The 230,686-nt window shown below is 33.0% G+C and carries 159 protein-coding genes and 1 tRNA gene (2 of these 160 cut by a window edge); 121 read left to right on the forward strand and 39 right to left on the reverse strand.

Annotated elements, in window-relative coordinates; all coding sequences use genetic code 11:
* Nucleotides 1–2,008: the 5' portion of a TrlF family AAA-like ATPase gene (locus tag Q4Q39_RS01960; RefSeq protein ID WP_303280678.1), read on the reverse strand. It extends 815 nt beyond the left edge of the window; 2,008 of the gene's 2,823 nt are visible here — the first part of the coding sequence; the start codon lies at nt 2,006–2,008; its stop codon lies beyond the left edge, outside the window.
* Nucleotides 2,009–2,677: 669 nt separating this feature from the next.
* The gene (locus Q4Q39_RS01965) at nt 2,678–3,616 is read right to left on the reverse strand and encodes a hypothetical protein (protein WP_303280679.1); all 939 of its coding nucleotides are present in this window, start codon (nt 3,614–3,616) and stop codon (nt 2,678–2,680) included.
* Between the two features lie 340 nt (nt 3,617–3,956).
* On the opposite strand from Q4Q39_RS01965, the gene Q4Q39_RS01970 reads away from it, so the two are divergent.
* From Q4Q39_RS01970 to Q4Q39_RS02050, 17 genes are all read left to right on the forward strand, one after another.
* Nucleotides 3,957–8,114 carry a hybrid sensor histidine kinase/response regulator transcription factor gene (locus Q4Q39_RS01970; protein ID WP_303280680.1) on the forward strand — a complete coding sequence of 1,386 codons (4,158 nt, stop codon included), beginning with the start codon at nt 3,957–3,959 and terminating at the stop codon, nt 8,112–8,114.
* Between the two features lie 146 nt (nt 8,115–8,260).
* Nucleotides 8,261–10,069: an alpha-1,3-galactosidase-related protein gene (locus tag Q4Q39_RS01975; protein ID WP_303280681.1), complete on the forward strand. Its 1,809-nt coding sequence runs from the start codon at nt 8,261–8,263 to the stop codon at nt 10,067–10,069.
* Nucleotides 10,070–10,099: 30 nt separating this feature from the next.
* Entirely contained in the window at nt 10,100–11,395 is a 1,296-nt protein-coding gene (locus Q4Q39_RS01980; protein WP_303280682.1) for a glycoside hydrolase family 27 protein, read from the forward strand.
* 27 nt (nt 11,396–11,422) lie between these two features.
* Nucleotides 11,423–12,994 carry a sulfatase family protein gene (locus Q4Q39_RS01985; RefSeq protein WP_303280683.1) on the forward strand — a complete coding sequence of 524 codons (1,572 nt, stop codon included), beginning with the start codon at nt 11,423–11,425 and terminating at the stop codon, nt 12,992–12,994.
* A gap of 32 nt (nt 12,995–13,026) precedes the next feature.
* On the forward strand, nt 13,027–14,967 hold the full coding sequence (locus tag Q4Q39_RS01990; RefSeq protein WP_303280684.1) for an FAD-dependent oxidoreductase: 1,941 nt from the start codon (nt 13,027–13,029) through the stop codon (nt 14,965–14,967).
* On the forward strand, nt 14,968–16,101 hold the full coding sequence (locus Q4Q39_RS01995) for an FMN-binding protein (protein WP_303280685.1): 1,134 nt from the start codon (nt 14,968–14,970) through the stop codon (nt 16,099–16,101).
* A 56-nt stretch (nt 16,102–16,157) separates the two neighbouring features.
* On the forward strand, nt 16,158–17,591 hold the full coding sequence (locus tag Q4Q39_RS02000; RefSeq protein WP_303280686.1) for a carbon starvation CstA family protein: 1,434 nt from the start codon (nt 16,158–16,160) through the stop codon (nt 17,589–17,591).
* A 155-nt stretch (nt 17,592–17,746) separates the two neighbouring features.
* A complete protein-coding gene (locus Q4Q39_RS02005) occupies nt 17,747–18,508 on the forward strand; it encodes an SDR family NAD(P)-dependent oxidoreductase (protein ID WP_303280687.1) in 762 nt (253 codons plus the stop codon).
* 105 nt (nt 18,509–18,613) lie between these two features.
* Nucleotides 18,614–19,483 (forward strand): AraC family transcriptional regulator, encoded by an 870-nt coding sequence (locus tag Q4Q39_RS02010; RefSeq protein ID WP_303280688.1) that lies wholly within the window; start codon nt 18,614–18,616, stop codon nt 19,481–19,483.
* A 158-nt stretch (nt 19,484–19,641) separates the two neighbouring features.
* Nucleotides 19,642–20,340 (forward strand): RraA family protein, encoded by a 699-nt coding sequence (locus tag Q4Q39_RS02015; protein ID WP_303280689.1) that lies wholly within the window; start codon nt 19,642–19,644, stop codon nt 20,338–20,340.
* A 23-nt stretch (nt 20,341–20,363) separates the two neighbouring features.
* Nucleotides 20,364–20,696: a UxaA family hydrolase gene (locus Q4Q39_RS02020; RefSeq protein ID WP_303280690.1), complete on the forward strand. Its 333-nt coding sequence runs from the start codon at nt 20,364–20,366 to the stop codon at nt 20,694–20,696.
* A gap of 12 nt (nt 20,697–20,708) precedes the next feature.
* Nucleotides 20,709–21,923, forward strand: a complete 1,215-nt coding sequence (locus tag Q4Q39_RS02025; protein ID WP_303280691.1) for a UxaA family hydrolase — start codon at nt 20,709–20,711, stop codon at nt 21,921–21,923.
* Between the two features lie 30 nt (nt 21,924–21,953).
* The gene (locus Q4Q39_RS02030) at nt 21,954–23,576 is read left to right on the forward strand and encodes a sodium:solute symporter family transporter (protein ID WP_303280692.1); all 1,623 of its coding nucleotides are present in this window, start codon (nt 21,954–21,956) and stop codon (nt 23,574–23,576) included.
* Nucleotides 23,577–23,604: 28 nt separating this feature from the next.
* Nucleotides 23,605–25,113, forward strand: coding sequence for an alpha-L-fucosidase (locus tag Q4Q39_RS02035; protein WP_303280693.1), 1,509 nt, complete (start codon nt 23,605–23,607; stop codon nt 25,111–25,113).
* Between the two features lie 6 nt (nt 25,114–25,119).
* Nucleotides 25,120–26,277, forward strand: coding sequence for a glycoside hydrolase family protein (locus Q4Q39_RS02040; protein WP_303280694.1), 1,158 nt, complete (start codon nt 25,120–25,122; stop codon nt 26,275–26,277).
* An 11-nt stretch (nt 26,278–26,288) separates the two neighbouring features.
* Nucleotides 26,289–28,103, forward strand: coding sequence for an arylsulfatase (locus Q4Q39_RS02045; protein ID WP_303280695.1), 1,815 nt, complete (start codon nt 26,289–26,291; stop codon nt 28,101–28,103).
* Nucleotides 28,104–28,110: 7 nt separating this feature from the next.
* The gene (locus Q4Q39_RS02050) at nt 28,111–29,259 is read left to right on the forward strand and encodes a glycoside hydrolase family protein (RefSeq protein ID WP_303280696.1); all 1,149 of its coding nucleotides are present in this window, start codon (nt 28,111–28,113) and stop codon (nt 29,257–29,259) included.
* A gap of 68 nt (nt 29,260–29,327) precedes the next feature.
* On the opposite strand, the gene Q4Q39_RS02055 is transcribed toward Q4Q39_RS02050, so the two are convergent.
* The 5 genes from Q4Q39_RS02055 to Q4Q39_RS02075 form a co-directional block, all read right to left on the reverse strand.
* Nucleotides 29,328–30,812: an arylsulfatase gene (locus Q4Q39_RS02055; RefSeq protein ID WP_303280697.1), complete on the reverse strand. Its 1,485-nt coding sequence runs from the start codon at nt 30,810–30,812 to the stop codon at nt 29,328–29,330.
* Between the two features lie 68 nt (nt 30,813–30,880).
* Complete coding sequence (locus Q4Q39_RS02060) at nt 30,881–32,443, reverse strand: sulfatase family protein (protein WP_303280698.1); 1,563 nt, start codon at nt 32,441–32,443, stop codon at nt 30,881–30,883.
* A gap of 134 nt (nt 32,444–32,577) precedes the next feature.
* Nucleotides 32,578–33,093, reverse strand: a complete 516-nt coding sequence (locus Q4Q39_RS02065) for a hypothetical protein (protein ID WP_303280699.1) — start codon at nt 33,091–33,093, stop codon at nt 32,578–32,580.
* Nucleotides 33,093–34,826, reverse strand: coding sequence for a RagB/SusD family nutrient uptake outer membrane protein (locus tag Q4Q39_RS02070; RefSeq protein WP_303280700.1), 1,734 nt, complete (start codon nt 34,824–34,826; stop codon nt 33,093–33,095). The genes Q4Q39_RS02065 and Q4Q39_RS02070 overlap by 1 nt, the downstream gene beginning before the upstream one ends.
* Nucleotides 34,827–34,838: 12 nt before the next feature.
* Nucleotides 34,839–38,063 carry a SusC/RagA family TonB-linked outer membrane protein gene (locus Q4Q39_RS02075; RefSeq protein WP_303280701.1) on the reverse strand — a complete coding sequence of 1,075 codons (3,225 nt, stop codon included), beginning with the start codon at nt 38,061–38,063 and terminating at the stop codon, nt 34,839–34,841.
* A 609-nt stretch (nt 38,064–38,672) separates the two neighbouring features.
* Here Q4Q39_RS02075 and Q4Q39_RS02080 point away from each other — a divergent pair.
* The 28 genes from Q4Q39_RS02080 (at nt 38,673) to Q4Q39_RS02215 (ending at nt 85,561) form a co-directional block, all read left to right on the forward strand.
* The gene (locus tag Q4Q39_RS02080; protein WP_303280702.1) at nt 38,673–40,298 is read left to right on the forward strand and encodes a sulfatase-like hydrolase/transferase; all 1,626 of its coding nucleotides are present in this window, start codon (nt 38,673–38,675) and stop codon (nt 40,296–40,298) included.
* A 50-nt stretch (nt 40,299–40,348) separates the two neighbouring features.
* Nucleotides 40,349–41,692, forward strand: coding sequence for a glycosyl hydrolase family 28-related protein (locus Q4Q39_RS02085; protein WP_303280703.1), 1,344 nt, complete (start codon nt 40,349–40,351; stop codon nt 41,690–41,692).
* Between the two features lie 346 nt (nt 41,693–42,038).
* The gene (locus Q4Q39_RS02090; protein WP_303280704.1) at nt 42,039–44,351 is read left to right on the forward strand and encodes a glycoside hydrolase family 95 protein; all 2,313 of its coding nucleotides are present in this window, start codon (nt 42,039–42,041) and stop codon (nt 44,349–44,351) included.
* Nucleotides 44,352–44,419: 68 nt separating this feature from the next.
* On the forward strand, nt 44,420–45,697 hold the full coding sequence (locus Q4Q39_RS02095) for a glycosyl hydrolase family 28-related protein (RefSeq protein WP_303280705.1): 1,278 nt from the start codon (nt 44,420–44,422) through the stop codon (nt 45,695–45,697).
* A gap of 18 nt (nt 45,698–45,715) precedes the next feature.
* Nucleotides 45,716–47,536, forward strand: a complete 1,821-nt coding sequence (locus Q4Q39_RS02100) for an arylsulfatase (RefSeq protein WP_303280706.1) — start codon at nt 45,716–45,718, stop codon at nt 47,534–47,536.
* 12 nt (nt 47,537–47,548) lie between these two features.
* A complete protein-coding gene (locus Q4Q39_RS02105) occupies nt 47,549–48,331 on the forward strand; it encodes a DUF6503 family protein (RefSeq protein WP_303280707.1) in 783 nt (260 codons plus the stop codon).
* 138 nt (nt 48,332–48,469) lie between these two features.
* The gene (locus Q4Q39_RS02110) at nt 48,470–50,182 is read left to right on the forward strand and encodes a glycoside hydrolase family protein (RefSeq protein WP_303280708.1); all 1,713 of its coding nucleotides are present in this window, start codon (nt 48,470–48,472) and stop codon (nt 50,180–50,182) included.
* Between the two features lie 41 nt (nt 50,183–50,223).
* Entirely contained in the window at nt 50,224–51,291 is a 1,068-nt protein-coding gene (locus Q4Q39_RS02115; RefSeq protein WP_303280709.1) for a twin-arginine translocation signal domain-containing protein, read from the forward strand.
* A 4-nt stretch (nt 51,292–51,295) separates the two neighbouring features.
* A complete protein-coding gene (locus tag Q4Q39_RS02120; protein ID WP_303280710.1) occupies nt 51,296–53,614 on the forward strand; it encodes a PSD1 and planctomycete cytochrome C domain-containing protein in 2,319 nt (772 codons plus the stop codon).
* An 11-nt stretch (nt 53,615–53,625) separates the two neighbouring features.
* Nucleotides 53,626–55,080 carry a DUF1501 domain-containing protein gene (locus tag Q4Q39_RS02125; protein ID WP_303280711.1) on the forward strand — a complete coding sequence of 485 codons (1,455 nt, stop codon included), beginning with the start codon at nt 53,626–53,628 and terminating at the stop codon, nt 55,078–55,080.
* Complete coding sequence (locus Q4Q39_RS02130; RefSeq protein ID WP_303280712.1) at nt 55,081–57,195, forward strand: FN3 associated domain-containing protein; 2,115 nt, start codon at nt 55,081–55,083, stop codon at nt 57,193–57,195.
* A gap of 248 nt (nt 57,196–57,443) precedes the next feature.
* On the forward strand, nt 57,444–58,955 hold the full coding sequence (locus tag Q4Q39_RS02135; RefSeq protein WP_303280713.1) for a sulfatase family protein: 1,512 nt from the start codon (nt 57,444–57,446) through the stop codon (nt 58,953–58,955).
* 7 nt (nt 58,956–58,962) lie between these two features.
* On the forward strand, nt 58,963–60,576 hold the full coding sequence (locus tag Q4Q39_RS02140) for a sulfatase-like hydrolase/transferase (RefSeq protein ID WP_303280714.1): 1,614 nt from the start codon (nt 58,963–58,965) through the stop codon (nt 60,574–60,576).
* 17 nt (nt 60,577–60,593) lie between these two features.
* A complete protein-coding gene (locus Q4Q39_RS02145; protein ID WP_303280715.1) occupies nt 60,594–62,105 on the forward strand; it encodes a sulfatase in 1,512 nt (503 codons plus the stop codon).
* A gap of 69 nt (nt 62,106–62,174) precedes the next feature.
* Complete coding sequence (locus tag Q4Q39_RS02150) at nt 62,175–63,335, forward strand: glycoside hydrolase family protein (RefSeq protein ID WP_303280716.1); 1,161 nt, start codon at nt 62,175–62,177, stop codon at nt 63,333–63,335.
* Between the two features lie 18 nt (nt 63,336–63,353).
* On the forward strand, nt 63,354–65,141 hold the full coding sequence (locus Q4Q39_RS02155) for an arylsulfatase (protein WP_303280717.1): 1,788 nt from the start codon (nt 63,354–63,356) through the stop codon (nt 65,139–65,141).
* A gap of 41 nt (nt 65,142–65,182) precedes the next feature.
* Nucleotides 65,183–66,604: a glycoside hydrolase family protein gene (locus Q4Q39_RS02160; protein ID WP_303280718.1), complete on the forward strand. Its 1,422-nt coding sequence runs from the start codon at nt 65,183–65,185 to the stop codon at nt 66,602–66,604.
* 164 nt (nt 66,605–66,768) lie between these two features.
* Nucleotides 66,769–69,477, forward strand: a complete 2,709-nt coding sequence (locus Q4Q39_RS02165) for a hypothetical protein (RefSeq protein ID WP_303280719.1) — start codon at nt 66,769–66,771, stop codon at nt 69,475–69,477.
* A 12-nt stretch (nt 69,478–69,489) separates the two neighbouring features.
* Entirely contained in the window at nt 69,490–70,995 is a 1,506-nt protein-coding gene (locus Q4Q39_RS02170; protein WP_303280720.1) for a sulfatase-like hydrolase/transferase, read from the forward strand.
* 15 nt (nt 70,996–71,010) lie between these two features.
* Nucleotides 71,011–72,546, forward strand: a complete 1,536-nt coding sequence (locus Q4Q39_RS02175) for a sulfatase family protein (RefSeq protein WP_303280721.1) — start codon at nt 71,011–71,013, stop codon at nt 72,544–72,546.
* 290 nt (nt 72,547–72,836) lie between these two features.
* Nucleotides 72,837–74,417: a sulfatase family protein gene (locus tag Q4Q39_RS02180; RefSeq protein WP_425555705.1), complete on the forward strand. Its 1,581-nt coding sequence runs from the start codon at nt 72,837–72,839 to the stop codon at nt 74,415–74,417.
* A 159-nt stretch (nt 74,418–74,576) separates the two neighbouring features.
* On the forward strand, nt 74,577–75,779 hold the full coding sequence (locus Q4Q39_RS02185) for a glycoside hydrolase family protein (RefSeq protein ID WP_303280723.1): 1,203 nt from the start codon (nt 74,577–74,579) through the stop codon (nt 75,777–75,779).
* A 13-nt stretch (nt 75,780–75,792) separates the two neighbouring features.
* Entirely contained in the window at nt 75,793–77,505 is a 1,713-nt protein-coding gene (locus Q4Q39_RS02190; protein ID WP_303280724.1) for a sulfatase family protein, read from the forward strand.
* A 55-nt stretch (nt 77,506–77,560) separates the two neighbouring features.
* Nucleotides 77,561–79,360, forward strand: a complete 1,800-nt coding sequence (locus tag Q4Q39_RS02195) for an arylsulfatase (RefSeq protein WP_303280725.1) — start codon at nt 77,561–77,563, stop codon at nt 79,358–79,360.
* A 30-nt stretch (nt 79,361–79,390) separates the two neighbouring features.
* The gene (locus Q4Q39_RS02200) at nt 79,391–81,073 is read left to right on the forward strand and encodes a sulfatase family protein (RefSeq protein ID WP_303280726.1); all 1,683 of its coding nucleotides are present in this window, start codon (nt 79,391–79,393) and stop codon (nt 81,071–81,073) included.
* 33 nt (nt 81,074–81,106) lie between these two features.
* Nucleotides 81,107–82,228 (forward strand): alpha/beta hydrolase, encoded by a 1,122-nt coding sequence (locus Q4Q39_RS02205; protein WP_303280727.1) that lies wholly within the window; start codon nt 81,107–81,109, stop codon nt 82,226–82,228.
* A 121-nt stretch (nt 82,229–82,349) separates the two neighbouring features.
* Nucleotides 82,350–83,861: a sulfatase family protein gene (locus tag Q4Q39_RS02210; protein ID WP_303280728.1), complete on the forward strand. Its 1,512-nt coding sequence runs from the start codon at nt 82,350–82,352 to the stop codon at nt 83,859–83,861.
* Between the two features lie 170 nt (nt 83,862–84,031).
* On the forward strand, nt 84,032–85,561 hold the full coding sequence (locus Q4Q39_RS02215) for a sulfatase-like hydrolase/transferase (RefSeq protein WP_303280729.1): 1,530 nt from the start codon (nt 84,032–84,034) through the stop codon (nt 85,559–85,561).
* 74 nt (nt 85,562–85,635) lie between these two features.
* Here the strand turns inward: Q4Q39_RS02215 and Q4Q39_RS02220 are convergent, their stop codons facing one another.
* Entirely contained in the window at nt 85,636–87,948 is a 2,313-nt protein-coding gene (locus tag Q4Q39_RS02220) for a sulfatase-like hydrolase/transferase (RefSeq protein WP_303280730.1), read from the reverse strand.
* 182 nt (nt 87,949–88,130) lie between these two features.
* On the opposite strand from Q4Q39_RS02220, the gene Q4Q39_RS02225 reads away from it, so the two are divergent.
* Both Q4Q39_RS02225 and Q4Q39_RS02230 read left to right on the forward strand, forming a co-directional pair.
* Complete coding sequence (locus Q4Q39_RS02225; protein WP_303280731.1) at nt 88,131–89,747, forward strand: sulfatase family protein; 1,617 nt, start codon at nt 88,131–88,133, stop codon at nt 89,745–89,747.
* Between the two features lie 25 nt (nt 89,748–89,772).
* On the forward strand, nt 89,773–90,510 hold the full coding sequence (locus Q4Q39_RS02230) for a hypothetical protein (protein WP_303280732.1): 738 nt from the start codon (nt 89,773–89,775) through the stop codon (nt 90,508–90,510).
* A gap of 122 nt (nt 90,511–90,632) precedes the next feature.
* Here the strand turns inward: Q4Q39_RS02230 and Q4Q39_RS02235 are convergent, their stop codons facing one another.
* Complete coding sequence (locus Q4Q39_RS02235) at nt 90,633–92,063, reverse strand: sulfatase (protein WP_303280733.1); 1,431 nt, start codon at nt 92,061–92,063, stop codon at nt 90,633–90,635.
* A gap of 269 nt (nt 92,064–92,332) precedes the next feature.
* Here Q4Q39_RS02235 and Q4Q39_RS02240 point away from each other — a divergent pair, with 269 nt between their 5' ends.
* The 24 genes from Q4Q39_RS02240 (at nt 92,333) to Q4Q39_RS02350 (ending at nt 132,788) form a co-directional block, all read left to right on the forward strand.
* Entirely contained in the window at nt 92,333–92,710 is a 378-nt protein-coding gene (locus tag Q4Q39_RS02240) for a hypothetical protein (RefSeq protein WP_303280734.1), read from the forward strand.
* 101 nt (nt 92,711–92,811) lie between these two features.
* Nucleotides 92,812–93,057, forward strand: a complete 246-nt coding sequence (locus Q4Q39_RS20580; protein WP_367892709.1) for a beta-propeller fold lactonase family protein — start codon at nt 92,812–92,814, stop codon at nt 93,055–93,057.
* Between the two features lie 5 nt (nt 93,058–93,062).
* Nucleotides 93,063–93,806: a hypothetical protein gene (locus Q4Q39_RS02245; protein ID WP_303280735.1), complete on the forward strand. Its 744-nt coding sequence runs from the start codon at nt 93,063–93,065 to the stop codon at nt 93,804–93,806.
* 87 nt (nt 93,807–93,893) lie between these two features.
* Nucleotides 93,894–95,363, forward strand: a complete 1,470-nt coding sequence (locus Q4Q39_RS02250; RefSeq protein ID WP_303280736.1) for a sialate O-acetylesterase — start codon at nt 93,894–93,896, stop codon at nt 95,361–95,363.
* 104 nt (nt 95,364–95,467) lie between these two features.
* Entirely contained in the window at nt 95,468–96,625 is a 1,158-nt protein-coding gene (locus tag Q4Q39_RS02255; protein WP_303280737.1) for a glycoside hydrolase family 88/105 protein, read from the forward strand.
* A 16-nt stretch (nt 96,626–96,641) separates the two neighbouring features.
* Nucleotides 96,642–98,156, forward strand: coding sequence for an alpha-L-fucosidase (locus tag Q4Q39_RS02260; protein ID WP_303280738.1), 1,515 nt, complete (start codon nt 96,642–96,644; stop codon nt 98,154–98,156).
* Nucleotides 98,157–98,204: 48 nt separating this feature from the next.
* Nucleotides 98,205–101,306 carry a glycoside hydrolase family 2 TIM barrel-domain containing protein gene (locus Q4Q39_RS02265; RefSeq protein ID WP_303280739.1) on the forward strand — a complete coding sequence of 1,034 codons (3,102 nt, stop codon included), beginning with the start codon at nt 98,205–98,207 and terminating at the stop codon, nt 101,304–101,306.
* Between the two features lie 12 nt (nt 101,307–101,318).
* Entirely contained in the window at nt 101,319–102,089 is a 771-nt protein-coding gene (locus Q4Q39_RS02270) for a carbohydrate-binding family 9-like protein (RefSeq protein ID WP_303280740.1), read from the forward strand.
* Between the two features lie 201 nt (nt 102,090–102,290).
* Nucleotides 102,291–103,109, forward strand: a complete 819-nt coding sequence (locus tag Q4Q39_RS02275; RefSeq protein WP_303280741.1) for a hypothetical protein — start codon at nt 102,291–102,293, stop codon at nt 103,107–103,109.
* Between the two features lie 190 nt (nt 103,110–103,299).
* A complete protein-coding gene (locus Q4Q39_RS02280) occupies nt 103,300–103,641 on the forward strand; it encodes a hypothetical protein (RefSeq protein ID WP_303280742.1) in 342 nt (113 codons plus the stop codon).
* A gap of 48 nt (nt 103,642–103,689) precedes the next feature.
* Complete coding sequence (locus Q4Q39_RS02285; RefSeq protein WP_303280743.1) at nt 103,690–105,051, forward strand: sulfatase; 1,362 nt, start codon at nt 103,690–103,692, stop codon at nt 105,049–105,051.
* A 405-nt stretch (nt 105,052–105,456) separates the two neighbouring features.
* On the forward strand, nt 105,457–106,263 hold the full coding sequence (locus Q4Q39_RS02290) for a T9SS type A sorting domain-containing protein (RefSeq protein WP_303280744.1): 807 nt from the start codon (nt 105,457–105,459) through the stop codon (nt 106,261–106,263).
* Nucleotides 106,264–106,474: 211 nt separating this feature from the next.
* Nucleotides 106,475–107,980, forward strand: a complete 1,506-nt coding sequence (locus Q4Q39_RS02295; protein WP_303280745.1) for a T9SS type A sorting domain-containing protein — start codon at nt 106,475–106,477, stop codon at nt 107,978–107,980.
* A 15-nt stretch (nt 107,981–107,995) separates the two neighbouring features.
* A complete protein-coding gene (locus Q4Q39_RS02300) occupies nt 107,996–109,471 on the forward strand; it encodes a sulfatase family protein (RefSeq protein ID WP_303280746.1) in 1,476 nt (491 codons plus the stop codon).
* 807 nt (nt 109,472–110,278) lie between these two features.
* Nucleotides 110,279–113,266: a T9SS type A sorting domain-containing protein gene (locus Q4Q39_RS02305; protein ID WP_303280747.1), complete on the forward strand. Its 2,988-nt coding sequence runs from the start codon at nt 110,279–110,281 to the stop codon at nt 113,264–113,266.
* The gene (locus tag Q4Q39_RS02310) at nt 113,266–113,982 is read left to right on the forward strand and encodes a hypothetical protein (protein ID WP_303280748.1); all 717 of its coding nucleotides are present in this window, start codon (nt 113,266–113,268) and stop codon (nt 113,980–113,982) included. The genes Q4Q39_RS02305 and Q4Q39_RS02310 overlap by 1 nt, the downstream gene beginning before the upstream one ends.
* 512 nt (nt 113,983–114,494) lie before the next feature.
* Entirely contained in the window at nt 114,495–117,497 is a 3,003-nt protein-coding gene (locus Q4Q39_RS02315; RefSeq protein ID WP_303280749.1) for a T9SS type A sorting domain-containing protein, read from the forward strand.
* A 704-nt stretch (nt 117,498–118,201) separates the two neighbouring features.
* Nucleotides 118,202–120,118 carry a fibrobacter succinogenes major paralogous domain-containing protein gene (locus Q4Q39_RS02320; RefSeq protein ID WP_303280750.1) on the forward strand — a complete coding sequence of 639 codons (1,917 nt, stop codon included), beginning with the start codon at nt 118,202–118,204 and terminating at the stop codon, nt 120,116–120,118.
* Nucleotides 120,119–120,146: 28 nt separating this feature from the next.
* Nucleotides 120,147–122,051 carry an FISUMP domain-containing protein gene (locus tag Q4Q39_RS02325; RefSeq protein WP_303280751.1) on the forward strand — a complete coding sequence of 635 codons (1,905 nt, stop codon included), beginning with the start codon at nt 120,147–120,149 and terminating at the stop codon, nt 122,049–122,051.
* 59 nt (nt 122,052–122,110) lie between these two features.
* Nucleotides 122,111–125,275 (forward strand): SusC/RagA family TonB-linked outer membrane protein, encoded by a 3,165-nt coding sequence (locus Q4Q39_RS02330; RefSeq protein WP_303280752.1) that lies wholly within the window; start codon nt 122,111–122,113, stop codon nt 125,273–125,275.
* A gap of 11 nt (nt 125,276–125,286) precedes the next feature.
* The gene (locus tag Q4Q39_RS02335; protein WP_303280753.1) at nt 125,287–127,080 is read left to right on the forward strand and encodes a RagB/SusD family nutrient uptake outer membrane protein; all 1,794 of its coding nucleotides are present in this window, start codon (nt 125,287–125,289) and stop codon (nt 127,078–127,080) included.
* Between the two features lie 30 nt (nt 127,081–127,110).
* Complete coding sequence (locus tag Q4Q39_RS02340; RefSeq protein WP_303280754.1) at nt 127,111–130,113, forward strand: SusC/RagA family TonB-linked outer membrane protein; 3,003 nt, start codon at nt 127,111–127,113, stop codon at nt 130,111–130,113.
* A 17-nt stretch (nt 130,114–130,130) separates the two neighbouring features.
* The gene (locus Q4Q39_RS02345; protein ID WP_303280755.1) at nt 130,131–131,822 is read left to right on the forward strand and encodes a RagB/SusD family nutrient uptake outer membrane protein; all 1,692 of its coding nucleotides are present in this window, start codon (nt 130,131–130,133) and stop codon (nt 131,820–131,822) included.
* A gap of 30 nt (nt 131,823–131,852) precedes the next feature.
* Nucleotides 131,853–132,788, forward strand: coding sequence for a DUF1735 domain-containing protein (locus tag Q4Q39_RS02350; RefSeq protein WP_303280756.1), 936 nt, complete (start codon nt 131,853–131,855; stop codon nt 132,786–132,788).
* Between the two features lie 342 nt (nt 132,789–133,130).
* Here Q4Q39_RS02350 and Q4Q39_RS02355 read toward each other — a convergent pair whose 3' ends face one another.
* Both Q4Q39_RS02355 and Q4Q39_RS02360 read right to left on the reverse strand, forming a co-directional pair.
* Nucleotides 133,131–137,222, reverse strand: a complete 4,092-nt coding sequence (locus tag Q4Q39_RS02355; protein ID WP_303280757.1) for a hybrid sensor histidine kinase/response regulator transcription factor — start codon at nt 137,220–137,222, stop codon at nt 133,131–133,133.
* Nucleotides 137,223–137,557: 335 nt separating this feature from the next.
* Complete coding sequence (locus tag Q4Q39_RS02360) at nt 137,558–137,701, reverse strand: hypothetical protein (RefSeq protein WP_303280758.1); 144 nt, start codon at nt 137,699–137,701, stop codon at nt 137,558–137,560.
* A gap of 254 nt (nt 137,702–137,955) precedes the next feature.
* Between Q4Q39_RS02360 and Q4Q39_RS02365 the strand changes: the two genes are divergently transcribed.
* The 13 genes from Q4Q39_RS02365 to Q4Q39_RS02425 all read left to right on the forward strand — a co-directional run bounded on the left by Q4Q39_RS02365 (nt 137,956) and on the right by Q4Q39_RS02425 (nt 153,346).
* Nucleotides 137,956–138,942, forward strand: a complete 987-nt coding sequence (locus Q4Q39_RS02365) for a T9SS type A sorting domain-containing protein (RefSeq protein WP_303280759.1) — start codon at nt 137,956–137,958, stop codon at nt 138,940–138,942.
* Between the two features lie 123 nt (nt 138,943–139,065).
* Nucleotides 139,066–140,430 (forward strand): TlpA family protein disulfide reductase, encoded by a 1,365-nt coding sequence (locus Q4Q39_RS02370; RefSeq protein ID WP_303280760.1) that lies wholly within the window; start codon nt 139,066–139,068, stop codon nt 140,428–140,430.
* Nucleotides 140,431–141,510: 1,080 nt separating this feature from the next.
* Entirely contained in the window at nt 141,511–143,406 is a 1,896-nt protein-coding gene (locus Q4Q39_RS02375) for a WG repeat-containing protein (protein ID WP_303280761.1), read from the forward strand.
* A 15-nt stretch (nt 143,407–143,421) separates the two neighbouring features.
* Nucleotides 143,422–144,207, forward strand: coding sequence for a PP2C family protein-serine/threonine phosphatase (locus Q4Q39_RS02380; RefSeq protein ID WP_303280762.1), 786 nt, complete (start codon nt 143,422–143,424; stop codon nt 144,205–144,207).
* Between the two features lie 34 nt (nt 144,208–144,241).
* A complete protein-coding gene (locus tag Q4Q39_RS02385) occupies nt 144,242–145,126 on the forward strand; it encodes a CsgG/HfaB family protein (RefSeq protein WP_303280763.1) in 885 nt (294 codons plus the stop codon).
* 1 nt (nt 145,127) lies between these two features.
* Complete coding sequence (locus Q4Q39_RS02390) at nt 145,128–145,589, forward strand: hypothetical protein (RefSeq protein WP_303280764.1); 462 nt, start codon at nt 145,128–145,130, stop codon at nt 145,587–145,589.
* Nucleotides 145,586–146,515 (forward strand): DUF6175 family protein, encoded by a 930-nt coding sequence (locus Q4Q39_RS02395; RefSeq protein ID WP_303280765.1) that lies wholly within the window; start codon nt 145,586–145,588, stop codon nt 146,513–146,515. Before Q4Q39_RS02390 ends, Q4Q39_RS02395 begins: the two co-directional genes overlap by 4 nt.
* Before the next feature lie 10 nt (nt 146,516–146,525).
* Nucleotides 146,526–147,485 carry a hypothetical protein gene (locus Q4Q39_RS02400; protein ID WP_303280766.1) on the forward strand — a complete coding sequence of 320 codons (960 nt, stop codon included), beginning with the start codon at nt 146,526–146,528 and terminating at the stop codon, nt 147,483–147,485.
* 121 nt (nt 147,486–147,606) lie between these two features.
* Nucleotides 147,607–148,410 (forward strand): M48 family metallopeptidase, encoded by an 804-nt coding sequence (locus tag Q4Q39_RS02405; RefSeq protein ID WP_303280767.1) that lies wholly within the window; start codon nt 147,607–147,609, stop codon nt 148,408–148,410.
* A 2-nt stretch (nt 148,411–148,412) separates the two neighbouring features.
* Nucleotides 148,413–150,779 (forward strand): FHA domain-containing protein, encoded by a 2,367-nt coding sequence (locus tag Q4Q39_RS02410; protein ID WP_303280768.1) that lies wholly within the window; start codon nt 148,413–148,415, stop codon nt 150,777–150,779.
* A gap of 12 nt (nt 150,780–150,791) precedes the next feature.
* Nucleotides 150,792–151,664, forward strand: a complete 873-nt coding sequence (locus Q4Q39_RS02415) for an LEA/WHy family protein (RefSeq protein ID WP_303280769.1) — start codon at nt 150,792–150,794, stop codon at nt 151,662–151,664.
* The gene (locus Q4Q39_RS02420) at nt 151,661–152,218 is read left to right on the forward strand and encodes an RNA polymerase sigma factor (protein ID WP_303280770.1); all 558 of its coding nucleotides are present in this window, start codon (nt 151,661–151,663) and stop codon (nt 152,216–152,218) included. Before Q4Q39_RS02415 ends, Q4Q39_RS02420 begins: the two co-directional genes overlap by 4 nt.
* A 3-nt stretch (nt 152,219–152,221) precedes the next feature.
* Nucleotides 152,222–153,346: a hypothetical protein gene (locus Q4Q39_RS02425; protein WP_303280771.1), complete on the forward strand. Its 1,125-nt coding sequence runs from the start codon at nt 152,222–152,224 to the stop codon at nt 153,344–153,346.
* An 857-nt stretch (nt 153,347–154,203) separates the two neighbouring features.
* Here the strand turns inward: Q4Q39_RS02425 and Q4Q39_RS02430 are convergent.
* Nucleotides 154,204–157,017, reverse strand: coding sequence for a serine/threonine-protein kinase (locus tag Q4Q39_RS02430; RefSeq protein ID WP_303280772.1), 2,814 nt, complete (start codon nt 157,015–157,017; stop codon nt 154,204–154,206).
* Nucleotides 157,018–157,363: 346 nt separating this feature from the next.
* Here Q4Q39_RS02430 and Q4Q39_RS02435 point away from each other — a divergent pair, with 346 nt between their 5' ends.
* Both Q4Q39_RS02435 and Q4Q39_RS02440 read left to right on the forward strand, forming a co-directional pair.
* On the forward strand, nt 157,364–158,197 hold the full coding sequence (locus tag Q4Q39_RS02435; RefSeq protein WP_303280773.1) for a hypothetical protein: 834 nt from the start codon (nt 157,364–157,366) through the stop codon (nt 158,195–158,197).
* 348 nt (nt 158,198–158,545) lie between these two features.
* Nucleotides 158,546–158,698, forward strand: a complete 153-nt coding sequence (locus Q4Q39_RS02440) for a hypothetical protein (RefSeq protein WP_303280774.1) — start codon at nt 158,546–158,548, stop codon at nt 158,696–158,698.
* Nucleotides 158,699–158,901: 203 nt separating this feature from the next.
* Here the strand turns inward: Q4Q39_RS02440 and Q4Q39_RS02445 are convergent, their stop codons facing one another.
* A complete protein-coding gene (locus tag Q4Q39_RS02445) occupies nt 158,902–159,351 on the reverse strand; it encodes a winged helix-turn-helix transcriptional regulator (RefSeq protein ID WP_303280775.1) in 450 nt (149 codons plus the stop codon).
* An 82-nt stretch (nt 159,352–159,433) separates the two neighbouring features.
* On the opposite strand from Q4Q39_RS02445, the gene Q4Q39_RS02450 reads away from it, so the two are divergent.
* On the forward strand, nt 159,434–159,781 hold the full coding sequence (locus Q4Q39_RS02450; RefSeq protein ID WP_303280776.1) for a nuclear transport factor 2 family protein: 348 nt from the start codon (nt 159,434–159,436) through the stop codon (nt 159,779–159,781).
* 20 nt (nt 159,782–159,801) lie between these two features.
* Here Q4Q39_RS02450 and Q4Q39_RS02455 read toward each other — a convergent pair whose 3' ends face one another.
* Nucleotides 159,802–160,230, reverse strand: coding sequence for a winged helix-turn-helix transcriptional regulator (locus Q4Q39_RS02455; RefSeq protein ID WP_303280777.1), 429 nt, complete (start codon nt 160,228–160,230; stop codon nt 159,802–159,804).
* Nucleotides 160,231–160,431: 201 nt separating this feature from the next.
* Between Q4Q39_RS02455 and Q4Q39_RS02460 the strand changes: the two genes are divergently transcribed.
* The 7 genes from Q4Q39_RS02460 (at nt 160,432) to Q4Q39_RS02490 (ending at nt 168,399) form a co-directional block, all read left to right on the forward strand.
* Complete coding sequence (locus Q4Q39_RS02460; RefSeq protein ID WP_303280778.1) at nt 160,432–161,214, forward strand: SDR family NAD(P)-dependent oxidoreductase; 783 nt, start codon at nt 160,432–160,434, stop codon at nt 161,212–161,214.
* Between the two features lie 196 nt (nt 161,215–161,410).
* Nucleotides 161,411–163,783 (forward strand): efflux RND transporter permease subunit, encoded by a 2,373-nt coding sequence (locus Q4Q39_RS02465; RefSeq protein ID WP_303280779.1) that lies wholly within the window; start codon nt 161,411–161,413, stop codon nt 163,781–163,783.
* A 1-nt stretch (nt 163,784) separates the two neighbouring features.
* On the forward strand, nt 163,785–164,612 hold the full coding sequence (locus Q4Q39_RS02470) for an outer membrane lipoprotein-sorting protein (protein WP_303280780.1): 828 nt from the start codon (nt 163,785–163,787) through the stop codon (nt 164,610–164,612).
* Nucleotides 164,613–164,619: 7 nt separating this feature from the next.
* Entirely contained in the window at nt 164,620–165,960 is a 1,341-nt protein-coding gene (locus Q4Q39_RS02475) for a DUF1302 family protein (protein ID WP_303280781.1), read from the forward strand.
* Nucleotides 165,961–166,547: 587 nt separating this feature from the next.
* Nucleotides 166,548–167,135, forward strand: coding sequence for an RNA polymerase sigma-70 factor (locus tag Q4Q39_RS02480; protein WP_303280782.1), 588 nt, complete (start codon nt 166,548–166,550; stop codon nt 167,133–167,135).
* A gap of 164 nt (nt 167,136–167,299) precedes the next feature.
* Nucleotides 167,300–168,247, forward strand: coding sequence for a thioredoxin-disulfide reductase (trxB, locus tag Q4Q39_RS02485; protein ID WP_303280783.1), 948 nt, complete (start codon nt 167,300–167,302; stop codon nt 168,245–168,247).
* A gap of 77 nt (nt 168,248–168,324) precedes the next feature.
* Nucleotides 168,325–168,399 (forward strand) — tRNA-Pro (locus tag Q4Q39_RS02490).
* A gap of 63 nt (nt 168,400–168,462) precedes the next feature.
* On the opposite strand, the gene Q4Q39_RS02495 is transcribed toward Q4Q39_RS02490, so the two are convergent.
* The 4 genes from Q4Q39_RS02495 to Q4Q39_RS02510 all read right to left on the reverse strand — a co-directional run bounded on the left by Q4Q39_RS02495 (nt 168,463) and on the right by Q4Q39_RS02510 (nt 177,247).
* Entirely contained in the window at nt 168,463–171,366 is a 2,904-nt protein-coding gene (locus Q4Q39_RS02495) for an alpha-amylase family glycosyl hydrolase (protein WP_303280784.1), read from the reverse strand.
* A gap of 69 nt (nt 171,367–171,435) precedes the next feature.
* Entirely contained in the window at nt 171,436–172,620 is a 1,185-nt protein-coding gene (locus Q4Q39_RS02500) for a SusE domain-containing protein (protein WP_303280785.1), read from the reverse strand.
* A 29-nt stretch (nt 172,621–172,649) separates the two neighbouring features.
* Nucleotides 172,650–174,191 carry a RagB/SusD family nutrient uptake outer membrane protein gene (locus tag Q4Q39_RS02505; RefSeq protein ID WP_303280786.1) on the reverse strand — a complete coding sequence of 514 codons (1,542 nt, stop codon included), beginning with the start codon at nt 174,189–174,191 and terminating at the stop codon, nt 172,650–172,652.
* A gap of 11 nt (nt 174,192–174,202) precedes the next feature.
* A complete protein-coding gene (locus Q4Q39_RS02510) occupies nt 174,203–177,247 on the reverse strand; it encodes a SusC/RagA family TonB-linked outer membrane protein (RefSeq protein ID WP_303280787.1) in 3,045 nt (1,014 codons plus the stop codon).
* Between the two features lie 250 nt (nt 177,248–177,497).
* On the opposite strand from Q4Q39_RS02510, the gene Q4Q39_RS02515 reads away from it, so the two are divergent.
* The 8 genes from Q4Q39_RS02515 (at nt 177,498) to Q4Q39_RS02550 (ending at nt 190,691) form a co-directional block, all read left to right on the forward strand.
* Nucleotides 177,498–178,571 (forward strand): LacI family DNA-binding transcriptional regulator, encoded by a 1,074-nt coding sequence (locus Q4Q39_RS02515; protein ID WP_303280788.1) that lies wholly within the window; start codon nt 177,498–177,500, stop codon nt 178,569–178,571.
* A 131-nt stretch (nt 178,572–178,702) separates the two neighbouring features.
* A complete protein-coding gene (locus Q4Q39_RS02520; RefSeq protein WP_303280789.1) occupies nt 178,703–180,064 on the forward strand; it encodes an MFS transporter in 1,362 nt (453 codons plus the stop codon).
* Between the two features lie 4 nt (nt 180,065–180,068).
* Nucleotides 180,069–180,722, forward strand: coding sequence for a beta-phosphoglucomutase (gene pgmB / locus Q4Q39_RS02525; RefSeq protein WP_303280790.1), 654 nt, complete (start codon nt 180,069–180,071; stop codon nt 180,720–180,722).
* Between the two features lie 178 nt (nt 180,723–180,900).
* Nucleotides 180,901–183,207 carry a glycoside hydrolase family 65 protein gene (locus tag Q4Q39_RS02530; RefSeq protein ID WP_303280791.1) on the forward strand — a complete coding sequence of 769 codons (2,307 nt, stop codon included), beginning with the start codon at nt 180,901–180,903 and terminating at the stop codon, nt 183,205–183,207.
* An 18-nt stretch (nt 183,208–183,225) separates the two neighbouring features.
* A complete protein-coding gene (locus tag Q4Q39_RS02535; protein ID WP_303280792.1) occupies nt 183,226–185,172 on the forward strand; it encodes a glycoside hydrolase family 13 protein in 1,947 nt (648 codons plus the stop codon).
* The gene (locus tag Q4Q39_RS02540) at nt 185,173–187,563 is read left to right on the forward strand and encodes a glycoside hydrolase family 31 protein (protein ID WP_303280793.1); all 2,391 of its coding nucleotides are present in this window, start codon (nt 185,173–185,175) and stop codon (nt 187,561–187,563) included.
* Between the two features lie 5 nt (nt 187,564–187,568).
* Nucleotides 187,569–189,029 (forward strand): alpha-amylase family glycosyl hydrolase, encoded by a 1,461-nt coding sequence (locus tag Q4Q39_RS02545; protein ID WP_303280794.1) that lies wholly within the window; start codon nt 187,569–187,571, stop codon nt 189,027–189,029.
* Nucleotides 189,030–190,691 carry an alpha-amylase family glycosyl hydrolase gene (locus Q4Q39_RS02550; RefSeq protein WP_303280795.1) on the forward strand — a complete coding sequence of 554 codons (1,662 nt, stop codon included), beginning with the start codon at nt 189,030–189,032 and terminating at the stop codon, nt 190,689–190,691.
* Between the two features lie 178 nt (nt 190,692–190,869).
* Here Q4Q39_RS02550 and Q4Q39_RS02555 read toward each other — a convergent pair whose 3' ends face one another.
* The 4 genes from Q4Q39_RS02555 to Q4Q39_RS02570 all read right to left on the reverse strand — a co-directional run bounded on the left by Q4Q39_RS02555 (nt 190,870) and on the right by Q4Q39_RS02570 (nt 194,389).
* Nucleotides 190,870–191,598, reverse strand: coding sequence for a head GIN domain-containing protein (locus Q4Q39_RS02555; RefSeq protein WP_303280796.1), 729 nt, complete (start codon nt 191,596–191,598; stop codon nt 190,870–190,872).
* 70 nt (nt 191,599–191,668) lie between these two features.
* On the reverse strand, nt 191,669–193,534 hold the full coding sequence (locus Q4Q39_RS02560) for a PspC domain-containing protein (RefSeq protein ID WP_303280797.1): 1,866 nt from the start codon (nt 193,532–193,534) through the stop codon (nt 191,669–191,671).
* Complete coding sequence (locus Q4Q39_RS02565; protein WP_135878774.1) at nt 193,531–193,872, reverse strand: PadR family transcriptional regulator; 342 nt, start codon at nt 193,870–193,872, stop codon at nt 193,531–193,533. The genes Q4Q39_RS02560 and Q4Q39_RS02565 overlap by 4 nt, the downstream gene beginning before the upstream one ends.
* A gap of 70 nt (nt 193,873–193,942) precedes the next feature.
* Nucleotides 193,943–194,389: a DUF4870 domain-containing protein gene (locus tag Q4Q39_RS02570; RefSeq protein ID WP_303280798.1), complete on the reverse strand. Its 447-nt coding sequence runs from the start codon at nt 194,387–194,389 to the stop codon at nt 193,943–193,945.
* 145 nt (nt 194,390–194,534) lie between these two features.
* Between Q4Q39_RS02570 and Q4Q39_RS02575 the strand changes: the two genes are divergently transcribed.
* The 4 genes from Q4Q39_RS02575 (at nt 194,535) to Q4Q39_RS02590 (ending at nt 196,745) form a co-directional block, all read left to right on the forward strand.
* The gene (locus tag Q4Q39_RS02575; RefSeq protein ID WP_303280799.1) at nt 194,535–194,996 is read left to right on the forward strand and encodes a DUF4442 domain-containing protein; all 462 of its coding nucleotides are present in this window, start codon (nt 194,535–194,537) and stop codon (nt 194,994–194,996) included.
* Between the two features lie 183 nt (nt 194,997–195,179).
* Nucleotides 195,180–195,980: a TIGR00266 family protein gene (locus tag Q4Q39_RS02580; protein WP_303280800.1), complete on the forward strand. Its 801-nt coding sequence runs from the start codon at nt 195,180–195,182 to the stop codon at nt 195,978–195,980.
* 131 nt (nt 195,981–196,111) lie between these two features.
* Entirely contained in the window at nt 196,112–196,309 is a 198-nt protein-coding gene (locus Q4Q39_RS02585; RefSeq protein ID WP_303280801.1) for a hypothetical protein, read from the forward strand.
* 280 nt (nt 196,310–196,589) lie between these two features.
* Entirely contained in the window at nt 196,590–196,745 is a 156-nt protein-coding gene (locus Q4Q39_RS02590) for a M43 family zinc metalloprotease (RefSeq protein ID WP_303280802.1), read from the forward strand.
* 255 nt (nt 196,746–197,000) lie between these two features.
* Here Q4Q39_RS02590 and Q4Q39_RS02595 read toward each other — a convergent pair whose 3' ends face one another.
* From Q4Q39_RS02595 to Q4Q39_RS02625, 7 genes are read right to left on the reverse strand one after another with little or no spacing between them, the layout of a single operon-like run.
* On the reverse strand, nt 197,001–197,513 hold the full coding sequence (locus Q4Q39_RS02595) for a hypothetical protein (protein WP_303280803.1): 513 nt from the start codon (nt 197,511–197,513) through the stop codon (nt 197,001–197,003).
* Nucleotides 197,503–198,708: a hypothetical protein gene (locus Q4Q39_RS02600; RefSeq protein WP_303280804.1), complete on the reverse strand. Its 1,206-nt coding sequence runs from the start codon at nt 198,706–198,708 to the stop codon at nt 197,503–197,505. The genes Q4Q39_RS02595 and Q4Q39_RS02600 overlap by 11 nt, the downstream gene beginning before the upstream one ends.
* The gene (locus Q4Q39_RS02605) at nt 198,708–200,912 is read right to left on the reverse strand and encodes a type II secretion system protein GspD (protein WP_303280805.1); all 2,205 of its coding nucleotides are present in this window, start codon (nt 200,910–200,912) and stop codon (nt 198,708–198,710) included. Before Q4Q39_RS02605 ends, Q4Q39_RS02600 begins: the two co-directional genes overlap by 1 nt.
* A gap of 27 nt (nt 200,913–200,939) precedes the next feature.
* Nucleotides 200,940–202,352, reverse strand: coding sequence for a GspE/PulE family protein (locus tag Q4Q39_RS02610; RefSeq protein ID WP_303280806.1), 1,413 nt, complete (start codon nt 202,350–202,352; stop codon nt 200,940–200,942).
* On the reverse strand, nt 202,352–202,840 hold the full coding sequence (locus Q4Q39_RS02615; RefSeq protein WP_303280807.1) for a hypothetical protein: 489 nt from the start codon (nt 202,838–202,840) through the stop codon (nt 202,352–202,354). The genes Q4Q39_RS02610 and Q4Q39_RS02615 overlap by 1 nt, the downstream gene beginning before the upstream one ends.
* Complete coding sequence (locus tag Q4Q39_RS02620) at nt 202,840–203,271, reverse strand: general secretion pathway protein GspG (RefSeq protein WP_303280808.1); 432 nt, start codon at nt 203,269–203,271, stop codon at nt 202,840–202,842. Before Q4Q39_RS02620 ends, Q4Q39_RS02615 begins: the two co-directional genes overlap by 1 nt.
* Before the next feature lie 13 nt (nt 203,272–203,284).
* Nucleotides 203,285–203,962, reverse strand: coding sequence for a response regulator (locus Q4Q39_RS02625; RefSeq protein ID WP_303280809.1), 678 nt, complete (start codon nt 203,960–203,962; stop codon nt 203,285–203,287).
* Between the two features lie 309 nt (nt 203,963–204,271).
* Here Q4Q39_RS02625 and Q4Q39_RS02630 point away from each other — a divergent pair, with 309 nt between their 5' ends.
* From Q4Q39_RS02630 to Q4Q39_RS02690, 13 genes are all read left to right on the forward strand, one after another.
* Nucleotides 204,272–207,256 carry an RHS repeat domain-containing protein gene (locus tag Q4Q39_RS02630; RefSeq protein WP_303280810.1) on the forward strand — a complete coding sequence of 995 codons (2,985 nt, stop codon included), beginning with the start codon at nt 204,272–204,274 and terminating at the stop codon, nt 207,254–207,256.
* Nucleotides 207,257–207,277: 21 nt separating this feature from the next.
* On the forward strand, nt 207,278–207,727 hold the full coding sequence (locus Q4Q39_RS02635; RefSeq protein ID WP_303280811.1) for a lipocalin family protein: 450 nt from the start codon (nt 207,278–207,280) through the stop codon (nt 207,725–207,727).
* A 12-nt stretch (nt 207,728–207,739) separates the two neighbouring features.
* A complete protein-coding gene (locus tag Q4Q39_RS02640; protein WP_303280812.1) occupies nt 207,740–212,188 on the forward strand; it encodes a DUF6443 domain-containing protein in 4,449 nt (1,482 codons plus the stop codon).
* A 7-nt stretch (nt 212,189–212,195) separates the two neighbouring features.
* Nucleotides 212,196–212,687, forward strand: a complete 492-nt coding sequence (locus tag Q4Q39_RS02645) for an Imm26 family immunity protein (protein WP_303280813.1) — start codon at nt 212,196–212,198, stop codon at nt 212,685–212,687.
* Nucleotides 212,688–213,077: 390 nt separating this feature from the next.
* Complete coding sequence (locus Q4Q39_RS02650; RefSeq protein ID WP_303280814.1) at nt 213,078–213,758, forward strand: IS1 family transposase; 681 nt, start codon at nt 213,078–213,080, stop codon at nt 213,756–213,758.
* On the forward strand, nt 213,751–214,509 hold the full coding sequence (locus tag Q4Q39_RS02655; RefSeq protein ID WP_303280815.1) for a hypothetical protein: 759 nt from the start codon (nt 213,751–213,753) through the stop codon (nt 214,507–214,509). The genes Q4Q39_RS02650 and Q4Q39_RS02655 overlap by 8 nt, the downstream gene beginning before the upstream one ends.
* Nucleotides 214,510–214,513: 4 nt before the next feature.
* Nucleotides 214,514–214,873, forward strand: coding sequence for a hypothetical protein (locus tag Q4Q39_RS02660; RefSeq protein ID WP_303280816.1), 360 nt, complete (start codon nt 214,514–214,516; stop codon nt 214,871–214,873).
* The gene (locus Q4Q39_RS02665; protein WP_303280817.1) at nt 214,863–215,327 is read left to right on the forward strand and encodes a hypothetical protein; all 465 of its coding nucleotides are present in this window, start codon (nt 214,863–214,865) and stop codon (nt 215,325–215,327) included. Before Q4Q39_RS02660 ends, Q4Q39_RS02665 begins: the two co-directional genes overlap by 11 nt.
* Nucleotides 215,324–216,601: a hypothetical protein gene (locus Q4Q39_RS02670; RefSeq protein WP_303280818.1), complete on the forward strand. Its 1,278-nt coding sequence runs from the start codon at nt 215,324–215,326 to the stop codon at nt 216,599–216,601. Before Q4Q39_RS02665 ends, Q4Q39_RS02670 begins: the two co-directional genes overlap by 4 nt.
* On the forward strand, nt 216,589–216,924 hold the full coding sequence (locus Q4Q39_RS02675) for a hypothetical protein (RefSeq protein WP_303280819.1): 336 nt from the start codon (nt 216,589–216,591) through the stop codon (nt 216,922–216,924). Before Q4Q39_RS02670 ends, Q4Q39_RS02675 begins: the two co-directional genes overlap by 13 nt.
* Entirely contained in the window at nt 216,911–217,375 is a 465-nt protein-coding gene (locus Q4Q39_RS02680) for a PulJ/GspJ family protein (protein ID WP_303280820.1), read from the forward strand. The genes Q4Q39_RS02675 and Q4Q39_RS02680 overlap by 14 nt, the downstream gene beginning before the upstream one ends.
* Nucleotides 217,375–218,508, forward strand: coding sequence for a type II secretion system F family protein (locus tag Q4Q39_RS02685; protein ID WP_303280821.1), 1,134 nt, complete (start codon nt 217,375–217,377; stop codon nt 218,506–218,508). Before Q4Q39_RS02680 ends, Q4Q39_RS02685 begins: the two co-directional genes overlap by 1 nt.
* 173 nt (nt 218,509–218,681) lie before the next feature.
* A complete protein-coding gene (locus Q4Q39_RS02690; protein ID WP_303280822.1) occupies nt 218,682–218,846 on the forward strand; it encodes a hypothetical protein in 165 nt (54 codons plus the stop codon).
* Between the two features lie 102 nt (nt 218,847–218,948).
* Here the strand turns inward: Q4Q39_RS02690 and Q4Q39_RS02695 are convergent, their stop codons facing one another.
* Both Q4Q39_RS02695 and Q4Q39_RS02700 read right to left on the reverse strand, forming a co-directional pair.
* Nucleotides 218,949–219,548: a YdeI/OmpD-associated family protein gene (locus tag Q4Q39_RS02695; protein ID WP_303280823.1), complete on the reverse strand. Its 600-nt coding sequence runs from the start codon at nt 219,546–219,548 to the stop codon at nt 218,949–218,951.
* A 92-nt stretch (nt 219,549–219,640) separates the two neighbouring features.
* Complete coding sequence (locus tag Q4Q39_RS02700) at nt 219,641–220,264, reverse strand: YceI family protein (protein WP_303280824.1); 624 nt, start codon at nt 220,262–220,264, stop codon at nt 219,641–219,643.
* A 123-nt stretch (nt 220,265–220,387) separates the two neighbouring features.
* Here Q4Q39_RS02700 and hemN point away from each other — a divergent pair, with 123 nt between their 5' ends.
* Together hemN and Q4Q39_RS02710 are read left to right on the forward strand one after the other, a co-directional pair.
* Nucleotides 220,388–221,752 (forward strand): oxygen-independent coproporphyrinogen III oxidase, encoded by a 1,365-nt coding sequence (hemN, locus tag Q4Q39_RS02705; protein ID WP_303280825.1) that lies wholly within the window; start codon nt 220,388–220,390, stop codon nt 221,750–221,752.
* 83 nt (nt 221,753–221,835) lie between these two features.
* The gene (locus Q4Q39_RS02710; protein ID WP_303280826.1) at nt 221,836–222,672 is read left to right on the forward strand and encodes a universal stress protein; all 837 of its coding nucleotides are present in this window, start codon (nt 221,836–221,838) and stop codon (nt 222,670–222,672) included.
* A gap of 110 nt (nt 222,673–222,782) precedes the next feature.
* Here Q4Q39_RS02710 and Q4Q39_RS02715 read toward each other — a convergent pair whose 3' ends face one another.
* From Q4Q39_RS02715 to ccoN, 8 genes are all read right to left on the reverse strand, one after another.
* Nucleotides 222,783–223,619: a cyclase family protein gene (locus Q4Q39_RS02715; RefSeq protein ID WP_303280827.1), complete on the reverse strand. Its 837-nt coding sequence runs from the start codon at nt 223,617–223,619 to the stop codon at nt 222,783–222,785.
* A gap of 889 nt (nt 223,620–224,508) precedes the next feature.
* Nucleotides 224,509–225,210, reverse strand: coding sequence for a sulfite exporter TauE/SafE family protein (locus Q4Q39_RS02720; RefSeq protein ID WP_303280828.1), 702 nt, complete (start codon nt 225,208–225,210; stop codon nt 224,509–224,511).
* A 2-nt stretch (nt 225,211–225,212) separates the two neighbouring features.
* Nucleotides 225,213–225,659, reverse strand: coding sequence for a FixH family protein (locus Q4Q39_RS02725; RefSeq protein WP_303280829.1), 447 nt, complete (start codon nt 225,657–225,659; stop codon nt 225,213–225,215).
* Nucleotides 225,660–225,709: 50 nt separating this feature from the next.
* Nucleotides 225,710–226,489, reverse strand: coding sequence for an N-acetyltransferase (locus tag Q4Q39_RS02730; protein ID WP_303280830.1), 780 nt, complete (start codon nt 226,487–226,489; stop codon nt 225,710–225,712).
* A gap of 8 nt (nt 226,490–226,497) precedes the next feature.
* A complete protein-coding gene (gene ccoG, locus Q4Q39_RS02735) occupies nt 226,498–227,922 on the reverse strand; it encodes a cytochrome c oxidase accessory protein CcoG (RefSeq protein WP_303280831.1) in 1,425 nt (474 codons plus the stop codon).
* Nucleotides 227,923–228,056: 134 nt separating this feature from the next.
* A complete protein-coding gene (locus Q4Q39_RS02740) occupies nt 228,057–228,977 on the reverse strand; it encodes a cbb3-type cytochrome c oxidase N-terminal domain-containing protein (RefSeq protein ID WP_303280832.1) in 921 nt (306 codons plus the stop codon).
* 85 nt (nt 228,978–229,062) lie between these two features.
* The gene (locus tag Q4Q39_RS02745) at nt 229,063–229,248 is read right to left on the reverse strand and encodes a CcoQ/FixQ family Cbb3-type cytochrome c oxidase assembly chaperone (protein WP_303280833.1); all 186 of its coding nucleotides are present in this window, start codon (nt 229,246–229,248) and stop codon (nt 229,063–229,065) included.
* Between the two features lie 19 nt (nt 229,249–229,267).
* Nucleotides 229,268–230,686 carry the 3' portion of a cytochrome-c oxidase, cbb3-type subunit I gene (gene ccoN / locus Q4Q39_RS02750; protein ID WP_303280834.1) on the reverse strand. The gene runs 774 nt beyond the window's last position, so 1,419 of the gene's 2,193 nt are visible here — the last part of the coding sequence; its start codon lies off the right edge, out of view; its stop codon occupies nt 229,268–229,270.

A 230,686-nucleotide genomic window follows, 5' to 3' on the forward strand; every position in this document is an offset into this window, starting at 1 on the left:
CAATTTGTGCATAAGAATTGTTAATCTCTTTTTCTATATCTATAATGTTTAATAGTATTTTTTCTTCCTTTCCCTTATCCTTCATTAGGTCATTTAATGCATTCTGGTCTTTTAATGATTCCCGTAAATCTGTAATACCTTTTTCTTCAACTACTATTTCGTTATTAAGATTCTTAATTTTTTCATTAAATGATTCAATTTTTTGAGACATTAAGTTTTGCCAATCAAGTTTATATGATTCAACTTTCTTTTTCGAAAGAACCAGCACTTCTTCTCTTAAATCGTCATTGATTATATTTTCTATAAGGCTTTCATTTGCATCTATATAGATTTCCTTTAGAGATTTGAGTCTAGAAATATCTTTTGTGATTATATCTATATTAGCCTGTTTTTCTTTTATAAGATTTGTGACTCTGTTGAATCTATCCAAATCTTCTTCGCTTACTTTAGATTTTTCTTGTAATCTTTTTATGTCTAACGTTAGCTTGTCAATTTGCTTCTTGATACCATCTGAATCGCCTAACTCTTTCTTAAACCTATTCTTTTCAATGTTAATTCCAATATTCTCAAATAGATTTTTGATGGCAATTTCAATCTTACCTGAAATAGCTTTTTTCCTTTCTTTTAAAGAATCATACCATTTCTTGAAGTCTTTTTTCTGTAATAGTACATCTTGAATTATTTCATCAATGTCGCTAGTATTTTCTCCATCATCAACAACCCTATTTAAATACGATTGAGGTATGTAAATGATTCGCTTATCTGGATTCGTGCTTGAATCAAGGCTGCTTACTTGACCATCTTTCCAAATTACTTCAAAACCTTGAACAGGTCTTTTTTCATCAATTCCAGCAGATTTATTACGTTTTTCATATTCAACTACATCAGCAGTTTTTGCAGTGCTTCTAAGCAAGATGGATTTTCCTGTAGATTTTCCACCAATTATAGCGGTCATGTTTTGATTACATTGTATAAAGTCTGTAGTAAATGATGTGTCTAGAAAGCGTAAACTATCTATAACTTCATATATCTTTTTTTCGTCAGGTTTTCTATCAGAAATCCTTACTCTTTCCTCTGGCTCATAAATAATCTGCTTAAGTCCTTCAAAAGTTGGGTCTGCTTTAATCCAGCATAACTTATTTGCATTCTTTACAAAAAGCTCCTCATAAGTATGAGAATCGCTTCCCCAAATGCATGGTTTAAGAGATTTAAACTCTTTAATATATTCCTGGGATGTAGCATTAAATTTTCCCAAGCCCCAATCTCGGGTTTTAGAATTTGATGAGAATAAACAATCCGATTTTTGAATAATTACTTTTCGTGTATGATGCCCCTGATTATTCCATGCAACTGCACTTAAATCTTCATCAGATGGCGTAACAATGAGATATTTTCCTTTAAATATTGATGGTTGAGAAGTTAATAGGTCAGTTATTGTTTCGTCAGAAACAACGGCATTCATCATCCCAGTAAACAACTTACTTGAATGTTTTCTGAATTCTTTATGTTCCTCTTGTAATTTTGTTCCGAGTGCGATAAGGTTTTTCTGAGTTAAAGCTCTTCTTTCTCCCGCTTCCTGAGGCGCACCTTCATAAATTATTTTTAACTGTTGTAGAAAATTTTCATCTATATCTTCGATAGAGACATCATTAGAGAATATTACATGAAAATTAACTCTATTCTGTTGAACCAATTTGTCTAATCTGAACTCTATATTTGGCAGTAAAAGAATTCTTTTTATTTCACTAATTTGCTTTTCGGAAAATTGTAATTCAATAAGCTTTGCATCATTGGATAAATATTCATTCTTGATTTTTTTATAACCTTCGATAGTAAAATAGTCTGTAATCGCAATTACGGCTATTTCGTTTTGAAGAGCTCTTGTAAACAATTGTTTTATGTATTCATCCCAATCAGCACCAAAACCATTATTTAATGAAGATTCTGGAGTATGAACATGTAAGTCCCATTTTCTCCATTCAGACCCTTTTGGGTAGATTTTATTCATAGTCATTGTTATTTTCCCCTGTGTGGGTTTTTATTTTTCATACAACACCTTTGGATAATAAAAAAGCCAATGAATACTCATTAGCTCCTACCGACATTTCCCTATGTGTAATCAGCTATAAATATATTAAAATTTTAACATAATTTCTTACGTATTTCTGTAAAAAACTACTTATGGTATAGGATTATACTTTCTCCACTGAGAGTAATCGAATTAGGTGCGTTATTTTGAGGACTAATAAAATTTGTACCTTTACAACATCAAAGAAGAGCAAATTATATCTTCAAAGTTGTTTTTATGGTTTTAGTGTGCAGATAGGTGTACACATTTGGAAAAAATGAAATAAAGTACTGAATAACAGTGTAATATAAAGTGGCGGTTAAGTCTGCCACCCCGACGAACCTAGTAATAGGTTATAGTAAAACACTGTTAATCTTATGATTATCAGTGTTTTTTTGTTTTTGCACATTTTATTTGATATCAAATAAAAGCATCTAAACTCATTAAAAAGTTGTGTAAATCGGTGTGCATTTATTCACCAAAAATCAATAATGATGTCAATAACAGTTTTTGTTTCATAGTACTGTTCTTAATTGTAGCTAACGGTATTCTGTGTATGGTGCGCATCACGAAGGGTATGCGCTATACATCTCTTAGCGTGCGTTGTTGTTATTCAAAATATTCGTACTCATAACTAATTGTAAAAACTAAACGACTTTCTTCATATACGTCAGCTCTTTCCAATAATCCATTGTCAAGATAAAAATGCTTGTACAAATAATGGTTGTTTAAACTCATACAAGGGTCACTAAAATAAGTATATTTCTCTTTTATAGAGCCATTTTTATTATATGAAATTTTTGTTGCTAATTCCGTAATATCTGAACGATTACCAAATTTCATACGATTAATGCTTTCGATTCGCGAGATGTTTTTCTCTCTTTTTTCTGTTAATCTATTTGACGAATCATAATTATAAACGATTGTGTTTGTTACAACGTCATCTCTATAATGAATTTCTTTAGATAAGTTATTGTTGTTGTCATATTCATATGCTTTGCAATAGGTTTTTAGTTTTTCATATTCCGTTTGTTTCGAAGTCTCAATTATCTCGGTTTTGATAATTTCAGTTTTTACCTTTCCAAAACTTGTCCAATCTATCATTTTTGTTTTACGAACTATATTTTCTTCATTGTTTTGACTTTTACTTAATTGTTTTATTAGTTGCTCTTTTGAGTTATAAAAATTTTTAAAAGTTTCTTCGCTATCTTGGATTAATTGATTATTTCCGTCATATACATAAGGAATCGAGTCTATTTTAGTTGTATCTATTTTGTCTATCCAAAGAGTGAAGATTTTATTGTTATTTTTATCATAAATATTTCTGTAAATAGTTCCCAATCTTCCCATATTCCATTCAATAGAATTCCCTTTCCTGTCATACTTTTTCCAAATAGCAGTACAGCTAGAATTCGAACCTGAAAAACAGTGCTTTTCAAAAGATTCTTTCACTTTATTCTTCACAATCAAATCTTTATCATTTCCGATTTGTGCAGAAATTGAGTTAATAACTCCAACTAATATCAATAATGTTATTTGAACTCTCATTGTTCTTCTTATGTACGTTAACGTTAAATGTATGGAAAATCAGAAGCTAGCAAACAAAGCAACATCCATAATGTAAGCCTAAAAATAGCTATTTTCTGCATATTGCTAACAAACGTACTAATTTTTACTTTGAGATAATTTGCCATATTTTAGTATGTACTGTTTGATTTTCATTATGATAAAAGTTCAAATCCTACCATATTTAAATTTAAAGTAAGCCAGAAACAAATATAGTGCAAGCAGAATAGGATTATTAGTTTCCGAACAATATTTGCATTGACTCTTATTAGTCTTAAAGAATGTGTTATATTTGGCTTTACATCAAATTCATATATTGTTTATGAAGGTCAAGATTCTTTCAATAATACTGGCTATTTTATCGGTCTGCTCTTCTATTTCTCAAAATAGAAAACTAGAGTATATCCAAAAATATACTATTTCAGAAGGATTAGCGCATAATGGTGTTACCTCAATATTAGAGGATTCACGTGGGTTTCTATGGTTTGGTACTTTTGATGGTGTAAATAGATTTGATGGCTATAAGTTTACAATTTTTAAAAATACGGTCGACAAAGATATACTCACTTCTAATAGAGTAAGGTCTTTGGCAGAAGATGGCAATCATACTATTTGGATTGGAACAGAAAAAGGAATTACTCTTTATGACCAAACCGAAGCGGAATTTAAAAAAATTAATACAACTAAATCAAATGAGAACATTATTAATAATGCAATAATTAAGCAAATATTAATAGTTAAAGAAGAAAAAGTTGTTTTGGTTATTACCGAAAATAGTAGTTTATTAATCTTTGATTTTGATTATAATTTTCTGGGAGAATATTTTCCTGGTAATTTGTCAAATAAAAAGAATCTTGAATTATTTAATTGTATTAAGCTAGACGAGCAAGATTACTTGCTTAGCAGCTCAGAAGGTCTATATCTATTTAAATTAAAGGATAGGGTGTTTAAACCATTATTGCAAAATGAGATAGACTACACGGCATATGTAGAGCATTTGGATGATGACCATTTTGTTGTAGCACAAAATGATGAATCCATTGTTTTAAATTATCAAAAGGATGGTAGAGGCGAATACTTTTTCGATGTTAAAAGAAAGTTTTTAAAGGGATATAGAACCAAAACTTTTATGGTAGATTCTACAAATCATTTATGGGTAGGAACTACTAGGAGAGGATTATTAAAAATGAAAGTTTCAAGTTTGCTTTCTAATGAGCAAGATATTAAACCGTATTATTTTGATGATGATTTAAACTTGTTGAGAACGAGTAAAATAATTTCAACTTCAAAAAACCTATGCTGGCTTTCAACTTATAATCAGGGCGTGTATCAATTTGATTTATTTCAATCGCCTTTCAAAAGTTACAATTCAAAAATGAATTATGACTACGGTCTTAAATCCGATAATGTAAGACATATAACAAAAATAGATAAGGATAGGGTATATTTATTATCTCCAGATGCAGACTTAGCAATTTTTAATACAAAATCCCATCAATTTGAGCCAATAAGACCAGCACTTTTAAAAAAAATATCATCAGAATTAACCGGTTTATATGTTGATTGTAGAGAGAATTTGTGGTTAAGATTAAGAGGAAAAGCTAATCTGTTCAGGTTAAAAAAGGGAGAAAGTAATCTTGAGTTGGTTGAACTTCAAGGAGAGTATTCCCCAGATGTCGTTGGCACAGGATTGCGTTATTTTACGGAAGATAATTATGGCAACATATGGGTTGGGACAAATAGAGATGTTTATAGGATAGTAGTTAATAAAACAAACGAAGTCGTTGAAGTAGAAGCTCTCAATGATAATCCATACTTTTCAGTAGATAAGTTGTCATTAGCCAGATTTGTTTATGCAGACCCTATTCATGATTTTATTTGGATAGGAGCTAGTTCAGATGGGTTATTTCGTATTGAGAATAAGCGTGGTGTTTCTGTTAAAGAATTGAGTGTAAAACAATTTAAGAAAGATATTAATGTCCCATTTTCAATATCAAGCGATTTTGTGTCAGCTATTGTAAGATTGCCTAATGAAGAGTTTTGGATAGGAACAGAAGGTGGAGGGGTTTGTAAAGTTATTGATAGCGATACTAGCCCTAAGTTTATTCCTTATTCTGAAAAGAATGGATTATCTAACAATGCTGTTAAAAATGTATTATTTGATGATGAATATAATTTGTGGATAACTACAAATGTAGGTCTTAATAAGTTGAATACTAAGGATTTAAGTATTAAAAAGTTTAGAGAGTCTGATGGGCTTCCTTTTGAAGATTTCTTTTTTGTAGCAACTCATTTGGAAAACGGAGTAATTATATCTTCTGGTATAGATGGTTTTTGCTATTTTAATCCAAATGATATTGTTAAAACAAAAAAACTCCCCAAAATTTATTTTGAAAACCTTAAGATATTTAACGAAGATATCTCTCCTAATGATACTATAAATGGTAGGGTTGTATTAGAAAAAAGTTTAAACCAATTAGATGAAATAGTTCTTAAGCATAACGAAAATAATTTTTCTTTGGATTTGATTAGTCTTCACTTTTTGAATCCGAAAAATCACAATTTAAAGTATAAACTATTACCGATAAATGATGAATGGCAAGAAGTACCATCTGGTCAAAATACCATTCAATACAATGAACTACCACATGGGGAATATGAATTAAGTGTAATGGCATCAAATGTTTTAAATCAATGGTCAGAGCCTAAAAGACTTAAAATAGTTATAGAACCTTCTATTTGGAATACTACTTTTGCGTATATATTATATGCTATCTTATTTTTTCTGTTAGTCTATGTGGTTGTAAGGGTAATACTAAAAATACAAAGATTGAGTCATGATGTGGAAATTGAACAGTTAACTATAAATAATGTTAAAGAAGTAAATGAAGCAAAATTACGATTCTTTTCAAATATATCTCACGAGATAAAAACACCAATAACACTTTTGTCAGGGCCAATAGAAACTTTGTTGCAAAATTATAAAGGTAATGCTTCAGCAAAAGATAGGCTAAACCTAATGAAAAGACAAGTTAGGAAGATTGAACACTTGATTGATCAGGTGCATGATTTTAGAAAGGCAGATGCTAATGTGTTGAAAATGAATTATTCTCGATTTAGGTTTGATCTTTTTATTCAAGAATTGATAACTGATTTTAAGTTTTTAGCCCAGAAAGATCAAAAAGAATTGAACGTTGAAAGTGAAAATTCAAAAGTCATAGTTGCAGCAGACAGGGACAAGCTGGAGAAAATATTCAATAACATTATCAATAATGCTTTTAAATATACGAAGGTAGAAGATAGTATTACAATTAAGTACTTTGCTGAAGATAAAGACTTGGTAGTTGTTATAGAAGATACGGGACAAGGCATTGATAATGTAGATCTGCCCCATGTTTTTGAAAGGTTTTACCAATCACACAATAATAAAAACGTTCATGCTAGCGGATCGGGAATAGGACTTGCCTTTTCTAAACGCCTTATAGAAATGCACTATGGATTTGTAGATGTAGATAGTATCTTTGGTAAAGGTACAAAATTCACAATTCGTTTACCAATAGTAAAAAGTCATTCAGAGAGTGAAGAGGTTGTTGAAGACATCTTGTTGCCAGAAGAAGAGGAAGTGATATTTGATACAAAACTTGTTCAAAAGTTTGTGCCATCACAAATAGAGACCTCAGGGGAATTTACTGAGTCTTTAGTTTTTTATGCAGAAGACAACAGTGAAATGAAGCATTATGTTTCAGAAGTGCTTTCACGCTATTTCAAGGTGAGAACCTTCAGCAATGGTCAGGAATGTTTGGACGCTATGGAAGATAGGTGGCCAGATATTGTAATTAGTGATGTGCAAATGCCTGAAATGAATGGTTTAGACTTGTGCATTAGAATAAAGTCAGATTTAAAAACAAGTCATATACCAGTAATTTTGCTAACAGCCTTAACTAATATACAAGACCAAGTACAAGGTATTAGAGACGGTGCTGATGCTTATATTAAAAAGCCATTCAATGTGCAGCGATTAGTGACAAATACTGAGGCTTTGTTGAGTGGTAGGAAAAAGTTAAGTGAACGTTATCAGGTAGGTATTCCACTTACTAGAGATAATAATATTAATGATAGAAATGATAATGCTTTCTTGGACAAGCTTTATAGCTTAGTTGAAGAGAATTTAGGAAATCAGGATTTTAATCTTAACGACCTTGCTAAAGAAATGTACCTAAACCGTACTCATTTCTATCAAAAAGTTAAAGCACTGACCAATCAAACACCTTTCGAATTCTTGAAGATGTATAGGTTAAAGAGAGCTGCAGATTTCTTGTTACAAAAAAATATGTCGGTGAAAGAGGTGTCTATAGTTTCAGGGTTCAAGAGTAGAACCCATTTTGCAAAGATATTTAAAGAGCGATATAAGGTCTCACCAGGTACTTATGCTGAAGAAGTGGAAACAAGAAAAGAGGCAGATAAACCCCCCACCCCATAATATTTCATATATGTTAAATCAGGATATTTAGCTTTTAATAATACGGTTTATTTATTCAAAGCTACCCGAAATATATTTGTGAATACATAGTAAACACAGTAATTCAGGTATTTTTACAAAACGTTTGTATAAATACATTTAATAATATGAAATACTATTCAATAAAGCTATGTGGCTTACTTTTTTTTATAATCTCTTCTTTGTCTAATGCTACTGAAGTTATTACTATCAATCATGAACATTCAGACATAACTTCCAAGGTAAGGGAAGCTATAGAAAACGTTACAGAGAAAGATATAAAAATAGTATTTGAAAAAGGTGTTTATACATTTTTACCAGATTATGCTTTAAGTAGACATTCATTTATAACTAATCATGGTAATGGTTACAAAAGAGTTGCCTTTCGTTTTGAAGGGTTTGATTCAGTTACTATAGAAGGTAACGGTTCAGAATTTATATTTCACGGTCGTATGGCTCCGTTTCAGTTTGAAGATTGTGGCAATATCAAGGTGTCTGGTATTACAATAGATTGGGATATTCCATTGATTTTTCAAGCAGAAGTACTCAAGGTAGATGAAAATAATGGCTGGTTTGATTTGCGACCTCTAAAAGAAGGTTACAGTTGGAAATTTAAGGATAATCATATATCCTTCCCTGATATTGATGGCTTTAATTTTCATGAATTTGGTCATACCCATTGTTTTGATCCTAAAACTAAGTCTACATTTCATGGAGCTAATGGTCTTCACTTAAACCCAAATCGCGTAGAAAAATTAAGTAACGGTACTTATCGGTTTCATGAAAAGTTGAAACATTACCCCCCCGTAGGTTGTATTGTAGCTGCTAAAGGAGAAAAAGAACTTAATAGATATGCGCCTGCTTTTCAAACACAGAATTGTAAAAACGTAAACTATGATAAAATTATTATACACCATGCTTTGGGTATGGGGTTTTTATTTGAGCGCACAGAGAATATAACCATATCTAACGGTGGTGTTTATACAAGAGATGGTTCGGATAGGTATATTTCAAGTACTGCTGATGCTACACATTTTGCCAATTGTAAAGGCGATATTTTAATTGAAAATTGTAGGATAGAAGGTATGCTAGATGATGGCACAAATGTTCACGGAACTTATGTGAAAGTGGATAAAGTAGTAAATGAAAATACTGTTATTGTAGAATTACACCATTTTGAACAAGCTGGATTTCAGTTTGCAGACTCTGGAGATGAAGTATGGTTTGTACAAAAGCCAAACCCTAACCGAGGTGAAGTTAATACAGTTAAGTCCGTTAAATTCATTAATGATACATTTTCAAAAATTACTTTTAAAGAGGTCATTCCTACCACATTAAAAAAGGGCGATATACTTGAGAACAAAACATGGAATCCAAATTATACAATAAGAGGTTGTAAAATAAGTAAGCATAGAGCCAGAAACTTGATGTTAAAAACACCACTTAAAATTGTAGTTGAGGGTAATTATTTCTCATCAGATATGTCAGCAATTGGGTTTAGGGGAGAAACGTATAATTGGTATGAATCTGGAGCGGTACAAGATGTTGTAATAAGAAATAACCATTTTGAATATTGTGTGCATGGTAATCATGATTTACCCGTTTTATGGATTTCTCCCAAATTGAATCGTTCTTTTGACAGAACTATCACATATGATAGAAATATTGTGTTTGAGGATAATATCATAGAAACTTTTGGGGATAGGATTGTAACTGCAGAACAAGTAGACGGGTTAATATTCAGAAATAATACAATTAAACAAACTGACAACGCAAAAAAAATTCATAATAGTAAACCTATGTTTGAATTTAAAAATTGTAAAAATGTTATTGTTTCAGGAAATAGGTACATAGGTGCAAACACCCAAATTTTGAAAACAGATAAGGCCTCTGAAACACATTTAAAATTTAAAAGAAACAAAGGTCTTAAACTATAAATATTTATAACAACCATTAACAATTTTAACATGTTAAAAATCAATAAATCAACTATTTTAGTATGTGCAATTTTAATTGCAATTGGCACGTCATGCTCTAAGCAAAATAAACAAGTCGTAGAAGAAAGCAATAAAGTTGTTGCACAAACAGTAACAAATAAGCTTTCAGGACTTGCTCCAACACCTCCGATGGGCTGGAACAGTTGGAATTGGTATGGGAAGCAAGATATAAATGAGAAAGCGGTTATGGGAACTATTGATGCCATGGCTAGTAATGGTTTACGAGATGCTGGATATAAATACGTTATTGTTGATGGCGGGTGGCGTGATACAATACTAGGCCCTAAAGGAGAACTTTTAGTGCATAAAACTAAGTTCCCTAGAGGCATGAAGTTTTTAGCAGATTATGCACACGCTAAAGGCATGAAGTTTGGTTTGCACGTCGTTCCAGGAACTCACGATTGTGGGGGAGATGAAGTAGGTGCATACAATAAAGAAGAAGTGCATTTAAAGCAATTTGTAGATTGGGAATTAGATTTTATAAAGTTAGACCTGTGCAGGTATAATTTAGATCCTTGTGAGCCTTGTACGCCTTACCGCAATTCCTGGACAGAGGAAACTATTGAGGACGTTTATAAAAAATGGAGTGGGCTTTTAGCAAACTGCGGTAGGGATATTACATTTAGTATTAGTGCCTACACCTTTAGGGATTGGTACCCAGAAACCTGTAATATGGCACGTACAACGGGAGATATAGAATCGCGCATACACAATGGTGCTTATTTTAATAGAGATACTAAAAAGCATTCGCACCTTAGTGTGTTAGATATTGCTGAAGTAAACAATCATTATGCAGACAAAGCAGGGAATGGGTATTGGAACGATCCAGATATGATGGTTACAGGAGAAAATGGCTTAAACGAAACCGAGCAAACATCACATTTTGCGCTTTGGTGTATGATGTCTTCGCCATTATTTATGGGAAGCGACCCTATAACTATAGGAGATTTTGAAAAACAATTATTGATGAACAAAGAAATGGTAGCCATTAATCAAGACCCGTTGGAGCAAGGGCGTATTGTAAAACGTGACGGGATATCTCAAGTATGGCATAAAAAATTAAAAGATGGCAAGTCTGCACTGTTGTTTTTAAGTTTAAAAGGTGGAAAATTAAAAGGTATAAGTTTTGATCTTCGAAAAATTGGATTCGATAAAAATGCCAAAATTAGAGATGTTATCAATCATAAAGATTTAAATATCAACAGAGATGTGATTTCGTTTCAGTTAAAAAAGCATGAGTCAAAAATGCTTGTACTTTCTAAATAAAATAACGTTTCTAGTAAAACAAAACAAATGAAATATAAAGTGTATACCCAATTGTTTCTTTATGCCTCATGCCTTTTTATAATGGCTACAAGTTGTGCATCAAAAGAAAAAAAAGAAAATACTACAAATACGACTCAAACAGAATACGAGCAACCTAATATATTATTTTTTGTTGCAGATGATGCCTCAATGAAAAGTTTTGGAGCCTATGGTTCTAAGTACATCAAAACACCTGCAATAGATGCATTGGCAAAAGAAGGCGCTACATTTACAAATGCATACAACTGTAACCCCAAATGTGCACCAGCTAGAGCTTGTTTATTAACAGGCAAGTATAGTTGGCAGTTAAAAGAAGCCACAAACCATAACCCTTATTTTCCAGAAGAATTTAAATTTTACCCAGAACTATTAGGGCAACAAGCAGGCTATTTTACAGGTTTTACGGGGAAAGGTTGGGGGCCAGGTTTATATAAAGGAAAGCATAATCCAGCTGGACCAGAGTTTAACAAGCATGAAAAGAAACCACCATTTAAAGGCATAAGTAAAAATGACTACGCTGCTAACTTTGCAGATTTCTTATCTCAAAAACCAGAAGGAAAACCATTTTGTTTTTGGTTTGGTGTATTTGAACCGCATAGACGTTATGAGTTAGATAGTTGGAAAAAAACAAGCAAACAATTAGCCGATGCAGATGTGCCTCCATTTTATCCAGATAACGAAACTGTTAGAGGAGATCTATTAGACTATGCAAATGAGGTAGAATGGTACGATACCCAAGTTGGTAGAGCCATAAAAATATTAGAAGAAAAAGGGTTGTTATACAATACATTAATTTTAATATCATCAGATCATGGTATGCCATTTCCACGTGTAAAGGGGCAAATCTATGAAGAAGGGTTCCATGTGCCTTTAATTGCGTACTGGAAAGGTGTGATACAGCCAGGACGAAGCATTGATGACTTTGTGAATTTCCCAGATATAGCACCGACATTCATGGAGGTTGCAGGGTTAAAACCTCATGAGCAGATGACAGGAAATAGCATCTTAGAACTATTAAAATCAGATAAATCTGGACAAATAGATGCTTCTAGAGATCATGTATTGCTAGGAAAAGAACGTCATGATGTAGGTAGAGCAGATGATGAAGGAACAGATTTGTCTTATCCAGTTAGAGCTATCAGAAATAAGGAATTCTTATATGTTCATAACATAAAACCAGAACGCTGGCCAGTAGGGAATCCGGAATACGGTTATTTAAACTGTGATGGTTCACCAACTAAAGAATATTTAACAGCTTTGAAACCAGATGATAAAGAATATCATTTTTATGAAATGAGTTTTGCTAAACGTGTCGAAGAAGAATTGTACAATATGCAAAACGACCCACATTGCATGAACAATTTAGCGTTATCACCAGAATATAGTGACGTGAAACAAAAATTAAGGACTCAAATGGAAAAAGAGCTTATAGCTCAAGGAGACCCTCGTATGCTAGGAAAAGGGAATGTTTTTGATGAATATCCTTATTTTGGTAAACGTCTAAATTATAAAACAGGAGAACGCTATTTAGTTCCCGATTCAGAAAAACCTAATAAATAGAATACAGAAAAATATCGTAAAAGTAACAAGATATGAAAAGAAGGAATTTTTTAAGGAATGTAGCAGGAGCAGCAGCGGCAACTACTATAGTGCCTATTGCTTGTGTGTCTCCTGGTGAAAAGAACGAAAGTTACTTATCTAATAGAGAAAATGACCAATGGGAATCTCTAGGAACAGGAAAACAAGAAATACCAGTAAGAAAAAAAACAGTTCAATATGATGTTGTAGTCATAGGAGCTGGTATGGGAGGGGTTCCTGCAGCTGTATCTGCTGCCAGAACTGGAGCTAAAACACTTTTAATAAACGATAGACCTGTATTAGGGGGGAATTCTTCAAGTGAAATTAGAGTAACTCTAAATGGTGTAAATCAATTAGAATCAACTAAATTACCTGAACGGGAGACTGGAATTTTTGAAGAAATTCAAATTGAAAATAGAGCCTATAATCAGCAAGAGTCCTATCCTGTTTGGGATCATGTCTTATATGACTATGTTACGAGAGAGCCTAACTTAACAGTCATGTTAAATACGCAGGCCATTGATGCCATCATGGATGGTGATGATAAAATTAAAGCAGCGCGTTGTTGGCAGTCTACTACCGAAATGGAATATATTGTAGAAGCGCCCTTGTTTTTGGATTGTTCTGGTGATGGATTAATGGCTGCTAAGGCAGGTGCATTATACAGAACTGGTAGAGAAGGTAAGGCAGAATATGATGAGAAATATGCTCCAGATGAAGCAGATGGATGGCAAATGGGATCATCTATTTTAATGCAAGCCAAAGATATGGGACGGCCTATGCCTTATAAAGCACCTTCATTTACTATTCCTTTTAAACATGAAGAAAGAGAAGGTAAAGAAAGACGTATCAAACAATATGTTGATGGTTTTTGGTGGGTTGAGTTAGGAAGCGAATATGATATTATCGAAGACCAAGAAACAAATCGACATAAATTGATGGGCTATTTACATGGGGTTTGGGACTATGTAAAGAACTCTGGAGAACACCCAGAATCAGCTAATTATGCACTTACATGGGTAGGGTCTTTTCCAGGTAGAAGAGAATCTAGACGCTTTATTGGTGATTATGTATTATCTGAAAAAGATTTAACGGAATACAGACATTTTGAAGATGCTATTGGATATGGAGGATGGTCTTTAGATGAGCACAACCCTGGAGGAATAGAAAGAATAGATTTACCTCCTAGTTATTTCCATCAAAAATTTAAAAAAATGTATGAGGTGCCTTTTAGATGTTTATATTCTAAAAACATTTCTAACTTAATGTTTGCTGGTCGTAATGCTAGTTTAACACATATTGCATTGTCTTCTACAAGAATTCAAGGCACTTGTGCGCTTATGGGACAAGCTATTGGTACAGCTGCTGCCATGTGTGTAGAAAAAGGTATCCTGCCAAGAGAATTTGCTCAAAAACACATCAAAGAATTGCAAGAGCAATTGATGAGAGATGATGTTTATATTCCAAATGTAAAAGCAAATGATGCTAAAGATTTGGCTAAAAAAGCTAGCACGATTTTTGCCTCTTCTACAAAGACAGGCGATGTAAACTTATTGACAAACGGTGTTTCTAGAGATATTTTATATAGAAATGAAATCAATCACTGGCAATCTGAATCTTTACCTGCTCAATTACAAATGGAATGGGAAGCACCAATTGATTTGTCTAAAATTGAAATTAAGTGTGATACCAATCTTCAAAGAAAGATTATGATGCGTAAGCAACCTACACTTAAGCATCATACAACTCAAATTCCGCCTGAACTTCTAAAAACTTTAGATGCTGAAGTAAGAGTAGATGGTAAATGGGTAAAGGTTGGTGAAAAAGAAGACAATTTAAGGCGTTTAATCAAATTCCATTTCGATTCTAAAAAGGTAACAGCTATAAGAATCAATATGAAGGAAACGTATGGACATGATACCGCCAAATTATTTGAAGTTCGTTGTTATTCATAAATGATTTCTAAAATCCAAATAATAGTTTTTCATAGTTTTATTCTTTTTGCTGCTTTTTTTTTATCAAAACAAAATATAGGTACTAAAAGAGATACAATTATAAAACACGATGTTGCGGTATTACATCCAGGTATAGATAATACGAAACCAATACAGCAGACATTATTTGAAGTAGAAAAATCGTATGGTGGTGCTCGTATATTTTATGCTGAGGTAGAATCTGTTGTTTGTGGTAGTAAAGTGTGTAAAGTTATACCCATGCGTATCTATTGGGATGCACTAGGAAGGTATACACACTATGAGATAGCAAAAGGCTTTAATCTTGAAAAAGAAGAAGGGGAGCCTTTTGCAAAAGAAGACCATAATAAATTACATCAAATATTAAAGGATAGAAATTCCGTTTTAAAGGAGTATTATAAAGAAGAGTTGGTAAGTAAGGCAGATAATAATGCCGTTGATGCATTATCTGGTGCAACAATTAGCATAGACCCCAATGCAGTCGTTACAGGAGCTGTTTGGACCTGTTATACCTTATGGCATTGGGCAAATGGAAGTTTTGTTGAAAAAATAAGAGACATTACATCAAAAAAAAGCGATACTCAACTTTTGCTAAACTACTTAACTTATGGCGACAAGTATTACAGGGAATTAGCAATAGAAACATTCATAAAACGAAAAATTTATGATGATAATACTATTAAAAATGTTTTAAAGGCTGCAAACATAGAATCTATGTTACAGCCTATAACATTGGCTTATTTAGAACAATCTTCAGCAAAAAATTATTATAGCAACATTAATTCTTTTTTTGAATTTGCTGATGAGAAATTTCGTGTCACTATTTTAAATTCCTTATATAAAACAGCTTTTAAAGCACCTGAACCGTTTTACGATGCTTTTAGTGAACAGTTATTAATGACCAATAATTATCAAGAGATAAATCTTATTTTAGATTTGTTTAAGCTTAAAAAGCATAAATCATCTAAAGTCGTTAACGAAGTTTTAAAGCTCCTGGATCACAAGGAATTTTTAATTTCGAGAAGAGCTTATTGGTTTTTAAACAATATAACGTTAAGTAATAATCAAAAAACAAGGGTTCTTCAATTTCAAAAGAAATATAAGAGTAAACTATAAGCTTAGTTAAGTTCATAAAATGAGTTCAATAATAATTATTAGAAAAAAGTAAAACCATGATAACATTTTTAGTTTGTATAGCAGTTTTAATATTGGGTTATTTTATATATGGAAATTATGTTGAAAAACAATTTGGTATTGATGTTAACCGAAAAACACCTGCTATAACCAAACAAGACGGGGTAGACTATGTCCCATTAAAATTGGGTAAAATATTTTTAATTCAGTTTTTAAATATAGCTGGCTTAGGGCCAATCTTTGGTGCTATTGCTGGTGCATTATGGGGGCCAGTAGCGTTTTTATGGATAGTTTTTGGTTGTATTTTTGGCGGTGTTGTTCATGATTATTTTTCAGGAATGTTATCTATAAGACATGGAGGCGATAGTATTCCAGAAATTGTTGGTAAATATTTAGGAGGTGGCGTTAGGCAATTTATGCGTGTTTTTGCAGTAGTATTGCTTATTTTGGTAGGCGTAGTTTTTGTTAAAGGACCAGCTACTATTTTACAGGAATTAACAGGTGTAAATGTTTCTATTTTAATAGGTGCTATTTTTGTTTATTATTTATTGGCAACCATGATTCCCATTGATAAACTCATTGGGAAAGTATATCCATTATTTGGAGCCTCTCTTTTAATTATGGCAATAGGGCTATTTGGTGGTTTATTATTTCAAGGCTATACTATTCCAGAACTTACGATATCAAATTTTGTTAATATGCACAGTTCGCCCGATAAATATCCCGTATTTCCATTAGTATTTATTACAATTGCTTGTGGTGCAATTTCTGGCTTTCACTCTACACAATCACCGCTAATGGCAAGATGTATTTCCAATGAAAAAGATGGCAAAAAAGTATTTATAGGCGCTATGATTACTGAAGGTATTGTGGCCATGATTTGGGCAGCAGTCGCTATGGCATTTTTTGGAGGTGTTAAGCAATTGGGGGAGACCATGGCTATTGAAGGTCATAACGCAGCATGGGTAGTAAATATTATTTGCAATACCATGTTGGGGAAAGTTGGAGGTATTCTTGCAATTTTTGGAGTTGTCGCTGCCCCTATAACATCAGGAGACACCGCATTTAGAAGTGCACGATTAACGGTAGCTGATGCTTTTAACTTTAATCAAACCAAGTTAGCGAAGCGTTTGGTTATTACCGTTCCTATTTTTTTAATTGCTCTGATTCTAACAAGAGTTGATTTTGCAATTATATGGAGGTATTTTGGTTGGTCTAACCAAATGTTGGCAACAGTTGTATTATGGGCTGCAGCAGTGTATATGAAACAACAAGGAAAAAAGTCATTATTTATTTTAATTCCTGCTGCATTTATGACGGTTGTTGTGGTAACTTATATATTAGTAGCACCAGAAGGTTTTCAGTTGCCATATGTCTTATCATGTATTATAGGTGTAGTTATAGCTCTTACTTTATCGGTTTGGTTTTTAATGGCTAAAAATGTTAGTGAATTATCATTAAAAACAAAATAAAACTAAATCATAATTAGAGTTGGTTATATATTAATTTCTCATTAAACTCATGTTAGTCAACCAGAAAAGTATATATAGTATCAATATTCAATAATTTTAACCTAGAATAACATCTCAATTTCCCATAACATTGTATAATCTTTAAAACACAAACCATGGGATTGGATACATTTTCACTTCAAAATAAATTGGCCTTAATCACTGGAGGAGGAACTGGCATTGGTTTAGGAATAGCAAAAGCATTTATTAGTGCAAATGCTCAAGTTATTATCACTGGAAGACGAGAAGAGGTGCTAAAAAAAGCAGTAGAAGAATTAGGCGATAACGCAAATTATATTGTAAACGATATAAGTGATAAAAGCAATATTCCAGAGCTAATTTCTCATATAGAGCATCGTTTTGGTGTTATTGATATTTTGGTGAATAATGCAGGTGTTCATTTAAAGAAATGGGCGCAAGATACCAGTGACAATGATTTTGAAAACGTCATAAACACCAATTTGCTAAGTGTTTTTTCGTTAACTAGGGAGTGTGCAAGAAAAATGATTGAAAGAAAACAAGGAGCTATTATACTAATTAGTTCCATGACAGCATTGTTTGGGATGGATAGAGTCGTTGCCTATGGTACTTCTAAAACAGCTCTAACAGGTTTAATGAATAACTTGGTTACAGAATATTCAAAACATCATGTAAGAATAAATGCGATTGCTCCAGGTTGGATTGAATCTGATATGTTGCATAAAGCACTAGATGTTGACAAACAACGAAAAGACAAAATAGTTAATAGGATAGCTATGAACCATTTTGGACAGCCAGAAGATATTGGTAATACAGCTATTTTTCTAGCTTCAAATGCTAGTAAGTATATTACAGGGGTTACAATACCTGTTGATGGTGGTGCTAAGATTAACTTTTAAAGTGGTTAAAATTATACATTTCATATATTTGTTTGATAAGCATTGGGTGTTATGAAAAAGTCATAGCACATTAGTAAACCACTTTTCTAATATAAAGACTTATAATTGATAACTAAACAAGTAGATAGAAGCAGTCATTTAAATAGTTCATTAGGATTTACTCATAATTATTCGGCGTCTTATCTAGATATATGGCATTGTCATCCAGAGTTAGAATTAAATTATAATGCAAAGGGTACTGGTATTAAATTCATAGGTGAGCATATAGAACCTTTTCAACCTGGAGATTTGGTTTTAATGGGAGAAAACCTATCCCATCGTTGGCTTTTAGACGATGACTTTAAAGCTAACAATCAAGATAATTTTAAGCATGCAGAATCTTTGGTTATACACTTTAAAAAAAACTTTGCAGGAACCAGTTTCTATGATATGCCAGAGATGTCTAAGGTGAATGCATTGCTTTCAAAATCAAAACTCGGTATCAAATTTTCAGATAAAACTACTCAAGCAGCAGCAGGTATTTTGTTAAAGATGAAAAAAGCATCAAATTTTGATAGATTGGTAATGTTTATGAAAATTTTGGGTATTCTAGCAGATGATAAACATTATCAAACACTTTGTAGCGAAGGTTATCATAAGGCTTCTTTTACTAACAAAGGAAATTTAAACAGTGTATTAGAATATTTAATACACAACTTTCAAAATGAGATTTCTTTAGATGAAATTGCGAAAATTTCAAATATGAGTAAATCCTCATTTTGTCGTTTTTTTAAGAAAGTAAATGGAAAAACATTTACACAATACCTCAATAATATAAGAGTAGGTTATGCATGCAAATTGTTTCATGAAAAAAGCGATAAGAGTATAAGTCAGGTATGTTATTCTAGTGGCTATGGAAATTTATCACATTTCAACCGTCAATTCAAAAATATTATGGGGGTTACACCATCAGAATATCTTAAGCAAATTAAATAGTTGCTTCAAAGATTTATTTGAAACATTACCATATATTCTCAAAACACTTATTATTTACTCATAAAAGGCAATATTGTATTAGTTGTTAATAATACAGTCGTAGAGTTTTTTCAATATATCCATTATCATTGTAGTTAAATTATTAATATATAATACGCATGAGTACACCCATTTGGAAAAATGATGACGAATTAATAGCACTTGCAAAAAAAGAATTATTTACAGCCTTAGTTGGAGATTCCTTAGATAAAATTAATTTAAGGCATCAATTTTTACCTGCTCAAGTAAAACCATTATCTCCAGAAATGGTAGTGCTTGGTAGAGCTATGCCAGTTGTTGAAGCGGATGTTTACGACGAAATTGTAGAAAACACAAAAAACGAGCTCATGAGTAAACCTTTTGGTTTAATGTTTGAGGCATTAGATTCCCTGCAAAAAAACGAAGTTTATATATGCACGGGAGGCTCTCATAATTATGCCATGTGGGGTGGCTTAATGTCAACCAGAGCTATAAAATGTGGAGCAGCAGGAGCAGTAGTTGATGGCTATAGTAGAGATACCAATGAAATATTGAGATTAAATTTCCCAACATGTTCAATCGGAACTTATGCCCAAGATCAAGGCCCTAGAGGTAAGGTTATTGATTATGGAGTACCTATAATTTGGAATGGTATAAAAATAAACCCAGGAGATTGGGTATATGGAGATCGCGATGGCGTTGTAATTATTCCTAAGGAAGTAGAAGAACAGGTGTTTACATTAGCTTTTGAGAAGGCAAGAGGAGAAAAAAGTGTGCTAAAAGCATTAGAAGGCGGAATGACTACTGTGGAGGCTTTTGAGAAATTCGGAATTATGTAACATCTTAAAGGTAAATTCATTTTATGAAACAGGCATTAATAAAGATTCACAATGATGATAATGTAGCCACAGCTTTAGAAAAATTAAGTATTGGTTTGGTGTCTTTTCGTGATACAGAAAAAAAAATAGTGCAAGTAGATGTTATTGAAACAATTAATGCTGGGCATAAAATAGCTTTAAAAGATTTGAAACAAGGCGAGCCTATTGTTAAATATGGTGTTATTATTGGTTATGCAAGTATTCCCATAGGTTTAGGAACTTGGATACACTTGCATAATTTAGAGAGTAAATTTGATGAACGCTCAAGTACTTTAGATACAGAAACTGGCGCTCCAACAGATATTGAATATCTATAAATTGCAGCTACAATGAACAAGGAGATACTTCAAACAACATGGGATGGCTATTTACGGAATGATGGTCGTAAAGGCATTCGTAATTTAGTATTAATAATATACACAGTAGAATGTGCAAGTTTTGTAGCTCATCAAATAGCCAAAGATGAAGATGATGTACATGTAATTGGCTTTCCTGGATGTTATGACAATGCTTATGCAATACGAATGTTGTTGGCTTTAGCACGCCATCCAAACGTAGGCGCTGTATTGGCCGTTGGTTTAGGATGTGAATATACAAGGCCAGAAAAAATAGCGGAAGTAGTTCGCAGTTCTGGTAGGCCGGCAGATAGTTTTTTTATTCAACATTTTGGAGGTACAACAAAAAGTATTACCAAAGGAAAAGCCATTGTAAATACCTTTAAAGAAGAAATCTCTAAAGTGCCAAAGGTAAAAATGGACCTCAAAGATTTAGTAGTAGGTGCAGAGTGTGGTGGTAGCGATGCTACCTCTGGGTTGGCAGGAAATCCAGTAGTGGGAAGGTTTTATGATATTTTGGTAGAACAGGGTGGTACGGCAATTTTTGAGGAAGTTGTAGAGTTAATTGGCTTAAAAGATATTCTAGTAGATCGAGGAAAAACAGAAACTGCAAAACAATCTTTGGCACAAGCCTATGATAAGGCAATGAGCTACTGTAAAGATGTACGGCAATGGTCTACATCACCAGGTAATTTTGAAGGCGGTCTCACTACTATTGAAGAAAAAAGTATGGGAGCCTTTGCCAAAAGCGGCTCTAAACCCATAGAAGGTGTTATTAAAGTATCAGAAATACCATCCCAAAATGGTTTGTGGTTGCTAGATTCGGTTCCAGATAAGCATTTTATGCAGTTTGGGTACACCAATCCAAATGATAGTGAAGGGATTTTAGATTTAATAGCAACAGGTGCTCAGGTTGTATTGTTTGTAACAGGTAGAGGCTCTGTTATAGGAAGCCCTATTGCACCTTTATTAAAAGTAACAGGAAATGCGGAGACCTTTAAAAATATGGAAGGGGATATGGATTTTGATGCGAGCAAAGTACTATCTGGAGAACAAACTATGGAAGAAGCCGCCTTAGATTTAGCTAAACTAATTATAAATGTGTGTTCTGGTATGGCTTCTAAGCCAGAGGCTTTAGGACACAGAGAGTTTTTTATTCCTTATAAACATCAAGATACACCATCTCTTGCTAATGGCTGTAGAGCTTAAACATATATAATAATAAGTACGTAAAACAATATGGACATTAAACTAAACAATATAGACTTAATTATAATCGTGGTATACTTATTAGTCATTCTGTCTTTGGGGTGCTGGTATTATATTAAAGCCTATATTGATAAAAAGAAAGTCCAAACCGATAGTAAAGGGTATTTTTTAGCTGGTGGTAACCTTAAATGGCCAGTGATTGGCCTATCATTATTTGCTACCAATATATCTACAATTCACATGGTAGGTTTGGCTCAAGCGGGTTATGAAGATGGCCTGTTAAATGGCAATTACGAATTAATGTCTGGTTTTGTCATTATTATTTTGGCTATATTTTTTGTGCCCTTTTACATAAGAAGCCGTGTTGCAACCTTACCGGATTTTTTAGAACAACGTTTTGATAGAGCTTCGCGAGATTGGGTTGCAGGTATATCTATAGCATCAGCAATATTGGTACATATTGGTTTTTCACTTGTTACTGGAGCAGTTGTTTTAGAGGGCATGTTTGGGTTTGATAAAACAGCGAGTATTTTATTAATTGTTCTGTTAACGGGAGCCTATACAATTGTTGGCGGGTTAAGAGCAGTGGTGTTTACAGAGTCCTTACAAGCTATTATTTTAATATTAGGAGCTATTGCAGTTACCGTTGCAGCTTATTTAAAGCTAGGTAGTTGGGATGTATTGGTTAATAATATTGATAAGAGTGCTTTAAATTTGTTGCGTTCCGGAGAAGAATCGCACTTCCCTTGGTATGCAGTATTTTTAGGATATCCAGTAATTGGAATATGGTATTGGTGTACAGATCAAACTATCGTGCAACGTGTTTTAGGAGCTAAAGACGAAGAACATGCTAGAGTAGGAGCTATTTTTTCGGGTTTTTTAAAACTCTTGCCCATGTTCATTTTTGTATTGCCAGGGCTTATGGTAGTGGCTTTAATAAATACAGGGAAAATAGACGATACGTTATTGGAAAGTAAAGACACACTATCATTCTTAATTCGTAATCTTTTGCCTCCAGGGCTAACAGGTCTAATGGCGGCAGCATTATTGGCAGCTGTAATGAGTTCGGTTTCAGGAGCTTTAAATTCAATTTCAACATTGTTTACCTACGATTTGTACAAAAGGTTCAAACCTAAAACGCCAGATAAAAAGTTAGTACGTATAGGTAGAATAACAGCTTTTGTCGCCATGATAGTTTCTGTATTATGGTCTTTTGCTATTGAAGGGAAAGAAGGAATTTTTAACGAAATGGTTGGTATTGTGGTATTAATTTCGCCACCTCTAACTATGGTTTTTTTATTCGGTATTTTTTGGAAAAAAGCATCGTCTTTTGCCTCAAAATGGACACTTTGGTTGGGGTCTTTAGCAGGCGTATTGGTTTATGTATACCATAGAACTTATGAAATTTTTGGTTTTCCAGAATGGAAACCCAAAACTCTTATGGAAGGGGTATATTTATCTATAATTTGCACCATTATTATGGTAGTGTTTAGTTATTGGAAACCCCAAGAGCAAACTGAAAAAAGTAAAGCGCTAACATGGGCTTATTTTTGGGAACCTCTAGAACCTAAAGGATGGAAGGGAATAGGAAATTATAAGTTTTTGAGTGTGTTATTACTCTTAGCAATGGCTCTCATATACATTATTTTTTAATTAATGAATTTTAAAAATTTTTGATAAAATGAAAAAAAGTATAATCCAAGTTATTGTTTTATTACTGGTTTTATCATCCTGTAATAAAGGCATAAAAAAAGAATCCAGTACATCACCAGAAGCTTTTCGGTATGAAGACAATTGGGAATCTATTCGATCAAAATATGAGGTGCCAGAGTGGTTTAGAGATGCTAAATTCGGTATTTTTATTAATTGGGGGCCTTATGCAGTTCCAGCTTACAGTAGTGAGAAATATGGAAAAGGTATCTACAGTCCTAAATGGCAACGTGGGGGGGAGTATCCATATACATACCACAAAGAACACTATGGAGATGCTTCAAAGTTTGGTTATAAAGATTTAGTACCATTATTTAAGGCTGAGAATTTTGATGTCAAATCATGGGGTGATTTATTTAAAAAGTCCCATGCAAAATATGTAGTACATGTAGCGGATTATCATGATGGTTTTGCCATGTACAATGCCAACCACACCAGATGGAATGTAGCTAACATGGGGCCTAAAAAAGACATTATGAAAATGGTTGCAGAGGAGTGCAAATCCTTAGGATTAAAATTTGGAGTATCTTCTCATTTTGCACTAAACAGACAGTATTATAGTCGTAGCAATCCAGATTGGGATACTAACGACCCTAATTATTATGATTTATATGGAGAGCCTATAAAAAAAGGAGACCTGCCAACACAAAAGTTTTTAAATCATTGGTGGGACAGAACAACCGATGTTATTGATCAATATGAACCCGATTTATTATGGTTTGATTTTGGATTGGATAAACCTGGGTTTGAGTCAGTTCACAAAAAAATTCTGGCATATTATTATAACAAAGGATTAGATTGGGATAAGGAAGTAGTATTTCAAGATAAAAATATGAAAAACGAATCTTTTCCCGAAGATTTAATTGTGTTGGATATAGAACGCGGGCGTATGGATGGAATTTTTAAATACCCTTGGCAAACCGATACATCAGTTGGTAAAATTTCTTGGGGTCATATTAAAAATGAACAGTATAAATCGGTTAATTATCTGTTAGATGAACTCATTGATATTGTTAGTAAAAATGGTTGTTTATTGTTAAACATTGGGCCAAAAGCCGATGGTACTATTCCTCAAGAATCTGAAGATATTTTAACCAACATGGGAAAATGGCTAAGTGTAAATGGAGAAGCTATTTTTGAAACACGACCATGGAAAATTTATGGGGAAGGCCCTACTAAAGTTAGTAAAGGGCATCATTCAGAGAAAGAAAATAAGTTGGCTACAGCAAAGGATATTCGTTTTACAACAAAAGAGAATTACTTGTATGCAACTGCTTTAAATTGGTCAGAAGACGGCACTTATACTATCAAGTCTTTAGCTAAGAATAATCCTTATGATAGTCGAAATATTGAATCGGTAGAATTCATAAGTGGAACTAATAATATAATTTGGGAGCAAACTTCAGAAGGACTTGCCATAAAAGTTGAGGGAAATAAGCCCTGTGAAGCGGCTTATGTTTTTAAAATTCAACTCAAATAAAAAAGTATGAAAAAATTAGTTCATGCATCAATTCTATGCATTTTAATTTGGTCCTGTAGCTCAAAAGTTGAAGAAAAAATGCTTGTCGATTTTTTTCAACCAATGCCTTTACAAGCGCCTTTGGTTTCAGATGGTATTTGGGGGGCGCCAAACGTTATTCCTAGAGATACAGCTAATGGATTGGAAGACCCAAAATTAAAAAACTGGAATTATTGGGATGGACGTATCGTAAAATCTGATGATGGTAAATATCACTTTTATGGTAGTCGTTGGACACAAAGTGTAAACCATAGCAAGGGATGGCATGATGAATCTAAAGGAATACATGCTGTTAGTGACAATGTTATGGGACCTTATAAGGATTTAGGTGAAATTTGGCCACAATGGAACAATGGAAAAGGAAGTAATGTTATAGGCTTAAGAATGCACGATGGGAGGTATGCAGTTATTACAAGCGAGATCACTAAAGGAGAGGTTTTTGTATCCGATAATCCGAATGGGCCATTTAAACTTCTTGGTGAAATAAAAATAGATTTAAATGGCTTTCCTTATGAGTTAGCTCGCTATGATGAAAATAATAAAGGCGCAGTTAAAAACGGTATGGTAGGAAATATGTCTAACGTCAAAATATTGTTAAGACCAGACGGAAACTATATGATTATTCCAAGGTCAACAGCACCTATGCTAAGTACTAATGGTATTTTAGGACCTTATAAAATAATGGGAGATCGTGTTTTTGTAAAGCAATTTCCCGAGTATAACGTTTGGCACATGGAAGACCCAAGCGTATGGTACAATAATGGTATATACCATATTATTGTAAACCATTGGCCTACAAAAACCACACATCATTTTACATCTTTTGATGGGATTAATGATTGGGAATATCAAGGTGTAGCGTTTAAAAAGGAGGCTAATATTTTTAAATATACTAATGAGATAGTTAACGATTGGGTATTTGTAGAAAGGGCTACACCTTATGTGGAAAATGGGCATGTAACCCACATTATTTTTTCAGTATTAGATGTTAAAAAAGGACAGGACAAAGCCAATGATAAACACGGGAGTAAAATTGTTGTAGTGCCTTTTGACGGTAAAGCATTTGATGATTATATGCATAGAAAACTGAAGTTAAAAAAAGAAGCATTTAATAATAAAGATTAAACTAAACTTTTATGAAAACTAGTATGAAGTTATTGGGGATATTTATTTTGCTAATATTTTCCTGTAATGCCAAAGCAAAGCAAAAAAATGAGGCTCAGAACAATGATGCACCACCAAATGTTATTGTTATTTTAACAGATGACCAAGGTTACGGTGATTTAAGTATTCATGGCAACCCTTACCTTAAAACACCTAATTTAGATGTACTTCATGCAGAGAGTGTACGTTTAACAGATTTTCATGTTGCTCCTGTATGTACGCCAACAAGAGGACAACTTCTAACAGGACAAGATGCTATGCATAATGGCGCATGGTCTTGGGCATACGGTCATGAGATGATTAAAACAGGTCATAAAACCATAGCAGATATTTTTAAAGCTAATGGATACGCTACAGGACATTTTGGAAAATGGCATTTAGGAGAAAACTATCCATACCGTCCACAAGATAAAGGGTTTGATGAAACTGTAACCCATGGAGGGGGTTCAGTACATCAGTCTCCAGATTATTGGCAAAATGATAATTTTGATGATCACTATCATGATAAAGATGGAAAATGGCGTCAATATAAAGGCTATTGTACTGATGTATGGTTCGACCTTTCTATGGATTTTATGAAACGAAAAAAAGTTTCCGGCGAACCGTTTTTTTTGTATTTACCAACCAATGCACCCCACGGCCCTCATTATGTAGCTGAAAAATATAAGGAACCTTATAAAGATATTAAAGTAACGGGACGTCATAATGCTAAAAAAGTAGCATCTTTCTTTGGAATGATTTCCAATTTTGATGAGAATATGGGACGTTTAGAAACTTTTCTTCATGAAAATGGTTTAAAAGAAAATACAATACTGGTATTTTTAACTGATAACGGAGGAACAGCAGGTGTATATGTACATAATGCTGGAATGAAAGGGTACAAATCGCAATATTATGACGGTGGACATAGAGTGCCATGTTTTATAAGATGGCCAAAAGGTAATCTTAAGCATAATACTAGTTTTGATCAATTAACACACGTTCAGGATATTTTACCAACACTCATGGATTTATGTAAATTAGAATCTGATGATGAGATTCAAGAGAAACTTGATGGTGTAAGTTTAGAAAAGTTAATTACTGGCGAACAAGCATCGATTGACGATAGAAAATTAGTGGTGCAATGGACAGGACTAGATGAACCTACTTACGGGAAGTCGGCAGTTTTATGGAACAAATGGCGTTTGGTTCATAATAAAGAATTGTATAATGTTTCTGAAGACATAGGTCAAAAGCACGATGTAGCAAATGAGCATCCAAATGTTGTAAAAAAAATGCAAGATCATTATAAAGAATGGTGGAATGCTATTACTCCAGAAGCCAAAGCTTATGCTCATATAGGCATTGGGGGAGAAGAGAATCCAGTTATGCTATCTTGTTTTGATTGGACTGAAAAAACAACGAAAGCCAATGTAACACTTCAAACACCTATTTGGTCGGGAGATCAAGCCAATGGCAAATGGAAAATTAATGCTGAAAAAGCAGGAACTTACCGTTTTGAATTAAGACGTTATCCAGCTTCAGTCAATGCAGAATTAACTAAAGCTTTGCCTGAAGTGCAAGAAGAATATAGAAAATTCCCAGCTTGTATAGCTATGCCAATAGCAAGCGCACGGTTAAAAGTAGGTACGTTTGATAAAACTATTGCAGTTAGTTTAACAGATAAAGCAGCAATTTTTGAAGTTAATTTGCCTAAAGGAAATTCTGAGTTAAAAACTTGGTTTTTAGATGCTTCAGGTAATGAACTTAGTGGTGCCTACTATACAGATATCTTTCTCATTAAATAAAACGAAAATGAAAAGACGTTTAACTTTGGTTATACTTCTTATTGCAACATTAGGTTATGCTCAAAAACATAAAACCCAAAAAAATTTGGTAGACTTTTTCCTGCCAATGGAACCACAAGCGCCCTTGGTTTCTGAAGGAATATGGGGAGCTCCAAATGTGCTACCTAGAGATATTAACAATGGGTTAGAAGATGCTAAACTTAAAGATTGGTGTTACTGGGATGGTAGAATCGTTAAAGGTGATGATAATAAATACCATTTCTATGGGAGCCGATGGAACCAAAAATATTCTCATGCAGATGGTTGGAAGCATAACTCAAAAGCGATACATGCGGTTAGTGACAATGTGATGGGACCATATAAAGATAAGGGCATGATTTGGCCACAATGGAACGAGGGAGAAGGATGTAATGTAATAGGACTTAGAATGAAAGATGGTAGATATGCAGTGGTTACAAGTGAAACCACAGAAGGCGAAGTATTTGTATCTGATACACCCGATGGGCCATTTAAGTTTTTAGGAAAAATTCAAGTAGATCTTAATGGTTATTCTAAAGGATTGGCAAGATATCAAAATAAAAAAGCGCCGCATTACCAGCACATGTCTAATGTAAAAATAATTTTGCGTCACGATGGTCGTTATATGCTTATAGGTAGATCAACTGCTGTTATGATTAGTGATAATGGCATACTTGGGCCATATAAAATTATGAATGATAGAATTTACCGTGCCTACCCTGAATTACCTCAAACACGCAACGAAGATCCTACGATTTGGTATAGCGGAGGTATGTATCATATTGTTTATAATCATTGGCCATCAAAAACCTGTCACCATTTTTCATCAGTTGATGGTATAACCGATTGGAAATATAGAGGTATAGCCTACAAAAAGGGAAGAGATCCAATTTTTAGATATACTGATGGTACCGAAAATAAGTGGACATTCATTGAGCGTCCTACAGCTTTTGTTGAGAATGGGCATGTAACACATTTTATATTTTCAGTGATTGATTTAGGGAAAGGCCAAGATAGACCTAATGATAATCATGCAAGTAAAATTGTTGTAGTCCCTTTTGATGGCGAGGCTTTTGATACGTATATGCAAGCCCTTTTAAAGGCAGAGGAGAGCACATTAAATAAGCATAAAAATTAAAGAATAGTGTTTATAAAAAAAGTGCTTTAGAATTTCTAAAGCACTTTTTTTATAATAGTAAAGGATTATTATTTATCAAACGGAAATAATTCTGATGGGGTATGCGAGTTTTTAATAAGCTGTTTAAGCTTTTCTACCATTTCAGGATGCTCACTAGCAATGTCATGTATTTCTTTTTTATCTATAGATAAATCGAAGAGTTCAAACTTACCGCCATTGTTCTTATGAATATTGTACCAAACACCTTTCCACTTTCCTTGTCTTATAGCTTTTCTACCACCTCTATTGTTAAACTCCCAATACAAATAGTCGTGCTGCTTTTGATTGTTTTCGGCTAAAAGAGTTGGTAAGAACGAAATACCGTCACTAGAAGTTGGCGTTTCAGCCCCTGTAATATCAGCTACAGTAGGCATAACATCCCAAAAAGCAGAAATGTGATCTGATGTTTGTGCAGCTTTAATTGTTCCTGGCCAAGAAACAATGAATGGCGCACGAATACCACCTTCGTACAGATCGCGTTTTACACCACGCAGACCACCTGTACTATCAAAAAACTCGGGTTCGGCACCTCCTTCAACATGGGGACCGTTATCGCTTGTAAACATGATTATGGTATTGTCTTCAATGCCCAAGGCTTTAACCTTTGCAACGATTTCACCAACATAGTTATCTATTCTTGACACCATGGAAGCAAATACAGCTAGTGGAGTCTCTTGCGAGCAGTAACCGCTAACTTCCAAATCAGGGCCATAGTCAGATGTTTTTTTATCTCTAAAAGGAGTTTCCTCAAATTTGCCTAAATACTTTTGTAAAATGGAATCTTTTGGAGAAATTAATTCGGCATGTGGTTGTATTAACGGCACATAAGCAAAAAATGGTTGGTCTTTATTTTTTTCAATAAAACTTAATGCTTCTTCGTGAATTTTATCTGGTGCATATGTAACTGTATTTGTCCAATCGTTGCCTTCTAAAAATTCTTTGTCTTGATTTCTCCATAAGTAAGTAGGGTAGTACCTATGGGCAACACGTTGGCAGTTGTAACCGTAAAACTCATCAAACCCTTGGTTTACAGCATCACCATCTGAACCAATAAAGCCTAATCCCCATTTTCCAAAGGCTCCTGTAGCATATCCTTGATCTTTAAGTATTTCTGCAATAGTTATAGAACTTGCGGGTAAAGGTGTTTGTCCCTCCTGACCTTTTAATTCTCTATTACCACGAATTGGAGTATGTCCAGTATGTTGTCCAGTCATTAATGAAGAACGTGACGGTGCACATACGGTAGAACCACTATAATGCTGTGTAAACTTGATACCATTCTTCGCAAGGGCATCAATGTTTGGAGTTTCAATCTTTTGCTGGCCGTAGCAACCTAAATCGCCATAGCCTAAATCATCAGCAAGGATATAAATAATATTTGGCTTTCCTTTTTCTACTTGAACAGTATTTTTACTTTGTTCGTTATTATCCTTTTTATTTTTATTGGTATTACAAGAAAAAACACTTAAAACAAGTACCCAAATAAAAATGTTTATTAGATTATGTTTTTGCATAAGTTTACTTTTAGTTATGATAAAAAAAGCGGATTCAATTTAGAAACCGCTTTTCTTTTTTTAATACTTTATTTTAACTCTAATTGTTCAATTTTTTTGAAGTCGTCTCCTCTTAAAGCTACAAACTCTTTTAATAGTTCTTTAACTTTTTCAGGATGTTCTTTAGCAAGATTATGTTGCTGTGCAAGGTCTTCTTTTAAATTGAATAATTGTTCTTCATCAGAATTACCTAATTCAATTTCAACTTCATGATTTACAGCAGGTCCTTCGTAAGCTGGGATATATAGCCAATCGCCACTTCTTAGGGCAGTTCTACTTGTAGCTTCAATTACAAGGTTGTCTCTACCTTTATCGCTTTTACCCATAAGCACATCTAGCAATGCTTTACTATCAGCAGTATTGGCTTTTGAGTCTACTAAGTCTGCAACAGACGCTAAAACATCCATTTGACATACCAATGCATCAGAAACTTTAGGTTGTATTTTTCCTTTCCAATAGGTAATAAAAGGCACGCGTGTTCCTGCTTCATACAAACTATATTTACCACCTCTTAGACCTCCATTTTGGTCATGAGTCTTAATTTTTTCGACAGCATCATCATTATAGCCATCGTTAAGTACTGGGCCATTATCACTTGAGAAAATAATTAAGGTATTGTCTAAAATACCTTCTTCTTCAAGGGTTTTTATGAATTCACCCACACACCAATCGGCCTCTACAATAACATCACCGCGTGGTCCTAGACCAGATGTTCCGACAAAACGCGGGTGAGGCGTGCGTGGTACATGTGGCTGTTGCATGGCGTAGTATAAAAAGAAAGGCTTGTCCTTATGTGTTTTTACATATTCCTGGGTTCTTTTTAAGAAGTTATCTGCCATATCGGTATCTGTCCATTTAGCAGATTCGCCACCTTTCATATAACCGATTCTTGGAATACCGTTAACGATTGAACTGTTATGCCCATGATGCCAGGTCATGGTTAATAATTCAGGATTGTCTTTTCCATTAGGTTGCCCAGGGAAGTTTTCTTTATAGTTAATTTCAATAGGGTCGTTCGGATCTAGATTTGCAACATGTCCATTTTCTATATAAACAGTTGGTACTCTATCCTGTGTTGCGGCCAAAATATAAGATTCATCAAAACCAACTTGATTTGGTCCAGGTGTTATCTCTTTGTTCCAATTTACATGACCAGTACCCAAACCAAGATGCCATTTACCTATAACCGCTGTTTGGTAGCCTTTAGCTTTCAACATTTTTGGTAATGTTAATTGGTCTGTTCCAATTAATAGCGGAGCTGTACCAGGTAATATTTTTGCATTTTTATTGCGCCATGGATAAACACCAGTTAACAATGCATATCTACTTGGTGTACACGTTGCAGAAGATGCATAGCCGTTAGTGAATTTTACACCATCTGAGGCCAATTTATCGATATTTGGTGTTTGGAATTCTTTTGCACCATAAGAACTTAAATCACCATAGCCTAAGTCATCTAGATATATTACTACAATGTTGGGTTGTTTTGGTGTTTCTTTTGATGTAGCCTCCTCTTTGGCTTCTTTTTTATTTTGTTGGCAACTTGCTAATACACAAACAAAAACAAGAAAGATAATTTTTAGTTTTTTCATTTTTAAGGTGAATAGATAATTATGATTTGTTAATAATTTAAATATAATAATTTCTTTTAAAAAAAATATTTAAAATATAAGTAAGGCTACTATATAGTAGCCTTACTTAATATACAGTAAAAATTATTTAATTACTATAATACTACTATAGTAATAGGTATGGTTAATACCCATTGATCTCCATTAGGTACAGCAGTTATAACGGAACTATCATCCTTGGTTACACTTACTTCCTCGTTAAATGTGAGTTCTAAAGTAATATTATAAGTGCCTGCTGTTCTATAAACTAGATGTAATCTTTCATCAGATGTGGTAGTTCTTCCAGAAATAATGAAAGGGATAACATCCGTGATATCTTCTGCATCCAAAACCTGTGGGTTGTTAACGATCATTACGTTAGGACCAAAACTGGAATCGGGATCTACAGTCCATTTTCTGCTTACAACTCCTTGAGATGCATCAATAAAAGAAAATACTTGTCCAACACCAGCAGGATAGCTTGTTCTTACAAATTTAGACCGTAAATTGCTATTTGAAATAACTACTTTTGGTGTATTATCTACCTCAATCTCGTCTTTTTCACATGAAAATGTGGAAATTATTGTTAGAACCAGGAGAGTTCTCGATATATATTTAATTGCTTTTTTCATTAGTCTATATTGTTATTAAGAGTTCTTTCTTGTTGCGGTAATGGTAGCCAACCATTGTTGGTAGTATCATAGCTAATGCCATCATAATCTATAAAATCGCCACTAGGATCTTCAACTATAAGATTGTCAATTTGTGGTGTTGGTGCTGTTTGACCATCTGGAACTTCGAATGTAAACTCTGTGAAATTGTAAGATCTGGCCTGTAAATCTGCATATCTTGCTGATCCTATTCCCCATCGTCTTAAATCTATAGCACGGATACTAAACCCTTCTGCTGATAACTCTAATGGTTTTTCAACAAATCTTAAATGATTTCTAAGTGCTTCTTGACTATTAACATCCACACCTATATCGGTTAGTGATCTTAGACCCCATCTGCTTCTAATGCTTTCTATTTCTGTAACAGCTTCTGGCAACATATTTTCTTCTATATAACACTCCGCAAGCATAAGTACAACTTCAGCATAACGGGCCACCATAATATTTTTACCAGATCTTAGCTCTCTGTTGTTATTACCTGGTATTTCTTGATCTATAATATCATGATTGGTATACTTTTTATAGAATGATGCATAACCTCTACCAAAGAACACAGCCAAAGCAGCAAAGTCTCTTTCGTAATACTCAGTAATTATATCTTGAGGTACAGCAATCATTGCAGATGTTCTTAAGGATACTGGTCTAAGTTCTCCATTAACAGTATTACGGTTATCGGTAGGGTCTATTTCTTCAGATGTGTATGCAATCGTTAGCCAATATGGAGGGGTTAAATAAGAGACTCCTTGACCTCCTCCAGAAATATCATTTACTCTTAGGGTTGGACGTCTAAATCTAACAGCTGTTGGTGGCGCTGTTTCTCGGGTAACATGGTTCGTGGTATTACCTAGTATACTTTCACCTGTAAGATCATTTACATTGTAAGCCAATTCAAAAATGGACTCATTGCTAAATTCTTGACTTTCTGAAAACATATTAACAGCAGCATTACCAGATAGTAGGCTATATTGACCTTGTATTGAAGGATTGGTGAGCCATTGTATTGCTTGAGTGTAGTTGCCTTCATAAAGATAGCTTTTACCCAATAAAGTTGCAGCAAAACCTTTAGATACAAAACCATTAGCTGTATCTTCAGCTTCAAATAGGTTTTCGAAGGCATACTCTAAATCAGCTCTAAAGAAATCTATAACTTCTTGAGATGTACTTAAACTTTTAAATGCTGTATTTAATACAACTGGAGCATCCTGAATAATAATTTTACCTTCATTAAATACTGAATGCAAGAAAAAGTGATACATACCTCTTAAACAACGTGCTTGAGCTTTTTGATACTCTTGTACTTCTGTTAATGAACCATTTTCTTCTTCAAGTTGATTAAGTCTATCTAAAGTGACATTTGCTTGTAAAATACCTTTATAATGCGCATTCCATTTTCCTTCTAAACGTTCATCTATAGCTGGATTTGATATATCTTGATTATAAAATGTAGTATAAGGGAAATCATTAGCATTGCTAGTAACTAGTGGACCTATTCTTCCTACATCTGATCGTAAAGATTCAAAAGCGATTCCAAGAACATCTTCGTCCTGTAGTTCTGCATAGGCAGCAAATAACAAGTTTTGAGGGTCTGAATTAGTAACAGTACTATTTGGGTTTTCTACATCTAAATACTCATCACAAGAATAAAATGTGGTCCAAACAACTGTAAGCGTAAGTAATATGATTATTTTTTTCATTTTCATTTTTTTTTAAAATTCTACAGAAAGACCTAATGAATAAAGTGCAGTAACGGGACTTCTTCCTCTGTCAACACCTTTGGTAGACAAAGGGTTTCTTTCATCAAAATCACCACTTACTTCTGGATCTAAACCAGAATATTTAGTTAAAGTTATTACATTATTACCAACTGCAAAAATACTGAACTTGTTTATACCTAAACGTTCTGTAACTTCTTTCGATAAATCGTATTGCAAACGAATAGATCTTAATCTAGCAAAATCAGCATCTTCAAGATATCTATCGTTATTACCAAATAAATTAGGATTAAACCTTGCATTACCATTTTGTCTTGCAGAACTTGTTTTTGGGGTATTAGAAGTTGGATTTAGTACCTCATCAAATTGGTTTAATAATTCTAATGAACGTCCTCTAAAGAAATGGTCTGCTGCTGCACCATTGTATATTTTAGCTCCAAAAGCACCATACCATAGCATATCTAAACTCCAGTTTTTATATGCTAATTTCAGGTTAAATGATAAATCAAAATCTGGTAATGTGGTGCCAGAGAAAACTTTATCATCTCTGTCTAATTTGCCATCTCCGTTAGTGTCTACGTATTTCAAGTCTCCAACTTGAGGTGTGTAAGCACCAGATTGTATTTCGTTGTCTGCATTAGGAACTTGGGCTATATAGTCTGCCAATTCATCAGCATTTTTAATTACGCCGTCAGTTTCAAATAAGAATAAAGCTCCAGCAGAATACCCTTCCTGCAAGAAAGATACATTAGATTGCCCAATACCAGCATTAAGACCTTGTCCTGCTATGGTTTGATTGTTTAATTGGTAACGAACAATATCTCCATTTTCATCTCTAGGGAGGTTAGTTAAGATGTTTTCAAATGTTGAATAATTTGCTCTTGCCGACCACTTAAAGTTTTTCTTTTTGTTTGATTTATAACCCACAGATAATTCAAGACCTTTATTCTCTAAATCTGCAAAGTTTTGTATAGTTCTATTGAATAATACATTATTTGGTCTTGTAGAGTTGGCACCAGCAGAACCTGGAAGTACACGTTCAAATAATAAATCTTTTTTATCTGTTATGTAATAGTCTGCTGTAACAGTAAATTTATTTCTTAAGAATCCTAAATCAATACCAATATTCCTTTGTACGGTAGTTTCCCATTTAATGTCTGGGTTTGGAATTTCTTGAACTTGTAAAACAGGATTTATTTCAGTATCTGAAGTAGGGTAGCTTCCTACAGGTACTACAAACCTGTTAGATAAGTTAGATGGTATTCTATCATTACCAGTATTACCCCAACTAGCTCTTATTTTAAAATTGTTTACGACATTTGAAATACCACTCCAAAAGTTTTCATTAGAAACATTCCATCCAGCTGTTACAGAAGGAAAATATCCAACACGGTTACCCTCGGCAAATTTAGAAGATCCATCACGTCTTACTAGACCAGTTAATAAATATCTGTCATCATAATTATACATAAATCTACCTACTGCACCTAAAATACGATCTGTTCTATTGTAAGAAAAATCAGGTATGAAAACATTCGCATTTGTTATGATACCATCACCTATGATTTGACCTTCGGGAAAGTTTCCAAAACCTGTAGCATTAGGATCAATAGAGCCTTCAGCTCGTGCCGTGAATGCTTTATATGTTCTATCTTCGGCAGAAATAACTCCTAAAAGCGTTAACCTGCTTTTACCGAACTCTATATTGTAGGTTAAACTACCGTCAATACTAAACTCTTTAACTCTATCTATGGATCTCATTAATAAACTTCCTCTACCAACGTCAATAAATTCTTGATTGTCAACATCAAATATTCTAGTTTGAGGTCTTGTGTGAGTAGTTTGCCTGTGAGTAGTTATAAAACCTACGTTACTTGTAAATACTAATTTTTTAGATAAGTTATAGCTTAACCTTAAGTTAGTATTCATTCTATCTCTTATTTGTTCTCTACCTAAGTTAATAAAATTAGTAGCATCAAGACTACCTTCTTCTCCTCCTAGATTACCATTAATTTCAAATACCGTAGTATCACCATTAATTGGAGATAAAAGAGGGCTATATCGCTGTCCTCTACTAAATGACTGACCAGAAGATCGTTCTGAATTTTCAGCTATAAAACCGACACCAAATGTTAAACTTAATTTATCTCCTCTATAGCTTGCATTTATTCTTCCGTTATAACGACTGAAAGATTCAGAACCCCTTAATACACCCTCTCCACCAAAATATCCTGCATTGGCACTAAAAAACATTTTTTCGCTACCACCAGATACTGATGCATCGTGTGTTGTAGTAAGGCCATCATCTATAACAAGATGATCTAGTAAACTTGAATCATTAAAATAAGATGCACCTCCTATATTATTGTCTATTAAATCAGCTGTGTTAGACTCTGCTAAATTCTGAGCTAAAAATGTCTCACGAGCATTCATTAAACGAATATCAGAAGTTATTCTTCTAATACCAGTAGTTGTAGAATAGGTTACTCTAGGAACGCCACCTTTACCAGATTTTGTAGTAATTAAAATAACACCGTTTGATCCTCTTGATCCATATACTGCTGCAGATGCTGCGTCTTTTAATACATCAATGGACTCAATTTCGTTAGGGCTAATTTGGGGATTGTCACTTTGAGGGATTCCATCAACAACGTATAATGGTGTAATATCACTAAAAATTGAAGCCACCCCTCTAATAAAAATTTCTGCGGGAGCACCTATCTGACCTGCGTTAGTAACATTGACACCAGTTACTTGACCTTGTAAAGCTGTACCTAGGTCAGCAGTAACTATAGATTCAATATCTTCTGCCTTTACCCTGGTTACAGCTCCTGTAAGTTCTTTTTTCGTTTGTTGACCATATCCAATAATTACTACTTCGTCCAGCCCTTCAATAGAAGGATTCATAATAATATTTAATTGGCTTCCAGTTACTGTGGCAGATGCGTCCTCCATACCTAAATAAGTGAAATTAAGTATGTCTCCCACTTTAGCGTTAATTGAATAATTTCCATCAAAATCCGTTACAGCACCTGAAGATGTGCCTTTTATTACCAGTGCAACACCAGGGATTGGCATACCATCTTCTGAGTTTGTTACGTTTCCGCTGACAGTGACTTGCTGGCCCATGACATTTAAGCATAGACCTAACATTAAAAGTAAAGCAAATAATAATTTACTCGAGCTGTTTATACTCTTTGTCTTTTTGTTTAATTCCATATGGTTTAGTTTAGTTTTGAATAAATACTTTTGTTTTTCATGATTTCATTAAGTTAGTTTAGTTTCTGTTTTTTAGGCAAAAGTGATTTAAATGGTTATTAATAGTTTGTTGCTTTACAAGAATTTAAGCCTAACAAACTTCGACTTTATTTCTCTTAAAGCTGTAATTTTTAGTAAAAAAGGTGTATTTCATAGTAAAAAAATGAAGGTGTTAATGGTAGTATTGTCTGAGAAGCTATTTTTAATGTTGCTTAAAAAATTATGAGTTAAAAATTTTAAGTGATGTTATCGTAACTTAACTAAAATTGTAAGTTAGAAGCTAACGAAAACAAGTTAATTTGCTAGCTTTAGGTGTGTTTGTTAATTTACTGTTAAATACAATGTATTCATTCTACAAGACATATTTTGGTCGATACTTTACTAATTTTACTATTTAAGGATAATACCATTTTGAAGTCAAAAAAATGATTTTCAAAAGTATATTGGCTCATGGATTATCAAATCAATTTTTTATTTGTCGATTGATTAAACCAAAAGGGTTTTCAAAAGTCTAAAAAAAATAAAAGAACAAAGTAAGAATAAAAGAACTTTAAAATTATTTTAATATTTATGAATATTAACAAATTATTACTATGCCTTGTAACAGGTTTACTGATTTTTAGTGCATCTGAATTGAGAGCTCAAGATAAGAAAAAGCCTTCAAAAAAACCTAACATTATTTTTATTTATGCAGACGACCTAGGTAGAGGAATGTTAAGTACATATGGGCAAAAACATCTAACAACCCCAAATATCGATAAGTTAGGAGACCAAGGCTTAAAGTTTGAAAATGCTTATGGTGTTATGTATTGTGCACCAGCAAGAGCTAGTTTGCTTACTGGAATGCATGATGCTCGCAGAGACGAATTCAATCTTACAAACGGAGGTATTTGGATGGAGTTAGACCAAAGGTTAACGATGGGTGAAATAACTGATAAAATTCATAATGTAATTCAGCCCGCTAAAGAAGGAGACGTTTTCTTGGGGCAGATTGCACAACAAGCAGGATATACTACTGCTGAGTTTGGGAAGTTAGAATGGGGATTTGCCACGACGCCTCAAAGAATTGAGCGTCATGGTTGGGATTATCATTTTGGTTATTACGATCATAAAAGATGTCATGGTTTTTACCCGCCTTTCTTATTTGAAAATGGTAAAAAAATAGATATTCCAGGAAACACGCATGTGGATTGTGCTAAAACACCTGAAGAAGAATCTCCAGAGAATTACAAAGAACGCTGGAATATGGAAGGGAAAAAGGTGTATTCTGAAAATATTATTATGGATAAAATGCTGGTCTTTATGGACGAGCATAATCCTAAGAAAACAAATAAGCCTTTCTTTATTTATTTTCCAACACAACTACCTCATGGACCAATTAGTATTCCTGAAGTTCATCCAGAACTTAAAGATAATCCTAATTTGAATGAATTCGAAAAAGAGTATGGTTCTATGGTGAAAATGTTGGATAGAGATGTAGGGAGAATCTATAACAAGTTAGAAGAAATGGGAATTTTGGATAATACTATTATTGTGTTTTCTAGTGACAATGGTCATAATGTTTATACCAATTATGAAGGTAGAACAGATCAATATAAAAATGTGATTACAGGCGAAAAGTATGATGATGTAAAGACGAAGTTTTATAGTGATTTAAGTAACGATGTTTTTGATGGTAACAATGGAATGGCTGGTTACAAAAGACATAACTGGGAAGGTGGTGTAAGAGTACCATTGTTTTGGTATTGGAAAGGAAAAATTAATCCAGGGGTAGTCTCTCAGCAACGCGTAAGTAATTATGATTTCTTAAATACTTTGGCGGAAATTACAGGCGTACCTCAAATTGAAGAAAAAGATGGCGTGTCTTATGCAAAAACATTATTTGGAGAAAAAGCTAAAGAAAGACCCTATACAATTGTAGGTTCTAAATTACATGGAGGCGCCATTATCACTAATGATGGTTGGAAGTTAAGACATTATATACATGACGATATTTTTCAGTTATATCATTTGCCAGATGATTATAAAGAAGCGCATGATTTGGTTACAAAGTACCCAGAAAAAGTTGAAGAGTTAAAAGCAGTTCTTTTCAAAGAGCTTGGTAATAATTGGAAAAACGGATTAGGGCCAGTTAAAGAGAATTATAAACTTTACAAAGCTCCTAAGTTAAACGATATCATAGATAAACAGATTTAAAGAAAGATTCTAATAAGTAAAATTTAAAAGCATTAAAATAAAATTATAAAATGAAAAATATAATCACAATAGTATTAGTAGCATTAACCCTTTTCAATTGTAAGGCACAAGATATTGATGAAAAGCAGTTTTACATAGCAACAAATAAATTATCCAATAAAACAGTAGATTTAGTAAAAGACTATAAAGCAAATGCTAAAGGAGAAAAAGATGATTCTAATAAATTACAGAAAGCTATTGATGATTTGACAAAACTGAAAAGAGGAGGTACTATTATTATTCCTGAAGGGAAATATAAATTAATTAGTGTTAACTTAAAATCCAATGTGCATATCAAAATAGATAAAGGTGCTGTCTTAATTCCACGTCTTGGTGGTAAAAAAACAAATATATTTTCATTAGGAGAAAAAGAGAAGCCTTCAGTTGTCAATGTAAGTGTGAGTTGTTCCCAAAAAGGCCAAATGTATACGGTTGATTTTTCTAATGTTGTTGGTAGTGCTGCTTTATTTAGTATAGGGAATACACGTAATTTCCTTTTGTCAGATTTCAAAGTAAAAGACAACTACACCAAGTTTTCTGCTGTGCGAATGGGAATTGATTTGTATAATGGTAAATATTATCATCCTACTAATGGTGTTATAAAAAATGCTACTACCATAAATTCACACTATGGATATGGATTAATTCAGGCGCAATGTGGAGAAAATGTTTTGTTTAAGGATTTAAGCGGTATAGGTGGTGCTACATTAAGACTAGAAACAGGTGCGAAAAAGGTAAATGATGTGCAAGCAACTGGTTTAGATGGTATTGTAGCTAGAAACATTTCGTGTAAAGATGGTAATTCTGCTGTGATGCTTTCACCTCATGCATTACAAAATGGAACAGTGGATATAGATGGAGTAACTGTCGAAAATACAGGCTTTGGTGTTAGAATTGAAGGTGGGTTTATTGCAAAAAAATATGATAAATCTAAAGTAAGTAAAAAAGGCGCTTTCAAGCATATAAAGGTAAATAATGTAAAAGCTACCTATGGAAATACTGCGCAATTAAAATCTAAGCATTTTAAATTCATTCCTTGCGAATTAGTAAGTCAAATAAAAGAAGCACCTAAAGATACGTATGCTATTGGAGGTGAAAGTAGCAGAGCTATCTATTTAGCTCCAGCTGTTGTTGCTGTTTTAGATACTCATGAATTTCCTACAGAGGTTTCTAATGTTGAGGCTATTGGTTTTGTTACTCCTGCAGTCATAAAAGAAGAAGATGTTCACGATTGTGATTTGAATTTACAAAAGGAGAAGAAAAAAACTGATAAAAAGGAAAAGAAAGGTAAAAAGAAGAAAAACAAGAAGAAGAAAAATAAAAAGGAAAAAGTAGAAGAAGAGCAAGAAGATTAATATTTACCCGTTGTGCATTTTGATGAAATTCTGTCAATTCGAGTGAATTTTACGATTGAAATGAGTAAAATTTTTATCGAGAATAAGAATTTTAACTCATAAAAAGGTTCTCGATACGATTTTTCGTTCCTCAAAATCACTCGAACTGACAAATCATTACTATTTTGATTCAAAATGCACAACGGGTTATTATAAATATAAATCGTATCGATCGATCTTCTAATGCAAAAGCCCTATAGCTAAACACTATTGTTGAAATTGAATTTAAGCATTTACTGATATTAAAAGCATTCTCAGACTAACATTAGGGATACTACTTTTAAGTTGTACTTCAGAAGCTCAAGATTTGAGGTTATGGTATGATATGCCCGCTAATGAATGGATTGAATCTTTACCTGTTGGAAACGGTCGTTTATTAGCAACCAATCAAGGAGGCGTTTGGCAAGAGAAAATTCAATTGAATGAAGAAACCATTTGGAGTGGAAAACCTGAAAAAAATAAAGATAGACCTGACGGGGCTACATATGTAAAACAAGCCCAAGAGCTTATTTTTAACGGAGAATATGTAAAGGCTCAAAAACTAATTGAGGAAAAAGTCATGATTCCTCATGTAGCACATGGTTCTCATACTTACCAAACTTTAGGGGATTTATATTTAGACTTTCAATATGATATATCCTCGCCAAAAGTTGAAAACTACAAGAGAACATTAGATTTAGAAACAGCTGTGAGTAGTGTGGAATATACCATTGGGACTACTCTTTATACAAGAGAAATTTTTTCTAGCGTTCCCGATCAGGCTATTATTATTCGCTTATCAAGTAATCAGAAAGAAAAACTAAGTTTTACAGCTTCTTTTGATAGGGAAAAAGCTAAAATAGAAACTGTTTCTTCTCATCTTATGCAAGTTTCTGGAGTGGCTACAGATAAAGGCAATGATCAATCGGGAGGTGTTGCATACGAATCACAAATCAAGTTTATCAATACAGGTGGAATCATTAGTCATCAAGACAATGAGATTATAATTACAAATGCTGATACTGTAGAAATTAGAATTGTAGCGGCTACCAATTATAGAGGAGACAATCCTCATCAAAAATCAATAGATCAATTGTTGGCCATAGACAATAAAGATTATAAAGCTTTATATAATGCACATGTAAAAGAACATCAAAGATTATTTAATAGGGTACAATTAGATTTGGTTCAAAAGAAAAAAATCAAGCGTTTAGGGCCTACTTTATTAAAAAATATGCCAACTAATCAACGATTACACGCATTAAGACAGGGTTTAGATGATCCTGAGTTGATTGCTTTATATTTTCAATTTGGAAGATATATTTTGATAAGTTGTTCCAGGCCCGGAACAATGGCAATCAATCTTTGGGGGAAATGGATCAATACTGTAGATCCATGGTTCAATGCAGATTACCATACGAATATCAATATTCCTATGAATTATTGGCCTGCGCAAATCACCAACTTAGCAGAATGTCAGACGCCTTTTTTTGATTTGATTGGTAATTTGAGAGAAAATGGAAGAAAATCAGCTAAAGTAACCTATGGAGCTAAGAAAGGTTTTGTAGCGCACCATGCTACAGATGCTTGGGGTTTAACAGCAACAGTTGGTAGAGCTACGCATGGTATGTGGCAATTAACACCTGCTTGGGGGGCGCATCAAATGTGGCAACATTACGTATATACTTTAGATAAAGAATATTTACAGAAATATACTTATCCTATTATGAAAGAGGCTGCTGAGTTTTTTGTAGAAACTTTGGTAGAACATCCTACAACAGGTTATTTAGTGTCAGGTCCATCTAATTCACCAGAGAACACTTTTGTGACACCTAATGGCAAAAGAGTATCCTTGTCTATGGGAACAAGTATGGACATGCAAATGATTCATGATTTGTTTGCAAATTGTATAAAAGCAAGTGCGTTATTAGAGGTAGATGAAGAATTTAGAAAAACCTTAGAAAAGATGAAAGCTCGTTTATTGCCTATTCAAGTAGGTAAGGATGGACGACTGCTGGAATGGGCAAAACCTTTTGAGGAAACTGAATTAGGACACAAGCACTGTTCTCATTTTTGGGCTTTTTGTGAAGGCGATTTAATTACACCATTAGAAACTCCTGAGTTAGCTAAAGCGGCAAAAAAGTCTTTAGATATAAGAGTTGAAAACGGAAGTGCAAAAACCCCTGTTTTTAGAGGGAATACTGCTTGGATAGCAAGAAGTTACTCGAGATTATTAGAGGGTAATGAGGCTTATAAAGTAATAAAGTATGCCTTAGGAAGTGCTTCATATAACAATATGTTTTCTATAAGTGTACAAGGATTAACAAGAAAAATGTGGGAAACAGATGCTAATTTAGGATATACAACTGCTATTGCAGAAATGTTTGTGCAAAGTCATGCAGGAGTGGTTCATATACTACCAGCATTACCCAATGCTTTACCCGATGGGTCTGTAGAAGGATTAAAGGCAGAGGGTGCTTTTGAAGTGGGAATAAAATGGGCGGATGGTAAGCTGATGAGTGCTTCTGTAAAATCTTTAAAAGGAGGGCTTTGCAAATTAAAATATCAAAACAAGAAAATAGAAGTTAAAACTATAGCAGGAAAAATATATGAATTTGATGCTGAGTTAAAAGCCAAATAATACTAACTGATAATACAAAAGAGTCCGTTTGAATGATTTCGAAGGGAGAAAAATTATACCGAGAACACATGAAAAATATATTAACCCTTTTTACATTGATAAGCACCCTTTCTTTTGCACAAAAAGAAAGTGATTTTTATAAAGATACTAGTAGTCAGGTATCTAAAACCGTTAATTTAGTTACGGATTACAAAGCTGATGGAACAGATACAAAAGATGATTCAGCCCAATTACAAAAAGCAATCGATGATTTAACACAATTAAAAAACGGAGGTAAAATCATCATCCCAGAGGGGACATTTTATTTTTCTAATATCGAAATGAAATCAGGTGTTCATCTTGTCGTAAATCATAAGGTAACTATCAGTCCAACGACACCAAAAGGATTTATCTTCCATTTCGGATTAAAATCAGGTATTAGTGCAGGGAAAACAATTGAGAATGTAAGTATTCGAGGTGAAGGAGGTCGTTTTACAGTAGACTATTCTATGGCACCCAACGGCAGAAAACATAAAATGGCGTTTGCCACATTTAAGAATGTCAATAATTTTATGATTGGCGATTTTAATGTACTAGATAATAACACGGCGTTATCTTGCTTAACGTTTAATTCATCGAGTTATGAAGGTAACTATTTTAGAGCAACAAATGGTATAGTAAGAAATGCTCATGTTACTAATGCCAGTTATGGTTATGGTTTGATTCAGGCACAAACCGGTAAAAACATCTTGTTTAAAAATATTTCTGGTGAAGGTGGGATTACCTTGCGTTTGGAAACTGGTGCCGCGTTAACAGTGCCAATGCACATTAACTTAGATAATATTTACGGAAGAAATATTTCGATTAAAAATGGACATAGTGCCACAGCCATGGGATCGCATACACGCACCAACGGACATGTAGATATTGATGGCGTAAGAGCAGAAAGTTCATTGTTTGCATCTATGGTAGGTATTGGTTTTGCAAATAAAGAACAAGCTAAATTAGGTTACACCGCAGGCCGTTTTGCTCCAACCTCTACCATAAAAAATGTACATGCTATTTATGGAACACAAGCACAGCACAAACCAAAAAATGTTAGGCAATTACCTTGTGAATTAAGAACATTTATGAGTACAACACTAAATCCAGATGGTGCCAGTTATAAAGGACCATCTATTGCAGCAATTAAAAATAGCGACCCAAAGATTACCATCGAAGACGTAACTTATGAAGGCTTTTTACCGAGTCAGAAAATAAAAGTTAACAAGGAATTTCAAATTACCTGTGAAGGTAATGATTGGAAGCCTGAAAAAGAGGTAAAGTATCACGATAATAAAAAGAAAAACAAAAAGAAAAAGCATTAAGTTGTTTTTTAATAATCCATGAAGAAACGGGTCTGTATAATATTTATATTGGTGTTTGGTTTTCACGTTAATGCGCAGGAAAACAAGCCTAATGTTATTGTTATTCTAACAGACGACCAAGGTTATGGAGATATGTCTTGTCATGGGAATCCGTGGCTAAAAACACCAGAAACAGACAAGTTGCATGATGAATCGTTGCGATTAACAGATTTTCATGTAGACCCCACTTGCGCGCCCACAAGAGCAAGTTTAATGACGGGGCGCTATGCTACCCGAACAGGTGTTTGGCTAACCTACGGGAGTAGACATCATTTGCGAAAAGATGAAATTACCATGGCCGATGTTTTTAAATCCAATGGTTATAAAACTGCGATTTTCGGAAAATGGCATTTAGGCGATAATTATCCATTTAGACCTTCAGACCGAGGTTTTGATGAAGCCTTAATTCATGGTGGAGGCGTTATTGGTGAATCACCTGATTATTGGGATAACGATTATTACAATGATACGTATTTTAGAAATAATCAACCTGAAAAAGTTGAAGGCTACTGTACAGATGTGTGGTTCAACGAAACTCAAAAATTTATAAAGAGTAATGAAGAAAAACCGTTCTTTGTCTATTTAGCTACTAATGCGCCACATGGCCCGCTTCATGTGCCTATTAAATATGCAAAATCATATTTAGATAATCCGGAAACCAAGCCCAGAGCACGTTTTTATGGTATGATTGCGTCTATTGATGAGAATTTAGGAAAATTAAGGACTTTTTTAAAAGAGGAAGATTTAGATAGGAAAACCATCATTGTATATTTAAATGATAATGGTACTATTAAAGGTGCAAAGTTAGAACCTCGTGCACCAGGACAGCTTAATGGTTGGGCTGTTGAAGGCTATAATGCAGGGTTAAGAGGGATTAAAACGTCAAGATACGAAGGTGGGCATAAAGGAGCTTGTTTTATTCATTATCCTAATGGGAATATGGTAGGAGGAAAAGATGTGAATGGATTAAGTGCGCATTTAGATCTGTTGCCAACATTGATGGATGTGTGCGATTTAAAATATGAAAAAGACCCAAAATTTGATGGTATATCTTTATTAAAATATTTGAACAATCCAGAAGAAATCATCCATGATAGAATGTTGGTGGTGCATGACCAAGGGCGGTTTGGAAAACCTGTTGGAGATGGTTCGTTAATTAAAGGAAAAGATTATGCAGTAATGTATAACCAATGGCGATTGGTGCAAGGCAATGAACTGTATAATATCAAAGAAGACCCTTCCCAGAAAAATAATATAGCTGATAAACATCCTGAAATGGTAAAGCAATTACAAGACCATTATGAAGTTTGGTGGCAAGATGTAGCAAAACAAGCCAATGAATATTGTTCGTTTATTATTAATCCTGAAAAGCAAAAAGTTGTCACCATCAGTTCTCAAAATTTGTTAGGAGGGCAAGTTGCTTACAGTCAACGCGTAATTCGTTCGGCTAAAAATGTCAATGGTTATACCTATATAGATGTTGAGGTTCCTGGAACATATAAAATTTCCTTAGCACGGTGGGCTAGAGAATCGTATGTGAAAATAAATGATGTAGCAAAACCTTTTGTACTTGTTTTAGAAAAACACGATGCCAAAAAAATACTAACAAAAGCAATTCATGCCGTAAAAGCTAAGTTGCAAGTAGGTGACTTTAATGCTATCCAAAAGATAACAGGTGAAGAACAAGAAATTGTTTTCGAAGTAGATTTACCCAAGGGTGAGCAAAAAATTCAAACATGGTTTGAGTTAAAAAACGGAGAAACAATCACAAGTTATTACACATACATAGAGCAGATATAAAACTAAAAACATATGAAACATACAAGCGCTTTAATTATAGCTTTTTTACTGATCGTAGGCACTTCGGTAAATGCTCAAAAAATGGATGCAAAATCCAAAGAACTATTAGATAGATTAACAGAAGTAAATGGAGGTTATCAAACACTTTTAGACGCTAAAGATGTATATTTTAAATATTCGAGCGAAGGCAATGGTAAAAAAGAGAAGAACTCTATAGAGAAGCATATTTTTTCAGGAGAGCATTCTCTTTCTGAATATAAAGGTGCTTACAAAAAAGAAGAAGGCATTATTAAAAAAGCATTGGTAAATGGAGAAGGGATGTTATCTGTAAATGGTAAAGTCTTTACCGACAGAAAATCTAAAAATGCAGCAACATTCAATTCGAGGATTACTTTTTACTGGTTTGCCATGTCGTATAAGTTGTTTGATCCAAGTACCATATTCTCCTATTTAGGTAAGGAAATCTTAAAAGGTGTTGAACTTGATAAAGTAAAAATGGTATTCGATAATAGCAAGACTGAAAAAAAAGCCAATGATGAGTATCTATTGTACTTTAATCCAGAAACCCATTTGTTAGATGCCTTTGTGTTTTCAAAAACAGGAGGTGATGTTATAAAAGAGCCTAAGTCAAGAGTTTTTGTAACGTATGAAAGTATTGAGGGTGTTTTCGTTCCCGTAAAAAGAGATACCTATAAGTTAGATGAGAACAAACAATGGTGTAAAAAAGCAAAATTCATAATTAGTGATGTGAAGTTTAATAACGGTTACAAACCAGAAGACTTTATGCTCAAATAAGTTTTACAATAATTTCAAATATTATTGTCTTCGGTGTTTGTGTTTACGTAAAACTACATCAAATTAGCATAGCGCTACTTTATGATGTTTTTGAATATTTAAATTTGAGAGAATATATTTTTTAATTTAATCTTTACGATGCGCAATAGAATTTTATCAATATTTACCCTTTGTAGCTTATGTTTTTTCCTTAATATTCAAGCACAAGAGTATCAAAAAAAGAAAAGAATTCAGGTTGTAAATCGTGAAATACCAACCGAATGGGAAAACCTTATTTATGGAGCTCGCTTTTTAGATAGATTCTTACCAATGTCTAATTTAGGGGAAGTGAGTTATAATGTGTGGGGTACGAAAAAAGTAATACCAAGAAATATAAATAATGGTATTGAAGATCCTAAATGGTCATATTGGGGGGGTAATACAAAGTTGTATACTGATGGTAAATACCATTTATTTGTTTGTAGATGGCCCGAAAACATTAAAGAAGGGCATATGTATTGGCCAAATTCCACGGTAGTTCATGCTGTTTCAAGCAATTCAGAAGGCCCTTATAAAGTTGTTGATGAGGTTGGTCCTGGCCATAATCCAGAATGGTATGTCACCAAAACAGGTAAATATGTTATCTACGTAATAGATAAAAATAAGAGCCCAAACTACTATATCTCAGATAACATAAATGGCCCTTGGGAGTATAAGCAGTATGATTTTGATCTTAGAGACCGATTAGCAGATTCTAAACGTAAAAACTTCTTACACAATTTAACCTTTGCAAAGCGCGAAGATGGTAGTTTTTTAATGCTGAATAGGCAAGGGAGTTCCTGGTTTAGTAAAGATGGTTTGTCTACTTGGTACCGCGCTATGGATGATACCTCGTATCCTGTTTTTGAAGGTAAGTATGAAGATCCATTTGTTTGGAAAACCAACATTCAATACCATGCCATTGTAAATGATTGGAAAGGTAGGGTAGCATGGCACCTGCGTTCTAAAGACGGCATAAAGTGGGTAAGGGAAGATGGAGAAGCCTATCGACCAGGAATAGCAAAACGCTTTAATGGAACAAAAGAAGAGTGGTTTAAATATGAAAGAATAAAATTATTGCAAGATAAATATGGTAGGGCATATCAAGCCAATTTTGCAGTAATTGATACTCTAAAACATTTCGATTTAGGAAGCGATAGGCATAGTTCTAAACTTATTTGCATTCCTATGGAAAAAGGTAAATTAGTAGAGGTTTTAAATACAGTAAAAATTGATTCGAATACAGATGAAATAAAAGTTTTATTCAAATCAGAAGTGGGGTTTGATGCCATAAACGATGTCGATTTTAAATCCTTGGTTTTTGGAAATGCCGATCATGTGAATTACGGAAAAGGAGCAAGGTATAAAACACATATGATAAAGGGAAATGACGTTATCATCACATTTCAAGGTAACCATGGTTTAGCACAAGACAATTTTTCAGCTAAAATTTTAGGTAAAACAACCAAAGGGCAATTGCTTTTTGCATATGCTAGATTGCCAGAAGTTGTTTATGATGGAGCTATACTTTCTCCAAAACTACCTAATGTAATTTCAAAAAATAAGATAGAAATCGAAGTATCTAATTTTGGTATGGCAATTTCAGAAAAAGCGAATTTAAAGGTATTTAAATCAGGAACTGACTTTAAAGAACTAATAGGTGTTGTGAAAATTCCTAAATTAAAATCTTTTGAAACTAAACCTTTATGTATAAAAACGGTCTCAACTGTATTAGATTTAAAAAAGTATGATTTTGATGTAATAATAAATCAAGGTAAAGCAGACGAACAGATTTTTAAAGCTAAAAATTTCAGTAAGAAATTAACGAGATAATGCCTAATTTTATAAAGTTTGGGTAGCAAATAGAAATTAAGATGAAAAATTCCAGAAGAGATTTTATAAAAACTACTGCCTTGGCTAGTGCAGCTATAACAATACCAACCTATGGTTTTTCCATTATAAATAAACCAAGTTTAAGTAAACAGATTATTGGTCATGGCGATTTTAAATACCGCGTACATCAGCAATGGGGGAATTTAAACCCTGAAAATACACCTGTAAAGAACTGCCATGAAATGGTAATGGATTCTAAGGGTAGGTTAATTATGGTGACTGATGAAGTTAAAAATAATATCATTGTCTACGATAAATCAGGAAAGTTGCTTTCATCTTGGACACATAATATGAAATCTGCACATGGCTTAACGCTTTTTAAGGAAGGTGAAGATGATGTGTTGTTTATTACCGAACCTTTAACAGGGAAAATTATAAAAACAACTATTGACGGAAAAGTGATTATGGAATTGCCAAACCCTAAAGAAATAGGGGTTTACGATAAAGATAATCCAAGAGAGCGCTACAAACCAACAGAAACGGCTATAGCACCCAATGGCGATATTTATGTAGCGGATGGATATGGTTCAGATTGGGTTTTACAATTTAATAGCAATGGAGAATTCATTAGAAAGTTTGGTGGTAAAGGGTTTAACGATGATCAATTAAGTAATGCGCATGGCGTGGCTATAGATGATAGAGACCCAAATAACATTACGCTATTATGCACATCTAGAAAGCACAATGCTTTCAAACGATTTACGCTTGACGGTAAATATTTGGAAACTATTTATTTACCTGGAGCATTTGTGTGTCGCCCAGTAATTGATGGAGAGAATCTATACTCTGGTGTATGCTGGTCTAGATTAAAATATTTGGAACAAACACCAGATTCTGGCTTTGTAACTATTTTAGATAAAAAAAATAAGGTGGTTTCTAATCCTGGAGGAACCGCTCCAAAATACAAGAAAGGAAAATTAAAAATGATGGTTCAGGATACACCATTGTTTAATCATTGTCATGATGTTTGTGTGGATGAGGATAAAAACCTTTACGTATGTCAGTGGAATGCTAATAAATCTTATCCTATAAAATTAGAGCGTGTATAAACCTATGAAGAATCTATTAGTTATATGTTTGGTGGTTGCACTTTTAGTGTCTTGCAAAAAGGAAAGTAAATATGTTACGATTCCAGAAAAACCTGTGCCAGAATTGGTAAGTTATAATTTTGATGTGCGTCCAATTTTATCAGATAAATGCTTTAACTGTCACGGGCCGGATGCAAACAAAAGATTTGCCGATTTACGTTTAGATACACCAGATGGCGCTTATGCAACCTTAAAAGACAACAAGAATCAGTTTGTTATTGTGCCTCATAAACCCAAAGAATCTCAAGCATTTTTGCGTATTACGAGTAAAGACACCTCAGAAGTAATGCCGCCATTAGAGACAAATTTAAAGTTAACAGCTTACGAAAAAAAGGTCATCAAAAAATGGATTAAACAAGGAGCTACTTACGAAAAACATTGGGCATTCCAAACGGTTAAAAAACCTGAATTACCACAAATAGAACATACAGATTGGGTAAATAATGAGATTGATTATTTTGTACTGGAGAAACAAAAAGAGAACAGTTTAACTCCTAATAATCGCGCAGATAAATCCCGTTTATTGAAACGTGTATCTTTTGATATTACAGGGTTGCCACCAACAGTTGAAATGCAACAACGCTTTTTAGAAGATACTTCTCCAAATGCTTATGAGAAGATTATAGATGAATTATTAGCAAGCAAGCATTATGGCGAAAAAATGGCAAGCCATTGGATGGATGTATCACGTTATGCAGATTCTCATGGGTTTCAAGATGATGATTTAAGAACCATGTGGCCTTGGCGAGACTGGGTAATTCATGCCTTTAATGAAAATTATGGTTATGATACCTTTGTAACCTACCAGTTAGCTGGAGATTTAATGCCTGAAAGAAATGTGGAAACCTTATTAGCTACTGGGTTTAATAGAAATAATAAGGTAAACCAAGAAGCGGGAATTATAGTTGAAGAATTTAGAATTGAAGATGTAACCGATAGGACAAATACCTTCGGAAAAGCCTTTTTAGGATTAACTTACGAATGTGCCAAATGCCATGACCATAAATACGATCCTATTTCTCAAAAGGATTATTATAGTGCGTTCGCTTTTTTTGATAAAACACCTTATAAAAACTCCAACAAAAATAATAATGAAGGATTAAGGGCTACAGCAGAACCTCCGTATCTTTCTATCTCTGATGAAATAGTAGCAACTAAACTCCCATTTATCAATAAAGAGAGTGCAGTCAATGTTGATGTTATGGTTGTTGAAGAAGAGCAAGTTGATAGAACTACACATGTTTTAGAAAGAGGGGTGTACGATGCTAAAGGCGATATTGTGACTCCAGATACACCAGAAGCAATTTTGGCATTTGATAAAGCTAAGTATTCAGAAAACCGATTAGGATTGTCAAAATGGTTATTTGATGAAAAGAATCCGTTAACAAGCCGTGTTTTTGTAAATAGAGTTTGGCAAGAAATTTTCGGTAAGGGCATTGTAAAAACATCAGGAGATTTTGGAATGCAAGGCAACTTACCAACACATGTAGGTTTGCTTAATTGGCTATCAGCAGATCTTATGGAACACAATTGGGATATGAAACGTTTGGTAAAAACGATTGTAATGTCATCCACTTACCAGCAATCATCAGTCATCTCTCCAGAAAAATTGGCTTTAGATCCTGATAATAAATATTTGTCATGGTCGCCAAGGTTGAGGTTTACTTCAGAAATGGTTAGGGATCATGTATTAGCAAGTAGCGGCTTGCTAAACAATGAAATTGGAGGAAGAAGTATAAAAATATACCAACCTGATGGTTTGTGGGAAGCCTCCTCTTCGGGAAGAGGATTTTTGTCTACTTATGCGAGGGATACTGGAGATGATTTATATAAAAGAGGCTTGTATATTTTTACAAAACGTACATCTATGCCTCCTGTTCAAATGATTTTTGATGCTACAAGTAGAGATCAATGTGAAGTGCGACGACAATCAACAAGCACACCTTTACAAGCATTGATTGTATTAAATGACCCTACTATTTTAGAAGCATCAAGAGTATTTTCTCAACGTTTAAATGAAAAGTCTAATTCTGTTGAAGACAATATCGATTTTGCTTTTAAAAGTATCTTATGTAGAAATATTAAATCCGAAGAAAAAGCACTTTTAGTAAGCTATTATAAGGAGAAAGAAGTCTATTTTTCAAAAGCAATAGAGAAAGCCAATCAGTTTATCAATGTTGGTGAATATCCATTATTAAAAGATGGAGATTCAGTAAAAATAGCAGCGCTTATGCAAGTGATACATACCATTTACAATATGGAAGAAGCCATAGTTAAAAGTTAAAAACAGCACCAATGAAGAAAGAAGTTTTTGAGAACAATTTAAATATAAACAGAAGGCACTTTTTATCTAAAGCAGCATTAGGTTTGGGAGGTGTTGCACTAGGTTCGTTGTTAATGCCAGATTTATTAAAGGGAGCTTCTGATGCAAGTAATCAACTGCCTTTAGGGATGCGTCATTTTGCTTCAAAGGCTAAACGTATCATTTTTTTAGTGCAAAATGGAGCCCCATCTCAATTGGAAAGTTTTGATTATAAACCAAAACTTAACGAAATGTTTGGGCAGGATTTGCCAGCTTCAATACGAGGTGATCAAAGGCTAACTGGTATGACAGCAGACCAAACATCGTTTCCTTTGGTAGGCTCAAAATTTGGGTTCAAACAATATGGGCAATCAGGAGCTTGGGTAAGTGATTTGTTTCCAAACATAGCCAAAATCACAGACGATATTTGTATTGTAAAAAGTATGCATACCGATGCTATTAATCATGACCCTGCATTAACGTTTTTTCAAACTGGAGCGCAAGTTGGTAGTCGCCCAAGTATGGGGTCTTGGTTTAGTTATGGTTTGGGTAGTGAAAATAAAAATTTACCAGCTTACTGCGTGTTATTATCAAAAGGTAAGGGTAACGGGCAAGGTGTTTATTCCAAATTATGGTCTAACGGATTTTTAGATAGTACCCATCAAGGGGTGCAATTAAGTGCAAGTGAAGACCCTATTTTATATTTAAGCGACCCAAAAGGTCTGGATAGAGGTTTTAGACGAAATATGCTTAATAAATTGGGGGAATTGAATGAGATGTCCTATCAAGAATTTGGAGATCCTGAGATTCAATCAAAAATTAAGCAGTATGAAATGGCATTTAGGATGCAAACTGCAGTTCCAGAAATTACAGATGTTTCTAAAGAGCCAGACCATATTAAAAAAATGTACGGTAGCGATTGTATGATACCTGGTACCTATGCTGCGAATTGTTTATTGGCAAGAAAATTATCTGAGTCGGGTGTGCGTTTTGTGCAATTATACCATCAGGGTTGGGACCAACATAAAAATTTAGTAGGTGATATTCAGCATCAAGCTAAAGATGTAGATCAAGCTTCTGCAGCGTTAATTACAGATTTAAAACAAAGAGGTTTATTAGATGAAACACTTGTAATTTGGGGAGGCGAGTTTGGACGTACCAACTACTGCCAAGGAAAACTAACCAAAGACAATTATGGTAGAGACCATCACCCAAGATGCTTTAGTATTTTTATGGCGGGTGGAGGCATAAAAGCTGGAACTTCTTATGGTGAAACCGACGAATTAGGATATAATATCATCAAAAACCCAGTACACATTCACGATTTACATGCTACGATTATGCATTTAATGGGCTTAGACCACGAAAGATTAACCTATAAACATTTAGGAAGACGTTTTAGGTTGACTGATGTTCACGGTCATGTTGTTAAAGATATTATCACATAGATGAAGAAAATTACGAATATAACGATCAACATCGTTTTTTTTCTACACGTAGTATTAGCGTTTTTGTTGTTGTTTGAAGGGTATGTTGAAGTCCCTTTTTGGCTACAACCTTTAGGTAGAATGCATCCTTTGGTACTTCATTTTCCGGTAGCATTTATTGCGCTATTGGTATTAATGCAATTGTTTAAAAAGGCGATAGATGGTACATCATTCAATACCATTAATTGGTTTGTTTTGTTATTAACATCATTTACTACGGTAATAGCAACTATTATGGGGCTTGTGTTGTCCTTAGAAGGGTATGAGTCAGAGCTAATGACATGGCACAAATGGATGGGGGTTGCTATTAGTTTTGTAGTATTTACATTAATACTTATTTATAAATATCAAAAAGTTTACAAAGTACTTTTATTTGCATGTTTAATAGGCGTCACCTTTGCAGGACATTATGGAGCAGGTTTAACACACGGCACACATTTTATTACAGAGCCTCTTGTGGCGATGAATAAACCAAAAGTAAGCGAGAACACACCAATATATACTGGGTTTGTTCAACCTATTTTAGATGCAAAATGTGTGAGTTGTCATAACCCACAAAAGAAGAAAGGTGAGTTAGATTTAAGTACACTTGCAGGGGTTAAAAAAGGTGGAGAAAACGGCTCCGTCTGGTTAGCGCATCAACCTGATGAAAGTCTGTTTTTAAAGCGCGTATTTCTGCCAATTGAAGATAAAGAGCATATGCCGCCTGAAGGAAAACCACAACTTACAGATTCAGAAATTAAACTTATTCAAACATGGATTAAGCATGGTATAAATGATACCGTTTCGCTTGTTGGATTGCAAAAAACAGATACTTTACATCAGATAGTTAATAATAAATGGCTTAAGGAGGTTGGTGATAAAATTGTTCAGTATGATTTTGATTATGCCGATACAGATGTTGTTGAAGCATTGAATAATCCTTATACCACAGTAATTCAAAAATCCCATAAATCTCCAGCTATTGATGTTGCTATCTTTGGTAAAAAGTCTTTCAAACCAGAGTATATTTCAGATTTATCAAAAATAAAAGAGCAACTTGTCAGCCTTAATTTGTCAAATTTACCAGTTCAGGATTCACATTTAAACAATCTCTCAAGTTTTGAGAATTTAGAAGTTTTGATTCTAAATTCAACTCAAATAACAAACGATGTGGTAAAGCAATTGTTATCATGTAAAAAGTTGAAATCATTATCATTATCAGATACGAAAGTTGATGTTAAAATTAGCGATGACTTAAAAAAACTGGAAAGTTTGGAAGAACTGTACTTGTGGAATACCAACATGACAGAAGAGGATATTTCTTCACTTAGAGCAGCATTAAACGATGTAAATATAGTTGAAGGTTATATTAATGATACAAAAGAGGAAACAATTTTGGCGCCTCCAGTTTTAGTAGACGATAAAAATATTATCAATTCAGTTGAAAAAATAACGCTTAAACATAAAATGGCAGGAGTAGAGATGTATTATACTTTGGATGGCTCTAAACCTGATAAGAACTCGTTGTTGTATAAAGCGCCTTTTGAATTAAACTTAAACGGTAAAAAAAGCAAAACAATTAAAGCCAAAGCGTTTAAGAGTGGCTGGGAGCAAAGCAAGGAAGCAAAGTTTGTTTTTTATGACAAGGGGTTAAAACCTGTTGCTTTTGAAGTTGAATACCCTAATATTCATGCGGATTATATAGCGCATGCAAATCAAATTTTAGTAGATGAAGTAAAGCCAGAAAATAAAGTAAAATATTCGAAATTTTGGGCGGTATTTAAGGATAAGCCTCTAATAGCAATAGCCGATTTTGGAAATAATAATGTGGTGTTATCTGAAATCAATCTTAACATTAGTGTTAGGGGTAAGAAAATAAAAAAAAGCCCAATACAATTTATTGAAGTTTTGGGTAGTGATAACAAAACAGACTGGACATCTCTAGAAAAGAAAATATTTTTAAGATTGAATAAAGAAAAATTAAAATCATTAGAATTAGCAATACCAAAATCAAAATCTTACAGGTATTATAAAGTTTTTGTAAAGCATAATCCTAAGATAGAACTATTTGTAGGGCAAATTCTGTTTTACTAATTCTATACCACTTATCATCCTGAAAATCAATAGGTCTCTAAATGGCGTGTTTTAATTATTAAACTCTACAAAGGATGGTTTTTACAACCTTTCTTTTACTTAAAAGTACGTGTATTTTATTTATGAATACTTTGGTGTAGTATCATGGCGTTAAATTTGGTCATAGTAGTTAAACTTAAAGCCATTTTTGAAGTCTTATAACAAGAAAAATAAATTCCTTTTAAAAAACCGAAAACACTAGACTATTTATGAAAAACATATTTCAATTGCTTATCGTTTTGTTTGTATCTGTGAGTTGTAATGCTCAAAAACAACCAAATGTTATCATTATTTATGGAGATGATGTTGGGTACGGAGATGTAGGGGCTTATGGTTCAGAACTCATACCTACACCAAATATAGATAAACTGGCGGCAAATGGTTTGCGTTTTACAGATGGTCATTGTTCTGCAGCAACATGTACACCATCAAGATATTCAATGCTTACAGGAGTATATGCCTTTAGAAATGGGTTAAGTGTTTTGCCACCAAACGCCCCATTATCAATTTCAACAGACGCTTTTACATTGCCTAGTTTATTTAAAAGCGCAGGTTATCATACAGCAGTAATAGGGAAATGGCATTTAGGCTTAGGAGCAGAAGGTGTTGAAACAGATTGGAATGGAGAAGTAAAACCAGGGCCTTTAGAAATAGGTTTTGATAGTGCTTTTTTACTGCCGTCTACAAACGACCGTGTACCTTCTGTATATTTAGAAAATTATAAAGTGGTTAATTTAAGTGCTAATGACCCTTTATATGTTGCTAAAAAGAAGGCAAATTTAAAAGTTGATGGCAATACGGAGTATCCAGATGGAACAGTAAACCCTGAAGCTATGACGTATTATATGAATACGGGGCGAGGGCATAACAATACTGTGATAAACGGTATCGGTAGAATGGGATACATGTCTGGTGGAAAAAGTGCATTATGGAATGATGAAGGCATGACAGATGTATTTGTAAAAAGAGCAAAAAACTACATTAAACAACACAAAGACGAACCTTTCTTTTTGTATTATGCAGCACAAGACATTCATGTACCACGAGCACCACATAAACGTTTCCAAGGGAAAACAAAATTAGGGTACCGTGGTGATGCTATGGTTCAGTTTGACTGGTCTGTTGGAGAAATAATGAAGACCTTAGAAGCCCAAGGTCTATTAGAAAATACCATTGTTATATTTTCAAGTGATAACGGTCCTGTATACGATGATGGTTATAATGATGGTACTACTATTATGCAATCTTATGGAGAAATTGATAGAGGGCACGATGCTTCAGGAAAATACCGTGGAGGAAAATACCAAATCTACGAAGGAGGAACAAGAGTACCGTTTATTGTAAGTTGGCCAAGTCAAATCAAACCAGGCGTATCTGATGCTTTAGTTAATCAAGTGGATTTCATTGCGTCTTTTGCGCAATTATTGAATCAAAACATCCCAAATGGTAATGCGTCTGACAGTAGAAGTAGCATCAATGCATTTTTAGGGAAAGATACCAAGGGACATAGTTACACTATCGAAGAAGCACTAAGGCGTATTGCTATAAGAAAAGGAAACTGGAAATATATTATTGGCCCAACCAAAAATAACAAAAATGCGAAACCAGAGCTTTATAATTTAGAAACAGATCCTGGGGAGCAAAACAACATTATCAGGTTTCACCCAGATTTAGTTAAAGAGTTAGATGAACAACTTCAGAATATAATTAACAAATCTTAAAACGATAATGGGAAAGCTCGAATACTTAAAATCAATTAGTTTATTAATCCTATTACTATTCATTACTTCATGTGGTAATACCAAAGCAACGAATAACACAGAAATTTCAACGAATAAAAGCCCCAATAAAACAAACGTAATTTGGATTATTACTGATGAACACAATTTTCGAACCATTGGTGCTTATCGAGATCAATTAGCACAAGACCAAGCCTATCTCTGGGGGCCAGAGGCGTATGTAGAAACACCTCATTTAGATGGTTTAGCAAATAACGGTGTGATTTTTAACCGAATGTATTGTAGTGCTGCTGTTTGTACAGCTTCAAGAGCTTCTATGATGACAGGTATGTATCCTATGACTTTGGGGATTCCTAATAATTCAAACAAAAAGGGAGATGGAAAATATTTAAAATCTGATGTAACTACCATAGCCGATGTGTTAAGTGATGCTGGATATATGACAGGGTATGCTGGTAAATGGCATTTGGCAGAGAGCAGAACAGATAGAGGACTTGATAAAGATAAAAATTGGTGGTCACCATATCCAATAGATAATCCACAAGATACTTACGGTTGGCAAGATAAACGCTTTATGTTTAATGGAGGTCATGATAAGTGGATAGGAATAAATAAAAACGGAAAGCCATATAAAGCCAATCCAAGAGCTATAAAACCTTTAGGTGTTAATGATAAATATGGGCAACCTATATATACAGATGGAAAATCAGAAAATGTAAAGTTTACTACAGATTGGTTGGCCGATAAAACCATTGAATTTATTGATGAACACAAAGCACAACCATTCTTTTATATGGTAAGTATTCCAGATCCTCATACACCTGATTTTGTGCGTGCGCCTTACGATACCATGTATAAAGATGTAGAAGTACAATTGCCAGAAACTTATAATATGGCTCAAAAGGATAAGAAATCTAAGCTTCCTAAATGGCAAAAACCAGATGGTAAAACCAATAATGAGAAAAAAATGAAGGAAAGTATTCGTCAATATTTAGGAATGGTAAAGTGTATTGATGATAACATAGGGCGTATCATTCAAAAACTAAAGGATGAAGGTGTTTTTGAAAATACAATTATTATGTTTTCGTCAGATCATGGCGATTTACTTGGGGAGCATGGGCGTGTTAATAAAGGAACTATACATGAAGCTTCAGCAAAAATACCTTGCATTATAGCGCAGGGAGAAGCAGGAAATAATCCATTAGTTCCGCGTAATAAAGTGGTTAATCTCGCTGCAAATAATACCGATTGGATGCCTACATTCTTAAGTTTACTGAATATTGAATGTCCAAAAGTAGCAGGGAGGGATATTTCACCTATTTTAAGCGATCCTTCACCCATTGATTGGAAAGATATTACATATACGCGTCTTGGTCATTATGCTGCCATTACAACACGCTATAAATTACATTTAGCAGGCAAAGAAAAACCTTGGTTGTTTGATATTGAAGCAGACCCAAATGAACGTGTAAATTTTATTGACAATCCACAATACAAACAAATTGCAAAAGATTTAGCCCATGGTATTGAAGACTATATGACATTAGCAGGTGATCAAAATGAAAAAATTCAAGAGCATATAAACAAAATAGTGAAGAAATAAGATCTTAATTGATAATCATGAAAAATGTAATAAAACTTTTATCACTTTGTTTCCTTGTCTTAGGTGTACAAACCCATGCACAACAGCAAAAGGATATCAAAAAAATGAATATCCTTCTTATCATGGTAGACGATTTAAATACTATGGTAGGTGCTTTTGATGGTTCAGCTATTACACCAAATATTGATGCCTTGGCAAAAGAATCATTACAGTTTAATGAAGCTTATGCGGTCTCCCCTTCCTGTAATCCATCTAGGGCTGCAATGATGACAGGCTTAAGACCAGAAGTAACCAAAGTATACAATAATGGTATTCCTTTTAGAAGCACACCAGAATCTAAGAACTTAATCACTTTGCCGCAGTTATTGAAAGGAAACGGATATAACTCAATTATGGCAGGTAAGATATTCCATGGTAGAAGAAGAACAGAACCAAAACCAAGGCCAGAATCTGACCCCATTTCTTGGACATTTCAGGCAGGTATCGAAACGGGCAATTACACAGGAAAAAACTTTAAAAAGGAATTTTTAGATGAAAACAAAGTGCCATTATGGATTAGACGAGGTTTTGGTGTGCCAGATGAACAAGCCAAAAAAAGTATAAAAAGTACATGGAATTATGGGCCAACAGATGTTGATCCTTCAAATACATTAGATTTTAATACTGCCGAATTTGGTAGTGCATTCTTAAACAAAGACCTATCGCATCCAGAAGTAGCAAAAGCACCTAGAGTGGATGAAAAACCTTTCTTTTTAGCATTAGGTATTTTTCGTCCTCATATACCAATGATTGCTCCAAAGCAATTTTTTGATATGTATGAAACTCCAGAAAATAAGCACAGAATAGAACTTCCAAATTATCCAGCAGATGATTTAGATGATTTACCTAAATCTGCACCATCAGGCTTAAAATGGTTTTTAAAATACGTAAAACCATATCCCGAAGAGCATAAACGTTTAAGGCATGCCTATTTAGCTTCTACAACGTATGCAGATGCTGCGGTTGGAATAATTTTAGATGGTTTGAAAAAAAGTGGTTTAGAAGATAATACCATAATTGTTTTTATGGGAGATCATGGCTATCAATTAGGGATGAAAGAGCGTTTAGGAAAAGCAGTATTATGGCGAGGAAGTAGCAGAACGCCTATGTTAATTAAAGTTCCTGGAAAACCAATAGGAAAAGTGAATGAACCAGTTTCTATGATTGATATTTACCCAACATTAGTTGAAATGACAAGTGTAAAAGCACCTCATAAATTGGCAGGGGAGAGTTTAGTGCCATTCATCAATAATCCAAAAGCAAAACGGGATATTCCTGCCATAGTAACTTCTACATCTCCTAGGCAACATGTAAGTATTGTACAAGATCAATGGAATTACATTAACTATGTAAATGGAGATGAAGAATTGTATGATCACACAAATGATCCGCAAGAGTTGAATAATCTGTTATCACCGCAAAAGACGAATGCACATTTTAGGAAGGTAGCAGATGAATTGAAAAAACTCATTCCTAAAAATAGAACATAAATAATTAGCACATAGGTGTTTTCTTCTGTTTAAAAGAAGGATATCAACTATTTGAAATATAAACGTATCATGAACAAGTTATTAATTATAGTGTTATCATTTTTAGTCTTAATAGGATGTAAAAATGAAAATAAAAAAGGTGTTGTTCAAGTTGAGCATCAACAAGAAGAAAAGCAAAAATCATTGGTTGATTTTTTTTTACCAATGGAACCACAAGGGGAGTTGATTTCTGAAGGCATTTGGGGTGCAGAAAATGTTCTACCAAGAGATGTGAAAAATGGATTAGAAGATCCTAAACTAGAAAAATGGTGCTATTGGGATGGCAGAATTGTAAAAGACGATGCTGGGAAATATCATATGTATGCTAGCAAATGGAATCAGAGTTATAATCATAGTGATGGTTGGCACATAGGGTCAAAAGGCATGCACGCAGTATCAGATAACATTATGGGGCCTTATGAAGATAAAGGCTTAACATGGCCAAATTGGAAAGATGGTATAGGGCATAATGTTATTGGTTTAAGAATGCATGATGACCGTTATGCTGTTGTAACAAGTGAGCTAACACCTGGAGAAATTTTTGTGTCAGATAATCCCAATGGGCCATTTGAATTATTGGGACCAATAAAAGTGGAAGATCCTAATGGATTCGGAATGGGATTAGCAAGGTATTCAAACCCAGAACAACCTCATTATGGGAATATGTCTAACGTAAAAGTAATGCTTAGGCCTGATGGTAAATATATGATTATAGCACGCTCTACAGCGCCTATGATTAGTGAAAATGGCATTTTAGGACCCTATAAAATTATGGGAGATCGTATTTATAAAAAATATCCAAATCTACCTCAGACTAGAAATGAAGACCCAACAATTTGGCATAGTGGCGGTTTGTATCATATCGTGTACAACCATTGGCCTACAAAAACATCGCATCATTTTACATCCAAAGACGGTATCAAAGATTGGGTTTATAGAGGGATTGCCTTTAAAAAAGGAGAGTCTAAAATCTTTAAATATACAGATGGTACCATTAACGATTGGCAATTTATAGAAAGGCCTACAGCTTATGTTGAAGATGGTCATGTGACACACTTCATATTTTCAGTAATTGATGTTAAAAAAGGACAAGATAGAGGCAACGACAATCACGCAAGTAAGATAGTTGTAGTGCCATTTGATGGTGAAGCATTTGATAAATATATGCAAGACCTAGTATCAGTAGAATAAGATATTATAAATCATGCAATGAAAAAAAGGATACTCTTAATTAGCCTTTTGGTTTTTATAAGTCATAATATATTGGCGCAAAAAGAAAAACCTAATGTCATAGTCATCATGACCGATGATCAAGGTTATGGAGATATCGCTGCACATGGAAATCCGATTATAAAAACGCCAAATCTTGATAGGCTACATGCGGAAAGCGCTAGGTTTACAGACTTTCATGTTAATTCGTTTTGCGCACCAACACGAGCAGCCTTAATGACAGGACGTTTATCTGATAGAACCCACGTACGTACAACGATCAACCTTAGAAATCATTTGCATATTGATGAGACAACCATGGCAGAATATTTTAAGGCATCTGGTTATCAAACAGCTTTGTTTGGAAAGTGGCATCTTGGAGGAAACTATCCTTACCGACCTATAGATAAAGGTTTTGATCAGTGGGTGGGGCATGGAGATGGTGGAGTTGGAACTTCTAGTGATTACTGGGGAAATGACAGAATGAATGATCACTATCAGAGAAATGGGGAATGGGAACCTTTTAAAGGGTTTTCCTCCGATATATTTTTCAAAGAAACCATGAATTTTGTGAAGCAAAACAAAGATAAGCCGTTCTTTGTGTACTTGGCTACCAATGTGCCTCATGACCCATGGAATGTATTAAAAGAGTGGAGAAAAATATATGATGATGAGGATAGGCTAAATGAGGATGAAAAGGACTTTTATGCTACCATTACCCACTTTGATGAAAACCTTGGACAATTGAGAAAATTTCTTAAACAACAAGGCTTAGATGAAAACACCATTCTTCTTTTTATGACCGACAACGGAACGGCAAAAGGTGAGCGGATTTACAATGCTGAAATGAAAGGCAAAAAGGGATCTCAATATGAAGGTGGGCATAGGGTGCCATTGTTTGTACATTGGCCTAAAGGCAAGTTAAATAAAGGTAGAGATGTGAATGGTTTTGCACTTCATGTTGATATTCTTCCAACACTTATAGAACTATGTGATTTAGAAAAACCTAAAACAGCAAATTTGCCATTTGATGGTGAAAGTTTATCAGGTTTTTTATATGATAAGCCTGTAAATGAGAATAATAAAACCTTGATTTTGCATTCTCAAAATGTTAGGGAAGTCCCTCAGAAAGGATTGAATAGTTTGGTGGCAACATCCCAATGGCGATGGATAAAAGGAAAGGAATTATATGACATTAAAAAAGATCCGTCGCAAGAGAATAATGTCGCCAATTTATATCCAGAGGTAGTAAAAGCATTAACAAAAAAGTATAATGAATATTGGGATGAAGTGAAGCCAGGTTATGTGCCTTATCCTAGAGTTGTTATTGGCCATAAAGACGACAGAGAAGTCTGGTTAACACCTGATGCTATGGTACATGATCATGCAAGACAAAAAACAGCCATGCAAAGCTATGTGCTTCAAAAGAAAATAAGCGCTGGTTTTTGGCCTATTGAAGTCGAAAAAAAAGGAACCTATACTTTTGAAGTAACCAGATGGCCAAAGGAACTAAACCATCCCATGATAGAGAGATTACCAGCAGTAACTTCAGGAGATATATTGGATAAAGGAAAACCAGTTATGATGCCCGAAGGAGAAGCTATTCCAATAGTTAAAGTAAGGTTGCGTGCTGGGGATACTGAGAAAGAGGTGGAAATAAAAAAAACAGATACCAAAGCCGTTTTTACATTACCACTAGAAAAAGGGCCTAATTTAGTAAGAGCTTGGTTTATTAGTGAAGACAATAAAGAAATGGGCGCAACCTATATTTATATTTCTAGAGATTAACTAATTAAAAATATTAATAAAATCAGAACAATAGAATGAAGATGAAAAAAATTATCCAATTATCCCTAATGGCTCTTGTTTCAATTGCAAATAGTCAGCAACCAAAAGAAGGAGGTTCAAATTGGAAAATACAAACCCAGAAAGAATGGGAGGCATCATCAGATACAGCAAAAAATATCTCCTTTAAAAACGAACAGGCTTTATCAGATAGTTTGGTGAGTTCGTATAAAAGTATTGTCAAAAAGTACAAAAAAAAGAAAAAGGCAAGATCTATTGTATTCAAACAATCTGCCGCATGGGATAACTGGAAAGAGATTCCCACTTTGGCCGGTGATGAAATAGATAATGCTCAGGTTTTTATACCCGTTAAGCCAGGAGATTATTATTTGTTAGGAACCTACAAAGCGTATCAGTCTACAAGATTACCTGATAGAACTTGGAAAAAAAGTAAATACAATGTAGATGATAGTCAAAAAGGCTATCACGCATGGCATAGTACAGATATGAAAAACTGGAAACACTATGGTCCAGTGACTAATCTTAGAGCTAAATGGGTAACAACGGCAGAATATGTAGATGGGAAATTTTATATCTATTATGATTTTCCAAATGATCAAGATCCGCACTTAATTATTGATGAAGATTTAAAAGATGGTAAAATGGGGAAAGATATGGGGATGGTTTTTCCTGATCCTAGTCATGGATCAGATTGTTCTATTTTAAGAGATGAAGACGGACTGTTTCACTTAATTTATGAAAATTGGGATCCTATTGATGCAAGAGCGCATTCTTTTGATTCTCCTTTGGCAGGACATGCAGTAAGTAAGGATGGAATACATGATTTTAAAATTATGCCTACACCTGCCGTTGACCATAGAACAACACCAACAGGTAAGTATGGTGGGTTTAAACACAGTAGCGATAAAAAGCCATTACAATACGAGATTCATACACCAGAGCAAAATGCTTATGGAGATTGGACAAATATTAAAATTGGAGACCGCTATTATTTATTCTGTGACTACGATCCTGTAGGTGAAGGAATCAAGTTGGGGTATTTTAGTAGTGATGATATCAATAAGCAGTTTGTTTTTGGAGGAAGTTTAGGGAAAGGACACCCAGACCCTACTATTGGGTTTGCAGAAGGGAAATTCTATTTAATTCAACAAAGAGGAGAAGTAGATTTTATAAGTTCTGGGCCTTGGGTAGAAGGCGTGGAAGCAAGAGTAGGGGTCGATACAACCGGAAATGGCGAAATAAATGAATGGACAAAGTGGCAAGAAATAAAAGAGGAATACAAGCAAAAGCCTGGTTTTGTAAGGATTATCGATAAGAAACCTGCTTCTATAGATTTAACTGATTTGCCTAGTGGTTATGGTTTTAGTTTTGAATACAGAACCCAAAAAATAGATGAACTAGATACCAAGGTAATTATGGATGAGGTAAAGTTATTATTCAAATAAAGTGAGTTTGAATAAAACGCTTTTAACTATTGATGTTTTTTAAAGTTAAAATATGTCAATAGTTGATAGTCAAAAGTAAAAATCATTTTAGTATCATAATTAAACTAAATACTAGAATTGTTGTCTTATGTTTAAACTACAACTAAAAAAATAATTAGAACTCAATGAAAATCAAATTATCATTCACTTTAGTAATTCTGTCTTTATGCAATTTCACATGTACAGCAAATGATGAAAGCCCTAAAAAACCTAAAGATTTTATAACTAGCATATCAAGCATTAGAAAGGTAGTGAGTACCCAAATAGGTAATGAGCCTGCTTTGTTTATTTCAGGATTAACTGGTGAAGTAGGGTGTTATACCACCAGTGGTAAAGAGCTCTGGAGAACAAGTACACCAAATAATAATGCACTTGTTTTTGATATTGAAGCCGAAGATATTAACGGAGATAATCAAGATGAATATATCGCAGTTTCAGCCGACGGTTATGTACATTGCTGGGATAGTACGGGAAAAACGCTTTGGAATTTTAGACCTGAAGTTAAAGTCCGTTTAAGTCAAGTTGAAGTTATAAAGACCGATGAAGGCGCATTTGTATTTGTAGGGGGAAATAATAATCGTCTTTACAAATTAGATAATAAAGGTGCTTTGGTTTCTGCTAATGAAATCAAAGGAGTTATGGCAAGAATGGAAGCAGGTAATTTTGTAGATAAAAACACCAATTCATTGTTTGTAATGACCTATACCCATGATAAAACAGGATATTCTTATGGTGCTTTTTTAGATCCTATAAGTGGAGAAGAATTAAAAGAATTCAAAACCACCAAATTGCCTAAAGATTATAAATCTCTTATGGTTACAGATGTTAAAGTTAGTGACGTAAATAAAGATGGAAGAGATGATGTCTTAATTTTTGGAACTACGAGACAATTCTTTCCAGCATTTTATGCCATTGATGGTGACGGAAACAATTTTGTAAAATTCACACCGACTACTAAAGAAGAAAAACAAGGCGCCAAGTACATTTATGCCCATGCTATTGGAGAATCATTAACTCCTATAAAGGATGAAATTATCATGCGCCATGGACGTATCGTTTTTAAAGTAGATACCAAAGGGAAATTGATAGAAAGAACATCAACCAAAGAAAAGAAAGAACGTTTTGCGGTAAACTCAATAGTCTTAGAGAAAGAAAGTAAAACACTTTTTGTAGCAGGAGAAGTTGATGGCGGAAATGCAGTTTATGCATTAGATATTAACTCAAATGAAGGATGGCAAAGAAACCCTCCTTCAATAGGAAGAGTACCTGAAGTCAGGAAAAACATCAAGGAGTTATACAAACAGGTGATGTCTTTTGAATTACCATCTTATCAAACCAAAGAGAAAGACCCATGGGTAATGGTGTATAGATCCAAGTTAGATCCGAAAATAAAGGATTTAAAGGGGGCAAATCTTACTATTATTCCTAGAATGGAATCTTGGAGGCAGAAATATGATCGATCAGAAATCATAGCAGCTGTTGGAGAAGAATATGGAAGTAAGAGAGATAGAAGGGGAGATTATGTAAATGAAGAAGCATATTTCTTGGATAGAGCTAGAACGTTTGAAAAAAACAAAGAGCCTTTTGTGATTTGGGCGGGGCATGGAAGCGATCCTTTTTATACAGATATCAATACCTTAGAAAAGATTTTAAAAGTTGCACCTACAACGTGTCATGGTTTCGTATTTGCAGAAATGGCAAAGACAGAAGATCCTCGTTCTCATTACTATGTAAATACCATTATGCCAAGACTGGCCAAAGCGTGTAGAGAACATGGTTTTGCAAAATTATATTACAGATATAAACAAACATTTTGGGCTACAGATGTACAGTTAGAACCATGGCGAACATTGTTTTTGTCTAAAAAATACAAAGATATCGTAGTGCCTTGTACAGAAGATACCAATTCGTATACGCAAGATTTGAACTTAGCAGGAAGAGTCGGTATGATGATGGGAGGGTATGTTGATAATTTTGGAATGCGTATAGTAGGAGATAATGTAACGGGATGGAGACCTTTTGCTCCTGGCGGACAAAGATTACCATCGTGTTTTGTTAGAAGTGGTGTCATGCGTGCTATTTATGGAGCTAAGCATGGGGTTATTTCTGGAAATTTTGATTTAGAAGATGATTTAGAGCTCAACCTATTATTTGCGCTCATGGGCTCGGGAGTTTTGCCTCAAGCAAATCAGGATAATATTGAATCTATAGGATCATGGCATGTGATTGATGGACTTAACGAAAAATTTACGGAAAAAGAACACTCAGGGCATGATGTAGATAATTATGGAAAAGAAGATGAAGAAGCTGTATTATCTGTAACACAAGTACATTGGGCTGGATCTAGTGTGCCGGAATATGATTTTTCTAAGGCTTTAGGTGTAGATTACAGATGGTTAAATTTTGTTCCAGAATTACCAAATGGGATGATACCAATTGCTCCTGGAGAAAGTGAAGTTTCTTTAAAAGAGAATAATACACCTTATATCAAGAGTGATGTAAGTTATGGTATAGTGAATGGAGAACGTTTAGAACCAAAGGAATTTGGTGCTATATTGATGGAAACTGCTAAAAAAGGAGCAGATAATTTATTAATCAATGTAAAAGGGGCTGCGTGGAGTGCTATTAGATTAGATGAAAGTCATATTCGTGTTATATTACTTGATCAAGGGTACTTAGACCCTCAAGAGAGAAATGCAGTCATTACATTCAATAAAAAACAGCCTACATCTGCAAAAGATATTTTATCAGGTAAGCCATTAAAGGTTGAAGAAAACCAAGTAAAACTTACTGTGCCTGCAGGTGCTATGAAATTTATAGATATAACATATTAAATTAAATAACACATGAAAATTAAATCATTATTATATATACTATTAGTAGTAAGTGTATATGCTAGTCCATCTTGTTTTGCTCAAAAAGACAAAGCAAATATTCTGATCATTGTAACAGATGAGCATAATTTTAGAACACTTGGTGTTTATAAAGAGTTGTTCCTAGAGCAAGGAAAAACTGAATTGGCAAATCCTTGGGGAGAAGTACCGGGGTTTAGTACACCAAATTTAGATAGAATAGGACATGAAGGAGCAGTATTAACAAGTATGTATGCTTCTACACCTTCTTGTGCACCTTGTAGAAGTTCTATGTTTACCGGGAATTACCCACATACGGCAGGAGTTCCTAAAAACGGGTTTGCATTATCACCTGATGCATTGACAATTGCTAAAGTATTAAATAAGTCAGGATATGAAACCGGATATTGTGGTAAATGGCACTTGCAAGAAGGAAATCCAGAACCAGGTTGGGCACCCGATGCTGACGTTCATGGATTTAAGCACAACAGATACATGTTTAATACAGGCCACTGGAAAAAGCTAGAAATGGAAGCTGATGGAGTAACGCCTAAAGTAGGAGGAAAAGGTAGGAGAGCAGTACAGGTTTCTGATGAAAAGACTTATACTACGGATTATTTAACGGATAGAACGCTAGAGTTTATAGATGAGAATGGAGATAAACCTTTTGCTTGGGTATTGAGTTTTCCAGATCCTCATACACCGGATGTTGTTAGAGAGCCTTATGGTAGTATGTATAAACCAGAGGATGTAAAAGTTCCAGCGACCTGGACTACTACTGGGATGAGAGATGAGTCATACCCATATTGGATTAGAGAAAAACAAAGAATTCCAGAAGACAAAACACCGCAACAATATGTTAAGAGTGTTGCTGCTTATCATGGAGCTGTAAAATGTATTGATGATAATATCGGTAGAATTTTAGCCAAATTAGAAGAGAAAAACATTTTAGACAATACCATTATCGTATTTTCATCTGATCATGGAGATATGTTAGGAGAGTACGGACACGAAAATAAAGGAACACCTTATGAAGGGTCAGGAAGGATACCATTTGTAATAAGATATCCAAAGAAAATCAAAGCAGGAACAATCATTCATGAAGCTGCGAATGCAACAGACTGGATGGATACATTGATTACACTTAGTGGAATAGATCAAAAGGATTATAATGCTTCTAAAAATCAAGGAAGAGATTTGACCCCGCTATTGACAGGGACTCAAAAAGATTGGGAAGATATCACTTTTGTAAGATTTCAAAACTGGGCTTCAGCGATTACTGATCGATATAAATTAATTTATGATACAACCGCTGAACCGTGGTTGATAGACTTAGAAATAGATCCAGAAGAAAGTACAAATTATTTCAATTCTAAGGATCACAAAGAGATAGTAAAACAATTATCTAAAAAACTTCTAGAATATGGAAAATGGACGAAAGATGACATCGTATTAAAACCATTTATTCAAGAACGTTTAGAGAAAGCTATTAAAGGGTAGGTTCTATATTAGGAAATGATTAATAAAAATGATGAAATACTACTTATGATGATAAGAAAAGCACTAATACCATTTTTATTAATCATTTTTCTTTTACAAGCTTGTGAGCAAAAAGAAAATAAACCCAATGTAATTATCCTTTATGCAGATGATATGGGCTATGGAGATTTAGCAATTCAAAACCCTAGTTCAAAAATCCCTACACCAAATTTAGATCAATTGGCAAGAGATGGTATGTTGTTTACTGATGGGCATTCTTCATCGGGCATTTGTACACCAAGTAGATATGCACTTTTAACAGGAAGATATCATTGGAGAGAATTCCACGGAATTGTGGGTTCCATGGGCTTGCCTGCGTTTAAAGAAGGGCAATATACTATTGGGAAAATGTTTCAAGACAATGGTTATGCCACTGCTTGTATAGGAAAGTGGCATTTAGGGTGGAATTGGGATAAAATGGTAAAACCTAACTGGGAATCGAAGAAAAAACTCCAATCATTTCCTCCAGAAGCTTTTGATTGGACTCAGGAAATTTCGGGAGGTCCTTTAGATAGGGGATTTGATATGTACTATGGAGATGGAACCATTAATTTTCCTCCCTATACATGGGTAGAGAATAATAAAGTTATTACCGAGCCTAATACGTATTATGAGAGTAAGAAAACAAAAGGACCTGAAGGGTCATGGGAATGCAGAGCAGGAGTTGGTGAAAAAGACTGGGATTTTTATAAGGTTCTTCCAACACTTACTCAAAAAGCAGTAGACTATGTAAAAGGAAGAAAGAAAGAGAACAAACCTTTCTTTTTATACATGCCATTTCCATCACCACATGCGCCTATCATTCCAAATAAAGAGTTTGTTGGTAAAAGTAAAGCAGGTGCTTATGGAGATTATGTGTATCAAACAGATTGGTGTGCAGGACAAATTTTAAAAGCACTTAAAGAAATTGGTGAAGAAGAAAATACGATTGTTATTTTTTCTGCCGATAATGGCCCTGAACACTATGCTTATCCTAGGATTGAAAACTATGACCATTATAGCATGGGAGAGTTTAGAGGGTTGAAACGTGATTTGTATGAAGGAGGACACCATGTTCCTTTTATAGTGAAATGGCCTAAGAAGATTAAAGAAGGAGGGGTATCGAATCAAGTTATTAATCAGGTTGATATATTAAAAACATTGTCTAGCATTATCAATGCTGATTTACCTAAAGGATTTACCCATGACGGATATAATTTTTCAGATGTTTGGTTTGGTAAAGAGTTGGAATCTTCATTGAGAAAAGCGACTGTGCAAAATACTTTTGAAGATAAATATGCGCTAAGAATGGGAGACTGGTTATATATAAACTATCCAACAGGATATGCGAAACCTAATCAACCTAAATGGTTAAAGGAAAAATATCCTCCATTAGACCAACCCGTACAATTATATAATCTTTCGGAAGACGTAGGTCAGAAAAATAATTTAGCGGCTCAAATCCCTGAGAAAGTATCTCAAATGCAAAGGAAATTAGATGATATTAGAGTAAAGGAAACTTTTGTTGAATAAAAGGATGTTTATTTAGATATAATTTGTTTTATTAAATGACTTCACTATCAAAATAAGAGGTAGAAAAGTTCCATTAATAATTAAATTACTAAGAAGAACAAGTTATATACCAGAGAATACCTATTTAAGCGTATACACATTTAATTTTATGGAAACCAATCTTATACTAAAATAATATAATGAATTTTACAAGTAAGTTTCTTTCAATTTGTTTTTTATTCGTGTTTTCCTGTAAGCAGGCAAATATCAAAAAAGAAGGCAAATACCAAAAGCCAAATATCCTCTTCATCATGTCAGATGACCATACCTCACAGGCTATTGGAGCTTATGGGGGAAGATTAGCAGCATTGAATCCAACCCCAACAATTGATGCTATTGCTTCAGAAGGTGTGGTAATGAAAAATGCGTTTTGTCAAAACGCCATTTGTACCCCGAGTAGAGCTTCTATCATGACAGGGCAGAGTAGTGCGGTTAACGGTGTGCCTACACTAGGTGGCCGTTTACCAGTAGATAAGCAGTATTTAGCACACGAAATGAAAAATGCTGGATACCAAACCGCAGTTATAGGGAAATGGCATCTAAAAGAATTACCAGAAGCATTTGATTATTATAAAGTTTTACCCGGACAGGGAAATTATTTTGATCCCATATTTAAAGATATTGAAGGTACAGAAACTATAAAATGGCGAAAGTTTGAAATTAAAAATGGAACGCGAATGAAAGGGCATTCTTCGGATTGTATTGCAGATTCTGCCCTTGAATGGTTTAAAAATAAACGAAATACGGGCAAACCATTCTTCTTAAAATTACACTTTAAAGCACCTCATGATATGTTTGAGTATGCACCTCGCTATGAGTCATATTTAAATGATGTAACCATTCCTGAGCCAGAAAACATGAGAGATAGAAAAAACAATGGTTCCATAGCTACCAGAGGTTATAATAATGAGTTAGAGCCTTATATAGGAACTTCAATAGGAAGGCGTAATCCACGAAGAAATTATACAAAATCTGGAGCATGGGTTAAAAATTTAGACCATACAAAAAGCGATGAAGCTATTCATGGCGATGCATATCAAGCCTATATGAAAGCGTATTTAAGATGCGTAAAAGGTGTAGATGATAATTTAAAACGCGTTGTAGATTATTTAAAAGCAAACAATTTGTATGATAATACGGTTATTATATATACAGGCGACCAAGGGTTTTACTTAGGAGAGCATGATTATATGGACAAACGTTGGGCTTATGAAGAGTCTATGCGTATGCCATTTATAGTGAGATATCCAGAAACAATAAAGCCTGCTCAAATAGATGCTATTGTAGAGAACATAGATTATGCGCCAACCATGTTAGATTTTGCAGGTGTAGAAACACCAAAATATATGCATGGTAAAAGCTTTAAAACTATTTTAGAAACAGGCAAAGAGCCAGAAGATGCTAAAAAAGCAGCATACTACCACTATTGGATGCACATGACGAGTCATGATAATCCTGGGCATATCGCTATAAGAACTAAAAAATACAAACTTATTCAGTTTTATGGCACACCGCTAAAAGGCGATACGCCGCAAACACCACCAGGTTGGGAATTATATGATTTGGAAAAAGATCCAACCGAAGATAATAATGTCTACGATAACCTAGAATACCAAACAATTATTGCAGACCTTAAAATCCAATTGAAAGACTTACGAAAACAATATGGAGAAGATGATCCAAAATTTTCATTCAATAAAGTTATTGATGAATATTGGGATTATAATGCATCAGATAAAAAGAAAGCCATTCAAATATCACACGATTATTTAAAGAAAGTAAAGGCGAATATGTACATAAACAATCCAAAAAAGAACCATGGCAAACACTAATGAAAAACAGTTGCTTTTCTCACTTTTTTTTGACTTTGTTAAATGTATTGAGTGAAGAAAAGTATTGCCAAAGAGCTATATAGATATGTTGAGTGTCTGGAGATAAAAACAAAAAGCCAGAACGAAAACTAGATAAAATTTTAAGTAAAAAAATAAAAAATGATTAAATCAAAATACATCCGATCAACCATTCTTCCTTTATTATTGGTCGTATCAATAGTGAGCCATGGGCAAAAGAAAAAAGAGGATATCAAACAGAACCGTTTGACGGAGTTCAATAAAATTAAAAAGAAGAAAAAACATCCAAAAACACTTGTTAATTTTTTTAAGCCTATGCCTATTCAAGCCCCTCTTATATCCAAAGGTACCTGGGGTGAAACTTATGTCTTTCCAAGAGACACAGCCAATGGACTTGAAGATAGTAAATTAGAAAAATGGTGTTATTGGGATGGTAAAATTGTAAAAGACGATATTGGTAAATACCATATATATGCTAGTAGATGGCCACAATCTGTATCCCATAGTCAAGGGTGGCATGTCAATTCAACAGCTATGCATGCGATAAGTGATAATCCAATAGGACCTTATGTTGATACAGGTGTTGTTTGTCCTGAATATAAAGAAGGAAAAGGACACAATGTAGTTGGTTTAAGAACAAAAGATGGTAAATATGCGGTTATAAAAAGTTCTTTAATTCAAGGTTCTATTTTCTTATCAGATAAGCCTGAAGGGCCTTTCAAATTTGCAGGAGAAATAAAAGTTGATTTAAATGGACATTCAAAGAATGATGCTTACTTGAAGTCTGGAAGAATGGACAATGTTGACATTTTACTAAGACCAGACGGTAGATATATGTTAGTAGGAAGACCAACAGTAATTATGATTAGTGAAAGTGATGATATTACAGGGCCTTATAAAATTATTTCTGATAGAGTAAAAAATCACCCTGACTTACCTAAAAGTAAATTAGAAGACCCTAGTATATGGTACAGTGGCGGTATGTACCATATGGTGATTAACCATCATACAACTAATACTACTTATCACATGAGTTCTATAGACGGAATCAATGATTGGAAATTTAGAGGAATAGCTTTTGGACAACAACATAATATCTTTAAATATACAGATGGCACGGTTAATAAATGGACCGTAATCCAAAGAATGACTGTATATGTTGAGGATGGACATCCTACTCACTTTATATTTTCTGTGATTGACACAAAAAAGGGAGAAGACAGACCTAATGACCAGAATGGTAGTAAAATTGTAGTTGTTCCTTTTGATGGAGTAGCCTTTGATAAGCATATGCAAGAGCTTGTAAAGGAAGAGGCTAAGAACAAAAAAATAATAAAACACTAGGTAAGAATTCAAAATGATGAATCGCATTTTACAATACATATTCTTATTATTCTTCATAGGAAGCACGTTTGCTCAATCTAAAAAGCCTAATATTCTGTTTATTATGTCAGATGACCATACCTCACAAGCTGTTGGAGTATATAACAGTAGGTTGACCAAGCTAAATCCCACACCTGTAATTGACCAGATTGCAAAAGAAGGCATTATTATGGAAAATGCTTTTTGTACAAATGCTATTTGCACCCCCAGTAGAGCTTGTATTATGACCGGACAATATAGTGCTGTGAATGGTGTTACTACCCTAGGAGGAAGACTTCCTGAAAATAAACAATACTTGGCCAAAGAAATGAAAAAAGCAGGCTATACTACTGCCGTAATAGGTAAATGGCATCTTAAAGAATTGCCTACTGCTTTTGATTATTGGAAAGTATTACCAGGACAAGGTAATTACTTCGATCCTTATTTTAGAATGACAGGTGGAACAGAAAGTTATAAAAAGGCTATTTTGGGGAAAAGTAAAGAATACTCAGATGGTCAACATATGAAAGGCCATTCATCAGACTGTATAGGTGAATCTACTTTAAACTGGTTCAAGAATGTAAGAGATCCTAAGAAACCGTTTTTCCTGAAAATGCACTTTAAAGCACCTCATGGAGGTTTTGAATATGCCCCTCGCTATGAAGACTATTTAGCTAATGTTGAAATTCCTGAGCCTAAAAATTTATATGAATCAGGAAACCACGGATCTATTGGGTCTAGGGGCTATAAAGATGAATTAATTCATGTACTTGGTAGTTCAATAAGTCCTCGTTGTCCTTTGCGAAACTATTCATCAAGATTGCAAAAGCAAAATCCAGAATTAAGTGATAGAGAAGTAACACACCTCGCTTATCAAAATTATCTAAAAAAATATTTACGTTGTGTAAAAGGTGTTGATGACAATATTAAAAAAGTAGTCGATTATTTAAAAGCTGAAGGTTTGTATGACAATACAGTTATTATTTACACTGGAGATCAAGGGTTTTATCTAGGAGAACATGATTATATAGATAAAAGGTGGGGATATGAAGAAGGTATGAGAATGCCTTTTATTGTTCGTTACCCTAAATCCATTCCAGCTGGTCAAAGATCGGATGCTATCATTGAAAATGTAGATTACCCTGTAATGATGTTAGATTATGCTGGTGTTGATAAACCAGATTATATGCAAGGTAAAAGTTTCCGTTACGTCATGGAAAAAGGTAAAGAACCTAAAAATGCCAAGACTGCTGCATACTATCATTATTGGATGCACTTGTCGGCCCATTACAACCCTGCTCATATTGCCATTCGCGACAAAAAATACAAGCTAATTTATTTTTATGGAGCGCGTCAAAAGGAAACAAAAGCAGAAACACCACCAAGTTGGGAGTTATACGATTTAGAAAAAGATCCTGGTGAAATGAATAACCTTTACGGTAATAAAAAATATGATAGCGTAATAGATGATCTAAAAGTGCAGTTAAGAACATTGCGTAGCGAGTACAAAGAAGATGATCCTAAATATGCTTGCAATCAAGTGATTGATGAATATTGGGATTATACCCCTGAGCAACAGAAAGAGGCCATAGAAATCTCGCATAGGTATTATGAAGCGTCCGAAAATATGGAAAGCTTTAGTGCTAAAAAGAAAAGAATTTCGAAGGAAAATGTAGCAAAAGAGAAATCATCGAAGAAAAAAAAATAACCCTTTTGGATATTCAACTCCTAGTATTAAATAACATATAGGCTTAAACTAAAATATGATGAAAAGATCACTTAAACTATTTGTATTGTTACTAACAATATTTCTTTTATCGAATGCACAACAAAAGCCAAATGTAATTATTATGGTTACCGATGATCAAGGCTATGGTGATATAGGGGCACACGGCAATACCATTATCAATACACCAGCAATGGACAAACTGCATAGTGAAAGCATTAGGTTAACTAATTTTCATGTAGACCCATCCTGTGCGCCAACGCGAGCTGCATTAATGAGTGGCAAATACTCGCATCATGCGCGTGTATGGCATACCGTAAGGGGTGGAAACCACATGAGAGCTTCAGAAATTAGCATGGCAGATGTGTTTCAACATAATGGCTACCAAACAGGCATGTTTGGAAAGTGGCACCTAGGGGCAAATTATCCATACAGACCAATGGATAGAGGGTTTGAAGAATGGCTAGGTTGTGGAGATGGTGGTACAGGCACCAGCGATTGCTATTTCTGGAACGATCGTGTAAACGATATGTATTGGCATAATGGTGAACGAGAATATAGAGAGGGCTTCAACCCAGATGTGTTTTATACTTCAGCAGAGGAGTACATTAAAAAACGTAAAAAAAACAAGCCATTTTTTATATATCTACCAACGTATATACCGCATAAGCCCTATACATCACCCTATAAAAATTTAGGTGAGCAGTATGTGAAATATATAGGAAAAGGTATTGAAAAAGACTGCCCCCCATTTTATGCTTTAATTGAACATATTGATGGTAATATAGCAAAATTGAGGCAAGTGTTAGAAGATGAGGGTATTGCAGACAATACTATTATAATCTTTATGACCGATAATGGAAGCACACATGGCAGACACGCTTTTAATGCAGGTATGAGTGGAGGAAAAGGAAGCACGTCCGATGGAGGCCATAGAGTACCATTTTTTATTCACTGGCCTAAGGGTGGTATAACAGGAGGAAAAGATATTAATACCTTGTCTGCCCATATAGACGTATTACCAACTCTGGCAGAATTATGTGGGATGAAATTTCCTAAAGCAAAGGAAAACGATTTAGATGGAAGAAGCCTAGTACCTTTGTTTAAAGATAATGTTGCATCATGGCCAGACAGAACAATAGTAGTAGAAAAACAACGAGAGGTAGAACGTAACCCTAGTAATAGTGCTATCATGACACAAAAGTGGCGTTTAGTTGGGCATAATAAATTGTTTGATATAGATAACGATCCTGGGCAAAAAAACAATGTTTTTAAAGACCATCCAGAAGTAGTCAAAAAATTGATGGCAGACTTTGATAAACATTGGCAAAAAGTTACTGTTGACGATAGAAGTTTCCCAACTCCAATAGTTGGCACTAAACATGATAAAGAAATATTTTTAAGCATTTCAGAATTAAGAGATGGCAATGGTTTTGCTCATGGATATAGCGCTAGTGGTAGAGAAGCAAAAGGTGTTTGGCATATTGAAGCTTATAAAAGCGGTATCTATGAATTTGAAGTATGCCGTTGGCCCAAGGAAGTAGATGCAACATTTACGGGGATACCAGAAATCACAAAAAAGGTTGACGCATGGAGTAATAAGAGTCCAAAAACAGCACTAATGACTAGTGGAAAACTTACAGCTATCCCTTATGGAGCAGTATCTTTAAAAGTTGGTGATGAATTTTATGAAATGCGTGATGTAAAGGCAGATACAAAAACAATGACATTTAACGTAAAACTTAATAAAGGAAAAACCATTGTTGATGCCGTGTTTTACAACAAAGAAGGAAAACAAATCACGAATGCTTATTACGTTTATGTAAGAAGAAAATAATTAGAATATTTAATAATCTAAAACAAACAAATGAACAAGAATATTTTATGCTGTATTGTATTGATACTATCAGTTTTAGCATGTAAAACGCAAAAGAATGAAAATTTAAAAACACCTGTATCTAATAAAGATTCTAGACCTAACATTATATTTTTATTTACTGACGATCAGAATGCGACAGTATTGGGTTGTATGGGGAATGACATCATAAAAACACCTAACATAGATAAATTAGCAGATAAAGGTGTCTTGTTTGAACGTTGTTATGCTACCTCTCCGCTTTGTATGGCGGCCAGGGCAACTGTAATGACGGGGATGTATGAATTTAAAACAGGATGTAATTTTCAAACGGGGAAATTAGCCAAGGAAGATTGGGACAACTTAGCATACCCTGCCCAACTGAAAAAAAATGGCTATAGAACAGCTTTTACAGGTAAGTGGGGTTTTGGTATTGATAAAAACTTTGACGGTACTCAATATTTTGACAAATGGGGAAGGCTTGAAGGTGGTCAAGGAGAATACGAAACTATTAAAAACCCTTTAATGGTTGATTATGCTGAAAAGTACCCTCACGTAACCCGTGCATTGGGAGCCTTTGGTGCAGATTTTATAAATGAATCAAAAGATAGCGGGAAACCATTCTGCTTATCAATTAGTTTTAAAGCACCCCATGAGCCACATGATATAATTGATCCTATTGACCAAAAACTATATCAAGATGTGGTTTTCCCAACACCACCTACCTATGGAAAAAAAGGGTTAGATCTTTTACCTGCCCAACCAAAAATGAGCAGACAATACATGCAGAGAAAAAAATGGTCTCCAGATGTATTTCAAGACCATACGAGAGCTTACTACCAATTGGTTTCTGGTGTAGATGCTGCTGTAGGAATGATTACTGAAGCGCTAGAAGAAGCAGGAGTTGCAGATAATACAATTATTATTTATTCATCAGACAATGGATATCATCTTGGGGCACATGGTTTGGCAGGCAAAGTATTGCCTTATGAAACCTCTTCTAGAATTCCGTTAATTATTTATGATCCTAGAGCTCCTAAAGCAGCCAGAGGACAAAAAACAACTACTATTACAGGAAATATTGATTTTGCACCAACAATTCTAGATGCTGCTGGATTAGCAATTCCAGCTAAAATGGATGGAAAAAGTTTAATGCCTGCTGTACAAAAAACAGGTGTTAAAGTTAGAGAAAGCTTAGGTTTAGTTCAAGCCTGGGATGTTACTGACACAGATTTACCAAAAGGGTTAGCAGTTGTTACAGAAGATTATAAATACATCAAATGGTGTTATGCTGATGAAAACATGCCGGAATCTGAAGAATTATTCAATTTGGTTAAGGATCCGAATGAAATGGAAAACATAGCTACGAATGAAAAGGAACAGTTAGAAAAGATGCATAAAGATTATGATGAATTTCATCAGTATTGGGCAAATAATACGATTGGAAAGGAATTTTATGAACGTTATGTTGATATTTTTGATAGAAATATGCCTTGGCAGAATAAGAAATTTGTGCTTTATCCTAAACAAGAACCTTTTAGGTGGCGTAAATGGGGAAAACCGCTTAGAGATGCTTATGAAGATATGACCGGAGAAAAATATCCTGAAATTGTAAGAACACCTGAAATGATTGAAAAGGAGAAAAAGAAAACTAAAAATGAAAAGGCAAGTATGAAGAAATCTAAAAAAGAGTAGTATCAACCCAGTTACTTAAACGAATAAAACGTTATGAAACATCTTTTTTTATACATAGGCGTATTAATACTGTCAACTATAGCTTGTAATGCTCAAAAAACAGAGCAAGTAGAGAGTAGGGAAGTTTTAAAATCTAATAAAACTTCCAATAACTTCAAGCCTCTTAAAACTGTTTTTGAGTTAAATCTAGAAGCAGATGTTAATAACGATAGTATTTTAACAGAACAAGAATATCGTGATTTTCAGTTTGTTGGTATTAGAAGAAATCGTTTCAAGGAATTTTCTGGGTATTATAAACGCATTACAGATATTCCTTATGCAGCAGGTGGTGAAGAACATCAAAAGTTAGATGTAATTATACCTGTAAACAGAACAGCTTCTTCACTACCTGTTATTATATTTGTACATGGTGGGGGCTGGAAAAAAGGTGATAAATGTGATGGGTATCCGTTGCTAGATGATTTTTTAAAAGAAGGCAATTACATAGGCGTTAGTATTAATTATAGATTAACAAATGAAGCCAAATGGCCAGCGCAATTGCACGATTGCAAGGCAGCCATAAGGTGGGTAAAAGCAAATGCAGAAATGTATGGTATTGATAAGGAAAAAATTGGACTTTGGGGAACTTCCGCTGGAGGTCACTTAGTATCTATGCTCGCAGTAACAGCAAATAACGAACGTTTTGAAGGTGTAGTAGGTAGCCATTTAACAGAATCGGCTTCTGTAACTTGTGCCATAAATGGTTTTGGACCTTCAGATTTAATGTTAGAAGGCACATTACTAAACAAAGTAGTGTATAATGATTTTTCAGATCCAGGATACAATGTATTCAATCTTATTGGTGTAGAGGATCTAAAACAAAAAGCTAAAAATGCATCGCCTATATATTGGGTTCATAATAATGTACCACCATTTTTAAGTTACCATGGCGTTTTAGATGAAGGAGTACCAATTAAGCATTCTGATAGGTTGCATGAAAAGTTAAAAGCAAAAGGTGCAAAAGATGCATATCTTTTAAGAATTGAAAATATGGAACATGGTCACGGAGGTGGAAAGTTTACAGAGACTACAAGGTATTTATTTAATTTTTTCGAAAGGTTTTTGCGAGAAAAACCAATAAAAATAGATGCTATAACAACACTAAAGCAACCTTAATCAATAATTTTACAAGGAATAGTCTTTTCGTAAAAAAAACAAAAATTAATTAGTTCCAAAAAAGCGAAGCTTACTTTTGGGCAACCCCATTAAAAACGGAAAATATAAAAGCAAACATAAAATGAATTTTTTCCTCAAGAGATTAGTTTCTTACACGTTCTTATCCTTATTTATTATTGGATGCTCAAGTACAAGTAAAAGTGTCACCGACTCAAATAAAGAGCATGACACGCAAAATCAATCTAAACAACCTAACATTATATTGATGATGGCTGATGATTTAGGTTGGGGAGATGTTGGTTTTAATGGTAATAACATCATTAAAACACCAAATTTAGACCAAATGGCTAAAGAAGGCGTTAAATTAACGCACTTTTATTCAATAGGTCCTGTATGCTCACCTACCAGGGCATCTTTTCTAACGGGAAGACATTATTTTAGAATGGGTATTTGGTCTGCCAATAAAGGACACTTACCAAAAGAAGAAAATACTATTGCTTCTGTTTTAAAGAAAGAAGGGTATGCTACCGGACACTTTGGAAAGTGGCACTTAGGTACCTTGAGTAAGACTATTTCTGCTAAAGGGTCAAAACGTAAACCTGAAATTAATTATGCACCACCAGCTTGGTTTGGTTACGATGAATCTTTTGTTACCGAATCGGCTGTTAGTACATGGAACCCCGCAGAAGGTCGCAGATCAAAAAATAATCCATATTATTTGAATGGTGTGCCGGAAACGGAAAATCTAAAAGGCGACGATTCTCGTGTCATGATGGATAGAGTGATTCCTTTTATTCAAAAATCAGCAAAAGCGAATCAACCATTTGTAGCTGTTATCTGGTTTCATGCGCCACATCAAGACATAATAGCTGGACCAGAATATTTAAAAATGTATGAAGGGCATGGGCAGGCAGCCCATTATTATGGATGCATCACTGCATTGGACGATCAAGTGGGACGGTTAAGAAAAGAATTGAAAAACCTAGGGATCGATCAAAATACAGCTTTGTTTTTTACTAGCGATAATGGCCCTGAAGGAAAAACTCCAAAAGACAGGAAAAAAGTAAGAACTGCAGGAAGTGCAGGAGAATTTAGTGGTCGCAAACGAAGTGTTTTAGATGGCGGTGTGAGAGTTCCAGGATTGGCTTTATGGCCGGGGCATATAAAACCTAATACTGTTATTGATGTCCCTATGTCAGTTTTAGATTATTTGCCTACAGTATGTGAAATGACCTCAGCAAAATTACCAGAAGGACGTGTACAAGATGGTGAGAATATTTTACCTGTTTTAAAAGGTGAAAAAAATGTACATGATAAACCAATACCATTTCGTCATGAAAACTATGCTTGTTTGGTTGAAGGGAAATACAAGCTGATTATTGAATCTGAAAAAGACATTCAAAAAGACCGTTTATTTGATTTGTCAAAAGATATCAAAGAGATGAATAATATCGCTTCTCAATACCCTGAAAAAGTAAGGGATATGAGAGCTCAAATTATAGAGTTTTTAGCTTCAGCTAAAAGCACCCATAAAGGAGGAGAATATAATATTACAAATTATAAACCTGTTGACAATTGGGTGGAGTTGGGAAGTTTTAAACCTAAAAAGAAAAATAAGAAAAAATTGAAGTAACCAAGAGACTGTTCTGAAATGTGTGATTAGAATTTTTATGAGCCATTTTTGATGCAGTTTTAGGCAAAATTTTTTAGCATAGCCTTAGCTATGGTTAAAAATTTTAACGACGAAATGCGTAAAAAGGGCCTTAAAAAAATAATTGACATAATTAAAAACAGTCTATAAATATGCTTAAAAAAACCTTATATCTGCTACTATGCTCTTGTTTAGCTGGACATCTGGTCACAGCTCAGAAATTAAAAGAGAGTAAACCTAATGTTATACTGTTTTTAGTAGATGATATGGGAGTTATGGATACTTCAGTACCATTTTTGACTAATAAAGACGGTACTATTCAAAAGTATCCTCTAAACAATTGGTATAGAACACCAAACATGCAAAAATTAGCCAATATGGGCACACGGTTCTCTACATTTTACGCACAAAGCGTTTGTTCACCTACTCGTATTAGTATATTAACAGGACAAAATGCCACACGGCATAAAACAACTCAATGGATAAATCCTGAATTGAATAACAGAGGTGAATTTGGACCCGAAAATTGGCAATGGCAAGGTATCGAGAAATCTCATCATTATACATTACCCCAACTTATAAAAGCCAATGGGTATGAGACTATTTTTATTGGGAAAGCGCATTTAGGTTCCTTAAATTCTCATGCAGAGAACCCTTTAAATTTAGGTTTTAACTTTAACATTGGTGGTAGCGCATGGGGAAGTCCAGGTAGTTATTATGGTACCGAAAACTATACAAACAAAAAGAAGAAAAACAGCGTTCCACACTTAGAACACTATCATAACACAGATACATTCTTAACTGAAGCCTTAACACGCGAAGCCAATAAAAAGATAACTGAGGCTGTAGCAGAAAACAAACCTTTTTTCTTAGAAATGTCGCATTATGCGGTGCATAGGCCTTTTATGTTCGATGAGCGATTTAAACCGAATTATGATTCTGTAGAATATAGCCAAGATGCTTTTAAGTATGCAACTTTAGTTGAAGGGATGGATAAATCTTTAGGTGATATATTAAATCATTTGGAGGCCTTAGGTATTGCCGAAAATACATTGATTTTATTTGTTGGCGATAATGGATCTGACGCACCAATAGGGAATCCTCATGATGTAGCAAGCTCATCACCACTTAGAGGAAAAAAAGGAACGCATTTTGAAGGTGGTACACGCGTACCTTTTATAGCTGCTTGGGCTAAAACAGATGCAGACAATAAATGGCAAAAGCAAATACCAATACTTAAAGGAACCGTTCAACAAAGTGTTGGAACCGTTATGGACATCTATCCAACAATTTTAGATATTTTGAATATTGAAACACCAAAAGATTATACCATTGATGGCTATTCACTTCGGGAAGTGTTGACACAAGAAAAAACTTCAGATAGAATTCCTGAGTTTTTAATGCATTTTCCGCACGAACATAGAAGCAGTTATTTTACAAGTTACAGATTTGGTGATTGGAAATTGATATATCATTATTTTCCAGAGATGAATCCTTCTCATGTAAGATATGAACTTTATAATCTTTTAAACGACCCTTATGAAAGTGTTAACCAGTACAAAAAAGAACCAAAAGTATTGGAAGACATGATGGCACTAATGATTCAGAAATTAGAAACCGAAGAAGCCCTTTTTCCTATTGATAAAATGGGTTTGGAGGCTAAACCGTTTTTAAAAATATAAATCTAAAGTTACAATCAATATAGATGCTCTTTTAGTTCTTCTAATGAGTTTTTACCGTATTGATTTCGATAAATTTATAATTTCATAAACTTCTCTACACTTGTTTGGTTTTTGCCAGATTTAATAGATAGAAAGTAGAATCCTGAATTTAATTTTGATACAGGAACCTCTATCATTTTTTCGCCTTTTACTATGTCTTTTTTAGCGGTATATACTTTTTGTCCAGAAATAGTAAAGATATTTATCGTGTATGCAGTTTCTGTATGTGATGCAATAGAGAATTTTAAATGATCTTGAACTGGGTTTGGATAAATGAAAACACTAGGTCTTGTTAACTTATTCGCTTCGGTAGATAAAGATGTACCATCAGCAAAGAGCATACCATCTGAAATACTTGTTTTAGAAATTCCTGGACCTGAAATTTTTAAATCTACATCTGGTGTAATATTTTCATTTTGTTGGTAATAAATCTTAATAGGATGTTTCCCTGCTTTTAATTGTAACGAGCTGGATAATTCTGTAGTAACAAATTCAAAGTCATTATCTAAAAGATGAATGTCATGGATCATAACATGACATTTGGAGGCTGATGTTAGATAAAATGTGTACGCTCCATCTGTAGGGACTTCAATAAATCCATCAAGTGCTACCCCAAAGTTTTCAGTCAAGCCATTGCCCGTTACATCAATGTTAGTACTTATTGCTTCTGAGGTAGGGGATAATAATTCAAAATTAGGTACCCAATCATATGCTCCTGAAAATGTACTTTTAACCAAACCGTTAGTCAGGTTTTGAGCGGTTACTGAAGGAATTAATTCATCGTCGTAAGGTCTTGGAACAGAGGCGTCTTTAATTCTTGCCTGTAATACTTTATCTAACATCTTCTGTTGCAATTGGGGCATTGAAGACGCTAAGTTTGTAGATTCCCTGCCATCATTTACCACATCATAGATTTCAAAAGGGTCAGAATGGTCTTGAATGTCATAGCGTACGCCTTTATAATCCCCCATACGGATTACCTGCATATGGTTTCTGGCCCTGCCTCTTTTTGAAGGTTCAAAATCAGTATAGTTAGGCGTTGTTTTACCGGTATGCCTAAAAAATTCATGATATAAATAGCCTTTATCCTTTTGGTTTGCATTGTCTTGTTTTAAGGAAGGAAGTATAGAAGTACCATCTGTAAAAATTGGAACAGATACTCCTGCTAATTCAGCAAAAGTAGCATACCAGTCCCAATGGCCTGAAGGGAACGTAACCTGAGAGTTGGGAGGAACCACTCCAGGGTATCGAACAATTGTAGGTACTCTAATACCGCCTTCCCACATATCTCTTTTAATACCATTAAAGTTAGCATAAGATTGAAAAGATTCTCCTATATCATCAATAGAGTGTGGGCCGTTATCAGAAGAAAACACAATCATGGTTTCATTGTCAATATTCAAATCTTTTAGCAATTGTATAATATCTTCGACACAACTGTCTACGCGACGAATCATGGTGGCAAACTTTTTTTCATCTGTTGTCCAGCTTTGAGAAGCATAATCGGGGTGGATATAAGAATCTGCCGTTCCAGAAGCTGTATTTACCCAAGGTGTAGGTGAGTCTTTACTTGTCCATTGTAGTCCTCCGTTTAAGCCTTTATTAGCTGGGTATGCCTGTGTGGGTACTTCTAAAGCAGTGTGAGGTACATCGTAAGCTAGATATAAGAAAAACGGTTGTGAAGGTCTTGCGGCCTCATGATCTACAATCCATTGTTTCGATTTAGCTGTAAAAACATCAGTAGTGTAAGTTAAATCTGTTCCTTCTAAAATGTTGGTGTAACCATCGGTAAAATAAGATTCTTTGCTGGTGGTTCCATTTTTAGGGTAATGAATATGCCCTTGGTTATGATATAGCAAACCATAAAATTGATCAAAACCTCTTTTTAGTGGATGAGCTTCTAGGGCAGAACCACGAGGACCTGCTGTACCAGATTTACCTACATGCATGGTTCTATATCCTGATGTAGCTAACATCTGGGCTAATGTTAAACGATTTGCTGCTGCTTTATCAGCTTGATTAGCTCTAATACTTGCATGCCCTTGCGTAAGTCCTTCTAAAAGAGTTCCCCTTGCAGGAGCACAAACAGGAGCCCCAACATAATGATGGGTAAGCATAGCACCTTCATTGGCCATTTTATCTATTAGGGGTGTAGACATTTTTTTTGTGCCTGACCTTTGATTTTGCCAAAAATTACCTAAATCACCATATCCTAAATCATCCAATAGGATAAATACGATATTGGGACCGTTATTAGGTCTAGGTGTATCACTATAATCTTTATTGCCACTTTGTGCATTTAGGGTTATGGTAAATAAGAAAATAACAAGGTATATGTATAATTTCATAATAAATGTATTAAAATCTATGGGCTAGCTACTTTTTAATATGCAAGATAGTATAATATGAAACTGCGTAAAAATACTTCTTGTTGATATATACTTTCAGATACTTTATAAAAACCCCCGAATACTTTAATGTTCATAAAAATGAAGTTATTTGTTTGTATCAGTTAATCAAATTATGGTTTATGGACATTAAAATATTATATATACTCACTTTTTTACTTTTTGTGAGCAAAAATGTAGTAGGGCAACACCCAAAAGAACAAAAACCTAATATCATTTATATTTTAGCTGATGATATGGGGCTTGGAGATGTTTCAGGAATCAATCCAGAAGGTAAAATAAAAACACCTCACATTGATAGAATGATTCATGAAGGCATGAATTTTATGGATGCCCACACGAGTTCTTCAGTGTGCAGTCCTACAAGGTATGGTATCATGACAGGGCGTTATGCATGGCGTACTATTTTAAAAGAAGGCGTTTTGGGTGGCCATAGCAAACCCTTAATTCCAAAGGACAGGACTACAGTAGCCTCTTTCCTTAAAAAGCAAGGCTACAATACAGTTTGTGTAGGTAAATGGCATTTAGGGATGGATTGGACAAATAACGCTCCTGAAAAGTCAAAACGCATTACCGCCAAGTATGTAACTAATCCTTATCAAACCGTTAATAATACAGCTTTAGATGCAGGTTTCGATTACTATTTTGGAATTAGCGGTTCTTTAAATATGGATCCCCATGCTTATATGGAAAACCGTAATTTAATCGGAACATTATCTTTTGTGAAAGATAAGAGTGAGATGAATCGTAGAAGCTTAGAAGATGGAAGAGCTGGATGGGTGTCAGAAGGCTTTACCAGAACCAAAGTTTTAACTGATTTGGCACATAAAACTTCTGAATGGATTACTAAAAATCATCAAAAGCCTTTTTTCGTTTATTTACCGCTAACATCTCCGCACAGCCCCATTGTACCTAGAGAAGAGTTTCAAGGAAAAAGCGGTTTAAATCCACATGGTGATTTTGTTATGGAAACAGATTGGGTAGTTGGTGAGGTATTAAAAACATTGGATAAATTAAAGATTTCAGATAATACTATAATCATTTTTACTACTGATAATGGCACTTCTCCAAAAGCCAAAATAGAAGAAATGAAACAAAAAGGGCATTACACAAGTTGGAAATACAGAGGCTGTAAAGGAACCACTTGGGAAGGTGGCCATAGAGTGCCTTTTATAGTACGTTGGCCTCAAAAAATAAAGCCTAATACTGAATGTCATCAAACTATATGTACAACAGATTTGCTGGCTACTTGTGCAGAAATATTGAATAAAAAATTACTAGGCAATCAAGGGGAAGATAGTGTTAGCTTCTTACCTGCTTTAGAAGCGAAAGAAATACCTAATAATGCAGAACGATTAATTGTGCATCATTCCGATAAAGGGGTTTATGCTGTCCGTAAAGGGAAATGGAAATTGTTATTAGATAATAAAGGCGGTTCTAACCGAGGAAAAGTGGAACAGATAACAAGACCTATTACAAATATGTCTGATCTTTTATTGTTTGATATGGAAACGGATGAAACTGAAACCACAAATCTATCATTGCAATACCCTGAAATTGTTGAAGATTTAAAAAAAGAACTCGCTATAATCATTGAAAATGGTAGAAGCACCAAAGGTGAAGTACAAAAAAATGATCCGTATCCTTCAGCAATAAAATGGCATCAAATTGATTTATTAAGGCCTTATATGAAGGATAAACAATTACCATTTGAAGGGACATATGGTAAGAGATTATAGAGTTAAATTCAAAATTATAAAACTCATGAAATTATTTATAACAAGTATTCTGGTATTACTTCTAACGCAAAATATAAATTGCCAACAAGAGGAAGTAAGCAAACTATTAAAAGAAAAAGGTGTTTTGCTTTTTGAAGATCAATTTGATAGAGATGAACCTAATGAAACTGAAGAAAATATTGGCAATGGATGGCAAACAAATAGTGTTAGAATAACAAAAGATGGTAAAAAACAAGCAGATTTAGTTAAAGGTACACTTTTGATAGGAAAATCAGAAGATGCTAAACACGGACCTTATGTATATCATAAAGCGGGTTTTAAAAACGGAGTCATTCAATCTCGTTTTAAAATTTTTACTAATAAGGGGATTGGTTTTAACATTGTAGACCCAAATTATAAAGGGTCAAGTTTTGGGCATATTTGTGAAATAAACATTGGGCCTAAGTCTGTAAGTATAACAGATGGTAAAAACGGAAGGTTCAGCAGGAAATTTATCAAACAAAAACGAAATGGCACCTTGACAAAAGAGGAAAAAAAGATAATTGCGAGTATGAAATCTGTATTGCCTTTTAAAACAAGTATGAATGACTGGCATCAGGTTTCTATTTTGTATTTAGAAGACACGATTAAAATATATATCGATAATCAGTTTGTTGGTCAATTTACATCTGATGGATTTGCACATCCTATAAAAGCAGACTTTGGTTTTGCAGTGTGGGGGAAAGTACAAATAGATAACTTAAAAATATGGAGTATTGATTGACTTTAGTCTTATCCCCTTATGTGAACAAGGGAATAATTTAAAGATTTGTTTTTTGTATTAACTGTTTTGTAGCAAAAAAAAAGACTATCTAATGCACTAGATAGTCTTTTTTTATATGTAGCTTATAATAATTTCTCTTCCAGTTTTTTCCTATACTCTTTGAGAACTTTTAGATATTCTTTTTTTCCTGCAAGATTATAGAATTCGTTAGGATCGTTTTCATGATTATATAGTTCTTCTACTACATTCCCTTTGTATACATTTCTAATATAACGATACTTCTCGTCTCTTAAAGCGTGGTTGTTTTCACCATTACTTGTAATAGCAGTATTATTCCATTCTTTGTCAGGTTCTGTAAGTAAAGGACTGATGCTTTGTCCATCTAAGTCTTCTTTGTCGGGTAACCCCGTTAAAGATATTAAAGTAGGATATATATCTACCAACGATACAATACGTGTACTAACTCTACCTTTGTCAGTTTTTGAAGGGTCATAAATAATCAATGGCGTTTTGGTAGCTTCTTCCCATAATTTATGTTTTTTCCATTGCTCTTTTTCTCCTAGGGACCAGCCATGGTCTCCCATAATTACAATAATGGTATTGTCTTTATAAGGACTTTTTTCTAAACCATCTAATAAATGTCCTAACACATCATCTGCAAAAGTTAAATTTGCTAAATACGCACGAACATAGTGTTTCCAACCATTAACTCTTAGAATCTCATTATGAAATTTACCGTGGTATTTAGGTAATTCTATATCATCAATATCTCTAAAACCTTTCATGTCTTCACCTACATATGGAAGCTGAATGCTATCCAAATCGTACATGTCAAAATATTTTTTAGGAGCATAAAAAGGCAAATGTGGTCTATATATTCCACAAGCAGCAAAAAATGGTTTATCATGCTCTTGATTTAAATAATCAACGATATAATCTGCATTTTTAAAGTCTTCGGTGTTTTCAGTGGTAACTACATTTCCTTTGGAGTCTTTATCTAAAGGGAAGAAATCAAAAGAAGACCTAACAATTTTAAAATTGATATTTAAAGGGTTTTTGTCTGCTTTACTTGGATAAGGTGTGCCTAAGTTTCCTTTTCTTTGATAATTCCAGGAAATAGGATCACTTGCTGGTTTAGGTTCTTCTTTATTGCCTCTTCCATTATGAAATACTTTTCCTGAAGAAATGGTCTCGTACCCGTTGTTTTTAAAATATTGAGGTAGTGTAACTAAATTTGCGTTACCAGGTGGTTTTCTAAATTCTCCTGAATTATCGTACACTTTTATGGTGGTAGGCAATTTACCCGTTAAAAGACTTGCTCTGGATGGGCCACATAAAGGGAAATTACAGTAAGCATTTTTAAAAATGGTTGAATTGTTTGCTATTTTTTCTATGTTAGGTGTAATGGCTTGAACATTGCCTTCAAATGGCTTAGCCCAATCATTCATATCATCTATGGTAATAAAGAGGATGTTTTTTGGCTTTGTGTTTTTTGATTGAGAAAACACCCCTGCATAGGTGAATAAAAGGACTAAACAAAAAATTTTTTTCATAAATTATAAATTTTAAATATTTCTATATGGATTTGACATTCTTATTCATTAAAAGTTTAATTGGGTGGGTTGTATTTAGTAAAAAATAAATAAAAATGTCATTAAAATTAAACTTTTTTAATAAAATACTATCTAAATAACCAGAACAATTAAAATTTCGATACGTGGCGACAATGTATAAAATATGTATAACAATAGCTTTAAGTTTTTTAACCAGTTTGGGATTTTCTCAACATAAAAAAGAGCGCCTTACAATGGCTGCTAAGTTTATGAAAATCAAACTAGAGCAAGTTGGGTTATCGGATGACCAATGGGAAGCGTTTTATGTATTGAGTAAAAAATTAAAAGCAGATTTAACGAATCTTCGAGAAGAGGCAGGAATCTCAGACTTAATACGCAAACGCGATGAAGTATACAGGCAAATACTTAAAGACAGTGTGCCTAAGGAAAAACACCTTGAAGAATTAGCAAAACGAATGAACTTAACACCAAAACAACTCAAAGGTTTTGCAGATACACCTATACTTAAAGAAAATTATAAAGAAGAAGTAGCAAAATTATTATCCGAAGAACAAAAGTTAAGCTTGCAAAAGGTAAAAGGTACAGGTGAAAAAAAGAACAAGAAAACAAAGAAACACAACCATTAATGTAGGTTTGAAGGATATGAATAGAAAAGTGATTAAATTGTTTTTAAATAAAACACCTTTCATTGTTTTGTTACTATTGATAATGGAGAGCTGGAATTGCTATCTGTAAAATAGACCAAACTAATGGTAGCCTTGTTGAGGTAAATTGTGTTTCATCAGGAGGTGAAAGACCTAGAGAATTTGAGATAGACCCAACTGGAAATTACGTTTTAGTGGCCAATATGATATCAAACAATGTTTGTACATTTAAAATGAATCGAAAAACTGGATATTTAACTTTAACACAAAATATTAAAACAGACAATAGCCCACAAGGTTTTGGGTTTTTAGAACGAAAATTGAACTAAAGAATATGAATTTTAAATTACTACTACTTCCGTTTTTCTTGCTGTTTTTTAGTGTTAATGCGCAAGATATAGTTATAGATAAGTTGCTCAAGGAAAAAGGGACTCTTATTTTTTATGATGATTTTAATAGAACAGAGTCAGTACCCGATAAAGAAGATTTGGGTAACGATTGGGTTACAAATACAAGCAGGATATCCAAGGATGTTATTCAATGCGATTTAATTGATAATATTGTTGTAATTTCTATGTCTGATAAAGCTAAGCATGGTGTCTCTATGCGCCATAAGGCTCCTTTTAATAATGGTGTAATTCAGTCTAGGTTTAAGATTTTTGATAAAAAAGGATTATCTTTTAATATTATTGACAGCAATTATAAAGGGGCTAGTTTTGGGCATATTTGTCAAGTTAAAATAACACCATCTGGTATTTATTTTAGAGATGGTAAAATGGGACAGTTCAATTGGGAAGTCATGGAGTTGAAAAAAAGTAAAGACCCCAGGGATAAAGCTAAAATGAAAGCCTTATTGAAAGGAACAAAACACATAGCAAAATATAAAACGTCAATAAATGAGTGGCACAATATTTCAATATTGTATCTGCATGAAACTATAAAGGTTTTTATTGATGATAAATTTGCAGCTGAATATACTTCAAAAGGTTTCGCTCATCCAACTAAACAAACGTTTGCTTTTTCTGTATGGGGTGAAAAAGCTCAAGTAGATGACTTTAAAGTGTGGAGTATAGATTAGAAATAATAATGTTTTCACTCAGGAGTACAATTGTTTCGATAATCAAAATTTTAGTCAAAAGAAAACCCATTCAAAGTTATGTTAATTATGAAGAGATACAATAAAACGAAAACTAAGATGTGTTGCATCTTATTACTATTATTAAGCAACTTTGCTATTCATGCAGAAATTAAACTACCTGCAATCGTATCCTCAAATATGGTGCTTCAAAGAAATACAACAGTTAAAGTTTGGGGATGGGCAGATAAAGGAGAAAAAATAACAATTACAGCATCATGGTTATCCAAGTTGGTAACCATTACTGCAGACAATAAAGGAAAGTGGATAACCAGTTTAAAAACCACTAATAGTAAAGAACCCCAAACCATCAACTTAAAAAGTAATGTATCTAACATCACTTTAGAAAATGTTGTGTTTGGTGAAGTATGGTTGTGTTCCGGACAGTCTAATATGAATTTCGGTTTAGTTGGTAACCCAGGACAACCTGTATATAGAAGTGTTCAAACTATAGCCAATTCAAGAAATAAGAACCTAAGGTTATTTACTGTTAACAAGAATCCCTCTTTAGAGCCTACGAAAAAACTTCATGCAAAGAATGAAGGATGGACCTATGCCAACCCAAATACAGTTCCTGAGTTTAGTGCCGTTGCCTATTTTTTTGGTAGTCAATTACAAAACATATTAGATGTTCCGGTGGGAATGATTCATTCCTCATGGGGGGCTAGCCCTATTCAAGCTTGGATGAGTATGGAGGTTTTAACAAAACATCAAAAACTAGATTTTTCGAATTATGAAAAATATCCTAACAAAACAAATACTGTTTTGTTTAATGGCATGATAAATCCAATTACTTCGTACACCATAAAAGGAGCTTTATGGTATCAAGGAGAAGCCAACAGGTCAGAACCTCAGCATTATGCTAAATTGATGAGCATGATGGTAAAAGAATGGAGGGAAAAATGGAACATAGGAGATTTCCCTTTTTATTATGTGCAAATAGCTCCTTTTTCATCATATGGTGCTATTAATGAATATAGCAATTATAAAAATGCAGCTTTTTTAAGAGAAGCACAATTAAAAGCTATGGATATCATCCCTAATACTTTTATGGCGTGTACTATGGATATTGGCTCTAAAACGTCTATTCACCCTCCAAGAAAAAAAGAAGTAGCAGATAGGCTTTTAAATATTGCGCTTCATAAAACATACAGTTATAAGACTATTGACTTTTCAGGCCCTATTTTTAGCAGTATGGAAGCAAAAGACAATGGTCTACTTTTAAAGTTTAAGTATGCTGAAAATGGCTTGTATGCTTATGAAAGTGAAAAGATAGAAGGCTTTGAAATAGCTGGAGAAGACAAAGTTTTTTATCCTGCTAAAGCCAAAATTATAGATAGAAGATATATCTTTATTTCAAATAAAAATGTAACAAACCCTAAAGAGGGAAGATACGGATGGCAAAACTGGATTAAAGGTTCTTTATTTGATTGTAGCCTTTTACCTGCGCCGTCTTTTAGAACAGATAATTGGGATGGTGCTGTTCAGGTTAAGCAGTAACAAGTAACAGCAAATCCATTACTATTTACTAAGAAATACTTCTATTAAATCCTTAGAGACCAAAATATACACTTACTTAAATATTTTTATGGAAATTTAAAATAATGAATAAATTACCTAAACATAAGGGTGTAATAGCACTTATAATTAGCATATTTTTTATTAGTTGTGGAGCTCAAGATGTGCATTACGTTACCGATGAAGCTTTAACAATCACAAAAAAAGTAGCTGATTGGCAAATTAAAACATTTGCCGATATGGGTAAATATAGGGCGTTGCCTACTGCAAATCGAAAACGGTGGCATCATAGAAAACGTTATAAAGATGTTGTGTGGAACTGTGGTGCATTGTATTCGGGGCTTATAGAGTTCAACCGCATTTCAAAAGATAGTACATACACAAATTGGCTATTAGATATTGGTTACAGAAATGGTTGGCGTTTAGATGACCATAAAACAGTTTTTAATGCAGACAACCATACAGTTGGATTAGCTTATATTGAGTTGTACAAAGAACGAAAAGATGATAAGATACTTGAGCCTTTATTAAAAGCTTTCGACACAATAATAGCAACTTCAGAAGAGAATAGGTTATATTGGACTTGGGCAGACGCACTGTTTATGTCACCACCAGTTTGGGCTAGTTTATATAATTTAACAGGTGAAATAAAGTACTTGGAGTACATGGACAAGCAGTACAAAATGGCTTATGAGCGTTTGTGGAATCCTAAAGACCAATTATTTTATAGGGATAATGGTAAAAAGAAGTTAAGAGAAAAAAATGGCGCCAATGAATACTGGGCGAGAGGTAATGGTTGGGTGTATGGCGGATTAACTTATATGCTGCCAAATTTACCAAAAGATTGGGAGGGCACACCCTTTTACATACAGTTATTCAAGGAAATGTCTGAAGCATTAAAACGCACACAACGAACTGATGGTACATGGTCTATGGGCATTATGGGTTTAGAAAGTGATTATCCAACAAAAGAAATTAGTGGTGCTAATTTTTTTGTTTTTGGATTGGCTCGAGGGGTAAATATGGGGATTCTGGATAAAGCTACATACGATCCTGTGATTAGAAAAGGCTGGAAAGCATTAACAGCATGTGTGCGAGATGATGGCTTGGTAGGTTATGTGCAAGGTGTAGGTGCTGCGCCAGGAGAAGCGTTTCCTAATTATACAGAAGTTTATGGTACAGGTGGGTTTCTGGCAGCAGGTTCAGAAATGTATAAATATTTAAAAAATTCAACTAAAAACTAATTATAAACAAATCAAAATGAAATATCTTTTAGCACTCTTAATTGTTTTTTCAATAGTATTTACATCATGTGAATCTAAAAAAAAGCAAGACGATTCCAAAAAGGTGCCACAGACACCAAAATACCAAGCAAACTGGGAATCCATTAGAAAAAATTATAAAGATGCAGCTTGGTTTCAAGATGCTAAATTTGGGATTTTTTTACACTGGGGGCCTTACGCTGTACCAGCTCATAGTAGTGAAAAATATCCTAAGGGTATTTATCAAGAAAGTTGGCGAAAAAACAGAGATTCAATTACAGTATGGAATTATCATAGAAAGCATTATGGTGAACCTTCGGAATTTGGATATAAGGATTTATTTCCGTTATTCAAAGCAGAAAAGTTCAATGCGCAAGAATGGATAAATTTATTTAAAAAAGCAGGTGCTAAATATGTGGTTCCAGTAGCAGAACACCACGATGGATTTGCGATGTACAATTCAAAGGTTACTAGATGGAATGTCGTAAACATGGGGCCTAAAAAGGACATCATGCGTGCATTGAAGGACGAGGCCGAAAAACAAGGTTTAAAGTTTGGAATGTCATCGCACTTTGCTTTAAACAGACAGTACTACAGTCATAAAGATCCAAACTGGGATACTAATGATCCTGAATTTCAAGATTTATACTGGAAAAAAGTCGATAAAGGGGCTTTGCCAACACAAGAATTTTTAGATGTTTGGTGGAATCGTACTACAGATATTATAGATCAATATGAACCAGACCTATTATGGTTTGATTTTGGTTTAGACAAACCTGGTTTTACGCCAGTACACAAAAAAATCCTAGCCTATTATTATAATAAAGGAGAAGAACTAGGTAAAGAAGTAGTATTTCAAGATAAAAACATGAAAGGCAATTCCTTTCCAGAAGATTTGATTGTGTTGGATTTAGAAAGAGGGAGAATGGATAAGATTAATAAAATGCCATGGCAAACAGATACCTCTATTGGTAAAAAGTCTTGGGGATATATTAGAAATGAAGACTATAAAGAATCGGGATATTTAATTGATGAATTAATAGATATAGTAAGTAAAAATGGATGTTTGTTGCTAAATATTGGCCCTAAGGCAGATGGTACTATTCCAACTGAAGCAATCTCAATTTTAGAGGACATTGGGGCTTGGTTACATAAAAATGGAGAAGCCATTTATGGAACAAGACCATGGAAAATATTTGGTGAAGGGCCAACAGAAGTAAGTGCAGGGAATCATTCAGAGCATAACAACAAAGCTTTTGGATCTAAAGATATTCGTTTTACCACAAAAGGAGATAATTTATATGCTATAGCTATGGATTGGTCTAAAGATGGTAGTTATTTAATCAGATCTTTAGCAAATGAAAACCCATACGAATCAAAAGCTATCACTTCTGTTGATTTTTTAAGTGGGGAAAACCCCATTCAATGGGAGCAAACAAAAGAAGGATTAAAAATCAATATAGAAGGTGAGCAGCCTGGAGATGTTGCGTTTGCCTTCAAAATAAATTTTTAGAGTTAATCAAAGCATATTGGAATAATTAGAACGTACAAATTCAAACCAATGAAAATTAATATTTACCAATTATCAATGTTTCAAAAAATTATAGCCATCACACTTATATTAGTGTGCACTTCATGTCAACCTCAAAAAGAAACAGCAACAGTATCAAATAAGTCAGGAAGACAGAGTTTTGATACAGATTGGAAATTCATTCAAGAGGATGTTCCAGGAGCAGAACAAGTGAGTTTTGATGATAATTCATGGCGTACATTAGATGTGCCTCACGATTGGAGTATAGAAGGCGAATATGATGAAAACAACCCAATGGGAGACCGATGTGGGTATTTGCCAGCTGGTTTTGGTTGGTATAGAAAAACAATAACTGTTCCCAATGAGTGGAAAGGTAAATATGTAGAAATAGCTTTCGATGGTGTATACATGAACAGTACCGTTTGGGCCAATGGTAAAAAGTTGGGAGATAGACCTTATGGTTGGGTGTCTTTTGCGTATGATATTAGTGATGAGGTTGAAAAATCTAATGAAATAACCTTTGCCGTTAGGGTAGATAATGATAAGCAACCATCGGCAAGATGGTATAGTGGTAGTGGTATATATGCCCATACTTGGATAGACGTAAAAGATAAAATTCATATTGCAAGAGATGGTGTGTTTGTAAGAACAAAAGGAGAGGAAGTTACTGTAGATACAGAACTTGCAAATACTACTAGTGCTTCAGGTGAATTTACACTAAAAACATCAATTATTGATGCTAACGGAAAAGCAGTGGCGTCAAAAGAAAGTCCAGTTAAGGGAGGCGCTAATGCAGTTTCAAAAGCAACAGCAACCTTACGTATTGAAACCCCAAACTTATGGTCTGTAGAAAGTCCTTATTTATATACTCTAGTAAGTGAAATACATAAAGGAGACGCTGTTTTAGATAAAAAAGAAACCCGATTTGGTGTTCGTGATATTGAGTGGATTCCAGAAACAGGTATGTGGATTAATGGTAAGAATGTAAAACTGCATGGCGTATGTAATCATCAAGATGCAGGAGCTTTGGGTGCTGCCGTACCTGATAAAGTTTTACGTTTTCGTATTCAGCAATTAAAGGATATGGGTGTGAATGCAATTCGTACGGCTCATAATCCGCAAACACCTATTTTTTATGATTTATGTGATGAAATGGGCATGATGGTTATGGATGAGATTTTTGATGGATGGATGAAAAAAGCCGATGAGGATTATGGCGCACATTCTTTTGAAGAATGGTGGGAAAGAGACCTTACCGATTGGATGAAAAGAGATAGAAACCATCCATCGGTTGTTGTATACAGTCTTGGTAACGAAACACATGGTGAAGTGGCAAAAGATTTGGTAAAACGCTCTCATGAATTGGACCCAACAAGACCAGTTACTTCTGGGCACTCCGGTTCAGAGCATATGGATATTTATGGTGTTAATGGGGCTAGTGAAAGTGTTGGATTTTTTGATACACTCGAAAAAGACAGGGTATTTATAGGTACGGAAAATACACATTCTTTTCAGGTAAGAGGGTATTACAGAACAAAATCTTGGTTTAGAAATGGCTACCCTAGTAAGAAGAAAAAGCCGCATGCTTTACCAGATATCACAGAAGAAGAAGTGTTTGCTCACGATTGGATTGTTCACAAAGATAGAGGAAACAACAAGCAAGTTTTTAATTCTAGTTACGATAATGCTATGATACGTCTGTGTGCAAGACGAAACATTCAGCAAATTAGGGATATCCCAAATCACGCGGGATCCTTTAGATGGACAGGTTACGATTATATTGGTGAAGCTGGTTTTGTACATGGTGCGTGGCCGTTTAAAGCCTTTATGGGTGGTGCTATAGATTTGGCAAATTTTGAAAAGGATGTCTATTATTTATATCAAAGTCAATGGACAACCAAACCAATGGTACACATATTGCCACATTGGACGCACCCTAAACTTTCTCTTGATACTGAAATTCCAGTTTGGGTTTATTCTAATTGTGATACTGTAGAATTATTTCTTAATGGTAAATCCTTGGGTAAAGTAGAGCCAGGTGTAGCGTGGGATAAGATGCAGTGCCAATGGATGGTAAAATGGCAACCAGGTGAATTAAAAGCTATAGGTTACAAAAACGGAAAGCAAGTAGCAGAGGAGCTGATTAAAACAGCTAATGCACCATCTAAAATAGAATTGTCTGTAGATGGAGAACCATTAAAATCATCAGGAAAAGATATTGTTCAAGTACGCGTTACAACAACAGATGCTCAAGGAGAAATGTATCCATATGGAGAAAATAGAACTTATTTCCATGTATTCGGCCCAGCGAAGATTCGTGCCTTAGGTAATGGTAGTCCCATTGATGTTGAAAAACATTTTGAAGCCAAAGACCGTATAGCATTTTATGGATTAACAAGAGCTTATATAGAGTCGTACAGGGATAATGAGGCTCCTATTACCTTGTTAGCGTCTTCAATTTTAGGAGAGAAAAAACAAATTACTTCAAATAAAGTGAGTATTGATGCGAAATTGCTTGCTTTGCGAGGAGCATTACAACCTAAAGACATCAAAATATATTATACTACAGATGGTACGGCACCAACTCAGCAATCTGAAGTATACACGCAGGCATTTGAAGTGCCATTGGAAACTACAGTAAAAACTTTGGTTGTTGTTGATGGTAAGCCTTTACAACATTTAGAAGAACGTTTTGGAGCAAACGAAGGCTTTGTTTGGAATGATACGAGTAAAAACTTTGAACTTGTTGGAGAACAAGCTGAAACTGCAAAATTTAAAAATGCTACAGTTTTAAGTGAAGGTAATGGTTTTAACGGTAAGGGTTATGTTAAATTAAATGATAAACCAGGAGCCTTTATAGAATGGTATCAAGAAAATGATGGGGAAGAAGGAGAGGCAGATTTGTACATTCGTTATTCAGGTAAGTGTTCTAAGAAAAAAGGTATGCTTTTAAAAGTTACTGTGAATAATAAAGTAGTAGAAGAGAAGCTGTTTTTAAAGAGTATACAAAGTCCTGGAGTAGACTGGAAAAAGACAAGTGTAAAAATAAAGATAGATAGGGGTGCAAATTACATTAAACTAGAAACTGTAGATGATTGCGGACCTATTATCGATGAAATTTTAGTAGATTAAAACATTGAAAATATGAATACATGGTATTTGATTATTGTAGGCTTGTTATTGGTTAATTGTGCTGGAGCTCAAAAGGCGGATAAAAAAATGGTTTTAGGAGAACAACCTGTTTTTAAAGTATCCAGAGCTAATGAAGCTATAGTTGTAGATGGTAAAATGGATGAATCTATTTGGGATAAAACAGAAGCCAGAACTTTTGATTATACTTACAACAACACAAAACCTACGGACAAGCAGAAGTCAACCTTTAGAATGCTTTGGGATGAAAAGAACTTGTATCTATTTTATGAGTTTGAAGATAAGTTTTTAAATGCTAGGGAAACCAAGCGAGATGGGAAACCATTTTTTGATGACTGTGCCGAAATATTCATAATCCCCGTTCCCGATAGTTTAGATACGCATTTTGGTTTTGAAGTTAATATGTACCAAGCTTCAAACGATATTATATTCTTTAACAACTATTATAAAGGGAAAGACTATGGGCTCAAAACCTTTAATCCAGAGTTTAAAACAGCAGTAACCTATAACGGTACTATCAATGATGATTCCGATATAGATAAGGGTTGGACTATGGAGATGGAAATACCAATAGCCGTATTTGGATTTTTAGGCGGTATAGTTCCTGTTGAAAAAGGTAATACATGGGCGTTTTTAGCCATTAGACAAGATAGAAATGAGAAAAAAGGAGACCGTAGAATTACATCTACGCTGTTCCCCATTTATGATATTGAAAAGGATGTACATCAGCCTAATAGATTTGGTTTGATGGAATTTGTAGATTAGCTCATTTTATCAAGCTTTTTTAAGATATTGAAGCTTTCAGGTGGCTTTTTACTTTAATTGAAACTGAGATGGGAACGATTAGCCTCAAGTTTACTATGGGATATTTTGTTCTTACTTAGAAATACTAAAAACTTATAATATTTCAGTTTATTTACATAAATTCTCTTTTCTTGTGTTATTAACTTTAAATGAATAATAAAGATGAACCTACTCAAAACACTATTATTTATAGGAACTACCACTTTAGGTTGTTTGAATTTTTATGCTCAGAAAATTACGTATGAGTTTGAATCTGATAACGAAGGGTGGAAAGTCTCAAGGACCAAAGCCATAATTACTGCATCAAAAGGTAATTTGAATATTATTCCAGATGGAGTTAAGCCAATTGTAGAAATTGAAGGACCTACTGCCATTGACGCAACGATTTTTAAGTTTGTAATGATTTATCTGTCTAGCAATAATTCTGGTGTAACTACGGCAAGAATTAGAATAGAAGATACAAATGCTTCCAATTTTGTTAGTATAGCTGATAATAACACTTTTACTATAGTGGGTAATGATAATTGGACTGGAAGGTTAAAACCGAAATTTCTTTTTAAGAAGGAAGGGGCAAATTATTTAGATCCCAAAGGGTTTAAGATTGATAGAATTATCTTTTCTGCAACGCCTCTGGTTTCAGACAGCAATTGGAGAGCTAATATTGTAAAAAACAAAAACAAAGTAAAACCAAACGCAGAAAAATTAAAATTAGCCGAGAAAAACAAGATTAAGTCACAAAAGAAAAAGACTACCAAAAAGTCAACAAAAAAAGAACGTACCATTTTCGATAAATATGATACACAAATTATTGGTGGTGATGGAAAAATATTTTTAAACAATGTTCCTATGAAAACAGAAGTTGAAGTGTTTAGTAGTAATGGAATGCAAATGGAAGGAGTGTCAAATTTAATTCCAGGAAATTATAAAGTTGTGCTAAGAAATAAAGGTGCAGAATTAACTAAGGAAGTTACTGTTAAATAGCTGTGAAAATTGGTAATTCGATAAAATAGCTTATGAATAGATAAGGTCGTCAATTACTTAAATTTTCAAAACGTCTTAATCTCAATATGAATTCAACTATAATGAGAAAGAACGTTTCGCATGGCTGTATATTGATTGTTATTACTTGTATTGAAATCATTTAGACTTTTTGGATTAGAAGTTTTCAGCTATGTTGAAGACTTTTTTGAGTTTCATAGCAGAACTACGGAAGGAAAAAAAGACAAAAACAGAGTTTAAAACAGCAGTAACCTATAACGGTACTATCAATGATGATTCCGATATAGATAAGGGTTGGACTATGGAGATGGAAATACCAATAGCCGTATTTGGATTTTTAGGCGGTATAGTTCCTATAGAAAAAGTTAATACATGGGCGTTTTTAGCCATCCGTCAAGACAGAAACGAGACAGAAGGTGAACGAAGAATTACATCTACACTATTTCCCATTTATGATATAGAAAAAGATGTACATCAACCCAACAGATTTGGACTCATGGAATTTGTGGATTGATATTAATAAAATAATCAAGAATTAATTATTTGAAAAATACGCTTTATAATGAAACTCTTTTTAAAAATTAACTTCCTATTGGTTTTAGTATGTTTTTTATGCGTTACCTCCTGTAAGAAGAAAGCTGAATCACTTGCTGAAAGTGAATTAAAACACAAGAAAAAAGCTACCAAACCAAACATCGTAATCTTCTTTGTGGACGATTTAGGTTGGGCAGATATAGGATATCGTAATAAAATGTATCATACGCCGAATGTAGATGCCTTATGTAAAGAAGGTTTGGAATTTACGAAGGCATATATCCCAACACCTACATGTAGCCCTAGTAGAAGCTCGCTTTTAACGGGAAAAGAATCTGTGCGTATGGGGTTTGTAAGGCATATACCAAACAACGATCACAAGGGCGAGTTCCATTATTGGCCAAAAGACCCTGCACAAATGCCATCACGCAACTATTTGCCTTTAAGTGAAATTACTTATGCAGAGCGATTACATGATTATGGCTATTATAATTTCTTTTTAGGTAAATGGCATTTAGGACACGAGGAAAAGTATTATCCTGAAAATCAAGGTTTTGATGAGGTGTTTGGCTCAACGGAAGCATTTAAGCACAGTTTTAAACCCTATTATCACGATAAAAAAATTAAAGAGGGAGCGTACAAAACCGATGTTTTGACTAATGAAGCCGTAAGGCAAATTATAGCATACGATAAAGACAAACCATTTTCAATGTCCTTATGGTATTACAATGTTCATGCGCCTTTACAGGGCAGGAAAGATTGGGTAGAGTTCTATAATAATAAAGGGATTACCGGAGATTTGGCGGAATATGGTGCCATGGTTAGTACTATGGATGAATCTATTGGTAAAGTAAGAAAAGCAATTAAAGACAAAGGTATTGCCAATAATACTATAATTGTATTCTTATCAGATCAAGGAGGAAGGTTTAAAAATGCACATTTAAGAGGTGGTAAAATGGGAGGAGATGCTTTGGCAGAAGGTGGAGCAAGAGTTCCTTTTATTATTCATTATCCTGGTGTAACAAAACCTGGCAGTAAATGTGAAACAAGAGTACAGTCTATAGATTTATATCCAACAATAATGGAAATTGCATCAGGTGAAGCTTGTAATGAGCCTCAAATACAAGGGAAAACATTGTTGCCTGCATTAAATGGTGAAATTCTACCATCACGAAAACTATATTCCTATAGAAGTTATGAAGATCAAAATTCTGCAATTATTGATGGTGATTGGAAATTGATTAAATATCGTAGTGGTAAATGTCAGTTATACAATTTGAAAGACAATGAAGAAGAACAAAATGATTTGTTTTCAATAGAACCTGAAAAAGCTGAAAAACTTAAAGCTTCACTTTTAAAATGGGAAAAAGAGGCTGTGCCAACTTTTTAAAATTTGTTATTACTTGTATTGAACTCATTTAGACTTTTTGGATTTAAGCGAAAATTAGAAGTTTTCAGCTCTATTGAAGGCTTTTTTGAGTTGCATAGAATTAATCGATCAACTTACGACATATTACAGATTCTTGTAATATCTCTACTGGACAAAACTCCTCTAGATGAGCTGTTTAAAAATACAGATTAATGCCAATGAACCAGAATATAAACAACTGGCTATCAATTTGTTTTCTGTATTTAATTAATGACGTCTAGAAATAAATAAAAGATTAGTTTACTTTGTTGGTAATTAATTTAGTGTCTTTAAATTCAGGAATACTTGTTATTTATTCTCAAATACTATTAATTTAATTTAATTTGACATCTTTGAGTAACTATAAATTCATTTAAAACGACTATTATGAAAAAACTATTACTTAAATTTTCTATCTTAACTATTATTGCTGCAGGCTTAATTTCTAGTGCCAATGCGCAGCAAGTAACTTTTGACTTTAACAACAGTCTTGACGATTTTGTAAGTGTAACTACTAGCCCAGATCCTTCACCTGCTGATTGTGATTTAACTGTAGGGCCAGCAGCAGTTACTATGTCATGGGATAATGGTGTGGCTACTACACAGCCAAGAATGAATTACACAGGTACTGTAGGATCAGGATCAGGACAAACTGTTGATCCAACAACAATGAAATTTATGAGAATTGTACTTAACAATACCTCAACTTTGACTAGAGTTAGGTTAAAAGTAACAGATGCAGGAGCAAATAATAATAACATTAATGCACATACCATTAGTGTTAATGATACTCCTGGAGTATTTACTGCGTACGACTTTGACTTAACTTCTGAAGCTGCTTGGACAAGCGCTACTTCTTTTGGTATTCAGTTTAGAGTTATTGATCCGGCTCCGCTTAGTCAAACTTCAAACATAGCTATTGATCAAATCATATTTTCAAGTTCTCTTTTGAGTGCTGAGGATAATAGATTGCAAGGTGTTAATATTTTTGCTACGGGTGATCGACTTACTGTAATTAGCCCAGTTGAACAAACTGAAGTAAACTTATATAATTTATTGGGTTCTAGAGTGAAATCTATATCTAAAACAAATAAAAGATTAGAAATTCCCGTGAGTGATTTGGCAGCAGGTGTTTATGTTGTGAAACTTAAATCAAAAGAAAAAACCTTTACACAAAAAGTTGTAATTCAATAATTATCTAACACTTTTTTGTTTAAAAAGCCTTTTAAAGAAACAATTTATCTTTAAAAGGCTTTTTAATAATTTAATTATCGTTTTCAATCATCATAAAAGAGATTTTATATTTTATTTTGAAGTTTTACAATATAAAAAAGGCAAAAAACTAAATAATGCTTAATTACACCTGTAAGAAAAGATGAAAAGTATTTTGAAAAAAAAAGTAGTAATGAGTACAGTGTTTATATTTATGACCATAAATACTTTTGCTCAAATAGATAATGAGGCAAATTTTTATACGCCAATAGCTAATGCAAATTATAACAGAGACTTAGTTGCAGACTATGGTGCAGATAACAATTTTGCAACAGACGATAGTACTGTTCTGCAATCTGCAATAGATGATATTAATGCCAATGGAGGTGGTATATTGACTATTCCAGCAGGGAACTATTCTATTTCCGAAATAAATTTAAAATCCAATGTGCATTTAGATATGGATGATGATGCGGTTATTCGTCCTTCATTAAGATCTAATCAAAGTAATTACGCAATCTTTAATTTGGGTGATATTACAGCTCCAATACAAAATATATCTATTACAAGTTCTAGCGGTAATAGATTTCGAGTAGACTTAACACAAAACAACAATCCTAATGTCATCGTGGTTAAGTGCAGAAAAGTAACTAATTTTTTGATATCAAGTTTTAATGTAGATGATAGTCTTACTAAATTTTCGGCTGTAACGTTCGGTGGGGATTTTTTCAGTAGCGTTTACACATATCCAGAAAATGGTATTGTAAAAGATATAGATATTCAAAATGCACAATATGGCTATGGAGTTGTACAGACACAATCAGCAGAAAACGTACTTTTTAAAAATTTATCTGCTACAGGTGGAGCAACATTGCGTTTTGAGACTGGAGCCACAGGTTTAAATGATTTACAGGGAGATAATTTGCCTCCTGGAGAAACAAAAGTTGGTGGATTGGATAATATGGTAGGACGAAATATTTCCTGTACTAATGGAAATTCTGCTGTTATGCTTTCACCCCATGCAGTACATAATGGTAGCGTAGATGTAGAGGGGGTTACTTCTGTAAGTTCTGGTTTTGCTGTTAGAGTAGAAGGTGGGTTTATTGCTAGCAAATATGACCAAACGATTAATTTAACCGATGGTACTTTTGATTATGTTCGTATAAAGGATGTTACTGCAACTTATGGTAATACAGCAGAGTTAAAATCTAAGCACTTTAAATTTTATCCGCCAGAAATTTCAAATCCAACAACTATAAGTAGCTATGATCCTAAAGTTTATATTGGGCCATCTATAGCAGGTCTTGTTGTAGAAGGAAATTATCTTTGTAACGGAAATACACAAACTGTTTTTATAGAAGCACCTATTGTAGCGAATGGTTTTATTTACCAACCTACAGCTATTGTTCCATCAGAAAACGAAACAATTAGTTGTGGATCATTAACTATTGGTGAAAACGAATTGAAAACCGCTTTTGAACTTTTTCCTAATCCAACTTCAACTTATGTAAATATGCGTTCATCTGTTAATGGACATGTATCCATTCTTGATGCTAGAGGTGCGCTTTTGAAAACGGTATCAGCTATTAAAAAATCAAAAGCCGAAAAATTAGATTTATCGGGATTAAGTTCAGGACTTTATTTTCTTCAATTAAAGTCTGAAAACGAGATTCATGTAAAGAAATTTATTATCAAATAATATCAAATACTAAGTATGAAACTTATCAAGACTTTCTCATTAATACTTGTTCTAATGTTATGTGTAGGATGTAATAATTTAACAGATAACCAAGATAAAGGACATGCTGAAAATGTGATTTCCAATTCTCCAAACATCATTTTATTTGTTTCAGATGATCATGGTACAGATGCATTAGGTAGTTATGGTAACCCGATTATAAAAACGCCCAATCTTGATAAGTTAGCATCAGAAGGCGTACGATTTACTAATGCCTATTGTACTAGTGCAAGTTGTGCGGCCAGTAGATCAGTTATTTTATCAGGTCAGTTTGGGCATGCTACAGGGTCTTACGGACACGTGCATGACTACCATCATTTTAGTACGTTTGATGGTGTTCAATCGCTTTCTAACAGATTATCAGATGCAGGATATTTAACCGCAAGAATAGGAAAATATCACGTCGCACCAGAGGCGGTGTATTTATTTGATGAAGTTTTAGAGGCTGATCCAAGAAATACGGTGGAAATGGCAAATGCTAGTAAAAACGTAATAAACGCTAATAAACCATTTTTCTTATATTTTTGTACCGATGATCCACATAGAGGGCATCCTTTTAATCCAGATCCATGGGATGCACCTAACACATTTGGTAACAAAGAAGGAGGATATGCTGGTGTAGAGCAGATTGTTTACGACCCGAAAGACGTTTTAGTTCCAGATTTTTTACCTGATACTAAAGAAAGTAGAGAAGAAATTGCGCAATATTACCAAAGTGTTTCTAGAATAGACCAAGGATTTGGTAAGTTGATGGAGCATTTAAAAGATGCCGGAAAATTAGATACTACCATTGTATTCTATATTTCTGATAATGGTATGGCATTCCCTGGCGCAAAAACTACGGTCTACGAGCCTGGAATTAAGTTACCATGTATCATAAAAGATCCTACTAAGCCCAAAGGAGGCATAGTTAATGATGCCAGAATTTCATGGGTAGACTTAACACCAACAATTTTAGATATGGCCAATGTTAGCTTTAATGCCGATGAGTTTCATGGCAAATCTTTTAAGGATATCATTTACGAAGAAAAGGTAGAAGGTTGGGATAAAATTTATGCATCACATACGTTTCATGAAATCACCATGTATTATCCTATGCGTGTTGTTATTGACGGTGATTATAAGTTGATTTGGAATATCGCCTATCGTTTGGATTATCCGTTTGCATCAGATTTATGGGCAGCTTCAACATGGCAAGCCATATATAGAAATGACGAAGAGTATTTTGGAAAGCGTACTGTTAAGGATTATATGTTCAGACCAGAGTTTGAACTTTTTAATCTAACAAAAGACCCGAGCGAATCCATCAATTTAGCTGAGAATGATACTTACAGAGAAACTTTGGAATCTATGAAAGCTAAAATGAAAGACTTTCAACTTAAAACGAAAGATCCTTGGTTAATTATGTGGGATCATGACAGTTCGTTGCAAGGTACTGGTGTTAATCTGTAGACAATTTAGATTTAATGGATGTCACAAAAAGTAAAATATTATGGTTTTACAGTTTTAACCATTCTTATTTTTTGCTTGTATTAATCTAAGTTTATTTGCCTAAAACCTTATGGTAAGCAGGTCAATCTAATATGGTTGGAGCAGGGAATTATGATGAGTTGGATGTTGAAATAAAACAACGTATTTAAAAAATATCTAAAAAAGTATCTTTAAGCTATAATGGCGAAATTTCAAAACCACTTGTCTTATTACAACAATACGCTTGGTAAGACATACAATTTTAAAAACGATTTGGTTTAGAACTCTTGTTGGGGATTACACTTTCTAAAGCCTATCCTCATCAAGAGTTTTTGTTTATAAAAAGGGCACATGGAGCACACCCTTATTCGGTGCATGGAATCCAAAATGGTATAAAAGCAAAGCACTACTTGCTGAAAAACCGAGTATAAACAACAACTAAAATTATACGATTTACATATTTCAGATATTAATCAAAATTTAGAGTATCTAAAAAAGCATCTCATTATAGTAATAGCCCTCTTTTTAACTTTGAAAGGTATTAAAATAGGAGGCATAACAGACTTAAATTTCTAATTCACAACAAGTATCTTTAGTACGAGTTAAATAAAGGTTTTGTTAAAAAAATGTCATCTTAACAATAAGATGAACAATTTATACCCATAATATGAATTTTATATCTATACAAAGTATGAATGAATTAAAGTAGTTTTGTTTGAAAAGTATTGATATGAAAGGAAAATTTAACAACGAAAACTATTATTTAAAATAAGTTTTAAATTAATTATTATGATAAAGAAGAAAAAAACAAGACAATTATTAGTTCTTTTTGGGCTTTTATTTTGTCTGGCCTCGAATGCTCAATCAGAACTCTATATTGCTACCAATGGTAATGATAGCAATGATGGATCTATTGATAACCCATTAGCTACTTTAATAGGAGCTAGGGATAAAGCGCGAACTACTGGAGCAAAAACTATATTTATTAGAGAGGGACATTATAATTTTGATACAACTTGTGAGTTGGGTTCCGAAGATTCTGGAGTTACATTTAGTGGTTATCAAGATGAAAAAGTAATTCTTGATGGTAGTGGGTTTATAGATTCTGAGCAATTTGAGATTGTGTCACAGAGTAATTTAGTAGCTAAATTACACAGTAATGCTGTGGGTAAAGTCTATTCTCAAATTATAACAAACTCTGCATTGAAAACATTTTTAGAGAAACCTACAGCCCAAATCTCTATGAATGATAAAATGATGACTGTAGCAAGATTTCCCAATAATGGCTATGGTCATATAGTAAATAGTACAGTGACTGGAGCAGATAATCTTAGAGAAACAGGTACAGATACAGACCCTAAAGGAGCCACATTTGAAATAAGAGAACCTATTGATGCTTCAAAATGGAATGCAGAACTATCCAGATTAAAAAAAGCATGGGTTAAAGGGTATTTTTCTGCTGAGTTTTTTAAAGAAGATATTCCCGTTAATTCAGTGAGTTCTAGTGGGCAAATAACACTTACTAATGGAACGTGGTATGATATAAAATTGGGAAGTCATCCAAATCGATTATTCGCATACCATTTGTTATGTGAATTAGATGAGCCAGGAGAGTGGTACTATGATAATTCAGATTCTCGTTTATACATTTGGCCAACTATACCTATAACAGATAATACATCTATTGGTACTTGGGCAGGACCACAATGTTTTGAAATAAATGATGGACAAGACATTCAAATCAAAAAAATGACGATTCAAAATGTTGGATCTGGTAGTAATGGACAAGGCGCTATAAATGTTATAGGGGCGAGTAGAAATATTTTGATAGCAGGAATAACATTTAGGTTTATAGCATCACCACTTACCTCTGTAAATCTATGGGATGATGTTAAAAATAGTAAGGTGTTAAGTTGCGATTTTTATGATGTATCAAACAATAGTAGATTATATGGAGGAGGAATAACATCTACATCTGTTACATACGGAAATAATGTTATGGAAAACTGTCATTTTACTCAAGTATACTCTAAAGATTTTTATGGTAAAGCATGTGGTATAAGGGGCGCAGGTAATATTTTTAGAAATAATTTAATTCATAATATGAATGGTCAGCCTTTAACTTTTAATGGTGTAGACCATGTCATAGAACTTAACGAAGCATTTAATACAAACATTGAAGAAGGTGATGGCGGTATGTTTTATTCAGGAGGAGACTTATCGTCTTTTGGTAATACGCTAAAGCATAACTTTTTTCATCATAATATGACTGTACCTCAATTATTAGGTAAGGGAGCTATTCATTTAGACGATATTGATGCTGGTGATAATGTTTATGAAAACATTTTCTACAAAGCAGGCTGGGCTGGTGTTAAAATGAATAAAGCTGGGGGGCATTCTATTCAAAGAAATGTTTTTATTGAGAATTATAACTCAATAAGAAATAATAATAATAACGTAGTAGCTGAATATGACAGAACCGTAGATCTTTTAGTTAGTGATCCAAATAGTACAACTAAAAACAATTATATAGGGAGAATGCTACAAAGAATTGGTGTGTCTGGTTGGCAAACAGGAATAACAAAAGATAACTGGCCAGAACGTGTCGAACAATTTTGGTATGATAGATATCCTAGAATGCAAACATTATATGAAGGTTTAAATAACAATGATGTTTTGGGAGCACATGGAAACGATTACACTGATAATATGTTTCTCGGATCTATTTTTAGAGATTACCTTCCTAGCAATCCTGATTTTGCAATAATCTCAGGAACACAAGCGGTGACTTTAGATCTTTTTACAAACCCAAGCACATTAAATTTTAAATTTAATGAACCAAGACCTGGATATGCTCCAAATATTCCATTTGAGAATGTAGCACTGTATTTAGATGAATATAGATGTGCTGTACCAGATAAAAATAAATATCGTCAAGAAATTAAGCAGCGTTTTGATGGTCTTGCATGTTTTGATAATAGTGCTGTTTATGACTTTGATACTATTACAGAAAGATTATATTACAACTCGGGCGAAGAGATTTTTAAATCAATTCCTTGTACTAATACTATTGTAGAAACAGGAGATGATAGTTATATAATAAAAGCCACAGGTGAAAGCTGTCCAGATAAGGATAATGGTAAAGTAAAAATTACGGCCAAGAATAATGGGACTTATGTAGCAAATTTAAATGGAGGAGCAGACATTAACTTTGTTAGTGAATGGGTTATAGAAGATTTAATACCAGGTACCTACGATTTATGTATTACAAATACGGCTAATAGCATTACCCAATGTTTTAGTTTTGAAATAGAAGAAGGAACTGGAATAACAGGTAAAACCACTCAAGGTTCAGGTAAAGTTGCTGTAGAAATTACTGAAGGTACTGCGCCTTTTAATGTATTTGTAAATGGAGAGATGGTATTACAAACCTCTTTACAATCATTTTCAGTAAAAGCAAACAATGGTGATGTTGTAGAAGTGAAATCTAGTATAGTCTGTGAAGGAAGCCTAAATAAAACCATGGATGGTATTGCAAAAGTTTCGCCAAATCCAACAGAAGGTGCTTTTGAAATAGAATTGTCTATGGCATTAAATGATGATGTGAAAGTTGAGATCTATAATGTTTATTCGCAATTAGTATCATCTAAATTGTATCCTGTTAGTAATGGAAAAATCCAAATAAATATTAATGAAAAGCCAGCAGGGATTTATTTTTCTGTATTGCATGTAGGGAATAATAATAAACCAAAGGTTTTTAAAATAATAAAGAAATAATGAAAAAATATATAATACTTACGTTATTCGGATTAGTTTTAATGTCATGTAGCAGTGGAGGCGGTGATGAAGTAGGTCCAGACCCAGACCCAGATCCAGGCCCAGTAAACGAAGCACCGTCTGTTCCAGGTTTAACAGAACCAACAGATAACCAAATATGTATAGATAACAATCTTACATTCACTTGGGGAACCTCTACAGATCCAGAAAGTGATGCTGTAAAGTATACTATGGAGATATCAAAGAATATGGAGTTTACTCAGATTACACATAGCTTTCCTAATCTTACAAGTAATACAAAAACGGTTTTGTTAGAAAAAGATTTGGTATACTATTGGAGGGTTAAAGCAGTAGACAGTAAGAATGCTTCCAGCAATTTTTCATCTATATTTCAATTCTATACAGAAGGATTTGGAGAAGACAATCATATACCATTTGCACCATCATTATTAACCCCAGATTTAAATGAGACCATTTCTGTAACGTCAGTATTTCTATCATGGGGAGCAACAGATGTGGATGGTGATGCATTAACATTCGATATTTATTTAGATACCAATAACCCACCAACGACTATTGTAGAGAATGACCATACAGATAAAGAATATACAGCATCGTCTTTAATGGCATCTACTACATATTATTGGAAAATTGTAGCTAAAGATGGTAATGGTGCGTCTTCAGTAGGGCAAGTGTGGAGCTTTTCAACACAGTAAAATAGATAGTATTATCTCATAAAAAGGATATAATGTCATAAACGCATAATTGTAAATCGATTATGCGTTTTTTATTTAATATTTAAACCTTCGTTTTTGTTTTATATCATTTCTGCATTTAAATTACTGTAAAAGAAAATGAGGATTTTTTTCTTTATACAAAATAGAAAGATAAATCATGGCCTTAGTTACGGTTGTTGAAGTAGAAAGGAAAAAAGAGCGTTTTATTACGGTCATTTGGATGTAGAAATGGTATTAGAACAATTTATAGTAATAATAAGAACTTTATATGCTATATAGCATGTATGTGAAATATGTAATTTAGAAAAATATAATTATGTAAGTGGCACTAATAAAATTAGTTATAGTTTTTATAATAGCTAGGTGTTTATTAGAGATGCATTAGAAAGGCTTTCGTTTACTAGATACCACTTATTGAATTTTTCATATAAAGAAAGCTTTTTCATGCTGATTTTATAGATGAATAAATTGAATTCTAAAAATTGAATACTATGAAGAAAAAATACTTTTGTTTAATATGTTTTGTGCTTTCTTTATTGTTGACAATACAAGTTACAGCCCAAAACGAATTATTTATTGCTGAAAATGGTAGTGATACAAATACAGGTACTATAAATGATCCATTAGCAACATTAATAGGTGCTAGGGATAAAGCAAGAGCAACTGGAGCACAACAAATTTGGATTAGAGGAGGGCGTTACTCTTATGATACAACATGTTCTTTAGATTCTCAAGATGATGGCCTTGTGATTAGTGGATATCAAAATGAAACAGTAATTTTTGATGGGAGTAGATTTATTAATGCACAAAACTTTACAGTTGTAACTGAGCAAACACAACTAGATAAGTTAAATCCAATTGCTAAGGGTAAAGTACAATCGGTTCAAATTACAGATCCAAATATAATAGCATTATTAACTGAATCTACTGCACAAATATCTATTAATGATGAAATGAAAACATTAGCACGTTTTCCTAATGTGGGCTTTTCACACGTCAATAATAGTACAATCAATACTAGTGGAGAAGTAAATAATACTATGGGAACATATAATGCCCCAGTAGGACCTTCATTTAGAATGGTTGAAAGTATAGACGCTGATAAATGGAATACAGAAATTACAAGAACTAAGCGTGTTGGTACCAGAGGTTATGTGTCCGCAGTATGGCTAAAGGAAGATAACAGGATACATTCAGTTAGTGGATCTGGAGATGTGCGTTTGGTTGATGGTACTAGGTACGGTTTAGGAAATGGTGGAAGCAGTAGGCCTAGACGATTTTTAGTTTATAATATCTTATACGAACTAGATCAACCAGGTGAATGGTATTTTGATGTCCAAACCTCTAGCCTTTATGTTTGGTTTGATAACCCCGTCGATCAAGATAAGACTATAGGGGTTTGGGCAGGGCCACAATTATTTGAAATTAATAATGCCGATGGGATAACCATACAAAAAATGACCATTCAAAATGTCGGTAAAGGAAATAACGGTAAAGGCGCTATTAATGTTATTGGAGTAAGTAATAATATTTTAGTAGCAGGTGTGCGTTTTAGATTTATTGCTGCACCATTAACAGCATTAAATTTTTGGCATGATGTAACAAATAGTTCAGCTGTAAGCTGTGATTTTTATGATATCCCGAATTGTACGAGACTTTATGGAGGGGAAATGACTTCAACCTCAATAAGTTATGGGAACAACAAAATTGAAAATTGTCATTTTACTCAAGTGTTTTCAAAAGATTTTTATGGTAAAGCCTGTGGAATCAATGGTGCAGGTAACATCTTTAGAAATAATTTAATTCATAATATGAATGGTCAACCTTTAACACATAAAGGAGTAGATCATCTTTTAGAAAGAAACGAAGTCTTTAATGTAGGTATAGAGGAAGGCGATGGAGGTGCATTCTATACAGGAAATGCTATATGGTCTCACGGAAATACAATTAAACACAATTTTGTACACCATATTATGAGCGTGCCAGCACTAATTGGGCGTGCTGCATTTTTTTCGGATGATATAGACGGAGGAGAGTTTGTTACTGAGAACGTACTGTATAAAGGAGGTTGGGAGTCTATTAAAATGAATAAAGGAGCTGGACACAACATAACAAAAAACGTCTTGTTAGATTGTCATACAGCAATACGAAACGGTGATGATAGTGGTAATAATTACCAAACAGCTATGAATTACATTACAAATAATAATACCAATTCAAATGATAAAAATAATTATGTAGGACGCATGTTAAAAGCCATCGGGATTCCAAATTGGCAATCTGGATTAACAACGGCTAATTGGAGCGATAGGATAGAACCTTTTTGGACGAACAGATACTCATTACTACAGCCTGTTGTAGATCAGTATAATGCTAATAATAAATTTGGCGCTTATGAGTGTAGTTTTGATAGTAATTTGTTCTGGAGTAACAATACAAATACACGAGGCGGAAGTGCTGTAGTTACAAATAGTAGGGATATAGATTTAAGTTTGTTTGAACAACCGGACAATCTTAACTTCAAGTTTAAAGAACCCAGGCCAACTTATGCGCCAAATATTCCTTTTAATAACATTGGACTTTATCAAGATACCTACCGCTGTGCAATACCAGATAAAAATGTTTACAGGCGAAATATGAAACTTCGTTTTGAAGGTCAAGCGAGTCATACAAATGATAGTTACAGCTATGCAAACATTAATACCAGGCTCTATTATAATTCGGGAGAAATGGTTTACGAAACCATACCTTGTGCAGATGTTTTACCTGAAATAGCAGAAGCAAATGAGTATAAGTTTGATCTAGGTACAGGAAATTCAAAAGTTTTTAATGATTATATAAGAGTTTCTAATACAACAAAGGGTATTAATTTTGGTTGGACAGATACATCAAATTTAGAATCTAGAGATAGAGGTGTTACTAGTGGAGTAAACGATTTGAACAGGGATTTTGTAATGTCAGATCAAACTAGAGTATTTGAAGCTCGTGTACTTAATGGTAATTGGAAAGTTTTAATCACTTTTGGAGATAGAGACGAAGCGCATGACAATATGCAAGTAAAAGCAGAAGGGCAAATTATCTTTAATGATGTAGATTCTCAACCAGCAGCTTTTTTCAATCAGATAGCAGATTTAGATGTTTTAGACGGAAAACTTACTTTAGAGTTTTCAGACCAAGGCGGAAGTGACCCCAACTGGCAAGCTACAAGAATATGGTTGCGACGTAACGGACCAGCATTATCGGTTGATAATGTGGTGTTAGATAATCAAGTTCAAATATATCCAAACCCAACAAGAGGCATTTTAAATATTAGTTACCATAAATCTATAGAAAAAGCTTCAGTGGAAATTTTTGATAATCTAGGAAGAAGTATCTCTAAAAGTAGTATTCACAATGGTAGTACAATTAATGTAAATTCATTCTCAACAGGATTATACCATCTAAAAATTAAAATAGGTGATCGTATTTTTAATAAGCGATTTGTAAAGGAATAGATATAATATTTTTGCCTGTTTGAGATTGACTAAATATTAATGTTTATGGAAGGTTATTATGAAATTAAAATATTTGAAAATAAAACATTTAGAATATGGATTTCTAATTGTATTAAGCCCAAAGTAATAAAATAAAAGAAAAATATTTTTCTAAAAAACACTATAAGTTGTTTTTAGGAGAACTTAAAAGAGAAGTCTAAAGTCGTTTGAAGGTGATTTATTACATAAGTGTCAATTTATTTCAAAATGAACATTTTATAGCTCTATTATGAACACTTTGAATGCTAGGGAATAGAATCGATTTTAAGAACTTTACTGTATGTAAATATGATTTTTATAAACAAAGCTTAATAAGTACAACATTTAAAACCAATAAAACTAAAACCAATAAAACTAAAACTAAAATAAATGAAACAAACTAACTAAACAACTCAACTTTTTAAAATAAGATTATAAACTAACTAAACTATCTCTTTTACAGAAAATTCTCAAATATAACATTTTATAGATACTACTTTATATTTTTTTGTTGAGGGGCTTTTTAATCACATAATCTTTTTAGGAATCAAGCAAAAATTGCTTTTCTATATTAATAATTCAACAGGTAAATTATATCATAAATAAGATTAACAAATTTAAGTTTTTCTTAGACCTGTAATTGACTAATACACACATATTAATTTAATAACTAAACGAAAATAACTATGAAATGCGTAAAAAATCTTTTTCTCACAAGTGTGTTGGCATTGTGTTTTTTTGTGACATCTTGCGGAGATGATGATGAACAAAATGGTATTGTTATTCCAGATATCCAAGTGTCTATAGCATCACCGTCGGATGCGTCAGAATCTATAGGTTTTAATCCTACCTTTACTTGGACAGCATCAGGTGATAATCCAGAAACTTTTAAATACGATTTTTATATTGGAACAGATAAAGATAAACTAGGGTTAAGAGCAGAAAACATTAATAAGTTAGAGTATAAGATAACTAATAATACGGTTATGAAAGGTGGTATTACGTATTATTGGAAAGTTGTAGCTAAAGATGGGATATATGATAACGAGAGTGACATTTGGAGTTTCACTACAGCTCCATCATTGTCTGAGCCTGTTTTAATTGGTCCACAAGGTTTTGGTAGAGATGCTCTTAATTTCCAGTGGGAACCTTTAGATGCAGCATTAGGAGAAACGTTAACTTACAATGTGTACCTCGGTAGTGAAAACCCGCCAACTGAATTAATTGGAACGGTGGAAGATACAGGCACTTTTGCTTATGATGGTTCAGCGTTAACAGAGTTTGATACTTATTATTGGAGCGTAGAAGTTTCTGATTCAGAAAGTATGTCTACAAGTGAGGTTGGAACCTTTCAAAAATTACTTGAAGGATATCCGGATTTGCCTTCAATTGTTGCACCTCTTGATAGACAACTTGTTTTTGCTAGAGATGGCGATGTATTACTAGATTGGACAGACTCTACAGACCCAGAAGGTGATACCGTAATATATGATTTATATCTTGATACGGTAAACCCACCAATTTCTATAGCGTCTAGTTTTTCTGGAGATTCTCAATTTAATCCAACATCAACATTAGTAGAAAACACAAAATATTTTTGGTATGTCAAAGCTAAAGATGCATCAGGTAACTCTTATGATACAGAAATATACAGTTTTGATTATTTAGGATCTACAGGGCCAGCAGCACCTACGCTTGAAGAAGCAGTAGTCGATGGTACATTATCTTTAGATGAAGCCATTGTTTGGGGAGCTACATTAGGAGCAAATTCTCATGATGTATATATAGGTACGTCAAATCCACCTACTACTTTAGTTGCTAGTGATGTTGCTGGAGATGAATATATTGTTAAAAACAAGGATATTCCTGGTAATATAAACGATGTTAGAACATACTATGCTAGAGTTGTTGCTAAAAATGTGGATGGACAAACAGAATCTCCAATTATATCTTTTACGCCTCAAATGACAGGTGTTTACACAGATGTAAGAGGAGCAGAATCACTTGACTATCCATGGGTGCGTTTAGGTTCTCAGGTAGTGATGACGCATAATTTAAGAACAAAGAAGTTGACCAATGGTGATGACTTAGTAAAGGTTGTACAGCCTACAAGTGGAGATTATCCAATAACAGCTTCTACTACAACACTCTATTATGATGAGCATCCAGTAGATAGCGGTCCTATCTCTGGGTTTCCTACGTTTATGTCTCCATGGAGTGATGGTGCAAACGGTCGTGTTTACTCTAGTTTAGTGCCTCGGGAACCATTAATAGCACCACTAGGTTGGCATGTTATGAATGATGATGATGTCGCATCCTTACAGAGTGATTTCCCTGATGCATCAGATTTGCTGGATGAATGGTATGGAGGTACAGATCCTTATGGTGCTAATTTTGTTATAGCTGGTTACCGCTATAATAATTTTAATGCAGGCAGACCTTTGGGGTTCCGTTATGGTGTTGAAACTGGTAGAACGAGTTTTTGGACTAACGGGGCTGGATCTAATAATGCTTTGGAAATGTATCCGGCAGGTAACTATAGGTACTTTGCACAAGGTAATCCGCATCTAAGAATGTTTGGTATCAGGTTGGTAAAAGATTAAACTCAAAGAAGAATACAAAATAAATATTATGATGAAATACATAAATAAGATTTTTTTAATAGTTATTGTCATGGTTTTTATACCATTAATATCCTGTGAAGATGATGACGAGGCTTTTGTTGAAAAAAAACCAATTATAACATTGGTGTCTCCTGAGGATAAATTAGGAAATGTAGATATAGCACCAATGTTTGAGTGGGAAGCCTCAGACCCTAATGAAAGACCTTTGAAATTTGATTTTTTATTAGGTATAGATAGTACAAAACTATTTATTCAGGCAGAAAATTTAAAAGAAAATTCTTATACATTAACAGATTATAAGCTTCGTAAAGATGTTACATATTATTGGAGTGTTATAGCAAAAAATGGTATTGAAAAACAAGAAGCACCTATTAGGAGTTTTACGTCTATTCCAGCACCAGGTGCACCAGTATTAACTGGACCAGGGGCTGATATTTTTATACGCGATGTTTTAACTTTTGAATGGGAACCAGTGGCAGCAGGTGAGGGAGAAAGCATTAGCTATAATGTATTCTTAGGGAAAAGTAATCCACCTACAGATGCTATTGGTGTTGTTAATGATGGTAGTACATCTTTTGCATTTGATGCATCAACACTAGACGTTGGATCAGTGTACTATTGGAAAGTAGATGCAACAGATTTAATTAATAATTCTTCAAGTGAAATTCGTTCATTTAAAAAACTTGCTTCTGGAGCACCAGATGAACCTTTAATAGTATCTCCAATAGAAGGTTCAGGTGTAATGGCTGGTACTACATTAGATTGGACCGATGTTACTGACCCAGAAGGAGATGCTGTAAGTTATGATGTATACTTGGATAAATTAAACGAACCTGTTACATTGGTAACAACTGTTACAACTAGTGAATATACACCTGTTGGATTAGATGTTAACTCTGCCTATTATTGGTATGTTGTAGCTAAAGATCCATCAGATAATTCTACACCATCTCAAATTTCAGGTTTTGCAAATATAGGAGGTAGCCCAGGTTTTCCTCAAATAAATCCTTTTGCAGTCTCAGGTGTTTTATCGTTAGATGAGATATTAACTTGGCAAGCAGCAGCAGGAGCTACGTCATATGATGTATATGTGGATACAGTTAATCCCCCTTTAAACTTAGTAGCTAGTGATATTACTGAAACGGAGTATTTAATTAAAAATACTGAAATACCAAGTGACTTAACAGATGTTAAAACATATTATGCACTTGTAGTGGCGAAAGATGGCGTTGGTGGTGTAACTAATTCATTTCCTGTAGAATTTACACCGCAAATGACAGGTGTTTATACAGATACTAGATCTGAAGAAGTTCTTGATTATAACTGGGTGAGAATAGGGACACAAATTTGGATGTCTCAAAATCTACGAACAAAGAAGTTTACTGATGGTGAAAATTTAGTAAAAGTTGTACAACCTACAAGTGGAGATTATCCTATAACCGCTTCCTCAACAGAGTCATTCTATGATGATCACCCTGCAACTCAAGGTGTAATTTCTGGTTTTCCAACATTTATGCCGCCTTGGAGTGATGGAGACAATGGGCGTGTTTATTCGCACAATGTAAGATCGTCACCTCTTATAGCACCTAGTGGTTGGCATGTTTTAAATGATGATGACATTTCTACTATAATGGCCTATGTACCACAAGCCAATGATTTATTAGCAGATTTTCATGGTGGTACAGACCTATATGGAGCTAATTTGATAATAGCAGGCTATCGTTATAATAATTTTAATGCAGGAAGGCCTTTTGGTTTCCGCTATGGTGTTGAAGCTGGTAGAGCTTCATATTGGATTGACAATACTGGTGCAAATAATGTGTTAGAGTTGTATCCAGCAGGTAATTATAGGCTGTTTAATCAGAGTAGCCCACATAATAGAATGTTTGGTATCCGTTTGGTTAAAGACTAGTATTTACACGTAATAATATAATGAGTAATTAAAAAACTAATTAATTAATATAAAAACATATGAAATATAGATTAGTATTTTTCTTAAGTAGCTTTATGTTTCTAGGGCAAATAATATTGGCACAGAATATTAAAGTTTCAGGAAAAATAATAGACGAAGCAGGTCTCCCTTTAGTAGGAACAACTATAATTACTGCAAATACAGGAAATGGAATAAAAGGAGCGGTAGCAGATTTTGATGGCTACTATACAATAACAGTAGATACTAAAGGTAAATTGATTTTTTCCTATATAGGATACATTACTCAAGAGATTGATGTTAATGGTAGAACCGAAATTAATGTTTCGTTATTACCAGACACAGAATCATTAGATGAGGTAGTTGTCGTAGGATACAATAAAATTAAAAAAGCAAATGTAGTTGGTTCTGTTGCTAGTGTTAAGGGTGAAGCAATTCGAGAAACAGGGCTTACCAATGTATCTCAAGCTATTCAAGATAGGTTACCAGGAGTTTATACAGAAATTCCATCAGGGCAACCTGGAGTTGATGATGCAAATATTACTATTAGAGGTGTTTCAAGCTATAGCGATGTAGAAGGTGCTAATGCGCCACTAATTTTGATAGATGGCGTTGAAGCTACTGGAGGGTTTTCTCAAATAGATCCTAGTGAAATTGCACAAATTAGTGTATTAAAAGATGCTGCATCTGCCGCCGTATATGGCGTTCGTGGTGCTAATGGTGTTATTATTATAACAACTAGAAGGGGGCGAATAGGTAAGCCAAGAATATCAACAGGTTTTAATATAACTGCTAAAACTATTTCTGATGTTCCACAAAAATTAGGTTCTTATGAGACTTTAATGCTAGGTCAAGAAGCTATTAAAAATGACGGTGCTTATAGTAGTTTAAGACCTCAACGCTTTATAGATAATTTTTTAGATCCTAATAGAGATCAAATAAAATATCCTGATATAGATTGGTATGATGCCTTAATTAGAGATATTGGTTGGGAGTATAATGCAAGAGTAAATGTTTCTGGAGGTACAAAATTTGTAAAATACTTTAGTTCAATTAGTTTTATACATCTGGGAGATATATTAAAAACTGAAGATTTTAATGGGTATTATGATCCTGAGTTTAATTATGATAAAGTAAATTTCAGAACAAATTTAGATTTTGACCTAAGTAAATCTACGAAATTGGCGATAAATATTTCTGGACGTTCAGATCTTGTTAAAACACCAGATACAAACTTAGCTAGTGACGATTTTGCCAATATTTTTAGGTTTATAAACATTGCTACACCTTATCTTTTTCCGTTATATTACCCAAAAGATTTTGTAGAAGCAAATCCAGACCCTAACTCACCATATCCATCAGACCGTCGTTTGGCAGATGCAAGTGCAGAAAATCCTTTTATGGCAAACCCATATAGTACGCTTAATTATTCTGGAATGAGAAAAACAAGGACAGATGTTGTTGATTTTCAAGTCGGGTTAACTCAAAATTTAGATGCTATTACAAAAGGCCTTAGTGTATCTACTAGATTTAATTATAGTACAACATATAAGTATAGAAAAGAAGAAAGGTATAGACCACACTTATGGTTTTATGATGCACTTGCAGAAGAATGGAGACCTCAATCTGGACAAAATTATAACACTCTTAATCCTGATTTTAGAAGTACTGGAGGTGAAGATTTTAGATCTATAGCAAGAAACACATATTATGAATTTAAAATAAACTATGATCGTAAATTTGGAGAGCATAATGTTGCAGCATTAGGTGTTTTTAATAGATATGAATATGAAAGGTCTATTGCAGGTATTCCCGATAAAGGAGAAGAATGGGCAGGTTTGCTTAATTATGATTATAAAGAAAAGTACCTTCTTAGTTTAACTGCAGGTTATAATGGTACAGCTAAGTTTGCAAGAGGGAAATCATTTGGGTTTTTTCCAGGCTTTTCATTAGGTTGGGATTTGGCTAAAGAAAAAATAATCAAAGATAACCTACCATGGTTAGATGTTTTTAAAGCCAGATTCTCCTACGGAGAAACTGGTACTACCAAGGGTATTAATGTTGATGACTTTTTATACTTAAGTGGTTGGAATCAGACGTCTATAAACTTCGGCTATAATAGGTTTGGTTTACCAATACGAAACGAAGTAGAAAGATGGGCAGAGGTAAAGCTTGGTAATCCAAATGCCACATGGAATACTGTTATTAAACGTAATTTAGGTTTTGATGCACAATTATTTAAAAGAGAACTTAGCCTAGGGCTTGATTTTTATAATGAATACCGTTCAGGTATATTGATAAAGCTACCAGTAATTTCGCTTTATCACCCAAGTATAGGAAATAGACCCGATGGGAAGGTTGAAGTACCAAGCTTAAATTTAGGAGAAACTAAAAACCATGGTATTGAGATTTCAGCTAATTATCAGCATGTTACTCCTTCTGGTTTACAATACTCTTTTGGGGGATTTGCTACTATTCCAGATAGTCGTATTGTTATAGCAGAAGATAGAGCCTTAACTCCAGATTATAGGAGACAGCAAGGAAAACCTATAGGCTGGTTGGCAGGTCTGTATAGTAATGGGTATATAAATAACTTTGAAGAAGCTATAAATAGCCCACAGTTTGGATCTGTAAGGCAACCTGGGCGCTACTCATATGCAGATTTTAATGGTGATGGTATTATTGACCGGAATAATGATAATGTAGCAATAGAAGGAACAAGTCAACCACTAATAACCTATGCTTTTAATGCAGGTATTAAATACAAAGGGTTTGACTTTAGTGTGAGGTTCTTTGGTAAAGACGGGGTATCGTATTTGTCAAACAATATATTTCCTACATTTAATGGCTCTCTGTTAGAAGCTAAAACTATTCATTTAGATAGATGGTCGCCAGAAAATCAAAATGCAGCGTTTCCTGCTTTTGGTCATGTATCTTCTAATCAAGACTATGCTACTCCAAGTAATAAGAGAGTGGTAGACGGATCTTATTTAAAACTTCAAAATGTAAGGTTAGCTTATAATTTGCAATCAGAGTTTTTAAAGAAGGCATTTAAAATAACAAAAATGAATTTTAATCTAACGGGTCAAAATTTATATACATGGTCTAATGTGCCATTTGGTGAACCAGAAGGTGGTAACGGAAGTTCTCAAGGGCAATACCCTATTGTTAAGCGTTTTGTTTTTGGTGTTAATATTGATTTTTAATAGTATAAGTTATGATAAATAAAAAAAATATAGTTCTAGTTTTATTTTCTGTTTTTGCATTAACGGCTTGTGAAGATTATTTAGATATTGAAAATACAGGTAGTCAGTTAGCTACAGAAGATGAGGTATGGCAGTCCCGATCAGCAATTAACTCAATTCCCTTGAGGTTTTATGATACCATGGAGTGGATGGCAGAGATACGATTAGACTCTAGAGGAGGTCTTAAAAGACAAGAACAAGAAACAGGAAAGAACTATGGTAATATTGAAGTATTTTCTGGTGATTGTATTTTTTTAAGACCCCGTGCAGTTCATGATTTAATATATAAAGGTGATTATGTTCAAGCACAGAATCAAATTTTTGCAAACCCAGATATTAATTGGGTGTGGTATAATAGTTGGGAGTGTGTATTCTTGGCAAACCAAATTTTAGATAGAATAGATGGTGTAACAACAGATATTATGCCACAACGAGAAATAGATCAAATAAAAGGAGAAGCTTATTTGTTCAGAGCCTTTGCATACCATGAGCTACATAAGCGATGGGGAACAATGCCTTACTTTAAATTTAGAATATTTCCAGGTTCAGATTTAAATTTACCAAGACCCACAAACAAAGAATTAATCGCGGATATTGTTGCAGATCTAGATCAAGCTATTGCCATATTACCTGAGGTAAGTTATCTTAATGATGCTGAAAACATGGGCCGTATGGGAAAAGCGGCAGCTATGGCCTTAAAATCTAGAGCATTAACAATTGCAGCAAGCCCAAACTCTACTTTAAATAATCAAAAAGATACAGAACTATGGGAACAGGCTGCTGCTGCTGCTTGGGATGTTATTCAGCTATCTCAAACATCAGATAAAGTAGGATTGTATGAAGGTGATTATAATGAGATTTTTAGTACATTACCTGGGACTATAGAAGGTTTATGGCCAAGGTTTGATGCTAAGAAGACACCAAATATATATCAATTGACTTGGCAGTGGCAAAATGTTTACTCAGGTGCTACAGGGTTATCACCTTCGCAAGAGGTAATCGATAGATTTGAGACCGCTGATGGTTGGCCAATAAATCATCCAAATTCTAATTACGAAGAACAAAATCCATACATCAATAGAGATCCTCGTTTTTATAAGGATGTATTGTATCATGGTGCGCCATGGATAAAAAGAGCAGAAGGCGATTTAATTGATATGAGAACAGATCCTACTACAGGGGAAGATAGATCGAAACCGCCAACCTTTGGAAACTCTACGACAGGCTATTTGGCAAGAAAACATATTCCAGAAAGGTTTAATAGAATTCAATATCCAAATAGAACAGAATATACTAATGCGCCTTACATAAGAATGGCAGAAATGTACTTAAATTATGCTGAAGCAGTTAATGAAGCTTACGGAAACCCTAGTGCTACAGCACCAGGAGCTAGTTTAACAGCTGTTGAAGCATTAAATACCATTCGTAATAGAGTAGGACATGTTAATGTAAGACCTGAGTTTACTGCAGATGCAGATGCTTTCCGTGATGTTGTAAGAAATGAATTTAGAGTAGAATTGTGTTTTGAATACCATTCATGGTTTGATATATTACGTTGGAGAACTGCCAAAGAAGAAATACATCAAAACAACAAGCATGGTGTTTTTATTATAGAAGATGCGTCTCAACCAACAGGCGTTCGTTATGAACGTTTTGAATTTGAACAAAACAGAATATTTCAAGACAGACATTACAGGTATCCGATAAGACAACCTGATTTAGAGATTTTTGAAATACCTCAATTGACACAAAATCCTGGTTGGTAGTTTTACAATAACAAATAATGATTTTTTAACATGATAAAAACAAAAAAAATATATTTAATGGTCGTAGGCATTGTTCTTCTTTTGCCATTAACTATTAAGGCTCAAAATATAGATGATACTACAGTTGAAGAAGATGCTGTTTTAGTGAATATATCTGCTACTGTAACTAATCAATCAGGAGAAACATTACATGATGTTATTGTTATAGCTTCTAAATCTAAAGAAAGGAGTTTAACTAACATAAACGGACTATTTAATATAACAACTCAGGAAGATGATATTTTAATAATATCGCGTTTAGGTTACAGCAAAAAGAATGTATACGTTATAGAAGGTGCCATAGAGTCTGAAACCATTGTGCTAAAACAATGGGGAGTCATAGATGCAGAAGAAGAAGTATATGTTGCTAATAGCAAGATGCCTTTTAATCGCATTACTGGCTCTGTAGAACGAATTTCAGGAGAGGAGTTAAATGATTTTCCAACACATTTAGTCACAGAAGCCTTGGCTGGAAGATTATCTGGGGTGCGTTCAACCTATGGTCAAACGTCTCCAACCTCAGAGTCTTTTGGAATAAATATACGTAATCAAGGGTCTGGTCAACTTATGGTTGATGGTATTCCTACAGCAACTTTGGTTCTAACACCGGCAGAAGTTGGTGAAGTAATTGTAGCCAAAGATTACGGATCTACATTTATGTATGGTACTTTGGGAGCACCTGGTTCAATGATTGTAAACACAAAGAAAGGGCTTGCAGGTGATAAATCTATTAGATTAAGAAGTAGAACAGGTGTAAGAACACCTACATTTTTACCTAATACTATGGATGCAGCCGAATATGCAAGAAACTTTAATATTGCTTTAGCCAATGATGGGCTATCACCTGCTTATACGCAAGCTGATATTGATGCCTACCAACAAGGTACAAATCCAGTTAGAAACCCTAATAATAATTATTATAATGATTTGGTAAATGGGGTATCAACTTATACGCATGTTACGGGTGATTTTTCTGGAGGAAATGAAGGTGTTCAATACTTTTCACATTTAGGGGTTTATAATTCTAATGGTATTGAAAGTGTGGGAGATGGTAGGAAACTAACCAGACTTAGGCTTAATAATAATGTACAAATTAAATTTGGAGAAGGTGGTACAGTTGATGTAGGTATAGGGGGGAGTTTCAATAAAAGAAATGAACCGCAAATCTCATCAGATGCAGCATTTAGTACCATGTATAATTACCCTGCAAATGCATTGCCTTATAAAATAAACGATACTATTTTTGCCAGATCACGTTTATTTGGAACCAATTTACTAGAGGATATAGCACATACAACTACTATAGAAGATACTAGGAGAGATGCTTTTGCTAGATTAGGTTTAAATCTGGATTTAGATGGGATCGCAAAAGGTTTAACATTAAAAGGCCAAGTGGGGCTATATACACTAAATGTTTTAACAACTGTCCTTGAACCTACAGTAACTACAGCAGAGCCTGTATTTACATTAAACCCAGATGGCTCTTATTCCAATAGTTTTACAAGGGTTAGGGCTGGTTTACCTGATTTTAATGATGAAAAACTAGGTGATCGTGTAGATAGAAGTCAATTTGTTTTAGCAAACTTACATTATGATAGAGCCTTTAGTGATAATCATAAATTAATTGCAGATTTTATTTATTCAAATCAAAAGATAACAGGGAGTAACTTAGTTCAGAATACAATTTTTAGAAGTTTAGGACTTAAGTTAAACCATATGATGTATAACAAGTATGTGCTTGAATTAAAATTAATTAATGCCCCTGTTCGCCAGTTATCACAGGATGAAAGAGAAAGAATTAATTATGATGTAGGTGCTGCTTGGTTGTTACATGAAGAATCTTTTTTTAAAAATCTACCGTGGGTTGATTTCTTAAAATTTAGAGCTAATTATGGGGTACAATCAAGACCTGTAAGCCAGTTTTTTTTAGAAGAAGATTTATATGATGGTGGTGGTGCTGGATCTTTTGGAATTCAAAATAGAACATCTGGATCTGGAGGGTTAACAAGAGTATTTACGGCGTCAAACTTAGTAGCACCAAAGCAAGATTATTTAAGTATAGGATTAGACTTTCAAGTATTAAATTCCAAAATTAATGGGCAGTTAAATTATTTTAATATAAGAAATTATGATCAAGTAATAGATCCTAATAATATATACTCATTATTACCATCAGGTTTTAGACCTTTAGAAAATTATGGAGATTCAAGGTTTAGAGGTGTGGATGCTAATGTTAATTATACACATAAAAACAAAGATTTTACATATAAATTAGGAGTAAACGCTATGTATGGTGTAGGTTATGTAACGTTAGATAATACTTTAACATATCCATCAGGTGAGCAACAGCGTAATATTGCAGGGAATCAAGGAAGCCGTATATTAGGTCTAGAAGCAGATGGTATTTTTCAAAATGAAACAGAAATAGCTAATGCAGCGCCTCAGTTATTTGGTGAAGTAAAACCAGGAGATATTAGATATAAAGATTTTAACAATGACGGTGTTATTGATGAAAAAGATATTCATGAAATAGGAAGATCACCAAGATTTTCAGTTGGGCTTAATTTTATGGCTATATACAAGAACTGGAGTTTTAGTGTTCATGGTGATGGGCAATTAGGAGGTAAGTATATTGAAAGCTTAAACTGGAACAGAGGCATCAACGACTATACAAATGAATTGGCTAATAGTTGGCCCGTTAGCAATAGTCTACCAAGATTAACAACATTAACTAATACTAACAATTATAGAACTTCATCATTTTGGATGAAAAGTGCAAGCTACTTTAATGTAAGAAGTATTATGTTGTCTTATGATTTGCCACAAATACTCCTAAAAGATTTAGGAATCAATGAATTTAGGTTTATAGGATCTGTAAGAAATCCATTTATTATTTCTTCTAGTTCAGATAGGTTTTTACCCAATAGAGATAAAGGGTATACAGAATCGCCAGTTTTAAGAGCTTTTGAATTAGGTTTACAAGTTGAATTTTAATGATTAAATTTAAGAAAATGAAAAAACATATAATACTTTTACTAGTAATGATCTCAATTGTAGGAGTGTCTTGTTCAGGAGAATTTGATGAAGTAGTACCTAGTGCAGACCGTCCTGCAGATCAGGTTTTTAATGACATAGGGCTTGCAAGATCATTTTTAAGTCCAGCTTATAGCGGTGTTGTTAGAACACCTCAACTTATCTTAGAATATAATACTAGTAACGCTGTTAGTATTGATGGAGCCCAAAGAACCGCTGTTTCTGGACCAACAGCAGAATCATCACCAGTTAATGGACGATGGGGTGCAGCTATAACTAATATTTTTAGAATTAATGAATTTTTTGAACGGGCCTTAGGCATACAATTTGATGCCCTTAATGAAGATTTTGGTAACGCTCTTAAAAATAGATTAATAGGAGAAGCTTTTGGCTTGAGAGCTTATTACAAGTGGGTGTTGCTTAAAAATTATGCAGGTCCTTCGTCAGTAGATGGTTCCATGTTGGGTATTCCTATTATAGATGACTTATTAACAACCGAGGACGTTAATAATGTAGCAAGAAGTTCTTACCTAGAAAGTTATAACAGTATAAAAAAAGATTTAGATAGTGCGTACGCACGTATAGATGTATTGCGTTACGAAGGGAACGATGATATTACGGGTGTACAGAATACAAGTAGAATATCAAGAGAAATGATTTGGGCCTTAAGAACTAGGCTAGATCTTTTTTCTGCAAGTCCTGCTTATGGTATAATTACATGGGAGCAAGCTGCCCAAACTGCTTACGAGGCTATTGGAGTTATTGATGGTGGTGCTTTAAAAACGTTGCAGGATTATGGAGATTTCAATAACACCGATAACCCCGACCATTTATGGAGAAGGGCATTTAGTGAAGATTCTGACCTGGAAAGACAACATTATCCTCCGTCAATGTTTGGTACAGGAGAGGCTAACCCTAGCCAAAACTTGATAGATGCTTTTCCAGATAGCAATGGGTATCCAATCAATCATCCAAATTCTATTTACAATGGACTTAACCCTTACCAAAACAGAGATGCTAGATTTGAGAATTTTGTTTTTTATAATGGAGAAAATGATTTTAGAAATGTAACTATAGAAACTTTTAATGGCGGTAGTGATGCCGTTGGTGGTGTACGCATAAGAGGAACCCGAACTGGTTATTATTTAAAGAAATTTTTAAGTTCCAACGTTAGTCTAGATCCAGATTCTCCAGGAGCTAATAAAGATTTTAAGGTGTTTGCACTATTTACTAGAGCAGGTTTGTATTTAGATTTTGCAGAAGCAGCCGTTGAAGCCTATGGGATTAATGGTAGTGATGGTTCAATGACTTTTACAGCTAAAGATGCACTTGCTATAGTAAGAGATAGGAATATTAGTAACGATTTATATTTGGATATTGCTGATGATTTCTTAAATTCATATAGAGATTTAATTAGAAACGAAAGGCGTATTGAATTTGCTTTTGAAGGCGAATATTTTTATGATATAAGACGCTGGATGTTACCATTGGGAGAATTAACTGTTCCAGTTAGAGGAATGGATATTGTAAAAGAAACTGATGGGTCTTTTTCTTACTCAGAAAAAACAATAGAAGCAAGAAACTTTACAGATCGTATGTACTATAATCCTTTGCCTAGGACTGAGGTGCTAAAATCTAATGCGCTTATTCAAAATGCAGGATGGGAATAAAATAGAACTAATATTAAAATGAAAAAAAATATGAAATATAAAAATTGTATGCTAGTTATATTGCTATTTACGGTAATAGCAGTATCCTGTGAGTCTTATGAAGATTATTTAGTTAATTCTGTTGGATATAAAACAGTTTATTTTCCAAATAAGGAATATATTCAAGAAACAGGTCGTTCTATGATATCAGGAGAGGGGCTTGAGATTAATATTGGAGCTTATCTAGGTGGGGTAAAGGAAAATAATAATGATGAAGAAGTTACTTTTGAAATAGATCAAACGCTGTTAGATGGAACACCTTATACACTATTGCCCAGCGATCACTATACTTTAAGTAGTGATGATAAAATAATTATTCCTAAAGGAAAATATTTAGGGCTTCTAAACATTAAATTTGATTCATTGAGAGTTGCTAATGATGATTTATTTCAAGATTTAAATTATGCAATACCACTTAGAATGGTTGCAACATCAGTAGATTCTATCTTAGAAGGTAATGGAGATATTATTGTTCCTATAAAGCTAATAAATACTTATGAAGGTAATTTTTATCAATCAGGTAGTTTAAAAGAGTTTTTTACAGTTAGTAAAGTCCTTGATACGGCTTATGTATATGGCGATAGAGAAGACGGAACTAATGATCCTGTTATACGTAAACTATCTTCTATTATGATGGATACAGTTAAAATTAATGGTGTTGCCAATCGAACAGGAGACGACTATTCTATGAAACTTAAAGTAAATCCAGAAGATAACTCTGTAACTATTATATCAGATCCAGATTCCGTTATAGAAGTAGAAGAAAATGGATTTAGTTTATGGAATCCAGTAAATAGAAAATTTACTTTAAAGTATAAATATACTATCGGGGACAAAGATTTTGAAGTAGAAGAGGTTTTAACATTTCGTAATAGGATACGTGACGGAATTAATGAATGGCGCTGGGAAGGGTTTCCTGGGAATTAGCTTTATAGAAAGGAAAAATAATCGTTTGAGTTAGTTTAGTTTAATAATGTTTTTTAAAAGAAAATGCTGCCTTTTTAAAGGTGGCATTTTTATATATATGAAGTTTTCTAGAGGTTTGCTTTTACAAATATTAACAGATATGGTATTAATTGAATATATATGTGTATAAAAAGGGAGAGTACATATTGAATTTATAATACTTTAATAGTTTCCTAATTGATAATGTGCGCTACATATAAATATTGGATTGATTTTATTTATATCAAACTAAAAAATAACTACTTGTTCGACAGAGAAAGAACGACGAGAAATCTTAAATCGAGAACATATTATTATAGTATTCTAAGAATTATTTTCATCAACTTTTAAGGTGTCCCCATATTTTTTAGCAAACTCTGTGGGAGACATATCATAAACTTGCTTAAAGCATTTACTAAAATACTTAGGATCATTAAACCCTGTTTTGATGCAAATTTCAGAAATTAATAAACCAGAATTTTGTTTAATTATTTGTGAAGCTCGTTTCAACCTATAATCTCGTATAAACTCATTAGATGATTTTCCTGTTAACTGCTTAAGTTTTCTGTAAAGCCCAGAATGACTCATATTCATTTCTTTTTTAAACATTTTTGCTGTAAACTCTGAGTTATCAAAGTTTTTATCTAAAACATCATATGCCTTTCGTATAAATAAGTTGTCAATAGAATCAATACTATCATTCTTTGGAATGAAGTTAATTTTGGTTTTAGACTTTTCAGATATTTTTTTGTTAGTGTCTATAATATTAGTTATTCTGGATTCTAAAACTTCATATCTAAAAGGTTTTTTAATATAATCTATGGCACCAATACTCAATCCTTTTAGCTTAAATTCATCAGATGTCCAAGCACTTAAAAAAAGAAAAGGAATATGACTGGTTTTTTCATTTTGTTTAATGCGCTTGCAAAATTCTATACCATCCATAATAGGCATTAATGTATCACTTAAAATTAAATCAGGGACATGCTTTAAAGCTTTTGATAAGCCTTCTTCACCATGAGGTGCTTCTATAATTCTAAATTTTTTAGATAAGGATTGAGCAACATAGGTTCTAATATCATAATCATCTTCTACCACTAAAACTCTAGGGGTGTCTTTACTATGTGTATTTTTAAATTTAGATGGGTTACCTTCTTCAAGCTGCAAATTTATGGGTTTTATAGCAGCTCTTTTCTCTGTATAATTTTTAATATTTTCAGGCTTGTAATATGTCTCTTTAATAGGAATAGTTACCGAAAATGTAGAACCCATATCAATTTTACTTTCTACATTAATATTACCTTGGTGTAGTTTAACCAATCTGTTTACATAATCTAGACCAATACCAGCACCATTAGGGTTTAAGGACTTAGCAGATTTTACTTGATAAAAACCTTCAAATATTTTCAATAACTTATCTTCTGCAATACCAATACCATTATCTTTTACACTAATTATAACATAATCTTCAGATTCATCTGAATAATTTAAATGAATAGAAATGATACCTCTTTTAAGGGTGAATTTAAATGCATTTGAGAGTAAATTATATATTATTTTTTCAATTTTACCTTCATCTATAAACCCTTCAATAACGTCTTCCTCTTTAATAAATTTGAAGGTTATTTCATTTTGAATTGCAAATTCATGAAATGCATTAGTAGTATTCTCAATGCACTTAACAATATCTTGATTAGAAACTTGTAAACTTAATGTGTCTCCTTCAAGTTTACTTATATCCAAAATCTGATCTACTAACCTTAATAGCCTAAAAACATTTTTATTGATTAATTGCAGTAGTTGAAAATTATGTCCTTCTTTATTTTTTTTACTTTTTATTAACTGAGAAACTGGCTCAGAAATAAGCGTTAACGGCGTACGTAATTCATGAGATATGTATGTGAAAAAGCGAAAACGCATTTGATTAAAATCTTCTTCGTTTTTTAATCTTAAACGCTGTGATTCGTTTTCGTTTTTTTGTTTCGTACTAATTATTGTGTATTTTTTATAGTAATAAAATAGAATAAGACATAACACTAACATTAAGGCCTTAAACCACCAAGTAGCATAAAATGGAGGTAATATATGTATTTTCAAAGATTTCTCATATCCATTGGATTCACTATTAATTACTTTTATTTTGAAAACATAGTCTCCATGATTTAAGTTAGTAAATCCAATAGAGCGAGCAGTTCCAAGGTTAACCCATTCATCCATATAATTTTCAAGAATGTATTCACAAGTATTTACACCTTGATTATTAAAATTTAAGGCAGTAAAGTCAATAGAAAAATCATTTTGATTAGCTTTAAGTAATAAATGGTCTGTTTTTGAAATACTTTGTTTTAAAGGAGATCCTTTAGTGTTAATACTTACATGCTTATTGTCTATTTTTAAAGAAGAAAAGACTAGTGTTGGATTTTTTTTACTTTTTGTTATACTGTCTGGATGAAAAATAACCAACCCTTTAGAGCTTCCAAAACCTAAACAATCGTCTGGTAATAGCACTGAAGCTTTTGGCTGAAACTGCTTAGAACTTAGTTGGTGTAAATCAGAAAAATTTGTATAAGTTTGATTTTTTCTATCAAATTTAACTATACCATTGTAGGTACTAATCCAAAATGTATTATTTTCTCGGGGAATGATACTTGATACAAAATTGCTAGGCAAGCCATCTTCTTCAGTAAAAAAATTAAATTCTTGATTACTTAAGTCTAAGTATCCCATACCTCTGCCTTGGGAGCAAAACCAAATAAAATCATCATTTTTATCTAAATAAATTTCACTTAGCGGAACAGATATTAACTTATCTGAATAATAATCTTTAAATGTTTTACTTTCGGTATTAAATATGGAAATACCACCTACTGTAGCAAGAACAAGGATATTATTTTTTGTAACTTTAATATCTCTTACGTCTAAATTTCCAAATTTTTTAAAATTATTGTCTGCCGAGTTATAGAGATTAAGACCTGCTTGTGTTCCTATCCATAAGTTGTTGGAATTATCTTGGGCAAAACAATATACCTTATCTTCACTTAAACTGTTGTTATCACTTAAGTTATGCTTGTAAGTAGTAAAATCTTTCTTATTTGAGTTTAAAAGATTTATACCGCCAGAGTAGGTGCCAAACCACATATTTCCTTTATAATCTTCAAATATAGAGGTGACTGTATTAAAACTTAATGATGTAGGATTTTCTGGCTGATATGAATAGGATGTATATTGTTGGTTATTAGGGTTATAAACGCTTACGCCTCCCCAAGTTCCAAACCATAAATTATCTTTACTGTCAATAAAAACACTACGAATACGGCTTTCAATAATACTATTGTTATCATGAATTTGGTGCCTTATTAATTTGAATAAGCTATTTTTTGAAGCATTAAAACATACACCTTCAGCATAGGTACCTACCCATAAAATACCTTCTCTATCTTCATATACTGAATAAACAGAATTTGTAGATAAACTTTGCGAATGATTAGAATTATGAGTGTAATTGGTAAACGTGTTGTTTTTTTGGTCTAATTTACTAACACCACCACCATTAGTTGCAATCCATAAATAGTCTTCTGAAGTTTGAAAAATATCAAATATTTCGTTATGAGGAAGCGAGCTGTTTTTTGTGTTGTAATTCAGGAATTTTTTATGCCCTTTAGACAGAAAAGAAATTCCACCTTGCAATGTACCAATCCAAAGATCTCCATTTTTATTTATAGAAAGTGCTTTAATTGTATTGTCTGCAATAGAGTTTTTATCTTCATCATTGTGGAAGTAACTTATAAATTGTTTGTTCTTTTTATTAAATCTATTTAAGCCATTATAAGTGCCAACCCATAAATAGTTCCCGTCATTAGCTATAGATAAAACATGGGTGTTTGATAAAGAGTTGGTGCGATCAGAATTAGATGTGTAACGTTCAAGAACACCGTTTTCCAAACTATATAAAATTAAGCCCTCAGAAGTTCCTAGCCATGTAAGCGTATCGTTTTCTCTTTCTATACTATTAACTCTAATTGGGGTTTTTAAATTCTCAAATAAGTCATATTTTTTTACTGTTTCTGTTATTGGGTTGTATAATTTAAGTCCATTGTTGGTTCCAATCCATATCATGTTATTGGTGTCTTCATAAAGTGCTATTACCTTTTTTCCTCTTAAAAAGTCAGTATGAGGTTCATTAAGGTCTATAATGTCAATATCATAACTGTTGTACCTGTTTAAGCCATTATCTGTACCGAACCAAAGATAACCAGTATGGTCTTTTAAAATAGTATTTACTGTATTTTGAGACAGGCCATTAGAGGTATTAATTATAGAGAAATCTGCAGAAGACTGGTCTTCAATATATTGTGCATTTAATAAAGAAATATTTAAAAGTATAGTAAGAAAGTAAAGAATAGTTCTATAAGTCATTTTAAAATGTGAATTTCTACTAATTAATATAATGTTTTGAGACTTGGTTTTTTATAACAAAAAAAGTAAAATACAGTTCTCCAAATCGGCACTTTTTGTTTAAAAGCATAACGATTATTAGTTACTTAAAATTTATTTAGGATAAACTTTATGACAGCTTACAAGTCTTTTAAAGCTATAATTACACTTGTAAAATTAATAAGACTATAGTGTAATTGGGTGTGTGTATAGTTCATAATGCACCTTTAAACTGTCTTTTATGTTTAAATTAAGCAGTTTTTAAAATCATTTTTTCTTAATTAACGCTTTTTAATAAAGAACTCATTTAGACTTTTTCAATTTGCTAAAAAATGGCTGTTTTCAGCTCTGTTTTTGTCTTTTTTTCCTTCCGTAGCTCTGCTATACAACTCAAAAAAGTCTTCAACATAGGCAAAAACTTCTAATTTTCGCTTAAACCCAAAAAGTCTAAATGAGTTCAAAATTAATTTGATTAAATAATTTCAAACCTTATCTAGTTCTAAAATTAAAACCTTCAGAAGAACATTTAAGCCTAATATACTCAAGCTATTAATGTTGTAAAATGATTTTATTGATTTTTTGTTGCTATTGAACAAAAAATCAACCATTTGTAACTCTAAGTAAACCTATAATTTTGTGTTTATTCGGATATTTAATATCGCAAATTGTTTTTGTAAAATAATAAACTAATATAAACAATAAATTAATTTAAACTATGAAACAAAAAGACTTTAAAAAAGAGATTACGACATTGTCATTTGCTGTATTACTAAGTATAGCAAACCTGTCATATGCACAACGGGATACAGCTACCGATGTTGTAGAAGTGACAACTCTAACAGGAAGAGTTTGGATGGATAGAAATTTGGGTGCAACTCAAGCAGCCACATCGTCGTCAGATGCAGATTCCTATGGAGATATATATCAATGGGGAAGAGGAAAAGATGGCCACGAATCGAGAACGAGTACAACAGCTGCTGGTCCAGTTGCAGCTGGTTCAGAAGGTAGTGACTTTATTACAAGAACATCAAATAATAGAGATTGGTTAAGTACTCAAGATCACGAACGTTGGCAAGCAAATCATGATACTTATACGCCTTGTCCTGTTGGGTACATGGTTCCCACAGACGCAGAATGGGAAGCCGAAGTTACTGCATTTATAGGTTCTGATACAAATAATGATAATGACGTTGAACAAGCATTTAACAGTGCGCTAAAAATATCTGCCTCTGGTCAGAAAAATAGAAGTGGTGTTTTAGGTGGAGTAGGAGTTTATGCAAGGTTTTGGACCAGTAGAGCGTTTTCAACTGGAGAATTAAGTGTTAGTATGTATATAAGAAATGGTAGTTTGCCTGGCGGCGACCCACAAACTCGTAAGTTGAATGCTGGTAGAAATTTTGGTGCAGCCGTACGTTGTATTAAAGATGCAACATTGTCATTAGAAGAAAACGTTTTAAAGGTAGGCTTTAAGATGTATCCTAATCCAATTACCGAGGGGGCAACTTTAGAATTTCTAGCTTCTAATAAAGTAACTGATATTGAGGTGCTTATTTATGACATTACTGGGCGTCTGGTGCATACTCAAAAAGAGGTTGTAAAATCTATGGTTTTACCATCGCACATTACTACAGGTATTTATTTAGCAAAATTTGTTCTAAATGAAGGAAAAGCAAACGTAGTTAAAGAACTAATTGTTAGATAGTAATTATCTAAATCATAAAATAAAATTATATAGAATTTTAAAAAGAATTGAATGCTACATTTGTTAGGTATTCAATTCTTTTTTGTTATTCTTGGCTTATGTTTTCATCAATAAAATAATATAATGGCTTTAGTGAACTTTCTTCCTAATAAAAAAAGCTTTGTATTATTCTTTGTATGTTTTACTTTATTAGTAAACGCGCAAACTATAAAGGGTAATTTCAAAGCTTATGCGAATCAAGAATTACGTTTAATTGGTTTTGATAACTTAGAACAAATTGATTTGAGCGTAACAAAAATGGATAGCTTGGGGAATTTTAGGCTTATTCACCCTAGAGAATATAAAGGTATGGCTATTTTAAAATCTGAAAATAATGCCGCGTTAGTATTTATATTAACTGAACCTGATTTAGAAATTTATGGAGTTGATTTTAAAGATAGAGACCAACTGAAATTTGTAAATAGTAAAGAAAATAATTGGTTATTAACATATTCAAAAGAACAACTACAACGTGACCAAACATTATCTGCTTTAAAGTATTTGGTGCCTATTTACAGAGAAAAACCATTATTTATTAAACAAGAAAAAGTTTTTAAAACCTTACTAAAAGAACAAAAAAGAATAAAGAAAGAAGAAGTTGACTTTTTTAATACTATAAACACAAGTAGTTATTTTCATTGGTTTGCTAATAAACGAAAGTTGATAAACAATATGAAAGCTTTTAGGGATATTACCGATAAAAAGCTTGATGATTATATTAATGAATTTAGAACCTTAGATTTCGCAGACCCAAAATTTAAAAAAAGCGGTATGCTTAAAAATCTTTTAGAAGCTCATTTTTTGATGTTAGAAAATATGAGTCCGTCTCAAGATATTATGTATTCTACAATAAGTATAAGTGCTGAATATATAATTGATAATTTGAGTGAGAATGAATTATTGTTAAATGTAGTTGGAGCTTATCTGTTTGATCTTTTTGAACAACGAAGTCTTTTTAAGGCATCAGAATATTTAGCCGTAACCTTATTGTCCAAGCAAGGTTGTGACTTAGAGAATGAATTAGCAAATAAATTAGAAGCGTATCGAAAATTAAAACCAGGAAATATTGCACCAGATATCCATTTTTTAGATGGTACAAAGCTTAGCGATTCAAATAAAAATACACTTTTAGTTTTTGGAGCATCTTGGTGTCCAGAATGTCAAAAAGACTTATCAAAGCTTATTGAAAATGAAAAGGTTTGGAGTAATAAAAACATAGAAATTAAGTACATTTCTATAGATACAGAAAAAAAAGCCTTTGATGCTTTTTATAAAGATTTACCATGGCAATCTCACTGCGATTTAAAAGGATGGGAGGGACGTGCAGTAAAAGACTATCATGTTTTTGCTACGCCTACTTTTTTTCTGTTGGATAAAGACTTAAAAATATTAGTACGCCCAAACTCTGTAGCACACATTAAATCTTGGGTAGACTATAAAATGAAATAGGTTAATTTAGTAAATTTCTGTTGAGCTAAAAGCCTTATTATCATGATAACGTCAAGAATATTGTAATTTGTAAAACAAGCGCTTTCCTAGTAATAGTTAATTTGCTATATAATATTCTTAATATGTCTTCAAACTTGTTGTATTATCAAACTGAACAATTTAATCACTAATTCATTGCTCCGTAAAGCCTTTGTTTATAGGGTTTCGACGAAATTGAAAGAATAGTGGGAAAGGGTTGTTTTTACTAAAAAGATTCCTGAGCCCAGTAAAGTCAACATATATTTTAATCTGAACTCGACGTAAATTTTATTAAAAAATCTTATATAATTCAATGAAATACAGTTATTTGTCAATGTCGATAGCTGCACTATATACGTTCAAGTAAAATATATTTTACTCTCCGTTGCGTTAGGAACAACATGATTTCTTCTTTAAAACCTTTTAAGTATTTGATTATCAATTTATAATATATCGACCTGACGTTATTTTACTAAAAAATGGATAAAGGATACAAAAAAGAGGGGTTTGAAACCTTTAAAATAAAAGAATCCGTAGAAACAAGTTTAGAAAATATTGCAAGGGAATTTCTAAATCACATTCAACTTTTATCAGAAATGTTTTTTTTATTTAATTTTTTTGTTAGGTGCTGTTTTTTAGCGCGATATAAGAGCGGGTTATGTACTTTTAAAGTTTAAGACTTATGCCTTTAAGGGGCTAATTAATTCTGATTAATTTCCGTTTAAAAACTGTTGTTTAGACTAAACGGAAAATTGTGCTAAGTAATATTTACAAAATTTTAACATTTTTTAAAGTGACACTTTTGTGTTAACAGTTATATAACCAAAAAGAGTATTTATTGAGTATGATCTGTATAAGATAATTTTAAAAATAATGATTTGCTTTAATTTATATGAATTTTATATATAAAAGTAAAAAGAAGATAATTAAAAATGAAATTAAGAAAACTCAATAGATTTATGATTTTTAGTATTGTGGTTATATTAAAAAACATACATATATACACTAATTTTTAAGCTGTATATTCTTATTTTTAAGAAATTTAATAAACCTATTAACCTAATGAAGCTAAACCAATACGAATGGAATCCAGAAGAAGACCTTATAGCAGAAGGTGCTTTCGCCGAAGTATTTAAGGCTAGGGATTCCAATAATGAAAATAGATTTGTAGCCTTAAAAATTTATAAAGAAGGCATTACTAAAGGAACTTCTGGTAATACAATGGGAAGTAAATATACTTTGGAAAAAGAGTTTAGAAAGATTGATGGACTATCTCATACTAACATAATTAGCTTTTATGGTTTAGATTATATTACATATAAAGATGGTCTAGGCAGGACTTCTAATTACCCTGTTATCATTATGGAGTATGCCAGTGAAGGAACACTATTGCAATTTTTGCAGTACCAAAAGACTCCTAGTATTATTGAAGATTTAATGATTCAAATAATTAATGGTGTTGCCTACTTACATAAAGAAGGAACAATACATAGAGATCTTAAACCAGGTAATATATTAGTATCAAGAAATAGGAGAGGAGAGCCAGTAGCTAAAATTACAGATTTTGGAATAAGCCGAGATATAGCAGACAAAAATAATATAGAGCAATCAACTACTGAGGGTGTAGGTACACCCCACTATATGGCTCCAGAACAGTTTTTTAAGAAAGAATTTGGTGTTAATGGAGAAATTAGTGAACAAACAGATATTTGGGGTCTGGGAGTTATTATTTACCGTATGTTAACTGGCGCCCTTCCATTTGGTCATGGAGTAAAAGATTATGAACTAGTAAGAGATTCAATAACTAATGAAGATCCAGACCTTTTTTCAATTCCAGAGAGATATAAAGAACTAATAAGATGTTGTTTACAAAAAAAGGCTTCAGATAGACCCAATAGTGCATCACTTCTAATAAACAAAATAGGAGTGTTAGCCACATTAGAAGAAGAAAAAACGATTGATATTGCTAATCTTGAAAATTTTCAAGATAAAAAAACAATGGAAGTACCATCCAAAAATAATCTGAATAAGGTTAAAAAGAAAAAATTAGCACTTCCAATAACTATCTCAATAATTGTCATATTATTGGTAATTACAGCTTTTTTCTTTTACAATGGTAATAATCACCCATCAGAGTTAGCGGTTGTCAAGCTTAATAATAAGTTTGGTTATATAGATAAGGAGGGTAATAAGATCTTTTCATCAAAATATGATGCTGCCTGGGGGTTTTCTGAAGGTTTAGGACTAGTAAAATCTAAAGGTAAATGGGGTTTTATTGATGCTAATGGCAATGAGATAATAGAGACCAAGTATGATAATGCTCTTCCATTTGCTGAAGGACTTGCGCCGGTTAAGACTAAAGATAAATGGGGATTTATTAATAAAGAAGGTAACGCTAAAATTGAAGCACAGTTTGATGAAGCAGGTACATTTGCTGAAGGCTTAGCTCCAGTGAATAAAAATGGAAAATGGGGATATATTAATAAAAAGAATGAAATTATCATTCCTCTCAGCTATAAATATGCTTATTCTTTTTCAGAAGGTCTTGCAGTAGTTGGGCAAAATAATAAAGAGGGGTTTGTTGATAAAAATGGTGAAATTGTAATTCCATTTCAATATGACTTGGCTTTATCTTTTTCAAATGGTTTGGCAGCAGTTAATATAAAAGGTAAATGGGGTTTTATTGATAAAAAAGGAAATATAGTTATTAAGCCTAGTTATGATAACACTTGGGGTTTTTCGGAAGGGTTGGCTCCTGTATTATTTGACAATAAATGGGGTTTTATTGATAAAAAAGGAATCTTCATAATTTCCGTTAAATACGAAGGGGCTTCAGGTTTTTCCAATGGGCTTTCAGCTGTAAGGTTAAATGGAAAGGAAGGTTTTATTAATAAAGATGATAAAATAGTCATCCCTTTCACTTATGATTATGCAGACACGTTTACAAAAGTTAATTAATAAAAGTGTTTCATAATGAATGAAATAATAAAAAAAACAGAAGGTAACATGGAAAAATACAGTAAACATATTTATTTACCTGTAAGTCTGAATGAATTAGGTCAACGTGCTAATAATGAAGATTCTATTTACCCGGAAATTGCAACATTAAATGATAGGTTGTTTATAGTTTGTGACGGTGTTGGGGGACATAGTAAAGGAGAAGTAGCATCGGCATTGGTTTGCGAAAACTTTGCTCAATTCATCAAACAAAACAATCAAGATGCTATTTCAAAGAACTTCTTTGAATCTGGGCTTAGGTATGTAGAAACTAAAATGGAAGACTATGTGAATAATGATTCAGGGTGTTCCAAAATGGCCACCACACTAACGCTTCTATATTTTTCAGAAGATTATAAATTGGCGTATTTAATATGGGTAGGAGACAGCCGAATTTACCATATTAGAGATGGAAAAGTCCTTTTTCAAACTAAAGATCATTCAGAAGTACAAAGCTTAATTGATATGGGCGAGATTACAGAGCAAGAAGCTTTAAATCATCCTAGAAGAAATGTTATAACAAGAGCAATATCAGGTTCATCAAACCCAACCAGAATTGATTATAAACAAATAGATGAGATACACTCAAATGACTTTTTTCTACTCTGTACAGATGGTATACTAGAAAACTTAAATGAAGATAAAATTGAAAAATGTTTTAATGTTGAATCCGACCCTCAGGAAATAAAAGAAAAAATAATAGCACATTCTTACAAAAACACAAGAGATAATTACTCTATGTATTTAATAAAAACCAAATAACACAAATATTAATTTTAATCCAAAAACTAAAAACATGAAAATTTATTTTTTACCCTTTTTGCTTTTCTCAACTTTGGTATTCTCTCAACAAACCAGTTTAGGATTGCAGTCTATACAAGCTAGCAATCAAGATGATTATCTAGAAGCAGAAATGCTTTTTCAAAAACTCAAAGAAATTACAGTTGGAACTAATCGATTTGTTGTTTTAGATCGAGAAACCCTTGGAATAGCTTTGAGCGAGCAGGAAATACAAAAACAAATTACTTCTATTAACGCTCAAATTATAGCAGCTCAAGGCAAAATTGAAGGAGCTGGAGATATTATGGGAGGTAAACTTATAAAAGTACAATATAAGGATGGAGGTCTTTTAAATAAAGTGGGAGGTCTTGGCGGAAAGAAAAAAAATACTGTAAACGATGTTGCCTCAAAATTATACTTTAGAGCTATATTTTCCTTCTCGTTGTATGTAATCAGTACAGAAACATCTGAAACTTTGCATTCCAAAACATTTAATGTAGGTATACTAGATAAAAACCCTGGAGGTGCTTCAAAACAAGAAGCTTTTCAAGCCGCTTTAAAAACACTAGAAAGTAAAATTAAGAAAGAGTTTATTAATGAATATTTTCCCGAAGAAATAGCAATATTACGAGTAGAAAAAGAAGTTAAAGGTGAAGCAGAAACTATACTTATAAATACAGGTAAATCAAGCGGTACAAAAAAGAATGATAGATTCGAAATATTTCAGATCTCAGTCGAAAATTTAGGAGGAGAGGAATTGCGTAGGGAAAAAAAAATTGCTGAGGTTAAGGTGACTGCAGTTGAAGGGAAAGCACTTTCTTTAGCTAAAGTATCAAGTGGAGGAGGAGAACTATTAAAATCAATTAATGATGGTGAAAAACTAATCTGTAAACTCAAATAATATGAAAACTCTAGTGAAAATTTTATTTATATTTTTTGTATTAGTACTTATAGCTTGTGGTGGTTCTAAACATGCCGAATTTACATCTGCAAAAGTTAAATATGTTTCAAATAATGATTTTGAAACATTAAGATTAAGTAGCATTGAGGTAGGTTCCAATAAGGAAGAAGCTATTTATAATGCCCAAAAACTGGCATTTCAAAACCTGTTTTTTAGAGGTATACCTAATTCCCCATATAAAAAGCCTTTAATAAGCCTTAATGAGGCAGAGGCTTATAAAAAACATAAAAAGTACCTAAATGATTTTTACAATGGCAGAATGCAAACGTTTATTACCAATTCAACCGACTTCATAAATAAAAAGGGTGCTGGAGTTACGGCAACTGTTAATTTAATCATTAATATGCGAGCTTTAAGAAAAGATCTTCAAAATAATAACTTAATGCAAAAATTTGGAATATGAAACAGCTAAGAAACTTATTAAGAATAGCAATTGTAACGTTACTTTTATTTCCTTTTGGAATCAATAGTTCTTATGCTCAGTGTGATGAGGATTTAAACGTTATTCAGCCCAGTATAATGGTATTGCCTAGAACAAAAGCGGGTGAAGACTTAAGGACGATTATAGATGAAAGACCCGAAATTCGTATAGGTATCTCTAAATTAACAGAATATCTAAATGAAAACCATGATTATCAAACTTATGATTTTGAAACTAAGTTAAAAGCGCTGATAAGGGATGGGGTAATTACTGATAGTCAAACCAAAAACGACGTAAAAGATGCGGTATTAAAGAATATACCAGCTGATATTGTCATGGAGATAGATCTTATGTATGTAGAGGCTGATTATGGTAACTTAGTTCGTATTGTTCTTGAAGCCAATGTAACTGCAACTGGGAAAAATATGGGCAGTAGTATTTGTGAGTCTAGAATTATGCGTATTACAGATATAGGGATGCTTACTGACCTTGCATTAAAGGGTAATACAAAAGCCAGTATTCCATGTGCTGATGAGTTTTTAAATAATATGTATAATGATTGGGCTAAAATTGCTACTGGAGGTCAATCTTTAAAAATAGATTTTGGCATTGAAAATAATTCTGAAAAGGACATGAATTATATAGTTCCGTCTAAAAAGGATAGACTTAAATACGTTATTGAAGATTGGCTAAAAGAAAATGCTCTTAGAGATGGTTACAAAATAACGATTTCTACTGAAAATAAATTGATTGTTGAAGATTTTCGGTTTTCAAAATGTGATCCTAAAACGGGAAAAAGACAATCTACAACAGATATTGAGCGCAAGCTAGACAGATTTTTCATTCAGCTAGATTTACCTGCTAAATTAATAAATAGTACGGGATCAATTTTTGTTAAAATTTTATAAAATATACATCATGAAAAACATATTTATTTTACTAATGTTTATTGGGGTTTCCCTAAAATGTTTGTCTCAAGAAAACAATATAAATCTATCGGTTATTTTGACAAATACTGGAATGGAAGAGTTGAGTCTAACCCAAAAAGAAAAAATTCAAAGGAAATTGTATACTATGGTTACTAATCATGGTATTGCAGGAGATAGTTATTTTGTTCTTTTTCCTAAATATGAGATTTACAACGAAACCCTAGTAGAAGGATTACAAAACCTTACTGTTTTAGATATTGAATTTAGTATGTTCATAAAAGAAATACAAACAGGTAGGATATATGGTTCCTTAACTCAAAAAATTCAAGCCCAGGGAACAACTAAACGTCGAGCAATAGACAAAAGTATTTCTAAAATAAAAACAAGTGGTAATGAAATTGAATCTTTTTTGGCTAAAACAAAGACAGAAATTATGGATTACTATACATCAAATTGTAATCAAATTAACTCGGAAGCAAATAGCTTAATGCAACAAAAAAGATTTAGAGAGGCAATTGCACTTTTATATGCAGTACCTAAAAGTACTGGAAGCGGTTGTTATAATAAAATACAGAGTAAACTTAATGAAGCTTATTTGGGGTATATGAATGCCACATGTGAAGAAAATATAATAAGGGCCAAAAATGCTATAAAGAACAATAATAATCATAGTGCTTTGGAAGTTTTAGAAGAAATTGACCCAGAATCTAATTGTTATAAGGAGGCTCAGCAATTAAGCTTGGAAATAAATGGAGATCTTAATAAAAAAACCTCTGTAAAAAAGACTGAAATAGCAGTTACAGGTGGTATTGAAACTACAACTTCCACTAAAAAGACTGATAAGAGCGGAAAAACTATTTCATTAGTACGAAAATCAAAAAAAGTTGAAGCTATAGCAAAAGTCCAGTACAGAAGTAGGCACGAAAAGTTTATTACAGATAACAATTAAATCTTTATATAATGATAGGCATGTTACTTTTTATAAATATAGAAAGTGCTATCTCAACGTACAAGTAATTAACAATTTTAAATAAGTAAAAATGAAATATAGTTTTTTAAATTTTTTCATAATGTTAATCACATTTAATTGTTTAGGTCAACAAATAGGAAATATTAATATAGAAGATTTAATAGGTAAGTATAGTATAAGTTTAAATGAAGTTGAAGGTCTAAATGATTGTGGACATATACTTGATGGTCCCTTGTATGTTATGAAGACGTTTGAGAATAAATCGTTGGATGCGGCTTTGCCTTTTGCTAATCTTAATACAAATGAAATAGGAAAAGAAATATATGAGAAAATTATTGAGTCTAATAAAGTATTGGATAATCATTGGGCAGAAAGCGATATAAATAATGTAATTAAGAGGCTAACAGCACAAATGGAACCACGCGATAAAAAAGTATTTAAACTAAATATTATTGATTCTGAAATAATTAATGCTTTCACTACTTATGGAGGATTTATATATATAACAACAGGTTTAATAGAATTTGTTGAAAGCTATGATGAATTGGCATTTATAATTGGTCATGAGATTGGTCACGAAATCAATTTGCATACACAAAGAAAGATAACAAAATTAATGATACCTTCTAACGTATTAAGTCAAATGAATCTAGATACTCTTAAAAATGTCGTTGTTAGTCTCAATACAAAGTTCTCAGCTCCTTTTGATCAGATAGATGAATATGAGGCCGATAAGTATGGTGTTATGCTTGCTTATAAAGCAGGGTTTGACTCTACTCGTTTTGCAGATTTTTTTAAAAAAATGGAGAAATACGATGACAAAAGTATTTTAAAAAAAATATCATCTACACATCCGTTTGCCGAGCATAGAAAGAATTGCATCAATAAATATATAGCTGAATAATTATGGAGGCGTTTTTCCTAATTCATAACGGTAAGAAAATTAAATTATATCCAGAAAAGGAATATACGATTGGTCGTAAAGGTCATGATGCAATTGTTGAAATCGATGATTCTTCTGTTTCAAGAAAGCATGGTGTTATTGAATTTGATGGCATCAAAACTTATATTAAAGACACAGAGAGTTTAAATGGTATATATATAAATGGTGAAAAGATCGTTCCTAATGTGTTAATAGAAATAAGTGAAAATGATAAAATAAACATAGGTTCTAAAAGCCTAATGATTGCTCTAGGTGGAAATAAAGCCTTAGAACAACCTCCAAAAGTTCATAATCAAATACCAGAAAATGAAATTTCAAAACTTAAAGAAAAAATAAAAAAAAATAAAGTTCTTAGCATTGGTAGATTGGTAAGTAATGATATTGTGATTGATGACCCTACTGTTTCAAGACAGCATGCCAAATTAAGCTATGAGAACAATCAATATTTCATTGAAGATTTAAGCTCTAAAAATAAAACGTACCTTAATGGTAATGAAATTAAAAATAAGACAAAGTTTGGAGATAATGATGTCATTACTATTTCATTCTATTCTATAAACCTTATAGAGGGACTTAAAGATCTAAAAAAAGAAAAGCATTCAATTTCTGCACTGTCAATAGAAAAAGTATATTCGAATGGAAAAGTAGGTTTACAACCTTTATCAATTAACATTAAAAAATCCTCTTTTATTGCCCTTATGGGACCTTCGGGTTGCGGAAAAAGTACACTACTTAAATGTCTAAACGGAGAAAACCCAGCAAGTGCAGGAGAAGTTTTTATTCATGGATTATCATTAAATAAGAATTTTAATTTAATAAAAAAGAAGATTGGTTATGTACCTCAGGATGATATAATTCATAAAGAGCTTACGGTTTATAAAACTTTATATTACGCTGCAAAGCTTAGGTTGCCTGATGATACTACAGATGATGAAATAAACAAAAGAATAACTAAAGTAATAAAGAACCTTAACCTTGAGCAGGATGAGAAAAAGAATATTAGAGATATAAAGGTAGACGATTTATCTGGTGGACAAAGGAAGCGAATTTCTATTGCAGTTGAACTTTTAACAGAACCAACCATTCTTTTTCTTGATGAACCTACTTCTCCTCTAGACCCAGAAACAATAGAAGGTTTCTTAAAAAGTTTAAAATCATTAACAAAAGAGGGTACAACCATTATTATGGTTACTCATAAACCAGAAGATTTAAACTATGTTGATGAGGTTGTTTTTCTTGGTGTTCAAGGGCATTTAACATATAAAGGAGCAGCTGGACGTCTAGTCTCTAATTTTAATGTAAATAATATTGTAGAAGTATATAGTAAAATGAGCAACCCTTTAGATGTAGTTCGTTTCTATAAAAAGCCAATAAAAAATTTAGAGCAAACTTCAATTGCTCCGCCAGAAATTAAAAAAGATAAAGCTGATTCTTTTTTTATACAATTATATTGGATGTGTATTAGATATTTTAGAATAAAATTAAATGATAAACAAAACCTTATTCTATTATTGGCTCAACCTTTAATTATTGCAGGTTTAGTTTGTTTAGTATTTAATCAGTTTAGAATTGGTGTGTTGTTTTTAATGACCATATCTGCCATTTGGTTTGGTGTAAGTAATGCAGCAAAAGAAATTGTTGGAGAAATAAATGTTTACAAAAGAGAGCGGATGTTTAATCTTAAAATTAACGCTTACATTATTTCAAAATGTTTAGTTTTATCTGTAATCGCACTAATACAGACGTTAGTGTTTGTAAGTATAATCTATTATAATTTTCAAGCAAACCCTGTTGCAGAATTTGAGGATATTTTTCTTAAACCTTATATATCAAACGTACTTTTTATGTTTTATATATCATTTTCTGCTACGCTAATAGGGTTGTTTTTATCTGCTTATTTTTCTTCAACAGAAAAAGTAATGACAGTAGTACCAATTACTTTGATGCCACAAATAATGCTTGCAGGAGTCATGACTAAAATTGATAATGTTCTTGTAGAGATTTTGAGTTTTACAACTTTAGGAAGGTGGGGAACTGAAGGTTTTGCCAGGATTCAAGATAAAGCTTTTGAAACTGATGAAGCTAGTGGTAGCATATTAGTTCCTGTTAATCAGGTTGTAAGTGATAATCAAATAATCGATGGTTGTAATTGTACTTCCGTAAACGCATTAACCAGCCTTGATTTGTATAATGAAAAGTTAATAGATGACGGAAAATTAATAGGCTCTATATTTAATAGTTTTCAAGCTAACTTACTAGTAATTGCATGCATTAGTATTCTGGCATATGTTTTAATATATTATTCTTTAAAGAGAAAAGATAGTTTATAACAGTTGTTAATCATGAAAAAATTAGTTACATATTTGATTATCATTATAGCGCTATCATCTTGCGGGAAAAAGCCAGATTTTGTTGCAATAGAGAATGTTGAGGTAGAAAGTATTAAAGATTCTGTTATTAACGTTAAAATGAATTATGTTGTTTTTAATTCAAACGCTGTAAAATCTAAATTAGAACAAGCTAATTTGAAGATTTACTTTCAGGATAAAGTAGTAGGAAAAGGATATTTAAATCAGACCGTTTTACTTTCACCTAAAGACACTATTTCTGTCCCTATAAAGTTTGAACTCAATTTAAAGCAACTTAGCAAATTTTATCCCATTCTGCTAGAATCTGATTCTTCTGAGTTTTATATGGAAAGTAATAGTAAGATTAAGGTCATGTTAAAAACGTTTTCTGTTAAAGGAAAAGAAACCATTTTTTTGGATACAAAAAACATCATTAAATCAGAACTAAATAATAGGTTCAACAATTCTGAAAATTTTAAAGTTAAAGGTGTAAGTGTTGATAAAATACCAACATTAAATGAATCGAGTTTTAACATTAATGTTCAGGCTAATAACAATTTGCCTTTTGATTATAAAGTAGAGCGGCTGGAGCTCACGTTTTATAATGCCTCTTCTCAAGTTGCTAAATGGCAATTACAACAATCATTTTTGCAAAAAGCTCATAAGACTACCTCAATACCTATTACAATTACTGTAAATAATCTCAACTTATTGAAAAATGCAGATATGTCATGGTTTGTAAAGAAAGAGATAGAGTTTGATATAAAGGGTAAAGCTGTTATCATAGTTAATGGATATGAATTTAATATACCCGTTGAAGATAAAATCAAATTCAAATTAAAAATATTAACTGGAATTTTTGAATGAAGGACAAAGAAATTATTGAAAGATTAAAAAATGGTGATGAAAGTGGGTTAAAACATTTATACCGCCATCAAAAAATGATAAAATCTTGGATAAATAAAAATAATGGTAATGGAGAGGATGCCGAAGATCTTTTTCAAAATGCAATACTTGTTTTCTACAAAAAAGTAATGTCAGGAGATTATGAGTATAAATCAAAGATTAGTACATATTTATTTTCAATATGTCAAAGACAATGGTTAAATGAATTAAACCGCAGAAAGAGTAAAGAGCAAACCACTGAAGATTTTATGAAATTTGATAAAGGAGTATATGAGAAACCCATGGAAGATGGCTCAAATGAGAAGCTTATAGGATACATTACAGAGCAATTAAATAAGTTAGGCGAGCCTTGTAAATCTTTATTAGAAGCTTCAATTTATCTGCAAGTGAGTATGAAAGATATAGCGTCAAAATACAACTATAAAAATGCTCATTCTGCAAGACAGCAAAAATTGAGATGCCTCCAGCGTTTAAGAGGAGGTATGAATAATGGTATTATCCAACAGTTAAGATAAGTTATGGAGGAAGAATTGAAAAATATAGATTTGATAGATAAGTATCTTAATCAAAATCTTGATGCAGAAGAATTAGAGTTTTTTAACACTCAAGTATTAAAAGACCCAAATTTTATAAAAGAGGTAGAACTGTATAGAATGATTTATGCTGGCATAGAAAGAAAAGGCGAGGATTCTTTAAAAGAAAGGCTAAATACATATTATGAAGAATATAAAAATGAAAATCTACCCAAAACAGATAAAGGCAAAGTAATTAAATTATTTGTAAAACTTAGTATTGCTGCTTCCGTTTTTTTAGGTGCTTACATTCTATTTAATAATGATAATCAAGGATTAGATCCAGTTAAGAATGGCCCTAATATAGTAGGCACTGACACAACAGGTATACAAAAATCTAAAGATTCTATTATAAAGAAAAGTAATGAGGTATTGGTAGAAGAGAATAATACTGAGAAGGAAATCATAGAAAAACGAGATCAAGGTAAAAATTTACTTTATGAAGATAATTCGCAATTATCAATTGGTGGCATACAGAAATTAAATAAAGACAAGATTAGGAGAATTATATACCCACAACAGTTACAATATAGTTTTGATGGTAAAACACTAGCACTGTTTGGTGATCCTTTATTGCCTGCTTTACAGTTACAAGTTTTAAAAACATCTACTGGAACTTATGTGTTAAAATATAAAAACAACTATTATAAAATTAATCAGAATAATTCAAAAAATAACCTGGTTAAAGTTTCGCAAAGTTACAGTATAAAGAAAAAGATAGATGAACAAATTAATGTTAATGTCAGGAGTATTATTGAAACCTCAAACCCCTTAACAAACCTGGAAGTACTTATTAATGATGATAATTCATCTCCTAATTATAAATTTATTAAAGAAGATAGTCGACTTGTTCTATCCGGGAATTTAGATTATTCTAAAGCCTATGTATTTTCACTAGAGCAAGAAAATGAAATCACCTATTTTTTAAAAATAGAAAATAATCTGTACGAACTAAATTCTAATAATCAAGCATCAACTCAACTAACAAAAATGGATATTTTAAAAAATAATAAAACTCGAATTTTTAGAGAAAGAGATTCTTTTATAAAAAATGTATACTTAGCTAATTAAAAACTATTCTTTAACAATACCTAAGTGTTCTATTACCAATAAAATAAACAAAAACATGAGTATTACTAATTATTTTTTAGAAAAAGGAGCTACATTATAAGTATACAGTATACATTAGAGGGGGAAATAGGTATTGGAGGTTTTGTCATAACTTATAAAGGCATTTATAAAAGGAAAGTAGATATTAAAGAACGGTTTAATAATATAAAGACTACCGTTTCTATACCTGTTGACATTAAAGAACTTTTTATAGAGGGAAATAGGTCTTATAAGTTGAAATGATTTCTCCAATTGTTGTAGAAGTATTAAATTAACCTGAGTTTCTATGTTAAAAACATCTTGTGTAATCCAATGAAATACAGCTATTTGTCATGACGGAGTGAAGCATGAGCCCTTCGACTGCGCTCCTTTAGGATAAACTTTCGAGACATCTCATCATAATGAGATTCCCTGCCTGCCAATGTCATTAAGTTAAAGGAATTTATTTTATTTTGTCACGTTGAGCGCAGTCGAAACGCTATTGAAAGCAAGTAGTTTAAATGTCTTCGACTGCGCTCAGACTGACACCACAGTCTTAACTTAATGACATTGGCCGGCAGGCTCCTCGTTCCTCGTTGGAATGACGTGATTTCTTTTTTAAAACCTTTTAAGTGTTTGATTATCTATATAACTAACGTTAAATTAAATTGTTATAATGCAAAACAGTACTATGTAGTTTGAAATAATTATAAAACACTATTTGTGGTTATTTAATTGTAAATCAAATGGATATATTATTCATAATGACGTGTCAGTAGTTATAATAAAATCCCATAAAGGAGTTTTTAAGAAGTAAGTAATTTACTTTATAAATAATTTTATCTGGTTTGCGTTCCAGTTACCCTAAAATTATCAAAAGATACAATAGTATTAGGTTTTTCAGAATATGTAACAACAACTCCTGCCCAACTACCTTCAATAGGTGATATTCTAAAATTATAAATAACCAATTGATTATTTAGATAGCATGATATGTAGTTACCTTCTTTAACAACTTTTAAGGTATTGTTGGTTTTTTTTGGGGAGACGTTTATCCTTTTTAACTCTTTCCACTTTTTGTCTTTAAACAAATGTAATTCAACATAGTTGTTTGCAATATTAAATACATGACCATTTGTACCATCATAATCAAAGTACAACCCAGTATGTGTTTGAGATTCACTAATAATAATATCAGTTTCAACGGTGTATTTATAAGTGTCTATCTCAAAATCATCACCCTTCCAATAACTATAATTGTCATTAATAACTTTAAGTTGTAAACTTTCAAAAATATATTTCCACGTACGGTTATCACTACTAGACTCTTTAAATCTGGATGTAGATGTCTCATCCGAAAAATCATCATAATACTCGAAATCCTTAATTATATGTTTTGCTCCTTTATTAACTAAAAGATTTTTGATTTTTTCATTATTTAAATTTTTAGCATAGTACAACATACTATTTCCACCCTTAACAGTATCATTAATAAAATTTACAGCTTCAGTATTTAAAATACGCTCTAAAATATTGAGATCTTTAGTATCAATAGCTTCTTTTAGTGATAAATAGCCGTCTTCATCTTTGCCTTCCCAACCAGCGTCAATTAACTTTGTAGCAATTTTCTCTTGATTTGAAGCATTTTCATCTGAATACTTGGAAAGTATATCAGACATAATATTAGGATAAGAATTAAAATCAAAAGTACCAATGGCATCCATAGTTTTATCGAGTAGGGCATAGTCTATGTTTTCAATTGCTTGTTCGATATTGTAGCCATTTTTTGATTTTGAAAAGTTGTACGAAAAACGACCTCCCAAAACCAAAAAAATAAACAAAAAACCTGAAATGTAATATTTTTTTAGTGCAGCGTTTTTTAAAGCATCATAAGTAATTATTGAAAACCCTAGAATTATTGATAATAACCAAACATAGTAGCCTGATTTTAGCTTATTTATGTGTAAAGTTCCGCTTATGTCTAGAGCATTATGTAACCAACTAGAATAACCATTGCCAGAACTAAGAAACATCCACCATGATGATGCTATGAAAATGCTACAAATAAAAAGAATTATTACAAATTTCAAGAAATCTTTATGCTTTTTAAATAAAAACAAAAAAATTGCCATTGTAAAAAAAACATTTGGTATTAAGGTAAGAAACCTACCATCACTAAATTTAATTAAGTGTATGGTATCAAAACCATTATAATCATTATAAATTGTTAATAAAAAAGAAAAGCAAAACAGAATTAAAGCAAAAAGTAAAAAGTATACATTAAGAGGCTTGTTTAGGAAAATGGTTTTTAAATTCCTTTTTCGAAGTAGTAGCCAAAAAGGAAAAATGATTTCTACAGACCAAAACAAGATTTTAAAAAAATACCATATAAACCAATCACTGGATTTCTCTGGAAAAGATTCAATTATTCCTAATGTTAGAAGTATATTACCATACAATAATATACCATAGCATATAACTTTAGCTATGGCATTCTCTTTAGATTTTAATATTAAAAAAAACAAAAGCGTTATACAAATAGGATAGAGGGATATTATGAAAAACTCGTAGTTACCAAATCCAACTATAAATGTACCTAAACTTGCCAGTAAATTTATAATTCCAAAAACCCATAAGATAATTTTTTCCCATTTGCGGAGTTGGTTTTTATTTTCAGAAGGGTTTTTTTTAAAACTCTTTACGGAATTTTGTTGCTGATTTAATATTATTGTTTCATCAATAATTTCTTTTTTTTGTGGTTTTACTATTTTAGTTTTTTCATCCAGTTCTTTTATTAATAACAAAAGGTCATCAACTTTTTTTGGTCTTTTTGCTGCTTCTTTTTGAAAACAAGCTTTAAGCATATCAACATATGAACTAGGTACTTTTGAATAATCTGGAGTATCATTCACAATAGCATCTTTTACCAATTCATAATCTTTGCTGTTGTTTCCAAAAGGTAACTTACCTGTTAACATACGGTAAATAATAACTCCAATAGCCCAAATGTCCGTTCGGTTAGTTATTTCTCCATCTATGCCAAAACGTTTCTTGTAAATTTGCTCAGGAGCCATGTAATGAGGGGTACCAACACCTTCAGTCATGGAATGCTGTAATAAGTTATCCGAAAATACATCTCGACTTATACCAAAATCTGTAATCTTAGCAATAGGAAAACCTTTCCTGTTCTTAGTGATAAGTATATTACCAGGTTTTAAATCTCTATGTATTATCCCTTCAGTATGCAAATAACTAACTCCGTTAAGAATATCCTTAATTATTTTATCTAATAGGTTGTTTTCTGGGTGGGTTTGCATAAAATTTGCTAGTGTACCTTCAGTAGCATATTCCATAATTAATACCGCATGGCTAATTGAGCGCCCCATAACATCTTCATGCTTTAAGTAATCTAAACCAAAATAGGTAATGATATTTGAATGTGATAAACCATCTACGTTTTGAAATTCTTTTTCTAAACTATATTTTTTTAATCCTGTGCTAACAGAAGACCCTTTAGAAACAGCTTCTTTATAAATTTTAAGTGCTACATACCTGTTGTTGGTATTTGTGTCTTTAGCCTTAAAAACTTCAGCAAATGCTCCTTCAGCAATTAAATCATTATCAGGATTCCATTTATATTGGTTGAGATTCATTTAAAATTACTTTTGGTTAGTTGAGTAAATATAGTTTACACTGTTATTAAAACAAAAAAGGATGTTACTTATAATAACTTTTTTTTTTGAGTAATCTGACTCATTTTATTGCTTCATTATTAAGTGTTTAATAGTTAATAGCAAAATTTAAAAAATGTCACTCTTCTAGTTATCATCTAAATTAATTTATAACCACTTAAGGGGATTTGTTTTTTAGTATATAATGTAGAATTGAATAATTTTTTACCAAAAATTAAACGATTTTTTTAAAATTACTTAAATCGGGAAGTGACATTTTCAAATTAGCAGTATAAACCAATATAAATAACTATTAAAACCGCATAAAATGAAGTCACTAAAAATTAATAATCCTGCCCTCAATAATGCATTTTTTTTAAATGTATTAACCATAAGATTAATTACAGCTTTTTTCTTTACAATTATATTTTCTATTGGAGTCCATGCACAAGATGTGTTCGAAATAAAATTTACAGCTGGTTATACTCAATACAGAGGCGCTCTGGTAATTTATAATAGTGGGTCTGGAAAAATGAGAGTTAGATATTATAGTAATGGTAAAACCAAAATGGTTGAACAAACAATGAAAATTGAGAATACTCAATATGGTATGAGACTTACAGGATATAATCCTGTTTACCCCAATACGTCTATTAAACACCCTTCGTATAATGCAGATAATTTTTATATATCGGTTAATGAAAATGGTAAATATAGTATAACCAATATAGATGATGGTGGAACTCCAGCTAAGACTACTATACGGTTAATAAAGGGGAAATATTCTATTGATAAATTTCTGGGTGATTTTAACTGGGAACTTAATTCTACTAGCACTTCTAAACAAATTTATTTTAAGAATACTTGTAGTTCTGATATAAAATTAGCAGTTAGATATCGTTATAATGATGAGAGTTGGACAACGAAATACTGGTACAATATTGATGGTAATGAAAGAACATACTTATCTTCAAATGGAAATAGACTAACTACCAATAACAGCATAGTTTATATTTATGCTAAAATTCCTGGTGAGAATTATGAATGGTCTGGTGAAAAATCTAGATATATAAATGGTGAATATTACGATATGATGGAATATGAAATGAATATAGACTCCGATGGAGATTATTATATTTCTTTAAATTGCTTAAATCGTTAAAAGAAGATAAATATGATGACTGTCCAAATTACCTTTTTATTGCTAATAGGTAAATAGAATTTAATCTATGATTATATAAAAACACTATGGGTATATTTAAATTTTTTATGTAAATGCCTTATTCGTATGAATAATTATGGATTTTAATAATTTTTCATAAATATTTAGGTATATAAACTTTCTTAAAATATGAAATACTTATAAAATCATAAAAAAGAATCCAATAAAAATTCGTTGTGAAATTATCACGACATGAAAACGTGTTATCACTTGATAATAGCAATGATATAAGTGAACATCCTAAATATTACACTTTTAAAAAATTTGGGTGCAAGAGATTTTACCCAAATGAAAAAGAAATTTTCTGAAAATGTAGTTTGGCGACTTTTCAATCCGATGATTCCTAATATTGTTGGTAACTATTTCGGAGTTGATGGAGTTTTAAAGTTATTTAGAACATTTGATATTATAATACGGGATCCCTTGAATATACTCCCATGAAAATAATTGCTGTTGGAAAAGAATTGATAATAATGCATGTTAAAAACCGAATGAGTGCGTACACAAATCTTGTAAAAATAAATACTTTTCAGACCTCTTGTTATTAATTTCATTTTCTATTAAAAGAACAGAAATAGTTGATGGTCGAAATATTCGACATCCAATACCTAATCTTCTTTCATGACGTTACATTTAGTTTTTGGTTAGCAATAGTTTTTAGCATCAAAATTTCTAACAGAAGTGATAATCTCTTTAAGAAAGGTATCTTTATCTGTCATTATCCTGTGAATTACTGCGTTCATTTTGTCAGAATCTTGGTTTGAAACTTGTAAGGTATTATCAAAATTAAAGCCAAAAACGAGCATTTCCAGTACAATAGGAATTAATCCAATACCTTTTTCTGTAAGGGTATAGACTTTCTTTGTTTTTTGGAGTTCATATTTTTTGCTAATTAAAAAATCATTAGATTCCAGCATTTTTAATCTATCTGATAAAATATTAGTAGCAATACCTTCACCGCTTTCTAGGAATTCATTATAGAAACGCAAACCTCTAAAAACAATATCTCTTATTATTAATAGTGTCCATTTGTCACCAAGTATATCTAAAGCCCTACTTATAGGGCATTCAGACCTTTTATTATTTTTTTTCATCAAATACTTGTTTTTTGCAAGTTATCATGTATATTTGCATCACTTGCTTTTTGCAAGTAACAAATATAATTAATTTAAAGTTATGACAAAACCATTGAAAGTAGTAGAAGGCTTTTTTAAAGCGATTAACGTCGGCGATTTTAACTTAGCAAAAGAATTTATGACAGACAATCATGAATACCATGGTCCCATGTTCTCAACCACTAACCCACAAGATTATTTTGAAAAATTAAAGGCCTTCGAAATGGAGTTTGCTGTTGAAACCCAAGATATGTTGGTAACGGATAATAGCGTAACACATGTAGCTGTTTTAAAAGTTATTTCACCAATGCAAGTAAGTATACCCACTTGTGAAGTTTTTAAAATTAGACAAGGGAAGATTGCAAAACAATTATTCTATTTTGATACGGCTCTGTTTCCTAAAGGATAATTAACTTCAAGAATAAAGAATTATATCTTCTTAGAGACTTTTTTATATTCTTTAAGTAAGGCAGTACTCATTTTTTCTTGTAAAGACTTTCCGCCATCAACAATCTCTTTGACATGTTTTTTATCTTTTTCAGATACATCTCTGTGTTTAGTACTCCATTGAGCAATTTCTAACATTACTGGCATTAAATCAATCCCTTTTTTAGTAAGCGTGTACACATTTTTTTGTTTGTGGTGCTCATCTTTGCTCTTGATAATTACACCTAAATCCTCCAGTTTATTCAATCTGTTGGTTAATATATTGCTCGCTATTTTTTCATCGGATTCGCGTATTTCATTGAAATAACGTTTCCCATCAAACATAAGGTCTCTAATAATTAATAAAGTCCATTTATCGCCAAAGACTTCTAAGGCTTGATTTATAGGGCATTGAGATTTACAATCCTTCATTTTAGTAATTTTATTTTGAAACTAGTTGCATAATACAATTAGTTTTGTATATATTTGTCTGGTTGTTTTTTGCAACTGGTCAAATATACTACTAAAAATTCAAATGAGTATGAGTAAATTATATATAATAGAACATTATGAGGTGTTAAATAAGCAGGATTATTTTTTTCGAGAATATATAAATAACTAAAAATATAGAAAATGAAAAGTCAATTATTAGAAAACAAAAATGCTCTTATTTTTGGAGCCAAAGGAGCCACAGGTATAAAAGTAGCTGAAGCATTAAAAGAAAATGGTGCTAACATATACATGTCAGATATCAATGTTGATGGTATAGAAACGTCAGATCTAGGTGATATAAGAAGATTAGATACTTTAAATGTAGACGACGTAAAACAATATTTTAATTGGTTTGAAAAAGAGCACGTTAGCGTAGATATTGTTATTAATCTTAGTACTTCAGATCCAGCAGATTATAATCATGGCAAACCAGCGATGGATGTTTCTTTAGAACAATTCATGATGCCTCTTAAGAGCACTACAGCTTCACAGTTTGTAACAGCTAAAGCTTCATATTCAGTAATGTCTAAACAAAAAAGTGGTGTTATTATTTTTATAACGTCCACATTAGCAAAAGTAGGTTCACCATGGAGTCCAGCTTTAACCGCTTCGCATGCAGCTACAGAAGGTTTGCTTAAAAGCTTGGCAAACGAATGGGGGCCTGAAGGCATCCGGGTTATAGGTGTGCGATCTGAGGCTATGCCAGATTCACCAACTATAGATTATACGTTTACGACTATGGGAGCAAATATGAGCATGAATAGAGATGACATGCAAGGGTTTATTGAACAAAACAAGACCGCATTAAAAAGGCTTCCATCTACCAAAGAAACAGCAAATGTGGTCGTACTGGCCGCTTCAGATTTGGCAGGTTATATGACGGGAACCATACTTAACCATTCAGGCGGACACATATTGGAATAAGCATACCTCCAGTTTTAAGATAATAACTTGAATGTAGAGGTCTGTGGTTGGTCAGCTTACATTCATTAGAAACCCCTTGGGATGCAGGGCTATGAAATACAATTGGGTAAAATATACCCATTCTTTGTCCAAAATACACCCTGAGGTTGTCTAAGATATATAGATCCAATAAAAATGAACAAATCACTATTAAAAAATGGAAACAAAAAAAATGAGCAAAGCCGAAATGTTTTTTAACAAAGCCATAAAATACCCTTGGTTAATAATTATAAGCTGCATCCTATTAGTTGGCGCAGTAACAAGCCAATTGCCTAAAATGGTAATAGATACAACCATCGAAGCTTATATACCAGCAGGACATCATTCTTTAGAAAATAGAGAAGAGGTTCGAGACATCTTTGGGCTTTCAGATCCCATAGTAGTTGCTGTTGTTAATGAAGAAAAAGAAGGCGTGTTTACTCCCGAAATGCTCAACTTTATTAAGAAATTAAGTGAAGAAGTTCAGTTAATAGAAGGTGTTGACCCCGAAAAAATAACGAGCCTTTCTACAGAAAATAATATTTACGGCACAGAAACAGGCATGGTTGTAGATCCATTTATTGGGGAAATTATAGGCTCGCAAAATGAGGCTGATAAAATTCGAAAAGACGCATTGAGTTTTCCATTATACAAAGGAAACTTAGTTAGTATTGACGGGACTACTTCCTTAATTGTAATTGAGTTATTAGATAAAATTAAATATGGGAAACAAGCCTATAAGGATATAAAAAAACTGTCTGAAGAATTACTATCTAAAGAGGTTAAATTACCAAATGCGCAAGTGCATGTAGCAGGAGAGGGCGGTGTTATTAGCCATCAGGCGGAATATATAGATGGTGATGCTAAGAAGATGACACCTTTAGCCTTTTTAGTTATCCTAATCGTTTTAATTATAGCTTACCGTACATTTAGAGGTTTATACTTATCAATCATAGTTATTTTTGGATCTGTATTAACAGCCATGGGAGTTATGGCAGCTGTTGGAGTTCCAATGTATTTATCCTCTAACGTTATCCCCGTTATACTTATAGCCATTAGTGTGGCAGATGCCATTCATATTCTTGGTGCATACTACGAGATTTTAGCTAAATACCCCAACAAATCGTCACGGGAAGTCACGCTCATAACTATGAAAGAAATGTGGAGACCAGTGACATTTACTAGTCTAACCAATATAGCTGGGTTTCTAGCATTGGGTTTAACATCAACAGTTCCTCCATTGCGAATGGTTGGCATATTTTCCTCGGTAGGCGTACTTGCTGCTTGGTTGTTATCGCTATTCTTAGTACCAGCTATTTTAATCTTATTAAAACCAAAATTAAGCAAAGCATATCAAAAAGCAACCTTAGAAGGAGGAATCAAAACAGATATATTTGGTCGATTCATGGAGGCTATAGGAAGATCCGTTTTAGCCAAACCAAAATTTATTTTAGGGATTACAGTAATGATCTTTATTATTGGGTTTTTGGGAGCTTCTAAGGTATATGTGGATGAGGCCAGTATTGACAATTTTAGTCCAGCAACAGATATTTATAAAGCGGATAGATTGATTAATTCTAAAATGAACGGAGCTAACACTTTTGATGTTATGGTTTCGGCAAAAGAAGATGAAGGCCTATACAAACCAGAGAATCTTAAAAAAATAGAATCACTTCAACGCTATATTGAAACACTTCCTAATGTTGGTGGTACTACTTCGATTGTCGATATTATTAAACAGATGAATAAATCGTTAAATGAGAATAAGGAAGAAGCTTATGTCATACCAGATGATGGTGATATGGTCGCTCAATTGTTTCTATTATATAGTGCCAGTGGTGACCCAGCCGACCTCGAAAAATTTATTGATTATGATTACAGTAAAGCCAACATTGCTATTACCCTTAATGACGGTAAATATACGAGTGCTAAAAAAGTCATTGAGCCTCTTAAGCAACATATTGCCACTCAATATGCCAATGGAGATGTTGAAGTAAAGATTGCTGGTTGGATGAACATCTTTTATTATTGGTTAGGTGGTATAGGTTTTAGTAATTATCTAGGTTTAATTATAGCATTAATAGCCGTATGGGTTTTAACATCGCTGAGTTTTAAATCAGCCATTGCAGGACTCTATGCCGTTTTTCCTGTATTCACTGCCATTTTTATGTTTTATGCTGTGATGGGATATTCTGGAATCACCCTAAATACAGCTACGACTATGTTTGGGGCTATTGCCATTGGTGTAGCCGTAGATTTTGCTATACATATTATTCAACATATTAAAGACTCAGTAACCAAAAAAGGATTATCCATAGAAGAAGGTTTAATAGATTTATTTCCATCAACAGGCCGTGCTTTATTATTCAATGTTATAGCTATCTGCCTTGGCTTCGGAATTAATATGACAAGTAGCCTGCCTCCTTTTATCATCTTTGGAGCATTGATTACAACATGTGTCGCCAGTAGTTTCTTGGCAAGCATTACTATTTTGCCAGCACTTATTAAAACATTTAAGCCTAAGTTTTTAAGCCCAGTTAAAACCAATTAAAATGCATTTAATTTTAAAAAAATCACATATAAAATTATCAATATATAGCACTCTTTTCGCATTGTTTATACCAGTATCTATGTTAGCACAATCGCTTCCTTTAGGAAATGACGTTGTAAAAAGAGTGAATGAACGTAATGAGGGTGAACACCTAGTACAAGATCTTAAAATGACATTGATCAACAAAAAAGGCAAAAAGCAAATAAGAGATACCAAAAGCTATCGAAAGGACTATGACGATCAGAGAAAAACCATTTTATTGTATTCAAGTCCATCCAATGTAAAAGGGACAGCGTTTATGTCTTACGATTATCACGAAGCTATGAAAGACGATGACCAATGGTTGTATTTACCTGCTCTTAGAAAAACAAGAAGAATTTCTGCCGCTAATCGGGGTGATTATTTTTTAGGAACAGATTTTACCTATGAGGATATAAAACTAGGTACAAAAATGAGTCAAGACGATTATAGCTATACTTCTATAAAAGAGGCGGACATTAATGGTCATACATGCATTTTAGTTGAAGCAATTCCTAAAACAGATAAAATTGCAAGAGAATTAGGCTATAAAAAAGTACACCAATGGATTGATGCGTCTATTTGGATGGTTAGGCAATCTAAATACTGGGATATTGCAGGAAATGAACTTAAGTCCACCTATGTAAAAGATATCAAGCGAATACAAGGTATATGGACATTTCAATCTTTAGAGGCAATAAATCATAAAAACGGACATAAAACAACAATCACTTTTGGTAATAGTGATTATAAAGTACCAGTTGATGACGATTTATTTTCTGAAGAATCTTTAGTAAGGGGCGTTAATTGAGGTAAAAATGAAGTTTAACAATGTTATAGCCTACTTTTTTGTGTGCATGATCAACCTTTCATTAAAAGCACAAAACGATTCAAAGCCTAAAAAGAAATATCTCTTAGATACCCGATTTACAATGTTAGTTGATGCTAGAACAGCAGTCGAGTTTGAATCTGGAGATGTACAAAAAACAGAGTTTTTTATCCGACCAGAAATAGATATACTGGTATCTAAAAATCTTAGGTTAAAAATGATTGGAAGGGTTTATACTGAGCTTTTAGATAATCTTGAGCCTGGTATACCAACACAAAATGCGGTATCTGAATTTTCAAATAGAGCTTTTATAGGAGATCGATTAGAAGCCGAATTACGGGAGTTTTATGTAGATTGGAAAATAGGTAAGCATTTCTTAACACTTGGGAAACAACAAATAGTCTGGGGAAAAGCAGATGGGTTAAAAATATTGGATATTGTAAACCCTACGAATTTTAGGGAATTCTTATTGGATAATTTTGATAATTCTAGAATTCCCCTTTGGTCGGTGAAGGCAGATATTAAATTATCGAAAGTGAAAGCTCAATTTATTTGGGTACCAGATATAACTTATCACGATTTTCCAACACAAAAAGCGCCCTTTTTTCCTAAAGCCTTATTTTCTTCAGTACCACAAGGTGTTTCAGTTTCTAATAAACCAATGGAAAAACCTAAAAAACCGATAAAGGATGCAGATTATGGTTTGAGATTATCAGCTTTTTTAAATGGTTGGGACATCACAGTCAATTATTTATATCAATACGATAATTTTCCTGTTGCCAAAACAATGGTAGATAAATTAAATAATACAATGAGTATAACACCACTATTTAAGCGTTATCATTTATTTGGAGGGACGTTTAGTAATGCCTTTGGTAGTTATACATTACGAGGAGAATTAGGCTACTCAAAGGATAAATACTTTTCATCTGATAACACAAATATTTCAGAAGGAATCTTTAAAAGTGATCAAATAATGGGTGTTATTGGGGTTGATTATTCAGGAATAAGCAATTCTACTTTAAGTTTCCAGATTTTTGAAGATTATATTTTCAATAATCAAATGGCAAGCGGACGGCAAGGTTCTGAAACCAATGTCTCTTTTTTAGTTGACAGACGATTTGCGAACGAAACACTAACAGCCTCCATCATTTGTGTTCAAAACCTTAATAAATGTGATGGCTTCGTAAGGCCAAAAATAGAGTATTTAGTATTAAATAATCTTACAGCATTTTTGGGAGCTGATTTGTTTTATGGAGATAAAAATAGACTATTTGGACAGTTTAAGTCATTGAATAGGCTTAGTATGGGACTACAATTAGGAATTTAGCAATTTAAAGAGAAATTATATATGAATTTAGGTAACGCTAAGAGCTTAGTTCTTAGTGTTGCTTGAATTTTCAATTTATAATGCCTCGTCAGTATTTCTCCTGTATTCCAGTGGTTTTGCATTTTTGAGCTTTTTAAAAACTCTTATAAAATAAGACATATTGTTATCAACAGGTAAATACTATCTCAGAGATACTTTTTGAGACCTCTTGTCTTGTATTAACTTGCGAGTTTGAGCTATTTTAAGCTCATTTATAAATTCTTTATATGTTTTTCTTGTACGTTTCTTAAAATAACGACAAAGTGCATTTGGAGAGAGGTGTACCAATTCACTAATTTTTTAGGTACTACTTCATTCGGGAAATATTGATTCAATATGCTATATAATTCCGCATTCTTCTCCTTGTTTATATAACAATTTTCATTTAGCCATACAGTATATAGAATTCAAATTACTGGAAGAAAGAAACTTTTTATTGTCTTTAACTGCTGGTGAATGATTATTACCCTATTTTGAAATACCAGTCTACTTGTTATATCAGTTAAATATGTTGTTTTGGTATAATTATTTTAATTCATTGAATTTTTATGAAAAAATCAGATCTGATTTCTGGTTGTGACAAATCTCTTGTTGAAAGCCTGAAGGAGGGAGAAGTACGAGCATTTGAAACATTATTTAATCGATATAATAAAAAAATGTATGGATTTGCTCTAGGGTACTTGAAGTCAACAACAGAAGCAGAAGGATTGGTTCAGGATGTTTTCTCTAAAGTTTGGGAAAAAAGAAACTCTTTAAAACCTGAATATAATTTTAAGTCTTATATTTTTACAATAGCATTTAACCTAATAAAAAAAACATTCATAAAAAGGAGCAGAATGCGGAATTATATAGATTCAAAAGATAAAAGGGTTGATTTTGATCAATCTACTTTGAGTCAAATTGATTATAATTTTATGATGGAACGAATCATGGAATTAGTAGATGAAATGCCATTGCGTAGAAGAGAAACATTTGTTAAAAGCCGTTTTGAAGGTCTTTCGGTTAAAGAAATAGCAAAAGAAATGAGTGTTAGTCCAAAAACTGTAGAAAATCAAATTACTTCAGCTTTAAAGTTTATAAAAGCGAATTGGAGGTTTAACGAAACCTCAAATAATGTTAACACAACATGTTTTTAGCAGATAATAAATAAATTGGTCTAAACGAGTTCATTGTCCTATTTGTATTAATATATAAAATCATTATAGATTTTACATATAGAGTTATAATAACTGTTAATAACTTCTATGTAAGTTTTGAATCAAAAATTCTACTTTTGTTTTGATTAAATTATACAAATACAATGTCTGATACAATAGAAAAAATTAAGTGCCTAATTATAGGTTCTGGGCCAGCAGGTTATACAGCTGCAATTTATGCAGCTAGAGCTAATATGTCTCCTGTGCTATATCAAGGAACACAGCCTGGAGGTCAATTAACAACAACTAACGAAGTTGAGAATTTTCCTGGATACCCAGAAGGTGTTACTGGACCGGAAATGATGATTGAATTACAAAAACAAGCAGAGCGTTTTGAAACGGATGTACGTGACGGTTGGGTTACAAAAGTTGATTTCTCTGGAGATATTCATAAAGTATGGGTTAATGAAACCAAAGAGATTCACTGTGAGACGGTCATAATTTCTACAGGAGCCTCAGCAAAATACTTAGGATTGGATTCTGAGCAAAAATATTTAAAATTAGGAGGAGGTGTATCTGCATGTGCAGTATGTGATGGATTCTTTTATAGAAATCAAGAAGTTGTTATAGTTGGAGCTGGTGACTCAGCTTGTGAAGAAGCTCATTATTTATCTAAGTTGTGTACTAAAGTTACTATGTTAGTAAGACGTGATGAGTTTAGGGCCTCTAAAATTATGGCGGCTAGAGTCAAGAATACTGAAAACATTGAAATACTATTTAATACCGAAACAGATGAAGTTTTAGGTGATGGACAAGTAGTAACTGGTGTTAGGGTTTTTAATAATAAAACTAATGAAAAGCAAGACATTCCTGCTACAGGATTTTTTGTAGCTATAGGTCATAAACCCAATACAGATATTTTTAAAGGCTACTTAGATTTAGATGAAACGGGATATATTATTAATAAACCTGGAACTTCTAAAACAAATATTGATGGTGTTTTTGTTTCTGGTGATGCTGCAGATCATGTGTATAGACAAGCAGTAACAGCAGCAGGGACTGGTTGTATGGCAGCTCTTGATGCAGAACGTTACTTAGCAGCGAAAGAGTAGGTATTATTATTATTATTATTATTGAAAAATGTTTAAATAGCCTAGTTTTTTAGCTAGGTTGTTTTGTTAGAATAAATCGGGACGTGGCGCAGTCCGGTTAGCGTACACGGCTGGGGGCCGTGTGGTCGCAGGTTCAAATCCTGTCGTCCCGACAAAAAAGGTGTTTTCATTTTTATGAAAATACCTTTTTTGTTTTTAGATACTTCTGATTTCTTTTACAGCTTTACCATTTTAAAAGTGTTCTGTGTTCCTAATGCATTTGTAGTTTTTATTAAATAAAGACTACTTAATAAATTAGAAATATTAAAAGTATATCCTTTGGAAAATTGACCTTCGAACGATTTTATAAGCTTACCAGTGATATCGTAAATTTTCAATGTTTCAATATTTTGATTGATTGAAAATCTGTTTTTCACAGGGTTAGGGAGTATTTTGAAATCATTATTCTTTTCAAAACTATTTGTAGATAGCGTTGATCCTTTATTTCCATAAATTCTAAAGTCACCAGGAGGTAAATTAATAGAAGTTGTACTACCATTAATTGTTGTATTTCCAGAAGTATCCATTAAATCGAACCAAGTTCCAGAATAAGGAAAATTTGGATTTATATTTTGACTTGTTAATGAGAAATTAGCAACTATGATCACGTTTTTAAGTTCTGAGCCACTCATGTTTTCATTACCTGTGTAAATACTTATTCTAGGTGTTTGTGTTCCGGAACTTATGCTATAATTACCTTCAAAAACAGCTTCATTGATTTTTAAATCATTCAACCTTGCCCAATCATTATAAACTTTGTTCCTGTTGCCATCAGCAAGCCAGTTATTAGACCATTGGGGTTGAGGTTTTGTATCTAATTTGCAGTCTCCATCATTGTTTCCATCGTAATCAGAATTAACAACCCCGTTAGAACAAGTCCAAATGGAGTCATCCATCCCTAAATCTGCAAAATGCCATAACATTTTTGGGCCAGGAATGGGAATGGTCACGGCTCCTAGTGCGGACATTCTTTTTAAAGCTATATTTAGATCTCTAATATTGTGCGAAGGTGTTGTATTGGTTCCGAATTCGGTCATTTCATACATGATTCTGTCCTTATCATGACTTTCTGGATAGCCTAACGTACGTTTTTCTGTAAAACCATGAGCCGTATGCCCCATGCGGTCAAAATTAATATCACTTGATTGCCCTTGCGCTAAATTTTTATATGCAGTCCACATTTCGCTCCACATCATAATGCCTTTTGGAATAGGATCACTTATTCTATAATTAGCCCATTCTTGTTCTTCGGTATCACCTCCCAAATGCTCAAAAATAACATAGTGGGTGTCATCTAAACTCCAAGAGTAATCCGCATATTCTTTTAAAACAGCTACACGGTCTGCTTGGTAATTATTGGTACAACTTTCGTCTCCAGAGGAACAATTTTGCGTAAACCCTTTGGTTAAATCCCAACGAAATCCATCAACTTTGAAGTTTTCAATCCAATGTTTAACAACACGCTTTGTATATACTTTTGTAAATGAACTAGAATGGTTAAAATCCGACCCGACATTATAAGAATGTTTTGGTGTTTGGTTAAAATATGGGTTTTCAGAACTAGGTTCTCCCCAACCATCACCATCGGCATCATCCATCCATAAACGCACCATCGGATTTCTTCCAAATGCATGATTTAATGCAAGATCCAATATAACAGCAATTCCGTTTTGATGGCAGGTATCTACTAACTCTTTAAATTTTTCCTCAGTACCATAAAACTTATCCAAAGCCATGTGAAAAGCGGTATTGTAACCCCAACTTTCATTACCTTCAAACTCCATAACAGGCATTAATTCGATAGCGTTAATGTTTAGGTTTTTGAAATAGTCAATTCTATCTATAATGTCTTGAAAGTTTCTATCAGCGTCAAAATCACGAATTAAAACCTCGTAAATAATTAAGTCTTCTTTCTTGGGTTTTGAAAAATTAGTGACCTGCCAATTGTAGGGTGTTTGGTTAGTCTGTAGCACAGTCACTTCTCGTTCTTGCCCAGCAGGATATGAAGGTAAATTTGGATAGGTTGATGAAGGAATAAAAGGATCATCAAAAGGAGATAGAACTAATGTAGAATAGGGATCGGCAGTTTTTACAAGAGCAGGAGAATTTGCAATAGGGTTTTTATCATAAACCCAATATTGATAAGTATAAATTTGATTGGCAGTTAGCCCGGTTAATTCTAACCAAAAGGTATCAGAAGTTGGATCCTTTTTCATAAAATAAGCATCTGTTGGGGCATAATTATTAAAACTACCTGCTATTTGTACAAAGTCTTTTCCTGGAGCATTAAGTACTAATATCGCTTTAGTAGGATCTGTAGTATTGTAGTTTATACCTTCTACCAGTCCACTTGGAAGTACTTCTTCAATGACTGTTGGAACGATAACAACATCAAAAGAAACTTCTCCTACATCTGATGCAGATAAAGGAGAGCCTTCTATTCTTACACTCGCATTAGATGTTATATTGTTTATCGTTCCAAGGTAGGTAGTGAATCCATTACCACTAGTTTCTAGGGTATTGTCTAAATAGTATTTAAAGTGGCCAGGCTCTAAGTTACCTTGATACGTTAAATTGGATTTAATTGTTAAACTTTCGCCAGATTCTAATACAACAGGGATATGTGCTGGTTCTACTATCTTTATTATAACAATACCAACTGGAAAAATAAAATCTTGGCAATTGTTTGCTTTTAGTTCTTGTGAACCATCAGCATTTCTAAAAACCATACCTATCTGAGTCACGTTAGCTGCTTGAGTAGCATTTAATCCGTAATACGTTTCTGGAATTATAGTAAGACTCCATGTACCATTATTATTGTTAGTCATTTCTCCAATGCCATCATCTGCTCCCCAATTACCAATAGTACTAAAACCAAACGCATCTGAATTATCTCCTATTCCAGAGTGCATGTAAACTTTAGAAGGATTATTTAAACCGTTACAATTTGTATCATTGCTACTTAAATCTACGGTAATCGTTATAGATTCATTAACCTCAAAGGCACTTGGATTAATAGTTACCTGTGCATTTAAAACAAAAGATATAAGAATGAATAAAAAATATGTAATTTTTTTCATAACTAGATTATTTAAAAAAAGGACCATGATGTCATAGTCCTTTTTTATTTAGAATTTTATAAAAAGAATTTATCTTAAATCGATAATCTTGTTTACTGTGTCCACTGATAGAAAATAATTTCCAGGCGTACCAGTAAAACTAAAATTGTTGTCGCCATCCATAGCATCAACTAAATTAGGATGTATAGTGTAACCGTCTGTCGAATAGAAAGGATAATTTTGACCAGAATCCCAATCACCTTGAGTTAGGAAGAAACGAAATGAGTCATTAACCAGGTTGATGTTTGCACTATAGTAACCATCTGTACATGAAAACTCTACTGGAGTATCCCAGCCCCATCCAGCATCTTCAGCTCCAGCACCCACAACCCAAACAGAATCGCAATTAGACTCTTCGGCCTGTGGAACGTCTAATGTAATAGTTTTGTTTACAGTATCAACGGTCATTAAGTATTTACCCGGAGTGCCAATAAAACTAAAATTATTATCACCATCCATGGCATCGACTAAATTTGAATCAATGGTATATCCTTCTGCAACATAATATGGGTAGTTTTGCCCTGAATTCCAATCACCTTCTGTTAAAAAGAAACGAAATGCGTCATTAATTAAATTAATGTTTGTAATATAAACATCATCATAGCAAAGAAACTCTGCAGGAGTGCCCCAGCCCCATCCAGCATCAACAGCTCCAGCACCAACTACCCAAATAGAAGGACAGTTAGGTATAGGGCCACCAGTATCAACAATTTCTTGTAACTCTATATTTAGAGTTTGAACAGAAGAATAAGACTCTAAACCTCCTTGACCAATAAAAGCCTTTATTCTAAAGTGTAATTGCCCGATATTAGGTTCTTCACTATTGGGATTGTTATCCAATCCAGCGAGTGCTGCTAAATTCAGCATTTGTTTTACTGTTACTGGAAGCTCGTTATTTGTTGTTGTACCTAAATTATATTTAGCATAATCATCAAGAGTATCATCACCAATATAATCGCTAAAGTCTGCCATTGTAGCCGCTTCCAGACTATAACTAACTTCAGTAGGAACATCAAAATCGGCACTACCCCAGGTAAAACGTTCAGCCAAATTACTATTCAAACTAGAATTTAATACATAGTTGTTTAAGAAAGTGGTGTTGAATACTAAACCTTCTGCCTCACTAGCAGTAAATACCAATTCATCATCATCGTCACACGAATTGAATCCTATAAGAGCTATTATTAATAGTGTTAGAATTTTTATATTTTTCATTGTAAATGTCTTTAAAAGTTAGTTAGTTTTTAGAACCCTGGGTTTTGGGTTAAGTTTGGATTTGCTTGCAACGCAGCTAGCGGAATGGGAAATAATTTATAGCTATCAGGAATGGAAGTTCCTCCGACAACATTTCCTTTCCATGGCCAGATATAACTACTGCCTGTAAACATTCCAAAACGAATTAAGTCGCTTCTTCTGTGGCCTTCTAAATTTAGTTCTCTACCACGTTCGTCAATTAAAAAATCCAATGTTAATTCTGATTGCATAATGGTACTGGCATTTGAGCGTGTTCTTACAGCATTTACATATTGTAGTGCTGTATTTATAGCACCTCCAGAAGCACCTCTAAGAGTACACTCTGCATACATTAAGTACGTATCTGCTAATCTAAATAGCGGAAAATCTGTACCAGAAAAAGCTGTAATTATAGGAGATCCATTAAAGTTTGTATTTCTAAATTTAATAGAGGGATACCCATCTTTCCATTCTCTATAATCAGCCATTTCGAAATTGTGTCCTGTTGTCCAGAATAAACTGGCTCTATCATCAGTTGAAGTTCCCAGATCACCATATAAACCATACCATGCTTTAGTCGCTCTATGGCCTGTCCAACCATCATTAGCTCCAAAATCGGCAAGCACCATGGTTTCAGTACTTAAGCTTCCGTTAACAATATATGTGGTATTTCCAAAACTTTGACTTGTGTCTGCATCTGCAATTAAAGGAAATATTATTTCTGTAGATGTCTCATTATCTGCAGAGAAAAGACTCACAAAGTCTGGTGCAAGACTATAGCCCCCTTCATCAATCACTTTATTAATTAAAACAAGGGCATCATCATATCTGGAGGTTCCTACATATACTTCGGCATTCATGTAAAGCTTTGCTAATAACATCTGTCCAGCAGCTTTAGAAGCTCTACCATAAGAGTTTGTTGCTGGAAGAGCAGCTTCTACTTCTATTAATTCGGCTTCAACAAAAGCAAATAATTCTGCTCTTGAAGCTTCAGGAAGTGGTGCAGAATCTCCGAAGTTTTCTTCGGTTGCCAGAACACCTTTTCCAAAAGTGTCTATTAAATAGTAATAGGCCAAAGCTCTTAAGAATCTTACTTCAGCTATTACAGATTCTTTATTTTCTATGCTTATATTATTAGCAACAGCAAGTAAGTTATTGCATTGTGGAATTGTAAAATAAACTCTGTTGAATAAATATCTAAAGAATTTATTGTTTTCGTCCCAGTCAGAAGTGGTAGTAAGTTGGTCCAGACCATCATCTCCCCAACGGTTTTTCATACCATCCGCAGTAAAGTCCTGAAGATTTATGATACCTCTTAAAAAAGGAGATTCTCCAGCATTATCACTAATATCAGACTTATCTGGTCCTTGTACACCAGACAGTGCAAAAGAGGCATAAAGTCTGGATACTATACCTTCTACTGCATTTGGATCCTGTGCTAGTAATTCGTCTAAAGATAATTCTACTTTAGGTTCTGTATTTAGATCATCTGTACAACTTGATACTACAAGAAGTATGCATAAGCTAAAAAAGAAGTTTAAAATATTTTTCATAGTTCTGTTTTTTAAAAATCAAGATTTACACCAAAAGAGTATACTCGTGGTCTTGGATAAAAGTTATCATCAATAGCATTAAAGTTTTCTGGATCCTGACCAGAATAATTGGTAATTAAAAATGCATTGTTAACAGCGGCATATAATTTTAAATTAGTGTTTTTGAAAAGTTGATTAAATGTGTAACCTAAAACAATATTTTCACATCTTAAGAAAGACGCATCCTCTATGAAATAATCTGAGAATGGAATATTACCTCTTCTGTTTGTAAAGTTTGGATCTGCAGCATCAGAAAAGAAATTTAATGTATTATTTAAATTTTGAGTATTATTAGGCAAGGCTGCTTCTGTATACCCTCTGCTTAATCGTCTTGCATTATACATTTTACCATCTAATTGCCCTCTAAAACTAGAACTTAGATCCCAATTTTTGTAGTTAAAATTAAATCCAAAACCAAACGTCCAATTAGGTCTTAAGGGGGTGTAATATCTATCATCGTTATCTATGATGCCATCATCATTAAGATCTACAAAAGCCCCTAAGATTGGTCTTCCATCAAGATCATAAATTTGTTTAAATACCCAGGCAGAATGTGCTTCTAGCCCCACCACGTTAAATGCTAGGTTTACACCTGTACCTGTTGGTATTCCAGAGTCTGGAGAATCAATAACAGTAACATCTTTAAGACTTACAATTTCCGTTTTATTGTAAGCTATATTACCGTTTATAGAAAAGTTAACGTTATCTTTTCGTATAGCATTTAAGTTTAAATTCAATTCAAAACCTTCACTTTCAGTTTCTCCAACATTTTTAGGGAATACGTTTGTTAACCCTTGACCTGGCCCAACAGGTGCTCTTACTAATAAGTCTGTAGTTTCTCTTTTAAAGATATCGAAAGAACCAGAGAATACATTGCTATTGAAAAAATCGAAATCTATTCCGAGATTGTATGTTGTAGTCTTTTCCCAAGTCAAATCATCATTAAAAGGTTTTGCGTTATAAATGGCTACGCCTGATAAATATTGACTTGTACTTGACCCAGCTTCAAACAATGGTGTAGAAGGATAGAAACCAGCGATGTCTGTAATATCTTGTTGACCAGTTTCTCCCCAACCAACACGAATTTTGATGTCATTTACAAAATCAACATCTCTTAAGAAAGACTCTTCTTTAAGTTTCCATGCTAAAGCTGCTGCTGGGAAATAGCCCCAACGTTTATCCTTTCTAAATAAAGACGATCCGTCGGCTCTAAATGATACAGTAACCAAATATTTATTGAATAAATTAATATTGGAACGCCCGAAAAAAGATTGTAAGTTTAATTCATTAAAATAAGCATCATCATTTTTAATATCTCTTATTCTTAAGCCAGTATCATCAGCATATCTGTATTGTTCTTTATTACCATCATTTTTAAAATTCTGATAACTATAACCTCCCTGAATATCAAAATTGTTTATAAAGAAATTATCAAATTCTTTTCTATAAACTAAATAGGATTCCAAGGTGGTATTAGTGATATGTTGGTTTTCTCTATAGTTTACACCAGGGTTAAAAACAAAGTCACCACTGTCTGTAGATTGATAAGTTGCAAGTGCATTATCTGTAAAGGTTTCTACGATTTCTGCTCTTGAAGCCTCCAAACCTAGATTTACAACAGCTCTTAATTCTGGAAGAAAATGCATTTTATAGTCAAATTCTATATTACCTAAAATTTTACTTACTTTCTCAGGTCTGCTACGTTGTAATAATAATGCTAATGGATTACTGGCACCGTCAATATTTCCTTGATCACTTAAATTAGTGTAAAAACCACCAAAAGGGGAATTGTTATCGAACACTGGTTTTGTTGGGTCGAAAGAAACAGCACTGCCTAAAGCACCATCATTATCTATATTGTTTTTATCTACAAAAATGGATTTAGCATTAAGATCTATCTTTAAATGATCTTCGAAAAACTTAGGAGTGAATTTTAATGAAGCAGTTATTCTTTCATAGTCATTTGTTTTTACAATACCTTCAGTACTATTATACCCAATAGAAGCTCTGAATGGAATTTTTTCAAATAGATTCGCCCTAGCACTAAAATTATAGTCTGAAGACATACTCGTTCTAAAAATAGCATCCTGCCAATCTGTATTATAAATTTCTCTTCCATTAATAATTTGAGAAACAGCTTCGTTTGTACTTACAGAACCCACAGGAACTCCTAATAAATCTGTCTCTCCAGGATATGTAGTTGTAATAAAGTCTACAAATTGATTACCATCAAATAAATCAATCTTATCGCTAACCGTACTCGTAGAGATATTTGAGGAGAAATTAAATTTAACCTCTCCGGAAGTTCCTTTTTTTGTTGTAATGATTATAACACCATTTGATGCTCTGGATCCATAAATTGCTGTTGCTGAAGCATCTTTTAAAATACTGAAACTTTCAATATCATTAGGATTTACAAGTGTTAAAGGATTATTTACCCCAGCCGGGTTTGAGTTGTCTACAGCAATACCGTCAATAACAATTAAAGGATTACTATTGGCACTTAATGAAGCACCGCCTCTAATCCTGATATTTGGTTTAGCATCGGGTTGCCCACCAGCACTGGTTATTCTTACACCAGGTGCTTTACCATTTAGTAATTGATCAGCAGATACTACGGTTCCTTTATTAAAGTCCTTTGAAGATACAACATCTACAGAACCTGTGAGATCTTCTTTTTTTACGCTACCATATCCAATAATGACTATTTCTTCAAGTTGTGCTGTATCTTCACCTAATAGGATATTTAGTGAAGTTTGTCCCGTATATTGTTTTTCCTGTGCCTTGTAACCAACATAAGAAAATACGATAATGTCTCCAGTATTAACCTTAATTTGATAATTTCCATCAAAATCTGTGGTGGTTCCGGTTGTTGTACCTTTTATGAAGACATTAACTCCCGGTAATGGAATGGAAGTTGATTGTTCTGCTACTGTTCCTTTTAGCGTATTTTGACCAAATATATATACTGGTAAGATAAGCATGAAAAACAGTAATTTTTTAGTGAATGATTTCATACAATTTTGTTGAATTAATGTGTTAGTTTGTTTAGTTTATATTTTCACTCCTCACATCAAAGCTATGTAAAGAAATTGTAAAGAAATAATTATGAATTACGAAATTCGCAACGAAAACGTTTTCGTGTTGACAACTTTTTATTAATTAATGAATTTTGGTGCGACTTTTTTTAATTTTTACATTAAAATCATTATATTACTTTTGTAAATAGACAACTAAAAATTGTTTTTTTATTGAATTGAAAATATCATGAAAAGGAAAATTACATTAAAACAAATTGCTAGAGAATTAGATGTCTCAATTTCTACAGTTTCTAAAGCACTTAGTAACAGTAAAGAAATTAGTGAAGACACTACTAAAAAAATTCAGGCATTTGCCAAACTATATAATTACAAACCTAATAATATTGCACTTAGTTTAAAGAACAGAAAAACAAAAACCATAGGTATTTTAATTCCAGAAATTGTTCATCACTTTTTTTCAACAGTGATTCGAGGTATTGAATTAATAGCGAATAGGCGTGGATATAATGTTATTGTTGGATTATCTAATGAATCTTTTACTAAAGAGATTATAAATATGGAAATGCTCGCTAATGGTAGTATTGACGGATTTATTCTTTCTATTTCTAAAGAAACTTTACTTAAGCAGGATTATCATCACTTTAATGCCACGATAAACCAAGGAATGCCTATTGTTATGTTTGATAGAGTGGTAAGTGAGGTGGATTGTGATAAGGTGATTGTTGATGATTTTAATGGCGCAGTTAAAGCAGTAAAAAAACTAGTTGATAATGGCTGTAAAAATATAGCACTCATCACCACAATGGATTACGTGAGTGTCGGTAGACTAAGAACTCAGGGGTATTTGGAAGCGTTAGGTACGAGTGGAATAGATGCAAATTCTAATCTCATATTAAAGATTGATGATAGTTTGGATGTAGAAAATCACCTGGATGATCTGGAAAATGAAATCGCCCAATTCTTTAAAATAAATGAAAATATTGATGGCGTTTTTGCTGTAAATGAGCTGTATGCGGTCACAGCTATGAAAGTAGCAAGAAAGCTTGGATTGAATATTCCCAATGATGTACAGGTTATTGGTTTTACAGATGGCGTATTGTCAAAACATGCCACTCCTAGTTTAACAACTGTGAGTCAACATGGTCAAAAAATGGGAGAACAAGCAGCAAATTTATTGATAGATAGATTAGAGGCCATAGACGCTGAAAGTGACCAGTATTTCACGAATGACGAGAGAAAATCTGATTTTATAAAAGTGGTTATTGAGACTGAAATTATTGAAAGAGAATCAACTAAATAATTTTTTTATTAGGAAAAAATAAAATCTTTCCTATCTTTGTTGCGAAATCAAAACTTATATTTTCACTTCTCACAATAAGTTTTGATAAGTATTTCGCTTATCAAATAGTATTAATTTAAACATACTATTTAATGGAAAAGCGTAGATTAAGTTTCTGGCAAATCTGGAATATGAGTTTTGGGTTTCTGGGAATCCAAATGGGTTTTGCCCTTCAAAATGCTAACGCAAGTAGGATACTTCAAATTTTCGGAGCCGACGTACATCAATTATCTTGGTTTTGGATTATAGCACCTTTAATGGGCTTAATTGTACAACCAATAATTGGACATTATAGTGATAAAACGTGGGGGATGTTTGGAAGACGTAAACCCTATTTTTTGGCTGGAGCCATTATGGCATCTATAGGTTTGGTGCTTATGCCTCAAGCTGACATCTTCATTGCATTTTTACCAGCATTATGGGTTGGGGCAGGTATGCTCATGATTATGGATGCATCTTTCAATGTTGCTATGGAACCTTTTCGTGCATTAGTTGGAGATAACCTTAGAACCGATCAGCGTACATTAGGTTTTAGTGTGCAAACTGCTCTTATAGGTTTTGGTGCTGTAATTGGTTCCTGGTTACCTTATGCTTTAAATAATTGGTTTGGTATATCTAATGAAACGGCTGGAGGCGCAGTCCCTTTAAACTTAATCTTATCGTTTATTATCGGAGCTATTATTTTAATAGGTTCAATCTTGGTAACGGTAATTACAACAAAAGAATACCCTCCTGAAGAATTAGCAAGTTTTGAAGATGAAAAAACGCATTCTGAAACTATAGTTAAAGATGGAAAAGAAGATACATCTAGTTTATTAGATATTTTTACTGACTTTAAAAAAATGCCTACAACGATGCGTCAACTAAGCTGGGTACAATTCTTTTCCTGGTTTGGGTTATTTGGACTCTGGGTATTTGCTACACCAGCCATAGCGCAGCATACATACGGATTATTGTATACAGACAGTAGTAGCCCCGCGTATCAGAATGCTGGGGACTGGGTAGGTATATTGTTTGGGGTATATAATTTAGTTTCTGCATTATACGCATTTACTTTACCGTACATAGCAAAGAAAATAGGTAGAAAGAAAACACATGCAGCATCGCTTGTTATTGGTGGCTTAGGTTTACTGTCCATTTATATCATGCCAGATGAAAATTGGCTCATTATTTCAATGATAGGTGTTGGAATTGCATGGGCTAGTATTTTGGCAATGCCATATGCCATATTAGCGGGTTCTATTTCTCCTAAGAAGATGGGGGTATACATGGGAATTTTCAATTTCTTTATTGTAGTTCCACAAATAATCAATGCTTTAATAGGCGGTCCTTTAGTTAAGTATGCTTATAACAATCATGCCATTTTCGCTCTTTTGATGAGTGGCGTAAGTTTTTTAATAGCAGCAGCATTAGTTTTCAAAGTGAAAGATGTTGATGACGTAATACAATCATAATTTAATGAATAATATAGGAGTTATATTCGACCTTGACGGGGTTATAGTTGATACTGCAAAATATCATTTTCTGGCTTGGAAAAACCTTGCAGATCATTTACATATAGAATTTACAGAAACGCATAACGAATTGCTTAAAGGCGTAAGTCGTGTGCGTTCATTAGAAATACTATTAAACATTGGACATGTAACATTATCAGAAGAAAGAAAGAGAGAGATCTTAATAAGTAAAAATGAAGATTATCTGGGATATATCAAAAAAATGAATGCTGATGAAATTCTTCCAGGTGTTAATAATCTTTTGAATGATTTAGATAGTAAAGGTATTAAGTATGTACTAGGGTCTGCCAGTAAAAATGCCCCCCTTATTTTAAAACAAGTCGGGTTATTGCAACGATTTGAAGGGATCGTTGATGGTAATAGTGTATCAAAAGCGAAACCAGATCCTGAAGTATTTTTAATTGGGGCGAAAAAACTGAATTTAAAACCAGAAAACTGTATTGTTTTCGAAGACGCTATAGCTGGTATTGAAGCGGCAAATAAGGCAAAGATGATATCGGTTGGTGTTGGAGATGAAGAAACACTTAATGAAGCCGATTTCAATTTTAACAATTTAACTGAGATACCACAAGATTTTTTCTCTAAGGTTATTTCATAAAAAAAATAATAAAACAGAAAAGAGACAACAGATTTCGAAAGAAAGCAACCTTTTAGAAAAGAGGTTGCCATTTATTCTCTTAAAAAGTAAATTAATAAATAAGAAATAGAAATAATTAGATGGTTAAGCCTAACAGCAAAGCGGTCTATATATCTATTCTCTTTTATCTTAATAAAAAATGAATCAAGATTATATAAAACCAGACAATTGGTCGATCATAGAAGAAGGGTTTGATGCAAATCGTGTAGAGTCTTCAGAAAGTTTATTTAGTATTGGAAACGGCGCTATGGGACAACGTGCCAATTTTGAAGAACATTATTCAGGACCTACATTTCAAGGGAGTTACATTGCTGGGGTTTATTATCCCGATAAAACAAGAGTTGGCTGGTGGAAAAACGGTTATCCAGAATATTTTGCTAAAGTTTTGAATGCGCCGAACTGGATAGGAACCAATGTATCTGTAAATGGAGAGCAACTCGATTTATTTACTTGTAAAAAGGTAAATAATTTTAAAAGAGAGCTTAATATGCAAGAAGGATGGCTGTCCAGAAGTTTTACGGCCATACTAAGAAACGATATTGCGATTAAAGTTGAAACAAAGCGTTTTTTAAGTTTAGATTCTGATGAATTAGGAGCCATTCAATACAACGTAACACCTATAAATAATGATGCAGAAATTGTTTTTCAACCATACTTGGACAGCGGAATAACCAATAAGGATACCAATTGGGATGATAAATTTTGGGATACTATAAAAGTTAGTCACGAAAATCATCAAGCATTTATTCAGGCAAAAACTATGAAAACAGATTTTTATACCTGTACATTCATGGAGTCTAATGTGTTTATTAATGGTAAATCGGTATTAATAGAACCAAATATAAAAGCAGATGCTACTTACGCTTCTTTTAGCTACCAATATCAGGTTAAGCAAGGAGAAACTTATACAATACATAAATATGGAGGGTATACAGTTGATAGAGATTATGATAAGTCACAATTAGTACCAATGGCAAAAAAAGTACTAAAAGAAGCTGTAAAAGTCGGATTTGAAAAGCTATTAGAAAAACAAAAACGAGCTTGGTCAGCAATTTGGGAACGGGCAGATATTACCATACAAGGTGATGTTAAAGCGCAACAAGGCATTCGTTTCAATATTTTTCAATTAAATCAAACTTATTTAGGCAAAGACTCTAGGCTAAATATAGGCCCCAAAGGTTTTACCGGTGAAAAATATGGAGGGAGTACTTATTGGGATACAGAAGCTTATTGTATTCCTTTCTATATGGCCACAAAAGATGAAAAAGTGGCCAAAAGCCTTTTGGAATATAGGTACAATCATTTAGGAAAAGCGATTGAAAATGCTGAGAAATTAGGTTTTAAAAATGGCGCCGCACTATTTCCTATGGTAACCATGAATGGTGAAGAATGCCATAATGAATGGGAAATTACATTTGAGGAAATTCATCGTAATGGAGCCATTTCATTTGCCATATATAATTACTATCGCTATACAGGAGACTACAGCTATATAAAGGATAAAGGCTTAGAAGTTTTAATAGGAATAGCCCGCTTTTGGCAACAACGTGCTGCGTTTTCAAAAGACAAAAATAAATATGTCATTCTGGGAGTTACAGGGCCAAATGAATATGAAAATAATGTTAATAACAATTGGTACACTAATTATTTAGCACAATGGTGTATTAATTATGCCTTGGAAAATATTAATAAAATAGAAACAGATTTTCCTGAAGATTTTAAGAGAATTATGGATAAGGTTAAATTGTTTGAAACGGAATTAAAAACGTGGAAAGCAGTTGCAGATAATATGTATTTTCCATATTCAGAAACCCATCAAGTATATTTACAACAAGACGGATTCTTGGATAAAGAATTAGTGACTGTTACAGATTTAGAAACATCACATAGGCCTATAAATCAAAAATGGTCTTGGGACAGAATTTTACGTTCTCCATACATAAAACAAGCTGATGTTTTACAAGGGTTCTATTTCTTCGAAGATGAATTTTCAAATGAAGACCTAGAGCGTCATTTCGATTTTTACGAACCATTTACAGTTCATGAAAGTTCATTGTCGCCTTGCGTACATAGTATCCAAGCAGCCAAATTAGATAGAATGGAACAGGCATATACGTTTTATTTACGGACGTCTCGTTTAGATTTAGACGATTACAATCATGAAGTACATGAAGGTTTACACATTACTTCCATGGCAGGTACTTGGATGAGTATTGTAGAAGGTTTTGGAGGTATGCGTGTTAAATATAATACACTTTCATTTACTCCAAAAATACCTAAACAATGGAAAGCGTATTCATTTAAAGTAAATTTTAGAAACCATATTGTAAAAGTAAATGTATGTCAAAACAAAACAGATTTTGAACTGGAAGGAGAAACTGCGTTACAAATTTTAGTTAATGATGAATTAGTAACTATTGAACCAAATAGCTTGGTGACAGTTTAATTTAAAAAGCAGAAGAAAATGAAAACTTCAATTAAATTAATAGTTCTAAGCCTTTTATATATTGGTATTTCTTGTAAGCAAAAAAACACAGGGGATTCTAAGGTTAGCTCAGTAGATGAATCTATGGAAGAGGTACATGATATAGAACGTGTTGAACCTCCAAACTGGTGGATAGGATTTAAAAAACCCGAATTACAATTACTTGTTAAGCATCCTAATATATCTGCATCAATACCAGAAATTAATTATCATGGTATTACTATAAAGAAGGTGAACAAGGCGGATAGTCCGAACTATTTGTTTATTGATTTAAATATTTCTGAAACCGCAAAACCAGGAAAATTTAATATCACTTTTAAGTTTGAGGGTGCAGAAGATTTAGTTCAAACATATGAGCTAAAATCAAGAGAGAGACCAACAGAAGATTATGTTGGTTTTGATAGTTCTGATGCTATATATTTAATAACTCCTGATCGTTTTGCTAATGGAAATACAGAGAATGATACGTTCGAAAATTTAAATGAAAAAACAATTAATAGAAAAGATGATTATGCAAGGCATGGTGGAGATATAGCAGGTATAACAAGCCATTTAGATTATATTGAAGATTTAGGTTTTACAGCTATTTGGCCTTGCCCCTTACTAACCAACGATATGCATCGTGCCTCATATCATGGTTATGCCATCACCGATTTATATGAAATAGATCCACGTTTCGGGACACTTGATGACTATAAAAATTTGGCATCTAAAATGGCTGAAAAAGGCATGAAATTAATCATGGATCAGGTAGCAAATCATTGCGGTGTAGAACATTGGTGGATGAAGGATTTACCATTTAAAGACTGGGTTAACTACCAAGAAGTTTATGAAGCAAATAGGGGCTCTTGGACAAATAAAACAACTATCAGTTCTAATCATAAACGAACCACCAATCAGGATTTATATGCATCCAAAAAAGATAAAGAAGCTATGGGAAATGGTTGGTTTGTATCTGGAATGCCAGATTTAAATCAACGCAATCCATTTATGGCTCGATATATTATTCAGAATAGCATTTGGTGGATTGAAACTGTTGGATTAGGGGGGATAAGGCAAGATACCTATCCGTATCCAGATAAAGATTTTATGAGTGATTGGGCTGGAACTATTATGAATGAATATCCAAATTTTAGTATTGTAGGTGAAGAGTGGAGTTTTAACCCATTACTTATTGGGTATTGGCAAGATGGCGCTAATAATAAAGATGGTTACGATTCTAATTTAAAATCACCAATGGATTTTGCGATGCAAGGTTTAATTATTGAAGCTTTAAATGAAAATGAGTCCTGGGATAAAGGTTTGGTAAAAATATATGAAGGATTAGCCAACGATTTTCATTACGCAACACCAAAAGATCTTATGATTTTTCCTGATAACCATGATATGAGTCGTGTTTTTACGCAGCTAAAAGGCGATGTTATCAATACAAAAATAGCCTTAAGTTACCTACTTACATTACCTCGAATTCCACAATTATATTATGGTACAGAGATTTTAATGAATGATTTTGAAAAACCCGGAGATCATGGGGTAATAAGAACAGATTTTCCTGGTGGATGGGACGAGGATACCATGAATGCATTTACGGGTATTGGACTAGCAGAAGACCAAAAGGAGATGCAATTATATCTGAAAAAACTTTTGAATTTCAGAAAGTCCAGTAAAGCCATTCATGATGGAAAAACAATCCACTTTGCACCAGAAAAAGGTGTTTACGTGTTGTTCAGGATTCTGGAAGAAGAAACAGTAGTTCATATCATTAACAAAAACAATAAACCAATTGAATTGGATCTAAAGAGATTTGAGGAAGTCGGCTTAGTTGGGAAATCTATGAATAATGTTATTACAGGTGAAACAATTATCTGGAATGATACATTAGAGCTAAAAATGAAAGGAAGTGTTATTTTAACAACTAGATTATAAATGAACCACTCAAAGTTTGTAATACTACTATATTTAGTTTTAATTAAGACATCATTAGCACAAAATGAAGATCGGAAATTTGAACATGTTAAAGGAACAGACCAAGGTTTAGAGGTATTTGTGAGCGATGGAAAGTACGATATTCAATTTTATACAAATCACATTGTAGAAACAACCTTTATTCCAAAAGGGGAAGCGGTTAAAGGAACATCCCATGCGGTTATATTAAGGCCCCAAGAAATTAATATAGTTCCTGTAATTACAAACAATGAAAGTGTTTTTTATACAAATGGTCTTGAAGTTAAGATACAGCATCAACCCTTTCAGATATTCTATTCATATAAAGGCAATTCAGTCATTTCGGAAAAAGCAGGCTATATCAAAAATGATAGTTTAGAAACCATACAATTTAACCTTAAAAAAGATGAGGTTTTATATGGAGGTGGCGCGAGAGCTTTAGGGATGAACCGTAGAGGTAATCGTCTGCAACTTTATAATAAAGCGGATTATGGGTATGAAATACAAAGCGAGTTGATGAATTTCACTTTACCAATCGTTATGTCCTCGAACAAATATATGGTACATTTTGATAATGCACCCATTGGATTTTTAGACTTAGATAGTAAAAAAGACAACACACTTAATTACGAAACGGTTTCTGGACGTAAAACGTATCAGATTATCGTAGGAGACACTTGGTATGATATTATAAATAATTATACCAAACTTACAGGAAAACAACCCATGCTGCCTCGTTGGGCACTTGGTAATTTTTCTAGTAGATTCGGATATCATTCTCAGCAGGAAACCGAGGCGACTATTTCTAAGTTTAAAGACCATAGCGTTCCTGTAGATGCTATTATATTAGATTTGTATTGGTTTGGAAAAGAGATACAAGGTACCATGGGGAATCTTGAAGTATTTCGAGATTCATTCCCAGATTTTGAAGGGATGGTATCTCGGTTAAAAGGCCAGGGAGTCAAGGTTATTACTATTACAGAACCGTTTGTTTTAACCACCTCAAAACGTTGGGAGGAAGCTGTAAAAGAAGATGTTTTAGCGAAAGATTCCATAGGAAATCCATACACATATGATTTTTATTTTGGTAATACAGGATTAATAGATATCTATAAACCAAAAGCAGAACAGTGGTTTTGGAATATTTATAAAGGCTTAGCAAATATGGGAATTGCTGGTATTTGGGGTGATTTAGGAGAACCAGAAGTACATCCAGAAAATTTAATTCACGAAACAGGAACTGCGGATGAGGTTCATAATATTTATGGTCATGATTGGGCACGATTAATTCACGAAGGCTATGCACGTGATTTTCCTAATAAACGTCCGTTTATTTTAATGCGTGCGGGTTATTCCGGCTCACAACGTTATGGGCTTGTACCATGGTCTGGGGATGTTAACAGAACTTGGGGCGGACTGCAAAGCCAACCTGAGATCGCTTTACAAATGGGTATGCAAGGATTAGGATATATGCATAGTGATTTGGGCGGTTTCGCTGGTGCAAATCTAGATGATGAATTATATGTACGTTGGTTACAATATGGTGTTTTTCAACCTATTTACAGGCCTCACGCTCAAGAAGAAGTCCCAAGCGAGCCTGTTTTTAGAAGTCATAAAGCTTTGGCTTTAGCCAAAGAAGCTATCGAATTACGTTATAAACTATTACCTTATAATTATAATCTGGTTTATCAAAACAACCAAAAAGGAATACCTTTAATGCGTCCTTTGTTTTTCGAAGAAAGTGACAATATAGCATTATATGATTATGCCGAAACGTATCTTTGGGGACAAGATTTTTTAGTATCTCCAATACTTGAAGCTAATCGACAAGAGCAATTAGTTTATTTTCCTAAAGTATCTAATTGGTTTGATTTTTATACCGATAAAAAAATAAAAGGCGGACAAACAGTAAGTGTTAAGACTAACAAACATTCAATACCAACATTTGTTAGAGCTGGTGCTTTTATCACTATGGCAAAACCGATGCAAAGTACAGAGCTGTATGATGCCAATAGTTTGGAAACCCATTATTATCATGATACTTCCGTTAAGAGAAGTAAACGATACATCTATAATGATGATGGTAAGACAGCTAATGCTTTTGAAAAAGAATGTTATGAATTATTAGAGCTTAAAGCAGAACAAAAGAAGGCTTATTTGAAAATCGAATTTAAAGCGGAAACAGGAACTAAATACGAAACCTCAATTAAGCAAATTGAGTTAATAATTCATAATATAGAAGAGGCTCCAAAACGAATTAAAGTCAATGGTAAAAAAGCACTTGGAAATTGGAGCGTTGATACTAAAATACTGTCTATCCCGGTCATTTGGAATACTTCAGAAGAAAAAGAAATAAAGATTAAATTAAAATAATAAAAATGAAAAAATCGATCATATGTTTAATAGTTGTCTTTGTTGTTTATGCATGTAAAAACGAAAAAACGACAGAATCAAAATCAAATACTGAGGCATCAACAACAGAAATAGTAAACGAATCACAGGAAATAGAGCCGTTGGTTGAAATAAAACCAATAACTAACGATATTTTAGAAACTGCTATTATTTATGAAGCTAATATTCGTCAGTACTCCCCAGAAGGTACTTTTAAAGCATTCACTAAGGATATTCCAGAGCTAAAACAATTAGGGGTAAAAGTTATTTGGCTCATGCCAGTGTTTCCTATTTCTGAAACCAAGAGAAAGGCGACAGGAGGTGAATTTGCTAATTTAATTAAAGATGAAGCAGAACGCGCTAAGATGTTAGGGAGTTATTATGCCGTTACCGATTTTGCAAAAATTAACCCAGAGTTTGGCACTATTAATGATTTTAGAGCCTTGGTAAACGAAGCACATAAAAATGGTATTTATGTGATTTTAGATTGGGTGCCTAATCATACCGGTTGGGATCATATATGGCTAAAAAATAATCCAGACTATTACACACAAAATGATCAAGGAGAGATTGTACATCCAGAAGAAACAGATTGGACGGATGTTGCCGATTTAAATTATGATAATAAAGAGATGCGTAAGGAGATGATAGCCGATATGAGTTATTGGATTACAGAAGAAGGCGTTGATGGGTTTAGATGTGATGTAGCTGGTTCGGTACCAACAGATTTTTGGAAGGAAGCCATACCACAATTGCGTGCAAAAAAAGATATTTTTATGCTAGCAGAAGCTTGGGAACCAGAACTCTTAAAAGCTGATTTATTTGATATGGCTTATGGTTGGGATGGACATCATTTATTAAATGATATGGCAAAAGAAGAGAAGTCTTTAATAGACTGGGATAAATATGCAACAAAGGTTGTGGCAGATTATGAAAAAGATGATATTCTTATGAATTTTGTTACTAACCATGATGAAAATTCGTGGAATGGTACTATACAAGAGCGTATGGGTGATGCTTCAGAGCTTATGACAGTATTTAGTTATATGATTCCAGGAATGCCATTAATTTATTCTGGGCAAGAATATAATTTAAACCATCGCTTGAAATTTTTTGAAAAAGATTCCATTCCAAAAACCAAAGGCAGTATGTGGGATGTTTTAAAAAAGCTAGGAACACTTAAAAGTACAAATGCAGCCTTAAATGGAGGTAAGGAAAGTGCTTCATACCTTATTTTTGAAACAAATAATAAGCATGTTTTAAAATATACCAGAAGTAAAAATGGTGAAAAAATAACCTTTATAGGAAACTTTTCTAGTAAGCCACAAGCTTTTAAAATGACTACAACTGGCACTTTTTTAGATTATATGGCGAATAAAGAAATTCTTTTTAACAATGAAACTGTTACATTGGAACCTTGGGCTTATAAAATTCTAACTGATTTATAGATGAAGTATTTTTTATTAATAATATGCTGCTTTGTTGCTCTTAATTCATGCAATACACGTACAAATGATACAGTTACAACTAGTAAAGAAATACCATTTGCATGGGAGGCTGCAAATCTTTATTTTTTACTAACAGACCGCTTTTACAATGGAGACACCTCTAACGATATCAATTTTAATAGAACAGAGACATCGGGGAAATTACGTGGCTTTAAAGGAGGAGATATAAAAGGTATTACTCAAAAAATAGTATCTGGTTATTTTACTGATTTAGGAATCAATGCTATTTGGCTAACGCCTATAGTTGAACAAATTCACGGAGGAACGGATGAAGGTACTGGACTAAGCTATGGCTTTCATGGATATTGGGCTAAAGATTGGACAGCATTAGACCCAAATTTTGGAACCAAAGAAGATTTGCTTGAATTAGTTAATACAGCACATAAAAAAGGTATTAGAATTATTTTAGATGCAGTCATAAATCATACAGGCCCAGTTACAGATAAAGACCCTGCTTGGTCTGATGATTGGGTTAGAATAGAGCCTAAATGTGACCATAAAACATACGATTCTACCATTACTTGTACACTTGTTGAAAATCTTCCTGATATAAAAACAGAAACTAATGAATCTGTTAATTTGCCAGTTCAACTTATAGAAAAATGGAAAAAAGAAGGGCGTTATGAACAAGAAATTGCCGAATTAAATGATTTTTTTAATAGAACGGGATACCCTAGGGCACCCAGGTTTTACATTATAAAATGGTTAACCGATTATATTACCGAATTCGGAATTGATGGTTACCGCTGCGATACTGTAAAACATACAGAAGAATTTGTATGGCAAGAGTTTAAAACTGAGTGTGATTATGCTTTTGAAAAATGGAAAAAAGACAATCCTAAAAAAGTATTAGATGACAACAATTTTTATTTAGTAGGAGAAATTTATAATTACGGAATAAGCACAGGGCAATATTTTGATTTTGGAGACAAAAAAGTTAATTATTTTGATAAAGCATTTCAAAGTTTAATCAATTTTCAATTTAAATGGCATGCTGCCCAGCAAGACTATGAAAGCCTTTTTAGTAGTTATTCAAATTATTTAACTACAGATTTAAAAGGTTATGGTACGTTAAACTATGTCTCATCACACGACGATAGCAAACCTTACGATGCATCACGCGAAAAACCTTTTATGGCAGCAACAAGACTATTGCTTTCACCAGGAACTTCTCAGGTTTACTATGGAGATGAATCGGCACGTTCTTTAGTTATTGAAGGTACAGAAGGCGATGCTACTTTGCGTTCTTTTATGAATTGGGATGCTATTAAAAATGACCCTAAAACTAAAAAAGTATTGTTACATTGGCAGAAACTAGGGCAATTTAGAGCAAATCACCCAGCAGTAGGTGCAGGAACTCATCAAATGATCACCCAAGAACCTTATTTGTTTTATAGAAGTTTTTCAAAAGACAATTATAAAGATCTTGTTGTTATAGGATTAGATTTACCTAAAGGAAAAAAAGCACTTGATGTATCAAAAATATTTAAAAATAATGAGAAGATTTTTGATGCATATTCTCAACAGAATGTTGTAGTTAAAAATGGAAAAGTGATTATTGATTCCGAATTTAGCATTGTTTTGTTAGAAAGAAGCAACTAACTATTTATCTGTAAAATTTCAGAAAAGAAAAGAGGGATAAAAAGATAGATTAAAATTGAATGTCCGGTTGAGCGCAGTCGAAACCTTCATGTTTAATGAGGTGTTTTAGTTCTCGACTGCGCTCGAACGGACAAAAATGGCACTTTATAATACTCTTTTGGTTGGCGATTAAGTCAATTTATCGTTTTCTTACACTACCAGAAGAACTATCACTTGCATCAACTTTTTCTGGGTTTCCATAATACTTTATGTCACCACCACTCGTTGCTTTTGCTGTAAGTTCTTTTGATGTGTTTACTGTAATATCTGCACCACTTGTTGCTTTTACGTGACTAGATTCAGCAATTAAGTCTGCAGCTTTAATATCACTGCCACTAGTGGCTTCTGCAATAAGTTTTGTTGTTTTTCCAGATAATCGTAAATCACTACCACTAGTAGATTTACAATTTAATACAGAGGTATCTACTTCAAGTTTCATATCGCTACCACTTGTTGTTTTAAGTTCTAAATTTTCAGTAGTTATAACATTTGTTGCATATACATCACTTCCGCTAGTAGATATAATACTTGAAATATCTTTAAAGCTTACTTTAATTTTTTTTGACGTAGCCCTACCTATATTTTCTCTAGTATGTATTTTTAATGTGCCATCTATTACTTCTACTATAATAATACCTTGTAGATTTTCATCAGCTTCAACGAAGATACTTTCGTCATTGCTTTGTGTTAAATAGACATCTAAACCTTCAGTGGCTTTAATCGTTGAAAATGCTTCATTGATTGTTCTTTCTTCAGTTATTACCTTTCCATTTCCACTAACTCCGGGATTAAAATTCATATCGAAGTTGCATGAAAAAAGCATTAAACTTAAAATGGTCGCTAGAATAAACTTAATTAATGTTGTCATAATTGTTCGTTTTTTGATGGATGTTTTTTTTGTTATTCAAATATTAGATTAAAAAATATTGATTAGTATTTTAAATGTCTGAATTGTTTGTTTTTACTGATGAATTGTCGTTGTCTTTTGATTTTATATTGATACCGTCTGAATTTATTTTAACTTCAACGGCTTCGTCTTCTCCCGAAATACCTTTCGCATTTACTTTTATATTAACGTCTTCATCTTTTATCTCTAAGCCATTACTATCTATTTTAACGCTAGATTCATCATCATGAATATCAATGTTTATTTTGCTAGACTCTTCAACAGGACAATTCAAACATGTAATACCGCCATCCGTGATTTGTAAATAATGATTTGTATCTCCTGGAGTTACAATATTTCCATTATGGTTCCAATGATTTAAAAACGATCTTGTAGTACTTTCAAAATAAACAACACTTCCTACCGGTAAATAAAGAAAAACAACGACCTCTTGATCACTAAATTTATTTTCAACAGGAGTCGTTAAATAAGAATCTAAAAATAGCTCATTGCCATTAAAGGTATAGTTGTAATTTATGTTTTTAGCACGCTCAATTGCTTTTTCGTAATGACTACCATCTGCGCTTTTATCTATACTTATTTTGGCTAAAGAATCGGTAGTAGGTTTAACGATGATTCTAATGTCAGACCTATAAATAGTTTTTTCTCCATTTTCGTTATTTAATACTTTAAATGAACTGTTTCTATAATGTCTGTTTATCATATATAAATCACTATCTACCATCTTAACTTTTAGTGTGTCATTTGCAGTGATATTTAATTCTTGTTTTACAATAACACTTTCGTCAATAGTATGCTCACTCGCTTGTCTTATGCCTATAACAACTAATCCAATAATAGATATTAACCACAACCCTAGTAAAGTAAATTTAGCAACGTTACCAATTGATTTTAGGTTGTTTACAAGTATTTTTAATCCTAAATAGAATAGAAAAAAGAAAGGAATTCCAACAGTAAACAAGGTAAACAAAGATACTAGCCATACAGGGGTATTTCCAGCATTTACGACGTCTACAAGGTCAAGACCTGGTATATGGATAAAATTTACAACACCTATGGAGAATAAAGCAATTATTAAAAATATGATGGTTATTGCTCCCGTTAAAATTAGCAGAATCCCAATAAATTTAGCAAATACCTTAAAGAAAAACATAATGACTTCTCCAAGTGTATCAAAAAAGGTTTTAGAGCTGGATTTTATCTTGTTTCCTTGCTTTGTGAAATCTACACTTTTGGCAGCATTCGAAACTGAATCTGAAACGTTTTTTGCAGCAGCACCCACCGAATCTGTAACATTTTTAGCAACATCTGTTACGTTTTCAAAACCGTCTTTAATTTTTTTTTCAATGTTACTAATGTTAACAGGCTCTCCCGTCATCATTATTTTTTCCGCGGTTGTTTTTGCCTCAGGAACTAAAATCCAAAGTAAAATATAAAGTAAAATACCTGTCCCTGCGGCACTAAATAGTATGATCCAAGCCAAACGAACCCAAATAGCATCAAAACCAAAGTAATGTGCTAATCCAGAAGATACCCCACTAATATAAGAATTGTCCGTATCTCTAAATAGTTTTTTAGATGGAGACGTTTTACGATTATAAGTGGTTTGAGGTTCATCTTCAAAGATCTCATCATCAACCAAATAATCTTCTGGTTGTCCCATGATTGAAATGACTTCATCGACTTCCTTTACACGTATCACTTCTTTATTATTTTGTACACGTTCACTAAAAAGTTCTGCAATACGTGCCTCAATATCTGATATGATCTCAGAACGACCTTGAGAATCTGTAAATGAACGTTTTATAGCCTCAAGATAGCGTTGTAATTTTAAGTATGCATCTTCATCGATATGAAAAAATATACCTGCTAAATTTATGTTGACAGTTTTATTCATTTTTTTGTTGTTTTTTGGCTTGTTACTATGTTTACTGCGTTTTGTAATTCACTCCAAGTAGTATTTAATTCTTTAAGAAACAGTTTCCCCGTTTCTGTTAATCCATAATATTTCCTTGGCGGTCCAGATGTAGACTCTTCCCATCTGTAGTTTAAAAGTCCTGCATTTTTGAGCCGGGTTAGTAAAGGGTAAATAGTGCCTTCTACTACAAGCAGCTTAGCGTCCTTAAGGGTACCTAAAATTTCTGCTACATAGGCATCGTCGTCTTTTAAGACAGAAAGTATGCAAAATTCTAGCACACCTTTACGCATTTGTGCTTTTGTGTTTTCTATCTTCATATTCTAAAGCGTTTTAATATTATGAAACTGTTCATTTTTTGATTGATTATGATTGATTGTATTGATGAAATTATTTTAAAAAATTGATGGTTAATGGATATTTGTATAGTTCGCCATCTCTAGCTTTTAAGCTTGCATTGATTATAAAAACAAGTTCTAGGATGAAACCTAAGATTGCTAAAACGCCTAAACCACCACCAATATAAAGTAGAGGAGAAGGTTTGCCCATATTGATATGGAAATCATGAAATCCATGAAAATCTATAAAATCGATACCATTAAATATTTTAAAAATAAAAAAAGGAATGGTTAAGGTCCCTAAAATAAATGCATATAGTAAGATACTAATTTGAAAATTAATAGCTTGTTTTCCGTGTGCATCTACAAAATCTGATTTATCTTTATTGGTAACCCAAAGAATAATTGGCCCAATAAAATTTCCAAATGGAATTATAAATCTACTAAAGGTAGATAAATGAATAAATGTAGCGATGTTTTTTTGATGATTGTCTAACATGATTTTAAAACGTATAATAGTTTCTTATACAAATATATGTCTAAAAGAAGGTATTATGTTACGCATAGTACTTAAATTTAACATAATATTAACATTTAAGAATCACTAATAATTTTATAACTTAGTAAAAAAATAAACTCTTAATATGAATGTAACACCCAGAAAATTAAACACTTTCACGATTTTTAAATTACCTGCTGCATATTTCTGTGGAGTTAGAACAAAATATATAGATAAAGCAAAATGTATTGTAACAGTTAAGCATAAATGGATAAATCAGAACCCATTTAAATCCATGTTTTGGGCAGTGCAAGGTATGGCAGCAGAGTTTTCAACAGGGGCTTTAATGATTACTAAAATTAAAGAATCTGGAAAACGTATTTCAATGTTAGTGACCTCAAATAATGCCACATTTACTAAAAAGGCAACAGGCAGAATCACATTTACTTGTAATGATGGAGTTCTTATGGATAATGCTATTAAAAAAGCAATAGAAACAGGTGAGGGACAAACCATTTGGGTAAAATCTATTGGTATAAATGAAGAAGGTATTGAAGTTTCTACCTTTAATTTTGAGTGGAGTGTTAAGGTGAAGGAGTCGTTTTAGTAAGCAGTGTTCAGTAAGCATAGTTCAGCTAACAGTATTTAGGACGTTGTTTTCTCTGTGAGTCTCAGTGAAAACTTCGAGGAACTCTGCGAAATAGCAAATTGTGCTTATTGGAATTTCATAAATTTTGTAACAAATCTTTTAACAAGTCAACTTATAACCGAATTAATTAAAAATAAAAAAATGACAGCACACGAAATTGACTATAGAATATACGGGGAAGAGATGCAATATGTAGAAATTGAACTTGATCCACAAGAAGGAGTCATTGCCGAAGCAGGTAGTTTTATGATGATGGACGATGGTATAAAAATGGAAACTATTTTTGGTGATGGTTCGCAAAAAGATTCTGGGTTTTTAGGGAAAATATTAGGAGCAGGAAAACGTATTCTTACGGGTGAGAGCTTATTTATGACTGCTTTTTATAATAATTTGGTAGGGAAACGTAATGTATCTTTTGCGTCTCCATATCCTGGAAAAATTGTACCAATAGATTTAACTGAGTTTGGAGGGAAATTCATTTGCCAAAAGGATGCTTTTTTATGTGCCGCAAAGGGGGTAAGTGTAGGTATTGAATTTTCGAAAAAACTTGGAAGAGGTCTGTTTGGCGGTGAAGGCTTTATAATGCAAAAATTAGAAGGAGATGGTATGGCATTTGTTCATGCTGGAGGTACGATGGCTAAAAAAGAATTGCAAGCAGGTGAAACTTTAAAAGTTGATACAGGTTGTATTGTTGGTTTTACACAAAGTGTAGATTACGATATAGAATTTGTTGGAGGTATTAAAAACACCATTTTTGGAGGTGAAGGTCTATTTTTTGCGAAACTACAGGGACCCGGTACAGTTTATATTCAATCATTGCCCTTTAGTAGATTAGCAGGACGTGTTTTAGCATCAGCTCCACGAAGTGGAGGTAAAAATAAAGGGGAAGGTAGTATTTTAGGGGGTATAGGTGATTTATTAGATGGCGACAATAGTTTCTAAAATGTTAAATTTGCATTAAACGAACACAACTTATATAATTTTTCATTAAATTTAAAGTCCATTAACAAAAATTACATAACCTATAAAAAAAATCTACTTTTTTTACAAACCTAAACCTTATAACACAAATTATGGCAAGAGCAATGCTAGAGTATACTAAAACTGTACTTGGTAAAGTTAGTTTTGATACGACCCTGTTTTGCAAAGAAGTACAAAAGGCGTTACAACGTTTACTGCCTTATGAGATAGAAGAGCTTAAAATATATATTCTTTCTCTAGTACAGCAAAACCCAGACTTAAATCAATGTTTAATCTATTTAAAAGCATAAAAAACAATACAAATCTTATAAATTAATTTGAATGAGTCCAATAGTATTGGGCTCATTTTTTATTTATAGCTAACCAAAAAAGTTTTTAATTTTTGGTGAGATCTGTATTGAATATAAAAGCATTTATTTTGAGTAATTGTTATAGATAATGAACTAATAGCCAAACAGAGTTTTAGCCTTGCAAACTTGGAAGCTAATTTTAAAAACAATTCTTATATCTGTCTATAAAAATATCTTTTCGATTTATGAAAGATATATAATACATATACTTACTGGAATAATGATTCCCTCACCTTATTTTGGAACATCAGATATTGAAAGCAGTTCAAACTTAGGAAGATCTCTTACTCATGAAATAGGATATTTTTTAGGACTGGAGCATCTTTTTGGAAAAATAGGTAAAGTTGATTGTGTGGAATATGATGATGATTGCTAAGATACTCATTAACAATACCATCTAATGAAATGTTGATTTTATTGGGATAAAAGTTGAAATTACTACAAAAAAATAAAAGTGATTAAAATGATTTTAATTAATTGGAATTCAATAATGCATGCATGGGTTGGTAACATCGCGGAGCGTGTTACCTTCTTACTTTTTTCCTTTAGTTTTGAGAACAAGATTTATTTAGGGGGTATTTATATGTTATCTAGTTCTATTATTAAATCTATTGTAAAAAGGTGTTTTAGATTATCCAAAACTCTTCAATGAAACACTCGCTTGTAAATACGATTTCCTAGTTCTAAAATTAGTTTTCTTTTCAAAGTGAAGATTGATAATTTCTCCAAATTTGGTTTTTTGTTCTAACTTATGAATAAGTTTTAGAATAGCATTAAAATCACCTTCTAAAGTAAACTGGTAAGTGTTTATTTTTAGATCATTTTTAATAATGACATGAGGTTTCAAAAAATTAACAAGTTTAAGGTTTGTAGAATCTGCAAAAGTATTTATCGTTTTTAGAAGATTGTTTTGCACTGAGCTTCCATTAAGTTGATACTTGTTTAATATACTATCGTAATACTTTTGTTTCTGCTTTAATAAAGACACTTGCTTTGGTGTATCTTTAAATAGAGCTTCTTGCATTTCTAGGCTATTAAATTCTTTTTTTAAGAGCACAGTTTTAGAAATAGCTAATTGATAGCATAGAATTAAGGTAAATAGAAAACCAACAATAAGTAATATGTTTTTTGTTTTATTTGTCATAGTTGATACTAAGTTTAAGACTAAAAACTGAATTAGATTTTAAATCCTCATAATTCAAAATATCGACTTTATTTACGAAGTTGAAATTTTCTAAATCAGCCAACCATTTAGAAAATAATTCACTGTCATTAGATTCACCACCAATTAATAAAGCATTATTATCAATTGTAATTGGTTGTTCTGATTTAATTCGTTTTAATATGGGGTGATAATTGAGTTTCGTTAGCAATATTGAATTTGGTAAACTTTGTATAAGCGTATTTACATAAAATGAACTTTTAGAAGAATTTCCTTTTAGCATATCTTCCACTATTTTTTGTGATTTTGTAACATGCTCGTTAAGTTCAAGAATCTTTGCTTTAGCAGTTTGGTTCACTTGGGAGGTTTGCTGTAATGTTTTTACTTCGTTGAAATAATAATAAAAGACAAAAAAGTTAATGAGTAGAATGGTTAGAATAAAAACTAACCCAAGTTTTAAAAAGACATTAAAAAACTTAGTCTGCTTAAAATTATTTTTTAAAGAGCTTGTAAGCTCATCAAGATTTGTTACTGGGTTAAACTTATTTAGCAACGTATTTAATGCTCCAGAAAATGATAGTATATAATCATTAGTTATTTCTAAACCATTAATATTAAAGATTGTGTTATCTTTAATTTGAGTCTTTTCAATAGCATAAACAGCATGATTTTCAAAAGAAACTGTCGCATTTGAGGTTATTATATCTTGAGATTTTAAAAATTCAGAAATGCCATAAACAATACTATTTCCTAAAGAAACATTAATCACAAAAAAACCATCTTCAGAATAATGATTTACCAATGCATCAACATAAGTTTTTCTACAAATAGTAACCAATTGACTCTTTTTTTGATTTAGGACTTCATAATAAAAATCATTTAAATCAATATTTGGAAACGCTTTATAAACTATTTTTAAAGCCACTGTTTCAGGACTATCAATAAGTTTAGTAAGGACATGGTCATTATTTATGATTAGGCAAATGTGTTGTTTTTTGGGGAGTTTAGAGATCGTCTTATCAAAAGACAAATCTTCAAATCTGTTTTCTACAACTAATACCTTTTTTTTCTTTTTTAATAGGGTTGTATAAATGATGTCCTGACCTCCTTTATAGGAGTGCTCAACACCACAAAAAAGGTTGCTATATTCTAAATATGTTTTAATACCACGTAACATTAATAAATAACCGTTGGTTTTATAAGTACTGTTAATTTAGATTTAGAATCTTCACGCTTACGTTTACTAAACAACCATTTAATTAAAGGGACTCTTGCTAAAAAAGGTATACCAGAACCAGAATCGTTTTTAACTTGCTCTTCCAGACCACCAAGAACCACAATGTCTTGATCTTGAACACGAATGATGGAGCTAAACTCCCTTGAACTTAAATCTGGTGGCGCATCTTCTGCAATTCTAGCACCAAAACTAGATTGTACAACAAAAATATCTAAGGTTACTTGTCCATCACCAGATACCAAAGGTTTAATAGTTAGACCTAGTTCTGCATCAATAGGTTCATAATTTGTAATTTCTGAAGTTTGTGGATTATCAGTGCCAAAAACATTACGTTGAGTTACAGCATAATAAGAGGTTTGTCCGTTAGAAAATGTAGCTCGATGGCCGTTTAAAGTAGATAGCTTAGGAGTAGAACGGATTTTTATATTTCCATTACTTTCCATCGCTTTAATAGTAGCAAAGAAATTAGGGACTACTTTTCCCAGATTTATATGCCCAAATCCATCAAAACCATTAAGTACTTTATTAATGGTTTTTGCACCCAATGTTAAATCAGTCTCTGGAAATATTGCTCCGCTTGTTTCTACAGATTCATCACCAATACCCCAACTTACGCCAGCTTCAATGGTAGAATTTCTATTAACCTCTATAAGCATGACCTCAATTAGAATAACAGGGACAGGTTTATCAATTTTTCTAATAAAAGCTTTAAATTGTTCAATCTTACTGCTTGAACCCATAATATAAAAGCTATTGAGCTCAAAATCAACCTTAATATCCAAGTCTTTTATAATTTCATTAGGAAGCACACTTAATAAAGCTTCTCCAGAGTTTTGAGTATTCCCAAATCTACTTTGATTATTGGCATTTACTGAGACTCTATTAGTATTTCTATTAAAATTATTGGTATCAAATTGATTGTTAAAACCTGTTGAAGACCCATTATTAAAATTGGTGTTTCCAAAATTATTAAAACCGCTATTAGTTCTACCTACAGTTCTATTTCTTGTAGAACCACCTGAAGGATCTGCAAACATTTCTACTGTACGAGAAATTAAAGGAATAATTTCTACTTTACGCACGCTGAGTTGATTTTCTGTTCCAAAAAAATAAGTGTTATTTTCTTTTTTGAATGTGAAATTTTTAGAAGGTGCATTTGAAATGGTATTTTGATTTGGACTATTTCTATTTGAGTTTGAAGATACTCTATCTGGGATCGAATTATTTTTTACAGTTATTTGATTCGAAATCACTTGTGATTCAAATATCTTAACAAGTAAATCATCAAAAGAAATGGACCTGGTTTTGAATGTAATGTTGCCAGCTTCATCTAAAGGGGTTGCTGTAAATATGTTCAAATTGAGTTCACTTCCTAAATCATTTATAATATTTGTAATAGGTGTATTTACAAAATCAACTTCTAAAAGTTTGGTGTTAAAATCTAAAATCTTATAATTTAAATTTGATGACCTTCTTTTGGATAGTAAATTATTAGACTTAGAGGAATCATCTTCAAACACATAAAAACCATCTTTTGTTTTTTCGACAAATAAATTATTAGCTAATGCTAATTTATCCATAGCAGCATCAAAAGGCATATCTTTAATATAAGACGTAATGGTTTTACTTTCCATGCCTGTGGTAAACACTAAATTCTTCCCGGTTTCATCCATAATATGCTTAAAAACGATATATAAATTATCATCTTTAGCGTCTATGGTTAAGGTGTTACCTTCTGGATTAAATGAAATTGGAATAATACGTTCTTTAGGTTTTTCAACAGGTGGAATATATTTTTTGATGGATATAATATTCCCAGTGAAATCGATGTATAAATCATATTCTTTACATAAAAACACCAATAAATCAGCAACTGTCACATTAGAAAAATTATTGACCACTGAAATATTTTCAAGACCAGAACCTATATTTATATTGACCTTATGAATATTAGAAACTGCTAATAGAAAGTTTGGAAGTGTAATATTATTTATACTAATTTCAGTTTTTACTTGCTCAGTTAATCCTACATTATCAACTGCTAAAATGTCTAGTTGGTTTTTAATAGTTTGAATTCTAGTCTCATGGTTTTGGGCAAAAGAAAAGCTAACAAATAACAATAATATATAAAGTGATTTTTTCATTTGTATCGGGTTTTACCCTTTTAAATTTTAATCGATTAAAAGCGCATAGACTTCTTCAATAGAAGTGACTCCTTCTTTAATCAAATCAATTGCATTACTTTTTAAAGTATTTATTTTGTTTTCCTGTAAGTAGGAGTCAATTTCCAGTTCATTATTCTTGATATGAGGAATAATCAATTTTGATATGGGGATAATTTCATAGATGGCTTTTCTGCCTTGATAACCTGTATGATAACAATGATGGCATCCAACTGCTGTATAATGGTTTAATAAATCTTTTGGAATACTAAAGTTTTCAGGGAAAATAACTTTTGAAACAGTATGCTCTTGTTTACAATGATCGCATAATTTTCTAACCAAACGCTGAGCAATACTAACGTTTAAGGTACTGGCAATTAAAAAAGCAGGAATTCCCATATCGATAAGTCTGGAAATAGTTGCCCAAGCCGAATTTGTATGAATCGTTGATAGCACTAAATGTCCCGTTAAAGCAGCTCGAATAGCCATATTTGCTGTTTTAACATCTCGTATTTCACCCACCATTATAATATCTGGATCTTGCCTTAAAAATGTGCGGAGTGCAGAAGCAAAGTCTAAACCAATATTTTCTTTTAATTGTACTTGATTTACACCTTCCAAAGTATATTCAATAGGGTCTTCTATAGTTACGATGTTGGTTTTATCATCATTCAACAATTTTAAGGTAGCGTATAATGTTGTTGTTTTGCCAGAACCTGTAGGTCCAGAAATAAGTACAATACCATTGGGGTTTTTAATAGATTCTTTATAGGTTTTTAATTCTTGTTTTGTGAAGCCTAAATCATCCAAATTTATATGATTTGCATCTTTACTTAAAATACGCAATACTATTTTTTCACCATGTAGTGTCGGTAAACTAGATACACGAATATCAAACTCATCCATTTGATTTTTTATCGTAATGCGTCCATCTTGTGGTAAGCGTTTTTCAGAAATATCCAAGCCTGCTTTTATTTTCAGCTGATTAACAATAACAGGATATTCCTCTAAGGGAATAATATAGTGTTCTTTTAACTTGCCATCTAAACGAAATCGCACCCTACAAGTATTTTCATAAGGTTCAAAATGAATATCACTACTCCCAATATCTTTTGCTGATAACAACAGTCTTTCTAAAAAATTAGAGCTATAATGAAGGTTTTCAGATTGACCTTCATCACGTTTTCTAAAGTTAGTAGCGAGATATCGTTTTATGGTTTCAGTGGTTTCAGGAATGAGTTCTATATGCCTATCAAAAATAACTTGTAATTCACGTTTTAAATCTTCAGACGTATTATCAGATTTAAAGGTTAGTGTGCCATTAATAGCCTTTATTGGAACAATATGATATTGATAGGCTTGTTCGCTACTTATAAGTTGTAACAGATGGGTTGCTATGCTTAAATTATTTTCTATTATCATTATATACGATATAAACCATTGATAAACCCAGACCAGTAAGCCATATAGGTTATTGAAAAAAACAAACTCATATAACCTGCTAACGGGACAGTTCTAAAAGCAGATCGCTTTTTAAGGATGATATGCAGGAGCAAAGAAAAAAAAAGCGCACTAACAAAAATGATGATGAATGATATCGTTGCAAAAGAAAGTGATAGTCCAGCAAATAATAAAACATCACCTAAACCAATGGTATTTAAAAATCTCGTTTTTAATTTTAAATTGGAGTAGAGAAAAACAATCAGAATTAGAGTAGTTACAAAAATAACATTCAGGGTAATAGCGTTGAAAAACAATTCAGGGAGCGTATTTTTGTAAAACAGAATACCGCATAGTATACCAATAACAGGAAATAAAAACCAATACACTTGACGTTCCTTAATGTCTTGAAACCCAATAAAAGTAAATATTAAAATTAAGACGAGCTTTAAAGTTGTAATTATATGCATTAGTCTTTAACAGTTTGCTTTGGGGTTCCTGTTTCATCGATCTCCCAAACATTAAAAATACCATCACCATCAAAATCAGTTATGGCTGTGGCTCTAGCTTTAAAAGTATTATTTGTTGCACTTAGTATTTCATAAATATAGTTGCTAGTGCCATTCTCTTCGATGGTTTTAGGAGCTTCAAAATCTATATCACTAAAATCAAAAGCGTATTTAGAATACATATACCTGTAAGACGTCTGTGAATTGTACACATATTTTAATTGCGTTTGCGCCTCAATACTTTTGGTTTTACTAATTAAAGGCATTAAGTTAGGTAGTGCCAGTAACAAAAGAACACCTATGATGATAAGGACTATTAATACCTCTTGAAGATTATAGGCTGCAACTTTAAGAGTATTGTTACTTTTGTTATATGCTTTTATTTTCATCATCTAAAATTATATTTTATAAAAAACCTTTTTCTTTTGCTAGGCGTATTAAAACTTTATCTGACTTTTTTTCATTATTAAAAATCTGGTTTAGACGTCGTTTTCTTTTTTCGATTCCTGCTATGGACAAGTGAATCACTTCAGGTAATTCTTTTGTTTTTGAGCCTAATGATAATTGATATAACATCTGTCTGTCAATATCATCCAAGTTGAAATCATTCGAAATATGCTGTCTAACCAGTTTAAGGATGGGCTTACTATAATAAGGTATATCATTTATAACATTTAGTATAGCTTCCGTTAGGTTTTTAGAGTCCAATTCACTTTTAAGCAATAAACTATCTGGCTTAACCATCTTTAAAATATTAACGAGTCTAAAATTGTTATTTAAATGGGTAGATACAATAATTTTTACCTGAGGAAATAGACTTCGTAGCTTCATTCCCAAATCATCACCAGATACTAAAATTCTGTTTTTACAAGGGGGTAAACTAATATCTAAAAAGACCAAATCAATTAAATTATTCTTGACAGCATGCTCAATTTCATAATTAGCGTCATCACAATTTTTGGCTACGGTAATTTTAAAAACAATTTCATGGTTTTGAGAAGAAACGTGTTCTAACGCTCTGGTATAACCATCAATTATAAGTTGGTGGTCTTCAATAATTAAGGTGTTTAATAATTTAGTCATGGCTTACAATTTTTGTGCCTAAAAAAAGCAAGTCTTTACATGTTACTTTTCTTTAATCTTAATAAGAAACACAACAAAGCTATTTATATAAAATCAAAAAAAAGTAAGGCAAACCCTTACTTCGGGTAAGGTTTAAATTTTTAAATAAATGATGTTAAAAACCACCTCAAGGGTAGGAATATACTGCCTAAGATAAAAAAAGAAATGAAAATTTCAGACCCTTACCATTTTTATGGGAAAGCCTTACTTTTATTTTAAAGGTGTGTTTTAGTTTTATGGTAAATAATAAAGCTGATAAATTTAGAATCCATGAAAAATAAATTCACACTAGCCCTCATACTATTTTTGATTTTTCATCATCAAGTTATTCTCGCACAACAGGAAGTACCTATTAAAGACCCTAAAGCTGAGGCATTTACTATTTTTGGAGATATCCCTGTCTCTCATACTAATGGAGTTCCAGACATTTCCATACCTCTTTTTAACTTAAAATCTCATGGTTATAACCTCCCAATTACTTTAAGGTATCACCAAGCCTTAGTAAAGCCACCTTTCGACCAAACTAATGTAGCAACTGGTTGGATGCTGGAAGTAGGAGGTAATATTACCCAACAAATAAAGGGTGTAGATGATTTAAAAGACAAAAGACCAGAATCGTGGAAAACAGAATCAAATTTGCACGATCAATATGATCAAGATGTAATAAATTATATAAGTTTAATTGATAGCGATATATATGATACGGAATATGACTTTTTTTCCTATTCACTACCTGGTAAAAACGGAAAATTTGTTATAGAAAAAAATACTCAAGATTACTTTGATTTTAATTTTTTATCTGAGCCTTTATTTAAAGGGGAGACCACTGGTAGTGTCTATGACAATCCCGAACTGAGATTTAATATTATTGATGATTCTGGTTATAAATATGTTTATTCTAATGACCTTAAGTATTATGAGAACAAGTCTAAAGCTAGAACCCGGTTTTTAGAAAAGATATTAACCCCTTCTGGGGATGAGCTTTTTAGTTTTGAATATCTAAAGGGGAGTATCCCCAATATTTCTTATCCAAAAAAGGCTATTTACCACCACTATACAGCTCCTTATATTGGGGCTGATGCTTCTACTAACAATAGTATATGTAATGGTTATTATACTCCTTATGATATAAGTTTCTCGGATGAATTAGACCATTTCGGTCAAATGATTACAATTAAAAAAGTAATCTTTGAAGGGGGGGTTGTAGAATTTAATATAGTAAACAATATTTATATAGATGAAGTTTCATTATATGACAATGACCATAACTTGATAAAAAGATATGATTTTATTTTTGGCACTTTTTTTGGATTGGGCAACCAATATCTAGATAAAATTATAATTAAGGATAAAACCAATCAAGAAATCAGTAACTACGATTTTACTTATAATGGTAGTGCCTTAAATTCAAAAGACATAGTCAGTACCGATTATTGGGGTTATCTTAATGGTCAGAATAGTGCAAATAATAGTTTTAATTTTATAGACATTGAACCAAGGACGGTTGAATATGATGATTGCAATAATCATGAAATAAATATAAATTTAGGTTCTGGCAATAAAGACCCAGTATTTTTCTACGCAAATAGTTGTGTCCTTAATTCAATCAAGTACCCTACTGGTGGTAAGACGGAATTTACCTTTGAATTGAACCGATTGGATTTTCCTTTAAAGTATTATGGCGGGCTACGAATCAAAAATATTATTAATTACGACTCCGATAATGCTGTTGCAAGAAAAGTAGCTTATGAATATCAAGGTGAATTGTTAACAGATCCTCTTGCCGTAGATATTTATGATTATACGATGACTGTAAATTACTATGGTTATGGTCAGTCTGGATCTGGTCTACCAGATGGTTATTGTTTTATGTATACCCACAATGATGATATGAAAACCGCTTTGGGCACCTATTCCCCTTATTATACCAAAGTAACAGAGTACATTGAGTCGACGATAAATAATCAAGATAATGGCAAAATAGAGTATAAGTATTCTTATGACAATCCAAACGCTCTTATGAGTTTGTTGTTTAGATCTCAATTAGTGTCCGCTCATAATAACAGGGTTTTTAATAATCCAAATTATAAAATCGATTTTGCTTATATCCTTGAACATAGAGATTGGGGTAATGGTCTTTTGAACAAAAAATCCATTTTTAAAAGAAATGGAGCGATTTATGACAAGGTACTTGAAGAAGAGTATGGTTACGATTACCAGGTGGGGCAATCCTTCGATAATCTTGGTCTGCTTTCTACTGTTTCGGGTGTGTCAGAAACTCTTTATGATTATTTAATGCGTCGTGTTCTTCTTAATACCACAGCCACCTCAGCAAACGCTTATGGTCTAACTTGGAACCCTTATGATATACCTTATATAGATCCCGTAGTTCCTTACGATTATACCATAAAAGCGGGAACTTATAAATTGAAGAGTAAGATAACTCGAGAGTTTTTAGTAGGGAGTATTCTAGAATCTGAGGAAACATATCATTATGGCAATGGGTTATTAAATCAATTAACGAGTGTTGAGACAAATACAAGTGCATCTACAGAAAAAAATGTATCGAAGCTTTCTTATCCTACCGATTATTCAATAGAACCATATATAAGTATGGTTGATAAAAATATGGTTAGTCCAGTGATACAGAGTTCGCAGTACATAAAAGAGAATGGTGTAGAAACTTTTTTATCGACATCAAAGACAAATTATAAAGAATGGTATACAGATCTAATAAAGCCATTATCTGTACAGACCTCAAAAGAGGCAATTGATAATGCTTTTGAAGAAGATATACAATTCCATAGTTATTATGACAATGGGAATCTTAAAGAAATCTCAAAGAAAGATGGTGCTCATACAGTTTACATTTGGGGTTATCATGATGAATACCCCATAGCTAAAATAGAGAATGTTACCTATTCGCAAGTTTCGAGCCAGGTTATCAATATACAAGCACTATCAGATTTAGATAACGATAGAACTGTAGATATTATAAATACAGATGGCTCTATTAGTAAAATAGGTAAAGAAGGTGATTTAAGAGAGGCATTAAGAAATTTAAGAAGTAGTTTGCCTAATGCTTTGGTCACAACATATACTTACGACATTCTAGTTGGTATTACAAGTGTGACAGATCCAAAAGGTTATACCATGTATTATCAATACGATGACTTTAACCGTTTAAAACAGGTTAAAGATGCCGATGGTAAGATATTATCTCAAAACGAATACCACTATAAGGGCGAACAATAATAAACATTAAAGCTTAAACAGATGATATTAAATAAAAACACAGCAATTGTCTTATTGGTTCTTTTAAGCCTGTTTGTAAATAAAGGGTTTTCACAAGAGGCTGTTGATACAAATTTTTTAACAGGTACTTGGATCTTTAATTACGAATCGTCCAAAGCCAAGGTAGATATAAAAACCAAGGAACGTATTGATAACCTAAAGGTCGATGATAAGACAAAGTTTGAAGAGGCTTATAAAAACAGAAAACTAACTTTTAATGCAGATGGAACTTTTACACAACAGTTATCAAATGAAAAAAGTATTTCTGGTACTTGGGTGCTGAATAATAAAGATGTTGTTCTAACGATGTTGCAAGGCAATACAAAAGCATTTAAAATAAAGAAACTTTCAGCTACATCTTTGGTTTTAAAGCACGAAAATAAGGGGAAAAGTAAGATGATGTTAGCAGAATGGAACTTTACTAAAATTTAAAAACAAAAAGCGATGTACACACACACTTTAAATAGTATAACTAGTCCATTTATATTTTTGATAGTCGTAATATTTGGTATAAAAGGGCTCAATGCTCAGGACGCCTATATTACTGGTCCTATGACCGCCACTGTTGGAGAAATAAAGCATTACGTTGTAAATGATCCATTTTCTCAGATAGATACATCTTTTACTCCAATGTGGTTTGCTTCAGGCTCTCAACAAGCTCCATTTGATGCGCTATATGCAGATATACAATGGAATAGTCCAGGTACTTATCACTTTGTATCTTTAGATTATTATGATAGTTTTGGAGATTTATGGTATACTGAACTACAAGGTATAACTGTTTCTGTTGGTACATCTATTCCTGCACCAACATTATATGTTGCCTCACAACCAAACTGCACGACAGCAACAGGAAGTATTACTATTACAAACTATAGTAGTTCTTATACATATACAATAACGCCTTCAACAGGAGTCGTTAAATCAGGAAATACAATCACTGCACCTCCTGGGACTTATACTGTTACAGCAGCTGCAAATGGGGCCACATCCCCAACATCTAATAGTGTTATTATAAATCCTCAGCCTAATCCTTCTACACCTACAACTCCAGTTGTAGGGACTGTTACGCAACCAACCATTCAAACTGCAACAGGCAGCGTCACTTTAACAGGTTTACCTACAGGGAGCTGGACTATTCAACCAGGTACTATCTCAGGTTCGGGAACAAGCTATACAATAACAGGATTAACGCCAGCGACATATAGTTTTAAAGTTACCAATATCTCTGGATGCATCTCTTCCGCTTCAAGTAATGTTGTTATATATAACCAACCTAGCATGGGATTGAGCGACGAAAATTATATTTATACCGTGACGCCACAGATTCCTGTAGACAGTCTATCTCAAATTATTCAAAACGATGATAAAATAGAAACCGTTAATTATTTTGATGGTTTAGGTAGACCGATGCAAAGTATAGGAATACATGCGGGAGGAAATAAAGAAGATGTTATAAGCCACATTGCTTATGATGGTTACGGCAGGCAAAACAAAGAATATTTACCATATGCAGAAACTACTTATGATGGTTATTATAGAGATAACGCCTTTAGTGCGACCGCCGACTTTTACAATACGACAAAATACAACAATACAACAAACCCATATTCAGAAAGCGTATTGGAGACATCGCCTTTAAATAGAGTTTTAAAACAAGCAGCTCCTGGAGAAGATTGGAAACTAGGTAATGGGCATGAAATAGAGTTTGAATACCAAAGTAATATCATTGGAGAGGTAAGACAATTCGATGTAGCCCTTACAGCAGTAACCACCAATGGAGGCACCTTTTACGATCCTGTTCTTACATTAAGCACTAATACCGAATTTTATTCGGAGGGCGAGCTTTACAAAACCATTACAAAAGATGAGAACCATGATGGTAGCACTAGTAAGCTCCATACCACCGAGGAATTTAAGGATAAACAAGGTATGGTGGTTCTCAAGCGCACCTATGCCAATGTAAATGAACAGCCCCATGACACCTATTACATCTACGATGACTACGGCAACCTTACCTACGTGCTCCCCCCACAGATGAACGCCACCACCAATCCCCTGACCGTTATCGACCAACAACTGAACGGACTGGGCTACCAGTATACCTATGATTATAGAAATAGGCTCATTAAAAAACGCATCCCGGGCAAAGCCCCTGAGGAGATCGTATATGACAAACTGGACAGGCCTATCTTTACCCAAGATGGCAACCTTAAGGTTCAGGACAAATGGCTTTTTACAAAATACGATGTCTTTGGCAGAGTCGTTTACACGGGTATTTACAGTTCCCCAAAGAACAGGAAACAGCTTCAGAAAGATGCCAACGACAGCTTTACGGTACATGAGACCAAAGAAGGGCAGCTCAATGCTACATTGGGAGATGTGTACTATACCAATAATGTGATTACTACCGATGCCACTAATGTGGAGGTGCTTACCGTAAACTATTACGACAACTATGATTTTGATATAGGTGGAGGAGTCCATCCAGGGTTTGTGTTTAGCGTATCCCCTACAGATAAGATAAAAGGATTGGCTACAGGCAGCAAGGTCAAGGTATTGGATGATGACCCTAATACCAATGATTGGATCACAACGGTAAGCTATTATGATGAAAAGGCCAGGCCCATCCATATCTATAGCCATAACGAATACTTGGTCACGACAGACAAGACGGAAAGCAAATATGATTTTACAGGGCGAGTGATCTTCTCTGAAACGGAACATACCAAAAATGGCACGACTATAAAAACCAAGGATAATTTTATCTATGACCATATGGGGCGTCTAACCAAACAATCGCAGATTATCAACAATGTGGCTGCCAGTGAAGAGATTATCGTGAAGAATACCTATGATGAGTTGGGGCAGTTGATCTCTAAGGGTGTGGGCGGTAAGAAAACTGCTCCCAAGAGACTACAGAATATTGATTATACATATAACATCAGGGGGTGGCTCAAACAGATAAATGATACGGACTGGTTGGGCAAGGATCTTTTCGCATTTAAGATAAACTATAATACGGTGACCTATAGCGGAGGACATCTTAAGTTAGATACAGAGCCTCTATACAACGGCAACATCAGTGAGACTATCTGGAAAACGGCCAATGACAACAAGAAACGAGGCTACGGGTATAGATATGATGCCCTGAACCGGATTACGGATGCCACTTATAAGGCCGGTAAATGGCTTGGGGAGGAGAACCAGTTCTTTAGTTTAAAGGACGTGGTTTACGATAAGAATGGTAACATTCAGGAACTCATACGAAATGCGCCTAACGCTACCTTTACAGATAACGTAAAGTTGGACAAGCTCTTTTATAAGTACAAGGACGATAGCAATCAACTCTCAAGGGTAAGCGATATGGCCAGTACAATAAACACTTATGGGTTTAAGGACTATAACGAAGCTGGAGTCCCAGACTACGACTATGATGCCAATGGTAATATGATTGAGGACAAGAATAAGCATATAGGAATTATAAAATACAACCACCTGAACCTACCTGCAGAGGTATTGGTCGACGATCTAGACGGCTACCATCTTGCTTTTATCGAATACGTCTATGATGCTTTGGGCAATAAACTCTCCAAAAGAGTAGAGGCAGGCAATTATGAAGGACCAGCACATGAAGAGTATGTTATCATAGAATACAAGCTGACCGAATATGCCGGTAACTATGTCTATGAGACAATCGATTTAGTGGAATCAGGAACACTGAAGTTCTTTAACCACCCTGAAGGCTATGTCGAGCCCAAAGATGAATTTGATTTATCTCTGGGATTTGACTATATTTATCAGTTTAAGGATCACTTAGGGAACATTAGATTGAGTTACAAAGATAGTAACAATGACGGTACGGTTAATTCTTCAGATATACTAGAAGAAAACAACTACTACCCTTTTGGTCTTAAACATAAAGGGTATAATAACGTGGTGAATTCTAGTAATAAAGCACTTGATTTTAAATATAATGGTGTTGAGTTAGAGGAAAGCTTAGGACTTAATCTCTATGAGATGGAACTACGCCAGTATGACCCAGCAATAGGAAGATGGACTGGTATTGACCCAGTTACTCATTATACTATGTCTCCTTATGTGGCGTTTGATAATAATCCAATATATTGGTCTGACCCTTCAGGTGCAGATTCATTCAAATATAATTGGGACACTGAGCAATATGAACAATATGACGATGATGGCAAATTAATAAATGATAATGCAAGTTATGATGCAGCTATAAAATGGGCAGAAAGTCAAAATAGTGGAGATAATGATGAGCCTACAAATGTTTCGGATAGTGATGCAACTGGTCCGAGTTTAGCTTTAATAGGTGCAGGGGGACTTGAAGGTTATCAAGCTGCAACAGCAACTGAAGCTGTAGTGACTACTACAGAAGCAGCTGTAGCGACAGGAACAGGGATGAGTGTCACAGCAGCTTTGACAGCACTTCTACCACTTTTAGCTACTAGTGATACTCCTGAATACCCACCCGGAAGAAGACCTAGAGATAGAGTTCACGTAACTTATACTAAAATAGGCCCTAATGGGGAAGTATATGTAGGAAGAGCTAGTGGTTTTGGAACTCCACAAGAAATTGTTGCTAGAAGAGATGCTTCTCATCATATGACTGCACTTGGTTTTGGTATTGCGAGACTTGATGTATTCCATAAAGGAGTTGCTGGCAGGGCTGCGGTTAGAGGAAGAGAACAACAACTCATAGACTCTTACGGTGGAGCATTATCTGACCCAAATAGAAAAGCAAATGCAACAAGTGCTAATGCAATAAGGGGAGTTGCAAGATATAATCCAAATGGTTATACTTACCATAAGGCTGCTTCAATGTCATTTGGCGAAGCACATGGATTTACTGGAGTATTTAAATTTTAAGGATTCAATGATAAAAAGAAAAATAATACGGATAAAACTAGTTGGTGATTATTACACCTATGGTTTAATTATTGACAAAACATTTATGACATTTTTTGATTTTATAACAAATGATAAAAATTTCGATTATAAGAGTGTAATCTACAAGCCAATTTTATTTACTAACGCAGTAAATTATAAAAAGGCAATGAAAACTAATGAATGGGAAGTAATGGGACTAATTGAAATTGAAGAGTCTCTACTAGATAAAAGACCGTATTATATTCAGGATGTAATTGATAATAATAAATTTAGAATTGCGTTGCCACCGGATTACATTAATGTTATTCCCGCTACTAAAAAAGATTGTACTGGTTTGGAAATAATGGGGGTTTATTACCCTGAACATGTTTTGGATAGGTTAAACCATCATTTTTTTGATACAAAGCTAAAATGGATGAGTTCACTTCCTTTCTGGTTAATTGACAAATTGAATGATGAAAAAATTAGTGAAAATTAAATCTGTCAACAACTCAAATGGTCACCGTTCAAACTAGTTGATAGTCAAAATTAAATATTTAACTATCCTATATATAAGTCAATAAGAATAATATAATTATAAAAAAAACAGGTGTATTTAGGTAGGTAATGGTCTAAATTAGTGGGTGTGCTTTTTTAAAGTATAACTATTTGATATTTAATAAACTAAAATGATTTATAATATAAAAAGCAGGTATATTTAGGTATGCCTGTTTTTGTTTTAGGCTCTTAAAACGTATTATAATTGGCTTCCAAAACCTCTCGTGGTTTAAATTAGGGGGTAAAATTTATAAAAACCTTACCAATAGTAAGGATAAACCTTATTTTTTTTAGCTTTAAATAAAATACATTTACCATGTAATTTCTAGCTATGAAGTGCAAGGTATGTGATAAAAAATGTATTAAGAATGGCTTCCAAGCTAATGGAGTGCAACGGTATTTTTGTAGGTTATGTAAAAAAAGTACTCAAAAAAGGTATACCTATAAATCCTACCAAAAGCACACAAACAAATTAATTTATAGACTGATTGTTAATAGCTGTGGTATTAATGATATATCAAGGGTTTTGAGAATCTCAAGACATACCGTAAAAAAGCGTCTTTTATATCTTTCAAAACAAACAAAACGCCCAGCTTTATTTGAACATCAGCAATCGTATGAAATTGATGAAATGTATGCTAGGATAAAGAATAAAAAGCATAGATATTGGATAACTTATGCCATAAATAGAAAAACTAAAACTATAGTTGCTCTTTATATTGGTAAGAGAAAAGCAAAACATATTGCTAATGTGGTAAATAGGATATTGCTTCTTAATCCTAAACGAATTTATTCAGACCATTTTAGTTCTTACAAAAAGCTAATTCCTAAAAATATTCACAGGGCAGGAAAATCACTCACCAATCATATTGAACGCTTACATCTTAATTTAAGAACACACTTAAAATGTTTGAGTAGAAAAACCATTTGTTTTACTAAATCCTTAAAAACTTTAGAGGCTATTGTTAGGCTATACTTTTGGGGTAACACAATAAACTTTAAATATGTTTAATATAAAAAAGCTTAAAATACAGGTATTTAAAATGTGTTTATCAATCAGCATAACATGCTTTATAGTAAGCTGTAAAACCATCTCTTTACAATCTTATCAAACTAAAACAACTCAGCAAATAACCGTTGGAAGCATTGGTACAGACAAAGATTTTTTGTTACAACAAGAATTTAATAGTGCTGCAGTTCCAAAATATGTAGAACCTATAAAATTAGCAGTAAGTATTAAACCATTTACAAAACAAACTTTTAAAAATTTCACAAAAGCAAAAGCGTTACAATCAGCCAAAGTAAAAATTAACTATATAGATTCTATTGCAAATAAACCCAAATATATTGAACTGCAAATAGCAGATAAAGTAAGCATTATAAATGCTTTTAACCGTAAAGACAATGAGGATATAAAAAATTATTTAAGCCATAATCAAAATACGAATGTGGTAATTAGTATTTCTATGGCTTTAAATGAAAACGATTTAAATAATGTAACGAAAGCTAATGCTGTTTTTTTGGTAGAAGATATTCGTAAAACTTATGCATTACAGTTATATGAAGCCAACAAAAAGACAGGAACCATAGTTTTTAACGACGGTATTGTGTTTGGTTATAAAACGGCTAATTGTTGCTGGCAAGAAAACAATAAATACCAACTTAATATCGTAGATCTGGTAACCACATTTAATAGTTGCCCCAATAACACTTATCGTTATTCTAAACGAGCAAAAAAGAAAATTAATTATTATAAACTGTAGTAAAATGAAACTTTATATAAAAGCATTGTTTGTTGTGTTTTGTATGATATCTTGCGATGACATTATTGAAGTTGAAGACATCTCAAATAAAGAAGTTATTGCTTTAGCACCATCAAATGATGTGGTATTAAAAGCTACCGAAGTGATATTTACTTGGGAAGTTCTTGAAGATGCCGAAACGTATCATTTGCAAATAGCCACCCCAACTTTTGAAAACGCACAACAAATAGTAAAAGATAGTATACTAGTAGGAACTAGTTTTTTAACAACATTAGACTTTAAAGACTATCAGTGGCGTATACGAGCAGAAAACTCAGGATATATAACTAGTTATACACAACAAAGTTTTAGAGTTGAAGAGTAAAACAAAAACATATACGTTATTAGGTTTGGTTTTAGCTATATGGGGTATTGTTGGATATAGAATTATATTAACTATCAAACCTACGGAACCTAACACTTCCAAACAAAATATTAATGTCGCTTTTAACCCAAAGATAAATACGAAAGTTGATACGTTTTCAATTCAACCGCTAGATAGGGATCCTTTTTTAGGTATTTTGCATAAAAAAAGAAATCCTATTTCAAATACTAAAAAAGCGGTGTTAAAAACGCCTATTCTTTGGCCATCTTTGGTATATCATGGTGTCATTTTAAAACAAGACAGCAAAGAAAAAGTTTGTGTGCTTTCTATTAATGAAAAACAACACATTATAAAAGTAGGACAAAACATAGAGAACGTCAAGTTATTAAAGGCAAACAGCAAAGAAGCTTCAGTAATTTTTAAAGGACAAAGAAAGACTATAACAAAATTATGATGTTGCAAAAAATAAAGGCAGGCGCATTACAATTCACCATGTTCATTGTGGTTGTGATTGCCCTGTTATTAACAGCATGTATCATTTTAATTGACACCCATAAACGTTTTAATATTCAAACGGATTTTGTTTTAGAAACCATAGAAAACACTAATAAAGGTATTGATTATGTTCTTCAAAATAAGACCCCACTAAGTGACTCTATTACTATTAATTTAGAAGATGAAGATTATAAAACTGTAAGTGTTCACCGAGACTATTGGGGCGTTTTTGAAAAAGTAATAGCAATAGCTACTATAAAAACAAACCGATTTAAGAAGGTAGCACTCATTGGAGCACTACAACCAAAAATTAATAGAACCTCCTTATATGTTGAAGATAAAAACAAACCATTAGTGTTAGTAGGTAATACCAAAATACGTGGCGTTGCTTATTTACCAAAACAAGGTGTTAGAACTGGTAATATTTCTGGTCATTCTTTTTATGGAAATCAACTTATTTATGGAGTAACCAGAACTAGTAGTAAACTTCCAGAACTATTAGATGAAACTCGAAACCAGATTAAAACCATTCAAAATCAAATAGGTACTATAAACCAAAATCAGTTTCTTGATTTAAATAGAAGTAATAGCTTTAAAAACTCTTTTTTAAATCCTTTGCAAGTGATTTATAGTCATACTGATGTTCATTTAATAGGAGTATCTCTTAAGGGACATATTTTGGTACAATCAAAAACTAAAATAATTGTTGATGCAAACTCAAACTTAAAAGATATAGTTTTAGTAGCTCCGGAAATTGAAATTAAAAGCAACACAAAAGGGACTTTTCAAGCTATAGCTACAAAAGGAATAACGATAGGTAAAAATTGTACGTTAAATTATCCATCGGCATTAATTTTAAATGAAGATTTAAAAAATAAAATACCTGCAGAAAACACGAACAATCAAAAACAAACACCTTTGGTAAAAGTTGCAAAGGGTTCAACTTTAAAAGGATTTATTGTTTATTTAGGAGAAACGAAAAACTACAAAGCTCAAGTTTTTATTGATGATCAAGCGCTTATTTTGGGTGAAATATATTGCAATAGAAACCTAGAGTTATTAGGAACTGTTTATGGTAGCGTGTTTGTCTCAAATTTTATAGCGAATCAATCTGGGTCGTCGTATCAAAACCATATTTATAATGGAACCATAATCGTTGATGATTTGGCTCAGGAATATATAGGTTTATCCTTTAAAAATTCTAAAAAAGGTGTAATGACATGGTTATACTAAAAAAGATAAGAGCCTCTACACTTATGGAAACTTTGGTTGCTACGGTGCTGATTGTAGTCGTGTTTATGATTTCTAGTATGATATTAAATAATTTATTTTCAAATACCATTAAGAATAATACAAGAACTATAGATACCCATTTAAATGAGTTAGAATATTTATACATCAATGAGCAATTGGAAATACCATATCAAGATGATTTTAATAATTGGGAAGTTTCAATTACAGAGTATAAAGAAAATCAATCAAATAAAATTGAGTTTGAAGCTATAAATAGAACTATAAACAAAACCGTAACTAAAACTATAGGTGAAAAGCAATAATAAAATACAAGCTTTTACATTAAGTGAAATGATAGTCGTATTAATATTGACTAGTATAGTGATAGGCTTAGCCTTTTCTGTTTTGTCTTTAGTCCAAAAACATATTACTGGGATTCAAAGTAACTTTATTCATAATACTGAGATTAATAAACTGGAACAGTCACTATGGATAGATTTTAATCGATACACAAAAATAGAATATGATGCTTTGCAAGATGAAATAAAATTTAGTAATCATATTGATTCTTTACACTACCAATTTCATGAGACATATATCATTAAAAACAGGGATACTTTGAACATTCAACTTCAAAATAAATTATTCTTTTTTGATGGTGACATTATTGAGTCTGGGCTAATAGATGCAATAAAACTTCAAACTTCAAAGCTTTTTCAAAGTCAAAAACTATTTGTCTTTAAAAAAAATGATGCAACACCTTTTATAAACTGATGGGATTTCAATTGGATAACATAGTAACTCAAAGACCAGTACTAAAAGAGGAATCTGAAAAAACCTCTTTTTTAAAAAAGGAGATTGTTTTATTTAATAAAGCATTTTCCAACAAGGTAAAGGAAGATTTCTATATTGAACTAAGCGTTTTATTAAAAGCAGGTATTAGTTTGAAAGATGGTTTAGAACTCATCCAAAATTCGCAAAAGAAAAAACAAAATCAAGAAATTTTAAATATAATTTCCAATAACATTGTTTCAGGACAAAGTTTATCTGAAGCATTAAAAGTTCAAAAGCAATTTACAGATTATGAGTATTATTCTATTAAAATAGGAGAGGAAACAGGAACGCTATTTCAAGTCACAGAACAATTGGGAAGTTTTTTTTCTAGGAAGAATGAACAACGAAGAAATTTAATAAGTGCTTTAACGTATCCAGTTATTATTTTAAGCACTGCTGTTTTAGTTGTGGCTTTTATGCTAAGGTTTGTAGTACCTATGTTTCAAGATATATTTACACAGCAAAACGTTGAGTTACCTGCTATTACTAAATTAATTATTAGTGCTTCAGAATTTGTAGGCGACTATGGATGGCTGATCCTTTTGGGTATATTACTTTTAATAGTATCTAAATCCTTTTTTAATAAAAAGAAACGTTTTAAACAGTTTAAAGACACTGTTATTCTAAAACTCCCTTTTATTGGCAACTTTGTTAAACTTATCTATTTATCGCAGTTTACGCAAGCGGTATCGCTATTAACAGCCTCAAAAGTTCCTGTAGTTAATAGTATTCAATTAGTAAAACAAATGATTGATTTCTATCCGTTACAACATGCTTTAGAAAGTGTGAAACAGCATATATTAAAAGGGCAATCGTTAAGCAAAAGTTTAAGCCAACATAAACTATTTGATAATAAAATGATTGCTTTAGTAAAAGTAGCTGAGGAAACTAACCAAACCGAGTATATTTTTGATAGACTTAATATGCAATATAATACTCAAGTACAACAACAATCTAAAATGTTATCTACTATTATGGAACCTTTTATTATTTTAATTGTGGGTGTTCTGGTTGGAGTAATTTTAATAGCAATGTATTTGCCAATGTTTAAATTGAGTAGTGTAATGGGGTGAAATATGAATGAAGCTCAAACTTTTAGACTCTATAACACTCTTTGGCATTACTTCTATTAAAAATAAATCAAGGATGAAACACTCTATTGCTCTATAAAGTCTTATATAGTAGCAAACTATGTGCTAGAATAAGTTGCACGATATTATTTTCTACGTTGATCATATTACGATAAATGTCAAATAGAGAGGTACTAACAGAAATTGATATTGATTTTATTGGGGTAGATTTTAATGAAAATAACAAACTACGTAATGCCGGGGTTAAAAAAGTTATCAAGAATTACGTAGAACCTCATAAAATAATGAGTTTAATTGAAAAAAGCATACCAGTTAATTAGAAGAATCACCTTTTTTAATAAACTTTGTTGCTGGAATTCTGGTTTGATGGTTGTGGACATTTATGTTTAAGTATGAACCATCCTATTTTTACATTAAAACGCCTAGCAATTTTTGTATTTATCGTTTAAACCTATATTTTGTAAAATCATGGGAATGATTTTTTCTAAACGCGTTTGTTTGGTTGCTTCTCGTTTTGCACTATCAATATAGTTACAATATTCTCTTTGTTTATAGGGAGATAAAGTTTCAAAACTATTTTTTAAATCGGTGTTTTTTGTAAACAAATCTTTTAATTCTTTAGGAATAACGGTTTCCTTTTTACTGCGATCCGGTTTTATTTCTTTGCCTAGTTTTTGGTTTTCAATAGCTTCTTTAACGTATGCTAAAACAATGTGTTTGTCTATTTCTGTAATAGACTCAAAACGCATTTGTCTTAACGCTTTCGTTTTACTTTCTTGCGCGTTTACGAGTAAATTATACTCATCTTTAAGAAAGACACCATTGAAAAACCAAATTCCAAAATGATTTTTAAATGCACCTAAACCCAAAACATTCTTGCCGTTTATTGTATAAACTGGAGCACTCCATTTTATGGTTTCAATACATTCAGTAGTATTAATAATATCTCGCAACATGATCAGTGCTTCACTAAAATGAGCATGTTCCTCAATATATTCTTCAACGGAATAGATTTTTTTCATTAGCTATTTTGAAGACTTGTTTAATAGTTACTAAGTTAATAAAAAAAAGCTACTCGTTAAAGTAGCTTGTATGGTAAGGAATAGTATTTTTATTAGTTTTTACGAAGAAAGGTGCTAACTTCTATAGCAACATCTTCCCAAGTCTTACTTACACCATCAGCTCCTTTGTGTAAATCAAAACAAGCTTTATTGATCGATTCTAAAGCGCCTAAAGCATTCCAGTCTTTAAGGTTCATGGTACCGGTCATACTTACACGTCTACTATCAGTTATACTAACAGCTAATGGTAAATCGTTAGTCACACCATTCATGGTAATTGAAGCAATACATGTATCATTGGTATACTTAATAGTACCTTTTAAAAACTCAGTATCTAACATGGCTCCAAAGAAAAACTCTTTTAATTTTGCATCTCGACTCTCGTCTTTTGTAATGAGACTACTAATTGGTATTGAGAAGGTTAAATTGTTCAAAGCTTTATGAGGCGTTGTACCTTCTTTAGTTTCAAAATTTAAAACTGAAAATTCACCTCCAACACCTTTCTTTTCAGTGGTCTTGTAAGCGGTCCATTTTACTGATGTTGCTTCGGGTTTAACTACAAATTTTTCTGTTGCTTCTACTGGGGTAGATGGATCCGTATTAGGGTCTTTTTTTTCTTGTTTACATGAAGCTGATACTACAGAAACAAGGATTAACAATGCGATTATTCTTTTCATTCTTTTAATTTTTTTAGAGATGTGAAATTAAACTAATAAAAATCGAATTGCAAATATTCGCTATGACATATATCATATTTTTAAAGCCTACGATACTATACTTTTGAACTATAAAAGTTAGGTATGTTAAGTTCATTAGTAAATAAGTATAATATTGCTGGGCCTCGTTATACGAGTTATCCAACTGTTCCTTACTGGAATAATGAGACATTTTCTCTAAAAAAATGGAAGAGATCTTTAATAGAATCTTTCAAAGAAAGTAATTCTGAAGAAGGAATAAGTCTCTACATTCACTTACCATATTGCGAGAGTTTGTGCACGTTTTGTGGGTGTAACAAGCGTATTACTAAACAACATAGTGTGGAATCACCTTATATAACTGCTGTTTTAAAAGAATGGGATTTATATTTAGAGTTATTCGATGAAAAGCCAATAATTAAAGAATTGCATTTAGGAGGTGGTACACCAACTTTTTTTAGTCCTGAAAACTTACAGCGATTAATTCATGGTATTTTAAGAAGATCTACTCTTGCAAATAACCATGAGTTTAGCTTTGAGGGACATCCAAATAATACCACTAGAGAACATTTACAAACACTTTACGATGTTGGCTTTAGACGAGTAAGCTATGGCGTTCAAGATTATAACGAAACAGTACAAAAAGCAATACATAGAATTCAGCCTTTTGAAAATGTAAAACGTGCTACCGATATGGCTAGAGATATTGGTTATACTTCGGTTGGTCATGATATCATTTTTGGGCTACCATTTCAAACTTTAGGGGATGTAAAAGAAACTATTTTAAAAACGAAAACATTATTACCAGATAGATTAGCTTTTTATAGTTACGCACATGTACCATGGATTAAAGGTAATGGACAACGAGGGTTTAATGATTCCGATTTGCCTGCTGCTGAGTTAAAAAGACAACAATATGAATTGGGAAAACAATTACTTTCTGAAGTTGGTTATAGTGAAATAGGTATGGATCATTTTGCATTGACTACCGATTCATTATTCAAGTCTATGACACATGGTAGTTTACATAGGAATTTCATGGGATATACTGCATCTAAAACACAAGCTATGATTGGCTTGGGTGTATCATCAATTAGTGATAGTTGGTATGGATTTGCTCAAAATGTTAAAAGTATTGAAGCTTATTATGATTTATTAAAGGATGATATTTTGCCAGTTTATAGAGGGCATATTCTCAATGAAGAAGATCTAATTATCAGAAAACATATTCTTAATTTAATGTGTCGTTTTAAAACAACCTGGACTCAAGATCATCTTTATTTTGACGAATTACCAGAAGTTATGATCCGATTAAAAGAAATGGAAATAGACGGTTTACTAAATATGAGTTCAAATACCATTGAGATAACTAAAAAAGGACAGCCGTTTGTTAGGAACATCTGTATGGCTTTCGATGTATTATTGCAAAGAAAACAACCAGATACCCAGTTATTTTCAATGACAGTTTAATTTAAAGAATGCTTGATGCTTGAGAAGAGATGTATATTAATATTAACCTCTCCGTTTAAAAGGGGAACTTAAATCTACAAATTATGAAGAAGATTATTGTACCGATAGATTTTTCTGAACACTCAGAATACGCTTTAAATACTGCAGCAAAATTAGCTAAAAAGAATAACGCTGAATTATTGGCGCTACATATGTTAGAAATGTCTGAAGTTATGCTTACAGCTGGAGGAGAAGAACCTCAGAAAGTGATTTATTTTTTAAAATTGGCAGAACAAAGATTCGAAGATTTTCTTAAAAAAGATTATTTAAAAGATATTAAAGTAACCCCAATAGTTAAGCACTTTAAAGTGTTTAGTGAAGTTAATGAAATTGCAAAGAAGTATGATGCCGACCTTATCGTTATGGGGTCTCATGGTGCTAGTGGTGTTAAGGAGTTCTTTATTGGATCTAATACAGAACGTGTGGTAAGAAATGCAGATATTCCAGTGTTGGTTGTTAAGAATCATGTCCCTCAAATTAATTTTGAAGTAGTTGCTTATGCATGCGACTTTTCCGAAGATTCTATAAAAACATACTTGGATGCTGTTAAAATATTTGAAAAAATGGGTTCTAAAATGTATTTGGTTTATGTGAATTTACCAAATGACAAGTTTAGAAATTCTTTAGAAATAGAAAGGCTTGCTGTTAATTTCTTTACTAAAGCTGAAGGAAACCTAGATAGAATGGATGATGTTTATTATACTTCAGATTATAGCGTTGAAGATGGAATTTTAAGTTCTTCAATTAAAATTGGAGCCGATTTAATTGCTATTCCAACACATGGAAGAAAAGGGTTATCACATTTTTTCCAAGGAAGTGTCGGGGAAGATGTTGCTAATCATTCAACATTGCCCGTTATAACATTTAAAATTAAAAGTTAATTAAGTAAGTTAGTAATATTTTTATTTGAGCACAGACGGTCTAAGGTAAATCCCTTAGACCGTCTGTTGTTTTATGGGTTATTACACAAATGATTAATCACTTGTAGCAGTTATTTCTTTTCATCGGTCACGATGGCTACTATTCTTAAAGGTGCTCCGGTTCCTCCTTCAATTTTCATAGGTAAGGCAATAATTTCAAATCCACTTAGAGGTAATTTATCCAGATTAGTAAGATTCTCAAAAGCAGGAATCTTTTGTTCAAGAAGTGTTACATGGCTTTTGAAATATTCAGATTGACCATAATCAATACTAGGCGTATCAATACCAATAGCATTAATATTACGATTTTTAACTAACCATTCAGCTGCTTCAGGTGAAAGACCAGGAAAATGCAATAGCTTTACGGCATCCTCTCCGCGTTTATCGGTTCCTAAGTATTTGATTTTGTCAGAGTAATATTTTGAAAACCCAGTTTGGATTAAAACGATACTTCCATCTGGAATTGTATTGCCTTGACTTATTTCCCAGGCTTTAAAATCTTCTATACTTACTAGGTAGTCAGGATTGTTGATGGCTTTTGAATATACATCAATCTTGACAGCGGGTCCAATTAATTTTTCTAGAGGTATTTCGTCCACTGTTTGTCCGTTTTCCACAAAGTGAATTGGAGCATCTATATGAGTTCCGCCATGTTCTGCAGTACAGAAATTATTAGCTGAATAATAATATCCTTTATCTGTTTGCCCTCTATACACAGTATCTAATTCAAATTCCTTTGACGTTACCCAATAAATAGTTTTATCGGAATAGGTATGAGATAAATCGATGATATTTTTTTCAAGGTTTTTTGGTTGTGTAGTAACAGTGGTTTTTTCTTCGGAAGAAGGTTTGTCATTACAGGCCATTAAGGTTAAAAATAATAGTGTGTAAAAAATAAGTGTTTTCATTTGATATAGTGTGTTAGTAGTAAGTTTTTATTTTGATAGTTTATTTCTTTTTAAGAATGTATTAAATGCTATTTGTATATCACCTGTAAAATATTTTTTTGCTAAAAGCATTGTAGTAACGGATCCTTTATTATGAACTCATTTAGACTTTTTCAATTTGCTAAAAAATTGCTGTTTTTGTCTTTTTTTCCTTCCGTAGCTCTGCTATACAACTCAAAAAACTCTTCAACATAGGCAAAAACTTCTAATTTTCGCTTAAATCCAAAAAGTCTAAATGAGTTCTATCATTAAATAAGATAAAACCATTCTCATAGATCTTAATTGTAAGATGATTTTTCCTGAATTGATGATGTACTTGTTTTTATTTAAAATAATTGAGAAACGTTTTTAATTCAATTACTTTACTAAAAGTAATTAAATTTAAGAAATAAACAAAAATGAAACCATAAGGATGTTATAATTTAAGGTATTCAATTTGTTTTTAGTTCATAATCAATGTAGTTGGAGGTAATGTACCCATAGCCAATTAATTTAGCATTCCCTATGTTTACAACACCACGAGAAGTATCCAAAGCTGTTGCAATGCCATTTTGTTGGTATATTTTGTTTACGACACAATCGCCAGCGATCGTTAAATGTCTGTCATGTTTTTTGTTGTATTAATTTAAAAAACATAGAAAAAAGTAAAAATAGCCAACAGAATACAAAACTTCAATCCTTAAAGCTTATACCATTTCTACATCCAAATGACCGTAATAAAACGCTCTTTTCTCCTTTCTACTTCAACATAAAAAGAAACCGTAACTAAGGCTATGCTTTATCTTTCTATTTTGTATAAAGAAAAAAAATCCTCATTTTCTTTTACAGTAATTTCAATGCAGAAATGGTATTAGTGACATTCAATAGCACTAGAAATACTATCAATAACGGGAGCTGGTGATACATATGGTATGCCAAGGCCTAAACCACGAATGATAAAAAGCAATCCAATAAAAATAACAAAAACTGGAATTGCTTTTTGTATGTTTTGTCTAGCAGTTCCTTTTAAAAAATTACTAAAATATATAGCAGAGGTCATTAATGGTATGGTGCCTAAACCAAAAAGAGCCATGTAGAGGCTGCCTTTAAATGTATCTCCACCAGCAATAGCTCCAAATAAAGCCATATAAACAAGTCCGCAAGGTAAAAAACCGTTTAAAAAACCAATAGTTAAAAAGGTATCGGCAGTTTTCTTTTTTAAAGCTTTACCTAAGGCAGATTTTACTTTAGATATGAGTTTATAAATAGGTTTTGAAATATTGTATTTGTTGAATGTTTTTTGTGGAATTAAAACAACCAATATCATTAAGATACCAGTAATAATGGAGAGTTGTTGTTGAAACCCAAAAATATACAAGCTCTTGCCAATGAGTCCAAATACCAAGCCAATCATGCTGTAAGCTAATAGCCTGCCAACATGATACATTGTGATTTGTGATACTTTTTTATAAGCATTTGTTCGATCTAAAGGAAGCATAAATGCAATAGGACCACACATCCCCAGACAGTGGAAACTTCCTAAAAGCCCTAATACAAATGCTGAAATGAGCATGTTTAATAATTAATAGATTCTTTAAATAAATATGATTTTCCGTTGTATTGCCAATCTATTTTAATGTTCCAACGACCATCTACCAAACGATTGTCAGGTATGAGCAAAGTGGGTTTAGATAATGAAATAGCAGTATCAAAATCTAAATGTTTGTTAGATGGTCTGTATAGGAACACATTTCCTGTGATTTTGTTAAAATCAATCGTATCGGGGAAACTAATTATTAGCCCTTCAACTGATTTTTTATATGTGATATTTTTATTTAAGTGTTTTGCGTTTTTTAGTTTGTCAATGTCTTTTTGATATTCTAATTCTTCAGCATAATAATCCTCTGTGACTAAATCATGACTGTATGCATCATCTACATTCATTGTAATAATGAAGTACATTATAAAGCTTATAAAACCTATAAAAGCAATTACAATTCCTGTTCCCCAGTTTATTTTCATGATTTCTTATTTTTATAATTCTGAATTTATTTCAGAACGTCATTTTTCTTTTAATTTAATTTCAAAGCTTTTTCCATTACTTTGTCATATCTTGAATCCATACAAACACTAATATCGGTCGTTATAAACTTACCATTATAAAACAGACTGAAAATTGTTGCTGGACTTGGCGCATTTTGCGCCTGTTCCATAGATTCTAGCTTAATTATCTTAAGTGGTAGGTTTCTGTTTTTTGCCGTTTCTACTAAAGAGTTTTTTGAATGAAACTCTGCAAAAGGACACCGATTTGAATAATAAACAACAACGCCATTTTTTTCAGAGCATTCCCCACTTTTAACGGACTCATTAAAAACAGGAGATGTTGCATTTTTTGTTATTTTTTTTACCAAAAGGCTAAAACCACTTGAAATTCTTTCTACCTCTTCAAAACCTTGATTGAGAAACCATTTTGTATCACTCATAAAGTGAAATTTCTTAGTACCAACTACGGTTACTAGACCATCTTTATGTTGATTCTTAGCATCCTCAATAGCAGTTCCTAATAATGCTTTTCCATAGCCATTACGCTTATATTTTCCAGACACCCAAAAGCAATTAATATTTATATAGTTTTCAGCTTTAATAGGAATCCAGGCATTTTCAGCTGGGCCATATTCTATAAATACTTTCGCTCTTTCATCAATTCTGCGAAAAACATATCCGTTATTAAATTCTTTAGTTAACCAATCTTTTTTGGCTTGATAGCTATCAATACATTTCTTATCGGATATAGCACAGCAAATATGCTCTGTTGAAATAGTATCTGAATTTAAATTGATTAGCCGTTTCATTTTAATACTTATTTATAGCTCCTTGGCCCTAAAAAATTAGCTGTTGTCGTTTCAATTAATGTATCACTTTTGTATACGCCTATTTTTATTTTATTTCTGTCGCCTGTTAAAGCGGCGTTATTAATCTCAATAAATAAGGTGCCTTCTGCAATTCCCTGACGTGGTACTATAAAGCTATCGTGAGTAGCCACTAATTTTAAATCACCTTTATGGGACATTAATTTAAAACTTACATCATTAATATCGTTTGTAGTTTTGTTTACCAACTTATAGGTAAATACATTACTAATTACGTTATTTTCTTTGTGTTCATATAATTGCCCTGGTAGTCTTAAAACATTAGCCTCCACATCGTTTCTTAAAAATAACATACCAATTAGTAAGCCTATCATTATAGAAAGGACTGCTATGTAGCCTTTCATTCTGGCTGTTAATTTAAAAGGAGCTTTTTTTTCTATATTTTCTTCACTAGCATATCTAATTAATCCTTTCGGTAGATTAATACTTTCCATGATATGGTCACATTCGTCGATACAAGCGGTACAATTAACACATTCTAGCTGTGTACCATTTCTAATATCAATTCCAGTAGGACATACGTTGACACATTGAAAACAATCAATACAATCGCCATGTCCTAAAGCATTTCGGTCTTCATTTTTTCTGAATTTCTTTCTACCATTTTCAGCCTCACCACGTTTATGATCGTATGCTACAACAACAGATTTTGTATCTAAAAGAGCACCTTGTAATCTTCCATAAGGACAAGCTATAATGCATACTTGCTCTCTAAACCATGCAAAAACAAAATAGAATACAGCTGTAAAAATAATTAATGAAATAAGTGTGCTTACATGACTAAAAGGGCCATCGATTATATACTGAATAAGTTCATCGCTTCCTATTAAATAAGCTAAAAACACATTAGCTATAACGAAAGAAATGATAAGAAATATAATTAGCTTTAATCCTTTTTTTCTGATTTTTTCGGCGTTCCATGGTTGTTTTGATAAACGGATTTGTTTTCCTCTATCTCCTTCAATCCAATATTCAATTCTACGGAAAACCATTTCCATAAAAATGGTTTGCGGACAAATCCATCCGCAGAAAATACGACCAAAGGCTACGGTGAATAGTGTGATGAAAACAACACCAATAATCATTGAGACAACAAATAAATGAAAGTCTTGTGGCCAAAACGGAAATCCAAAAATATTAAAACGACGTTCTAATACATTGAACATTAAAAACTGATTCCCATTTGTTTTTATAAAAGGGGACAGTAATAAAAAAGCAAGCAATCCATAACTGACCCATTTGCGATATTTATAAAATTTACCGCTAGGTTTTTTTGGAAATACCCAGGCACGTTTACCTTCTTCGGTAACCGTAGCTATTGAGTCTCTAAATATTTCGTTTTCTGGGGTTTCCAAAGTTATTTCTTTTCTACACTAGATTTTATTCTTCATTTTCTGTTACCCATACTTCACCTTCTGGTGCTTTTGGGTTTGCTGGCGTAGTGGATTTTTTTAGACCTGTCAGGTTTTCCAACTTAGTTTAGTTTGTGTTAATCTGTTATAATCTCCTGAATCGTTTCCGTTGGTACTTCTACATTTTCATCCACCCATACATCACCTTCTGGTGCTTTAGGATTAGCAGGCGTTGTGTCCTGTAATGTTAAAACATAACTTGAAACTTGCGCAATTTGCAAAGGTTTTAATTGTTGTTTCCATGCAATCATCCCTTTACCAGAACGCCCGCCTTCAGAAACGGTTCTGAAAACATTCTTGATACCACCACCTAAAATCCAATTTGGATCTGTTAAATTCGGACCAATACCACCGCCACCATCAGCCATATGGCAAGCAACGCATGTTGTTTCGAAAATAGATTTACCTGCATTTAAGTCGGCAGCTTCAGTAAGAACGGTAACCGTGTTTATATCTACTAAATCTTTAGCTGTCTTTTTATAAGCTTCAATAGCTGTTCTTGCTTCGGCTAGTTCTGTTTCTAATTCATCAATTTGAGTATCTCCATTAAAAACATGATATTTCAATAAATAAACTGCAGCGAAAACTATAGAAATGTAAAACCCATATAGCCACCATGGCGGAAGGTTATTATCTAATTCTTTTATGCCATCGTAATTGTGGTCTAAAATAATTTCGCCTTCTTCTTCAAGTGGTTTTTGACCAAGAAGTTTTATATATATGTTTTTTAGCCAAGTAAATTCATATTTTTTCTCTTTTTCTTCTAAAAACCGTGCTTTGGCCTCTTCATCTAATCTGTGAAGCATCACATTTTCTAAAGCCCCTACAATGGCTTCAATAGCAATTAAAATAAGGAGAACTAGTAATAAGAATAATGAAACGGCTGGATATTCTATAAATGCTGGTTTATTGCCTGAGTCTATAAAGAATTCTACGGCTCCGAAAATAATAAAGAATACTATAGGAACTCGTATCCAAGATGGGATTAATTTTTTCATTTGATGGTTTTTTTATTGTTTTTTAATGGACAAATGTAACCTCCGATTCTATTCAGCTGTAAATTCATATTTTGAATAGTCGGTTTCATGATATATCGTCGTTTTGGTTATCTAAAGGAATATTACTTACGGTTTTTATATAGTCTTTTTTAGCGGTAACTACCCACCAAAAAAGGGCTACAAAAAAGATGAAAAAGATGAGTAAAGAGATCATCGGATAAATTTCGATGCCTGTAATACTCTCCATATGATTTTTTACAAATTTTAACATGCTTGTTGGTTTTTGATGGTTATTGTTGTGCTGTTTCTACTTTAATATCGGTTCCTAAACGTTGTAAATAGGCTATAAGCGCTACAATTTCTCTATTTTTCATTTCGATAAAGTCTTCTCCATTATCTGAAGCATATTTTTTATCAGCTTCATATGTTTTGGCAAAATCAGGATCTGTATAAAGGTTTTGCTCTATTTTTGCTCCTTGTGCTAACATGTCTTTCTGTGCATTAGTAATGTCTTCTTCTGTATAAGGAACACCTAATGTTACCATAGCTTCCATTTTAGCTTCAGTCATCGATTTATCCAATTTACTACTGCTACCAGTTATCAACCAAGGGTAACGCGGCATGATAGATCCAGACGATGTACTTTGAGGGTCGTACATGTGGTTAAAGTGCCAATTGTCTGAGTATTTGCCTCCTAATCTGTGTAAGTCTGGTCCCGTACGTTTACTTCCCCAAAGGAATGGATGATCGTAAACAAACTCACCAGCTTTGGAGTATTCCCCATAACGTTCTACTTCACTTCTAAAAGGTCGAATCATCTGTGAATGACAACCTACACAGCCTTCCCGAATATATATATCACGCCCTTCTAATTCTAAAGGTGTATAGGGTTTTACACTGGCTATGGTTGGAATATTAGATTTTACCATAATGGTTGGTACAATTTGGATAACACCACCAATTAAAATAGCAACGGTTGCTAAAAGTGTTAATTGGATAGGTCTGCGTTCTAACCAAGTGTGCCATCCTTCACTAGCAGTACGTCTTTTAGTAACACGTTCGAGTGCTGGAGCTTCAGCTAATTCATTTTCAACCTTGCTACCTTGCTTGATAGTAACAATAACATTGTAAACCATGATTAACATTCCTGTAAGGAATAAGGTGCCTCCAATGGCACGCATCCAATACATAGGCATGATTTCTGTTACGGTCTCTAAGAAGTTACCGTAAACTAATGTACCATCAGGATTGAATTGTTTCCACATACTTGCTTGAGTAAAACCAGCAACATATAATGGTAAAGCATACATGATGATACCTAGTGTACCAATCCAAAAATGCAGGTTGGCTAATCCAACAGAGAATAGTTTTGTTTTGAAAAGCTTAGGGACTAACCAGTATATCATACCAAAGGTTAGAAAACCGTTCCATGCTAAAGCCCCTACGTGTACATGTGCAATAATCCAATCTGTAAAGTGAGCAATAGCATTAACGTTTTTAAGTGATAGGGTAGGACCTTCAAATGTGGCCATGCCATAACCTGTAATGGCTATCACCATAAATTTTAAAACTGGGTCTGTACGTACTTTATCCCAGGCTCCTCTAAGCGTTAAAAGCCCATTTATCATACCGCCCCAAGAAGGCATTAATAACATGACAGAAAATGCCACACCTAAGTTTTGTGCCCATTCTGGTAAGGCTGTATATAA

It is taken from the genome of Flavivirga amylovorans, assembly GCF_030540875.1.
GTDB lineage: Bacteria > Bacteroidota > Bacteroidia > Flavobacteriales > Flavobacteriaceae > Flavivirga > Flavivirga amylovorans.

Excerpts from the sequence above, each read along its gene's own strand:
- Q4Q39_RS01975 (WP_303280681.1), top strand. The coding sequence starts at position 8,261 with ATGAAATACTATTCAATAAAGCTATGTGGCTTACTTTTTTTTATAATC.
- Q4Q39_RS02020 (WP_303280690.1), top strand. The coding sequence starts at position 20,364 with ATGAAACAGGCATTAATAAAGATTCACAATGATGATAATGTAGCCACA.
- Q4Q39_RS02145 (WP_303280715.1), top strand. The coding sequence starts at position 60,594 with ATGAAAAATGTAATAAAACTTTTATCACTTTGTTTCCTTGTCTTAGGT.
- Q4Q39_RS01965 (WP_303280679.1), bottom strand. The coding sequence starts at position 3,616 with ATGAGAGTTCAAATAACATTATTGATATTAGTTGGAGTTATTAACTCA.
- Q4Q39_RS02460 (WP_303280778.1), top strand. The coding sequence starts at position 160,432 with ATGAAAAGTCAATTATTAGAAAACAAAAATGCTCTTATTTTTGGAGCC.
- Q4Q39_RS02640 (WP_303280812.1), top strand. The coding sequence starts at position 207,740 with ATGTACACACACACTTTAAATAGTATAACTAGTCCATTTATATTTTTG.
- Q4Q39_RS02600 (WP_303280804.1), bottom strand. The coding sequence starts at position 198,708 with ATGTTACGTGGTATTAAAACATATTTAGAATATAGCAACCTTTTTTGT.
- Q4Q39_RS02720 (WP_303280828.1), bottom strand. The coding sequence starts at position 225,210 with ATGCTCATTTCAGCATTTGTATTAGGGCTTTTAGGAAGTTTCCACTGT.
- Q4Q39_RS02335 (WP_303280753.1), top strand. The coding sequence starts at position 125,287 with ATGATAAATAAAAAAAATATAGTTCTAGTTTTATTTTCTGTTTTTGCA.
- Q4Q39_RS02175 (WP_303280721.1), top strand. The coding sequence starts at position 71,011 with ATGATTAATAAAAATGATGAAATACTACTTATGATGATAAGAAAAGCA.
- Q4Q39_RS01970 (WP_303280680.1), top strand. The coding sequence starts at position 3,957 with ATGAAGGTCAAGATTCTTTCAATAATACTGGCTATTTTATCGGTCTGC.
- Q4Q39_RS02500 (WP_303280785.1), bottom strand. The coding sequence starts at position 172,620 with ATGAAAAATATAAAAATTCTAACACTATTAATAATAGCTCTTATAGGA.
- Q4Q39_RS02690 (WP_303280822.1), top strand. The coding sequence starts at position 218,682 with ATGTCAAATAGAGAGGTACTAACAGAAATTGATATTGATTTTATTGGG.
- Q4Q39_RS02585 (WP_303280801.1), top strand. The coding sequence starts at position 196,112 with ATGGCAAGAGCAATGCTAGAGTATACTAAAACTGTACTTGGTAAAGTT.
- Q4Q39_RS02255 (WP_303280737.1), top strand. The coding sequence starts at position 95,468 with ATGAATAAATTACCTAAACATAAGGGTGTAATAGCACTTATAATTAGC.
- Q4Q39_RS02140 (WP_303280714.1), top strand. The coding sequence starts at position 58,963 with ATGGGAAAGCTCGAATACTTAAAATCAATTAGTTTATTAATCCTATTA.
- Q4Q39_RS02165 (WP_303280719.1), top strand. The coding sequence starts at position 66,769 with ATGAAAATCAAATTATCATTCACTTTAGTAATTCTGTCTTTATGCAAT.
- Q4Q39_RS02045 (WP_303280695.1), top strand. The coding sequence starts at position 26,289 with ATGAAAACTAGTATGAAGTTATTGGGGATATTTATTTTGCTAATATTT.
- Q4Q39_RS02715 (WP_303280827.1), bottom strand. The coding sequence starts at position 223,619 with ATGAAAACACTTATTTTTTACACACTATTATTTTTAACCTTAATGGCC.
- Q4Q39_RS02435 (WP_303280773.1), top strand. The coding sequence starts at position 157,364 with ATGAAGTCACTAAAAATTAATAATCCTGCCCTCAATAATGCATTTTTT.
- Q4Q39_RS02420 (WP_303280770.1), top strand. The coding sequence starts at position 151,661 with ATGAAGGACAAAGAAATTATTGAAAGATTAAAAAATGGTGATGAAAGT.
- Q4Q39_RS02515 (WP_303280788.1), top strand. The coding sequence starts at position 177,498 with ATGAAAAGGAAAATTACATTAAAACAAATTGCTAGAGAATTAGATGTC.
- Q4Q39_RS02170 (WP_303280720.1), top strand. The coding sequence starts at position 69,490 with ATGAAAATTAAATCATTATTATATATACTATTAGTAGTAAGTGTATAT.
- Q4Q39_RS02130 (WP_303280712.1), top strand. The coding sequence starts at position 55,081 with ATGAAGAAAATTACGAATATAACGATCAACATCGTTTTTTTTCTACAC.
- Q4Q39_RS02280 (WP_303280742.1), top strand. The coding sequence starts at position 103,300 with ATGTTGAAGACTTTTTTGAGTTTCATAGCAGAACTACGGAAGGAAAAA.
- Q4Q39_RS02660 (WP_303280816.1), top strand. The coding sequence starts at position 214,514 with ATGAAACTTTATATAAAAGCATTGTTTGTTGTGTTTTGTATGATATCT.
- Q4Q39_RS02305 (WP_303280747.1), top strand. The coding sequence starts at position 110,279 with ATGATAAAGAAGAAAAAAACAAGACAATTATTAGTTCTTTTTGGGCTT.
- Q4Q39_RS02510 (WP_303280787.1), bottom strand. The coding sequence starts at position 177,247 with ATGAAATCATTCACTAAAAAATTACTGTTTTTCATGCTTATCTTACCA.
- Q4Q39_RS02505 (WP_303280786.1), bottom strand. The coding sequence starts at position 174,191 with ATGAAAAATATTTTAAACTTCTTTTTTAGCTTATGCATACTTCTTGTA.
- Q4Q39_RS02400 (WP_303280766.1), top strand. The coding sequence starts at position 146,526 with ATGAAAAACATATTTATTTTACTAATGTTTATTGGGGTTTCCCTAAAA.
- Q4Q39_RS02540 (WP_303280793.1), top strand. The coding sequence starts at position 185,173 with ATGAACCACTCAAAGTTTGTAATACTACTATATTTAGTTTTAATTAAG.
- Q4Q39_RS02220 (WP_303280730.1), bottom strand. The coding sequence starts at position 87,948 with ATGAAATTATACATATACCTTGTTATTTTCTTATTTACCATAACCCTA.
- trxB (WP_303280783.1), top strand. The coding sequence starts at position 167,300 with ATGTCTGATACAATAGAAAAAATTAAGTGCCTAATTATAGGTTCTGGG.
- Q4Q39_RS02275 (WP_303280741.1), top strand. The coding sequence starts at position 102,291 with ATGAACCTACTCAAAACACTATTATTTATAGGAACTACCACTTTAGGT.
- Q4Q39_RS02110 (WP_303280708.1), top strand. The coding sequence starts at position 48,470 with ATGCGCAATAGAATTTTATCAATATTTACCCTTTGTAGCTTATGTTTT.
- Q4Q39_RS02425 (WP_303280771.1), top strand. The coding sequence starts at position 152,222 with ATGGAGGAAGAATTGAAAAATATAGATTTGATAGATAAGTATCTTAAT.
- Q4Q39_RS02125 (WP_303280711.1), top strand. The coding sequence starts at position 53,626 with ATGAAGAAAGAAGTTTTTGAGAACAATTTAAATATAAACAGAAGGCAC.
- Q4Q39_RS02650 (WP_303280814.1), top strand. The coding sequence starts at position 213,078 with ATGAAGTGCAAGGTATGTGATAAAAAATGTATTAAGAATGGCTTCCAA.
- Q4Q39_RS02230 (WP_303280732.1), top strand. The coding sequence starts at position 89,773 with ATGAAATTATTTATAACAAGTATTCTGGTATTACTTCTAACGCAAAAT.
- Q4Q39_RS02300 (WP_303280746.1), top strand. The coding sequence starts at position 107,996 with ATGAAACTTATCAAGACTTTCTCATTAATACTTGTTCTAATGTTATGT.
- Q4Q39_RS02495 (WP_303280784.1), bottom strand. The coding sequence starts at position 171,366 with ATGAAAAAAATTACATATTTTTTATTCATTCTTATATCTTTTGTTTTA.
- Q4Q39_RS02530 (WP_303280791.1), top strand. The coding sequence starts at position 180,901 with ATGAATCAAGATTATATAAAACCAGACAATTGGTCGATCATAGAAGAA.
- Q4Q39_RS02475 (WP_303280781.1), top strand. The coding sequence starts at position 164,620 with ATGAAGTTTAACAATGTTATAGCCTACTTTTTTGTGTGCATGATCAAC.
- Q4Q39_RS02450 (WP_303280776.1), top strand. The coding sequence starts at position 159,434 with ATGACAAAACCATTGAAAGTAGTAGAAGGCTTTTTTAAAGCGATTAAC.
- Q4Q39_RS02470 (WP_303280780.1), top strand. The coding sequence starts at position 163,785 with ATGCATTTAATTTTAAAAAAATCACATATAAAATTATCAATATATAGC.
- Q4Q39_RS02365 (WP_303280759.1), top strand. The coding sequence starts at position 137,956 with ATGAAACAAAAAGACTTTAAAAAAGAGATTACGACATTGTCATTTGCT.
- Q4Q39_RS02745 (WP_303280833.1), bottom strand. The coding sequence starts at position 229,248 with ATGTTAAAATTTGTAAAAAATCATATGGAGAGTATTACAGGCATCGAA.
- Q4Q39_RS01980 (WP_303280682.1), top strand. The coding sequence starts at position 10,100 with ATGTTAAAAATCAATAAATCAACTATTTTAGTATGTGCAATTTTAATT.
- Q4Q39_RS02380 (WP_303280762.1), top strand. The coding sequence starts at position 143,422 with ATGAATGAAATAATAAAAAAAACAGAAGGTAACATGGAAAAATACAGT.
- Q4Q39_RS02730 (WP_303280830.1), bottom strand. The coding sequence starts at position 226,489 with ATGAAACGGCTAATCAATTTAAATTCAGATACTATTTCAACAGAGCAT.
- Q4Q39_RS02535 (WP_303280792.1), top strand. The coding sequence starts at position 183,226 with ATGAAAACTTCAATTAAATTAATAGTTCTAAGCCTTTTATATATTGGT.
- Q4Q39_RS02615 (WP_303280807.1), bottom strand. The coding sequence starts at position 202,840 with ATGCATATAATTACAACTTTAAAGCTCGTCTTAATTTTAATATTTACT.
- Q4Q39_RS02375 (WP_303280761.1), top strand. The coding sequence starts at position 141,511 with ATGAAGCTAAACCAATACGAATGGAATCCAGAAGAAGACCTTATAGCA.
- Q4Q39_RS02215 (WP_303280729.1), top strand. The coding sequence starts at position 84,032 with ATGCTTAAAAAAACCTTATATCTGCTACTATGCTCTTGTTTAGCTGGA.
- Q4Q39_RS02040 (WP_303280694.1), top strand. The coding sequence starts at position 25,120 with ATGAAAAAATTAGTTCATGCATCAATTCTATGCATTTTAATTTGGTCC.
- Q4Q39_RS02610 (WP_303280806.1), bottom strand. The coding sequence starts at position 202,352 with ATGATAATAGAAAATAATTTAAGCATAGCAACCCATCTGTTACAACTT.
- Q4Q39_RS02685 (WP_303280821.1), top strand. The coding sequence starts at position 217,375 with ATGGGATTTCAATTGGATAACATAGTAACTCAAAGACCAGTACTAAAA.
- Q4Q39_RS02570 (WP_303280798.1), bottom strand. The coding sequence starts at position 194,389 with ATGTTAGACAATCATCAAAAAAACATCGCTACATTTATTCATTTATCT.
- Q4Q39_RS02310 (WP_303280748.1), top strand. The coding sequence starts at position 113,266 with ATGAAAAAATATATAATACTTACGTTATTCGGATTAGTTTTAATGTCA.
- Q4Q39_RS02385 (WP_303280763.1), top strand. The coding sequence starts at position 144,242 with ATGAAAATTTATTTTTTACCCTTTTTGCTTTTCTCAACTTTGGTATTC.
- Q4Q39_RS02655 (WP_303280815.1), top strand. The coding sequence starts at position 213,751 with ATGTTTAATATAAAAAAGCTTAAAATACAGGTATTTAAAATGTGTTTA.
- Q4Q39_RS01995 (WP_303280685.1), top strand. The coding sequence starts at position 14,968 with ATGATTTCTAAAATCCAAATAATAGTTTTTCATAGTTTTATTCTTTTT.
- Q4Q39_RS02015 (WP_303280689.1), top strand. The coding sequence starts at position 19,642 with ATGAGTACACCCATTTGGAAAAATGATGACGAATTAATAGCACTTGCA.
- Q4Q39_RS02545 (WP_303280794.1), top strand. The coding sequence starts at position 187,569 with ATGAAAAAATCGATCATATGTTTAATAGTTGTCTTTGTTGTTTATGCA.
- Q4Q39_RS02635 (WP_303280811.1), top strand. The coding sequence starts at position 207,278 with ATGATATTAAATAAAAACACAGCAATTGTCTTATTGGTTCTTTTAAGC.
- Q4Q39_RS02590 (WP_303280802.1), top strand. The coding sequence starts at position 196,590 with ATGATTCCCTCACCTTATTTTGGAACATCAGATATTGAAAGCAGTTCA.
- Q4Q39_RS02060 (WP_303280698.1), bottom strand. The coding sequence starts at position 32,443 with ATGAAAAAACTAAAAATTATCTTTCTTGTTTTTGTTTGTGTATTAGCA.
- Q4Q39_RS02005 (WP_303280687.1), top strand. The coding sequence starts at position 17,747 with ATGGGATTGGATACATTTTCACTTCAAAATAAATTGGCCTTAATCACT.
- Q4Q39_RS02135 (WP_303280713.1), top strand. The coding sequence starts at position 57,444 with ATGAAAAACATATTTCAATTGCTTATCGTTTTGTTTGTATCTGTGAGT.
- hemN (WP_303280825.1), top strand. The coding sequence starts at position 220,388 with ATGTTAAGTTCATTAGTAAATAAGTATAATATTGCTGGGCCTCGTTAT.
- Q4Q39_RS02030 (WP_303280692.1), top strand. The coding sequence starts at position 21,954 with ATGGACATTAAACTAAACAATATAGACTTAATTATAATCGTGGTATAC.
- Q4Q39_RS02700 (WP_303280824.1), bottom strand. The coding sequence starts at position 220,264 with ATGAAAAGAATAATCGCATTGTTAATCCTTGTTTCTGTAGTATCAGCT.
- Q4Q39_RS02595 (WP_303280803.1), bottom strand. The coding sequence starts at position 197,513 with ATGACAAATAAAACAAAAAACATATTACTTATTGTTGGTTTTCTATTT.
- Q4Q39_RS02315 (WP_303280749.1), top strand. The coding sequence starts at position 114,495 with ATGAAGAAAAAATACTTTTGTTTAATATGTTTTGTGCTTTCTTTATTG.
- Q4Q39_RS02150 (WP_303280716.1), top strand. The coding sequence starts at position 62,175 with ATGAACAAGTTATTAATTATAGTGTTATCATTTTTAGTCTTAATAGGA.
- Q4Q39_RS02250 (WP_303280736.1), top strand. The coding sequence starts at position 93,894 with ATGAAGAGATACAATAAAACGAAAACTAAGATGTGTTGCATCTTATTA.
- Q4Q39_RS02445 (WP_303280775.1), bottom strand. The coding sequence starts at position 159,351 with ATGAAAAAAAATAATAAAAGGTCTGAATGCCCTATAAGTAGGGCTTTA.
- Q4Q39_RS02415 (WP_303280769.1), top strand. The coding sequence starts at position 150,792 with ATGAAAAAATTAGTTACATATTTGATTATCATTATAGCGCTATCATCT.
- Q4Q39_RS02605 (WP_303280805.1), bottom strand. The coding sequence starts at position 200,912 with ATGAAAAAATCACTTTATATATTATTGTTATTTGTTAGCTTTTCTTTT.
- Q4Q39_RS02070 (WP_303280700.1), bottom strand. The coding sequence starts at position 34,826 with ATGAAAAAAATAATCATATTACTTACGCTTACAGTTGTTTGGACCACA.
- Q4Q39_RS02265 (WP_303280739.1), top strand. The coding sequence starts at position 98,205 with ATGAAAATTAATATTTACCAATTATCAATGTTTCAAAAAATTATAGCC.
- Q4Q39_RS02100 (WP_303280706.1), top strand. The coding sequence starts at position 45,716 with ATGAAGAAACGGGTCTGTATAATATTTATATTGGTGTTTGGTTTTCAC.
- pgmB (WP_303280790.1), top strand. The coding sequence starts at position 180,069 with ATGAATAATATAGGAGTTATATTCGACCTTGACGGGGTTATAGTTGAT.
- Q4Q39_RS02455 (WP_303280777.1), bottom strand. The coding sequence starts at position 160,230 with ATGAAGGATTGTAAATCTCAATGCCCTATAAATCAAGCCTTAGAAGTC.
- Q4Q39_RS02270 (WP_303280740.1), top strand. The coding sequence starts at position 101,319 with ATGAATACATGGTATTTGATTATTGTAGGCTTGTTATTGGTTAATTGT.
- Q4Q39_RS02430 (WP_303280772.1), bottom strand. The coding sequence starts at position 157,017 with ATGAATCTCAACCAATATAAATGGAATCCTGATAATGATTTAATTGCT.
- Q4Q39_RS02210 (WP_303280728.1), top strand. The coding sequence starts at position 82,350 with ATGAATTTTTTCCTCAAGAGATTAGTTTCTTACACGTTCTTATCCTTA.
- Q4Q39_RS02340 (WP_303280754.1), top strand. The coding sequence starts at position 127,111 with ATGATAAAAACAAAAAAAATATATTTAATGGTCGTAGGCATTGTTCTT.
- Q4Q39_RS02185 (WP_303280723.1), top strand. The coding sequence starts at position 74,577 with ATGATTAAATCAAAATACATCCGATCAACCATTCTTCCTTTATTATTG.
- Q4Q39_RS02575 (WP_303280799.1), top strand. The coding sequence starts at position 194,535 with ATGAATGTAACACCCAGAAAATTAAACACTTTCACGATTTTTAAATTA.
- Q4Q39_RS02195 (WP_303280725.1), top strand. The coding sequence starts at position 77,561 with ATGATGAAAAGATCACTTAAACTATTTGTATTGTTACTAACAATATTT.
- Q4Q39_RS02330 (WP_303280752.1), top strand. The coding sequence starts at position 122,111 with ATGAAATATAGATTAGTATTTTTCTTAAGTAGCTTTATGTTTCTAGGG.
- Q4Q39_RS02055 (WP_303280697.1), bottom strand. The coding sequence starts at position 30,812 with ATGCAAAAACATAATCTAATAAACATTTTTATTTGGGTACTTGTTTTA.
- Q4Q39_RS02565 (WP_135878774.1), bottom strand. The coding sequence starts at position 193,872 with ATGAAGATAGAAAACACAAAAGCACAAATGCGTAAAGGTGTGCTAGAA.
- Q4Q39_RS02240 (WP_303280734.1), top strand. The coding sequence starts at position 92,333 with ATGAAAATCAAACTAGAGCAAGTTGGGTTATCGGATGACCAATGGGAA.
- Q4Q39_RS02395 (WP_303280765.1), top strand. The coding sequence starts at position 145,586 with ATGAAACAGCTAAGAAACTTATTAAGAATAGCAATTGTAACGTTACTT.
- Q4Q39_RS02095 (WP_303280705.1), top strand. The coding sequence starts at position 44,420 with ATGAAAAATATATTAACCCTTTTTACATTGATAAGCACCCTTTCTTTT.
- Q4Q39_RS02560 (WP_303280797.1), bottom strand. The coding sequence starts at position 193,534 with ATGAATAAAACTGTCAACATAAATTTAGCAGGTATATTTTTTCATATC.
- Q4Q39_RS02410 (WP_303280768.1), top strand. The coding sequence starts at position 148,413 with ATGGAGGCGTTTTTCCTAATTCATAACGGTAAGAAAATTAAATTATAT.
- Q4Q39_RS02465 (WP_303280779.1), top strand. The coding sequence starts at position 161,411 with ATGGAAACAAAAAAAATGAGCAAAGCCGAAATGTTTTTTAACAAAGCC.
- Q4Q39_RS02075 (WP_303280701.1), bottom strand. The coding sequence starts at position 38,063 with ATGGAATTAAACAAAAAGACAAAGAGTATAAACAGCTCGAGTAAATTA.
- Q4Q39_RS02115 (WP_303280709.1), top strand. The coding sequence starts at position 50,224 with ATGAAAAATTCCAGAAGAGATTTTATAAAAACTACTGCCTTGGCTAGT.
- Q4Q39_RS02625 (WP_303280809.1), bottom strand. The coding sequence starts at position 203,962 with ATGACTAAATTATTAAACACCTTAATTATTGAAGACCACCAACTTATA.
- Q4Q39_RS02630 (WP_303280810.1), top strand. The coding sequence starts at position 204,272 with ATGAAAAATAAATTCACACTAGCCCTCATACTATTTTTGATTTTTCAT.
- Q4Q39_RS02320 (WP_303280750.1), top strand. The coding sequence starts at position 118,202 with ATGAAATGCGTAAAAAATCTTTTTCTCACAAGTGTGTTGGCATTGTGT.
- Q4Q39_RS02260 (WP_303280738.1), top strand. The coding sequence starts at position 96,642 with ATGAAATATCTTTTAGCACTCTTAATTGTTTTTTCAATAGTATTTACA.
- Q4Q39_RS02670 (WP_303280818.1), top strand. The coding sequence starts at position 215,324 with ATGATGTTGCAAAAAATAAAGGCAGGCGCATTACAATTCACCATGTTC.
- Q4Q39_RS02120 (WP_303280710.1), top strand. The coding sequence starts at position 51,296 with ATGAAGAATCTATTAGTTATATGTTTGGTGGTTGCACTTTTAGTGTCT.
- Q4Q39_RS02370 (WP_303280760.1), top strand. The coding sequence starts at position 139,066 with ATGGCTTTAGTGAACTTTCTTCCTAATAAAAAAAGCTTTGTATTATTC.
- Q4Q39_RS02390 (WP_303280764.1), top strand. The coding sequence starts at position 145,128 with ATGAAAACTCTAGTGAAAATTTTATTTATATTTTTTGTATTAGTACTT.
- Q4Q39_RS02405 (WP_303280767.1), top strand. The coding sequence starts at position 147,607 with ATGTTAATCACATTTAATTGTTTAGGTCAACAAATAGGAAATATTAAT.
- Q4Q39_RS02235 (WP_303280733.1), bottom strand. The coding sequence starts at position 92,063 with ATGAAAAAAATTTTTTGTTTAGTCCTTTTATTCACCTATGCAGGGGTG.
- Q4Q39_RS01985 (WP_303280683.1), top strand. The coding sequence starts at position 11,423 with ATGAAATATAAAGTGTATACCCAATTGTTTCTTTATGCCTCATGCCTT.
- Q4Q39_RS02675 (WP_303280819.1), top strand. The coding sequence starts at position 216,589 with ATGGTTATACTAAAAAAGATAAGAGCCTCTACACTTATGGAAACTTTG.
- Q4Q39_RS02200 (WP_303280726.1), top strand. The coding sequence starts at position 79,391 with ATGAACAAGAATATTTTATGCTGTATTGTATTGATACTATCAGTTTTA.
- Q4Q39_RS02180 (WP_425555705.1), top strand. The coding sequence starts at position 72,837 with ATGTCAGATGACCATACCTCACAGGCTATTGGAGCTTATGGGGGAAGA.
- Q4Q39_RS02740 (WP_303280832.1), bottom strand. The coding sequence starts at position 228,977 with ATGAAAAAATTAATCCCATCTTGGATACGAGTTCCTATAGTATTCTTT.
- Q4Q39_RS02695 (WP_303280823.1), bottom strand. The coding sequence starts at position 219,548 with ATGAAAAAAATCTATTCCGTTGAAGAATATATTGAGGAACATGCTCAT.
- Q4Q39_RS02025 (WP_303280691.1), top strand. The coding sequence starts at position 20,709 with ATGAACAAGGAGATACTTCAAACAACATGGGATGGCTATTTACGGAAT.
- Q4Q39_RS02290 (WP_303280744.1), top strand. The coding sequence starts at position 105,457 with ATGAAAAAACTATTACTTAAATTTTCTATCTTAACTATTATTGCTGCA.
- Q4Q39_RS02285 (WP_303280743.1), top strand. The coding sequence starts at position 103,690 with ATGAAACTCTTTTTAAAAATTAACTTCCTATTGGTTTTAGTATGTTTT.
- Q4Q39_RS02710 (WP_303280826.1), top strand. The coding sequence starts at position 221,836 with ATGAAGAAGATTATTGTACCGATAGATTTTTCTGAACACTCAGAATAC.
- Q4Q39_RS02245 (WP_303280735.1), top strand. The coding sequence starts at position 93,063 with ATGAATTTTAAATTACTACTACTTCCGTTTTTCTTGCTGTTTTTTAGT.
- Q4Q39_RS02065 (WP_303280699.1), bottom strand. The coding sequence starts at position 33,093 with ATGAAAAAAGCAATTAAATATATATCGAGAACTCTCCTGGTTCTAACA.
- Q4Q39_RS02520 (WP_303280789.1), top strand. The coding sequence starts at position 178,703 with ATGGAAAAGCGTAGATTAAGTTTCTGGCAAATCTGGAATATGAGTTTT.
- Q4Q39_RS02050 (WP_303280696.1), top strand. The coding sequence starts at position 28,111 with ATGAAAAGACGTTTAACTTTGGTTATACTTCTTATTGCAACATTAGGT.
- Q4Q39_RS02160 (WP_303280718.1), top strand. The coding sequence starts at position 65,183 with ATGAAAAAAATTATCCAATTATCCCTAATGGCTCTTGTTTCAATTGCA.
- Q4Q39_RS02085 (WP_303280703.1), top strand. The coding sequence starts at position 40,349 with ATGAAAAATATAATCACAATAGTATTAGTAGCATTAACCCTTTTCAAT.
- Q4Q39_RS02225 (WP_303280731.1), top strand. The coding sequence starts at position 88,131 with ATGGACATTAAAATATTATATATACTCACTTTTTTACTTTTTGTGAGC.
- Q4Q39_RS02480 (WP_303280782.1), top strand. The coding sequence starts at position 166,548 with ATGAAAAAATCAGATCTGATTTCTGGTTGTGACAAATCTCTTGTTGAA.
- Q4Q39_RS02580 (WP_303280800.1), top strand. The coding sequence starts at position 195,180 with ATGACAGCACACGAAATTGACTATAGAATATACGGGGAAGAGATGCAA.
- Q4Q39_RS02035 (WP_303280693.1), top strand. The coding sequence starts at position 23,605 with ATGAAAAAAAGTATAATCCAAGTTATTGTTTTATTACTGGTTTTATCA.
- Q4Q39_RS02620 (WP_303280808.1), bottom strand. The coding sequence starts at position 203,271 with ATGATGAAAATAAAAGCATATAACAAAAGTAACAATACTCTTAAAGTT.
- Q4Q39_RS02190 (WP_303280724.1), top strand. The coding sequence starts at position 75,793 with ATGATGAATCGCATTTTACAATACATATTCTTATTATTCTTCATAGGA.
- Q4Q39_RS02550 (WP_303280795.1), top strand. The coding sequence starts at position 189,030 with ATGAAGTATTTTTTATTAATAATATGCTGCTTTGTTGCTCTTAATTCA.
- Q4Q39_RS02325 (WP_303280751.1), top strand. The coding sequence starts at position 120,147 with ATGATGAAATACATAAATAAGATTTTTTTAATAGTTATTGTCATGGTT.
- Q4Q39_RS02725 (WP_303280829.1), bottom strand. The coding sequence starts at position 225,659 with ATGAAAATAAACTGGGGAACAGGAATTGTAATTGCTTTTATAGGTTTT.
- Q4Q39_RS01990 (WP_303280684.1), top strand. The coding sequence starts at position 13,027 with ATGAAAAGAAGGAATTTTTTAAGGAATGTAGCAGGAGCAGCAGCGGCA.
- Q4Q39_RS02155 (WP_303280717.1), top strand. The coding sequence starts at position 63,354 with ATGAAAAAAAGGATACTCTTAATTAGCCTTTTGGTTTTTATAAGTCAT.
- Q4Q39_RS02440 (WP_303280774.1), top strand. The coding sequence starts at position 158,546 with ATGAAAAAGAAATTTTCTGAAAATGTAGTTTGGCGACTTTTCAATCCG.
- Q4Q39_RS02345 (WP_303280755.1), top strand. The coding sequence starts at position 130,131 with ATGAAAAAACATATAATACTTTTACTAGTAATGATCTCAATTGTAGGA.
- Q4Q39_RS02350 (WP_303280756.1), top strand. The coding sequence starts at position 131,853 with ATGAAATATAAAAATTGTATGCTAGTTATATTGCTATTTACGGTAATA.
- Q4Q39_RS02555 (WP_303280796.1), bottom strand. The coding sequence starts at position 191,598 with ATGACAACATTAATTAAGTTTATTCTAGCGACCATTTTAAGTTTAATG.
- Q4Q39_RS02080 (WP_303280702.1), top strand. The coding sequence starts at position 38,673 with ATGAATATTAACAAATTATTACTATGCCTTGTAACAGGTTTACTGATT.
- Q4Q39_RS02105 (WP_303280707.1), top strand. The coding sequence starts at position 47,549 with ATGAAACATACAAGCGCTTTAATTATAGCTTTTTTACTGATCGTAGGC.
- Q4Q39_RS02355 (WP_303280757.1), bottom strand. The coding sequence starts at position 137,222 with ATGACTTATAGAACTATTCTTTACTTTCTTACTATACTTTTAAATATT.
- Q4Q39_RS02295 (WP_303280745.1), top strand. The coding sequence starts at position 106,475 with ATGAGTACAGTGTTTATATTTATGACCATAAATACTTTTGCTCAAATA.
- Q4Q39_RS02645 (WP_303280813.1), top strand. The coding sequence starts at position 212,196 with ATGATAAAAAGAAAAATAATACGGATAAAACTAGTTGGTGATTATTAC.
- Q4Q39_RS02000 (WP_303280686.1), top strand. The coding sequence starts at position 16,158 with ATGATAACATTTTTAGTTTGTATAGCAGTTTTAATATTGGGTTATTTT.
- Q4Q39_RS02205 (WP_303280727.1), top strand. The coding sequence starts at position 81,107 with ATGAAACATCTTTTTTTATACATAGGCGTATTAATACTGTCAACTATA.